The organism is Microbulbifer agarilyticus S89 (assembly GCF_000220505.1).
GTDB classification, from domain to species: domain Bacteria; phylum Pseudomonadota; class Gammaproteobacteria; order Pseudomonadales; family Cellvibrionaceae; genus Microbulbifer; species Microbulbifer agarilyticus_B.
Genome location: NZ_AFPJ01000037.1, coordinates 1 through 209157, shown reverse-complemented (window position 1 = coordinate 209157; position 209157 = coordinate 1). Strand labels below are relative to the sequence as shown.

General features: G+C 57.8%; 196 protein-coding genes and 2 pseudogenes. 130 read left to right on the top strand and 68 right to left on the bottom strand.

Annotation, left to right across the window (positions count from 1 at the left end; all coding sequences use genetic code 11):
• Positions 1-231 precede the first annotated feature (231 nt).
• From AS89_RS0112915 to AS89_RS0112900, 4 genes are all read right to left on the bottom strand, one after another.
• Positions 232-1521 (bottom strand): ribonucleotide-diphosphate reductase subunit beta, encoded by a 1290-nt coding sequence (locus AS89_RS0112915; RefSeq protein WP_010133100.1) that lies wholly within the window; start codon positions 1519-1521, stop codon positions 232-234.
• Positions 1522-1738: 217 nt separating this feature from the next.
• On the bottom strand, positions 1739-4690 hold the full coding sequence (locus tag AS89_RS0112910) for a ribonucleoside-diphosphate reductase subunit alpha (protein ID WP_010133099.1): 2952 nt from the start codon (positions 4688-4690) through the stop codon (positions 1739-1741).
• Between the two features lie 949 nt (positions 4691-5639).
• Positions 5640-6557, bottom strand: a complete 918-nt coding sequence (gene argF, locus AS89_RS0112905) for an ornithine carbamoyltransferase (protein WP_010133098.1) — start codon at positions 6555-6557, stop codon at positions 5640-5642.
• 18 nt (positions 6558-6575) lie between these two features.
• On the bottom strand, positions 6576-7763 hold the full coding sequence (locus tag AS89_RS0112900; protein WP_010133097.1) for an aspartate aminotransferase family protein: 1188 nt from the start codon (positions 7761-7763) through the stop codon (positions 6576-6578).
• A 306-nt stretch (positions 7764-8069) separates the two neighbouring features.
• Here AS89_RS0112900 and grxD point away from each other — a divergent pair, with 306 nt between their 5' ends.
• Positions 8070-8402 (top strand): Grx4 family monothiol glutaredoxin, encoded by a 333-nt coding sequence (gene grxD, locus AS89_RS0112895; protein WP_010133096.1) that lies wholly within the window; start codon positions 8070-8072, stop codon positions 8400-8402.
• 147 nt (positions 8403-8549) lie between these two features.
• Here grxD and bfr read toward each other — a convergent pair whose 3' ends face one another.
• The 3 genes from bfr to AS89_RS0112880 all read right to left on the bottom strand — a co-directional run bounded on the left by bfr (position 8550) and on the right by AS89_RS0112880 (position 11067).
• Complete coding sequence (bfr, locus tag AS89_RS0112890) at positions 8550-9032, bottom strand: bacterioferritin (RefSeq protein ID WP_010133094.1); 483 nt, start codon at positions 9030-9032, stop codon at positions 8550-8552.
• Between the two features lie 290 nt (positions 9033-9322).
• Positions 9323-10639, bottom strand: coding sequence for a DUF2254 domain-containing protein (locus AS89_RS17535; RefSeq protein WP_010133093.1), 1317 nt, complete (start codon positions 10637-10639; stop codon positions 9323-9325).
• A gap of 215 nt (positions 10640-10854) precedes the next feature.
• Positions 10855-11067: a bacterioferritin-associated ferredoxin gene (locus AS89_RS0112880; RefSeq protein WP_010133092.1), complete on the bottom strand. Its 213-nt coding sequence runs from the start codon at positions 11065-11067 to the stop codon at positions 10855-10857.
• A 363-nt stretch (positions 11068-11430) separates the two neighbouring features.
• Between AS89_RS0112880 and AS89_RS0112875 the strand changes: the two genes are divergently transcribed.
• The 8 genes from AS89_RS0112875 (at position 11431) to AS89_RS0112840 (ending at position 19647) form a co-directional block, all read left to right on the top strand.
• Complete coding sequence (locus AS89_RS0112875; protein WP_010133091.1) at positions 11431-12033, top strand: peroxiredoxin; 603 nt, start codon at positions 11431-11433, stop codon at positions 12031-12033.
• Positions 12034-12388: 355 nt separating this feature from the next.
• A complete protein-coding gene (locus AS89_RS0112870; RefSeq protein ID WP_237709688.1) occupies positions 12389-13633 on the top strand; it encodes a serine hydrolase domain-containing protein in 1245 nt (414 codons plus the stop codon).
• Positions 13634-13766: 133 nt separating this feature from the next.
• Entirely contained in the window at positions 13767-15680 is a 1914-nt protein-coding gene (htpG, locus tag AS89_RS0112865; protein WP_010133089.1) for a molecular chaperone HtpG, read from the top strand.
• A gap of 282 nt (positions 15681-15962) precedes the next feature.
• The gene (locus AS89_RS0112860; protein ID WP_010133088.1) at positions 15963-17012 is read left to right on the top strand and encodes an NAD(P)H-dependent glycerol-3-phosphate dehydrogenase; all 1050 of its coding nucleotides are present in this window, start codon (positions 15963-15965) and stop codon (positions 17010-17012) included.
• A 27-nt stretch (positions 17013-17039) separates the two neighbouring features.
• A complete protein-coding gene (locus tag AS89_RS0112855; protein WP_010133086.1) occupies positions 17040-17318 on the top strand; it encodes a DUF4389 domain-containing protein in 279 nt (92 codons plus the stop codon).
• A gap of 147 nt (positions 17319-17465) precedes the next feature.
• On the top strand, positions 17466-18077 hold the full coding sequence (locus AS89_RS18465) for a DUF4389 domain-containing protein (protein WP_010133084.1): 612 nt from the start codon (positions 17466-17468) through the stop codon (positions 18075-18077).
• 45 nt (positions 18078-18122) lie between these two features.
• On the top strand, positions 18123-18581 hold the full coding sequence (gene sixA, locus AS89_RS0112845) for a phosphohistidine phosphatase SixA (protein ID WP_010133083.1): 459 nt from the start codon (positions 18123-18125) through the stop codon (positions 18579-18581).
• A gap of 148 nt (positions 18582-18729) precedes the next feature.
• A complete protein-coding gene (locus AS89_RS0112840; protein WP_100169387.1) occupies positions 18730-19647 on the top strand; it encodes an alpha/beta fold hydrolase in 918 nt (305 codons plus the stop codon).
• A gap of 87 nt (positions 19648-19734) precedes the next feature.
• Here the strand turns inward: AS89_RS0112840 and AS89_RS0112835 are convergent, their stop codons facing one another.
• On the bottom strand, positions 19735-20091 hold the full coding sequence (locus AS89_RS0112835; protein WP_010133081.1) for a 5-carboxymethyl-2-hydroxymuconate Delta-isomerase: 357 nt from the start codon (positions 20089-20091) through the stop codon (positions 19735-19737).
• 60 nt (positions 20092-20151) lie between these two features.
• Complete coding sequence (gene folE, locus AS89_RS0112830) at positions 20152-20691, bottom strand: GTP cyclohydrolase I FolE (protein ID WP_010133080.1); 540 nt, start codon at positions 20689-20691, stop codon at positions 20152-20154.
• Between the two features lie 189 nt (positions 20692-20880).
• On the opposite strand from folE, the gene prmB reads away from it, so the two are divergent.
• Both prmB and aroC read left to right on the top strand, forming a co-directional pair.
• A complete protein-coding gene (gene prmB, locus AS89_RS0112825; protein ID WP_010133079.1) occupies positions 20881-21828 on the top strand; it encodes a 50S ribosomal protein L3 N(5)-glutamine methyltransferase in 948 nt (315 codons plus the stop codon).
• Positions 21829-21976: 148 nt separating this feature from the next.
• Complete coding sequence (gene aroC, locus AS89_RS0112820; RefSeq protein ID WP_010133077.1) at positions 21977-23077, top strand: chorismate synthase; 1101 nt, start codon at positions 21977-21979, stop codon at positions 23075-23077.
• 114 nt (positions 23078-23191) lie between these two features.
• On the opposite strand, the gene AS89_RS0112815 is transcribed toward aroC, so the two are convergent.
• Positions 23192-23929 (bottom strand): TIGR04219 family outer membrane beta-barrel protein, encoded by a 738-nt coding sequence (locus AS89_RS0112815; RefSeq protein ID WP_010133076.1) that lies wholly within the window; start codon positions 23927-23929, stop codon positions 23192-23194.
• Positions 23930-24042: 113 nt separating this feature from the next.
• On the bottom strand, positions 24043-24921 hold the full coding sequence (locus AS89_RS0112810; protein WP_029250012.1) for a LysR family transcriptional regulator: 879 nt from the start codon (positions 24919-24921) through the stop codon (positions 24043-24045).
• 110 nt (positions 24922-25031) lie between these two features.
• Here AS89_RS0112810 and leuC point away from each other — a divergent pair, with 110 nt between their 5' ends.
• The 20 genes from leuC (at position 25032) to AS89_RS0112710 (ending at position 50241) form a co-directional block, all read left to right on the top strand.
• Positions 25032-26477: a 3-isopropylmalate dehydratase large subunit gene (gene leuC / locus AS89_RS0112805; RefSeq protein ID WP_010133073.1), complete on the top strand. Its 1446-nt coding sequence runs from the start codon at positions 25032-25034 to the stop codon at positions 26475-26477.
• The gene (gene leuD / locus AS89_RS0112800; protein WP_010133072.1) at positions 26477-27124 is read left to right on the top strand and encodes a 3-isopropylmalate dehydratase small subunit; all 648 of its coding nucleotides are present in this window, start codon (positions 26477-26479) and stop codon (positions 27122-27124) included. Before leuC ends, leuD begins: the two co-directional genes overlap by 1 nt.
• A 29-nt stretch (positions 27125-27153) precedes the next feature.
• On the top strand, positions 27154-28227 hold the full coding sequence (leuB, locus tag AS89_RS0112795) for a 3-isopropylmalate dehydrogenase (RefSeq protein ID WP_010133071.1): 1074 nt from the start codon (positions 27154-27156) through the stop codon (positions 28225-28227).
• 92 nt (positions 28228-28319) lie between these two features.
• Positions 28320-29435, top strand: coding sequence for an aspartate-semialdehyde dehydrogenase (gene asd, locus AS89_RS0112790; protein WP_010133070.1), 1116 nt, complete (start codon positions 28320-28322; stop codon positions 29433-29435).
• Between the two features lie 179 nt (positions 29436-29614).
• Complete coding sequence (locus tag AS89_RS0112785; RefSeq protein ID WP_100169377.1) at positions 29615-30619, top strand: Asd/ArgC dimerization domain-containing protein; 1005 nt, start codon at positions 29615-29617, stop codon at positions 30617-30619.
• 315 nt (positions 30620-30934) lie between these two features.
• Positions 30935-34102 (top strand): FimV/HubP family polar landmark protein, encoded by a 3168-nt coding sequence (locus tag AS89_RS0112780; RefSeq protein ID WP_010133068.1) that lies wholly within the window; start codon positions 30935-30937, stop codon positions 34100-34102.
• A 103-nt stretch (positions 34103-34205) separates the two neighbouring features.
• The gene (gene truA / locus AS89_RS0112775) at positions 34206-35090 is read left to right on the top strand and encodes a tRNA pseudouridine(38-40) synthase TruA (RefSeq protein ID WP_010133067.1); all 885 of its coding nucleotides are present in this window, start codon (positions 34206-34208) and stop codon (positions 35088-35090) included.
• A 190-nt stretch (positions 35091-35280) separates the two neighbouring features.
• Positions 35281-35943, top strand: coding sequence for a phosphoribosylanthranilate isomerase (locus AS89_RS0112770; protein WP_010133066.1), 663 nt, complete (start codon positions 35281-35283; stop codon positions 35941-35943).
• Positions 35944-35946: 3 nt separating this feature from the next.
• Positions 35947-37167: a tryptophan synthase subunit beta gene (gene trpB / locus AS89_RS0112765; RefSeq protein WP_010133065.1), complete on the top strand. Its 1221-nt coding sequence runs from the start codon at positions 35947-35949 to the stop codon at positions 37165-37167.
• Positions 37168-37178: 11 nt separating this feature from the next.
• Positions 37179-37991: a tryptophan synthase subunit alpha gene (gene trpA, locus AS89_RS0112760; protein WP_010133063.1), complete on the top strand. Its 813-nt coding sequence runs from the start codon at positions 37179-37181 to the stop codon at positions 37989-37991.
• A 229-nt stretch (positions 37992-38220) separates the two neighbouring features.
• Positions 38221-39075 carry an acetyl-CoA carboxylase, carboxyltransferase subunit beta gene (gene accD / locus AS89_RS0112755; protein WP_010133061.1) on the top strand — a complete coding sequence of 285 codons (855 nt, stop codon included), beginning with the start codon at positions 38221-38223 and terminating at the stop codon, positions 39073-39075.
• A 192-nt stretch (positions 39076-39267) separates the two neighbouring features.
• Positions 39268-40521 carry a bifunctional tetrahydrofolate synthase/dihydrofolate synthase gene (gene folC, locus AS89_RS0112750; protein WP_010133060.1) on the top strand — a complete coding sequence of 418 codons (1254 nt, stop codon included), beginning with the start codon at positions 39268-39270 and terminating at the stop codon, positions 40519-40521.
• Positions 40522-40558: 37 nt separating this feature from the next.
• The gene (locus tag AS89_RS17525; RefSeq protein ID WP_010133059.1) at positions 40559-41260 is read left to right on the top strand and encodes an SPOR domain-containing protein; all 702 of its coding nucleotides are present in this window, start codon (positions 40559-40561) and stop codon (positions 41258-41260) included.
• Between the two features lie 129 nt (positions 41261-41389).
• Positions 41390-41887, top strand: a complete 498-nt coding sequence (locus tag AS89_RS0112740) for a CvpA family protein (RefSeq protein WP_010133058.1) — start codon at positions 41390-41392, stop codon at positions 41885-41887.
• A gap of 68 nt (positions 41888-41955) precedes the next feature.
• Positions 41956-43434, top strand: a complete 1479-nt coding sequence (gene purF / locus AS89_RS17520; RefSeq protein ID WP_010133057.1) for an amidophosphoribosyltransferase — start codon at positions 41956-41958, stop codon at positions 43432-43434.
• 150 nt (positions 43435-43584) lie between these two features.
• The gene (locus tag AS89_RS0112730) at positions 43585-44769 is read left to right on the top strand and encodes an O-succinylhomoserine sulfhydrylase (protein ID WP_010133056.1); all 1185 of its coding nucleotides are present in this window, start codon (positions 43585-43587) and stop codon (positions 44767-44769) included.
• Positions 44770-44880: 111 nt separating this feature from the next.
• The gene (locus tag AS89_RS0112725) at positions 44881-45792 is read left to right on the top strand and encodes an AAA family ATPase (protein WP_010133055.1); all 912 of its coding nucleotides are present in this window, start codon (positions 44881-44883) and stop codon (positions 45790-45792) included.
• Between the two features lie 77 nt (positions 45793-45869).
• The gene (locus tag AS89_RS0112720; RefSeq protein WP_237709687.1) at positions 45870-46823 is read left to right on the top strand and encodes a DUF58 domain-containing protein; all 954 of its coding nucleotides are present in this window, start codon (positions 45870-45872) and stop codon (positions 46821-46823) included.
• Positions 46820-48883, top strand: a complete 2064-nt coding sequence (locus AS89_RS0112715) for a transglutaminase TgpA family protein (protein WP_010133052.1) — start codon at positions 46820-46822, stop codon at positions 48881-48883. Before AS89_RS0112720 ends, AS89_RS0112715 begins: the two co-directional genes overlap by 4 nt.
• Before the next feature lie 107 nt (positions 48884-48990).
• Positions 48991-50241, top strand: a complete 1251-nt coding sequence (locus tag AS89_RS0112710) for an MFS transporter (RefSeq protein ID WP_010133051.1) — start codon at positions 48991-48993, stop codon at positions 50239-50241.
• A 14-nt stretch (positions 50242-50255) separates the two neighbouring features.
• On the opposite strand, the gene AS89_RS0112705 is transcribed toward AS89_RS0112710, so the two are convergent.
• The 8 genes from AS89_RS0112705 to arsC form a co-directional block, all read right to left on the bottom strand.
• Positions 50256-51956 (bottom strand): alpha-amylase family glycosyl hydrolase, encoded by a 1701-nt coding sequence (locus AS89_RS0112705; protein ID WP_033230459.1) that lies wholly within the window; start codon positions 51954-51956, stop codon positions 50256-50258.
• Positions 51957-52052: 96 nt separating this feature from the next.
• Positions 52053-53276, bottom strand: coding sequence for a glycosyl transferase (locus AS89_RS0112700; RefSeq protein WP_010133049.1), 1224 nt, complete (start codon positions 53274-53276; stop codon positions 52053-52055).
• A 12-nt stretch (positions 53277-53288) separates the two neighbouring features.
• Positions 53289-54140 carry an HAD-IIB family hydrolase gene (locus AS89_RS0112695; protein WP_010133048.1) on the bottom strand — a complete coding sequence of 284 codons (852 nt, stop codon included), beginning with the start codon at positions 54138-54140 and terminating at the stop codon, positions 53289-53291.
• A 388-nt stretch (positions 54141-54528) separates the two neighbouring features.
• Positions 54529-55266 carry a glycine zipper 2TM domain-containing protein gene (locus AS89_RS18245; protein ID WP_010133047.1) on the bottom strand — a complete coding sequence of 246 codons (738 nt, stop codon included), beginning with the start codon at positions 55264-55266 and terminating at the stop codon, positions 54529-54531.
• Between the two features lie 233 nt (positions 55267-55499).
• Entirely contained in the window at positions 55500-57368 is a 1869-nt protein-coding gene (gene sppA / locus AS89_RS0112680; RefSeq protein WP_010133046.1) for a signal peptide peptidase SppA, read from the bottom strand.
• A gap of 45 nt (positions 57369-57413) precedes the next feature.
• A complete protein-coding gene (locus AS89_RS0112675) occupies positions 57414-57818 on the bottom strand; it encodes a DUF2069 domain-containing protein (protein WP_010133045.1) in 405 nt (134 codons plus the stop codon).
• On the bottom strand, positions 57811-58422 hold the full coding sequence (gene wrbA / locus AS89_RS0112670; RefSeq protein WP_010133044.1) for an NAD(P)H:quinone oxidoreductase: 612 nt from the start codon (positions 58420-58422) through the stop codon (positions 57811-57813). Before wrbA ends, AS89_RS0112675 begins: the two co-directional genes overlap by 8 nt.
• Positions 58422-58766, bottom strand: coding sequence for an arsenate reductase (glutaredoxin) (gene arsC, locus AS89_RS0112665; protein WP_010133043.1), 345 nt, complete (start codon positions 58764-58766; stop codon positions 58422-58424). Before arsC ends, wrbA begins: the two co-directional genes overlap by 1 nt.
• A 219-nt stretch (positions 58767-58985) precedes the next feature.
• Here arsC and AS89_RS17510 point away from each other — a divergent pair, with 219 nt between their 5' ends.
• The 12 genes and pseudogenes from AS89_RS17510 to AS89_RS0112605 all read left to right on the top strand — a co-directional run bounded on the left by AS89_RS17510 (position 58986) and on the right by AS89_RS0112605 (position 68128).
• A complete protein-coding gene (locus tag AS89_RS17510) occupies positions 58986-60344 on the top strand; it encodes a YihY family inner membrane protein (protein ID WP_010133042.1) in 1359 nt (452 codons plus the stop codon).
• Positions 60301-60798 (top strand): TlpA family protein disulfide reductase, encoded by a 498-nt coding sequence (locus AS89_RS0112655; RefSeq protein WP_010133041.1) that lies wholly within the window; start codon positions 60301-60303, stop codon positions 60796-60798. Before AS89_RS17510 ends, AS89_RS0112655 begins: the two co-directional genes overlap by 44 nt.
• Before the next feature lie 152 nt (positions 60799-60950).
• Positions 60951-62309, top strand: coding sequence for an L-cystine transporter (locus AS89_RS0112650; RefSeq protein ID WP_010133040.1), 1359 nt, complete (start codon positions 60951-60953; stop codon positions 62307-62309).
• A 130-nt stretch (positions 62310-62439) separates the two neighbouring features.
• Positions 62440-62823 (top strand): hypothetical protein, encoded by a 384-nt coding sequence (locus tag AS89_RS0112645; protein ID WP_010133038.1) that lies wholly within the window; start codon positions 62440-62442, stop codon positions 62821-62823.
• A 120-nt stretch (positions 62824-62943) separates the two neighbouring features.
• Positions 62944-63483 (top strand): annotated as a pseudogene (locus AS89_RS0112640) (RNA polymerase sigma factor); the annotation flags it as partial.
• Complete coding sequence (locus AS89_RS0112635) at positions 63480-63896, top strand: hypothetical protein (RefSeq protein ID WP_010133036.1); 417 nt, start codon at positions 63480-63482, stop codon at positions 63894-63896. The pseudogene AS89_RS0112640 and the gene AS89_RS0112635, both read left to right, overlap by 4 nt.
• Positions 63880-64203: a hypothetical protein gene (locus AS89_RS18805; RefSeq protein WP_010133035.1), complete on the top strand. Its 324-nt coding sequence runs from the start codon at positions 63880-63882 to the stop codon at positions 64201-64203. The genes AS89_RS0112635 and AS89_RS18805 overlap by 17 nt, the downstream gene beginning before the upstream one ends.
• Complete coding sequence (locus AS89_RS17505) at positions 64196-64702, top strand: DUF3106 domain-containing protein (protein WP_010133034.1); 507 nt, start codon at positions 64196-64198, stop codon at positions 64700-64702. Before AS89_RS18805 ends, AS89_RS17505 begins: the two co-directional genes overlap by 8 nt.
• Positions 64703-64907: 205 nt before the next feature.
• Positions 64908-65516 carry a glycine zipper 2TM domain-containing protein gene (locus AS89_RS0112620; protein WP_010133033.1) on the top strand — a complete coding sequence of 203 codons (609 nt, stop codon included), beginning with the start codon at positions 64908-64910 and terminating at the stop codon, positions 65514-65516.
• 56 nt (positions 65517-65572) lie between these two features.
• Positions 65573-65980 (top strand): PepSY domain-containing protein, encoded by a 408-nt coding sequence (locus AS89_RS0112615; protein ID WP_138976404.1) that lies wholly within the window; start codon positions 65573-65575, stop codon positions 65978-65980.
• 34 nt (positions 65981-66014) lie between these two features.
• Positions 66015-66689 (top strand): response regulator transcription factor, encoded by a 675-nt coding sequence (locus AS89_RS0112610; RefSeq protein WP_010133031.1) that lies wholly within the window; start codon positions 66015-66017, stop codon positions 66687-66689.
• 5 nt (positions 66690-66694) lie between these two features.
• Positions 66695-68128, top strand: a complete 1434-nt coding sequence (locus AS89_RS0112605; RefSeq protein ID WP_010133030.1) for an ATP-binding protein — start codon at positions 66695-66697, stop codon at positions 68126-68128.
• An 80-nt stretch (positions 68129-68208) separates the two neighbouring features.
• On the opposite strand, the gene AS89_RS0112600 is transcribed toward AS89_RS0112605, so the two are convergent.
• From AS89_RS0112600 to AS89_RS0112580, 5 genes are all read right to left on the bottom strand, one after another.
• A complete protein-coding gene (locus tag AS89_RS0112600) occupies positions 68209-69369 on the bottom strand; it encodes an MJ1255/VC2487 family glycosyltransferase (RefSeq protein ID WP_258165062.1) in 1161 nt (386 codons plus the stop codon).
• A 32-nt stretch (positions 69370-69401) separates the two neighbouring features.
• Positions 69402-69929 carry a phosphatase PAP2 family protein gene (locus tag AS89_RS0112595; protein WP_010133027.1) on the bottom strand — a complete coding sequence of 176 codons (528 nt, stop codon included), beginning with the start codon at positions 69927-69929 and terminating at the stop codon, positions 69402-69404.
• A 151-nt stretch (positions 69930-70080) separates the two neighbouring features.
• Complete coding sequence (locus AS89_RS0112590; protein WP_010133026.1) at positions 70081-71148, bottom strand: saccharopine dehydrogenase family protein; 1068 nt, start codon at positions 71146-71148, stop codon at positions 70081-70083.
• Positions 71149-71194: 46 nt separating this feature from the next.
• The gene (locus AS89_RS0112585) at positions 71195-71416 is read right to left on the bottom strand and encodes a DUF1653 domain-containing protein (protein ID WP_010133025.1); all 222 of its coding nucleotides are present in this window, start codon (positions 71414-71416) and stop codon (positions 71195-71197) included.
• Positions 71417-71452: 36 nt separating this feature from the next.
• A complete protein-coding gene (locus tag AS89_RS0112580) occupies positions 71453-71773 on the bottom strand; it encodes a DUF3301 domain-containing protein (protein WP_033230433.1) in 321 nt (106 codons plus the stop codon).
• Positions 71774-71828: 55 nt separating this feature from the next.
• Here AS89_RS0112580 and AS89_RS0112575 point away from each other — a divergent pair, with 55 nt between their 5' ends.
• The 6 genes from AS89_RS0112575 (at position 71829) to AS89_RS0112550 (ending at position 75274) form a co-directional block, all read left to right on the top strand.
• The gene (locus AS89_RS0112575; RefSeq protein WP_010133023.1) at positions 71829-72524 is read left to right on the top strand and encodes an SDR family oxidoreductase; all 696 of its coding nucleotides are present in this window, start codon (positions 71829-71831) and stop codon (positions 72522-72524) included.
• A 384-nt stretch (positions 72525-72908) separates the two neighbouring features.
• Positions 72909-73355, top strand: a complete 447-nt coding sequence (locus AS89_RS0112570; RefSeq protein WP_138976403.1) for a hypothetical protein — start codon at positions 72909-72911, stop codon at positions 73353-73355.
• A gap of 106 nt (positions 73356-73461) precedes the next feature.
• Positions 73462-73845, top strand: coding sequence for an SH3 domain-containing protein (locus AS89_RS0112565; protein WP_138976402.1), 384 nt, complete (start codon positions 73462-73464; stop codon positions 73843-73845).
• Between the two features lie 190 nt (positions 73846-74035).
• Complete coding sequence (locus tag AS89_RS0112560) at positions 74036-74284, top strand: DUF6868 family protein (protein WP_010133018.1); 249 nt, start codon at positions 74036-74038, stop codon at positions 74282-74284.
• 75 nt (positions 74285-74359) lie between these two features.
• Positions 74360-74830: a hypothetical protein gene (locus AS89_RS0112555; RefSeq protein WP_010133017.1), complete on the top strand. Its 471-nt coding sequence runs from the start codon at positions 74360-74362 to the stop codon at positions 74828-74830.
• A gap of 84 nt (positions 74831-74914) precedes the next feature.
• Complete coding sequence (locus AS89_RS0112550; RefSeq protein ID WP_010133016.1) at positions 74915-75274, top strand: hypothetical protein; 360 nt, start codon at positions 74915-74917, stop codon at positions 75272-75274.
• 97 nt (positions 75275-75371) lie between these two features.
• Here AS89_RS0112550 and AS89_RS0112545 read toward each other — a convergent pair whose 3' ends face one another.
• Together AS89_RS0112545 and AS89_RS0112540 are read right to left on the bottom strand one after the other, a co-directional pair.
• Positions 75372-75683 (bottom strand): GIY-YIG nuclease family protein, encoded by a 312-nt coding sequence (locus AS89_RS0112545; RefSeq protein WP_010133015.1) that lies wholly within the window; start codon positions 75681-75683, stop codon positions 75372-75374.
• 41 nt (positions 75684-75724) lie between these two features.
• Complete coding sequence (locus AS89_RS0112540; RefSeq protein WP_010133014.1) at positions 75725-76813, bottom strand: PA0069 family radical SAM protein; 1089 nt, start codon at positions 76811-76813, stop codon at positions 75725-75727.
• Positions 76814-76996: 183 nt separating this feature from the next.
• Between AS89_RS0112540 and AS89_RS0112535 the strand changes: the two genes are divergently transcribed.
• Both AS89_RS0112535 and AS89_RS0112530 read left to right on the top strand, forming a co-directional pair.
• Positions 76997-78541 (top strand): FMN-binding glutamate synthase family protein, encoded by a 1545-nt coding sequence (locus tag AS89_RS0112535; RefSeq protein ID WP_010133012.1) that lies wholly within the window; start codon positions 76997-76999, stop codon positions 78539-78541.
• A gap of 28 nt (positions 78542-78569) precedes the next feature.
• On the top strand, positions 78570-79811 hold the full coding sequence (locus tag AS89_RS0112530; RefSeq protein WP_010133011.1) for a cation:proton antiporter: 1242 nt from the start codon (positions 78570-78572) through the stop codon (positions 79809-79811).
• 7 nt (positions 79812-79818) lie between these two features.
• Here AS89_RS0112530 and AS89_RS19020 read toward each other — a convergent pair whose 3' ends face one another.
• From AS89_RS19020 to AS89_RS0112500, 6 genes are all read right to left on the bottom strand, one after another.
• Entirely contained in the window at positions 79819-79950 is a 132-nt protein-coding gene (locus AS89_RS19020) for a hypothetical protein (RefSeq protein ID WP_258165060.1), read from the bottom strand.
• Positions 79951-80036: 86 nt separating this feature from the next.
• Complete coding sequence (gene tdh / locus AS89_RS0112520; protein WP_010133010.1) at positions 80037-81062, bottom strand: L-threonine 3-dehydrogenase; 1026 nt, start codon at positions 81060-81062, stop codon at positions 80037-80039.
• Positions 81063-81084: 22 nt separating this feature from the next.
• Positions 81085-82284 (bottom strand): glycine C-acetyltransferase, encoded by a 1200-nt coding sequence (locus AS89_RS0112515; protein ID WP_010133009.1) that lies wholly within the window; start codon positions 82282-82284, stop codon positions 81085-81087.
• Positions 82285-82469: 185 nt separating this feature from the next.
• Positions 82470-82685: a hypothetical protein gene (locus AS89_RS0112510; protein ID WP_010133008.1), complete on the bottom strand. Its 216-nt coding sequence runs from the start codon at positions 82683-82685 to the stop codon at positions 82470-82472.
• A gap of 281 nt (positions 82686-82966) precedes the next feature.
• Positions 82967-84400 (bottom strand): aldehyde dehydrogenase family protein, encoded by a 1434-nt coding sequence (locus AS89_RS0112505; protein ID WP_010133007.1) that lies wholly within the window; start codon positions 84398-84400, stop codon positions 82967-82969.
• A gap of 50 nt (positions 84401-84450) precedes the next feature.
• The gene (locus tag AS89_RS0112500; protein WP_050901695.1) at positions 84451-86106 is read right to left on the bottom strand and encodes a 5-guanidino-2-oxopentanoate decarboxylase; all 1656 of its coding nucleotides are present in this window, start codon (positions 86104-86106) and stop codon (positions 84451-84453) included.
• A gap of 411 nt (positions 86107-86517) precedes the next feature.
• On the opposite strand from AS89_RS0112500, the gene pdxH reads away from it, so the two are divergent.
• The 3 genes from pdxH (at position 86518) to AS89_RS0112485 (ending at position 91015) form a co-directional block, all read left to right on the top strand.
• Positions 86518-87156 carry a pyridoxamine 5'-phosphate oxidase gene (pdxH, locus tag AS89_RS0112495; protein WP_010133005.1) on the top strand — a complete coding sequence of 213 codons (639 nt, stop codon included), beginning with the start codon at positions 86518-86520 and terminating at the stop codon, positions 87154-87156.
• A 493-nt stretch (positions 87157-87649) separates the two neighbouring features.
• On the top strand, positions 87650-89974 hold the full coding sequence (locus AS89_RS0112490; RefSeq protein WP_010133004.1) for a TonB-dependent receptor: 2325 nt from the start codon (positions 87650-87652) through the stop codon (positions 89972-89974).
• Positions 89975-90037: 63 nt separating this feature from the next.
• Positions 90038-91015 carry an NAD(P)H-quinone oxidoreductase gene (locus AS89_RS0112485; protein ID WP_010133003.1) on the top strand — a complete coding sequence of 326 codons (978 nt, stop codon included), beginning with the start codon at positions 90038-90040 and terminating at the stop codon, positions 91013-91015.
• Positions 91016-91066: 51 nt separating this feature from the next.
• On the opposite strand, the gene xseA is transcribed toward AS89_RS0112485, so the two are convergent.
• Positions 91067-92422, bottom strand: a complete 1356-nt coding sequence (gene xseA, locus AS89_RS0112480) for an exodeoxyribonuclease VII large subunit (RefSeq protein WP_010133002.1) — start codon at positions 92420-92422, stop codon at positions 91067-91069.
• A 160-nt stretch (positions 92423-92582) separates the two neighbouring features.
• Here xseA and guaB point away from each other — a divergent pair, with 160 nt between their 5' ends.
• From guaB to AS89_RS0112465, 3 genes are all read left to right on the top strand, one after another.
• On the top strand, positions 92583-94067 hold the full coding sequence (gene guaB, locus AS89_RS0112475) for an IMP dehydrogenase (protein ID WP_010133001.1): 1485 nt from the start codon (positions 92583-92585) through the stop codon (positions 94065-94067).
• A 110-nt stretch (positions 94068-94177) separates the two neighbouring features.
• Entirely contained in the window at positions 94178-95755 is a 1578-nt protein-coding gene (gene guaA, locus AS89_RS0112470; protein WP_010133000.1) for a glutamine-hydrolyzing GMP synthase, read from the top strand.
• A 308-nt stretch (positions 95756-96063) separates the two neighbouring features.
• The gene (locus tag AS89_RS0112465; RefSeq protein ID WP_010132999.1) at positions 96064-98970 is read left to right on the top strand and encodes an insulinase family protein; all 2907 of its coding nucleotides are present in this window, start codon (positions 96064-96066) and stop codon (positions 98968-98970) included.
• A gap of 6 nt (positions 98971-98976) precedes the next feature.
• Here the strand turns inward: AS89_RS0112465 and AS89_RS0112460 are convergent, their stop codons facing one another.
• Positions 98977-100041 (bottom strand): hypothetical protein, encoded by a 1065-nt coding sequence (locus AS89_RS0112460; protein WP_010132998.1) that lies wholly within the window; start codon positions 100039-100041, stop codon positions 98977-98979.
• A gap of 40 nt (positions 100042-100081) precedes the next feature.
• On the bottom strand, positions 100082-101605 hold the full coding sequence (locus tag AS89_RS17500) for an adenylate/guanylate cyclase domain-containing protein (protein WP_010132997.1): 1524 nt from the start codon (positions 101603-101605) through the stop codon (positions 100082-100084).
• Positions 101606-102009: 404 nt separating this feature from the next.
• On the opposite strand from AS89_RS17500, the gene AS89_RS0112450 reads away from it, so the two are divergent.
• The 4 genes from AS89_RS0112450 to AS89_RS0112435 all read left to right on the top strand — a co-directional run bounded on the left by AS89_RS0112450 (position 102010) and on the right by AS89_RS0112435 (position 106530).
• Positions 102010-102828 carry a hypothetical protein gene (locus tag AS89_RS0112450; RefSeq protein ID WP_010132996.1) on the top strand — a complete coding sequence of 273 codons (819 nt, stop codon included), beginning with the start codon at positions 102010-102012 and terminating at the stop codon, positions 102826-102828.
• A gap of 119 nt (positions 102829-102947) precedes the next feature.
• On the top strand, positions 102948-104006 hold the full coding sequence (locus AS89_RS0112445) for an ABC transporter substrate-binding protein (protein ID WP_010132995.1): 1059 nt from the start codon (positions 102948-102950) through the stop codon (positions 104004-104006).
• Positions 104003-105514, top strand: a complete 1512-nt coding sequence (locus AS89_RS0112440; protein WP_010132994.1) for an ABC transporter permease — start codon at positions 104003-104005, stop codon at positions 105512-105514. Before AS89_RS0112445 ends, AS89_RS0112440 begins: the two co-directional genes overlap by 4 nt.
• Before the next feature lie 8 nt (positions 105515-105522).
• Positions 105523-106530 carry an ABC transporter ATP-binding protein gene (locus AS89_RS0112435; protein ID WP_010132992.1) on the top strand — a complete coding sequence of 336 codons (1008 nt, stop codon included), beginning with the start codon at positions 105523-105525 and terminating at the stop codon, positions 106528-106530.
• A 541-nt stretch (positions 106531-107071) separates the two neighbouring features.
• On the opposite strand, the gene AS89_RS18240 is transcribed toward AS89_RS0112435, so the two are convergent.
• The 8 genes from AS89_RS18240 to AS89_RS0112395 form a co-directional block, all read right to left on the bottom strand.
• Entirely contained in the window at positions 107072-108268 is a 1197-nt protein-coding gene (locus AS89_RS18240) for an OmpA family protein (RefSeq protein WP_010132991.1), read from the bottom strand.
• Between the two features lie 357 nt (positions 108269-108625).
• The gene (locus tag AS89_RS0112425) at positions 108626-109396 is read right to left on the bottom strand and encodes a TrmH family RNA methyltransferase (RefSeq protein WP_010132990.1); all 771 of its coding nucleotides are present in this window, start codon (positions 109394-109396) and stop codon (positions 108626-108628) included.
• A gap of 2 nt (positions 109397-109398) precedes the next feature.
• A complete protein-coding gene (locus AS89_RS17490) occupies positions 109399-110322 on the bottom strand; it encodes a Rossmann-like and DUF2520 domain-containing protein (protein WP_010132989.1) in 924 nt (307 codons plus the stop codon).
• The gene (locus tag AS89_RS0112415; RefSeq protein ID WP_010132988.1) at positions 110323-111078 is read right to left on the bottom strand and encodes a pyridoxine 5'-phosphate synthase; all 756 of its coding nucleotides are present in this window, start codon (positions 111076-111078) and stop codon (positions 110323-110325) included.
• Positions 111075-111683, bottom strand: a complete 609-nt coding sequence (locus AS89_RS0112410) for a peptidylprolyl isomerase (RefSeq protein WP_010132987.1) — start codon at positions 111681-111683, stop codon at positions 111075-111077. Before AS89_RS0112410 ends, AS89_RS0112415 begins: the two co-directional genes overlap by 4 nt.
• A gap of 118 nt (positions 111684-111801) precedes the next feature.
• Positions 111802-112488, bottom strand: coding sequence for a TIGR04211 family SH3 domain-containing protein (locus AS89_RS0112405; RefSeq protein ID WP_010132986.1), 687 nt, complete (start codon positions 112486-112488; stop codon positions 111802-111804).
• A 50-nt stretch (positions 112489-112538) separates the two neighbouring features.
• Positions 112539-112838, bottom strand: a complete 300-nt coding sequence (locus AS89_RS0112400) for a YciI family protein (RefSeq protein ID WP_010132985.1) — start codon at positions 112836-112838, stop codon at positions 112539-112541.
• An 84-nt stretch (positions 112839-112922) separates the two neighbouring features.
• A complete protein-coding gene (locus AS89_RS0112395) occupies positions 112923-113699 on the bottom strand; it encodes a VC0807 family protein (protein WP_010132983.1) in 777 nt (258 codons plus the stop codon).
• Positions 113700-113972: 273 nt separating this feature from the next.
• On the opposite strand from AS89_RS0112395, the gene AS89_RS0112390 reads away from it, so the two are divergent.
• From AS89_RS0112390 to rluB, 5 genes and pseudogenes are all read left to right on the top strand, one after another.
• A complete protein-coding gene (locus AS89_RS0112390; protein ID WP_010132982.1) occupies positions 113973-114869 on the top strand; it encodes a PHP domain-containing protein in 897 nt (298 codons plus the stop codon).
• 46 nt (positions 114870-114915) lie between these two features.
• Positions 114916-115539, top strand: a complete 624-nt coding sequence (locus AS89_RS0112385; RefSeq protein WP_010132981.1) for an L-threonylcarbamoyladenylate synthase — start codon at positions 114916-114918, stop codon at positions 115537-115539.
• A gap of 207 nt (positions 115540-115746) precedes the next feature.
• Positions 115747-116631 (top strand): annotated as a pseudogene (locus AS89_RS0112380) (segregation and condensation protein A); the annotation flags it as partial.
• Positions 116632-116942: 311 nt separating this feature from the next.
• Entirely contained in the window at positions 116943-117989 is a 1047-nt protein-coding gene (gene scpB, locus AS89_RS18460; protein ID WP_010132979.1) for an SMC-Scp complex subunit ScpB, read from the top strand.
• A complete protein-coding gene (rluB, locus tag AS89_RS0112370; RefSeq protein WP_010132978.1) occupies positions 117986-118855 on the top strand; it encodes a 23S rRNA pseudouridine(2605) synthase RluB in 870 nt (289 codons plus the stop codon). Before scpB ends, rluB begins: the two co-directional genes overlap by 4 nt.
• 73 nt (positions 118856-118928) lie before the next feature.
• Here the strand turns inward: rluB and AS89_RS17480 are convergent, their stop codons facing one another.
• The 3 genes from AS89_RS17480 to AS89_RS0112355 all read right to left on the bottom strand — a co-directional run bounded on the left by AS89_RS17480 (position 118929) and on the right by AS89_RS0112355 (position 121909).
• Positions 118929-119627, bottom strand: a complete 699-nt coding sequence (locus AS89_RS17480; RefSeq protein ID WP_010132977.1) for an SRPBCC family protein — start codon at positions 119625-119627, stop codon at positions 118929-118931.
• Between the two features lie 161 nt (positions 119628-119788).
• A complete protein-coding gene (locus AS89_RS0112360) occupies positions 119789-121201 on the bottom strand; it encodes an ATP-binding protein (protein WP_010132975.1) in 1413 nt (470 codons plus the stop codon).
• A 3-nt stretch (positions 121202-121204) separates the two neighbouring features.
• Complete coding sequence (locus AS89_RS0112355; protein WP_010132974.1) at positions 121205-121909, bottom strand: response regulator transcription factor; 705 nt, start codon at positions 121907-121909, stop codon at positions 121205-121207.
• Positions 121910-122163: 254 nt separating this feature from the next.
• Here AS89_RS0112355 and AS89_RS0112345 point away from each other — a divergent pair, with 254 nt between their 5' ends.
• The 3 genes from AS89_RS0112345 to AS89_RS0112335 all read left to right on the top strand — a co-directional run bounded on the left by AS89_RS0112345 (position 122164) and on the right by AS89_RS0112335 (position 123935).
• Positions 122164-122685, top strand: a complete 522-nt coding sequence (locus AS89_RS0112345) for a Spy/CpxP family protein refolding chaperone (protein WP_010132973.1) — start codon at positions 122164-122166, stop codon at positions 122683-122685.
• Positions 122686-122974: 289 nt separating this feature from the next.
• On the top strand, positions 122975-123526 hold the full coding sequence (locus AS89_RS0112340) for a flavodoxin (protein WP_010132972.1): 552 nt from the start codon (positions 122975-122977) through the stop codon (positions 123524-123526).
• 7 nt (positions 123527-123533) lie between these two features.
• A complete protein-coding gene (locus tag AS89_RS0112335) occupies positions 123534-123935 on the top strand; it encodes a hypothetical protein (RefSeq protein WP_010132971.1) in 402 nt (133 codons plus the stop codon).
• A 41-nt stretch (positions 123936-123976) separates the two neighbouring features.
• Here AS89_RS0112335 and dapE read toward each other — a convergent pair whose 3' ends face one another.
• The 7 genes from dapE to map all read right to left on the bottom strand — a co-directional run bounded on the left by dapE (position 123977) and on the right by map (position 132175).
• Positions 123977-125104, bottom strand: a complete 1128-nt coding sequence (gene dapE, locus AS89_RS0112330) for a succinyl-diaminopimelate desuccinylase (protein WP_010132970.1) — start codon at positions 125102-125104, stop codon at positions 123977-123979.
• A gap of 103 nt (positions 125105-125207) precedes the next feature.
• The gene (dapD, locus tag AS89_RS0112325; protein WP_010132968.1) at positions 125208-126239 is read right to left on the bottom strand and encodes a 2,3,4,5-tetrahydropyridine-2,6-dicarboxylate N-succinyltransferase; all 1032 of its coding nucleotides are present in this window, start codon (positions 126237-126239) and stop codon (positions 125208-125210) included.
• A gap of 51 nt (positions 126240-126290) precedes the next feature.
• Positions 126291-126635 carry an ArsC family reductase gene (locus AS89_RS0112320; RefSeq protein WP_010132967.1) on the bottom strand — a complete coding sequence of 115 codons (345 nt, stop codon included), beginning with the start codon at positions 126633-126635 and terminating at the stop codon, positions 126291-126293.
• A 36-nt stretch (positions 126636-126671) separates the two neighbouring features.
• Positions 126672-127352 (bottom strand): endonuclease III, encoded by a 681-nt coding sequence (gene nth, locus AS89_RS0112315; RefSeq protein ID WP_010132966.1) that lies wholly within the window; start codon positions 127350-127352, stop codon positions 126672-126674.
• Positions 127353-127362: 10 nt separating this feature from the next.
• Positions 127363-128538 (bottom strand): succinyldiaminopimelate transaminase, encoded by a 1176-nt coding sequence (gene dapC / locus AS89_RS0112310; protein ID WP_010132965.1) that lies wholly within the window; start codon positions 128536-128538, stop codon positions 127363-127365.
• 68 nt (positions 128539-128606) lie between these two features.
• Positions 128607-131342 (bottom strand): [protein-PII] uridylyltransferase, encoded by a 2736-nt coding sequence (locus AS89_RS0112305; RefSeq protein ID WP_010132964.1) that lies wholly within the window; start codon positions 131340-131342, stop codon positions 128607-128609.
• Positions 131343-131404: 62 nt separating this feature from the next.
• Positions 131405-132175, bottom strand: a complete 771-nt coding sequence (gene map, locus AS89_RS0112300) for a type I methionyl aminopeptidase (RefSeq protein WP_010132963.1) — start codon at positions 132173-132175, stop codon at positions 131405-131407.
• On the opposite strand from map, the gene AS89_RS18800 reads away from it, so the two are divergent.
• From AS89_RS18800 to rnhB, 16 genes are all read left to right on the top strand, one after another.
• The gene (locus AS89_RS18800; RefSeq protein ID WP_158217364.1) at positions 132174-132329 is read left to right on the top strand and encodes a hypothetical protein; all 156 of its coding nucleotides are present in this window, start codon (positions 132174-132176) and stop codon (positions 132327-132329) included. The genes map and AS89_RS18800 overlap by 2 nt on opposite strands.
• A 390-nt stretch (positions 132330-132719) precedes the next feature.
• Positions 132720-133469, top strand: coding sequence for a 30S ribosomal protein S2 (rpsB, locus tag AS89_RS0112295; protein ID WP_010132961.1), 750 nt, complete (start codon positions 132720-132722; stop codon positions 133467-133469).
• 132 nt (positions 133470-133601) lie between these two features.
• Complete coding sequence (gene tsf / locus AS89_RS0112290) at positions 133602-134465, top strand: translation elongation factor Ts (protein WP_010132960.1); 864 nt, start codon at positions 133602-133604, stop codon at positions 134463-134465.
• 291 nt (positions 134466-134756) lie between these two features.
• Positions 134757-135497, top strand: a complete 741-nt coding sequence (gene pyrH / locus AS89_RS0112285) for a UMP kinase (RefSeq protein ID WP_010132959.1) — start codon at positions 134757-134759, stop codon at positions 135495-135497.
• Positions 135490-136047 carry a ribosome recycling factor gene (gene frr / locus AS89_RS0112280; RefSeq protein ID WP_010132958.1) on the top strand — a complete coding sequence of 186 codons (558 nt, stop codon included), beginning with the start codon at positions 135490-135492 and terminating at the stop codon, positions 136045-136047. The genes pyrH and frr overlap by 8 nt, the downstream gene beginning before the upstream one ends.
• Entirely contained in the window at positions 136047-136808 is a 762-nt protein-coding gene (uppS, locus tag AS89_RS0112275) for a polyprenyl diphosphate synthase (protein ID WP_010132957.1), read from the top strand. The genes frr and uppS overlap by 1 nt, the downstream gene beginning before the upstream one ends.
• A 64-nt stretch (positions 136809-136872) precedes the next feature.
• Complete coding sequence (locus AS89_RS0112270) at positions 136873-137718, top strand: phosphatidate cytidylyltransferase (RefSeq protein ID WP_029249997.1); 846 nt, start codon at positions 136873-136875, stop codon at positions 137716-137718.
• 30 nt (positions 137719-137748) lie between these two features.
• Entirely contained in the window at positions 137749-138945 is a 1197-nt protein-coding gene (ispC, locus tag AS89_RS0112265; protein WP_010132954.1) for a 1-deoxy-D-xylulose-5-phosphate reductoisomerase, read from the top strand.
• 82 nt (positions 138946-139027) lie between these two features.
• A complete protein-coding gene (gene rseP / locus AS89_RS0112260; RefSeq protein ID WP_010132953.1) occupies positions 139028-140386 on the top strand; it encodes an RIP metalloprotease RseP in 1359 nt (452 codons plus the stop codon).
• Between the two features lie 179 nt (positions 140387-140565).
• A complete protein-coding gene (gene bamA, locus AS89_RS0112255; protein ID WP_010132951.1) occupies positions 140566-143136 on the top strand; it encodes an outer membrane protein assembly factor BamA in 2571 nt (856 codons plus the stop codon).
• 122 nt (positions 143137-143258) lie between these two features.
• Positions 143259-143774, top strand: a complete 516-nt coding sequence (locus AS89_RS0112250) for an OmpH family outer membrane protein (RefSeq protein ID WP_100169381.1) — start codon at positions 143259-143261, stop codon at positions 143772-143774.
• A gap of 33 nt (positions 143775-143807) precedes the next feature.
• Positions 143808-144863, top strand: coding sequence for a UDP-3-O-(3-hydroxymyristoyl)glucosamine N-acyltransferase (lpxD, locus tag AS89_RS0112245; RefSeq protein ID WP_010132949.1), 1056 nt, complete (start codon positions 143808-143810; stop codon positions 144861-144863).
• A gap of 90 nt (positions 144864-144953) precedes the next feature.
• The gene (gene fabZ / locus AS89_RS0112240) at positions 144954-145391 is read left to right on the top strand and encodes a 3-hydroxyacyl-ACP dehydratase FabZ (protein ID WP_010132948.1); all 438 of its coding nucleotides are present in this window, start codon (positions 144954-144956) and stop codon (positions 145389-145391) included.
• A 198-nt stretch (positions 145392-145589) separates the two neighbouring features.
• Positions 145590-146369 carry an acyl-ACP--UDP-N-acetylglucosamine O-acyltransferase gene (gene lpxA, locus AS89_RS0112235; RefSeq protein ID WP_010132947.1) on the top strand — a complete coding sequence of 260 codons (780 nt, stop codon included), beginning with the start codon at positions 145590-145592 and terminating at the stop codon, positions 146367-146369.
• 44 nt (positions 146370-146413) lie between these two features.
• The gene (gene lpxB / locus AS89_RS0112230; RefSeq protein WP_033230430.1) at positions 146414-147541 is read left to right on the top strand and encodes a lipid-A-disaccharide synthase; all 1128 of its coding nucleotides are present in this window, start codon (positions 146414-146416) and stop codon (positions 147539-147541) included.
• 37 nt (positions 147542-147578) lie between these two features.
• The gene (rnhB, locus tag AS89_RS0112225) at positions 147579-148190 is read left to right on the top strand and encodes a ribonuclease HII (RefSeq protein ID WP_050901694.1); all 612 of its coding nucleotides are present in this window, start codon (positions 147579-147581) and stop codon (positions 148188-148190) included.
• Here rnhB and AS89_RS0112220 read toward each other — a convergent pair.
• The gene (locus AS89_RS0112220) at positions 148187-149455 is read right to left on the bottom strand and encodes an HlyC/CorC family transporter (protein WP_010132944.1); all 1269 of its coding nucleotides are present in this window, start codon (positions 149453-149455) and stop codon (positions 148187-148189) included. The genes rnhB and AS89_RS0112220 overlap by 4 nt on opposite strands.
• A gap of 93 nt (positions 149456-149548) precedes the next feature.
• Positions 149549-150352, bottom strand: coding sequence for a cytochrome C assembly family protein (locus tag AS89_RS0112215; RefSeq protein ID WP_010132943.1), 804 nt, complete (start codon positions 150350-150352; stop codon positions 149549-149551).
• Between the two features lie 207 nt (positions 150353-150559).
• On the opposite strand from AS89_RS0112215, the gene ffh reads away from it, so the two are divergent.
• The 15 genes from ffh to AS89_RS0112130 all read left to right on the top strand — a co-directional run bounded on the left by ffh (position 150560) and on the right by AS89_RS0112130 (position 166625).
• Positions 150560-151984 carry a signal recognition particle protein gene (gene ffh, locus AS89_RS0112210; protein WP_010132942.1) on the top strand — a complete coding sequence of 475 codons (1425 nt, stop codon included), beginning with the start codon at positions 150560-150562 and terminating at the stop codon, positions 151982-151984.
• A gap of 224 nt (positions 151985-152208) precedes the next feature.
• Entirely contained in the window at positions 152209-152448 is a 240-nt protein-coding gene (gene rpsP / locus AS89_RS0112200; RefSeq protein WP_010132940.1) for a 30S ribosomal protein S16, read from the top strand.
• A 39-nt stretch (positions 152449-152487) separates the two neighbouring features.
• Positions 152488-153051 (top strand): ribosome maturation factor RimM, encoded by a 564-nt coding sequence (gene rimM, locus AS89_RS0112195; protein ID WP_010132939.1) that lies wholly within the window; start codon positions 152488-152490, stop codon positions 153049-153051.
• Entirely contained in the window at positions 153051-153818 is a 768-nt protein-coding gene (gene trmD, locus AS89_RS0112190; RefSeq protein WP_010132938.1) for a tRNA (guanosine(37)-N1)-methyltransferase TrmD, read from the top strand. Before rimM ends, trmD begins: the two co-directional genes overlap by 1 nt.
• A 78-nt stretch (positions 153819-153896) precedes the next feature.
• The gene (rplS, locus tag AS89_RS0112185) at positions 153897-154250 is read left to right on the top strand and encodes a 50S ribosomal protein L19 (protein ID WP_010132937.1); all 354 of its coding nucleotides are present in this window, start codon (positions 153897-153899) and stop codon (positions 154248-154250) included.
• A gap of 268 nt (positions 154251-154518) precedes the next feature.
• Complete coding sequence (locus AS89_RS0112175; protein ID WP_010132936.1) at positions 154519-155274, top strand: DsbC family protein; 756 nt, start codon at positions 154519-154521, stop codon at positions 155272-155274.
• A 404-nt stretch (positions 155275-155678) separates the two neighbouring features.
• A complete protein-coding gene (locus AS89_RS0112170; protein WP_029249994.1) occupies positions 155679-156977 on the top strand; it encodes a homoserine dehydrogenase in 1299 nt (432 codons plus the stop codon).
• 93 nt (positions 156978-157070) lie between these two features.
• The gene (gene thrC / locus AS89_RS0112165) at positions 157071-158462 is read left to right on the top strand and encodes a threonine synthase (RefSeq protein ID WP_010132933.1); all 1392 of its coding nucleotides are present in this window, start codon (positions 157071-157073) and stop codon (positions 158460-158462) included.
• A gap of 89 nt (positions 158463-158551) precedes the next feature.
• Positions 158552-160282: a single-stranded-DNA-specific exonuclease RecJ gene (gene recJ, locus AS89_RS0112160; RefSeq protein ID WP_029249993.1), complete on the top strand. Its 1731-nt coding sequence runs from the start codon at positions 158552-158554 to the stop codon at positions 160280-160282.
• A gap of 39 nt (positions 160283-160321) precedes the next feature.
• The gene (locus tag AS89_RS0112155) at positions 160322-161230 is read left to right on the top strand and encodes a DMT family transporter (protein WP_010132931.1); all 909 of its coding nucleotides are present in this window, start codon (positions 160322-160324) and stop codon (positions 161228-161230) included.
• A 61-nt stretch (positions 161231-161291) separates the two neighbouring features.
• Positions 161292-161918, top strand: a complete 627-nt coding sequence (locus AS89_RS0112150; protein ID WP_010132930.1) for a LysE family translocator — start codon at positions 161292-161294, stop codon at positions 161916-161918.
• 76 nt (positions 161919-161994) lie between these two features.
• Complete coding sequence (locus AS89_RS18230) at positions 161995-162486, top strand: hypothetical protein (RefSeq protein ID WP_010132928.1); 492 nt, start codon at positions 161995-161997, stop codon at positions 162484-162486.
• Between the two features lie 226 nt (positions 162487-162712).
• Positions 162713-163808, top strand: a protein-coding gene (prfB, locus tag AS89_RS0112140) for a peptide chain release factor 2 (RefSeq protein WP_100169375.1) whose coding sequence is annotated in 2 segments (ribosomal slippage) — positions 162713-162784 and positions 162786-163808 — 1095 coding nt in all. Because the reading frame shifts where the segments join, the coding sequence is not laid out codon by codon here.
• A 236-nt stretch (positions 163809-164044) separates the two neighbouring features.
• Positions 164045-165532: a lysine--tRNA ligase gene (gene lysS, locus AS89_RS0112135; RefSeq protein ID WP_010132925.1), complete on the top strand. Its 1488-nt coding sequence runs from the start codon at positions 164045-164047 to the stop codon at positions 165530-165532.
• 277 nt (positions 165533-165809) lie between these two features.
• Positions 165810-166625 (top strand): hypothetical protein, encoded by an 816-nt coding sequence (locus AS89_RS0112130; RefSeq protein WP_138976401.1) that lies wholly within the window; start codon positions 165810-165812, stop codon positions 166623-166625.
• Between the two features lie 18 nt (positions 166626-166643).
• On the opposite strand, the gene AS89_RS18455 is transcribed toward AS89_RS0112130, so the two are convergent.
• From AS89_RS18455 to AS89_RS0112110, 4 genes are read right to left on the bottom strand one after another with little or no spacing between them, the layout of a single operon-like run.
• Positions 166644-167537: a PDZ domain-containing protein gene (locus AS89_RS18455; RefSeq protein WP_081475726.1), complete on the bottom strand. Its 894-nt coding sequence runs from the start codon at positions 167535-167537 to the stop codon at positions 166644-166646.
• Between the two features lie 53 nt (positions 167538-167590).
• Entirely contained in the window at positions 167591-168202 is a 612-nt protein-coding gene (locus AS89_RS0112120; RefSeq protein ID WP_010132922.1) for a TPM domain-containing protein, read from the bottom strand.
• Between the two features lie 24 nt (positions 168203-168226).
• Entirely contained in the window at positions 168227-168979 is a 753-nt protein-coding gene (locus tag AS89_RS0112115; protein ID WP_010132921.1) for a TPM domain-containing protein, read from the bottom strand.
• A gap of 36 nt (positions 168980-169015) precedes the next feature.
• Positions 169016-169657 (bottom strand): LemA family protein, encoded by a 642-nt coding sequence (locus tag AS89_RS0112110; RefSeq protein WP_010132919.1) that lies wholly within the window; start codon positions 169655-169657, stop codon positions 169016-169018.
• 161 nt (positions 169658-169818) lie between these two features.
• On the opposite strand from AS89_RS0112110, the gene AS89_RS0112105 reads away from it, so the two are divergent.
• From AS89_RS0112105 to ung, 5 genes are all read left to right on the top strand, one after another.
• Entirely contained in the window at positions 169819-170355 is a 537-nt protein-coding gene (locus tag AS89_RS0112105) for a YaeQ family protein (RefSeq protein ID WP_010132918.1), read from the top strand.
• A 72-nt stretch (positions 170356-170427) separates the two neighbouring features.
• Complete coding sequence (locus AS89_RS0112100; protein WP_010132917.1) at positions 170428-170910, top strand: YajQ family cyclic di-GMP-binding protein; 483 nt, start codon at positions 170428-170430, stop codon at positions 170908-170910.
• Between the two features lie 61 nt (positions 170911-170971).
• Positions 170972-171985, top strand: a complete 1014-nt coding sequence (locus tag AS89_RS0112095) for a hypothetical protein (protein WP_010132916.1) — start codon at positions 170972-170974, stop codon at positions 171983-171985.
• Positions 171986-171991: 6 nt separating this feature from the next.
• Positions 171992-172597, top strand: coding sequence for a uracil-DNA glycosylase family protein (locus AS89_RS0112090; protein WP_029249988.1), 606 nt, complete (start codon positions 171992-171994; stop codon positions 172595-172597).
• A complete protein-coding gene (ung, locus tag AS89_RS0112085) occupies positions 172584-173306 on the top strand; it encodes a uracil-DNA glycosylase (RefSeq protein WP_010132913.1) in 723 nt (240 codons plus the stop codon). Before AS89_RS0112090 ends, ung begins: the two co-directional genes overlap by 14 nt.
• Positions 173307-173351: 45 nt before the next feature.
• Here ung and ygfZ read toward each other — a convergent pair whose 3' ends face one another.
• Entirely contained in the window at positions 173352-174413 is a 1062-nt protein-coding gene (gene ygfZ, locus AS89_RS0112080; RefSeq protein ID WP_010132912.1) for a CAF17-like 4Fe-4S cluster assembly/insertion protein YgfZ, read from the bottom strand.
• Between the two features lie 139 nt (positions 174414-174552).
• On the opposite strand from ygfZ, the gene AS89_RS0112075 reads away from it, so the two are divergent.
• Positions 174553-174798: an FAD assembly factor SdhE gene (locus tag AS89_RS0112075; RefSeq protein ID WP_010132911.1), complete on the top strand. Its 246-nt coding sequence runs from the start codon at positions 174553-174555 to the stop codon at positions 174796-174798.
• Positions 174758-175279 carry a protein YgfX gene (locus tag AS89_RS19060; protein WP_308736794.1) on the top strand — a complete coding sequence of 174 codons (522 nt, stop codon included), beginning with the start codon at positions 174758-174760 and terminating at the stop codon, positions 175277-175279. Before AS89_RS0112075 ends, AS89_RS19060 begins: the two co-directional genes overlap by 41 nt.
• A 41-nt stretch (positions 175280-175320) precedes the next feature.
• On the opposite strand, the gene nadB is transcribed toward AS89_RS19060, so the two are convergent.
• Positions 175321-176955: an L-aspartate oxidase gene (gene nadB / locus AS89_RS0112065; protein ID WP_010132910.1), complete on the bottom strand. Its 1635-nt coding sequence runs from the start codon at positions 176953-176955 to the stop codon at positions 175321-175323.
• Positions 176956-177135: 180 nt separating this feature from the next.
• On the opposite strand from nadB, the gene rpoE reads away from it, so the two are divergent.
• The 5 genes from rpoE to ycjG all read left to right on the top strand — a co-directional run bounded on the left by rpoE (position 177136) and on the right by ycjG (position 181506).
• On the top strand, positions 177136-177750 hold the full coding sequence (gene rpoE / locus AS89_RS0112060) for an RNA polymerase sigma factor RpoE (protein ID WP_010132909.1): 615 nt from the start codon (positions 177136-177138) through the stop codon (positions 177748-177750).
• 238 nt (positions 177751-177988) lie between these two features.
• On the top strand, positions 177989-178684 hold the full coding sequence (locus AS89_RS0112055; protein WP_033230426.1) for a sigma-E factor negative regulatory protein: 696 nt from the start codon (positions 177989-177991) through the stop codon (positions 178682-178684).
• Positions 178685-178736: 52 nt separating this feature from the next.
• Positions 178737-179798, top strand: a complete 1062-nt coding sequence (locus tag AS89_RS0112050; protein WP_010132907.1) for a MucB/RseB C-terminal domain-containing protein — start codon at positions 178737-178739, stop codon at positions 179796-179798.
• Between the two features lie 29 nt (positions 179799-179827).
• On the top strand, positions 179828-180301 hold the full coding sequence (locus tag AS89_RS0112045; protein WP_010132906.1) for a SoxR reducing system RseC family protein: 474 nt from the start codon (positions 179828-179830) through the stop codon (positions 180299-180301).
• A 224-nt stretch (positions 180302-180525) separates the two neighbouring features.
• Positions 180526-181506 carry an L-Ala-D/L-Glu epimerase gene (gene ycjG / locus AS89_RS0112040; protein WP_010132904.1) on the top strand — a complete coding sequence of 327 codons (981 nt, stop codon included), beginning with the start codon at positions 180526-180528 and terminating at the stop codon, positions 181504-181506.
• Between the two features lie 27 nt (positions 181507-181533).
• Here ycjG and mpaA read toward each other — a convergent pair whose 3' ends face one another.
• On the bottom strand, positions 181534-182280 hold the full coding sequence (gene mpaA / locus AS89_RS0112035) for a murein tripeptide amidase MpaA (RefSeq protein ID WP_010132903.1): 747 nt from the start codon (positions 182278-182280) through the stop codon (positions 181534-181536).
• A gap of 202 nt (positions 182281-182482) precedes the next feature.
• On the opposite strand from mpaA, the gene AS89_RS0112030 reads away from it, so the two are divergent.
• The 7 genes from AS89_RS0112030 (at position 182483) to recO (ending at position 189750) form a co-directional block, all read left to right on the top strand.
• Positions 182483-183883 carry a DegQ family serine endoprotease gene (locus tag AS89_RS0112030; protein ID WP_010132902.1) on the top strand — a complete coding sequence of 467 codons (1401 nt, stop codon included), beginning with the start codon at positions 182483-182485 and terminating at the stop codon, positions 183881-183883.
• 201 nt (positions 183884-184084) lie between these two features.
• Positions 184085-185890 (top strand): translation elongation factor 4, encoded by a 1806-nt coding sequence (lepA, locus tag AS89_RS0112025; RefSeq protein WP_010132901.1) that lies wholly within the window; start codon positions 184085-184087, stop codon positions 185888-185890.
• Positions 185891-185991: 101 nt separating this feature from the next.
• Positions 185992-186765: a signal peptidase I gene (gene lepB / locus AS89_RS0112020; RefSeq protein ID WP_010132900.1), complete on the top strand. Its 774-nt coding sequence runs from the start codon at positions 185992-185994 to the stop codon at positions 186763-186765.
• A 68-nt stretch (positions 186766-186833) separates the two neighbouring features.
• Positions 186834-187286: a DUF4845 domain-containing protein gene (locus AS89_RS0112015; protein WP_010132899.1), complete on the top strand. Its 453-nt coding sequence runs from the start codon at positions 186834-186836 to the stop codon at positions 187284-187286.
• 3 nt (positions 187287-187289) lie between these two features.
• Positions 187290-187970, top strand: a complete 681-nt coding sequence (gene rnc, locus AS89_RS0112010; protein ID WP_010132898.1) for a ribonuclease III — start codon at positions 187290-187292, stop codon at positions 187968-187970.
• A 71-nt stretch (positions 187971-188041) separates the two neighbouring features.
• Positions 188042-188953 carry a GTPase Era gene (era, locus tag AS89_RS0112005; RefSeq protein ID WP_010132897.1) on the top strand — a complete coding sequence of 304 codons (912 nt, stop codon included), beginning with the start codon at positions 188042-188044 and terminating at the stop codon, positions 188951-188953.
• 17 nt (positions 188954-188970) lie between these two features.
• The gene (gene recO, locus AS89_RS0112000) at positions 188971-189750 is read left to right on the top strand and encodes a DNA repair protein RecO (RefSeq protein ID WP_033230424.1); all 780 of its coding nucleotides are present in this window, start codon (positions 188971-188973) and stop codon (positions 189748-189750) included.
• A 53-nt stretch (positions 189751-189803) separates the two neighbouring features.
• Here recO and AS89_RS0111995 read toward each other — a convergent pair whose 3' ends face one another.
• Positions 189804-192689: a response regulator gene (locus AS89_RS0111995; RefSeq protein WP_237709685.1), complete on the bottom strand. Its 2886-nt coding sequence runs from the start codon at positions 192687-192689 to the stop codon at positions 189804-189806.
• A 187-nt stretch (positions 192690-192876) separates the two neighbouring features.
• Here AS89_RS0111995 and cysM point away from each other — a divergent pair, with 187 nt between their 5' ends.
• The 11 genes from cysM (at position 192877) to AS89_RS0111940 (ending at position 205305) form a co-directional block, all read left to right on the top strand.
• A complete protein-coding gene (gene cysM, locus AS89_RS0111990) occupies positions 192877-193785 on the top strand; it encodes a cysteine synthase CysM (RefSeq protein ID WP_010132894.1) in 909 nt (302 codons plus the stop codon).
• Between the two features lie 27 nt (positions 193786-193812).
• The gene (gene relA, locus AS89_RS0111985) at positions 193813-196065 is read left to right on the top strand and encodes a GTP diphosphokinase (RefSeq protein WP_029249982.1); all 2253 of its coding nucleotides are present in this window, start codon (positions 193813-193815) and stop codon (positions 196063-196065) included.
• Positions 196066-196111: 46 nt separating this feature from the next.
• Complete coding sequence (mazG, locus tag AS89_RS0111980) at positions 196112-196924, top strand: nucleoside triphosphate pyrophosphohydrolase (protein ID WP_010132892.1); 813 nt, start codon at positions 196112-196114, stop codon at positions 196922-196924.
• Positions 196925-197205: 281 nt separating this feature from the next.
• Positions 197206-197859 carry an adenylate kinase gene (gene adk, locus AS89_RS0111975; RefSeq protein ID WP_010132891.1) on the top strand — a complete coding sequence of 218 codons (654 nt, stop codon included), beginning with the start codon at positions 197206-197208 and terminating at the stop codon, positions 197857-197859.
• Between the two features lie 344 nt (positions 197860-198203).
• Positions 198204-199223: a ferrochelatase gene (hemH, locus tag AS89_RS0111970; RefSeq protein ID WP_010132890.1), complete on the top strand. Its 1020-nt coding sequence runs from the start codon at positions 198204-198206 to the stop codon at positions 199221-199223.
• Between the two features lie 220 nt (positions 199224-199443).
• Positions 199444-200334: a hypothetical protein gene (locus tag AS89_RS18795; RefSeq protein WP_158217362.1), complete on the top strand. Its 891-nt coding sequence runs from the start codon at positions 199444-199446 to the stop codon at positions 200332-200334.
• 241 nt (positions 200335-200575) lie between these two features.
• Positions 200576-201319 carry a tRNA (adenosine(37)-N6)-threonylcarbamoyltransferase complex dimerization subunit type 1 TsaB gene (gene tsaB, locus AS89_RS0111960; RefSeq protein ID WP_100169378.1) on the top strand — a complete coding sequence of 248 codons (744 nt, stop codon included), beginning with the start codon at positions 200576-200578 and terminating at the stop codon, positions 201317-201319.
• 23 nt (positions 201320-201342) lie between these two features.
• Positions 201343-202143, top strand: coding sequence for an undecaprenyl-diphosphate phosphatase (locus tag AS89_RS0111955; protein WP_010132886.1), 801 nt, complete (start codon positions 201343-201345; stop codon positions 202141-202143).
• A 57-nt stretch (positions 202144-202200) separates the two neighbouring features.
• The gene (locus AS89_RS0111950) at positions 202201-203085 is read left to right on the top strand and encodes an NAD(P)-dependent oxidoreductase (RefSeq protein ID WP_033230423.1); all 885 of its coding nucleotides are present in this window, start codon (positions 202201-202203) and stop codon (positions 203083-203085) included.
• Positions 203085-204170 (top strand): tRNA-queuosine alpha-mannosyltransferase domain-containing protein, encoded by a 1086-nt coding sequence (locus AS89_RS0111945; protein ID WP_010132884.1) that lies wholly within the window; start codon positions 203085-203087, stop codon positions 204168-204170. Before AS89_RS0111950 ends, AS89_RS0111945 begins: the two co-directional genes overlap by 1 nt.
• 127 nt (positions 204171-204297) lie before the next feature.
• Positions 204298-205305, top strand: coding sequence for a tryptophan--tRNA ligase (locus tag AS89_RS0111940; RefSeq protein WP_010132883.1), 1008 nt, complete (start codon positions 204298-204300; stop codon positions 205303-205305).
• Between the two features lie 103 nt (positions 205306-205408).
• Here AS89_RS0111940 and AS89_RS0111935 read toward each other — a convergent pair whose 3' ends face one another.
• The 5 genes from AS89_RS0111935 to AS89_RS0111915 all read right to left on the bottom strand — a co-directional run.
• Positions 205409-206428: a mechanosensitive ion channel family protein gene (locus tag AS89_RS0111935; RefSeq protein ID WP_010132882.1), complete on the bottom strand. Its 1020-nt coding sequence runs from the start codon at positions 206426-206428 to the stop codon at positions 205409-205411.
• 43 nt (positions 206429-206471) lie between these two features.
• Complete coding sequence (locus tag AS89_RS0111930; RefSeq protein ID WP_010132881.1) at positions 206472-206948, bottom strand: Gifsy-1 prophage protein precursor; 477 nt, start codon at positions 206946-206948, stop codon at positions 206472-206474.
• Between the two features lie 257 nt (positions 206949-207205).
• A complete protein-coding gene (locus AS89_RS0111925) occupies positions 207206-207934 on the bottom strand; it encodes an esterase/lipase family protein (protein WP_050901696.1) in 729 nt (242 codons plus the stop codon).
• A 49-nt stretch (positions 207935-207983) separates the two neighbouring features.
• Positions 207984-208511 (bottom strand): hypothetical protein, encoded by a 528-nt coding sequence (locus tag AS89_RS17470; protein ID WP_010132878.1) that lies wholly within the window; start codon positions 208509-208511, stop codon positions 207984-207986.
• Positions 208512-208598: 87 nt separating this feature from the next.
• Positions 208599-209157 (bottom strand): PH domain-containing protein (locus AS89_RS0111915; protein ID WP_237709684.1); only part of this gene is annotated, 559 nt, incomplete at its 5' end.

The following is a 209157-nucleotide window of genomic DNA, read 5'->3' as shown; positions in this document are numbered from 1 at the left end:
TAAATGGATTAATCAAGATTATTTCCCTATATTCACGGCTTTATATCGGTCAACATGTGATTGGTTTCTGGAATTCTTGTCTGCCGTTTTAGTATCGAAAAATTGTAACGATTAGCTTGCAACTTTTAGCAGACAAAAAAAGCGGGCATTACGCCCGCTTAATTACCTCTCTTCCTGTGAGCGACTACTTCTTGTAGTTGTTCCTTTACTACAGTCAGTGCATTGAGTGTGTTACCACTGCAGTGCACCGCCGGTTTGATATTCGATTACGCGGGTTTCGAAGAAGTTCTTCTCTTTGCGCAGGTCCATGATTTCAGACATCCATGGGAATGGGTTCTGCGCGCCCGGGAACTGTTCTTTCAGGCCAAGCTGGCTCAGGCGACGGTTGGCGATGAAGTGCAGGTACTCTTCCATCATGGCGGCGTTCATGCCGAGTACGCCGCGGGGCATGGTGTCGCGGGCGTAGGCTACTTCCAGCTCCATACCTTCCAGGATCATCTGGGTTACTTCCTGCTGGAACTTTTCGGTCCACAGGTGCGGGTTTTCCAGTTTGATCTGGTTGATCACGTCGATGCCGAAGTTCAGGTGCATGGACTCGTCGCGCAGGATGTACTGGAACTGCTCGGCAACGCCGGTCATCTTGTTGCGGCGGCCCATGGACAGGATCTGGGTGAAGCCACAGTAGAAGAAGATACCCTCGGTAACCGCGTAGAAGGCGATCAGGTTACGCAGCAGTTCCTGGTCGGTTTCCACGGTGCCGGTCTTGAAGTTGGGGTCGCTAATGGAGCCGGTGTGCGCGAGGCTCCAGGCGGCTTTCTTGGCCACGCTCGGCACTTCGCGGTACATGTTGAAGACTTCGCCTTCGTCCATACCCAGGGATTCTACACAGTACTGGTAGGCGTGGGTGTGGATGGCTTCTTCAAAGGACTGACGCAGGATGTACTGGCGGCACTCCGGGTTGGTGATGTGGCGGTAGATGGCCAGTACCAGATTGTTGGCTACCAGGGAGTCTGCGGTGGAGAAGTAACCCAGAGAGTATTCCACGATGCGACGCTCGTCCTCGGTCAGACCGTTGGGGTCTTTCCACATGGACACGTCTTTGTTCATGTTTACTTCTTGCGGCATCCAGTGGTTGGCACAGCCGTCGAGGTATTTCTGCCAGGCCCAGTCGTATTTGAACGGCACCAGCTGGTTTAGGTCGGCGCGGCAGTTGATGATGCGCTTCTCGTCCACTTGGATACGGGCGGCGCCCATTTCCAGCTCTTCGAGGCCCGGGGCCGGGTCCAGATCGTTTACCGCGGCACGGGCGGCTTCCACGGCGGAGGAGGCTGCTGCGCTGCTCGCGCTTGCGCCTTCTTCCTGGGCCGCGGTCGATGCCGGGGCACTGCTTGCGCTCTCTACCTGGTAGTTAGCGCTGGGTTCGGTGACTGCCTGCTGCTCGGATTGCAGTGCACCCGGCACCGGTTGCGGTTCTTTCGCTTTTTGTTCGGGTTTGGAATCGATATCGTCCCAGCTCAGCATGACTTCTTCCCCTTTTTTGGGTGACAAGCTGTTGCATAACAGCTCGTGCAAGTGTGTGGTGTGCGGCCAGCGCCCGGCCCGGACCTCTTGTTGGGTCCAGTGCCGGGGCGGCGCTTATGGTCTTGGTTGCAGGCACTTCGTTTCGATACTTTCTATATCAGTACTAAGTGTCTGCGGTCGCTCTCCCCCGAGAGACTTTTAATTTAGGGCCGGCCAATTACTGGCAGGCTTCACAGTCCGGGTCGTCCAGGGAGCAGGCCGCGGGTACGGCTGCCGGTGCTGGCTCTGCCTGCGCTGCCGGAGCGGCGCTGGCCGCGGGCGCGCCACCGGCACTTACTGCGTTCAGGGAGCCAGTGTTCACGGTGGATTTCTCCGTGGTCGTGGCGGCCAGTGCGCGCAAGTAGTAGGTGGTCTTCAGACCGCGGTACCACGCCATGCGGTAGGTCAGGTCCAGCTTCTTGCCGTTGGCGCCGGCGATGTACAGGTTCAGGGACTGCGCCTGATCGATCCACTTCTGACGACGGCTGGCGGCATCTACGATCCAGCGCGGTTCTACTTCAAACGCGGTGGCGTACTTGGCTTTCAGATCCGCCGGGATACGGTCGATCTTTTGCACAGAACCTTCGTAGTATTTGAGGTCGTTGACCATCACCTTGTCCCACAGGCCGCGGGCTTTCAGGTCGTGCACCAGGTACGGGTTCACCACGGTGAATTCGCCGGACAGGTTCGATTTCACGTACAGGTTCTGGTACGTCGGCTCGATGGACTGAGAAACACCAGTGATGTTGGCAATAGTCGCGGTCGGTGCGATGGCCATCACGTTGGAGTTACGCATGCCCTGGCTGGCAACCTTCTCGCGTACCACATCCCACTCGAGGGTGCTGCTGGTGTCCTGATCGATGAACTGCTCGCCGCGGTTCTTGGCCAGGATTTCGATGGAGTCGATTGGCAGAATGCCCTGGCTCCACAGCGAGCCTTCATAGCTGGTGTAGCTGCCGCGTTCTGCCGCCAGATCACTGGAGGTGGAAATGGCGTAGTAGCTGATCGCTTCCATGGTGGTGTCGGCGAACTTGACGGCTTCATCGCTGGAGTAGGAGATGCCGGCTTTGTACAGCGCGTCCTGGAAGCCCATCAGGCCCAGGCCCACCGGACGGTGGCGCATGTTGGACTGACGCGCAGTTTCCACGGAGTAGTAGTTAATGTCGATCACGTTATCGAGCATGCGCACGGCAGTTTTGACGGTGCCTTCCAGCTTGCCCATGTCGAGCTTGCCGTCTTCGCCAATGTGCTGGGACAGGTTCACCGAGCCCAGGTTACATACGGCGATCTCGTCGTTCGCTTTGGTGTTCAGGGTGATCTCGGTGCACAGGTTGGAGCTGTGTACCACACCGGCGTGCTGCTGCGGGCTGCGCAGGTTACAGGCGTCCTTGAAGGTGATCCAGGGGTGGCCGGTTTCAAACAGCATGCCCAGCATCTTGCGCCACAGGTCGAGTGCGCGCACTTTTTTGTGCAGCTTCAGCTTGCCCTCGGCAGCCAGTTGCTCGTAGTGGTTGTAGCGCTCTTCAAACTTGTCGCCGAACAGGTCGTGCAGGTCCGGGGCGTCTGCCGGAGAGAACAGGGTCCACTCTTTGTCTTCAAACACACGCTTCATGAACAGGTCTGGCACCCAGTTGGCGGTGTTCATGTCGTGGGTACGGCGACGGTCGTCACCGGTGTTCTTGCGCAGCTCGAGGAACTCTTCGATGTCCAGGTGCCAGGTTTCCAGGTACGCACACACCGCGCCCTTACGCTTGCCACCCTGGTTTACCGCAACCGCAGTATCGTTCGCTACCTTCAGAAAAGGTACGACGCCCTGGGATTTGCCGTTGGTGCCTTTAATGTAGGAACCGAGGGAGCGTACTGGCGTCCAGTCGTTACCCAGGCCGCCGGCCCATTTGGACAGCATGGCGTTGTCCTGAATTGCACCGTAGATGCCGTGCAGGTCGTCCGGTACGGTGGTCAGGTAGCAGGAGGACAGCTGCGGGCGCAGGGTACCGGCGTTAAACAGGGTTGGGGTGGAGCTCATGTAGTCGAAGGAGCTCAGCAGGTTGTAGAACTCGATCGCGCGGGCGTTCGGGTCTTCTTCATTAATGGCGAGGCCCATGGCAACACGCATGAAGAAAATCTGCGGCAGTTCGAAACGGATCTCGTCGGAGTGCAGGAAGTAGCGGTCGTACAGGGTCTGCAGGCCGAGGTAGGTGAACTGGTGATCGCACTCAGGCTTGATCGCTTCACCCAGTTTTTCCAGGTCGAAGCTGGCCAGTGCCGGGTCCAGTAGTTCCAGTTCAATACCTTTTGCCACGTACGCCGCCAGTGCCGGCTTGTACAGGCCTTCCATTTCTTGCTGGGTTGCGGACTCTGCCACGTCCAGGAAGCGCAAAGCTTCGGAGCGCAGTTTATCCAGCAGCAGGAAGGCGGTTGCGTAGGTGTAGTTGGGCTCCTGCTCAACCAGGGTACGCGCGGTGATGACCAGCGCGGTATTGATGTCGGTTTCGGAAACACCGTCGTACAGGTTCTTCAGTGCTTCGCCGAGAATCAGGTCGCCGTCGACGTCGGTCAGGCCTTCGCAGGCTTCGCGTACGATGGTGCGCAGGCGCTCCATATCCAGCGGTACCAGCTTGCCTTCTTTACTGCCGTCTTCCACTTTTACGCGAATGCTCGGGTGAGTATCGGCAGCGGCTTCCGGCGCAGCTGCTTTCTCTTTTTCTTTCTCGGCACGCAGGCGCGCGTGCTCTTCGCGGTACAGTACGTAGTCACGCGCGATTTTGTGTTCGCCGGCACGCATCAGTTCCAGTTCAACCTGGTCCTGAATTTCTTCAATATGAATGGTGCCGCCGGAGGGCATGCGACGCTTGAAGGTTGCACTGATGTGGGAAACCAAGTCGGCCACGCGCTCGTGGATACGGCTGGACGCTGCGGCAGTACCGCCTTCCACGGCGAGAAACGCCTTGGTGACGGCTACAGAGATTTTGCTATCGGCGTACGGCACCACGGTACCGTTGCGTTTGATAACACGGATCTGACCCGGGGCAGTGGCAGCCAGTGAAGTATTGCTGCTGGCCTGGTCTGTTACCGATTCCTTGGTGGTGCCGTTTGGCTCAGACTGGGGGCGCCCTGTCTCTGTGTGCATGAAATTCTCCGTAAGTTGTGCGTGCCTGTCGTGGTCGACAGCATTTGGTTTTTGCTTTGATTTATACAAGTTCGGCTTGTGGCCTCAATTCCTTGCGCAACCGCTAGTGCTTCTTTTGTGCAGTTTCTTGGGGAATCAAAATGATTCCGCAGGCACAAGGTGTTGTGGCGAAGGACAAGCTTCGCTCGGGTAACTCTTGTGGGGTACATCTTTGAAACTGCGATTGGCCTGGGCGCATTGCCCGGGTGTCGCGTTTTTGCCCAGAAGAGGGCGCCTAAAACGGACAAACAGCTGTGCCAACTAGTGGTGCGAAAAAGGCCGAACACAAGATATTGTGGTTGTGGAAAGTACCTGGCGACGTTTTCCCTGGGGAAATTTGGGGGTTGCCTGCCACCTAAACCCAATATGTTGGGGTTCGACCTCGAATGAGCAACAAGATAATGCGGTTGGGGGGGTAATTCAAGGCGGATAACTATCGAGTTACTTGTGGATAATTTGTGGGTAGGCGGTGCGGCGGTGGATTTTTCCTTGCGCTAGCGCCCGCCATTACTGGCCGGGTATAAAAAGTGATCAGTGGATTGCGCCGGGTGGGGGTTTTAAGAATATTTTTTAATAGTAATCGGCTCTTAAATTAAGCCCGGCAATAACCAGCTGAGGTTGCACATTGTGTGATCAAACCGACACTGGAAGGTCGATTTTTGCGCCACATTTGGCGCTTGGCCCTTTCGAGTTATCCGCTGTCGTCGCCGTCATCTGTGGATAAAAAGTGTGCATATCATCGGCCTGCCTGGCGCGGGTTTGTGTGTGAAAAATAACCAGCACTCAAGCGTCGAAAATAGGAGCCGATAAGATGAGTCGATAAGAGGTGCGACAAACCGCTGCAACCAAAAAGGGCGCCAGAATGTTCTGGCGCCCTTCGGCGTTCAGGATCGGAGCGGTCAGATCACGATCAGCGGTTGCTGTTTTCCTGCAGGAATTCCATCAGCGCTTTCTGGGCGTGCAGGCGGTTTTCCGCCTCGTCCCATACCACCGAGATCTTGTCGTCTTCCAGCAGTTCGCCACTGACTTCTTCACCGCGGTGAGCTGGCAGGCAGTGCATGAAGATTGCGTCGCGGTTGGCGTGGCTCATCAGCTTGTGGTCCACCAGATAGCCCTCGAAGGCTTTCAGGCGAATCTGCTGCTCGGTCTCCTGGCCCATGGACGCCCATACATCGGTGGCGACCCAATCGGCGCCGCTCACGGCTTCCTGCGGCGTGCGCACAATTTTTACCCGGTCTTTCGCCCGAGCCACAATGGATTCATCCGGGTCATAGCCTTCGGGGCAGGCAATACGCAGCTCAAAGTCGTACATCAGAGCGGCATTGATGTAGGAGTGGCACATGTTGTTGCCATCGCCAACCCAGGCCACGGCTTTGCCTTCCGGGCTGCCGCGGTGCTCCACGTAGGTTTGCAGGTCGGCGAGCAGCTGACAGGGGTGGTAGCTGTCGGACAGGGCGTTGATCACCGGCACCTTGCTGTACTCGGCAAAGCGTTCGAGCACGTTGTGGCCGAAGGTGCGGATCATCACCATATCCACCATGCGGGAAATCACCCGTGCGCTGTCTTCAATGGGTTCGCCGCGGCCCAGCTGGGTGTCGCGCGGGGAGAGGAAGAGCGCGCTGCCGCCCATCTGTGCCATGCCCGCTTCAAAAGATACGCGGGTACGGGTTGAGGACTTCTCGAAAATCATTCCCAGTACTTTGTCGCGGAATGGCTCGCTGGCAACCCCCTGGTTGCGCAGGGCTTTCAGTTCGATGGCGCGTTCAATGACTGCGCGCAGTTCGTCCTGGCTCAGGTCGAGGAGGGTGAGAAAATGTCTGACTGCCATGTTTGGTTTCCTCCGAATTCAGGCGGCCTGTTGGGCGAAATTCCGCACCAGTGCGGCGACGGTGGTGGCGATCTGGCTGCACTCCTCATCACTCAGGGTGAGTGGCGGGAGCAGGCGCAGCACATTGCCAGCGGTAACGTTGATCAGTAACCCTTGTGCTCGGGCCAGGTCGACCAGCTCCGCGCAGGGATGATCCAGCTCGATGCCGAGCAGCAGGCCCACGCCGCGGATATCCACAATATGTGGGCAATCGCTCAGTTCCGCTTTCAGTTGATCCAGCAGTTGGGTGCCGAGGCTGGCTGCACGGGCAATGAGCCCGTCGTTTTCCAGTGTTTCCAAAACGGCGAGGCCGGCGCGGCAGGCCAGCGGGTTGCCACCGAAGGTGGAGCCATGGGCGCCCGCACCGAATAAGGCAGCGGCTTCGCCCCGCGCAAGACAGGCGCCGATGGGCACGCCGTTACCGAGCCCTTTGGCGGTAGTAACCACGTCTGGCAGCAGGCCATCGATATGCTGGTAGGCAAACAGCTTGCCGCTGCGACCATTGGCGGTCTGGATTTCGTCCAGCATCAGTAGCCAGTTCTGATGGTCGCAGAGTGCACGCAGGCGCGCCAGATAATCTGCGTCCGGAATGCGGATACCACCCTCGCCCTGAATGGGTTCTACCAGAATGGCAACGATGTCCTGATGCTCTGCTGCCAGTTTTTCGATGGCGGCGACGTCATTATACGGAACGCGCAGGAAGCCCTCGGGCAGGGGCGCGAAGCCTTCCTGTACCTTGGGATTGCCAGTGGCGGTCAGGGTTGCCAGGGTGCGGCCATGAAAAGCCCCCTCGGAGACCACGATTTTCGGGCAGGCGAGGCCGCGCTGGTTACCCAGCTTGCGCGCCAGCTTGATGGCGGCCTCATTGGCCTCGGCACCGGAGTTCGAAAAGAATACGTTGTCCATACCCGACTGGGTTACCAGCTTTTCCGCCAGCTGTTCTTGTGGGGGAATGTTGTACAGGTTGGAAACGTGCAACAGGGTGCTGGCCTGCTCCTGGATGGCCAGGGTGACTGCCGGATGGCAGTGGCCGAGGCCGCATACAGCGATACCGGAGAGGGCGTCGAGATATCGTCGGCCGTTGTCGTCCCACACGTAGTTGCCTTCGCCTCTGACCAGGGTCAGGGTTCTGTTACCGTAGTTTTGCATCAGTGCGGGAGTAGCCACCGTTTATCTCCTCTGTGGGTGGGCCTTAAGTGCGTGGGCCGGCATCCGCCGACCCAGACAATAGGGAAACCGCAGAAAATGCGCCTTTTGCGTTTTCTGACCGCAATTTTCCCGGGAAACCGGCAATACTAGCACAGCCGGAGCCCGGTAACAGAGGCCGATGGCATCCCACAGGCCGCGGATGGGAATCGAATCGGAATCGGGTACAATGCGCGCTTTCGTTGACGGATCGACACCGCTGGAGCCGCGGTCACTCGCAGTCACTTGTATTTCCAACCGACTTTTCAGCTGAGGTTAGCTTCCACTATGGATACTCTGGAAAATATCAAAAAGCAGATCGCCGATAACGACATCCTGCTTTATATGAAGGGCAGCCCCAATGCACCACAGTGCGGCTTCTCGATGCGTGCTTCCCAGGCGATCATGGCGTGTGGCCAGCGTTTTGCCTATGTGGATATTTTGGCCAACCCGGATATTCGCCAGGAACTGCCGAAGTACGCCAACTGGCCAACCTTCCCGCAGCTGTGGGTCAAGCAAGAACTGGTGGGCGGCTGCGACATCATCATGGAAATGCATGAGAGCGGTGAGCTCAAGACGCTGATTGAAGAGGCCGCGGGCAGCGCCGAACAGGGCGAGTGATTGCGCTTTTCGGCCCATACGGGCCATAAAAAAAACCGCGGCGATTGACCGCGGTTTTTATGTCTGCAAACATCGGAATGCGCGGTGCTTTGCATGTTCTACATCTTCTACATACTCAATCAGTAGGCAGCAACCGCGCTGCGACGCTTACTCGTCGGATGCTTTTTCCATTTGGGTCTGCAGGTAGTTTTGCAGGCCGACCTTGTCGATCAGGCTCAGCTGGGTTTCCAGCCAGTCCACATGTTCTTCTTCGGAGTCGAGGATGCGTTGCAGCAGTTCACGGCTACCGTAGTCGCGGATGGATTCGCAGTAGGCGATGCCGTCACGCAAATCCGGGATCGCTTTTTTCTCCAGCTGCAGGTCACACTTCAGCATCTCTTCGGTGTTTTCACCGATCAGCAGCTTGCCCAGGTGTTGCAGGTTGGGGATACCTTCAAGAAACAGAATCCGTTCGATCAGCCAGTCGGCATGTTTCATTTCGTCGATGGATTCGTGATATTCCTTGTCTGCCAGCTCTTTCAGGCCCCAGTCTTTGAACATACGGGAATGCAGGAAATACTGATTGATTGCAATCAGCTCATTGCCGAGAGCCTTGTTCAAATGTTCGATGACTTTTGGATCGCCTTTCATTGTTTTCTCCTTCCGCCTCGGAAATTTCCTGAGGATTTTTGAAGTGGTTTGATCTCGCTTTCAATGCCGGGCGTCTCAAACGCAGCTTCAGACGTCCCTTTGCGCCCTTTTCTTGCCTTAATTGTAGGGTCGTAAATGGCTGGCGTGGTGAGTTTGCGTTGGGGAATAGGGCAAGTCAAGGCGGGGAGCGGAATAATTTTCCCGGGCAAAAAGCACAAAAATTAGTGGGAAAAAAGCCGAAAAGTACACTGAGAACGATTACTGTTTAGATTGTCCCGGTGGCTTGTGTATTACTCCAGTAGTTTGCGCATTTTTGATAGCTGCTTTTCAATTGCGGCAATATCGAAGCGGTCCTCAAGGCTAATTGCGCAATCTTCCTTGATGCGCAGCATCAGCTCGTAAAGTGCCTGTCGATCTTCACGTCGGCAACAAATGTCCGAAACTTCAATCAGCCCCGCGCAGATATGCCGCATCACCACACCGCTGGTGCGTCCGTATTCGAGAATTTCGTCGAGTGCGGCGGCGAGCACGTGGGATAAGTCGAGCTCACTGACTACGAGCCGCAGTTTGTGGTCATGATCGTAATAGCAGTTGGGTAGTGGCGGGCGCTGAAGAATCACGCCGATGCCATCCATCAAGCGATCAATACAGGTGTATGCCGTAAACGGGTCATTGATACCGGGGGACAGCGCCCGGACCGCCACTTGGGACAGCTGCCGAATCGAAAAGATAATATCCTGCCCCGCAGTGGGCTGCGGCCCAAGGGTAAATGCCCCGTGCACTGCCTGCGCCACCTGCTGGCTATCCAAATGCCGCGGCGGGTCGAAAACTTCTGCCATGACACCCCAGTGGTACAAAAAGGTACCTGGGTGGCACTGCAACTGAATGCAGCAATCGTGTTCGCGCGCCCAGTCGATCAATGCCTGCCGGTCAATCAGCTGCACATAACCTTCCTTGCGCGTGCGCACGCAGGTACGGTCTTTGTTCTGCGGAAGATCCCGCAGGTCTTCGCGGCTGCTGTCTGGGGCGCGGCATGCCTCGGCGGGGTAGATGGTGTTCAGTGCCGAGCGGAATTCCCGGTTGATGTGAAATGTAATGTTGTCGATTTGAATCGACTGCGCGACGTTGTGAATAAAGTAGATGAGATAGGCAATGCACCCGAGGGCGAGGAGCACCGCAAAGCTGACCGAGAGGCTGGGCTCGGTTCGCCCGGCGTCGGCGCCGAGAACCCGGGTAACCATGAGCGCGTAGACGAAGGTTGAGAGAAAGATACCGAGGGAGACCTGTGTGCCACGATCGCGCATAAAGTTGCGCACCAGGCGCGGGCCAAATTGGTTAGAGGCGAGTGTCAGTGCAACCATGGTGATGGAAAACACGGTACCGGCAACGCTGATGGTTGAAGTGGCAATAATGGTGAGGAGCGCGCGCGCGCTGCTGGGGTCGTGCAGGCGCAGCCAGGTTAGCCCGGGCAAGTGGCCAATTTCATAGGTGCTGTCGAGTGACGTGAACAGCTGGGCGAGGACAATCGCGGCCGTCATCATCAGGGTGGGGATGAGCCAAAAGCTGGTTCGAAGTCTGCTAGCGATGTATTGCAGCCGCTGTTTCATGGTGCTGCGGTTTCTCCCAACCAAAAACCTCGTCTCTAAAGGGTAGGCGAGTCGGCTGGTATGGAGGCACTAGTAGGTAGGCGTGGGATAGATGGGGGCTAGCTGGGGCGGCCTATGACCGGTGGCGGAGAAATAAGGGCAGCGGAGAATTAAAAGTAAAGAAGGAGCGCACGCGTCGCGGTGCGCGCACCAGGGAGAGAGGAAAAGGCAGCTGCTTATCCAGCCGCGTAAAACAGCGCGCCACTGGTCTCGGGCGGCATGCCGGCAGACATGGTCTCGTCGATGATCTCTTTGGTCAGTTCTGCGCAGCGGCCGCACTGGGAGGAAACGCCCAGCTGGCGGCGCAAGGCCTTGATGGAGGTGGAACCATCGTGGACTGCGTCCTTGATCTGACGGTCGGTGATGCCTTTACAAATACAGATGTACATCGGGTAACCTGGTGAAAATTCGATCTACTGTTTATCGATAATGAGATCTTATTGTTAATGAGAATAAGTGTCAATAAGATTTTGCTGTTGATCGTTTATTATTCTAGTCGCTCGACAACTGTACTGGTGGGTCGGTTAATGGCTTCTCGGTCAACTTACAGTGACTGGCGTCGGTGGCAGAGTATTCTGCGGGAGAGTTGAATAGGTGGCGTCTTCTATTGCCGCCATATAAAAAATTAATGGGACTGCCATAAGCCGCTGTGTATCATAGCGGCCCCCTATCGATCTTTTGGCACTTTATAGTCATTGGTTATAAAGTGACCGTTTCTACAATCCATTATTTATCTCATTGAGGAGATTCTCATGGCTGTATTAGTAGGCAAGCCCGCTCCGGATTTCACGGCGGCTGCGGTACTGGGCAACGGCGAAATCGTTGACGAGTTCAACCTGGCAGAAACCATCAAGGGCAAGAAGGCGGTGATCTTCTTCTACCCACTGGACTTCACTTTTGTGTGCCCGTCCGAGCTGATCGCCTTTGACCACCGCTTTGAAGAGTTCAAGAAGCGTGGCGTTGAGGTAATTGGTGTGTCCATCGACTCCCAGTTCTCCCACAACGCATGGCGTAACACCGATATCAACGATGGTGGTATCGGCCAAGTGAAGTACACCCTGGTTGCCGACGTGAAGCATGAAATCTGCCAGGCGTACGACGTTGAAGCGGATGCCGGTGTTGCGTTCCGCGGTTCTTTCCTGATCGACGAAGAAGGTGTTGTTCGCCACCAGGTAGTCAACGATCTGCCGCTGGGCCGTAATGTTGACGAAATGCTGCGCATGGTTGACGCGCTGGCGTTCCACCAGGAGCACGGTGAAGTGTGCCCGGCAGGCTGGCAGGAAGGCGACAAGGGTATGGACGCATCTCCTTCCGGTGTTGCTGCCTACCTGAGCGAGAACTCCGACAAGCTGTAAGTCGTTGTTCGCGCGGGGAGGGGCATACGTCCCTCCCGGTACAAAAGCCGCCGTCAGGCGGTTTTTTTGTGCCCGTTGTTCCCGTGAATCACATAACGGTGGAAAAAACGCTAACATGTGCGGTTGTTCCACTTCGATAACACTGCCTGACCTCTGCTGAATGGACGGTCTCGCGAGTCATTGTTGGCGTGAAGAATCTTTGACTGAATGTTTCTGGTTAAAGAATTTTTTAGCGGGCTGCTAGTCTTAGTACGAGTATCCCCACAAATTTTGGGGCCAATCACTTGCTAGGTCGATATGGCCGGGTAGCGAGCAATCGCTGCGGATTGCAGTACGGCACATGGTGTAATTCAAGGTGTATCAAGGCATTTTTCACAGAATCTTGAGCGGCGCGCGGGGGCTGTGGCTGCCGCTGGTCGCGGCGTTGATACTGGCGACGCCTGCCGGGCATGCGCTTGCCGAGCCCGGGCGGGTGGCTAAATCTGCTTCCGCCGCGTCATCGAAAAGTGTTGAGGCCAGCGCGCGCGAGTTCGATCGCTATTTCCGCCAGTTGATGAAAAAGAGCGGGATCCCGGGCGGCGCTTACGTGATCGTCGATCACGATAAGGTCGTGGCGATGGACACCTACGGTGTGCGGGTAAAAGGCAAGAAGCAGAAGGTCACCTCGCATACGGTTTTCCGGCTCGCCTCGGTATCCAAGACCTTTGCCGGCAGCATGGCGGCGCTGCTCGAGCATGAGAACAAGTTCAATTGGGGCGATAAAGTGGTGCGCTATGTACCCGAGCTGCGCTTCAAAACCCCGGCGCTCTCCATGCAGTTGCAGGTGCAGCACCTTCTGAGCCACTCCTCTGGGCTGACCCCAAACGCCTACGATAACTACCTTGAGGACAATCGTCCGCTGTCGAAAATTCTGCCGATGTTCTCCACCATCGATCCGCACTGCGCTCCGGGTAAGTGTTACGGCTACCAGAACGTGCTGTTCAGCCTGATCGAGGACGTTATCCACAAGGCGACCGGCGTGCCGTACGGCCGTCAGTTGAAACAGCGGTTCTTTGTCCCGCTGAAAATGGAAGACGCCTCGCTGGGTTGGGAAAGCTTTATGGCGGCCAGTAATCGCGCCGCTCCCCATGTCCAGACAGGTAAAGGTTGGCGCCCGGTGAAGGTGGAAAAGGAGTATTACCTGGCGGCACCGGCGGCCGGGGTAAACGCTAGTATCAGCGATATGGGCCAGTGGCTTAAGGCGCAATTGGGCGCTTACCCGGAGGTACTGCCTCCGGAGGTGATCGATGACCTCACCACAGAGCGGGTGGAAACCCGCCGCCACCTGCGCCATCGCATCTGGCGGGATTACATCGATCACGCGGGTTACGGTTTGGGCTGGCGCCTGTACACCGTGGGTGATGATCGCATCGTCTTCCATGGCGGCTGGGTTGCCGGTTTCCGAGCAGCCATTGCCTACTCGGAGAAGCGCAAGGTTGGCATTGTCATCCTGATGAATGCGGAATCCCGGGTAATCTCTGATCTCACCGCCAATTTCATCGCCGATATCACTGGCCGCGGCAAGCTGGTGCAGGCCATCGCCGCCGCGTCGAAAAAATAACCAGCTGGCGTTTCAGCAGGGTTTCTCCTCGCGGGTGATCAAGTCACGCTTGAATTGCCCGTATCCGTCCCAATATTGCTCCCCTTGACGACGATTTGTCTGTAGTTGAATTGAACAAGGGGAGAACCGTTCCATGACTGTTGCGGCGCATAAAGAGAGCCACGGTTTCCAGACAGAAGCCAAGCAGTTACTGCACCTGATGATCCACTCGCTGTACTCCAACAAGGAGATTTTCCTGCGCGAGCTGGTTTCCAATGCCTCCGATGCCGCGGACAAGCTGCGTTTTGAGGCTCTCTCCAACCCTTCGTTGCTGGCGGAAGACCCGGACCTGCGTATTCGCATCGAGTTCGATAAAGACGCCGGTACCCTGACCATCTCTGATAACGGCATTGGCATGAGCCGCGATGAGGTGATTGAGAACCTGGGTACCATCGCGCGCTCCGGCACTGCCAACTTTATGCAGAACCTGTCCGGCGACCAGAAGAAGGATGCACACCTGATCGGCCAGTTCGGCGTGGGCTTCTACTCCGCGTTTATCGTGGCCGACAAGGTGGATGTGTTCACCCGTCGCGCCGGCGCCGATGCCAGCCAGGGCGTGCATTGGGAGTGCAGCGGCGAGGCCGAGTACTCCGTGGAAAACGTTGAATGGCCGGATCGTGGTACCCGTGTAGTGCTGCACCTGAAAGACGACGCCAAAGAATTTGCCGACGGTTGGCGCCTGCGCTCCATCATCAAGAAGTACTCCGATCACATCGCCATCCCGGTGGAGATGCTGAAAGAAGAGGCGCCCGCTGCAGAGGGTGAAGAGCCAGAAGAGAAGGCACCGGAATTTGAAGCGGTCAATGCCGCCCAGGCCCTGTGGACCCGTCCGCGCTCCGAGGTGAAGTCCGAGGAGTACAAGGAATTCTACAAGCACATTTCCCACGACTTCGACGACCCGCTGACCTGGAGTCACAACCGTGTGGAAGGCAAGCTGGATTACACCAGCCTGCTGTATATCCCTGCGCGCGCACCATTTGACCTGTACCAGCGTGATGCGGCGCGCGGCCTGAAGCTGTATGTGCAGCGCACCTTCATCATGGACGACGCCGAGCAGTTCCTGCCGCTGTACCTGCGTTTTGTAAAGGGTGTGCTGGACTCCAACGACCTGCCGCTGAACGTATCTCGGGAAATCCTGCAGAAGGACCAGAACACCGATGCGATCAAAAGCGCGCTGACCAAGCGCGTGCTCGACATGCTGGACAAGCTGGCGAAGAAAGACGCCGACGAGTACCAGAAGTTCTGGGATCTGTTTGGCTCAGTGATGAAAGAAGGGCCGGCGGAAGACTTCTCCAACAAAGAGAAGATCGCCAAGCTGCTGCGCTTCTCCACTACCCACACCGATGACGCCAAGCAGGATCAGTCACTGGAAGACTACGTGGGCCGCATGCAGGATGGCCAGAAGAATATCTACTACGTGTGTGCAGACAACTTCGCCACCGCCAAGTCCTCCCCGTACCTGGAAGTTTTCCGCAAGAAGGGCATCGAGGTACTGCTGCTGACCGACCAGGTGGATGAGTGGTTCGTTGGCCACATGCAGGAGTTTGACGGCAAACCGTTCCAGGATGTGGCCAAGGGCGCACTGGATCTGGGCGAAGCTGAGAATGAAGACGACAAGGCCGAGCGCGAGAAGGCCGAGAAAGATGCCGGCGCACTGGTTGAGCGCGTCAAGGAAGTACTGAAGGAGCGCGTGGAAGATGTGCGCGCGACCACCCGCCTGGTGGACTCCCCAGCGTGCCTGGTGGCCAGTGACAATGATATGGGCCTGCAAATGCGCCGTATCCTCGAGCAGGCTGGTCAGTCGCTGCCAGAGGCCAAACCGGTGTTTGAGGTGAACCCGGGCCACCCGCTGGTGCAGCGTCTGGATCAGGAGCAGGATGAAGACCGCTTTGCGGATCTCACCAATATTCTGATGGATCAGGCCAATCTGGCGGCGGGCAACCAGCTCGCGGATCCTGCGGATTACGTGCGTCGCCTGAACACACTGCTGCTGGAACTCAATCGCTAACCAGTGGCGAATGCTTCTTGCAGGAAGGCCGGCGGGGTGCTCCCCGCCGGCCTTTTTTATAGGTGTTTTTTGCCCCAGCCAATAAGCGTTCCCACCGCGCGGACCGTCGCTAGCGGCCGGCCTGGGCTATATTCTTCGTGTTGATTTTTTGCGCGATTTGGCGGCGAATGGGCGGCATTTGTCGGCGAACTTGGCAAAACTGCGTAAAACCCCAAATGGCCATTGGGTGCTGGCACCCAGCTCCGTATAATCCCCGCTGGATAGTAAAAACGACAGAGCGTTATGACCCAAACAGACGTATCCTCGAGCGCCCCCGAATCCCGTTTGCCCATCGCCATTCTCGGCGGCGGTAGCTTTGGCACGGCAATCGCCAATATCGTAGCGGGCAATGGTCACGACACCCGGCAGTGGATGCGTGACCCGGAGCGCGCCGCCACCTGCATGGCCGAGCGCGAAAACCAGAGATATCTGCCAGGCGTGGCGCTGCACTCAGACCTGCAGATTACCGCCGACCTGGAGCAGGCGGTACGCGGCTGTCAGATTGTGTTTGTCGCCATCCCCAGCAAATCCTTCCGTGAAGTCGTCCATCGTGCGGCGCCTATGCTCGATCCGGGCACCATGCTGATCTCCCTGACCAAAGGGGTTGAGCATGACAGCTTCCATCTGATGAGCGACATCCTCAAAGAAGAAACCGAGGGGATGCGCGTGGGGGTGTTGAGTGGGCCCAACTTTGCCAAGGAGATCGTCGCTGGCCATTACACCGCGACGGTGATCGCCAGCGAAGACGAGACCCTGTGCACAACCATTCAAAAAGTGCTGCATTCGGAAACCTTCCGCGTCTACTCCAGCAATGATGTGTTTGGTGTGGAGCTGGCAGGTGCACTGAAGAATATCTATGCAATTGTCACCGGAATGGCCGTAGCACTGGGGCGCGGGCAAAATACCACCAGTCTGCTGATTACCCGGGCTCTGGCGGAAATGATGCGCTTCGCCGAGGCGGTTGGTGCCGATCCGATGACCTTTATCGGCCTCGCTGGCGTGGGTGACCTGATTCTCACCTGCTCCTCGGATTTGAGCCGCAACTACCGCGTGGGCTACCTGGTGGGCAAGGGCAAGAAACTGGATGAGGCGGTTACCGAAATCGGCCAGGTAGCGGAAGGAGTGAACACCGTTCGTCTGATTAAGGCCAAAGCTGACGAATTGGGGGTATACATGCCCTTGGTTTCTGCGATTCACGCCATATTATTTGAAGGTACCCCGATTCCAACGGTGATCCGTGAGCTGATGTCCGGGGCGCAAACCTTTGATGTGGCCTATTCGGCCAAATCCTGATCAGCGTATTTTGAATGGGGGCGGTGAATGAATAACGAACAATTGAAGCAGAATTTGACCTCTGCAGAACACTGGATGCGTCTGCTGTTTATGGTGCTCTTCGTGATACTGCTGGAAATTGCCGGTGTGGTGATGCTGGCGACCATCGTATTGCAATTCCTGTTTGCCATTGTCTCCGGTGGCCCAAACGAAAATCTGCGTCGCATGGGCGAGCAGATTGCCTCGTACATCTACCAGACACTGCAATTCCTTATCTACAACACGGAAGAAAAGCCGTTTCCATTTTCCGAGTGGCCGCAGTCCTGATCTGCGGCCCACAAACAAATCCGGGCTATATTGAGGGTTCTCGAACCACTGAGCCCGGGGCTGCGGGGCCTAAACCGCTGAATTCCATGCCGGCTGGGGCCGGCGTCTCCCATTTCTGGTGCCCAACAAAGGACTGGTGATCGCCAAATGAGCAATGAAGAACTGAAACAAAACCTGACCTCTACCAATCAGTGGTTGCGCCTGATTTACATGGTGCTGTTCGCGGTACTACTGGAAATCGCCGGCTTTGTCATGCTGGCGGTGGTGATCGCCCAATTCCTGTTTGCCATTGTCAGTGGCAAGGCGAACGACAACCTGCGCCGCCTCGGCGATCAGATTTCTTCCTACATTTACCAGACTCTGCAGTTCCTGATCTACAACACCGAAGAGAAACCATTTCCCTTCTCGGAGTGGCCGGAGTCCGAGGAAGAAGATCTTTCGACCTATGAGAGCGCCGAGGAAATTGATGGCGAGGTGATTGCGGCAGCCGATGCAGACGCAGAGGCTGATGTAGCGGCTGACGCCGGCACCGGGAGCGATGCGGCCCCGGCTGATGCTGACGAGAAAACCGTCGCCACGACCGAGGCAAAAAAGCCAAAAACACGCGCTAAAGCCAGTGCTGCGTCGTCGCAAGAAGAAGCGCCAGAGGCCGACGAGCCAGTGATCCAGCTGGGAGCGGATAGCGATACATCAGCGGATAACGCGGCCAAGGATGCCGCAAGCGCGCATCGCAAGGAAAACAGCGCCGACGAAAAGTAGGGCTCCGTTTACGGTGCAGGCACCGGAATTGATTGGGAGAAGGTAGTGCTGTTGTTTGTTATGCGCCATGGCCGCGCAGAACCCCTGAGTAAAAGTGACGAGACCCGCGCCCTTACCGAAGACGGTCGCGAGCACGTCGCCGCAGTGTGCAAAGAGCGCGCCTCGGAACTCGCGCAGGTAAAGACCATCTGGGCAAGCCCGTTTGTGCGCACCCGCCAGACCGCGAAAATCGTCGCGGAGACCTTTGGTTTATCAGTGGAAATCAACGAGGTACTGACCGGAGACACGCCGCCCCAGGCGGTGTTGGACGCACTGGCGGAAGTGGATGAGAAAGACTTTCCGGTGTTACTGGTCAGCCACCAACCGTTGGTGGGTAGTCTGGTCAACGGACTCTGCGGCAGTGCCGATGAGCACCCGATGGGCACCTCGAGCCTCGCGTGCCTGGCAGCGGATGTCTGGGCGTGGGATTGCGCAGAGCTCGAGTGGTTGCAGCACAAGCCCTGAATCACTCTCTGCGCCCAAGTGCCTGAACCAGTACCCAGTCGAAACCCCCAATACGGGTAATCGGTCATAACTCGTGAACCTTGTTGCCATTGTGGTGGCGGCAGGGGACTGTCAGCATGGCGCATTCGATAGCTGGTTTTGGTTTTCTATGAGCGCCTTATCCTCACCTACCCTCCCCGACTTTACTCCGCCCAGAGAAATTGTGCTGGATGTCCAGGGCAATGCGATTGCCGCCCGGCAGTGGGGAAACCCGGCCGGGGTACCTGTACTCGCGTTACATGGCTGGCTGGATAACTGCGCCAGTTTTGACGCCATGGCGCCCTTCCTGCACAGCCTCAATCTTGTCGCCATCGATCTCGCCGGCCACGGCCAGAGTTACCACCGCCACAAGGATGCGAACTACACCATCTGGACCGAAATCGAAGATGTGATGGCGACGGCCGATGCGCTGGGGTGGGACAAATTTTCCATGCTGGCACACTCCCGTGGTGCGGTCATTGGCACCATTGCGGCGGCCACTTTCCCCGAGCGGGTGCAGCGCCTCGCGCTGATCGATGGCCTGGTACCGCCGCCGGCAACGGATGAGGAGGCCCCGGAGACCCTGCGCAAGGGCATCGAGCAGCGCGCGCGCTACCGCGATCGCAAGAGCCGCGTATTTGAATCCATTGAAGTTGCGGTAAACGCGCGCAAGAACGGCCTGTTCAAGTTGAGCGACGATGCGGCGCGGGCACTGGTGGAGCGCGGCATCCGCCCATGCGACGGTGGTTTTACCTGGAGCAATGACCCGCAGTTAATGGCGGCATCGGTGGCCAAACTCAACGAGCCGCAAGTGCGCGCCTTTCTGGCGCGTGCCACCATGCCAATTCGGCTGGCACTGGGGAAAGAGGGCATTCAGGGGATGATTGAGCGTATTCGCCCGCTGGCGGAGCAGGTGCCGAGCATCGAGCTGCGTGAGTTTGCCGGTGGTCACCACCTGCATATGGAAGGCAGCGGCGAAGAGATTGCCCACTGGTTCGAGCCATTTCTTCGCGGCGAAGACCCGCGCACTGCCGAATCGGCAGAGTGAATGCTTTGGCTCGATCGACTGGTTGAGCTGGGTTGGGCTAGCTTGACTTGGGTTGGACTAGGTCGGGCTAGGTTGGACTAGGTTGAACTAGAAAGGCACGCGCTTGGAGTAGCTTGCCTTCTGCATGTCCCGGACTTCCACGGAAATTTCCGGAACCTCGGGTGCGGCTTCGCACAGGTAGTTGAAGATGGCGGCGCTCAGCGTTTCTTTCTGTTCGCTGGTGCGCCCCTCGAGGATGCGCACTTCCGCGTGAATAAACAGGTTGCTGGAGCCTTCGTGGCTTTTCCCCAGGACAAATTCCCGGAAGGGCACGGCGCGGGTTTTGATGGCGCCGGCGCTGAAGAGCCCGGTGTCATTCATGGCTTGCTGGCCATTACTGACCAGTGCCGGAATGGAAATGCTGTCTTCCAGTTTTTGCGAATATTCAATCACCAGATGGGGCATTGCCGGGCTCCTCTTTATCCGAACCGCCTAACTCGCCTTACGAATTAACGGCTCTGAACGTTAACGAATCAGAGACAGGAATTCGTTGCGGGTGGCCTGCTCACTGCGGAAAGAGCCGAGCATGGCGGAAGTTTTCATCACCGAATTCTGTTTTTCCACACCGCGCATCATCATACACATGTGCTTGGCTTCAACGATCACGCCAACACCTGCAGCACCGGTTACCTGGCGCACAGTTTCCGCAATTTGCACGGTCAGCTGTTCCTGAATCTGCAAACGGCGGGCAAACATGTCTACAATGCGCGCCACTTTGGACAGGCCGAGCACTTTGCCATCAGGAATGTACGCAACGTGTGCTTTACCTATAAACGGCAGTAAGTGGTGCTCGCACAGCGAGTAGAGCTCAATGTCTTTCACCAGCACCATTTCACTGCAGTCGGATGGGAACAACGCGTCGTTGACGATCTCGTCTACGGTCTGCTGATAACCCTGAGTAAGATACTGCATGGCCTTGGCGGCGCGCTTGGGGGTGTCCAGTAGCCCCGGGCGCTGCAGATCTTCGCCAATGGCTTCAATGATGTGTGCGTAATGTTCTTTCATCAATATGCTTCCAACGTCTCGCCCGAATCGCCTTGATACGCAAAGAGTCGGGCGTTCGATCACCGGTTTGTCGGCGGGGTAGTCTCTCCGAAGGCTGACCCCGGAGACTGACTCCGGAGACCTTGGGGTGCGCTACCCTAAGCCTTTGTTACACGGTAGTAAAGCGCGAAACATAGAGGAATACCGCTAATGATAGAGAAACGGGAGTCCGATTTGCACGAATTGCAGACCGTTCTGGACTTTATCCGCTGGGGCGCCAGCCGCTTCAATGAAGCAGGGCTGTGGTTTGGCCACGGTACCGACAATGCCTGGGATGAGGCTGTCCTGCTGGTCACACATGCCTTGTACCTGCCGGTGGATAGCAAGCCAGAAATCCTGTCGGCGCGCCTGACCATGAAAGAGCGGCAGCAGGTAATGGCGGTACTAGAAAAGCGTGCCAATGCCCGGGTGCCCGCACCCTACCTGACCAATGAAGCGTGGTTTTGCGATTTGCCGTTTTACGTGGACGAGCGGGTTTTGGTGCCCCGTTCGCCCATTGGAGAATTGATCCGCCAGCACTTCGAGCCCTGGTTGCAGCAGGAGCCACTGGCGATCCTCGATTTGTGTTGTGGCAGTGGCTGCATTGGTATTGCCTGCGCCGATGCATTTCCCGCAGCGCGGGTGGACCTGAGCGATATTTCGCCGGATGCCATTGACGTGGCGCAGATCAATATCAATCGCCATCAGTTAAATGATGAGGTGCGGGCGGTGCAGTCGGATCTGTTTGCCGGACTGAAGGGGTGCAGCTACGACCTGATCGTAAGCAACCCGCCCTATGTGGATGCGCGGGATCTCGCCGAAATGCCGGCGGAGTATCACGCCGAGCCCGGCCTGGCGCTCGGCTCCGGCGACGACGGCCTGGATTTTACCCGGCGCCTGTTGCTCGAGGCCCCGGACCATCTGCAGCCCGAGGGCATCCTGGTGTGTGAAGTGGGCAACAGCTGGGAGGCGCTGGAAGCAGCGTATCCGCGGGTACCGTTTTTCTGGCCGGAACTGGAAGATGGCGGCCACGGGGTATTCGTGCTGACACGGGAAGACCTGCTGGCGTGCCGGGAGATGTTTGAAGAGGGCGCGGCAAACGAGGGCGCGGCAAAATAGGGCATGGAGAAATAGGGCATGGAGAAATAGGGCATGGAGAAATAGGGCGCCCGCAGCTGAAATGCATTACTGGAAAGCGCGCCGTCACAGAATCCTCTATAATGCGCGTCTTTCATCGAATAAATCACTGGGGTAGGGAATTCCGGGTATGTCGGGCAATACATTTGGCAAGCTGTTTTGTGTCACCACGTTTGGCGAGAGCCACGGCCCCGCGCTGGGCTGCATTGTGGATGGCTGCCCTCCAGGACTGGAAATTACTGCCGAAGAAATTCAGCTGGAGCTGGACCGTCGCAAGCCCGGCACCTCCCGTTACACCACCCAGCGCCGCGAAGCAGATCAGGTAAAAATTCTCTCCGGCGTGTTCGAGGGCAAGACCACCGGTACGCCGATTGGCTTGCTGATCGAAAATACCGACCAGCGCTCCAAGGATTACGCAAATATCTCCGAGCAGATTCGCCCAGCCCATGCGGATTACACCTACTGGGCTAAATTTGGCCTGCGCGACTATCGCGGCGGTGGCCGCTCTTCCGCGCGTGAAACTGCCATGCGCGTGGCCGCGGGCGCGATCGCTAAAAAGTGGTTGAAGCAGCAGTTCGGTATTGAGGTGCGTGGTTACCTGTCGCAGCTGGGGCCAATCAAGGTGGACAAGCTCGACTGGTCACAAGTGAATGAAAACCCGTTCTTCTGCCCGGATGCCGACAAGGTGCCGGAGATGGAAGAGTACATGCAGGCGCTGATCAAGGAGGGTAACTCCATAGGTGCGCGTATCTCGGTCCATGCCAGCGGCGTACCGGCCGGCCTGGGTGAGCCAATTTTTGATCGCCTGGATGCGGACCTGGCCCATGCGCTGATGAGTATCAATGCCGTTAAAGGTGTGGAGATCGGGGCTGGTTTTGCCTCGGTGGAGCAAAAGGGTACCGAGCATCGGGACGAAATTACCGAGGACGGTTTCCAATCCAATCATGCCGGTGGTGTGCTGGGGGGTATCTCCAGTGGCCAGGAGCTGATCGCGCACATTGCGCTGAAGCCGACTTCCAGTCTGCGCATTCCGGGCCAGAGCCTGGATATCAACGGCAACCCCATCGAAGTAGTCACCAAAGGTCGCCATGATCCCTGTGTGGGGATTCGCGCAACGCCCATTGCGGAAGCGATGATGGCGCTGGTGCTGGTGGATCATGTTATGCGCCAGCGTGCCCAGAATGGCGATGTAACGTTTGATCTAACGATTCCGGCCGGTGCGCCGGCCTGATCAAACGCAGATCCTGTCAATAAATCAGCCAATAAACCAGTCAATAAAAAAGGCGGAGCGCCAACAGCGCTCCGCCTTTTTTGTGCCTGCTTGTAAATACCTGTTTGTCAGAAATTACAGGTGCAGGTTCAGGCCGAGGTAAGGGCCTTTAATTTCCAGGTCGCTTTGGAAGGCGTCCAGTTCCTGCACATCCAGGCTCATCACGCGGTAGCCGGCCTCGATCGCGAAGTCGATGGCAGGCACGAAGTCCCAGCGCACCTTGGCAGTAATATCGGTGTGGCTGTCGCCTTTGTAGCTGGTGCCGTTGCCCTGGGCGATGATGGACCAGCCGGTAAACGGCAGGTCGAAGCGGGCAACACCGTAGACCATCGGCAGCACGCCAGACAGTTCGATTTCTTCCGACAGCATGTCACTGGCGACGGTCAGCTCGCCACTGTACTGACGTGCGGTCAGGCCCAGGTCCAGGTTCACCCAGTTATCGAGAATCTCGTAGTACAGGGTGGCATCGGTGTGGGTCAGGTTGATGTCCGAGGTAATGTCCGAGCCAACGGTGAAGGTCTCGTCGGCAAAGGTGACATCTTCGCTCAGCATGGCCATGCCGCTGGTTTCGATCTTGCTGTGTGCGAGCAGGATATTCGGAATCACCGGGATCGGGTGTTCCAGGGCAACCTGCAGGAAGGTGGCGTTGTCTTCCGCCAGGGAAAACTCATCCACGTTGTAGCTGTCCACACCAACTGCGCCGGTGTAAGAGGGTTTCCAGGCGCCGGCAGTGGCATCAAAACCGAGGATGGTATCGGCGTTGGCGCCGGCAGAAGCCAGAGCGGCGCACAGGGCCAGGGTGACTTTTTTCATTTTTAGTTGCTCCCGTTGAATTCTGCGGCAGATTCTACAGGGTTTTTATGAAATTTCCCTGAAACAAGTATCGTGCCTCGCAGTTTGCCGCGGTTTTGCGGGCTATTTGGCGTTTACAGCCCGCGGGCCTCTTTTACCAGCAGCTGCTGCAATGCATTGGCAGCGTTGCTCAGGGTCCGGTTGCGGTGATAAATGATGCCCAGGTTGCGCTGAATGGTGAGCTGCGGCATGGGCAGCTCCGCCAGGCTGCTGTCCAGCAGGGTTTTCGGCAGTACGCTCCAGCCGAGCCCGACTCCGGCCATCATCTTGATGGTTTCGAGAAAGTTGGTCGCCAGCTTGGCGGTGAGTTTGAGCCCGTGCGCATCGAACTCGCGCTTGATGAGCCGCCCGGTGTAGGTATTCATGTCGGGCAGGATCGCCGGGTACTGAGCCAGTGCCGGTAGGTCCAATTCCGGCATCTGTGCCAGCGGGTGGTCGGGGGCGGCCACCACCACGCAGGGGTCGGGCCAGATAATTTGTGCGTTGAGGCTCGGGTAGTCCTTGAGCGCCAGGGTCACCACCGCCAGTTCATACTCGCCGGCCATCAGGGCCTCATAGGCCTGCTCCGAGTCGACAAAATCAATGTCCAAGGCCACGTCTGGGTAACGATTGCTGAAATCGCGCAGTACCGGCGGCAGGTGATGCAGGCCGACATGGTGGCTGGTGGCGATGCGCAGGCTACCGCCGATGGTTTCCCCGAGGCTGCGCAGCTCGCGCTCGGCGTCGCTGACCTCGTTGAGAATGTGGCGCGCGCGCGGCAGCAGGGCGCGGCCGGCGTTGGTCAGCTGCAATTTGCGGCCGATGCGGTCGAACAGCGGCGAACCGAGCTGCTGCTCCAGCGAGGCCAGTCGTTTGCTCACCGCGGGTTGCGTCAGGTGCAGATGCTCTGCCGCTTCGGACACCGAGCCCTGCTCGGAGATGGCAAGAAAGGCCCTGAGCCACTGAATTTCCATAAGGTCCACACCGTATTCCAAAAGCGAATGCGCCATATAATAAATATAAATTGATGTTATTCAATGCCCCTCGTAGACTCGAGCATGTTATCCATAGAGGAGATGGGGCTATGGGCCACCCACAAAATAAAAAACAGACCTTGTATGACAAACTCTGGCAGGACCATTTGGTCAAAAGTCGTGAGGACGGCACTGCGCTGATCTATATCGACCGTCACCTCATTCACGAAGTGACCTCGCCCCAGGCATTTGAAGGCCTGCGCCTTGCCGGTCGCAAGCCCTGGCGCACCGATTCTGTGGTCGCAACACCAGACCACAATGTGCCCTCTCATGCGGAAGAGCGCGCCGGCGGTATCGAGGGCATTGTCGACGAAGTTTCCCGCATTCAGGTAAAGACACTGAATGAGAACTGCGAAGATTTCGGCATCGTTGAATTCGGCATTAATGATCCCGGCCAGGGCATTGTGCATGTGATCGGCCCTGAGACTGGCGCGACGCTGCCGGGGATGACTGTTGTGTGTGGCGATTCTCATACCTCTACCCACGGTGCGCTCGGTGCGCTGGCACATGGTATCGGCACCTCTGAGGTGGAGCATGTGATGGCCACCCAGTGCCTGATCCAGAAAAAAATGAAGAATATGCTGGTGCGCGTGGACGGTGAACTCGGTCCGGGTGTTACCGCCAAAGACGTGGTACTGGCGATCATTGGCAAGATCGGCACCGCAGGCGGCACCGGCTACGCGATTGAATTTGGCGGCTCCGCGATTCGTTCTATGTCCATGGAAGGCCGTATGACCGTGTGCAACATGGCGATTGAAGCCGGTGCGCGTGCGGGTATGGTCGCGGTGGATGACATCACGCTGGAATATGTAAAGGGCAAGCCGTACGCGCCCAAAGGCGAGATGTGGGAACTGGCGGTGGCCAACTGGAGCCGTCTGCATTCCGATGATGGTGCGCACTTTGACGCGGTGGTAGAGCTGAACGCAGAAGATATTGAACCGCAGGTAAGCTGGGGTACCTCCCCGGAAATGGTGGTACCGGTCAGCGCATTGGTACCGAGCCCGGCAGACGAAAGCGATGCCACCAAAAAAGCGGGCATTGAACGCGCGCTGGAATACATGGGGCTGGAAGCGGGACAGAAAATCACCGATATCCAGTTGGATCGCGTGTTTATCGGCTCCTGTACCAACTCCCGCATCGAAGACCTGCGCGCGGCTGCGGCGGTGGCCAAAGGCCACAAAAAAGCCGAGAGCGTGAAGCAGGTTTTGGTGGTCCCCGGCTCTCAGTCGGTAAAAGCACAGGCGGAAAAAGAGGGCCTGGACAAGGTCTTTATCGAAGCGGGCTTCGAATGGCGCGAGCCGTCCTGCTCCATGTGCCTGGCGATGAACGCGGACAAATTGGGTGCCGGCGAACACTGCGCCTCCACCTCTAACCGCAACTTCGAAGGTCGCCAGGGTTACGGTGGCCGCACCCATCTGGTCAGCCCAAGCATGGCTGCGGCGGCGGCAATTGCCGGCCATTTTGTCGATGTACGTGAAATGCAGGAGGTCGCGTAATGAAGGCGTTTACCAAGCACAAAGGCGTGGCCGCTCCGATGGACCGTGCCAACGTGGATACGGATTTAATTATTCCGAAACAGTTCCTGAAGTCCATCAAGCGCTCTGGCTTTGGCCCGAACCTGTTTGATGAGCTGCGCTACCTGGATGAAGGTCAGCCGGGGCAGGATCACAGCAAGCGACCGCTCAATCCCGACTTTCCGCTGAACCACCCGCGTTATCAGGGCGCTTCGGTGCTGCTGGCACGCAAGAATTTCGGCTGTGGTTCGAGTCGTGAGCACGCGCCCTGGGCACTGGACGATCATGGGTTTCGCGCAATCATCGCGCCGAGCTTTGCCGACATTTTCTTCAATAACTGCTTCAAGAATGGTCTCTTGCCGATCGTTGTGGCGGAGGAAGTTGTTGATCAGCTGTTTGCGGAAATGTACGCAGAAGAGGGTTACGCACTGGTCGTGGACCTGGAAGAGCAGGTTGTGGTCAAGCCCAACGGTGAGACCATCGCGTTTGAAGTGGATGCCTTCCGCAAGCACTGCCTGCTGCATGGCCTCGACGATATCGGCCTGACGCTCGAAGACGCGGACGATATTCGCGCATATGAAGCCAAGCGCCGTGAACAGGCGCCGTGGCTGTTCGACGCCGTGAAGTAAACGGACCTGGTAAGAATTTAGGAAGTTAGATGAGCAAGAAAGTAATGATTCTGCCGGGCGATGGAATCGGCCCGGAAATTATCGAGCAGGCGGTTGCGGTACTGAAAACTGCGGATAAAAAGTTTGGACTGAATCTTGAGTTCAGCGAGGGTCTGATCGGCGGAGCATCGATCGACGCCCACGGCGAACCGCTGACCGACGCCGAGCTGGCCAAAGCGGGTGCATGCGACGCGGTACTGCTGGGTGCGGTAGGTGGCCCCAAGTGGGACACCCTGGATCGCGCCATTCGCCCAGAAAAAGGCCTGCTGAAGATTCGCAGTGGCCTGGGCCTGTACGCTAACCTGCGTCCTGCGATTCTGTATCCACAGCTGGCCGAGGCCTCCTCGCTGAAGCCGGAAGTGGTTTCCGGCCTCGATATCCTGATCGTGCGTGAGCTGACCGGCGGAATTTATTTTGGTGAGCCGCGTGGTATCCGGACTCTGGAAAACGGCGAAAAACAGGGCTTTAACACCTATGTGTATAAAGAGTCCGAGATCGAGCGCATTGCACGCACCGCATTTGAGGCGGCGCAAAAGCGCGGGGGCAAGCTGTGTTCTGTAGACAAGGCGAATGTGCTGGAAGTTACCGTGCTGTGGCGGGAAGTACTGGATCGCCTGGCTCCGGAATACCCGGATGTGGAGCTGTCCCACATGTACGTGGACAACGCCGCGATGCAGCTGGTGCGTGCGCCCAAGCAGTTTGATGTGATGGTTACCGGCAACATGTTTGGCGACATTCTGTCGGATGCCGCCGCCATGCTGACCGGTTCCATCGGCATGCTGCCTTCCGCGTCAATGAATGAAACCGGCTTTGGCCTGTATGAGCCCTGTCATGGCAGCGCGCCAGATATCGCTGGCCAGGGTATTGCCAACCCGCTGGCGACCATCCTTTCTGCGGCGATGATGTTGCGTTACTCGCTGGACATGGGCGAAGCGGCCGACGCCATCGAAGCAGCGGTCAGTAACGTTTTGGACCAAGGACTGCGCACCGGAGATATCTATACCGAAGGTTGTAAGAAAGTCTCCACCGCGGAAATGGGCGCAGCAGTGGTGGCCGCTTTCTAGTATTGCAACGTGCACCCCGACTCAACCCAGCGGTTTGCCATCCGGCAAGCCGTTGGGAACCTGAACTGAAATAGACGCAACAAGGTAATGAAATGAACAAGGTAGGATTCGTAGGCTGGCGCGGTATGGTCGGCTCCGTTTTGATGGGACGCATGCTGGAGGAGAATGACTTCGCGCATATTGCAGAGCCAGTATTTTTCTCTACGTCCAATGCTGGCGGTAAAGCGCCGGAGATTGGCAAAGACGTTGCGCCCCTCAAGAACGCCTACGACCTGGACGCACTGGCCGAGTTGGATGCCGTTGTCAGCTGTCAGGGTGGTGACTACACCAAGGAAGTATTTGCAAAATTGCGTGCGCGCGGCTGGAATGGCTACTGGATCGACGCCGCCTCCAGCCTGCGTATGGACGATGACGCGATCATCGTTTTGGATCCGGTTAACCGCGATGTGATCGACCGCGGTATTGAATCCGGTGTGAAAAATTTTATTGGCGGTAACTGCACCGTGAGCCTGATGCTGATGGCACTGGGCGGCCTGTTCCGTGAGGGATTGGTCGAATGGGTTACGGCCCAGACGTATCAGGCCGCAAGTGGCGCTGGCGCCAAGAATATGCGCGAGCTGATTTCCCAGATGGGCAGTATCCGCGATGGCGTTGCCAGCGAGCTGGCTGATCCGGCGAGCGCAATCCTGGAAATTGATCGCAAGGTGGCGGAAAACATGCGCAGTGCGGAATTCCCCACCAGCGAATTTGGCGCACCGCTTGCCGGTAGCCTGTTGCCGTGGATCGATACCCCGATGGAATCCGGCCAGAGCCGCGAAGAGTGGAAGGCGCAGGTAGAGGCAAACAAGATCCTTGGCTCCAGTGAGGATGTGCCGGTCGATGGCACCTGTGTCCGTATCGGCGCGATGCGTTGTCACAGCCAGGCCTTCACCGTGAAGCTGAAGAAAGACCTGCCGCTGGCAGAAATCGAGCAGTTGATTGGTAGCGCCAACGACTGGGTGAAAGTGGTGCCCAACGAACGCGAAGTCACAGTGCAGGAGCTGACACCGACTGCGGTAACCGGCAAGTTGGATATCCCGGTGGGGCGTCTGCGCAAGTTGAGCATGGGCGGTGAATACCTGAATGCATTTACCGTCGGCGACCAGCTGTTGTGGGGTGCAGCTGAGCCGCTGCGCCGGGTGCTGCTTATTTTGATGGGCAAACTGTAACCCACACCAGGCTATTTTTTGTTCTATTCGCCGCCCCGGTCCCGGGGCGGCTTCCCCCCTGACTCTCGGTGAGTATAATCCCCCGCAATTTCAGGCTGCTGCTTTAGTGGTCGACCTGCCTGAAAAGCCGTCGTTGCTTTTCACAAATGCAAAATTCGCAAACCGAAATAGGCCCAGATATGACAGAGTCCACCCGGGAACTGGTGATCGTTGGTGTTGGCAGCGCGCCGTTTGATGCGTTGCTGGAGATCCTGGAGGAGCGCAAAACCGTCACCCCGGACGAGCTCAAACTGGTGATCGACGATGAGTCGGAAGTGGACCCGCAAGTGTTTGCTAACCGCAGTGTGCCAGTGACGCCGCTGAAAGACTTCGCGTTTTCTGCGCAGCAGGTGGTGTTACTGCTGACCGGCGGTGACACGGCAACCGCAGTGCTGGCAAAAGCTGAACAGGCGGGCGCCTGGGTGGTGGATGCTGCGGGCCTTACCCGCGGCGATGAAAGCGTCGCGCTTATTCATCCGTTGCTCAATAGCGCAGAACTGAACAATCGCGATGAACACGACCGTAAGGTGATCGCGGTGCCGGGCGCTGGCGCGGCCATGCTGGCGGAAGCGCTGTTCCCGCTGAAGTCCCAGCTGCAATCCGTTGAGGTGGTGTTGAACCAGCCGGTATCCGCCCTGGGTAAGGCGAGTGTGGATGCGGCTGCGGCCCAGACCGCGCGCCTGTTCAATGGTCAGGAGCCGGAAGCGGATGAGGCCAGTGGCCAGCGCCTTGCCTTCAACATGCTGAGCTCTGCGGAAGCGCAGCTGGAAAGCGGCCACGGTTTCAGTGAGTTGGCGCTGGTGTTGGATTTGCGCCGTTTGCTGGGAGATGAAGTGGCTCTGGATGCATCGATCAATACTGCCTCGGTGTTCCATGGGCAGCTGGCAAATATCAGCGTGCAGCTGAAAGAGCAGCAGGAGCTGGCCACGGTGCGCGGATTGCTGGCCAATGGGGCGCGCCTGGAGATGCGCGAGCGCCCATCGGCACAAGATGCGGTCGGCAGTGAGAGCACCTTGTTGGGGCGCCTGCGCACGGGTTTGATCAATCCGCGCCAGGTTGTATTTTGTGCGGCATCCGACAATTTGCGTAAAGACGTCGCAATTAACTGTGTACAAATTGTCCACTTGTTGCTAAAAACCCATTGATATTTAATACTTAGCGGCCTTTCTGAAGGTTTCTTCTTAACTTTGTGCCATTCAGGAATCCACACCACTTGGGGGTGTTGTGGGGAAGTGTGAGAGGAAATCCGGAAGGGTTAAGTCTTTTTCGGGGGGCGCATAGTCGCCAAAGCGTGGAGTCTGGTGTCTGATCATCGGCTCTTGTTGAATAAATTTTGTGCAAAAAATTGGCACAAGCCGGGCCTGACAAATGTCTGTGAAGTAACGCTTTTTGTGAAGCGGTCTTTATGGGTAAAAAATGATCAGGTCCTGGTGTGATTCTAAAAATAAAGGGAATCGGTTATGCGTGTGCAAAAGCTGGCACTTGCGGTGGGTCTGGTCAGCGCACTGGGTGGCAATGGGGCTCTGGCGCTTGGTCTCGGTGAGATCAAGGTTAACTCCACGTTGAATCAGCCGCTCGATGCAGAAATTAAGCTACTGCAAACCCGCGGCTTGGGTGAAAATGAAATCAAGGTCCGCCTCGCGAGCCTGGAAGATTTTGAGCGCGCAGGTGTCGAGCGAGGGTATTCCCTTGATGGCATTCGCTTTGATGTGGATTATTCCAGCGGCCAGCCGATGGTGCGTATCACCAGCCGGTCTCCGATTCGCGAACCCTTCCTGAATTTCCTGGTAGAAACCCGTTGGCCCAGTGGCCGCCTGTTGCGGGAATACACCCTGCTGATGGATCTGCCGGCGTTCTCCACCAACACCGCGTCCCAGCCAGTCCGCGCCGCAGAGCGCGAGCGCCAGCAGGTGCAGCGCAACACCACCCCGGTGCAGCGCTCGATCCAGCCTACCGTTGAGCGCGCGCCCGAGCCTGTGACTCCGGCTCCTGCGGAGCAAACCGCACCGGTATCGGCGGTTGAAGAAGCCGTGGAAGAGCAGGTGCAGCAGCCGATCTTTGAAGAGCCGGCAGAAGAATTTATCGAGCCGCAGACCTCTACCGAGAGCGGTAGCCGTGTCTACGGCCCCGTGGAAGCCAACAAGACCCTGTGGGAAATTGCCCGCGATAGTCGCGAGTCGCGCGACCTGTCTGTACAGCAGACCATGCTGGCCATCCAGCGCCTGAACCCTGAGGCGTTTATCAACAACAACATCAACCTGTTGAAGAAAGGCGCAGTACTGCGTCTGCCCACCGCAGACGAAGTGCGCGGCGTAACGCGCTCCGAAGCGGTTTCTCAGGTTGCCACCCAGAACGATGCCTGGCGCGACCGCGTTGCCGATACCGACGTTACCGGCGCACCGCTGGACGCCCGTGCAACCGTTGAAGAGACCTACGAGAGCGACACCCTGGAAGGCCGGGTATCGCTGGCCGCACCGGGTGACAACGAATCCGTACTGTCCGGTTCCGGCAGCGGCAGCAGCGAGAGCGATGCGCTGGAAGGCGAGCTTGCGGTTACCGAAGAAGAGCTGGATAAATCCCGTCTCGAAGGTGCCGAGCTGGAAGAGCGTATCGGCGAGCTGAACGAACAAATCGATACCATGGAGCGCCTGGTTGAGGTCTCCAATGACGAGTTGCAGGCGGTACAGGCCGCTGCCACTGAGACCAATGATGCGCTGGAGGCAGAAGCCGAGACCTTCGAGTCCGCTGATATCGACGGTGAAGCGCTGGATATCGCCGGTGAAGAAAGCTCTGCGTTTGCAGACAGTGAAGCCGAAGGCACCGAGGTGGAAACCACTGCGGACGTCGCCCCTGCGGCAGAGACCGACGCCGATGCCAACCGCAATCGCGTAGTGGTGCAGACGCGCTCTGAGCCGAGCCTGGTCGATACCCTGATGGAGAACATTCAGTGGATCGGTATTGGCGCTGGCGCCTTGCTGGCCGCGCTGTTTGGTTTCGTCAGCTGGCGTCGTCGCAAGGAAGAGGAGGAGGCCATCCGCCAGGTTGAGGCGGAGATGGCTGCGGAGCGCGCCCTGGCGGAAGCACCGAGCGAATCTTTCGAAGACGACACCCTGGTGGCAGTTGAAGAGTTCGAAGCGAACGACAGCGTGGACCTGGACCAGCTGGGTGAAGTCGAAACTGACGACCCGGTGGCGGAAGCGGAAATTCATTTGTCCCTGGGGCAGTACCAGGAAGCGGAAGCCAAGCTTCTGACCGGCCTCAAGGGCGCACCCGGCAACGTTGATGCCCGCCTGATGTTGCTGGAGGTGTACGCACACCAGCAAGACGGCAACCAGTTTGACGATCACTACCGCCAGCTGCTGGGCTATAGCGATGGCCCGGTAGCGGACCGTGCGGCTCGTCTACGCGAGACGATTGCCGGTATTGGACTGTTTGCAGCGCCGGAGACCGATTTCTCCAGTGAGTCTCTGGAGGCAGCGCAGCTGGATGACCTGGGTTCCGACCTCGACAGTTTCGAAGCAAGCTTCGATGATCTCGACGAGTTCTCGGGCAACCAGTCTGCTGCGGGTAGCGAAGCCGCTGCTGAGGGTGGAGAGCGCGATGACATCGACGCCCTCGACGATCTGTCTCTGGATCTGGGTGGCACTGATTCCGAAGCCAGTGCTACTGACGATGACTTCTCACTCGAGCTGGATCTGGGTGACGACTTTGCCGCAACAGAATCGGACCCGGCAGCGGAACTGGACAGCCTGGAGCTGGACACTGCGCCGGACGCACAGTCTTCCGAACAAGAATTTGACCTCGACCTCGGTGCCCTGGACCTGGGCGGCGATGATCTGGATTCCGGGTCTGGTGCTGACCTGACGGTGGACTCCGAAGAGCCTGCCGGCGCGTCCGAAGATTTCGCGCTGGATGAATTGATGAATGATGGTGAGCTGGATCTGGACAACCTGGATCTGGACAACTTGGATCTGGACACCTCGCTGGAATCGTCACCCGCAGCGAGCGAGCCTGTCGCGGCAGAAGCGGCTACTGTTGCCGCGGATTCCGACGATACGGGTCTGGACTTTGACCTGGATCTGACCCCCATCGAGGGCAGTGATTCGGCGTCGAATGACAGTGCTGTTGGCGGGGACGCTGCTGGCGAGGGCGCTGCTGGTGAGGGTGCTGGCGACGACCTGGGCATGAGTCTTGAAGATGACCTGGGAAGCCTCGATTTGGATAGCATTGACCTGGGTGATCTTGACCTGGGGGATGCTGATCTGGGCGGTGCGGCCGATGAGCCTGTCGCGGCAGCCGCGGAAACCCCCGCTGTTGCTACTCAGGCAGAAGACCTGGATCTCGACCTGGCAGTGATGGAAGAGCCGGTTGCGGCTGAGAAGCCCGCTGCGAGTGCCCAGTCGGCAGAGGATCTCGCAGACCTCAGCTTCGACCTGGAGGGAGACCTGGATTCCGAGCTGAACCTGCTCGAAGGCAGCGACGAAGTGAGTACCAAGCTCGAGCTGGCCCAGGCCTATTTGGATATGGGTGACAAAGAAGGCGCCCGCGAAATCCTCGGCGAAGTGGTTGAAGAGAGTGCGGGTGAGCATCAGCAGCGCGCCAAAGAAATGCTGGAGCGCATGGGTTAATCGCGCGCTCTGCACCACCGAATTCACGCTGTCTACAGCAACAACACTTTGACCCCGCTTTTGCGGGGTCTTCTTTTTTCTGGGGCCGTGTAAAATTCGTCCTATGAAGAACACGATTTACCAATACAAACCGAACGGTGAGGTGCCCCCGGGGGAATCGCTACCGGAGGGTTTGCATCGCATTGCCCTGGGTGTGGAGTACTGTGGTACCCGCCTGCGCGGCTTTCAAAAGCAAAAACACGATCCGTTGACCGTGCAGGAAACCCTGGAGAAAGCCCTGTCCAAAGTCGCGGCAGAGCCAGTGACACTGGTGTGTGCCGGGCGTACGGATGCGGGAGTGCACGCGTCCAGCCAGGTGGTGCATTTTGATACCACCGCGCAGCGGCCGCTCAAGGCCTGGGTGCAGGGGGTGAATACGCAGATGCCGTTCGATGTGCGGGTGCACTGGGCCCAGCCAGTGCCCGCACAGTTTCATGCCCGCTTCTCGGCCCGCAGCCGCAGCTATCGCTACCTGATTCACAGTGCGCCCACGCGCTCGGCGCAGGCTGCGAGCGAAGTGACCTGGACCGAGCGTACGCTGGACTTGGAGGCCATGCGCGAGGGCGCCCGCCACCTGGTTGGCGAGCACGACTTCAGCAGTTTTCGCGCGGCGCAGTGTCAGGCGCGCTCACCAGTGCGGCGGCTAACCCGTCTGGATATTGGCCGGGTAGGGCAGCTGATTGTGCTGGAAGTGAGTGCCACCGCGTTTCTGCATCATATGGTGCGGAATATCGCCGGGGTCTTGATGGCGGTTGGGCGCGGTGACCGCTCGCCGGAGTGGGTGCGGCAGGTGCTGGAAGCGCGCGATCGTACCGCGGCCAGTGTGACTGCGCCGCCGCATGGACTCTATCTGGTGGATGTGCAGTATCCGGAGGAGTTTACCCTGCCGGAAGTTGCGCCGGGGCCGTTACTGGTGCCTCTGCCATTTGGCAGTATCGGCACTCAGTAGTTGCTTTTGCGAGACGGCCTGGCGCGTACACATTTCGCCGTGCCCGCTGATCTGCTACTATCGCCGGCTCTCCGAATTCTTCTACTGCCAGCGCCCGGGATGTACGGCGATCGTCAAAAGATGATTTCTGTTGTGGGTGCAGTGGTGTCCGACAGAGCGCCAGTCTGGCAGGTATAGCGATGTAAGGATTATGCGCGTAAAGATCTGCGGTATTACCAGTGTCGAAGACGCTCGCCTGGCTGTCGAGGCCGGCGCTGATGCGCTTGGTCTGGTGTTTTATCCGCCCAGCCCCCGCTCTGTGTCCTTGCAGCAGGCTGCGGAAATTGCCCGAGCGGTAACCCCCTTTGTTGTGCTGACTGGTCTGTTTGTGGATGCCCATCCACAGGAAGTCGAGCAGACGCTGGCACAGGTCCCGCTGAACCTGCTGCAATTCCACGGCAATGAAACCGCAGCCTACTGCCGACAGTTTTATCGTCCATATATCAAAGCCCTGCGTATGAAACCTGAGCTGGATCCCTGCGAGGCCATGGCGGCCTACCCGGATGCGCGTGGTTTCCTGCTGGATGCCTACCGCAAAGGTGTGCCCGGTGGCACCGGCGATACCTTTGACTGGCAGCGTGTGCCCCAGGGCCGCGCGCGCAATGCGCGCCAGGTGATTCTTGCCGGCGGGCTGAGCCCGGAAAATGTGGCGCAGGCGATTGTTGCGGCTGCCCCCGACGCTGTTGATGTGAGCGGTGGTGTGGAAGCCGCACCGGGCCGTAAAGATCCAGACAAGGTGCGCGAGTTTGTGCGCGCATCCCGCGCTGCCGCTGCAAGCGGCGCGTCCAGTAATGCATTGATTCAAGGAGTTTGAGCCGTGAGTAAACCCAGTTCACCTGTCGATTTTGGGGCCTACCCGGATGCCCGCGGGCACTTCGGTGAGTTCGGTGGGCGTTTCGTCTCCGAGACCCTGATCAGCGCCCTCGATGAATTGCAGGAAATGTATGAGCGCCTGAAAAACGATCCGGAGTTTCAGTCCGCATTTGATTACGACCTGGCCCACTACGTCGGCCGCCCTTCGCCCCTCTATCTGGCGGAACGTCTTACCGAAGCCGCCGGCGGTGCCCGTATTTGGCTGAAGCGCGAAGATCTCAACCATACCGGTGCGCACAAGGTGAATAACACCGTTGGCCAGGCGCTGCTCGCCAAGCACAGCGGCAAGAGCCGGGTGATTGCCGAAACTGGTGCCGGTCAGCACGGTGTGGCTACCGCAACGGTTGCGGCACGCCTGGGGCTCAAGTGTGCGGTGTACATGGGCGCGGAAGACGTTAAGCGTCAGTCGCCGAATGTGTACCGCATGAAGCTGCTGGGAGCGGAAGTCATTCCCGTAGAGTCCGGCTCCAAGACGCTGAAAGATGCCATGAATGAGGCCATGCGCGACTGGGTGACCAATGTGGATGATACCTTCTACATCATTGGTACCGTGGCGGGGCCGCACCCTTACCCGCAGTTGGTGCGCGATTTTAATTCCATTATCGGTCGCGAAGCGCGTCGTCAGAGTCTGGAGCAATTCGGTCAGCTGCCGGATGCGCTGGTGGCTTGTGTGGGCGGTGGTTCCAATGCCATTGGCCTGTTCCATCCGTTCCTGGCTGACGAATCCGTAAAAATGTACGGCGTAGAGGCCGGTGGTGACGGTGTAGAAACCGGCCGTCATGCAGCGCCGCTGAACGATGGTGTGCCCGGCGTGCTGCACGGCAACCGTACCTACCTGATGGAAGATGACGATGGGCAGATTATCGAGACGCACTCGGTATCTGCAGGTCTGGATTACCCGGGGGTCGGCCCCGAGCACGCCTGGTTGCGTGATATTGGTCGTGTCGAATATGTGGCTGCAAACGATGATGAAGCCCTCGCTGCATTCCGCCAGTTGACCCGCACTGAGGGTATTTTGCCAGCGCTGGAATCCAGCCACGCGGTAGCCTATGCGCTCAAGCTCGCCGCCACCATGGGTGCGGACCAGAATATTGTTGTGAACCTGTCTGGTCGCGGTGATAAGGATATTTTCACCGTTGCCGCTATCGACGGCATTGAAGTTTAAGGAACCCGGTCGTGACTACATTAAATAATCGAATCGATCGTCGCTTTGCCAAGCTGCGCAGTGAAGGCCGTAAGGCGCTGGTTACCTATATCGTCGCTGGCGATGGTGGCCTGGAAAATACGGTAGACCTGATGCATCAGCTGGTGGCCAGCGGTTCCGACCTGATTGAACTGGGGGTTCCGTTTTCAGACCCAATGGCCGAAGGGCCGGTGATCCAGAAGGGGCACGAGCGCGCGCTCGAGCACAAGGCCTCCCTGCGCAAGTGCATGGCATTGATTGAAGAGTTCCGCACCAAGGACACCGAGACCCCGGTGATCTTGATGGGGTATGCCAATCCCATCGAAAAGATGGGGGCGGAAGTGTTTGCGGATGCGCTGCAGGCTGCTGGCGGTGACGGCGCGCTAACCGTGGACCTGCCGGCGGAAGAGGCGGTGCCCCTGAACGAGTTGCTGAAGGCCCGCGATCTGCGCAATATCTTTTTGCTGACGCCGACGACCAGCGATGCGCGGATTGCCGAGATTACCGAGCTGGCCAGTGGGTTTGTCTACTATGTATCGCTCAAGGGCGTGACCGGCGCCGGTCACCTGGACCTTGATTCCGTGCATGAAAACCTGATGCGTATCCGGCGCTATACCGATCTGCCACTGTGTGTGGGTTTTGGTATTAAGGATGGCGCCTCCGCCAAAGCGGTGAGTGCCGATGGCGATGGCGCGGTGGTTGGCAGTGTGCTGGTGTCGGCGGTGGGCGAATCTGCCGATGGTGCGGCGGCCAAGGACCGTTTGGGCGCGATTGTGAGCGAGATGCGTTCGGCGCTGGATAGCTGAAATTGCTGGCTCGAGCCTTACTTCCGCGGGAGTTCTTGAGTAGGGCGTTTACGTGCCAGTAGAGGTTGGCCAGAAAGCCCGAATGCGCGGCTTATCTGGCCAAGAGCAATCTTTCTGAAAGTGGTTTAATTCGCGGTTTTAGAATCGTCGGTCATATACTCTGACCTCTTCTTCGCAAGGGGTCGAAGCCCGGCGAGTCAATCCTGCAAGCATTGGATTTGGAAACAGAATGAGCTGGTTAGAAAAAATTGTTCCCTCCGTCATTCGCGCTGAACGTCGCCCCGGTGCCAGCAAGGTGCCCGAAGGTGTTTGGAAAAAGTGCGTAAAGTGCGATTCCACCCTGTACCTGCCGGAGCTGGAGCGCAATCTCGATGTGTGCCCCAAGTGCGATCACCACTTTCGTATTGGCGCCCGCCGTCGTCTGGACATGTTCCTGGATACCGAGCAGCGGGAAGAGCTGGCCACGGATGTGGAGCCAGTGGATCGCCTGAAGTTCAAGGACGTCAAAAAATACAAAGACCGCCTGACTCAGGCCCAGAAGGCGACCGGTGAGAAAGATGCGCTGGTGGCCATGCAGGGGTTACTCGAAGGCAAGCCGGTGGTTGCGGTCGCCTTTGAATTTGCCTTCCACGGCGGTTCCATGGGCTATGTGGTAGGTGAGAAATTCACCCGTGCCGCCCAGCGGGCACTGGAAGAAAATATTCCGCTGGTGTGCTTCTCGGCCACCGGTGGTGCGCGCATGCAGGAGGCATTGATCTCCCTGATGCAGATGGCCAAGACCTCTGCGGTGCTCGAGAAGATGCGTATGGCCGGCGTGCCGTATATCTCGATCATGACCGACCCCGTATACGGTGGTGTGTCTGCCTCCCTGGCCCTGCTGGGTGATATCAATGCCGCAGAGCCGGGCGCACGCGCCGGGTTTGCCGGGCCGAATATCATCGAGCAGACCATTCGTCAGAAGCTGCCGAAAGGCTTCCAGCGTGCGGAATTCCTGCTGGAGCATGGCGCCATCGACATGATTATCCCGCGGAAAGACATGCGCAATACCGTTGGTCGACTGTTGAGCAAGCTGACCAACAATTAAGGCTTGTTCTCGGTCCCACTCACGTTGTGTGGGTGGGGCCGTCGCTCCCTTCATAGTCTTTTCTTCTCGACCCTGTTTTTTCCCGTCGTCCTTACGCTATTTTCAATCGCCCCTCAATTCGGCTTGTTATTGCCTGTTCTCTCCCCGCATTCCTGAATAGAATTCGCGCTCTGAAGAACGTTTGGTGCATTCATGAGTGACCTCCAATCCTGGCTTGCTCGCCTGGAACAGCTACACCCCACAGAAATCGAACTTGGACTTGAGCGGGTTTCCGCAGTGGCCCGCGCGCTCGACGTGCAGACTCCGGCGCGGCGCGTGATCACCGTCGGCGGTACCAATGGCAAGGGCAGTTGCGTGCGCACCATGGAGGCACTGCTGTGCGCTGGGGGGCATTCGGTGGGTGCCTACAGTTCCCCGCACCTGTTGCGTTTCAACGAGCGTATTCGGGTAAATGGTGAAGAGGTCAGCGATGCGCAACTGATTGCGGCCTTCGAGGCAGTAGATGCGGCGCGCGGTGATATCAGCCTGACCTATTTTGAATTCACCACTCTCGCAGGCCTGTGGTTGTTCAAGCGCGCGGATGTGGAGTTTGCGCTGCTCGAAGTCGGGCTCGGTGGCAGGCTGGATGCGGTGAACCTGGTGGACTCCGATATATCGATTATCACCAGCGTTGCGGTGGATCACGAAGCCTGGCTTGGCAATGACCGCGAGGTGATTGGCCGCGAAAAAGCGGGAATTTTGCGCGCAGGCAAGACGTTTGTGTGTGCGGACCCGCAGCCGCCGGCGTCGGTGGTGGATGCATCGCGGGAGTTGGGGTGCGACAGCTTTTTTATCGACCATCAGTTTTCGCTGATTGAAGGTGAGTACCTACTGAAAGCGGAACCGGAACTGCGCATTGGGTTGCCAGAGCTGCGCTTGCCTTCCTCCAGTGTGGCCGCCGCGATTACCGCTTTGGCCCTGGCCGGTGAGCTACCGGGCGCTGAACAGGTGTGTGACGTGCTGGCTGCGCTGCAAATGCCCGGGCGCTGCCAGACGGCCCGTTATCAGGAGCGTGACGTGTTGCTGGATGTGGGGCACAACCCCGCAGCGGCGGAATACCTGGCTCGCTGGTTGACACGTCACCCGGTGTCCGGTCGTACCGTGGCGCTGGTGGCGGTGATGGCGGACAAAGACCTGGATGGGCTTGTGGCGCCGTTGAAGAAGGTGGTGGATTACTGGTATCCGGCGCTCTTGCCGGGCAACCCCCGGGCCGCGGATGCCGCGCAGGTTCGCGCGGGACTCGCCGCCGCAGGTGTAGCGGCGGGGCAGGTAGCGGTAGCCAGTGCGCCGGTGGCGGAGCAGTTGGAGCTGGCCATTGCTGGCCTGGGTGGCGAAGACAGGTTGCTTGTATTCGGTTCTTTCTTTACCGTTGCAGAGGTTTTGTCAGCAATTCAGCCGCTCACATGAGCAAAACTGCCCAGAGCAGCGACAAGAGAACAACGAAATGGCCGGCCGGGACAGCGAATCCGATTCTTTCACTCAATGCCCAGAGGGTGCGCCGCGTCGCCTGAACGACGGGGTAAAGCAGCGCATTGTCGGTGCGCTGGTGCTGGCGGCGTTGGCGGTGATCTTCCTGCCCAGCCTGTTTGACCGGGAAGGGGCGCGTTACATTGATGTCACCAGCCAGATCCCGGCACCGCCAGATATTACCCCGATCACCATTGCCGAGCCGCAGCCGGTGGAAGAGGTGGAGCCGGCACCGCCGGTAAATGAGGTTTTCCAGCCGGAGTATGTAGAGCAGTCTGGGCCCGCCCCGGAATCGGTGTCCTCCGCGCCTGACGATGCTGCGGTCCCAGAGCCCAGGCAGCCCGCCGCCGCAGTGGCGAACGTCGAGCCGGCCGAGCCTGAGCCCGCACCTGAGCTGCAGATGCCGGCAGAAGAAACCCAGCTGGATGACCAGGGCTTGCCCGAAGGCTGGGTAGTGCAGGTTGGGGCCTATAAGGAAGTGGCGAGCGCTGATCGCATTCGCAACCAGCTGATGGATGCCGGCTTCCGGGCCTATACCCGCGCCGTTGATACCCCCAAGGGGCGTCTGGTACGTGTGTTTGTCGGGCCTAAACTGAGCCGGGTGGATGCCCAGTCAGACAAGCAGAAACTGGATAAACTGCTGAAAACCCAGACGCTCATCCTGCGCTATCGCGCCTGATACTGGCGCCTGAGGCGGGACCTTAGGGTCTCTGTTTGTGAAGTGGTTCGGGAATAGCTTCACTGGCCCCGGTCGGTAAGTTAGAATGCGCGCTCTTCGCGGCAGCCGCCGCGTAGCAGGTAGGGTTGAATGAACTGGGCTGACTGGACCATTCTGGCAATCATTGCCATCTCGACGCTTATCGGCCTGAGCCGAGGCTTTGTGCGCGAAGTCCTGTCGCTGCTCACCTGGGTGGCGGCCTTTGTCGTGGCCATGATGTTTCGTGACCAGCTGGCCCCGTTACTTTCCAACCTCGTCGATACGCCTTCACTGCAGGTCATCGCGGCCTTTTCCATACTCTTTATCGTTACCCTATTGGCAGGCGCTGGCCTGAATATGTTTTTGTCTGCGTTTGTGGAAGCCACCGGGCTTTCGGGAACCGACCGGGTACTGGGGATGGTGTTTGGCTTGTTTCGCGGTTGCATCATCGTGATGGCGCTGTTGATCTTTGTTCCGGCACTGGCGCCGGTGGATCAGGACGGCTGGTGGCAGCAGTCGGCGTTAATACCGCATTTTCTTGAATTTGAAGATCGTGCACGCGAAGCGGCCGGCGCGATCAAGGACTTCTTCGCAGCGCAATTTGACTGATCGATGGGCTGCAGGAGGCGGCGCGGGATCACCGAGACCATTTCGAAATGACTGGGGTTATCTGAAGTATGTGTGGCATCGTTGGAATCGTCGGTAAGAGTGACGTCAATCTGCAATTGTATGACGCCCTTACCCTGTTGCAGCACCGGGGCCAAGACGCCGCCGGCATCGTCACCTGTGATGGCGACCGTCTTAACCAGCAAAAGGCGAACGGCCTGGTACGCGATGTGTTCCGCGCGCGCCACATGCAGCGTCTTACCGGTAATTTCGGTATTGGCCATGTGCGCTACCCCACTGCAGGTAGCTCCGGCCCTGCGCTGGCGCAGCCGTTCTACGTGAACTCCCCATACGGGATCGCCATGGCCCACAATGGCAACCTCACCAATGTCAGAGAGGTGAAGGAACAGATCTTCCAGCAGGACCTGCGCCATATTAATACCGACTCAGACTCTGAAGTCCTGCTCAACGTATTCGCCCACGAGCTGCACAAGCAGCACAAGCTTCAGCCAAAAGCCGAAGACATTTTTACCGCGATGCGTGCCGTACATAAACGCGTGAGCGGGGGTTATGCCTGCGTGGCCATGATCGTTGGTTACGGTGTGGTCGCCTTCCGTGACCCCAACGGCATCCGCCCGCTGGTATACGGCAAGCGCGAGACCGAGCAGGGCACCGAATACATGGTGGCCTCCGAGTCGGTTGCGCTGGATGTGCTTGGCTACTCCCTGGTGCGTGACGTAGCGCCCGGCGAGTGTATCTATATCGAGCTGGACGGCACCGTGCACTCCGAGCAGTGTGCGGAAAACCCGCAGCTGCGCCCGTGTATTTTTGAACATGTTTACTTTGCCCGCCCGGATTCCATTATGGATGGTGTTTCCGTACACAAGGCGCGCCTGCGCCAGGGCGAACACCTGGCAGAAAAAATCCTGCGCGAGCGCCCGGATCACGATATTGATGTGGTTATTCCGATTCCGGATTCCTCCCGTTCTGCGGGCCAGATGGTGGCGCACCGCCTGGGCGTGAAGTTCCGTGAGGGAATGGTGAAGAACCGCTATATCGGCCGTACCTTTATCATGCCGGGGCAGAAGCAGCGCAAGAAGTCTGTACGCCAGAAGCTGAATCCGATTGCACTGGAGTTCCGCGGCAAGAATGTGTTGCTTGTGGACGACTCCATTGTGCGAGGTACCACCTGCAAGCAGATTATCCAGATGGCGCGCGATGCGGGTGCAGCAAAAGTGTACTTCGCCTCGGCTGCGCCGGCGGTTAAGTACCCGAACGTCTACGGTATTGATATGCCGTCTGCGACCGAGCTGGTTGCGCACAACCGCACCACGGAAGAAGTGTGCGAAGAGATCGGTGCAGACTGGCTGGTGTACCAGGACTTGGATGAGCTGATCGTTTCCTCCGCCGACGGCAACACCGAAATCAAAGAGTTTGATTGCGCAGTGTTTGATGGCAAGTACATCACCGGTGATGTAACCGAGGAGTACCTGGACAGCCTGCACGCCGCACGCAACGACACCGCCAAAGGTAACGAGAGCGCGCTGTAAGCGCCCAACGTTATTTTTGCCCAGAGAAGGCTCACCATTTGGTGGGCCTTTTTTGTTTTTGCGCAACGCGCAGGCTGAGCTCCACGCGCGTGCGATTCTTAGGGTAAGATTACCGTTTGTTAAGATTTCTACACCCGGGACGGATACCCCATGTTTGAAGACGACGGCTACGCACTGGAAACACTGGCAGTAAGAGCGGGTCAGAGCCGGTCGGCCGAAGGCGAGCACGCCGAGCCTATCTACACCACTTCCAGTTACGTCTTTCCCTCGGCGGCAGAGGCTGCTGCGCGTTTTTCCGGGGACTCCCCCGGCAATGTTTACTCGCGCTATACCAATCCCACCGTGCGCATGTTTGAAGAGCGCATCGCCGCGCTGGAAGGTGGGGAAGCCGCGGTCGCTACGTCCAGTGGCATGGCGGCAATCCTGAGCCTGTGCATGGCCACGTTAAAAAGTGGCGACAGAGTGATCTGTTCGCGCAGTGTGTTCGGTACAACTACTGCGCTGTTTACCCGCTACATGGTGAAGTTTGGGGTCAAGGTCAGTTTTGTGGAGCTGACGGATTTCCAGGCGTGGCAAGACGCCCTGGATGGCGATACCAAGTTGCTATTTATGGAGACGCCGTCAAACCCACTGTGTGAGGTTGCGGATATCCGGGCCATGGCGGACCTGGCCCACAGTGCCGGCGCGCAGTTGGTGGTGGATAACTGCTTCTGCACTCCGGCGCTGCAGCGCCCGTTGGAATTGGGCGCGGATATTGTGGTGCATTCCGCCACCAAGTTCCTCGATGGGCAGGGCCGCTGTCTGGGTGGCGTCTTGGTGGGCAAGCAGGAGCTGATGGATGAAGTGGTGATCTTCCTGCGCACCTGTGGGCCCAGCCTGAGCCCGTTTAACGCCTGGGTGTTCCTGAAAGGTTTGGAGACCCTGAGCCTGCGGATGCGCGCCCACTGTACCAGTGCCCTGGATATCGCCTGGTGGCTGGATGAGCATGCGCAAGTGGAGAAGGTCAATTATGTGGGCCTGCCGAGCCATCCGAACCACCAGTTGGCAGCGGCACAGCAGTCCGGCTTTGGCGCGGTGTTCAGCTTTACCGTGCCTGGCGGCCGGGAGGCGGCCTGGAAAGTGATCGATGCCTGCAAGATCTTCTCCGTGACCGCCAACCTGGGCGATGCCAAAAGCACCATCGTGCACCCGGCCACCACCACCCATGGCCGCCTGAGCGACGAGGACAAACACAAGGCCGGTATCACCGAAAACCTGATCCGCGTCTCTGTAGGCCTGGAGAATGTCGAGGACCTCAAAGCCGATCTGGCACGGGGGTTGTCGGCACTGGCCTAGCTGGCTTAAAAGAGCCACAATGGCGTGAAATGAGACATTGTGAGGGGCCCGTGCGGGTGCGGGGCCTATCATTAATGGCTAAGAGATAAACCGAGCAGTAATGGATTTGCCGTGCAAAAAATCATTTCCGCCATCGTCGAAGATATCGGTAAGGTTCTCCTGGGTAAGGAGCATCAGGTAAAACTGGCGCTGGCGTGCCTGTTGGCGCGTGGTCACCTGCTGATTGAAGATTTACCCGGCATGGGCAAAACCACCCTGGCGCATGCCCTCGGCCAGGTACTCGGGCTGTCTTACAAGCGGGTTCAGTTCACCAGCGATATGCTGCCAGCGGATATTATCGGTATCAGCATTTTCGAGCGTGAGAGCGGTCAATTTCGCTTCCACGAGGGGCCGGTGTTCAGCCAGCTGCTGCTCGCAGATGAAATCAACCGCAGCTCCCCCAAGACCCAGAGTGCCTTGCTCGAGGCCATGGAGGAGCGCCAGGTCAGTGTGGATGGGGAAACCCGCCTGCTACCGGAACCTTTCTTTGTTATTGCCACCCAGAACCCATTGCAACAGTCCGGTACCTTTGCGCTGCCGGAATCCCAGCTGGACCGTTTCCTGATGCGCATCAGTTTGGGGTATCCCACCCGCGAGGCCGAGCGTGCCCTGTTCAAGGGTGTCGACCCACGTGCCGAGCTGGCGCAGATGACGCCGCGTATCAACAGCGAAGGTTTGCGCAAGCTGCAGGGGCTGGTGCATCAGGTAAAAGCCTCGGACTCGCTGCTCGACTATCTCGAGCGTCTGGTGCAGCACACGCGCCAGAGTGCCGAGTGCGGTGTGGGCCTGTCTCCCCGCGGTGCTTTGGCGCTGCTGCATGCGGCCCGCGCCTGGGCGCTGATTCACAATCGCGGTCATATCCTGCCGGAAGATATACAGGCGGTTCTTCCCGCCGTGGCCGGTCACCGCCTGCAAACCGACGGTGGCGATGGAGCGCAGCTGGTCGAGCGCATGATGCATCAAGTGGACATCATCGCTGCCTGAGGCGAGTAAGGGGCCGGCAGGTGCTCGAAAAAATTTCTCCCCAAACGATAAGCAATAACAGCGCAGCCAGAGAATTCTTGCAGCAGCGCTGGTTGCGCTGGCTGGATCGTCGCTTGCCCCCTGCGCCGACAGTTACCCTCAATCACCGCAAACTGTTTGTGCTGCCCGCCGCTGCCGGTATGGGTTTCCTGCTGCTGATTGTGTTGCTGTGGCTGTTGGGCACCAATTACGAAAACAATTTGGTGCTCGCACTGGTATTTATGCTGGTGGGGGTGTTTGTAATTTTGCCGGTGCACACCTTTGCCAACCTGTCGGGACTCAAGCTGCTTCTACAAGAAATAGAGCCCACATTTGCCGGGGACTTCGGCCGCGCCAAAATCGCAGTTGAGAAAACCGGCAAGCGCACGCATGAACGGGTGCGCCTATGCTGGCCGCCGCAAGAAGGTGCGCTGGTCGATATTACGGACAACGAGCCGGCGGAGGTAACCCTCGAACTCCCTCTGGTTCGGCGTGGAAAAGTACGCGCGCCGCGGCTGCGTGTGGAAAGCCACTTTCCCGCCGGGCTGTTCAAGTGCTGGAGTTGGGTAGATCTGGACGTGGAATTTCTGGTGTATCCGCAGCCCAAGTCCGCCGGACCGCTGCCCTGGGGGACGAGCGTGGGCGAGGGTGATCAGGAGAAAACCCATACTGTGGGGGGGGATGATTTCGCCGGGCTGAAGAGTTATCAGGCCGGTGACTCACTGCGCCACGTGGCGTGGAAGCAATTTGCCGGCGGACGAGACCTTTACAGCAAAGAGTATGCATCCGGTAGTGATGCGCGTTTGTGGCTGGATTGGGATTTGCTGGCCGGGCGAGAGTTGGAGACCCGCCTCAGTAACCTGTGCGCTTGGGTGCTCGAAGCCGAGCGTGCGCAGGTTGCGTATGGCCTGCGTATTCCCGGGCAGACGGTCGCGCCAGCGGTCGGGCCTGCGCACCGGCAAAAAGTTCTAACCTTGTTGGCTTTGTTCCCGGTGCAGGGGGTGTCATCGTGACGGACGCTTCCGGTCAGCTCCGCAGCCTGTTGCCGCGCGAGAGTTTACTGTGGGTATTTGCCGCGCAGTTCGTCGTGCTGCTGCCGCACTTTGTGCATCTGCCAAGCTGGCTGATTTTTGCCTGGTTTCTGGCGGTGCTGTGGCGCGTTGAGGTATTTCGCGGGCGTCGCGCCGTGCCCGGGCGTGCAATCAAGCTACTGGCGGTCTGCCTGGCCGTAACCGGGTTAGCACTGACTTACCGGCGCTGGTTCGCACTGGAGCCGATGGTCGCTCTGCTGGCAATTTCCTTCACCCTGAAGAATATCGAGCTGCTCAGTCGCCGGGATGCGGTGCTCAGCCTGATGTTGGCGTACTTCCTTGCCGCGACCCTGTTTGTGTTTGAACAGACGATCCCTTATGCGCTGTATGGGGTGTTATGTCTTGTGGTGATTACCGCCGCACTGGTGGCGCTGCAGGGCAGTGGCAGTGCCCGGGCAGGGCGGGCGTTGGGTTTGTCGGTAAAGATTCTGGCGCAGTCGGTGCCGGTCATGTTGATTCTGTTTGTGGTGATGCCGCGCCTGGGGCCCTTGTGGGCGGTGCCCAACAATTCTGCCGCGGCTTCCACGGGCATTAGCGATTCCATGAGCCCGGGGGATTTCAGCCAGTTGTCAAAATCCGACAAGCCGGCACTGCGAATTTCCTTCGACGGTTCGGTGCCCCCCCCGGAGCAGCGCTACTGGCGCGGGTTAGTGTATACCCACTTTGACGGCCGGCGCTGGAGTGAGCCCGGGGTCACGGGTAACCGCTGGTTTGGTCGGCGCTTCGGCAACGGGCAGAGCGGCCAGGATGGCGACGACAGGTTGCCTGCGGTGGGACCGCGCTATCGCTATCAGGTCATTCAGGAGGCAAGCCATAATCCCTGGCTGTTCGCGCTGGCGACTTCCGATTCCGACACACGCGGTGTGCGCTCGACCGGTGACGATACGCTGGTCTACCACATGCCGGTGGGCAGTCGACTCGCATACGATGTCCGCTCCTGGCCGCGGGAGAGTACCCCGGTCGCTTCACGCCTGAGCCCGGCGGAGCAGCGTCGCCATCTGCAATTACCCGATTCCGGCAACCCCCAGGCCCGCGCCTGGGCCGAGGCCCGGCGACGGGAAGGCATGGATTCCCAGGCCATTTCTCAGGCATTGTTGGCTCTGTACAACCGCAGCTTCACCTACACGCTGAAGCCGCCTGCGCTGGGTACAGATACGGTGGATGAATTCTTGTTCGATACGCAACAGGGGTTCTGCGAGCACTTCGCCAACAGCTATGTATTTACCATGCGTGCCGCGGGCGTACCCGCGCGTGTTGTTGCGGGCTATCAGGGTGGTGAGTGGGTGGAACAGCAAGAGTACTTGCTGGTGCGCCAGTACGATGCCCATGCCTGGGCAGAAATCTGGTTGCCTGAGCGCGGATGGGTGCGGGTCGACCCCACCGCGGCGGTCGCCCCGGAACGTATTCGTGACGGCCTGCAAAGTGCCGTGGCGGAGGAGTTCATGCAGGATGCGTTGCTGCCGCTGCACAAAATTGGCTTTGTAAACCGCTTGCGCCTGCAGTGGGACATGATTAATTACCGTTGGTATCAGACGGTAGTGAGCTTTGATGCCGACCGCCAGCAGGGGTTATTGAAACGTTGGCTGGGCGAGATCTCACCGTTACGCATTGCGTTATTTCTCGGTGTACCTGTCGCTGTCGGCTTATTGGGACTGCTGATCTGGCTCAACCTGTCTGCGCGCGGCCCCGCGCTGCCCCCAGCCAGCCGGGTGTATCTGCGTTTCTGTCAGCGCATGGCCCGTGCAGGTTTGCCGCGTCGCCCCGGTGAGGCACCCGGCGATTTTGCGCGCCGTATCGAATGCGAGCTACCCGCGCTCGGCCCGATGGCCGCCCGTATCACCGCGGCCTATGAGCGAGCGGCTTATGGCGACAGTACAGATGCGCTCAAACAGCTGCGCCGTCTGGTGCGTGGATTCTGGCCGCTGCGGCAGCTGGCCAAGCTGGGCACTGCCCCCGCACCGCGTCAATCTGTGGGACAATAGCCCGCTCATGAATCGCAGCCCTGTCGTATTTCAGGCGTGTGTGTCTGCTGCCCAATCATTGCAGTGGAAGAACGCGGGCAGCGAGTGACTGTTTTTCGGATTCTGAAATGACTTTTCCCGCACTGGCGGCGCGACTGCGCACTTTTCTGCTTGGCTTCAGTGGCACCTCGCTCGCCACCGGTCTGCAGGTGGTGTTGCTGCCGTGGATTGCGGTATCCCTGGTCGAATTGCCCGCGCTGCAACTGAGCTGGGTGCAGGCGTCGGTATTACTCCCCAACCTGATTTTTTTACTGTTCGGTGGTGCGCTGGCGGACCGTATCGACGCGGCGCGGGTCGCCGCGCTCTCCTGTATCGGCCTGGCCCTGTGTCACGCGGTACTCGCTTATCATTTGATGCACTCGATTCCCAGCCTGGGGCTGTTACTGATGTATGGCGTGAGCCTGGGGGTGTGCACCGCGTTTTTGCAGCCGGCGCGGGAAACTCTGGTACAACGTGGTGCCCAGCAACCGCCTGCGGGAGGCCGGCTTCAAGAGGGCCAGGTGCAGCATCTGGTGACCTGGATGATGTTGGCCCAATATGGCGGGCAAGCGGTGGGGATGCTGCTGGCCAGCCGGTTCGACAGCTGGGGGGCGGAAGCCCTGTTGCTGATACAGGTGGCAGTGTTGCTATGTGCAGCAGGTTTTTTTATTTCCCTGCGCCGCAGCGGCACCTCGGCGGAAAAACCGACGAAAAAATTGCCGCGGGCTTTGCTGGAAGGCTTTGCCGAGGTGCGCAAGAGTCGGGCAATCTTCGAACTGGTATTACTGGTCGGGTTCAATGGCCTGGTACATATCGGTGTATTTCTGGTGGTACTGCCGTTACTCGCGGAAAGTTATGCAAGGGGTGCCAGCTACTACGCTTGGCTGCAGATCGCCTTTGTGGTGGGCACGGTGACGGCAACCGCAGTCATGTTGCGGCGCGGGCAGGGGTACCATCCCGGTCGTGGGGTACTGATGTGCCTGCTGTATAGCGCTGCACTGTTGATCGCGATTAGTTTTGGGCCGACCGCATTTGGTCTTGCGCTGCTGTGCGCCTGTTGGGGAGCAGTGGCCGCCGCCTCGGCAGCGCTGGGCAAATCCATCGTCCAGGTTCTGGCACCGGAGCAGGTGCGCAGTCGGATAATTTCGATCTACCAGTTTTCCCTGTTCGGCTCTGCGGCCATCGGCGCATTGCTCGCCGGGGTAATCAGTGAATTTACCGCACCACTCACCACCTTATTGTGGGCAGGTATCTTCAGCCTGCTGGCGTTTGTGCTGGTGTGGCTCAGTGGTGCCCTGCGCAAGCTGGATATCCGGCAGCCGCAGGGCGCTGAAGAATGAACGGGTGCACCTGATTACCAGCGGTTGCTGATCCACAGCGTCTGATAAGGCTCGAGGGTAATACTCGCAAGCATGTCATCGAAGGTGGCGTCGCTCACCAGGTCTTTCCACGTGTCCGTGCCAATCAGGTTGATCGCGTTCAGCGACACCGTCTGTGGCTGGTCAGAGATGTTATTCAAGCAGAAAATACTCTGCCTGCGGTCCAGGCTCTGGCGCCAGAAGGCGAACACATGGTCTCCGAGGTGCAGGGTGAACTGCGTGGCATTGGGGTGGAAAGCCGGCTGCTCGCGGCGCAGTTTGATCAAACGACGCAGTTTGTGGAACACCTGGTGGTGATGGCTCGACGGCTCTGCCAACCGCTCGTTGAGTTCCTGTTCCTGCCACTGGCGGCGGTTAATGGCGCGGTTATGGCCGTGCTCTTTCATCCGCTCGTAGTCGTTGGTGGTGCCCACCAGACTGTGCAGGTAAAACGCCGGTATTCCCTCCAGCGCCAGCATGATCGCATGGGCGCACACAAAGCGCTGTAACTGCCAGTTATCTTCCCCTGCGGTAGTGCCTTTAAGCGCGTCGAACAGTGAGATATTGATTTCGTAGGGTTTGTTACTGCCGTCATCCAGGGCGCGCCAGGAAATCTGCCCACCGAAATTCTCCATGGTCTGGATCAGCGCTTCCTGCTCGCTGTCATCCAGCAACCCCTCGACCGGTCGCAGGCCGATCCCGTCATGTGACGCAATAAAGTTGAAGTACGTCGTGCCGTTCTGTGCGGGCGGCATGCTCATCAGCCAGTTTTTCAGGTAGCGGCAGTTGCCGGTCACCAGCGAATTCACCAGTAGTGGCGGCAGCGAAAAGTTGTAGATGCAGTGCGCTTCATTGGCGTTACCGAAGTAAGACAGGTTTTCCCGATTGGGAATATTGGTCTCGGTAATGATGACTGCGTTGGGGTCGGCATGCTCGATCAGGGTGCGCAACAGGCGCACGATCTCATGAGTCTCTTCCAGGTTCAGGCAGTTAGTGCCGAGGATTTTCCAGATAAAGGCCACCGCATCCAGGCGGAAGATACGCACACCCATGTCCAGATACAGCCGGATAATATCGACTATTTTCGCCAGTACCTTCGGGTTGGCAAAGTTCAGGTCGATCTGGTCGTGGCCAAATGTGCACCACACGTGTTGCGTGCCGCGCGGCGTGCTGGTTGCGCGCAGTAATGGCGTAACTCTCGGGCGCACTACCTTGCTGAGGTCTTCTTTGGGGTCGACCTCCACAAAAAAATCACGCCCCGGACTTTTCCCCTTCTGGTAATTGGTAAACCACTCATGTTGGGCGGAACAGTGGTTGATAACCAGGTCGGCCATCAGGTGAAAATCCGCACTAATGCGCAGGATATCACTCCAGTCACCCAGCGGCGGGTCGACCTGTTTGTAGGCGGATACCGCAAAGCCGTCATCGCTGGAATAGGGGAAGAAGGGCAGGATGTGCACCGTGTTGATCAGCATCGGAAAATGCGTTTGCAGGAAATGGTGCAGGGTTTTCAGTGGCGGCTGGTTATCACTCAGAATGCTGTTGCCATAGGTGATCACCGCAATATCGGTCTGGTCCCACAGGTTCTTGTGTGCAAGTGGGCTCTGACAGTCCTCGTCCAGGCGCATAGTCCGGATGAGGTCCTGCGCGATGGATTCAATGTCGTGCTCCGGGTAGATAAACGTGAGGTGATCCATCACCTTCTGGTGCAATACTTCTTTGATTGGCAGGTGTGCGGTCGGTTGATTCACGGTCTCCCCCGGATATCTACAAGTCTGAATAATGTGCGACGCTCAGCCGTTGTACTCTTCGTAGTCGGCTTCCACCGCTTGCTTGAGCTGGTCGAGGAATCCGGGTTCGGCACTGGTGATACGGTTCCAGCTGGGAATAAACGGCGTCTCCATCGGGTTTTCGAGGAAGGCCTGTCCCGCTTTCACCAGGTTGCTCGCGAATAGCTCAACGGTCTGTTCTTCCTTATGGATATCAAAATTCAGGCCATTAATGATGGCGTCGTTGCGATAAGTCTCGACGAAGTCCAGCGCGATGCGGAAGTAAGTGGCTTTAATACTGCGGAAGGTCTCTGAGGAGAATACCGTGCCCTGGGTGGCCAGCTTGCGAAAGAAGGATTTCGCGATATCGATGGACATCTTGGATAGGCCGCAATGCTCATCATCAAACGACACGTCCTGATGCTTGTGGTCGTAGGCGTGTGCGATGTCTACCTGGCACAGGCGATTGGTGGAGTAATTACGATACATCTCCGACAGCACGCCGATCTCCAGCCCCCAGTCGCTGGGAATACGCAGGTCGTTGATCACGTCGCGACGGAAGGAAAACTCCCCGGCGAGGGAGTAGCGGAAGCTATCCATGTATTCCAGGTACTTGGTGTGACCGTAAATTTTTTTCAGGGTACGAATCAACGGGGTGACCAGCAGGCGACACACGCGGCCGTTAATTTTTCCGTTGGCAACGCGGGAGTAATAGCCTTTACAAAACTCGTAGTTGAACTGGGGATTGGCCACCGGGTAAAACAGGCGCGCCAGCATCTCGCGATCGTAAGTTACGATGTCGCAATCGTGCAGTGCCACCGCCTCACCGCGGCCGGAGGCGAGAATATACCCCAGGCAGTACCAAACATTGCGTCCCTTGCCTGCATCTTGCGGCGCGAGGCCGTCGGCCTGTAATTGTGCATCCAGCTGTCGCAGGCGCGGGCCATCGTTCCACAGCACGCGCACGTGTTGCGGAAGGATGCTGAACTGTTTCAGTGCGTCGCGGTATTGCGACTCATCGGCGCGGTCCAGCCCAATAACAATTTCAGAAAGGTAGGGAACCTCGGCCAGAATTTTCAGAATTTTGGGCAGCGCCTCGCCTTCCAGTTCGGAATACAGCGACGGCAAGAGCAGCGACATGGGCCGGTGCTTGGCAAAGCGAATCAGGTCGGCCTCCATATCCTCCAGGCTGCGATTGGAAAGATTGTGCAGGGTCGTGATATCGCCATTTTGAAAAAAATCGGTCACAGTATTTTCCTGTTATTGTGCAGTTTTGAATTCGGTTGCAAGCAGCTTCTGGATAACCTCAGCCCAACCTTGTGGGCCGGTAGCCTGTGTCACGGCTAGGAAAGGGTGGTCGTCGAGTGTGGGCGGGGCATGGGTTGGCGAGCGCACGATGATGGCGATGTCGGCAACCTTCAGCATGTCCAGGTCATTCGGGCCGTCACCACTACCGACCAATTTACAGGGGCGGTTGCTGTGCTGCTGGTAGATCTGTTGCAGCAATTGCGTTGCGTGCCCCTTGTCGGTCTGGCCGAGCACATGCAGAAAGCGTCCGCCCTGCAGAGTGGCAAAGCCGGCGGCCTCGGCGCGGCTGGCAAAAGTCGTTTTTTCCTGCTCCGTACCCTGCCAGAGCAGCGGCTCGGAATAATGGCGGGAATTCGCCTGCTCGGCCTGTGCGTGACTCAACCCGGTTGCCGCGACGATTTCATCAATACTGGCAGCGGCAAAATTTAAATACGTTTTCTCGTGGTCTTCATTGTCCTGCTCCAGGAAGTCGAGGATAGACTGGCGACGTGCTCCCGGCTCCAGAACCCAGTAACCGGATTCTTCTTGCGCGGATTCCGGTTTTTGCGGGAAATAACCCACGGGGATAAAAATCGCGGAACCGTTTTCCACAATAAACGGATGGCGGTTGTGGAGAGTGTCCCGCAGCGTCAGCATCTCGTCACGGGTTTTGCTGCTATTGAGAATCACCGGGATTTCGGCGGCTTCCAGCGTCCGCAGGGCCGTATCGGCCGGTTGGTGCGAGTAGGTAAAGTGGTCGAGCAGGGTGCCGTCCAGATCACTGACGATCAGCCATTGGTGCGGCGGGCGGGTATTTTTATTCATTCCGTTCCAGATACGGGTCTTCCTGATGCAGATCTTGCGCGGCCCACGTGAATGCGTGCGCTTAGATCTACTAATCCAAAAATAGTGCCAGTCTACGGAAAGTGAGCCACGGCGGTGCTTTGCTCACGACAATTGGCGCAGAAATTTACTTGTTGAGTCGAAGAGATCGGGTCGTGCGCCCCAATATGGGTACTCTAGTCGAGGGTAGAGCAGGGTGCGCACCAATGGGGTGCATCGTCACAGAGGGACGGGACAGGGAAGAGCTGGGCAGGGCAAAGTCTTGGCAGGGTTAAGTAGGGGAGGCTGCAGGCGATGCTTCGGGGGTGATGAAAGGGTATTCCGCAGGAATACCCTCTCACTGCGCCGGAGCGAGCAGGTCGGGCTCACCTCAAATGGAGCGGACCCAGGTGCCATCGGCCTGACGGCAGGCGGTGCCACGAGTGCTGTCGGAAGCGTCGTTGGAGAAGAATTCGGCGGTGTAAGAGCGGCAATACTGGTCGCCACGCATTTCGATACCACCGGGGATTACTGCGTAGTTTTCATTGCCCTGGCTGTTTTGCCAGGTGATGCGCTCACCTTCAGGGGCAAACTCCAGTGCCTGTGCCACACATGCCTGGTTGCGCTGATCCATTCGCCGGCCCACTTCGCCGCCGATCAGTACCCCGGCAATGGCCCCGCCAATAGTGGCCGCGGTGTTGCCGCGGCCATCGCCGATCTGGTGGCCAATAACGCCGCCGATCAGCCCGCCCAATACGCTGCCCACTTGATCGCTGTTGCAGCGCGATACGGAGGTGCGGGTGGTGGGGCGCCATTCCGGACGGTATTCGGGCTCTGGCGCGCCCTGATCGAACCATGGGGGCAGAATGATCACGCGGGCAGCATCGTGATGACCGGGGTGGTGGGCATAGCGATTAGGATTCTTGCAGGTGCGCTCTTCCTTGTAGTCGCCATTGCGCTTCCATTTCCGCTCAATTTTGCAGTTCCCTTCCCAGTACTCTTCCTTGTAACTGTGTTTTTTGTGCTTGTGGTGTTTCTTCCAACCTTTACCTTCGGGGGGCTCGGCGTGCAATGCCAGCGACAGGCTGCCGCAGAGTAGTGCGACGAGAACGGAGGAGAGTAACTTCATGACTTGATATCCGCGTTTCGAAATTTGCCAAATAAATTGCTAAATATGGCGCGAATACTATCAATGGGCAGATTGGCAGGCAGTGACGTGGCCGACGTTCTGGACGGTTGTTTGGAGGGTTTCTTGGAGGGTTTCCTGGAGGAATGCCTAGAGAGTGTTAAAGACCGTGGAAGCGAGGACCGTGGTGGCGATAAACACCACCACGGTTCAATGGAGGACGTGTTAGAGGCGTTTTAGGGGGCAACACAGCCCATGCAGCGCAGGTACAGTGCGCGCGGGTCCTTAAACGATTTCAGTTCCGCGAACGGCTGCAATGCGGGCTGCAGGCTGCTGAACCAGGCGCCCAGCGGCAGGTTACGCTCGATACTCGCAGACACCTGTGCATCGACATTTTCCGCCAGTGCACGCATCAGCTTTTCGCTGGGGCTCAACTCGCGCTGGATTTCCATGACCTCGTATTTATCAATCTCGGCCAGCTGTGCGGCGTCCGCAATGGCATCCTTGAGATTGCCGAGATCATCTACGAGACCGAGTTCCAGCGCCGCACGGCCTGTCCATACCTGCCCCTGCGCGATCTTGTGAATTTCCTCGGGTGTGCTGTTGCGGGCCGCGGCCACCAGCTGCAGGAATTGTGCATAGGTATGGTTAACGCCCTGCTGCAGGATGTCGGCGGCGGCCTCGGGCAGCGGTCGGTCGAGACGCATGGTGCCCGCCAGTGCCGTGGTGCCTACACCGTCGTTGTAGATCCCCAGGTGTTCCAGTGAATCTTCGAAGGTGGGGAAGGCGCCAAACACACCGATGGAACCGGTGATGGTCGACGGGGATGCCCAGATACGATCGCCACCCGCGGCAATCCAGTAGCCACCGGAGGCCGCTACACTGCCCATGGAAATGACCACCGGGATGCCCGCTTCGCGGGTGGCGAGCAGTTCCTGGCGAATCGCTTCGGAGGCAAATGCAGATCCGCCCGGGCTGTCGATACGCAGCACCAGCGCCTTGACGCTTTTGTCGCGGGCCTTGGCAATCAGTTTACCGAGGCTGGCACTGCCGATCTGTCCAGCCGGTGCATCGCCATCAACGATTGCCCCGGCGGCACTGATCAGGGCGATTTTATCTTTTTGCTGACGCGGGTCCGGCAGGTTGGTCATCTTCATGTGGCGCAGGTAATCCTGCGCATGAATACCGCGGTATTGGGATTTATTATCCTTGGCCTCGCCAACGACTTCCTGCAGCTCGGCGACGGCCGCGCGGCGGGTGAGGAGTTTGTCGACGAATTGATTCGCCAGTGCTGCCTTGGCCCAGCTACCGCCTTCGGCACGCAGGTTCTGCGGCAAATCGGCAATATAGTTGTCGACGGCGCTGGGCGGCAAATTGCGCAGGCCGGTCACCTGTTCGGTGTATTCGTTCCACAAACGGTTGAGCCAGCGCGCCTTGTTCTCGCGCGAGGCGGGTGACATGTCATCGCGGATGTACGGCTCGATGGCGTCTTTGTAATCGCCCACGCGGAATACGTGGAAGTTGATCTTGAGCTTATCGAGCGCGCTTTTCACGTAGCTGCGGTAGCTGCCGAAACCGGTGAGGAGCAGTGAGCCCATCGGGTTCATGTAAACCTCGTCCGCATGGCTGGCGAGGAAGTACTGCCCCTGGGTGAAATTGTCGCCGATGGCATAAACCGGCTTGTCGCTCGCTTTAAAGCGTTGCACCGCTTCGCCCACTTCTTCGAGCTTGCTCAGGCTGGCGCCGGCGAGGCTGTCGAGTTCCAGCACTAACGCAGAAATCCGGCTGTCGCCGGCGGCGTGGTCAATGGCATCCACCAGGTCTTTTACCCGTGTCTCCGGGGGTGCGGAGGGGCCGCCAAAAAAGCCCGGCAGCCCGCCTGGCTGGCTGATTTCATCGACTAGGAAACCACTGGGCGCCACGGTTAACGCGCCACCCTGGGGTACTGTAATGCGCTCTTCACCGCCAAAGATGGCGGCGCCGATAAACAGAAGTAACAGCAGGAAGATTAGGTTGGTAACCACCCGGCGTAACCAGGTGATAGCCCCGCCAATGGCGCCAAAGAAGCGGCGGATAAACCCGCGGCTACGTGTTGAGTCGGTCAAACCTGAAACTCCTTGTTGATCGGTCTGGTGTGTTTCTTCGGTGGCTTACAAGCTTACGTGGGTACGTGCGTTATATAACTGCACCTGCCAACGGCTGGTCATCATCGAAGATACAAATAGGATAAGGCTGAGGGCGGTCAACGCGCCATGCTGCCAACCGCGTGTAGGCATCATTACGTCGACGATTCCGGCGGTAATGTACAGCAGCAGGATAAAACACAGCCATAAATAGCTGCGTTGACGCTTCTTGAGCAGGCCAGGCAGTACCAGTAACAGCGGTACCGTCTGTAGTAACCACCACTTTAATGAGCCACCCAAAAACAGGTTCCACACCGCGAACAACAGCAAAAGCCCGCCATAGCACACCCAATTGAGTTTGCGTGCGAAGGCCAGTTTGCGGGCCACCAGTGCCTCATCGATAGGCTTGCTCGGTTTCTTGTCTTTAGCCACGGTGGTCTCCCAGTCGGCTCGCCAGGTCTGCAACGCGTTTTCCAAGTGCGCGGCACAGGGTTATCTCGTCGGCACTCAGTCCATCTTCTGCGCTGCCTGCCCAATGGGAGGCCCCATAAGGCGTGCCGCCAGTAGACGTGTGCATCAGCGCACCTTCCGAGTAGGGGATACCCGCGATGACCATGCCGTGGTGCATCAATGGCAACATCATTGATAGCAGGGTAGTTTCCTGGCCGCCATGGAGGCTGCCGGTGGAGGTAAACACCGCCGCAGGTTTGCCGCTCAGGCTGCCGTCGAGCCACATGTCACTGGTCTGGTCCAGGAAGTACCGCAAGGGCGCCGCCATGTTGCCGAAGCGGGTGGGACTGCCGAGCAACAGGCCGGCACAATGGCGCAGGTCGTCTGCGGTACAGTAGGGCGCGCCGCTGTCGGGTACCGGGGGTTGCGTGGCTTCGGTGTCTGGAGATACCGCGGGCACCGTACGCAGCCGCGCTTCCAGGCCGTGTTCTTCGATGCCGCGCACAAGTTCCGCGGCCATTTTGGCTGTGGCACCGCTGCGGCTGTAATAAAGGACAAGGATATAGGGCGCGTTCGCAGTGGACACTAGATCAACTCCAGTACGTTTTCTGGCGGACGACCAAGCACGGCCCTGTCGCCTTTCACCACGATAGGGCGCTCGATCAGCTTGGGATGATTTACCATTGCGTCGATCAGGGCATCGTCGCTGTGGCCGGCATCCTTGAGGTTCAGTTCTTTATAGGCGTCTTCGCCCTTGCGCAACAGGTCGCGCGGGGCAATACCCAGCTTGCCAAGAATCGTTTTTAGTGTGGCGGCATCTGGCGGGGTTTCCAGGTAGAGCACGATTTCTGGTTCGACATTGTTTTCCTGCAGCAACTGCAGGGTTTGGCGAGATTTTGAACAGCGAGGGTTATGGTAGATCGTCCACATTGAAAGCGTATCCTGTTAAGGTTTGGCGTATTCTAACAGCCTGCGGTTGGTCGTCTACGCTGAGGTATGGCGTACTTTTTAGACAAATTGCAGGGATTTATACGCTCCGCTCACCAGAAAATGGCGCAAAACCGCCTGTTTAGCCGGGTTCGTGCAAGCGGGTTGGGCAAGTGGTGTGGGGCGTTGTATGACAAGAGCTATAACAAATTGAGAAGACCCATGACTGAAATGGTGCACCGCTGGCGTCGCTTTTTTACTTCTTTATGGACCGTATTCAACGAGAAGAACTGTCGGCAGAATGCCGCAGCGCTCACGTACATGACGCTGTTCGCAATCGTCCCCCTGGTGACCGTGAGTTACGCCATGCTGTCACTGTTTCCGGATTTTGCGGGTCTGGAAAGTAAAATCCAGCATCAGATCTTTTCCCATTTCGTGCCGGAAAGTGGGCGTGAAGTGCAGGAGTATATCGATAGTTTTTCCACCCAGGCCCAGCGGCTTACCGGTGTCGGCATCGGTATTCTGCTGTTGACCGCGGGCTTTATGCTGAAAAACATTGAGACCACATTTAACGCGATCTGGGATATTCCCAAGGGCCGCCGCGGCGTTTCCAGTTTTCTTCTGTACTGGGCGATCTTGAGCCTCGGGCCGATCTTGCTGGGCGCCGGCATGGCCGCCACCACCTATTTGTTTTCGCAGAAAGTGCTCGCGCATAACGACAGCCTCGGCGTATTGCCGGTGGTGCTGCGGGTGCTGCCGTGGGTATTTACCGCCATCGCCTTCACCTTACTGTTTGTGGCGGTGCCCAATTGCCGTGTGCCGCTGCGGCACGGCCTCGCCGGCGGCGTGATCACCGCCTTTGCGTTTGAGCTGGCCAAGTATCTGTTTGGTGCCATCGTCGCGCGCAGTTCGGTGCAGGCGATTTACGGTGCATTTGCCTTCGTTCCGCTGTTCCTGTTGTGGATCTATTTGATGTGGATGATCGTACTGGCAGGATGTGTGCTGGTGCGAACGCTGTCCGCCTACCATGCGGCGGCCCAGGGCCGAAATTATTCCGATCTGGTGGCGACCCTGTCTATTTTGTGGAAGTTCTTCTGCAACTATCAGCAGGGACAGACCATCCGCGAGCAGGATATTTCGCGCGCGGGTATTCGCCCGGCGCAGTGGCGGCGCATCCGCGAGGTGCTGCAGGATAACCAGGTGATCGGACAAACGGATCGCAATGAGTATGTGCTACTGCGCGACCTGGATTCCGTGACCCTGCAGCAGATGCTGGATTGGCTGCACCCGGCACCGGTGCCAGAGAGTGGTCACCGCGAGCTGGAGGTGCGCCCCTGGTACCGCGAGGTGGAAGCGCGTTTCCGCGAAGCGAGAGACTTTTCCCGCGAGCATCTCTCGCGGAGCCTTGGAGAGCTGTTTCGCGAGTCGATGTCGCAAGAGGTTGTGGAGAAAAGCGTGGATACCAGCTTGAGCCCTGCCGTCGTGGCCGGGGAAGAGATCCCAGATAATAAACCAGTCAGCAAAGGGAGTGGCCGCAATGCGCGCAGCGGCAAGTCGTCGAGTAAAACAGCAAAGTCTTGAGCGGTTCCGTGCTCTGTTCCTGCTCATTGCCATGTTCACACTGGCCACGGGGTGCGGGCCGCGCTCCGGTGGATTGGTCGACTTGCATGGCGAACCGCTGGATACCGGGGGAAAAGTCCTGCTGGTGAACTACTGGGCGAAGTGGTGCGCGCCCTGTCGTGAAGAGATACCCGAGCTAAATACCTTCTACCGCGAGCATAAAGACCAGGTACTGGTGCTCGGGATAAATTTTGACCAGCCACCAAAAGAAGAAATACAGCGGCAAGCGGACAAATTCGGTATCGCTTTCCCGCTATTGCCGGACGCGCCGGAAGGCCGCTGGGGTCAGGCGGTGCCGCAGGTGCTCCCCTCTACCTTCATTATCGACCGCCACGGCCAGTGGCAGCGGACGTTGATCGGACCGCAAACCTCAGAATCCTTATTGGAAGCTATTCAGCCCTACGTAACAGAGTAAGGTCCGGAGCAGGCTTTCCCGGGACAGGCCGGCGTACGCCATACGCTTGCTTCTACCCGTATAACCAAAGCGTCTTTAAGGGACATACGCGCCGGCTGTTAGGATGCGCGCAAACTATTTTCCTTAAATTTGTAATCTGGGACTCAAACTAAATGCAATTGGGTGCATTTCTACTGCTGGCCTTTTACCTGTTCTTACTCTGGCCCCTGGCGCGCTGGCACCGCAGCCGCAATTCGCTGGCCCCGGCGGTATTTGCCGGGTTGCTATTGGGGGTGGTGCTGGGCGGCCTGATGCACCTGGCGGAAGGCTGGGGCGTGAACACTCCCTGGGTACTCGACTGGATCGGCCTGATCGGCAACGGCTACGTAAATCTGCTGCACCTGCTGGTAATGCCGCTGGTACTGATTTCGATCCTCGCCGCGGTGGTCAAAGTGAGCAATACCGCGTCGCTGGGCAAAATCAGTGGCTCGGTGTTGGTGGTTCTCCTCGGTACCACTGCCATTGCTGCGTTTATCGGTGTGGTAATCGCGCACCTGTTTGGCCTGACGGCAGAGGGGCTGGTAGAAGGCTCTCGTGAAGCCGCGCGGGTGGATGTACTGAATGAGCGTATGGGCCGTGTGACCGACCTCAGTATTCCCGAAATCCTTACCTCGTTTATTTCGCGCAATATCTTTGCGGACCTCGCCGGCCAGCGCGATACCTCGGTGATCGCCGTGGTGATCTTTGCGGTATTGATGGGGCTGGCCGCACTGGCGGTGCGTCGGGAGAACCCGGAGCAGGGCGCTGCCATCGAACGCTTTGTTACTGTGGCCCAGGCCTGGATAATGAAGCTGGTACGCCTGATCATGGCGTTTACCCCCTATGGCGTTATGGCGCTGGTGACCGCGCTGGTGGCCAAGTCCAGCTGGACGGATATCTTCAACCTGTTCAACTTTGTGGTGGCCTCGTTTGTGGCGATTGCGCTGATGTTTGTGGTGCATGCGCTGTTGCTGATGGTCAACGGCATTAGTCCACTGCACTATTTCGCTACCGTATTGCCGGTACTGGTGTTCGCCTTCAGCTCCCGCTCCAGTGCTGCGACCATTCCACTCAATGTGGAAACCCAAATCGACAAGCTCGGCAACTCTCCGGCCATTGCCAACTTTTCCGCGTCTTTTGGTGCCACCATTGGCCAGAACGGTTGCGCGGGTATTTATCCGGCTATGTTGGCGGTGATGGTGGCAGTGCCCATGGGGATTAATGTGTTTGATCTCGTGTGGCTCACCTCGCTGATCGCCGTCATTGTGATCAGCTCCTTCGGCATTGCGGGCGTGGGCGGTGGGGCGACCTTTGCTGCGCTGGTGGTACTGCCTACCATGGGCCTGCCGGTGCAGATCGCCGCACTATTGATCTCCGTCGAGCCGCTGATCGATATGGCGCGCACCGCGTTGAATGTGAACGGCGCGATGACCGCGGGTACACTGACCCAGCGCTGGCTGGGCCCCAGCGTGGAGACTGCGGAGGCCCGCTAACAAGAAAATTTCATCGATGTGTCAACCAATTGCGGTCTTGCACGTTTTGATAAGTGAACGGCACAGGTGAGTAACGACGTTCTCACCTGGCACTTACTTACCGACCACTGATCATAATAGGGAACCATCGATGAAACGGATCAAGCAACAGATCGTCCTCCTGACCATGACTGCAGCGCTCACCAGTGTCGCAGCGGCAGATGCCAGCGACCAGCGTGCGCAGTACCTGGACAATAAAGGGGACCGCATCGAACAGCGCCTGGATAACAAGGGCGACCGTATCGAGAGCCGGCTGGACAATAAAGGCGATCGAATCGACAACCGGCTAGATCGCAAGTCCGAACGCGCGGCTGCCAATGGCAAAGAAAAACGCGCGGCGCACCTCGATAGGAAGGGCGATCGTATCGATAATCGCCTGGATCGCAAAGGTGCGCGTATTGACCGCAAGCTCGACCGCAAGGGACAGAAGGTGGACCGCCGGATGGACCGTCGCAGTGCGCGGGTGGGGAGCTAAGGCACCCCGAAGAGTGGAATGTGCGGCCCGAGGAGAGCAGGGGCCGCGCTGTACTCGCAGGATAATAACAAGCTTTCAGAATAGGCCCCTGCTTACAGGGGCTTTGATCAAAGGGCCGCTGTACGCAGCATGGAACAATTCTTAGCCTCGGTAGAGAAGCGTGCTTTCTCCATGGCCGCCATGGCCGTGGGGAACCGAGACGATGCGCTGGATATTGTGCAAGACGCTATGTTCGCACTGGTGCGCAATTACGGCCACAAACAGCGGGAGCAGTGGCGCCCGCTGTTCTTTACCATTCTCAATAACCGAATCACCGATTGGCACCGCAGGCATAAGACCGTCTCGCGCTGGCAGTTGCTGCGGGAAAAGTTTGCCCGTGGCGATGACGAGGCGGACGATGTATTTGACCCGGGCGCACTGGAAGACCAGAGTGGCCCAAGGCCGGAGCAAGGTGTGTTTTCCGAGCGCGCGCTGGATGCGATTGAGTCTGCCGTCGGTCGGTTGCCCCCGCGGCAGCAGCAGGCATTTATGTTGCGCTGCGTCGAGGGCTTTGATATTTCGGAAACCGCCGCTGCCATGTCCTGCAGCAGTGGTAGTGTAAAGACCCACCTGTCCCGGGCGCTGGCCGCCCTGCGTGGACAATTGGAGGAAGTGCGATGACGTCGCCACAAGACAAGCCCACGGCCCAGTCGCGGGACCGCGAAGATGCAAGCGCGCATAACGATGCCGAATTAGCGGCGGGTGCGCGCGCGGCCCTGGAGCGCCGCGAGCAGTCCCTCGATGGTGAGACCCTGTCACGCCTGCGCCGTGCGCGTTCTGCGGCTATAGACGGTGCCGCTGGTACATCGCGGCCGGGCTGGATGCTCTGGTTACCCACGGGGCTGGCCAGTGCCGCTGCGGTACTCACGGTTGCGCTGTTGTTCGGGCTGGAGCCCTCTGGCGCCCCGGCTGAGCCGGTAGATATGCTGGCCGATACCTGGATCCTGAATGAGGACGCTGAGTTGGACATGATCGAAGACGTGGAGTTTTACCAGTGGCTGGCGGAGGAGGCACTGGATGGCCACTCGTCCTGATTCGGGGGGCGGCAGGCGCCGCACAGCCATGCGGACTCTGGCGTGGGCTCTGCCGGTTCAGTTGGTGATGTTGCCATTGGCGTTTGCCAGTGAGCCCCTAGATGAAGATTTTCTGTTGTTTCTGTCAGATTGGACCGATGAAGCCGGTGAATTTATCGCTCCGAGCGATGTGGAAAGCGTACTCGAGCATGAGCCTGCGTCGGCCAATCCAGCGATTAGCGAGTTGGGTGAAGAGCGTAGGCAGGGGAAGCACCGGGAGCACAGTGAACAAAGTGAATACAGCGAGCAGGGTGAGCGAAATGAGTAACGCCACAGCCAAACACACATCGAATGCCGTTGCCGGCTGCGTGCGCAAAGTCGGCCTCGCGCTGCTGTTGTTGGTCTTCCTTGCCGCTAGCGCCTGGGCCGACTCGGTCGCGTGGAAGGACCTGAGTGACAGCGAACGCCAATTATTGCAGCGTTTTGAAGGTCGCTGGGACCAGTTTACCCCGGAGCAGCGCACTCGCTTGCGGGAGGGTGCGGCGCGCTGGGCGGGGATGACTACCGAGGAGCGGCAACAGGCGCGCCAGGAATTTGGCCGCTGGCAGCGCTTGAAACCCGAGCAGCGCCAGAAGCTGCGCGAGGCCTATAACCGCTTCAAACAATTGCCGCCGGAAGAGCGCAAAAGAATCCGCGAGGCACGCGATCGCTTCAAGCAGCTGCCACCGGAGCGGCAGCGTCGGTTGCGGGACCGCTGGCGCAACATGACGCCAGAGCAGCGCGAGCGCTTCAAACAGCGCAGAGGTAAACGGCAGCAGCGGGGCTAATACCCACGCGACCAGTACAAGCGGGGCCGACATAAGCGGGGCAGGAGGCCCCGTTTTTTATTTCAGTTCAGGATCGATTCAGTCAGCTCCCTGTACAGTGCTCCCATCGGTCGAATTATTGGCCAAACAAAGGTGCCTAATCGTGACCAGATTAAGAATAAAGTCACGCCAAGGCGCCATCGCTCAGGTCTAGGGAGTTCGCAACATGGCATTAACAAACAAGTGGTTACAGCAGCTGGCGCTGGTTGGTCTCACCGTAGTACTGGTGGCGGTGAGTGTCCGCGCCAGCGCCGGTGACAGTGGCTATTACCCCGGTCCGCATGGGGGCCAGGATGGCTACGACTACGCCCCGGTCACCGCGGTGACGCCTATCTATAATGACGTGAATGTCGTCGAGCCCAGAACCCAGTGCTGGGACCAGACCGTTACTTATCAGCAGCCGTCGCCAGCGGGTGCCATCATCGGCGGGCTCGTGGGCGCCGCGGTGGGGCGCAATGTGAGCAAAGGACACAAGCACCACAAGCGTTATCATCGCCACTATCGTCGCCATCACCATCGCGGCAACAAGGCTGCGGGCATGGTTGCAGGCGCTGCGGTAGGCGCTTTTATCGGTAATGCCATCAGTCGCAGCCAAGCGCCGGTCCAGTATGGCACCCAACAGCACTGTCAGGTTGTGGAAGAAGTGAGCACGCGTCGGGAGCTAATTGGCTATGACGTTAACTATCGCTACAACGGCCAGGAATATCTGATTCGCACTAACCACCATCCTGGAGATAGAATTCGGGTTCGTGTAGACGTCACGCCGGTACTGTGATCAACGTCTGATTGTTATTCATCCACCGGCGCTATGGAATCGACAGGAGCAAAGCAGTGAAAGTCACTCGAGGTCCGCAAGCCGCAACGCGAGCGCAAGGGGCCGTATCCATCAACTTCGCAGGGATGAAATTTGTACCGTATGCCGTATTGGCCTGCTTACTGCTGGCGGCACTGGTAAGTGCCCCGGTGTCGGCGGCTTCGGCCGTTTCACAGGCGATACCACAGGTTGCGCAAGTGCGGCACCTGAAAGTACAGCCGTTGGCTACGGTGCGGGTGCAGAACAAAGGCATTTCCAAGAATGAGGCCGCGACCCTGGTGAAAAAACGCTTTGGTGGCAAGATTTTGGCGATCAGCGAAGTACAGCGCAAAGGCAAAAGTATGTTCCGTGTGAAGGGACTTTCGGACAAAAGCCAGGTCTATGTTGTATTCGTGGATCGACAGAGCGGAAGAATTTCTCGCTAACGCCTAACGAAAAACGCATTACTGAGGAAACACCATGCGCGCACTGCTGGTAGAAGATGAACACGCGTTGCGTGAACAGCTGGCGGCTTCCCTGCGCAAGGGGGGGTACACCGTCGACGAAGCGCCAGATGGCGAAGAAGCATTGTATCTGGGGCGTGAGTACCCCTACGACGTAGCGGTAATGGACTTGGGACTGCCAAAAATTGATGGTATTCAGGTTATTGAAACCCTGCGCAAGGAGTCGCGACACTTCCCCATCCTGATTCTCACGGCCCGTGGTCACTGGCAGGAGCGGGTGCGCGGCCTCGAAGCCGGTGGTGACGATTACCTGACCAAGCCCTTCCACACCGAAGAGTTACTTGCCCGGTTGAATGCACTAGTGCGGCGCTCCGCAGGTTTTTCTTCTCCGGTCATCAGCGCCGGTCCTATCGAGCTGGATACCAGCGCCCAGCGGGTGACAGTGTCCGACAGCGAGCTGGACCTGACGTCCTTTGAATACAAGGTGCTCGAATACCTGATGCTGCACCCGGATGAGGTGGTATCCAAAACCACTCTCACCGAGCACATTTACGAGCAGGACTGCGATCGCGACAGTAATGTGATTGAAGTTTTTATCGGTCGTCTGCGCAAGAAACTGGATGCTGCAGGTGGGGTAAAACCCATTGAAACCCTGCGTGGGCGCGGTTACCGCTTTAGCCCGACGAGCTGATAACCTTGCTTAAGCGCCTGTCTGACATTCGCCAGTTCCTCTCGGGCTGGATACATTCCCTGTCTGGCCGTCTTTCCTTGATGGCCACGCTGGTGTTACTGGTTTTTCTGGTAGTGGTTTCCGGTGTGCTGGAGCGGGCCTATCGCACCTCCCTCGATGAGGCCAAGGCGCGCGAGCTGCAGTTGCACGTATACACGCTGCTGGCGGGAGCCGAGCTGGAGGGTGACAATCTTCAGTTGCCCCTGAGCCTGCAGGAACCGCGCTTCAACCAGCCGGACTCCGGCTTGATCGGTGCGGTAATGGATGCCCGCGGCCGGGTAATCTGGCGTTCTCCCTCGGCGCTTAGCCTGCCGAATTTTGCCGAGTTGCCGCTGCCGTTGCCCCTGCGGCAGGACCAGAAGGTATTTGCGAAAATTCAGCTGCCGGACTCAACCGTGCCCTATAGTAGCTTCCGCCAGGGTATCGCCTGGGGGTTGGAAAACCTGCAATTTACCTTTGTGGTGCTGGAAGACGCGGGGCCGCTGCAGGCGCAGGTGTACCAATTCAATACCACTTTGTGGCGTTGGTTGGGTATCGGCGCGCTGGCACTGATTGCGGTGCAACTCCTGGTGCTGCGTTGGGGCCTGGCCCCTCTGCGTGAAGTAACCAGTGCGCTGAAAAATATGCAGCGTGGGGGTGCCGATACGTTGCAGGGCAAGTTCCCCAAAGAGCTTGTGCCCCTGACCGATAACCTGAACTTGTTGATCGACAATGAGCGGCGCCAGCGGGAGAAAACCCGCAATACCCTGGGCGATCTTGCGCACAGCCTGAAGACACCGCTGGCGGTGCTGAAAGGCATGGACGTAGTAGCAAATCCACGGGCAGCACAGCAGGCGCTGGCAGAGCAGGTGGAGCGCATGGACGGCATTATCAGTTACCAGTTGAAGCGCGCAGTGGCGACGTCGCCCAAGTCCATTTTGCGCGGCGTGGCGGTGCAACCTATGGCAGAGAAAATTCTGTCGGCACTGGACAAGGCTTACCGGGATAAATCCATTGATGCAGAGTTGTTGTGCGATCCTTCCGTGCTGTTTTATGGCGATGAAGGGGACCTGATGGAAATGCTGGGTAACCTGCTCGACAACGCGTACAAATATGGTGGCGGCAAGCTGCTGGTCAGTGCGCAAAACTCCGACGATCGACGCGGGCTGGAAATTATTGTTGCCGACAATGGCCCGGGACTGACCGAAGCCGAGTGGCAACGGGTGGTCCAGCGCGGTGTGCGTGCCGATGAGCAGCAGCAGGGACAGGGCATCGGGCTTGCGGTGGTTGTGGATATTGTCGAGAGCTATCACGGCAGTATCGCCGTAGTCCCGCCGTCACAGTGCCGTGATCTTGAGTTGGAGCCGGGCTTGGAATCGGACTCGGACTCGAGTGGGCTGATCGTGCGCGTGCGCCTTTAATCTCGACGCACTACCGCCTCACTATCGCCACAATATCGCCAAAAGAGTGCCTCGGCGCGCGCGCCAACCAAGGCACCTGTTCAGGTGCCTTCACTACCCTCGACACCGTTTATCTCTACTGATGCGGAGCTGCCTGATACTGCTGTTTGGGCTTGGCGGCGTCCGGGAATCACGCCCTTCCACAATCTTGCGGATAGCGCGTGCGGAGTTTCAGATCGGCCCTCCGCAATCCACTGAACAATTGCGTGCGCCACATCCGGCCAGTCGATGCGTACACCGTGTGGCTGCTCCTCCAGCCAGCGGCCAATGGTGAGTGCATCCATACGTTTCACCACCCTGGCCAGTTGCAGTTCTTCCAGCGCCATGGCGTTGGCCTCCTGTTCAAACTGCCCCTTGAGCGGGCGGGTCAAAATCGGTTTGCCCAAGGTCAGGGTCTCGGCAATTAGTTCGAAGCCACTGTTGCAGATAATCGCACGCGCCGTGGCGACGTCGTGACGGAAGCCTTCTATCGAAGGTGCTTTCAGGGTGATGTTGTCCGCTTTGGGGAGATCGGTGGGCAAGCCATAAACAATAAATTGCTGCGGCAATTGCGCCAGCTGTTCTAACAGCGGCAGTGCATGTTCAAACGGCAGGTATACCAGCACATGGTCCTGCGCTGTGGGCGTGGTCTCCTCATGGGCGTGGGCAATCGGCGGCAAGATCGGCTGGCCAAAGTGGTACCAGTGCATCCCCAGGCCCATAGGCACCGGCGCGAACAGTTTCATGATGGTCCGTGGCAGCCAGCCAAAGGCAGGGGCTGGGATGGCGTAATCAAACGCATACTGGTGACCGAGTCCGATACTCGGGCGCTTGCGTTTTTTCGCTGCCCAGGCGGTAACCGGCTCAAAGTCACTGATAACCAGATCGAAATCGTTGACCGGCAGCTCGCGAATGTCTTTCAGCAGCTTGCCTAGGTCCAGTTGCCTGGCGGTGGCGAGCTGATCTATCTTGCCTTCTTTGTGCACGAAGGTGAGCCCCTCGCGCCACCAGAAATCACCAAAGGCTTCCATCGCAAACAGCTTTTCTGGTGGGCGGCCCGAGAAGAGCCATTGCACCTCGAGGTTCGGGAATTGCTGGAATGCTTCGGCCATGGCCCGGGCCCGTGAAATATGGCCGTTACCAGTACCTTGAACGCCGTACAGAATTTTCAAATTGCTTCTCCGAAGGGAATTGCGCTGGTTTGCAGTGTTATGGGGTGGCATATACCTGTCTGGTGAAACGTGGCGCGCGGCATTTATAGCAGTGACCCGGCGACCGCGAGCCCCACACAGGTACCGAGCAGCGCACCGGCACAAACGTCGGTGGGGAAGTGGACACCGAGCCCAACGCGGGAAGTACCGACACCCGCGGCCCAGAAGTAACCCAGGGCCCACAACGGGTGCAGGCACTGAGCCAGCATGGTGACAAACAGGAAGGCACCGGAGGTGTGGCCGGATGGCAGGCTGAAGCGATCGTTGGCAATAACAATAGATCGCAGTCCGGGAATCGATTCCGGCGGCCGGTTGCGGCGGGTGGTGTTTTTGATTGTCCAGTAGAGCGAGCGCTCTATAACAAAGGCGGCACCGCAGACGGTAAGGAACTGCAGAGCGGCTTGCAGGCTCACGATCGCCACCAGCAGCGGCGATACCAGGTAGAGCCAGCCATCCGCGGACCGGGACAGCAGCAGGTAGTTTCTGCGGGATGCCGGTCGCGCCGCACGCTCTGCCATACGCAGAACCAGCGACACATCGACGGTTTTCAGGGTGATAGGTAAGCTTCGCATACGGTAAAAGTACGAAGCCTATGTTGCGCAGACTTGAACAAAATGTGTCAGGTCTGTGAAATCTGTGAATTCTGGTAGCGTTTTACCAAGGAAGGGGGGATAGAGAGGGTGGACAGGGCGCCACGCGGATGGTGGCGCCACGAGCACCGATCTAGTCGATGGACATTTTGATCGCGCCGGAGCCCGGCAGTTTCTCGACCAGTTCGTGGCCACACAGCTTCGAAGGGGTGAAATAGCCGCCGTTACCGGTGTAGCCCAGCAGATGCTCCATTACCGCCAGCGACCCGTGCACGGTCACGTCGTACCCGTTGGCGGTGACGACGCGGCCTACCCGGCGTTCGCCGCGGCGGTCGTTGCGGACTTCGCCCCACACCCAGGTCTGCTGCTGGGAACGTTGAGATTCACTGGGGCCACGGACCTTCTCGTCCACCTTGCCCTTCATCCAGTTCTGTACCCATTTCATGCGCAGCAGCCAGCGGAATGCGTTCAGCTTCTGCATTTTCTTGGCCCGGCGCGGGCTCATGGGGATATACACCTCGATATTCGGGATCTCAGTGGAGTAGTAGGCGGTCGCCACATCGCCCCAGGGGATGGCAACGGCAAACTTTTCGCCACGCCCGAAATTGATTTTGCGGGTCAGCTCGCCGTGCGGCGTTACCTCAATCTTGCCATTGCGGCGCACCGCACCACCGACGCCGAGACTTTCGATTGAGGTCTTGGCGGTGCCCGGGCTGAGGCCGGAATCGGAGTCAAACCCCAGGGTCAAATGCGTGGCACTGTGCATTTCCTTGTGTAAGGCCGCCGCCAGGCAATCGGTGGGAATGACGTCAAAGCCGGTGCCGGGGCACAGCACCACGCCAGCGGCTCGCGCCTCGGCGTCCATCCCGTGGGCCTTCTGGTACACGGACATTTCGCCGGTGATGTCCTGGTAGTGGGTACCGCTGGCGATACAGGCACGCATCATGGGCTCGGCGGTAGCGGAGAAGGGGCCGGCACAGTGGATCACCACGACCACGTCCTTGAGCGCGTGCGCCAGGGCTTCCTCATCGTCCAGTGAGACGGCGATGGCGGGCAGGGCCAGCTCATTCGCCAGCGGTTGCAGCTTGGCGGCACTGCGGCCGGCAAGAATAGGCTTCAGCCCCTTGGCCACGGCCTGGCGGGCGATAAGTTCGCCGGTGTATCCGTAGGCGCCGTAAATCAGGATTTGTTTGTTATTCACCGAGAGTCCTTATTGTCTTTATTTGGCGAGGGCCGCGATGCTGAAATCAATCAAGGGGTTTTTCCAGGGCAAAGCGCGGGAACGTCTTACCGTCTTTTGTCACGGTTTCTGCAAACATGGCCAGGGGACGTGCCCACACGCCGAAGTCATCATACAGAGCGCGGTAAATAGCCAGTTGTTCCCCGGTTTCACTATGGGTGGCAATTTCCATCAGGTGGTACAGATTGCCCTTGTAGTGCCGGTAGATACCTTTTTTGAGTGATTGCATGGGATTCTCTTGTCTGTTTTTTCACCGGCTGGAGGACTAGTCCAGGTGAAAGGGAGAAAGCTGGATCTGGGTAATACGCTGGCCGTGCAGTACCGCGAAACCCTCGTAGCGGCGCTCGCCGGTGGAGGTAAACTCGAATTCGTAACGACGCTGGATACGCAGCTGGCCGTGTCGGTCGCGCTTGATGCGTGTGCGGTCCAGCATCACGGTATCGTCCAGCAGCTGCACGCCGGTTTTCATGCAGTGTTGTTTCACAACGCGGCGCACCCGGTCCTTGGCCGCCATGCCTGCCCAAAAATACCACGCCGGCAGCGCCAGTAAAAAAATCCAGATCAAATCGCCAAGCGAGTAATACATAACATTTGCAGTTGCTATTATCGAACCGGGCAAGAATACCACCACAGGAGTCAACATGTCTGGCACGATTCTCATCACCGGTTGCAATCGCGGTATAGGCTTCGAGATGGCCCGGCAATTTGCTGAAGATGGCTGGAAAGTGATCGCTACTTGCCGCAACCCGTCCGCGGCGTGGAAACTCAGCGAATTGAGCGAATCTTATCCAAACCTCGAAGTGCACACACTGGACGTCACCGATTATGCGCAGTTGGCGGACCTCGCGCAGAGCCTGCACGGGCGCCCCCTGGATATCCTGGTGAGCAACGCGGGCTATTACGGGCCCAAAGGCGTGACCTTCGGCCAAGTCGATGTAGAGGAGTGGCGCAAAGTACTGGAAATCAACACCATCGCCCCCTACAAACTCGCAGAAGCTTTCTATCCCAATTTGGCAGCAGGGCAAAATAAAGTTGTTGGAATATTGAGCAGTAAGGTGGGCAGTATTGCCGACAACCAGTCTGGGGGTGGCTACATGTACCGTTCCTCCAAGACTGCACTGAACCAGGTGGTAAAGAGCCTTGCGATCGACCTGCAAGAACAGGAGATTAAGGTTGTTGCCCTGCATCCGGGCTGGGTTAAAACCGAGATGGGTGGTCCCAATGCGCTGATCACCACCGAGGAAAGTGTGGCCGGTTTAAAAAGCCTGCTGCTCAGCATCAATGCCAAAAATAGTGGCAGCTTCTTTAATTACGATGGGAGTCCAATTCCCTGGTAGCAACACAAATACCTGTACAGCGACTAACCATTATTCTCGATCGCCAGATATGACTACTTTCTGAATTTCGATATTTTAAAACTGAATCCATTTGTAATTAAAGTAAGTTAACATCTAAAAATGGAGGTGGTCGCCACAACGACCAATAGCTCAATTTGTGTTGGCCGCCACCGCCGTAATACTTATCCGCCAACATAAGAGCAGAATCAGATCCTAAACGACGGAATGTATTGGTGCTCCATACGGGAGTGCACATACGCATTCTATACTAGTTGACTATGTGTCTCTGAGTATTTACGCGATTTGGTTTAGTGATAATGCTCAGTCTGCGGGAAAGGCTAAATGCATTGCCCGATAAGCAAAGCGGTTTATGCGGAGTTTTCCATGAAAAGTATTTGCTTTTTTTTAATGTGTTACCTAATTCTTTTGTTTTCATCTTATAGCAATATGTCTTTTGCCTCTTCCAACGAGCCAAAAATCGTTACGGCAGCTCAGGTGAATGGAACCTGGCGAAGCAATAGCGGCACGTTTAAAGTCTGGGCGCTGGGGAAACAAAGACTCCAAGTAGAGTTTTTTGGAATTCATGAATATGGAACGGAGGCCGAACCAAAGGCGAACACTGGGGAGGGCAGTGGTTTAGCTTTCATAGAGGAAAATGTTGCTATTTTTAAGCCAAAAGGAACCAGTGGCGATTGTAGGTTAATTATGAAGTTTCTAGAGAAGAAACTTTTAGTAGAGCAAAGGGGCGAGTGTGGATTCGGGCGCAATGTAACCGCAAGTGGCAGCTATAAGAAAACTGACGACCAGAAGCCAAGTTTTGGAAAATTATAAGAGTAGATGTTGTGTGTAAGAGCGAACATTTGAGTGGATGGTCAGATTTTTAACTATGGTTATGAGCGTGTTTTCTGTGGGTAGAGGCAAGAGTGAGAACGCTAAGATGATCGAGCCTGGAGTTGGAAATATGTTCCGCTATGTTGGGAAATATTTACGAGTTGGTATACAAATTGGGCTAAAAGTATTGCTTTTGGCCATAGTCTCCCTTCTAGCCACTTTGCAGGCGACAGCCTATTCCGGGGATCATTACCGGGTCTGCAATCTCGATCCGCAGGGCGAAAATTTTTTGGCCCTACGTGAAGCCCCGATGGCTACTTCGCGTTTAGTTATGAGATTGCCGTCCGGATACGATGTTGAGGTTAGGGGACCCCGTAAGAATGGCCGGTGGTTCCCGGTCGCAACTGTTGACGAAAAAGGTTCTTTGATCGAAGGTTACGTGTTCGATGCGTTCGTCTGTCCGGTCGGTAAGCCGCGTATTTCACAGTAGTCTAGAAGATGATCAGATACCGATAAATGCCAAACAAAAATCTGGTATCTAGCTCGGTGTGAACATTGAAAGCGATAGCCAGAAGCTATCTCAAAGCACTGTTTAAGTATGTTCCGCATTCATTCTATACATGTTTCATCGAACTTGTGATGCGATTATTTGGTGTCGCGCTAAACCATAAGGAAGAAAAATGATTACTATGTCTCAGGTCACAAGTATTCTTGGCTGGGCGTCGCTGTTCAATATTGGCTACCTGTTACTGGCCACAGGCATGCTGTATCTGATGAAAAAATTCATCAAGTCGGTTCATGGCAGTATGTTTGACCTGGATGATGCAAAGCTTTCTGAAGCCTATTTTGGTTTTTTGGCGAACTTCAAGATTGTTACGGTAGCGTTCTTTATTGTTCCATACCTTAGCCTTAAGGTGATGGGGTATTAATTGTTGTGCGGGTGGCCGGGTTGTCCTTACGTCGCCTTACGTTGATATTGATTTCGATTGGAAGTATTGGGAGTAATGATGGGACTGACGTGGGACAAGAGCATTGTAGCGGGCGGAAACGACGGTTTGCTTGGCGATGGTGTGGAGTTTGAGGTGTACTCGTCGGCGAGCGAGGCGGAGGAAGAGCATTCGGTGAATACCGATATGATAGAGGCCCTTGATTACGCTCTAAGCTTTCTGAACAAAAATGTTAAGGATGAATCCCGCTTCTTTTTGGTCGGGTGGGACGCTGCCAGCTCGACGCTTATGCTTTCGGTTACGGATGATGCCAAGCAAATGGATTCTCCAATTGTGGTCAGATGCCATTTCGTCGGTTTAAACGGAAAGCTAGCGTCTGATACTCAGCGAGAACCCGCAGTTGAAGCCTATAAGGAGAATGTCAGATTCTGGTGTAAGGAGCACTTGTCCACCAGTAGCGCATTCACACAGTATTCTTTGATCGCGCTCTTTGTGGATGAGGACAGGACGCGCGCAGGACTGCTTTAAGCCCTTTGGTATGAACGGGCACTGGATGGATTGATTGCCGGATCTTGGAGTAGCGGCAAGCCAAAGAACACTCGGATAGGCCCTATGAGTATAACTATCGCGTTACTGTGTTTGATCGTGATTGGCGTGTTAGATGGCTTCGCGAGCCAGTACTTTTACCCCGGAGTGGGCTTTCCGCCCACTTCCTTGTGGTTCTCTTTGACGATCGCTTTCGTGGGGTTTGCCTGGTACGTCCGGGATTCAAATCTACGAAAGTACAAGCGCAATATCTTTCTGAATATTTGCATTATCGGTTTCGGGCTTATCGCGTTGCCGTATTACTTTTTCCGCAGCCGCGGATTAAAGGGCGGATTACTGGCTACTTTGGTACTGCTGTTGGTGTTGGTTATCTGGAGGATCGCACTATTGAGCGGAGAGCAATTAGCGCTGCTTGTGCAGAAATGATTGTCTAGAAAGTAATCATTATTCTTATGTTACTTTCTAAATTGCGCTGGCTGAGAAAGCTGAAGTTTCTCTGATTGAAAGTCGTTGAATACTCCGTTTAATCGACTTGCGCGATGCCTTGGTAGTCCGCGCCGAGATATTCATTCAGGAAAGAAGGCCCGCAACGAATCAGTTGTTCTTTTCGCAACTTCGGCCAGCGTTTGATTTCCACTTCCAGTTTCAGTGCATCGGACTTGCTGCGCATGACGCACTGAAACTCGAGGGTTAGCGGGCCGCGCCCGCGCAGGGCCTTAGCCGCTTTGGGGCCGCCACTGCTGTGCTCCTCAAAACGTCGCGCCACATCGCGGGTGACCCCGGTATACAGGGTGCCGCGGTTGGTGCGAATGAGATAGACAAACCAGCCAGACAAAAAAGATTCCTATTCTTGTATTTCTCGCTCGGGCGCAGGCCTTAAAACAGGCTGTGCTGGTCCCCGGATTGCGGGGGCAGGGTGAACTTGCTGCAATCCAGGTTGAGCTTGCGTTCATTCAGGCCCAACTTGCGACAGGTTATCTTAAATCGCTGTTGCAGTAACTGGGCGAATACGCCGTTACCCCGCTGGCGGCTGCCGAATTTACTCTGGTAATCCTTACCGCCGCGGCTCTGTTGCACAATACTCATAACGTGTTGTGCGCGCTCTGGATAGTGCTCCTGCAGCCACTGGCGAAACAGCGGAGCTACTTCAAACGGGAGGCGCAGCAGGATGTAGGCAGCGTGGATGGCACCGGCCTCGTGTGCGCGGGTCAGTATCTGTTCCAGCTCGGCATCGTTCAATGCGGGAATAATCGGGGCGGCCATCACGGCGGTGGGAATGTCCGCGCTGCTCAGGGCCTCAATAATACGCAGCCGTGCATTGGGACCTGCGGTGCGGGGTTCCAGGCGGCGTTTCAGTTCGTTGTCCAGCGTGGTCACACTGATGGCGACGTGGGCCAAATTGTCCTGTGCCATTTCGGCGAGGATGGGCAGGTCGCGCAGAATCAGCTGGCCCTTGGTGACGATGGTTACCGGGTGCTGGTGCTCCTGCAGGGTTTGCAGAATCCGGCGGGTGATTTGCTTGTCTTTTTCCAGCGGCTGGTAGGGGTCGGTGTTGGTCCCCAGAGCAATGGGGCTGCACTGGTATTTGGGCTTGCGCAGTGCCTGCCGCAGAAGCTCGGTGGCGTTCGGTTTATAAAACAGCTGCGTCTCGAAATCCAGCCCCGGGGACAGGTCCATATAGGCATGCGCCGGGCGCGCATAGCAATAGATACAGCCGTGTTCGCAGCCGCGGTAGGGGTTGATGGATTGGCTGAACGGGAGATCCGGGGATTGGTTGGTGGCGATGATCGAACGCGCCTTTTCCTCGATGGCGATGGTTTCGATACGCTCCAGCGGTTCCAGCGTCGTTTCCCAGCCGTCACTCTCACGGCTACTCACCTGGTCGATAAAACGCCCCGCCAGGTTGCTGACGGCACCGCGGCCCTTGAGTTGGCGGATAGGATTACTGGAGGAGTCGTTGGCCACGTGCTTCAGGCTAGGATCTGGTGCTGGATATGGTCTGTATGGATATACAGTTTATTGCCATAGGCTGAGGGGCGCAAGAGCACCGTGCAAGGGCGTGCGGGAGGTCATACAATGACTGGTCAGTACTCTCCATACGTATTTGTGAGGAGTACTCAATAACAGAGACAGTGCAGGGATTAGGGAATGGATCTTCAAGCGGTCGCCGCCATCTACGCATTTGCGGTTAAAGTGCTACAAATTTTCGCCATGCTGTTTGCCTTCGGGCTGGTGGTCCTGGTGCTGTATCTGGTGTACGTGTATCTGGCGGACGTCAGTCAGACCAAGCAGGCGATCCGGCGTAACTTCCCGGTTTTGGGTCGATTTCGCTACCAGTTTGAGCATCTGGGTGAGTTTTTCCGCCAGTACTTCTTCGCGCTCGACCGGGAGGAGATGCCATTTAACCGTGCCCAGCGCAGCTGGGTGTATCGCGCGGCAAAGAATATCGATTCCACCCTCGCGTTTGGCTCCACCCGCCCGCTCAACCAGCCGGGCGATATCGTATTCCTGAATCACCCGTTCCCCACCCTGGCCAAGGATGCGGTACCGGCTCGTGAAATCACTCTGGGGGAGGGTGTGGCGCGCACGCCTTATACCACTCGCTCTATCTTCAATATCTCCGGCATGAGCTTCGGCGCACTGTCGGTCCCCGCGGTAACGGCGCTATCCAAGGGCGCCGCCAAGGCGGGTATCTGGCTCAATACCGGGGAGGGGGGATTGTCTCCCCACCATTTGGTCGGCGGCTGCGACATCGTGTTTCAGGTGGGTACCGCCAAGTATGGTGTGCGCGATGCGGAAGGCAATCTGGATGACGAAAAGCTGCGTGCGGTCGCCAGCCAAGAACAGGTCAAGATGTTCGAGCTGAAACTGTCGCAGGGCGCCAAGCCCGGCAAGGGCGGGATATTGCCGGGCGTGAAGGTGACACCGGAAATCGCGCATGTACGCGGTATCCCGGTAGGCATGGACTCCATCAGCCCCAATGGGCACCCGGAGATCCGCGATGTGGATGGCTTGCTGGATATGATCAATCATATTCGTGAGGTCACCGGCAAACCCACAGGAATAAAATGTGTGATCGGTACCAGCGACTGGCTGCACGACTTGTTCGAGGCGATTTTGCGCCGGGGTGTCGACAGTGCGCCGGACTTTATCAATATCGACAGCGCCGATGGCGGTAGCGGCGCGGCGCCTCAGAGCCTGATGGACTACATGGGGCTACCCTTGAACCGCAGCCTGCCCATGGTGGTGGATCTGGTTGAGGATTACGGGCTGCGTGAGCGGATCAAGATTATCTGTGCGGGCAAGCTACTGACACCGTCGGTGGTGGCGTGGGCGCTGGCCATGGGGGCGGATTTTGTGAATTGCGGGCGCGGGTTTATGTTTGCGCTGGGCTGTATTCAGGCAATGCAATGCAATAAAAACACCTGTCCTACGGGCGTCACCACCCACAATCCGGATCTGCAGCAGGGGCTGGACCCCATGGACAAGGCGGAACGGGTCTACCATTACGCGCGTAACCTCGATTACGAGGTCGGCACCATTGCCCACTCTTGCGGCGTGCCGGAGCCGCGCCAGTTGCGCCGTTCCCATCTGGAGGTCATTGGTGAGCGCGGTGTCGCGGTGCCACTGACGACGCTTGCCTCGCTCGCGGAATCCCGCCCTGTGATTGCGAGCGACCGCAGGAATACGTAAAGCGATCAATAACAAGGAGCACACCGCCATGGAAGGCGTCGTTACCCTGGTTGGCCAGGGCTTGTATATGGCTTCTGCTGCTGTCGCGGGATTGGGTATTGCGCGGATGTTGAAGCGCGACAGTACGCTCGGCTGCCTGATTGCCGGGGTGATTGCCGGCATGCTCCTCCCCATCTTCGATTACGACACCGGCCTGCGGGCAGAGAACCTGCATCAGCTGGTGTTTTTCGTCATCCTGCCGGTGTTGATCTTTGAGTCTGCGTGGAAGATCGACCCGATTATCCTATTTCGCTGGCTGGGGCCGATTCTGTTACTCGCCACCATTGGCGTGCTGATCTGTTGCCTGATTACCGCGGTGCTCGTCTATTACGGGATTCATCACCCCACAGGATTTCCCTGGATTGCGGCGTTTCTTACCGGGGCGATCCTTGCGGCCACCGATCCAGTCAGTGTGGTGGCGCGTTTGCGCCAGAGCGGTGCCGATGACCAGTTGCTGACACTGGTGGAAGGGGAGAGCCTGTTTAACGATGCCGCGGCGATCGTGTTGTTCTCTTTTGCGTTGGGTATTGCCAGTCACAGTGTGATGGAGGGCACGGTGGCCACAGGGGAGTCGCTGTTCGGGTTCGCGAGTTTTTCCCTGTATTTCGTCACCGTGTTTGTCGGTGGGTTGGCGGTGGGCACCATCTGTGGTTTGCTGACCGCCATTGTGATTCTGTTTCTGAAGTCCGCAGGTGCTGCGCTGATGGTGTTGGTGCTGGCGGCATTCGGTAGTTTCTATCTGGCGGAACACGTGGTCGGTGTCTCCGGCATTCTTTCGGTAATGGTATGTGCCATTATCGCGCGTTCCTGTTTGCGCGAGCAGCAGGACACCTATCTAAGCCATGCGGAACCGACCTGGGAGTGGCTGGGGCTGTTTTTCAATGCGCTGATCTTCGTGATTATGGGGCTGGTGATTACGTTCGACATGTTTACCCACCAGTGGCTGGCAATCATTATCGCGATAGTGGCGGCGCTGGTGGCGCGCACGCTGTCGATTTTTTTGGTAGCGCCATTTGCGCGCTTTGTGGGGCCGCCAATTCCCAATTCCTGGCGCATGATTTTAAGCTGGGGCGGGTTGCGCGGTGTGATTGCAGTGGCATTGGTACTGTCACTGCCCACGGAGTTACCTTACTGGTGGACAGTGCAGTCGATGGTCTTTGGTGTGGTGCTGTTTTCCCTGCTGGTGCAGGGTACGACCAGCTCGCGCCTTATCAAGAAACTGGGTGTTTAGGCGCGCTTCAGGATATTTGATAGAACTTTATCGGTTCAATACAGCCGGTTTCGTTTTTATCTTTGTTGTCGTAAAACAGGCGTGCGGCGAGGGCGAGCAGTATTAGGGCGAACACCAGTACGGCGATAACTCTCAGCATTTCTTCATCTCCTTGTGCGAATGCATGGCGCAACGCTTCCGTGCGTGCGCTTGAAGGTTCGTTTCTGGGGCCGCTTAAGCGACTGATTACTGCCAGTTGAGAATCACTTTACCAGATTCCCCAGAGCCCATAGTGTCAAAGCCCTGCTGGAACTGGTCCACGGAGAACTGGTGGGTAATGATAGGTGACAGGTCGAGCCCCGACTGAATCAGGCTGGCCATCTTATACCAGGTCTCGAACATTTCCCGGCCATAAATACCTTTCAATACCAGGCCTTTGAAAATCACCTGGCTCCAGTCGATGGCCATCTCACCCGGGGGAATCCCCAGCATTGCAATCTTGCCACCGTGGTTCATTGCCGACAGCATATCGCGGAAGGCGACGGCGACGCCGGACATTTCCAGGCCCACGTCAAAACCTTCAGTCATGCCGATGTCTTTCATTACATCCGGCAGGTTTTCCTTGCTGACGTTGACGGTGCGGGTTGCGCCCATCTTTGCCGCCAGCTGGAGGCGATAATCGTTGATATCGGTCACCACAACATGACGGGCACCCACGTGGCGGGCAACCGCCGCGGCCATGATGCCGATCGGGCCGGCGCCGGTGATCAGTACGTCTTCGCCCACCAGATCAAACGACAGCGCGGTATGTACCGCGTTGCCAAATGGATCGAAGATCGACGCCAGTTCATCGGAAATGTTGTCGGGAATCTTGAACGCATTCAGCGCGGGGATTACCAGATATTCGGCAAACGCGCCCTGGCGGTCCACACCAACACCGTAAGTGTTGCGGCACAGGTGGCGTCGGCCAGCGCGGCAATTGCGGCAGTGGCCACAGGTGATGTGGCCTTCGCCGGAAACGCGGTCGCCCACATTAAAGCCAGCGACTTCCTGTCCCATACCGACGACTTCGCCCACGTATTCGTGGCCTACGACCATGGGTACCGGAATGGTTTTTTGCGACCATTCGTCCCAGTTGTAGATGTGCATGTCGGTACCGCAAATTGCGGTTTTGCGAATTTTAATCAGCAGGTCATTGTGCCCGGGTTCCGGCACGTCGACGTCCGTCATCCAGATACCTGGTTCGGACTTGAGCTTGGATAGTGCTTTCATAACTCGACTCAAAACTCTCAGCTCAAATAATTTCCAGTTCTTTGCCTACTTCGATAAATGCATCGATGCAGCGGTCCAGTTGCTCGCGGGTGTGCGCGGCAGACATCTGGGTGCGGATACGCGCCTGGCCTTTGGGGACTACCGGGTAGAAGAAGCCCACCACATAGATGCCTTTCTCCAGCATCTTGTCGGCCATTTTCTGGGCCAGTGCGGCGTCGCCGATCATTACTGGAATGATCGCGTGGTCGGCGCCGGCGAGGGTGAAGCCCGCTTCACTCATACGCTTGCGGAAGTACTCGGAGTTTGCCTGCACCTTCTCCCGAAGCTCGCCACCTTCTACCAGCATATCCAGCACCTTGAGGGATGCGGTAACGATGGCGGGGGCAACGGAGTTGGAGAACAGGTAAGGGCGTGAGCGCTGGCGCAGCAGGTCAATGATTTCTTTACGGCCGGAGGTGAAGCCACCGGACGCGCCGCCAAGTGCCTTGCCGAGGGTGCCGGTGATGATGTCGACGCGTTCGACCACATCGCAGTATTCATGGGTGCCACGGCCGTGCTGGCCGAGGAAGCCGACGGCGTGGGAGTCGTCCACCATCACCAGGGCGTTGTATTTGTCGGCTAGGTCGCAGATACCTATCAGGTCGGCAATTACACCGTCCATAGAGAAGACGCCATCGGTGGCGATCAGCTTGGTTCTGGCGCCGGCGGCATCGGCCGCTTTCAGCTGTTCTTCCAGATCGTTCAGGTCGTTGTTGGCGTAGCGGAAGCGCTTGGCCTTGCACAGGCGCACGCCGTCGATGATGGAGGCGTGGTTCAGGGCGTCGGAGATGATGGCATCGTCCGGGCCCAGCAGGGTTTCAAACAGGCCGCCATTGGCATCGAAGCAGGAGGTATACAGGATGGTGTCTTCGGTCTGCAGGAATTCAGAAAGGCGGGATTCCAGCGCCTTGTGGATGTCCTGGGTGCCGCAGATAAAGCGCACGGAGGCCATGCCGAAGCCGTACTGGTCGAGCCCTTCTTTGGCTGCCTGGATCAACTGTGGGTCATTGGCCAGCCCCAAATAGTTGTTGGCGCAGAAGTTCAGTACCTGGGAGTCGTTGTTTACCTGAATCTCGGCGCTTTGCTGAGAGGTGATGATGCGCTCGCGCTTGTAGAGGCCGTCGGCCTCGATCTGCTTCAGTTCGTCGCGCAGGTGCTGGAAAAATTGCTCGGGCTTGGACATGACGTTGTTATTGGCTCCTGTTGTGCTTTTGGCAGTAGGGCGATGTTCCGGGAGGTCTTCCCAATTAACGGCCGCAGCGACGCTGACGTGGGTTCTGGCGTGAGAATAGCCACGTGTGACCAGCCGTAAGTGTAGGCCGGGGAGTCATTAATGACGATTCTCCCCATCCCTGTATTCAGTCGTGTTTATAGCGCCAGTTCGCAGGCCTTGTGGGCCGTGACCGGCGTTTCGCTGGCGCGACAATGGGTAGCGAAGGCCAGCGCCTCTTCCGTTGTGTCGAACAGCAATTGCCACAGCAGTTGTCGATCACTGCGTTTGACCGCCCGGACTGCGGTACGGCAGCGCTGGGAGGCAATCTGGATTTCGATAACGTCGGTACTGGTAAGCTTTAATTCGGACATGTTCCCTCCAAAAGTTCTGGAGGGCTGACGGCGGAAGCGGCGATTCGTCAGTAGTGAAATCGCATCCCGGTTGGATTGCAGTGCTGAAACCTAATTGTTCCAGCGACAGCCCCATCCCCTACACAGCGCTGCACAAGTGCGATGCTATGAAGAGAAACCACCTTGCCCCGGTAGGCAGGTTGGCGTTGGCGTCAGCCACTCTCTTGATGTTCGGGGGCAAAGATAGCGACGTGATTGCGACTCGTCAACCACGTCGCCACTTTTGGGGCGTTCGCAGGCTTTTATGCGGGCAGCTGCACGGATTTCAGTTCAATAAACTCGTCCAGGCCGGCATTGCCAAATTCGCGGCCATTGCCGGAACGCTTCACACCGCCAAATGGCGCATCGTAGTTGAACTCGCCGCCGTTGACGAAGCACAGCCCGGCTTCGAGGCGTCGCACCACCGGCATTGCCGCTTCCGCGTCCTTGGCCCACACGCCGCTGGAAAGTCCGTACTCGGAATCGTTAGCGATGGCGATGGCTTCTTCCATGTCTTTGTACGGGATCATGCAGGTCACCGGGCCGAAGATCTCTTCGCGAGCGATTGCCATATCGTTGTTCACGTCGGCAAATACTGTGGGCTTCACGTAAAAGCCCTGCGCCAGGCCTTCCGGCACTTCGCTGCCGCCGGTTACCAGGCGCGCACCCTCGGCGATGCCCTTGTCGATATAGCTGCGCACAATCTCGCGCTGGCGGGAGGAGGACAAGGGGCCCATAAAGGCATTCTCACCGGTACCGATCGCGACTTCTTCCGCGACCTGCTTGGCAATGGCGACGGCTTCTTCATAGCGCTCTGCGGGTACCAGCATGCGGGTCAACGCGGTACAGGTCTGCCCGGTGTTGATGAATACATCCTCACAGCCCCAGCGCACCGCAGCTTCAAGGTCGGCGTCAGGGGTGATGATGAACGGCGATTTGCCGCCCAATTCCTGGGTCACACGCTTGACGGTCGGTGCGGCACTTTTCGCCACTTCGATACCGGCGCGGGTAGAGCCGGTAAACGAGACCATGTCGATATCCACGTGGCTGGACAGGGCCGCACCCACGATGGGGCCGGCACCAGGCACCAGGTTGAATACACCGGCCGGCACGCCCGCGGCGTCGATGATTTCCGCCATCACGTAATCCTGCAGCGGCGTCATCTCTGACGGCTTCTGGATCATGGTGCAGCCAGCGGCCAGTGCGGGGGCTACCTTGCCTACAAACTGATGCAGGGGATAGTTCCACGGGGTGATAAACCCGCACACGCCCACAGGGTCTTTCATCACCACTGAGTGCGCGGCTTTTTCGGTTTCCTCCATTAGCGCGGCGCGGTCCGCGTAATAGCGCATGGAGTAAATGGGGCCATCCACATGCAGCCATTCGGCGATATGCGCCGGACAGCCCAGTGCCTCGGAAACCGCGGCAACCAGATCCTGTTTGCGCGCTTCCATGCCGTCGGCAATGGCGTGCATCAGTGCCTGGCGTTTGGCCGCGCGGCTGTGCCGCCACTCTTTAAACGCCGCTTTGGCTGCCGCCACGGCGTCGTCCACATCTTCCATGGAGCCCTGGATGACTTCGCACAGGGTCTCCTCGGTGGCCGGGTTGATCACCGGGTGCAGGCTGCCGCCTTTGGAATCGCGCCACTCGCCATTGATGTAAAGTTTTTGCGTCGGTAATGCTTTCAGATCTGTCATGTTGTGTTCGCAGTCCTAGTAAATCCCTGAATTTTTCTGCGTGCCCGCCGTCAGGACGGTGCAGTAATCTCGATGAGCGTCGGTCCCTTGCGCGCAAAGGCATTGGCCACCGCTTCGCTCAACTGTTCCGGGCTGTCGATACGACAGCCTTCCGCGCCAAACGAGCGCGCGAGGCCGACAAAGTCCGGCGCGTGCAGGTTCACACCTTCCTGTTCAACCGCAGCCTCGTCCATAAAATCGCGAATTTCACCGTAGCCACTGTTGTTCCACACCAGAATTGGCAGTGACAGTTTTTGCTCAACGGCGGCGGCCAGTTCCCCGAGAGTAAACATGATGCCACCGTCACCAATCAAGCCAATTACCGGGCGCGGGCTGGCCAGCGCGGCGCCGATGGCCGCGGGCAGGGCGAAGCCCAGGGTGCCATAGCCTGTCGTGCAGGTGATGTGGCTGCGCGGCTCAAACAGGCGCAAAGCGTGGTTGGTGTTATACGCCAGCTGCGTGGAGTCGGTAACAAAAATACCATTTTCCGGCAGCGCATCGCGCAGCGCCTGTACCCAGGGGTAGCGGCCTTCGGATCCCGGCCACCATTCATTGCGACAGCCGCGCAGCAGTTCTTCTATCTCGGTTGCGGTTTGCTGCTGCGCTTTTGTGTTGTCCTTTGCGGGCAAAGCATCCAGCAATTGTTGCAGGCTAGCCTTTGCGTCTGCGCAGATTGCCAGGTCCGGGTTGGCGTTGCACACCAGCTGGGCCGGGTCCAGATCCACGCGGATCAGTTTGCCATTAAAGGCATAGTTCTCGCGTACCAAATTGCGATCGGTCTCCGCCAGTTCCGTCGCAACTGCCAGTACCACATCGGCATTTTCGATGCGCTCGCGCACGTTGGAAAAACTCAGGTTGGCGCCGCCGCATAACGGGTGACGCTCATCCACGATACCTTTGGCGGCGAGGGACTGGAACACCGGTGCTGCCAGTTTCTCTGCCAGCGCGGTGGCCTCTTTGCCCGCTTCCTGGGCACCACCGCCAAGCAGGATAACCGGGTTTTTCGCGCCAGCGAGCCATTTGGCTGCGGTCGCAACGGTATCGGCGGGCGCGGCAGGCAACGCTGTCGGCGCTACCGCGCGATAGTCCGCGAGCGGACGCTGCATCGTGGCAGGGAACAGATCGATAGGGATCTCGATGTGCACCGGGCCCGGGCGCGGGGCGTGCATGACTTGAAATGCGCGCGCCAGGGTCTCTGGCAACTGCTCCGCGCTCGTCACCGCGTGCTGCCAGACACAGAAGCCGCGCGTTACGTCTTGTTGGCGTGGCAGCTCGTGCAGACGGCCGCGGCCGGTACCGAGGTCTTCGCGGCGGTTGACGGCACTGATCACGAGCATCGGGATAGAGTCGGAAAACGCTTGCGCCATCGCGGTGGCGGCATTGGTTACCCCGGGGCCCGTGATCAGAAAACATACGCCGGGTTTGCCACTGGCGCGGGCATAGCCATCGGCCATAAATGCAGCACCCTGTTCATGGCGAGGCGTGATATGGATCAGGCCACTGCCGGGGAGCCCTCGATATAGTTCGATGGTGTGTACACCGGGGATACCGAATACGGTGTCTACCTCGTACTGGCGAAGCAGGTGCATCAGTACCTGGGCACAACTGGGCAGGGGCTGCGGAGCAGTTGATGAAGAAGCCGTGTTTTGTGAAGCAGCGGAAGACATTCTTTTATCCTGTTCTTCTTTACTTAGTTTGCAGGTGCTTGGATAGCGTGTGTTAGTCGTGATCGAACAGCTTTGGGCTGGTCAAACGGTCCCCGGGCTCGCTATCGAATGCAGCGAGACTAGTCGCGCTCCGAGTGCTCCGCAAGCACCCGCAGAGTCTGCTTCCCTGTGACGGAAAACGCAGGAAAATTGAGAAAGGGCACCTTTGGCGACAGGATATTTGTAATAAGTGGCTCTGGTGGTCAGTAGTGGCGAGGTAAGGTTGGTGCACTTCTCCAGCAGGTGGGCAGCGAGTAGGCAGTAGGTTGGGTGGGGATGGCTGTTTAAACAGCGTACACTTGCCAAAGTTTTTGAACCAAGTGATCCAGAGAGATCTTGATCCAGTAAGAAGTTGTAAAGGATGTGACAGCGATGGAAATCGACCAGTGGCGTAGAGAGTATTTACAGGGCGGCCTGGAGCGAGGCGACCTGGCGGATGGCCCCATACAGCAATTTCGCAATTGGCTTGAGGAGGCGGTGAAGGCGGATATTTCCGACCCCAGCGCAATGTGTCTGAGCACGGCCGATGCCGGCGGTCAGCCCTCTCAGCGGATTGTGCTGCTAAAGGGGTTCGATGATGCCGGCTTTGTTTTCTACACCAACCTGAAAAGCCAGAAGGCTTGGGATATTACCGCTAACCCGAAGGTTTCATTGCTGTTTCCTTGGCACTTTCTGGAGCGTCAGGTAATTGTGCGCGGTGAGGCGCAACAGCTGGCGGAGGCCGAGGCAGATGCGTACTTTGCCAGCCGTCCCCGTGAAAGCCAGATAGCAGCCTGGGCCTCGCACCAAAGTGATGCAATTGTCTCCCGCGAGGTATTGGAAGAGCAGTTTGCCGCGTGCGAGAAGAAGTTCGAAGGCGTTGAGGTTCCGCGACCTGAATTCTGGGGAGGTTATCGGGTTGTGCCGCACGCTGTGGAATTTTGGCAGGGTCGCGCATCGCGTCTGCATGATCGCCTGATCTACCGCGCGTTGGAGGGTGGCGAGTGGCAGGTCGAAAGGCTAAGCCCCTGAGCACGACAAGCTTGGTTGGCACCAGCTGCATGTGATTGTTGAGCCGATTTTGCATTTGGCTTGTGCTGTGTGCCGCTCGCCGGTTATTTGCCACGGTAATTTTTATTATTGATGGCAACGATAAGGTGGTTTGCGAAACGTTACCCAGAGACTCACGCTTTTTGGCCGGATGCTACCTGGGAATGGAAATGGAGAAGGAACGAAACAGTTTTTCGATTCTGGCGATATGTGACGAGTTGGTCACGTAATCGCCTTGGTTGTTGCGACTTTGTATTTGCCTTTTTTGCGATAGAGAGAATGAATTTCTCGATATGTTAGGGCTTTTGCAATAGTCCAACCTCTTGTAACCTTTTGGTTGTCCGCGCTTGTTTTTCAGGTGTGACCATTTTTGAGCACGGTTGCTGACCTCTGCTATCGGTGGTTTCTGAAGAGGTCGCTGTGGTTCTGTTGCTGCAAATTACATAAAAATAACTTAGTGCAATGGAGAGAAAACATGGGAAGTCAAACTGACGGTACCGCGTCCAAGTCCTTTCGTTTGAACACTGCCAATGGCAAAAGCAGGAATCTGGTGCTGGCTTCGGCCTGCTCGCTGGCTGCTTTGTCACTGGCGTGTGGTGTGGGTAGTGTGCAAGCTGCCGCAGCGGAAGGTTCTGTCAGTACCTTAATGGATGAAGTCCAGGTTACTGCGCGTAAGCGCGCGGAAGCTGAGATGCTGCAGGAAGTACCTGTAGCCGCTACCGCATACTCTGGCGATCAACTGGAAGCGCTGCAGACTCGCGATCTGCAAAGCCTTTCCTTCAAGATGCCGAACGTTCAACTGGACGATATCGGTACCGTTAAGAACACCGCGAACTTCACCGTGCGCGGCCTTGGTGTGAACAGCTCAATCCCCTCCATTGACCCTACTGTCGGCGTGTTTGTCGATGGTATGTATATGGGTGTTAACGCTGGGGTTGTGACGGACATGTTTGACCTCGAAGGCATCGAGGTTCTGCGTGGACCACAGGGCCTGCTGTTTGGCCGCAACGTGACCGGTGGTGCTGTGGTCATCAAGACCGCACGCCCCACCGAAGAGTTCACCAGCAAGTTCAAAGTCTCTACCACCGACAACCTCGACACAGTGGTGGCCGCCAATGTAAACGGCGCCATCTCCGACACCGTCAATGGCCGTGTAACCGTTTACTACAACGATGATCAGGGCTGGTTTGAGAATGTCGCTACCGGCAATGACAACGCCGGGGCCTCCCAGAGCTGGTTTATTCGCCCCAGTTTCAGCGTTGACCTGAGCGAGTCCTCCGAGCTTCTAGTGCGCATGGAGCACGGCAAGATGGATTCCGATGGCGTCGTCGCGCAAAACCGTGGCCAGGCAATCTTTGGCCCCGACGGCTCCCTGGTTGCGCCCGGTGCGCAGCAGATTGCCGGCCTCTTTGGGATCACTGACTGGGACAACAGCGGCGACTCTTTCGAAGTAGCTCAGGACGAAGAGGGGTTCCAGGACGACGAATGGACCCAAGTCATTACCGAGTACAACCACGACGTGGCATTCGGCAACGGTACCATCACCAATATTCTCGCCTGGCGTGAGTACAGCGCAATTGGTCTCGGTGATATCGATTCCCTGCCTATTACTGCTTTCCACGCCAACACTAGCGTCGATCAAAGCCAGATCTCTAATGAGCTGCGCTATGCGGGCCGTTTTGGCTCCACTGCCATTACTACAGGTCTTTACTGGTTTAGCCAGGATCTGGAGTATTTTGAAAACCGCCTGCTGCCGTTGAACGGCCTGGATATCACTGGTGGTGGTCTGCAGGATCACGAGGCCATGGGCATCTTCGCCCAGGCGGATATCGACCTCAACGAGGACTGGATTCTGACGCTGGGTGGCCGCTACTCAATGGAAGAGAAGGATGCGCAGGTAGCAACCATCAACCCGGTTGTGGCTGCGACCACCATGTGTCAGCTGGGTGGCTGCGCGGTATACGACTTCAATAACAGTGAAGATTGGAATGCCTTCACCCCGAAAGTCGGCCTGCAGTGGAACTTGGCGGATAATGCCCAGCTCTACAGCTACTGGACCAAAGGCTTCCGCAGCGGTGGTTACAATATGCGTAATACCGGCCTGCTGTATCAGCCGGGCCCCACCGACCAGGAAGAACAGACCAGCTTCGAAATTGGTGGTAAAGCCGATTGGTTTGATGGAAGTGTGCGCACCAACTTCGCACTGTTCCACAACACCATCGACGATATGCAGCGTGAGGAAAACCTGGCAGACCCGGTTTTCTCTGTGGTTCAGTACATTCGTAACACGGCTGATGCAACCATTCAGGGTGCTGAGTTTGAGGCCATGGCTGCGGCCACCGATAACCTGCTGTTCACCATGAACGTTGGTTATGTGGATGGCGAGTACGACTCCGTGCGCGGTGATATCAGCGGCGACGGTGTGGTAGACGCAATCGACCTGGGATTGGATATCCCGCGCCTTGCGCCATGGACTTACGGTGTGGGTGTTGTACACGATTTGCAGCTGGGTAACCTCGGTATACTCACCTCACGTGTGAACTTCAACCATCGCGATGCATCTCCATATACCGACAACAACCTCGGTATGTTGTCAGAGGCGGATATGCTGGATCTGAGTTTCGGCTTTGTGCCAGACTCCGGCAGCTATCGCGTGTCAATGTTTGGCAAAAACATCCTGGATGAAGTGACCGAAGGTAACAACACGCAGTTGCCTGCGACGCTCGGAGGCATGGGTGCCAGCTTTACGCCGCTCAACAAAGGGCGCGTTATTGGGGTGGAGCTGACGTACGAGCTCTAATCAGCCTCAAACGAAAAGCCCGGCATCGCCGGGCTTTTTTTATTTTAAAACCAAGGAAAATACATGCGCTTTATTGATCTGCCAGAACATGGTGGCCCGGAGAAGATGGTGCTCGCGCAGGGGGATAAACCTGCGGCAGCACGAGGCGAAGTGTTAATCCGGGTCGCAGCCGCCGGGGTCAACCGCCCGGATATCGTGCAGCGCGCGGGCTTCTATCCACCGCCGCCGGGAGCTTCGCCGGTGCTTGGGTTGGAAGTGGCCGGGGAGGTCATTTCTGTTGGCGAAGGCGTACAGCGCTGGAACGTGGGTGACCGCGTTTGTGCACTCACCAATGGCGGAGGCTATGCAGAATATGCGGTGGCGCCCGAAGGGCAGTGCCTGCCGATACCCAACGGGTTGAGCGATATAGAGGCCGCCGCATTACCGGAAACCTTTTTTACCGTATGGAGCAACCTGATACATCGGGCGCAGTTGCGCGAGGGCGAAGTTCTGCTGGTGCATGGCGGGTCGTCGGGTATTGGCACCACGGCAATTCAAATCGCCGTAAACCTTGGGGTTCGCGTGATCGCCACCGCGGGCAGTAAGGAAAAGTGTGCCGCCTGTGAGCAGCTCGGCGCCGAGCTTGCAATCAACTACCGCGAACAGGATTTTGTGGCCGCGGTGAATTCGGCAACCGATGGCAGAGGCGCAGACGTCATCCTCGACATGGTGGGTGGCGACTATGTGGATCGCAATATCCAGTGCGCCGCGCGGGACGGCCGCATTGTGAATATCGCATTCCTGCAAGGGGCAAAAGTCGAGGTTAACCTGCTGCCGGTGATGCTCAAGCGATTGACCCTTACTGGTTCAACCTTGCGGCCCCAGCCTCCAGAAGTGAAAGCGGCGATTGCCCGCGATCTGTGCGAACAGGTCTGGCCGAAGATTGCGGCGGGCAACATACGTCCGCTGATTGCCGCCAGTTTTCCGCTGGCTGATGTGGCAGAGGCACATCGTTTGATGGAGTCCAGCCACCATATCGGCAAGATCGTGTTAACCCTGTGATTTGGTGATCGTTTTTCATCCGTGCGGTACCAGCGTGGGACCGCACGGATATCACTCCACAATCGCAGAAATATTCCCCTCGGCCAGCTTGGCCTGAATCCGCTGCCCACTGCGGGTATCTGAGGCGCGGCGGATAACGCGTTGTTGTTCATCCTGGACGATGGCGTAGCCGCGCTCGAGCACCGCGAGCGGACTGACACTGTGGAGCAGTTGGGCACTGTGCGCACTTTGCTCGCGCTTGTGCTGCAGCAAAACCTTGATCGATTTGTTCAGTTGCAGCTTGTGCTGCGCGAGTTGCAACTGCGCCTGTTCCAGTCGGTGGCGCGGGTGCACACGGGTCAGCGCTTTTTCCAATTGCGTCAATCGTTGCGCATTGGTTTGCGCACGGTTGTGTACCGCGGTGTGCAGGCGCATCTCCAGGTGATCCAGGCGCTGAGCGCGATTTTGCAACTGCTCTCGCGGGTGTCGGATGCGGTTGCTTACCAGTTGCACGTGTTGTCGCAAATGGCGTAACTGCAGTGCCATGGCGCGGACCAGTTGCGCACGTGCGCCATCAATTTCCTCGCGCAGTGCCGCGGCGTTGGCGCTGGCGATTTCCGCTGCGGCCGATGGGGTCGGTGCGCGTACGTCAGCCACTAGGTCCGCGATGGTGTTGTCGGTTTCATGGCCAACCGCGGAAATAGTCGGGATAGGGCAGGCGGCCAGCGCGCGGGCGACGATCTCTTCATTGAATGCCCACAGGTCCTCCAGCGAGCCGCCGCCACGCCCCACAATCAGTAGGTCGTGGCGTTGCAGACGCCCGGCGAGCGCAATGGCGTTGGCAATCTGCTGGGCGGCACCCTGTCCCTGGACCGCAACCGGAATGAGCTCGACGTTCGCTGCGGGATAGCGGCGCCCGAGCACCTGGATCATATCCCGCACGGCGGCGCCGGTCGGCGAGGTGATGATGCCAATGGTGGTGGGCAGGTAGGGCAGGGGCTTTTGCCGAGTCAGCTCGAACAGTCCCTCCGCTTGTAATTTGGCCTTGAGTTCCTCCAGCTGGCGCATCAGTGCGCCGAAGCCGGCTTCTTCCAGATGCTCGATGATCAGCTGAAATTCACCGCGCCCCTCGTACAGGCTAACCCGCGCCCGGGCCAATACCTCACGCCCGTTGCCCGGTTGGAAGCGCACGTTGCGGTTGCGCCCGCGGAACATGGCGCAGCGGACCTGGGCTCGCGCATCCTTGAGGGTGAAATACCAGTGGCCCGAGCTGGGCGCAGCGAAGTTGGAGATTTCACCGCCTACCCACAGAAGCGGGACGCTACCCTCCAAGAGCTGCTTCACTTCCCGGTTCAGTTCACTCACGGTCATCACGGGACGGCCGTCGGTGGGGAGAGGATTGGGGGCGCCGGGCGGATTGTTGAGCATTTCAGCCTCTTGTGGGGTGAGTTGGGCGGCCAATATTGCAGGGATGAGCAGTCAGGTAAAGGGAATTGCCATTCCAGTGTAAATAGTCTTTTGTTTCCGCGAGGGTTGCGGCTATAATCGCGCCGATACCCATTCCCGCTCCTTTGAGGTTTGAGTGTCCATGTCTGAATCTCTGCGTATAGCACGCGAAGCCCTCACTTTTGACGACGTCCTACTTGTGCCCGGATATTCCGAGGTTACGGCGAAAGACGTTTCCCTGAAGACAAAACTGTCTCGCAACATCACCCTGAATATTCCGCTGGTGTCCGCCGCTATGGATACCGTGACCGAGTCGCGCCTGGCCATTGCGTTGGCCCAGGAAGGCGGTATCGGCATTATTCACAAGAGCATGTCTATTGAAGAACAGGCTCTGGCGGTACGCGCGGTGAAAAAATTTGAAGCCGGTGTGGTAAAGGATCCGATCACCATCGAATCCGACGCCACCCTGCGCGAACTGATCGCGCTCACCAGCCACCACAACATTTCCGGCGTGCCGGTGATGGAGAAGGGTGACCTGGTAGGTATCGTGACTAGCCGCGACGTGCGTTTCCAGACCAACCTGGAACTGCCGGTGGCCCAGGTCATGACGCCGAAAGAGCGTCTGGTGACGTGCGACGAAGGCGCATCACCGGAAGAAGTACGCGAACTGCTGCACAAACACCGCATCGAAAAGGTGCTGGTGGTCAATAGCAGTTTCCAGCTGCGCGGCCTGATTACTGTTACCGACTACAACAAGGCGGAGCAGTACCCGAATTCCTGTAAAGATGCCGATGGCCGCCTGCGTGTGGGTGCCTCTGTCGGCACCAGCCCGGATACCGACGACCGCGTGGCGGCCCTGGTAGAAGCCGGTGTCGACGTGCTGGTCGTGGATACTGCCCACGGCCATAGTAAGAACGTGATTGATCGCGTTCGTCGTATCAAGGAAATGCATCCGCAAGTCGACGTAATCGGCGGCAACATTGCCACCGGTGCAGCGGCGAAGGCCCTGGTAGAAGCAGGCGCTGATGCGGTGAAAGTGGGCATTGGCCCGGGTTCCATCTGTACCACGCGTATCGTGACCGGTATCGGTGTTCCGCAGGTGACCGCGATTGCCGAAGTCGCGGCCGCATTGGCCGATAGCGGTGTGCCGCTGATCGCCGATGGCGGTATCCGTTTCTCTGGAGATATCTCCAAGGCGATCGCTGCCGGTGCTTATTCTGTCATGATGGGCTCCATGTTCGCCGGTACCGAAGAGGCGCCGGGCGAGGTTGAGCTGTATCAGGGCCGTACCTACAAGTCTTACCGTGGTATGGGTTCCCTCGGCGCTATGTCGCGCACCCAGGGTTCCTCCGACCGCTACTTCCAGGACGCCAGCAAAGGCGCGGAGAAGCTGGTGCCGGAAGGCATTGAAGGTCGCGTACCGTACAAGGGCCCGATTTCCGCAATCGTGCACCAGATGATGGGTGGCCTGCGCTCCGCGATGGGCTATACCGGCAGTCTGGATATGGAAATTATGCGCACCAAGCCGGAATTTGTGCGGGTAACTGCTGCAGGCATGGGCGAATCTCATGTACACGATGTGCAGATTACCAAGGAAGCGCCTAACTACCCGGTAGGTGGCCGTTAATTCCTGTACACAAGTTTGTGTCCTGAAGAAATAGAAGTGCACTTTTAAGTGAACCGCAAACGGACCTCTCAAGGTCCGTTTGCCGTTTATATAACCGTTACGAGTAAGTCATGAGCCAAGACATCCATTCCAGCCGAATTCTGATCCTCGACTTTGGATCTCAGTACACCCAGCTGATTGCCCGTCGCGTGCGCGAGTTGGGGGTTTTCTCCGAAATTCGCGCGTTCGACATGACCGACGAAGAGATTCGCGAGTACAACCCCAAGGGCGTAATTCTTGCCGGTGGCCCCGAGTCGGTGCCGGAAGCGGGTTCACCGCGCGCGCCGCAGGCGGTATTTGAGCTGGGCGTACCGGTTCTGGGTATTTGCTACGGCATGCAAACCATGGCGCACCAGCTGGGTGGCGCGGTGGAAGGCAGTGATGTGCGTGAATTCGGTTACGCACAAGTAAAGGTGGAAGGGGAGTCTGCGCTGCTGCACGACATCAAGGACCACCTGGATGACGCCGGCAGCGCGCTGCTGGACGTGTGGATGAGCCACGGTGACAAAGTGGTAAAAATGCCGCAAGGCTTTGAGCTGATGGCATCGACCCCGTCCTGCCCGATTGCCGGTATGTACAACGCGGAGAAAAACTTCTTCGGTGTGCAGTTCCACCCGGAAGTCACCCACACCCTGCAGGGCACCCGCATCTACGAACATTTCGTGATTGGCCTGTGCGGCTGTGAAAAGCTGTGGACGCCGGCCAATATTATCGAAGACTCCATAGCCAAGGTGCGTGAGCAGGTGGGCGACGCCAAAGTGCTGTTGGGCCTGTCTGGGGGTGTCGACAGCTCCGTTGTGGCGGCGTTGCTGCACAAAGCCATCGGTGATCAGCTGACCTGTGTATTCGTGGATAACGGCCTGCTGCGTAAAAACGAAGGCGACCAGGTCATGCAGATGTTCGCCGACAACATGGGCGTACGCGTGATCCGCAGCGATGCAGAAGAAGCATTTTTGTCCCGCCTTGCCGGTGTGGACGAGCCGGAAGCCAAGCGCAAGATCATCGGTAACACCTTTATCGAAATATTCGACAAGGAAGCCACCAAGCTCAAGGATGTGAAGTTCCTCGCGCAGGGCACCATTTACCCGGACGTGATCGAGTCTGCCGCCGCTAAAACCGGCAAGGCGCACGTGATCAAGTCACACCACAATGTGGGCGGTTTGCCGGAAGATATGGCGTTCGAACTGGTCGAGCCACTGCGCGAACTGTTCAAAGACGAAGTGCGTAAGATCGGCCTGGAACTGGGCCTGCCGTACGACATGGTCTACCGCCACCCATTCCCGGGGCCGGGCCTGGGGGTGCGCATCCTGGGTGAAGTGAAAAAAGAGTACGCGGATATCCTGCGGGAAGCCGATGCGATCTTCATTGAGGAGCTGCACAACGCGGATTGGTACCACAAAACCAGTCAGGCGTTTGTCGTGTTCCTGCCGGTGAAATCAGTGGGCGTGGTTGGCGATGGCCGTCGTTATGAGTATGTGGTTGCACTGCGGGCGGTGGAAACCGTGGACTTTATGACCGCGCGTTGGGCGCATCTGCCATATGAACTTATCGAGAAAGTCTCCAACCGCATCATCAACGAGATCGAACATATCTCGCGTGTGGCCTACGACGTATCCAGTAAGCCGCCGGCTACCATTGAGTGGGAATGATCGCTCGATAAGCTGCGTAAAGTGCCGTACTGCTGGGAGGCAGAGGGCACTTTGTGCGGCGGCCGCGATGGCCTGCTAATGCCGTGGTGCTGGCCTGAGCCAGCGCCAATCATCCACAAATCCTATCCACTTTTCCCCGCTACTCACTCCGCCCCATTGACCGCGCTCGGGTCATGGTGCCCTGCAACGACACTGAACTGCTGAGATCCCCCAACATATACACTGCTGGAATTGCGCGCAGAAGAGGTTTATGCTGCCTATTGATGGAAGGTTGACCATAAATTCTGCAATTGAAAGGGCTCTCTGCAATGCGTAGCAACTTTCTTTATACGGCCGTGCTTGCCCTGGCGCTGCTCACAAGCGTATCTGGCTGTAGCAAACCCACGCCCGAGAGCTTCTCAGGCCCGATTACCAAGGGTAAGACCTTTAACGACGAGCGCGAATACGAATATCTGGTATTGAAGAATGGTCTGCGCGTGGTAGCTATCTCGGATCCGGAAGCCGAGATGTCGGCGGCGGCACTGGACGTTGCAGTGGGCTACACAGGTGATCCGGCCGACCGTGCTGGTATGGCGCACTTCCTGGAGCACATGCTGTTTATGGGCTCGGAAAAGTATCCGCAACCGGGTGCATTTCGTGATTATGTTTCCAAGCACGCTGGCGGAACCAATGCGTTTACCAGTGCCGGTAATACCCGCTACTTTTTTACTGTCCGACCGGAAAATTTTGAATCGGCACTTGATCGGTGGGCACCACTTTTCAGCGCTCCATTATTAGATCCGACGCAAATTGATAAGGAAAAAGAAGCCGTCGATGCAGAATATAAGTTAAGCCTGAAGAGTGATGGACGCCGGATCGCGCAGGTGGAGAAGCTCACGGCCAATCCGGCACACCCTTATAACAAGTTTTCCACTGGCAACCTCGATTCACTCGCCGCCCGTGAGAACGGCGATCTGTACGCGGAATTGCGTGCTTTTTTGCATCAACACTACCATGCCGACAATATGGTGCTCGCTATAGCCGATACTCGATCCATTGCAGAAATAAAAGATCTCGCTCGGCAGCATTTCAGCGATGTACCCGCGCAGGAGGTTGCTACTGTAGGCGATCCCTCTCCCCAGGTACCCTGGCTGCGCCCGGAAGATCTCGGCAAAAAGGTGCTGATAAAAACCTTGCAGGAAAATAACAGCCTGCAACTGCAGTTCCCGATCCCGGATACGCTCGCCAATTATCCCCAGCGTTCCGAATATTATGTTTCGCGGGTTTTATCCGATAAGGGTCGTGGTGGTCTGTTCGATCAGCTTAAAGAGAAGGGTTGGGCGCATGATCTATATGCCGGGCCGCAAGATATCGATAATTGGCAGGATGTATTCAGCATCACTATTGCCTTAACTGAAACAGGTGCCGAAAACACCGCTGAGATTAGCGCGGCAATATTTGATTGGTTGCGCACTATCCGTGAACAAGGGGTGCAGGAATGGCGCTTTGATGAGATCCGCAAAAGGATTGAACTGGCGCAAGCGTCCGCGGAACCCGGCGGTTCCATGGGCGCTGTAATGAACACTGTGGCTACTATGCTGACAGCCAATCCAGAGGATATTCTGCATTGGCGCTACATGATTGGGGAGTACAACGCTGCAGATATTGAAGCTTTTCTTGGTAGTCTGCAGCCTGACAATGTGCGACTGGTGATTACTGGCCCGGAAGTGTCTGTCGACCGCTATGATGCTCTATACGATGTGCATTATCAGGTCGCGCAGATTGAGCCAGAGGAGCTCGAGCAGTGGCGCAAGGCGGAAGGCTTTGCAAGCTATAGCTTGCCCAAGCGGAACACTTTTTCCACTGATGAGCAGCTCGTAAAGGGAGCGAGCGAAGTGGCACCATACCCTGTGCCTGTGATGCAGAAACCAGGGTTTGTGCTCTATCACCAGCAAGACAATGAATTCAATGTGCCAAAGGGCGATATCGCCATTTTGATCTACAGTGATGTCGCCTCCAATTCACTGCGCCATCGTGCCCTGGCCAATCTGTATTCCAGTTTACTGCGGGATTCTCTGCAGGAGACTGTAGCGTCCGCGGCGAAATCCGGTATGCGCCTCTATATGGACTCCAATGCTCTCGGTTTTTCATTTGGGGTGAGTGGCTATACAGAAAAGCAGCCAGAGTTGTTGCGACGCGCGATGAAGGGAATTGCAGATTTCCAAATTGACCCTGAGCGCTTCGAAGTAAAAAAAGCCCTGTTTTTACAGCAGTGGCGCGACTGGGAAAAATCTACTCCAATACAGCAGGTGACGATCGCCGCTCGCTCAGTCGTACAGACGCGTCCATTTGACAGGGCCGGACTAACTCCGGAAATGGAGTCTATAACCGTTGGTGAGCTGGAGCGATATATCAACCGCTTCTTCGACGAAGTCAGTATGGAGGTCTTGGTTTACGGGAATTATCTGCCCATTGAAGCGCAACAGGTTGGGCAGAAACTCTATGCGCAGTTTATACAAGGTAATAAACCAGCAGAGAAACTGCGTGGAGGTGTGAAAAAATTGCCTCGCGGAGTAACTCTGGTCGAACTGGATATTGATCACCCGGACTCTGCAATTAGTATCTATTATCAGGGTGCTTCTGCGGCTCTGGAAGAGAGGGCAAGTTACGCGCTTGTGGCGCAAGTTCTGCGCACTAGTTTCTTCAACGCGTTGCGAACCGAACAGCAGATGGGCTATATCGCACATGCCTCATCCGCAACTATCGGCTCGCGTCCGGCGGTTCCTGGTCTTTCATTCATGATTCAGTCACCCAAGGCCGGGCCTCTCGAATTGGAGCGAAGAATCGATAATTTTCTACAGAACTTCAGTCTGCAGCTGCAAGAAATGGATGACCCCACATTCGAGGAGCACAGGGCGGCGCTACTGAAAATTCTGCGCCGCAAAGATCCTTCTTTGTTGGCCCGTTCTTCTCGCTACTGGAGGGAGATTTTGGCGGAATCCAATAGCTTTGACAGCAGAGAGCAGCTTGCCCTGGTTGCGGAAAAATTGGATCGGGAAGAGGTGGCGGCACTATTCAAGCGCCAGGTGCTCAATGCAGACCGCAGATTGATAGCGCGTAGTTTTGGTAGCGACCACCGAGGTGAGGGCTTCACTCTGGCGCAAAAGGACGATTCTATTTGTCGTGAGTTGCCATGTATCGATACGGAAATTTTTAGTCCGGTTCCGGCAGGTTAGGGCGGGTTAGGGTTTAGCCCCATTGGGCGCAGTCAGCGCCCTAAGATTTTCCAGCACTCTTTCCGCGCGGCTAATGTTGCCGCGCAGTTCGATGTTTTCCGGTGCGAACGTGTTCGCCTCTCGCCATACGGCCAGTGCCTGTTCGATGTCTCCCTGACTGTACAGCTCGTTGCCCCGCTGCAGCGCGGATTCCAGCTGTGCGTTCAACATCGAGTCAAAGCGTGCCTGTAAAGCCTTCAGTTGAGGGTGGTCAGGTGCCTGTTGTTCCAGCTGTGTGAGCTGTTGGCGTGCGCCGGGCAGGTCGCCGTTAGCCAGTGTCCGCTCTAGCTCATCTGTCGGGATGGGTTGCGCTTTTGTGGCAGGAGCCGGTGTGCGCGCAACGACTTTTGTGCGCCGAGGGTTTCGCTTACGCAATTGGCGGTTGGCTTCGGCGAGGTTTTGCTCCAGCCGTTTTTGGCTTTCGTCCTCCTGCACCAGGTCGTCGCTATATAAGGCTTTGGCGACTTTCAGCCCGCTCTGGGCCAAACCGTAATCTTTTCTCAGTAGCGCCAGCTCCGCATACTTCTGCAGTTCTTCGGCAGAGGCGCGTCGCTTGCGGTTGAAGTTTTTTAGCTCCACCCAGGTCAATACATCGCGGCCCTGCAGTTGCTGCAGGCGCTTGTATGCATCGATGTCTTTTAGCAGTTGTTCACCCTGGTGGATTGCGATTTCCATACGGACGCGCTCTCCACGCAGCTTGCGGCGCTCCTGGAATTCACCATAGGCAGCCGTGAGCACCGGGCTATTGGGCAAAACACCAATAGCGCCCTCAAACAGCTGGGCAGCGCGATACCACTCGTGCTTTCGCTCGAGCCGGCTCGCCGATTCCAGTACTTCGCGTTCAAAGCGCTGCAGCGCACGGCGCAATTGCCGCGTTTGATTCTGCTGAGATGCTGAGGGGGCGTTGAGGTTTTGCAGTTGCGCGAGCTCGGCCGATTGCTGGCGGACCAGCTGCGCAGTTTCCGCGGGAAAACCTTCGAGTGTTGGTTGCGTGGTGGGGACCAGGCTGCAAGCAGGGAGTAGTGCCGCCATGGAGAAGCAAAAGAATAACCGCTGGAGTGTTATTCGTCCGTTAAGCATGGTCGAGGCTTTCTTCATCCTGCTGTGTGTGAACGCTGTCGCGCAGTGCCTGTAAATGATCGCGCAACTGCGATTTCCCTTCTTTCGATAGGTCATCGACGGAGTAGATCTGCACAGGCGCTGACTTGCCGCGAATCATAATAGACTGGCCCGCTAGCGCTACGATGCGGGACTGCAAGCGATCGTGCAACTGTTCGCGAATAATGATCTGATCCGGTTCTGCCTCACTGCACAGGCGCGAGGCAAGATTCACGGCATCACCGACCACAGTGTATTCCATGCGATCGTCAGAGCCCAGGTTGCCCGCCAGCATGGTGCCGGAGTTGATGCCGATACGGAAGTGCACCTCCGGCTTGCCCTCTGCCGCACGCTGCTTGTTCAGCTCGGATGCCAGTTGCTGAATCAGCACGCCACAGCTGACCGCGTTAAATTCGTGGTCGGAATCATCTTCGGCAACGCCGAACACCAGCATCGCGCAGTCGCCGATAAATTTATCAACGACACCGCCGTGCAGTGCACACGCGTGGGAGATATAAGAGAAGTACTCGTTAAGGAGCCCGGAAACCTGGCTCGGCTCCAGTTTTTCCGACATGGCGGTGAAGCCGCTGATGTCGGCGAACAGCACGGTTGCCTCGATAGGGCGGTCCACCAGGCGGACTTCGTCCAGGTTGGCCAGCACCTTGTCAGCGACACTTTTTGACACGTAACGGGAGAATACCTGTTCGACCTGGGATTTCTTCAGCAGTCCCGCGGCCATGTTGTTGAACCCTTCAAACAGGTAGCCCAGTTCGTCATTGCGGCGCTGATCAATGCGGGTAGCAAGATCGCCGCGGCCGATGGCCTCTGTGGCCTTCATCAAGTGATGGATCGGCAGGGAGAGCCTGCGGCTGAGCCAGTAGGAAAACAGGGAGGCGAGCAGGGTCATCGCCAGGGTGGCGTAAATAACGGCGTTGCGCGCCTCGCTTGCCGCCTGGTCCATCAGCGAGGCGGACAGGGTGATGACCACGGAGCCGGCCCGTACCCCCTGATAGGTGGCGGGGGCGACGAAGCTGATCAGGCGCTCGCTGTTACCATTCTCATCCACGCCAAACCATGGGTGGGCGATCACGGTGCTGGATTCAAACAGGGTTTTGCCAAGGTCCGGCAGGCGTCCCGTGCCAGAGAGCGGCTGGCCGTCGTGGGCATAAATAGCGGCACCTAGGATCTTTTCTTCTTGCCCCAGGTTCGTGGTGAGCATCTGCAGATCGAGGCCATTCTCGGAGAGGATGGGTTCACTGGCCTGCTTGGCGAGTTGCAGCGCCATGGCGTTGCCAAATTCGTCCAGCTGGGTGCGGATCAGTTGATTCTGGTTGTCACTGATTACAAGACCCAGGCCGGTCATTCCCACTACCAGGAGGAGGGTCATGACCAGCGCGAGCTTGAACGCGATGGGGACACGGCGCGGCAACAGCCGGGCCAGGCGCACCTGCAGACCGCGGGCGAGTGTTCGCTGGTTGTCTTTGGTCTTGGTGATCAACGGGCGCGCTCTAGTTAAAACTTGTTGGTCATGTGACTCTGGGAGCCGGGACACAGACTATACCAGCTCTTTGCTGTTAGCTCCTCGCTCACAAGCGGTCTCTACCTGAGAATTTAGCCCAATTTGACTTCGTGGAAGCTCGGATCGGCACTGGTGCAGATGAAAAAGCCGGCCCGGACTGGTAGTATCCCGTCGCAATTCACGCTGTGGGGCGCCCCATATCGCGCCAGCTTGTTCCGATGTGCCGTTTTCTGGCGCAACTGTTTAGAAGTCTGTTCCAAGCTGCGGCTCGGATGTAGCCTGAACGCCGAGTCTTTGCATCGGAGTACTTTATTCCATTTTTGATAATGAGTATCATTTGCGCACGGTCTTTAATAAAGAAACGCAAAAGAGAGTGGGAATTCATGCAAGCTAAATCTTTTTTCTGCAAGCCTCGCAATCTGGGCATGGTTTTGGGCTTGGTGGCGCTGCTAGGTGCCGGCCATGTTTCCGCGAACGGGGAGATTGGCGATCACGTTAATGATCTCAAGTCGCACCTGGGACAGTACTCAGAAGAAGTGACCTGGCTGGTCGGCAAGTTTGGCGCGGTCGTCGACACTTACGAAGAGAAAGGTCAAAAGGGCACCAACACCAATGCGATGCTCGAGTACTGGGAAGAGGTCGATTTCCACTCCGCTATCGAAACCAGCTATGTCCCGGTGTACGCCAATATCTGGCAGGGCATTTTCGGCGTAAAGCAGGCAATTGATGCCGGCGCACCGGTTGCCAAAGTGCGCGAGGAACAAAACAAGCTGAACCAGACTCTCTGGCAGGCGCTGGGCGCCGTAAAACTGGCTTCCCAGTATCAGGAGAAAGGCCTGCTGGCGAAGGTTCAAACCACTGAAGCCGGGCCCACCACGGTGCCGGAGACCCTCGACGACATTAAACACCGCCTGGATCGCGTGGTCGCCAAGTACGCAGAAAAGCTGCCGGAAGCCGCCACCAGCATCGTTCACGATACCTACCTGCATCGCTTTGAGGGTGTTGAGGGTGTTCTGATCGAGCAGGACGCTGATCTGGTGGAAGATCTGGAGAAAGACTTCAACGTGACCCTGCCGCAGGCCATTGACGGCAAGTCCAGTGTTGACGACGTGCGCAAGGTGGTTGAAGCCATGCAGGCCAAACTGGATCGCGCAAAGGATCTGGTGGCTGCCGCCGAGAAAAAGCGCAAGGACGTTTTTTAAGATCGTCTTTGAGGAACGTCTTTGAAGGTCGAGAGTACGTCTAAACGTATTCGACCAGGGAAATGCAGGGGGCCTACAGCCCCTTGCCGAGCTTGTGAATTTTCGATTAAGGATTATCCGTGCAGCGCAGAGCTTTTTTACGTAGTGCCTGTTTAAATAGTTTTGCTGCGGCAGGTGCCCTGGGGGCCCTGCCGCTTCCTGTATTTGCCTCTGATGTAACTGGGGCAAGGCCGGATGCGTTGTCCGTCGATCAGTTGCCGCCGCTGGAGGGGGACCTCACCCTGTATCTGGGGCGCGGGGAGGGCGGGCTATACGAAAACGTCCTCAATGCGATTCGCAAGCGCAATCCCAAATTCAATTTACAAGTCCGCCGCGGCGTTACTGCGGCACTGGCGAATACCATTGTTGCCGAGTCCAAGGCGGGTGTGCGGCGGGCAGACGTGTTTTGGGCGGTAGACTCCGGAGCCATCGGCCTTGTTGCCGATGCGGGGCTGGCGCGGCCGTTGCCGGCCGATATTGCCGAGGCATTGCGTCCGGGATTCCAGTATCAGCAGTGGGCGCCGGTCACGGGCCGCATCCGCACCATTCCCTACAACACCGAGCGGGTGACGCGCGCGCAAATCCCCGACAGTGTTATGGCGCTGGCGGACAGCGATTTTTCGATTGGCTGGGCGCCGGCCTATGCCTCTTTCCAGTCGTTTGTTACTGCCATGCGTTTGCTCGAGGGCGAAAAAGCCACCGCGGATTGGTTGCGCGGAGTTAACCAGCGTGCCAAGAGCTACGCGGGTGAGCTGGGCGTGGTCATGGGCGTGGAGCGCGGCGAAGTGGATATCGGCTTTGCCAACCACTATTACACCTTGCGCCTGAAAGCCGGCAAGCCCGATGCAAATGTAGACCTGGCGTTTACCAAGAATGACGCGGGCTGCCTGGTGAACGCCTCCGGTATCCTGGCATTAAGTGAAGGGGATCTGCCGGTCAACTTTATCCGCTATTTGCTGACGCGCGAAGTGCAGTCCTACCTGGCGCGTGAAGCCTATGAGATTCCGCTCGTCAACGGGGTGCAGCCGCCGCAAGGCTTGCCGCCCTTGAGTGAGATTTCACCGCCCAAGCTGGATCTAACCAAGCTGGCGGATTTGCGTCCGACTCTTAATCTCATGCGTCGCACCGGGGTGTTATGACCCGCTGGCCCCGGTCCTACCCGCTGGCCGCGCTGATAGCGCTGCTGGCCATTCTTCCCATCGGTGTATTGTTCGACCTCGCGGCGAGCGAGGCGCAGTTTTTTGACGCGCACAATTTGCGCGTGCTGACCAATACGTTATTGCTGATGGTATTTACCGTGCTTGGCTCGGTGCTCATTGGTGTGCCGCTGGCGTTTGTAACCGCTTACGTGCAGTTTCCCATGCGCCGGTTGTGGCTGGTGATTCTCGCCGCGCCGCTCGCGATCCCCAGTTATATCGGCGCGTTTACCATCTATGCGGCGTTTGGCCGTGGTGGCGAAATTCACAATTTGTTGGGAATTCCGTTGCCCGCTATGGACGGTTTGCTTGGCGCCTCGCTGGTAATGATTCTCTACTCTTACCCGTTCGTGATGCTGACCACTCGCGCTTCTCTGCTGAGTCTGGATGCGAGCCTGGTGAATGCGGCGCGCACGCTGGGCATGTCTCTGGGAATGAGTCTCCTGAAGGTGGTGCTGCCCCGGGTTGCCACTGGTATTGCTGCCGGCGGATTGCTGGTGGCCTTGTATACCCTTTCCGACTTCGGCACCCCGGCAATTATGCGGTTGGATACTTTCACCAGGGTGATTTTTGTCGAGTACAACGCCTTTGGCTTGAGCCAGGCGGCGATGCTGTCGCTGCAGCTACTGGCGATTGTGGGTCTGGTGCTGTTTCTGGAATCCCGGGTGCGCGGCAGTCGCGAGAAGCCAGGCCGCCACCTCACGCTCTGGCCCAATGGCTGGCAGCGTTGGGTGATTGGCGTGGCTGTTTCTCCAGTGATTCTGCTGGCAGTTGTGTTGCCTCTCGCTATTTTTGCGGTGTGGCTCGCGCGCGAGGGCAGCGCAGGTTTTGACCTCAGCTACGCGTGGAACTCTGTGCACGCTTCGTTCCTGGCCGCGGTCTGCGCGGTAGTGCTTGCGATCCCGGTCGCGCACGCCGCCATCGCTGGCCGCGCGGGCCGGATCATGGAGCGGGTGACATATTTCGGGTTTGGTGTACCCGGTATCGTTATGGGTACCGCACTAGTGTATGTCGGGTTGAAGCTGCCCTTTCTGTACCAGACCTTGGGCTTGCTGGTGCTGTGTTATGTCTTGCGATTTTTGCCGCTTGCAGTCAGCTCTGTGCGCTCAACCGCCGAGGGGCTGGATTCAAGCCTGGTAAAGGCGGCGCGGGTACTGGGCGCCAGCCCCCGTGAAGCCTTCCAGCGAGTGACGCTGCCGCTAACCTTGCGCGGCATGATTGCCGGTGCCGCGCTGGTGTTTCTCGAAGCCATGCGAGAACTGCCCGCCACGCTGATGCTGGGCCCCACCGGATTCGAAACTTTGGCTACCTACTTGTGGCGCGTATACGAAGCAGGGTATTTTGGCCGCGCAGCCATTCCTGGCCTGCTGTTGGTGTTGATGTCTGCACTGGGACTGGCATTGATGTTGTCCGGCGAGCGCCGGGCTGAACTCGAAGTTTCTGGAAAATAGTCGCGATAATGCTGAACGTTCGCAACCTGTCTGTTGATTATGGTTCCACGCGTGTGGTGGACAACCTCAATCTCGCCCTGGGAAAGGACGAAGTGTTGATGCTGGTCGGCCCGACCGGCTGTGGTAAAACCACGATTCTGCAGGCGTTGGCAGGTTTGATTCCGGTGACCGAGGGTGAGATTTCACTAGGTAACTGGTGTTCAACGCCCAAGCGCCAGGTACCACCCGAGAAGCGCAATGTCGGCATGGTATTTCAGGATTTCGCCCTGTTTCCCCATCTCACCGTGCAGGAAAATGTGTGCTTTCGCCTGAAAGACACGTCTCTGGCAGACCACTGGCTCAAATTACTGGGGTTGGAAGCCTTCCGTCAGGTTAAACCCGCCAGCCTGTCCGGTGGGCAAAAGCAGCGTGTTGCTCTGGCTCGAACCATTGCGCACCAGCCTGCGTTTATTCTGCTTGATGAGCCGCTCTCAAATCTGGATGCGGCCTTGAAAGACAGCTTGCGCTGGGAAATCCGCGAGGCGCTGAAAGCGGCCGGCATCCCGGCGATCTGGGTGACCCACGACCAGGAAGAGGCACTATCGATCGGTGATCGCGTGGGAATTCTCAATGGTGGTCAGCTGGAGCAGCTGGATTCTCCGGAGAAGTGTTTCGCCGAACCCGCCAGCCGTTTTGTCGCGCGGTTTCTGGGTGAAGCCAGCTTTCTCCCGGGCGTGCTTGATGGGCGCCAGGTAACCACCGACCTCGGCCCGGCACCGGGTATTCCAATCGACGGTGCCAGTGGGGCGGTTGACCTGCTGCTGCGGCCGGATGACTTGTCTCTGGTGCCATCTGAAATTGGCAATGGCGTGGTGGATTGGGTGCGCTACGAGGGCTGCTCGCGCCTGTATGCGGTGAATGTTGGCGACGGCGTGCAGCTCAAAGTGCGTACCAGCCACGAAGTGCATGCAGAGCCCGGTGCGCGCGTGCAGATGGGCATCACCACAACCCATCCCCTGGCCGCGTTCCCCAGATAACCCCTCCCTAAATCCTCTCTGAATCTGTTGTTGCCGGCGCTCATTGGCTTGAGCGCTGCGCTACCGAGACCGCTCCGTCCAGGCGCTTGAGTCGCTTAATTTTGTTTGTGCGCTCTCGATTGGTGCCCACTGGTCGACCAGTGCCGGGAGCCTGTGCAGTAAGTGGGCAAGCCGCTTGTTTTTCGCCAGTTAACTAATTAAATGCCAAAAACTTTTAGCCCTTTGGGGCTAGGGGGAAAAGCTTTCCACAGCAGGACGTGAACAAATCTGGCTAGATAGTTACGAGGGAAATTTGTCAATCCTGTTTTGGAGTTTTTTATAACTTATTGATTTATATGGGAAAAATTTATTTGGTTAAATTTTCTTCACAAACTGGTTACAACGGATCATGGGGGCTGGCGGCGTTTTCCCGGGTGTTGTTAACAGAGATATCCACAGATTCTGTGGATTGTGAATAAAAAAAGCCGGCAGTTGCCGGCAATTGTGCTACCAGGGGAAATCTGCGCCTTGGCTTGGGCCCAAAGCGCAGAAATTGGTCTGATCAGCGGAAGGTTAATTCGACACGGCGGTTTTGCGCGCGGCCAGATTCGGTTGCATTCGAAGCCACTGGCTGCGTCTCGCCAAATCCCCTGGCCGATATGCGGGTGGCATTCACACCCTGTGACACCAGATAGCGGCGCACCGACTCGGCGCGTTGCGCAGACAGGCGCAGGTTGTAGTCGTCATTGCCCCGGCTGTCGGTGTGTCCGGCGACTTCGATCAGGCTATTCGGTTGGCTGCGCAGGGACTGTACGACCGCACCCAGTGATGTTCGTGCACGCGCTGTTAACGTGGCCGAGTTAAATTCAAACTGGATGTTTTCCAGCGTAATGGTCTGGTCGGCGATTACGCAGCCAAATTCGTCGACCTGCGCACCGGGCAGAGTGTTGGGGCAGCGATCTTTCTGGTTGAGCACGCCGTCTCCGTCGTCGTCCAGGTCAACCTCTACGGCCGGTTCTGGTTCAGCGGGTGGCATGTACGCTACGGCAGGCGCTGGTGCGGGCGGGCAGCGCAAGGGAATGCTGATGCCGATGCCAAACTGGTAGTCGCTCATGTCGGTGGCGAAAAAGTCGCGTAGGTAGCGCACTTCGGCGCGGACTTTCAAACCGCGGGCTGAGAGGGGCCCGCTGACAATACCGGCCCCCACATTGACGAAACCATTGGTCTCCCTAGGGCCATAGTCAAACTCGGTATTGTTGTTTGATGCGCCGATGCCCGCGAGTACAAACGGGGAATAGCCCTCACGTCCGTTAAAGTGATAGACCACATCAACCCCAAGTCCCGACAGTTCCAGATCGCCGGAGGGACTGAGGTCGCCGGTATAAAGGTAAGGGGTGGAAGCAGCATCCACTGTGCCAAACGCGAGCCCAGAGTTGATGCCACCGGAGCTTACGATCGCAGTGGGTGTCCCGGCTTGAGTAGTGTGAATTTCCGGGTAGTCCACAAAATTACTGTCCCTGTCGACTTTAACGCCGAACAGCTGGACTTCGGTAAACCAATTACCGCTTGTCTGCCAGCCAAAGGTTGCGCGTGCGCCGGCCCCCTGGCGTTCTGTGTTGCGGTCCTTATCCACGCGTGTCATCACACCCATTACGTCGATGTAGCTGGTTTCCTGTGCCTGTAGTGGCATAGCAGCGCTCGCGGCGAAGGCGAGGGTAACCGCTGCTGAGAGGCTCTGATGGATAAATTTCAAAGGCATAGACACTGTCCCTGGTCGAATTGCTGAGAGGAATTCTGTTTTATTCGTATATGGTCGCGATGTATGCCGTTCCAATGACTTAGGCATCCACGGGCTGTATTTGCTACGAGAATTGTATTTGTGGTGTCGTATTTTTACTTCCGCCGCTTACTTTTAGTTGATGTCGGGGACTTTGCCAATGTGGCGGCTAGGGTAACGGTGATAATTGGCGGGCGATTTTGCGACTGTTAGGCGGGTTGGGGGTTCGATACGCAAAAACGCACGCAGGTGGGAAGCGCGCGGTGAAGGCAAATCATCGCGCCAGCGAGAGTGGTGACGCGATGATGGCCGAACTGTGGAGTATGCAATGGCTGCAGCTCAGAACCGATGGCGAAAGCTGATGAGTGCTGCGGTAATTGCCACATTAAGGCTTTCGACACCGTTCTGCATCGGGATGCGAATTTTATCGGTGCAGGATTTTTCCACCGCGGGACTCACGCCATGGGTTTCATTGCCCAGAACGAATACTGTGGGTGCACTGGTATCCAGCGTACCCAAGGTATCTTGCGCGTGCGAGGAGAGTGCGCAGACGCGCGCTCCCTGTTCACCGAATTTCCTGAGCACCGGTGCCAGCTGCTCACAGCGTAAAATCCGGGTCTTAAACAGGGTGCCCACACTGGCTTTGATTACCAGAGGATCGATCTGCGCACAGCCTTTTGTTGGCAGCAAGATACCGTCGATACCGCCTGCGCATGCGGAGCGAATGATCATGCCCAGGTTTTGCGGATTGGTGATGCCGTCCAGCGCGAGCAACTCGAAATGTTTGCCCGGACTCTCTTTGAGAAAAGTATCAGCACTGCCGTATTTCGGCAGTGCCAGGTCCAGTGCTACGCCCTGGTCCTGCTTGGCATTTTTTGAAATGCGGGACAGGCCTTTGCGGTCCCAGTGAGCCACCTGAATACTGCGCTCTTCGGCCAGTTGCTCGATACGGGAAATCAGTTGGTCCTTGCGGTTACTTTCCGCCAGATGCAGCTTGTGTACGGGCAGGCTGCGGTCCTCCAGGGCTTCGAGAACCGGTTTGCGTCCATAGATGGTGAGCAGGCTGTCAAAAAATGCGCGTTTTTTCAGGTATTCGGGGGAGTCGGTCACGGTTACGTTTCGTCAAAAATGGATTGCAGTTGCCGGCGCGCATCTTGGCTCAGGCCGGCTTTTTCCGCCAGCGGCAATGCCGCTTTTCCGAGCGCTTGGTACATTGCTGCGAGCGTTGCGGCGTCGACGTCAGGTGTGGCAGCAGTGCCGCTTTCGGATGATTCCGCAAGCGCACGTAACGCTTTGGTTTGGCGCGCCACCGTGGCGACATCGCCACGCACTAGTGGGCCAGTCAGTGCCTTGGTCGGGCCCAGGGCAAAATTGTTTTTCACCGTCTGCACCACAATAGGCTCGAGCAGCGTCATGGCGCTGTGGTTATCGATACCGGCGGCCTGAAAAACCTGCAGGCTCAGATCCATCAGTACCGTGAGGTAGTTGCAGGCCATTACCGAGCCCGTGTGGTACAGCACTTTTTGCGCTGGGCTCAGTTGAATGCAGTTGCAGCGCAATGCCGTGAAAGCGGGCTCCAGCACATCGATCACTTCGTCACTGCCTTCCAGGGCTACAGTGGAGCCGGGAAGATCCGTGAGCGAGCGCTTGGGGTCGGCAAAGCTGTGCACCGGATGCGCACTGGCGAGCAAGCCGGTTTCACTGGCGGCCAGCACAGAGGCGGGCAGGGCACCGCTGCAGTGGAACAACATTGGCGGCTGCCCTGCCGATGATTGCTGCCGGGCAATCATTGGTGCGAGGGCGGCCGCCATGGTTGCAATTTGATCGTCCGGCACCGCCAGCAGCCAGACTTGTGCGGCCGGCAACTTGTTCATGTCCGAGACGGCAATGCCCGCACCGATAAAGTCTCGGGCTGCGTGGGCGTTTGCGGTGCTGCGGCTGAAAAGCCCGGCAATCTCGAACACGCTGTTTTGATGCCACAGCGCGGCCAGCGTGCGACCGAGTTTACCTGCGCCGACAACGTTCAGGGATAGCAATTAATTGCCCGCCAGACAGGTCACATAAGCGGCGGTGGCATCCGCCAGGCCCATTTGGATGGCGTCGACCGTCAGTGCGTGGCCAATCGATACTTCCTGCAACCCAGGCAGCGTGCGATAGCGGCGCAGGTTTATCAGGTTCAGGTCGTGGCCGGCGTTGACACCAAGGCCCAGGTGCAGTGCGTGCTCCGCCGCAGCGCAGTGTTCGGCAAAGATCTTCTCTACGTCGCCAGATTGGTTGGTAACGGCCTCTGCAAAAGGGCCGGTATACAGCTCGATGCGATCGGCGCCCACTTCTTTGGCCAGGCTGATTTGGCGGATGTCCGGATCCATAAACAGGCTTACCCGGATACCAGCCTCTTTGAGTTGCTGAATAATGGGCACCAGACGCTCGCCATCGCGCGTGAGGTCAAAGCCGTGGTCAGAAGTGAGCTGATCGTTACTGTCGGGTACCAGGGTGCACTGTTGCGGCTTGGTTTCGAGTACCAGCGGCAACAGGCCAGGGTAGCTGCCCATCGGGCCTGCAAATGGGTTGCCCTCGACATTGAATTCCACCGAGCGCGCTGCACACAGCGCGGCCAGGTTGCGTACGTCATCGGGGCGAATGTGGCGCTGGTCCGGGCGCGGGTGCACGGTGATGCCGTGGGCGCCAGCATCCAGGCAGGTGCGGCCATGCGCGACGACATCGGGATAGTTGCCCTCGCGGGAGTTACGAATCAGGGCGATCTTGTTCAGGTTGACGCTAAGAGCAATCACTGGGCGTTTTCTCCGCTATCTGAATCTTTTCGTGTCGCCTTCAGTATACGCACCGCCATGTTGGGTGCGTCGGGAAATGCGCGATGTTGGCCGCGTGGCTCCGCGGCAATTTGCTGCACCACGCCCATTCCCAGCAAAACCTTGCCGAATACGGTGTAGCCGGGTTTATCGGCACTGCCATCGAGGCGGCTGTTGTCTACCAGATTAATAAAGAACTGCGACGTAGCGCTGTCGGGGACACTGGTGCGCGCCATGGCGATGGTGCCGCGTGCATTGGAAAGTCCATTGTCCGATTCGTTCTTGATCGCGTCGTCGGTGGGCTTTTCCTGAAAATCAAAAGTGAAGCCGCCGCCCTGGGCCATAAAGCCGGGGATGACGCGGTGAAAAATGGTGCCGTCGTAAAAACCGCTGTCCACATACTTCAGGAAATTTTCCACGGTAATGGGGGCCTTATCGGCGTACAGGACCAGTTCAATGGTGCCGAGGTCGGTTTGCAATTCCACGCGCGGGTTGTTGGTAACCGCAAGCGCCAGGCTGGACAGTCCCAGTAGGAACGTGGCGACAACGGTGTGGAGCAGGGTGCGACAGGGCGTAAGGCGTTTCATAATCTCTTCCATTAGCGAACACAAAAAGGCCCGGTCAGTGACCAGGCCCGGAGAGCCGACTAGGGATTCTACCCGCAGCCTCGCATGTAGGGGAACTCGCGTGTAGCGGAAAGGGGGATTAGTTCGCCCACTCGGAGTGGCGCTTGCGGCGGCGCATGTGCGGGGCAATCATCGCGATGAGTGCACCCATTGCCACAGAGAAGGCCCCATACATGTACGTCTTGTGGGAGTCACTGGAGGACAGGCGCTGGATCTCTGCCTGATCCATGGATTGCTGCTGTTTCAGTCGCTCGTGCTGATTGAGCAGTTTCTGGTGACGTTGGCTGAGGGCAACGGCATCTGCGGAAAGTGCCTTCAGGTCTTTCAGTTCCTTGGCCAGAGACTGGGCGCGCTCTTGCTCGATCTTTAGGGCGGTGGACAGCTTGGTGTTGTCCTCTTCCAGGCGTCGCACCTCGCCGCCCAGGTTGCCCTGCAGGCTTTCGATATGCTGCAGTCGTTGCTCAGCCTGTGCCAGTTTAATTTTGGCGACTGGCTCAGACTCCAGATACTGACGGCGCACCCAGCCCTCCTCACCACCCGGTGTGCGCACTTGCGCCCAGCCAGTGTCCGGCGAATCCTGCAGCAGGGTCAGTTTGGTGCCGCTGGGCAAGCCGCGGTGCAGGATGCGGAATTCGTTACCCTGGCCGGAACGCATCGGGACGTGCAGCTCGTCGGTAATATAACGCTCGGAGCTAATGGCCAGCGCTGGGCTGGCGGCGAAGGCGATCAGGGTGGAGGTAACAGCAGTGGTGAACAGTTTTTTCATGGCCAGTAAAAATCGAACTCGACAATCTTGTTTTGGTTTTGCCGGTTTGCTCAGGGCAAAACCAGCTTGTAAGGCTTAACGGTAACCGATGCGTAGACGCCGGCACTCATGTACGGGTCGTCATCGGCCCAGCTCTGCGCATCGGCCAGTGACGGGAACTCGGCAACCACCAGGCTACCGGTAAAACCGGCTTCGCCCGGCTCTTCACTGTCGATGGCGGGGTGCGGCCCGGCGATCAGCAGGCGTCCCTCGTCTTTCAGTGTGTTGAGTCGTGCGATGTGCGCAGCGCGTGCGGTTTTGCGCAAGGGTAAGCTGTTTTCTACATCCTGACTGATAATTGCGTACCACATAAGCTGTGTCGTATTCCTTAGTTTTTTATATTGTTAGGTGGCTGGTCGGTCCGTATACAGTGCGCCGGGAGCAATCGGCCCTTTTTACTGCTGCACCATAATTTCTTCCAGTGAGAGGCCGGTCAGTTTACCGATACGGCGGAACAGGAATACCAGTACCAGCATCAAGATGATGGTGGCCGGCAGGGCAATCACGGGAAAGCTGAGCGCGGTCATTTTGCCCAGTTCCTCATTGAACGCTTCGGTTCCGGGGGGGCTTTGCAACAGCACTTCGGCCAAAATGTAATTCAGCGTGGAGGAAAGGAAAAAAGAACCGGCGATCATCCACGAGGCCTGCTGCAGGGTGCGCTCGAAGGCAGTTTCGTTGCCATTCGCCGAGAGGCGGTTGGCGATTTTGCCCGTATCGAGGATGCGGTCGTTGTAAATCAGAGTGCGCACCAGTGGCCAGCGGGTATATAGGCTGACAATCGTCGCCACACCCAATAGTCCGGGAATGGCCGCTTCTTTGATCGCGATGTACTTGGCGTCCAGTTCCAGCAGGCTAATACCGCCGGTCAGCAGGATGCTGATGACACCCAGGGCGGAAAAGAAGTTGACCTTGCCGGAGCGCAGCAGGTCACGCAGCCCGTAGACCAGAGGAAAGGCCAGTGCTACGACGATCGCCCACTTGGTGCCCAGCCAGTCGTCACCGGACAGCTTGGTAAGAATCAGGGTGGGGATCACGATGTTCAGCAGCAGGTTGCCGAGCAGGCTTTCCTTTTGCGCGGGCTTCTGCGCTTGCTGCGCAGCGGTCTCGCCCACGGTTTCGGGCTGAGTTACCGCGTTTGTCGTGTCTGAATGCGCTTGTTTGCTATCGGTCATGTTCTGTTCCGGTGATAATGCCCGCTGGCTGACGATACAGCTGTCAGTGGCGAAGTTGCTTTCCCCATAAGGGGCCTTATCCCTGAAACCGGCAATCCGGTTAACCCGGCAGGTTTCAAAACCCGTCGGTCGGCGGCACTTACTTCGCCACCACATGGCCTGCGCAGGATTTCGAGCCTGTAACTAAAACCTGCAACCAACTGTGACAGCACTCGTTGTTGGTGGTTCCATTTTCCGGTGACCACCTGATCTCGCAAAAGTATGGACCTTACTATGTACACCGCCCGATCTGTTGTGACCGATGAAGCGATATCTGGTCAGGTCGACCTGCACTGCCACAGCACGGCGTCGGACGGTATTTTAAGTCCTACGGCGCTGGTGTCGAGGGCCAAATTGGCTGGTGTGACGTTGTTGGCGTTAACCGACCACGACACGGTTGGTGGCATCGCCGAAGCCGGTCAAGCCGCGGCGGCCCACGGGATCACCCTGCTGCCCGGGGTGGAGTTTACCGCACGCTGGGGTCGACGGGTGGTTCACATTGTCGGACTCAATGTTGACTGTATGTCCGCAGCCCTGGCAGATGCCGTGTCGGTGCGTGCCGCGCTACGTCGCGAGCGCGCAATGGAGATTGCCCGGCGCCTGGAAAAGCGGGGGTTTGCCGGTGCCCTTGACGGGGCTCGGCGCCTTGCCAGTGGCGATGAGATTGGCCGCCCGCACTTTGCTCGCTGGATGGTGGCCGAAGGGCATGTAACGGACACGGCCAAGGCGTTCAAGCGCTATCTGGGTGCCGGCAAAATCGGCGACGTAGCGGTTCCGTGGCCGGACCTCGCGGAAACGGTCGCAAGTATCGAGGCTGCCGGCGGCGCAGCGGTACTGGCACACCCGCTCAAATACGGTTTGACGCGCACACGCCTGCAGGCGTTACTGCGCGATTTCCAGCAGGCGGGAGGTGTTGCCGCAGAGGTAGTGTGCGGCCAGCAAAACCCGGTGCAGACCCGGGAAATATTGCAACTGCTGGCGCAGGCGAATCACGGTGAACGGCCGCTGCGCGCTTCGCTGGGAAGCGATTTCCACCAGCCGGACCAGCCCTGGCGGGCACTGGGATGCGTTCGCTTGCCGGCGGACGTCGAGCCCGTCTGGAATCTGTGGCAAACTGGCGCCAGTAAATAGTATTCGGGCAGGGAGCGCCCTGTTCACATTGGCAAAGGGGGTATTAATGGCGCAATTCTTCCAGATTCATCCGGAGAACCCGCAGGCGCGGCTGATCAATCAGGCCGCGGATATCGTGTCATCGGGCGGTGTTATCGTGTTTCCTACGGACTCCGCGTATGCGATCGGCTGTCGATTGGGAGAAAAAATGGCGGTCGAGCGCATTCGCGCGCTGCGCCAGCTGGACAAGGACCACAATTTTACCCTGATGTGTCGCGACCTGTCTGAGCTCGCCACCTACGCCAAGGTGGACAACCAGATGTTCCGCCTGTTGAAGAACCACACTCCAGGTCCCTACACCTTTATTATGCCGGCGACGTCCGAAGTGCCGCGCCGCCTGGCCCATGCCAAGCGTAAGACCATTGGTTTACGCGTGCCGGATAACCCCATTGTGCAGGCCCTTATCAGCACTCTGGGTGAGCCGCTGATGAGCTGTAGCCTGATTATGCCGGGGGAAGAGCAGCCACTGACGGACCCCTACGATATTCGCGATACCCTCGAGCATCAGGTGGAGCTGGTGATCGACGGCGGCTTCTGTGGTTTGGAGGCGACGACTGTGGTGGACCTCACCGGCGACGATCCAGTACTGGTGCGTCAGGGTTGCGGTGCAATAGATGAAATTCTCGGCTGACCCTGATGTATAATCGCGCGTTTGGCCTGCCCGAAAGGTGGCCAGTAAGTCGGTCAAGCTGGGTTCGGTGTAACAGTGTCCATTGAAGATATACAAGAAACGGTAGCGGTCGCCCCCGTCGCAGGTGAGGCCGCCGAGGCGCCTGTCGCTGCGTCAGAGACCGCTGCCGAGCCCTCCGCGCACGCGTCTAAAGAGCCCTCCGCGGAAGTGCCTGAAGAGCCCTCAGCGGATGCGCCTGAACATCCGTCGCAGGAATCCGCTGCAGAGGAGCCTGCAGCCGAGGATTCTGCCGCCCCCGAAGCTGGGCCGCGCCAGGGCGAGATGCCCTTTGCCATGGTGGAAGGCAAGGCCTTCACCGACCTGCCCAGCGACCTGTACATCCCGCCAGACGCGCTGGAAGTGATTCTCGAGGCCTTTGAGGGGCCGCTTGATCTGCTGCTGTACCTTATCCGCCGTCAGAACCTCGATATTCTCGAGATCAACGTGGCCGAAATTACCCGTCAGTACATGGGCTACGTGGAGATGATGTCCTCCATGCGCTTTGAGCTGGCCGCCGAGTATCTGGTGATGGCGGCTATGCTGGCGGAGATCAAATCCCGCATGCTGCTGCCGCGCCCGCCAGAGGCGGAAGAGGAGGAGGGCGAAGACCCGCGCGCCGCGCTGATTCGCCGCCTGCAGGAATACGAGCGGTTCAAGACTGCCGCCGAAGATATCGACGAGTTGCCCCGTGTGGGCCGCGATATCCATCAGGCCAGCGCCAGCGGGCCGGACCGCAAGTTGACCCGCCCCGAGCCCGAGGTCGACCTGAAAGAGGTGCTGGTGGCCCTGGCGGATGTGTTGCGCCGTGCGGACATGTTCGAAAGCCACCAAGTAGAGAAGGAAAAACTCTCCACCCGTGAGCGCATGACGCAGGTGCTGGATTCGATCAAGCACCGCCAGTTTGTGCCATTTGTAAACCTGTTCCGGGTGGAAGAAGGGCGCCTGGGGGTGGTGGTGACTTTCCTGGCGGTTATGGAGCTGGTGAAGGAATCCCTGGTAGAGCTGGTACAGAATGAATCTTTCGGCCCTATCCACGTGCGTGCTCGCGGTGAGGTGGCCGACGGAACTGAGCCGGAGCTGGATGAGACCGAAGCCGAGCTTGATACAGTGACTGGTGCAGACATTGAGGATGCACCGGAGCGCGCAATCCCGGCGGACAACCGCGGGGAAACCGAAGACGGCCGCTACAGCTACGAGTTTTCGTTTGCCTCCGCAGCCGACGCTCAGGAATTTGCCTCCCAGGCAGTGGAGCCTGTCGACACGCCGAATGCCGGCGATGATGTGGCGCCGCAACAAGAATCGAACAGTGCCGTTCGAGTACGTCCTATATCGCTGTTCAGCGAAGAGTGAGTGAAGCGAATAACATGAGTATCGCCCCGGAATTATTGCGCCGGATCCTGGAAGGCGCGCTGATGGCGGCGGGCCAGCCGCTGTCGGAAGATCGCCTGCTTTCCCTGATTGACGAAGGGGAGCGCCCCGAAAAAACGGAGCTGAGGCAGGCGCTGGAAGAGATTGCCGAGAGCTGTGCCGAGCGCGGTTTTGAGCTCAAGCAAGTGGCCAGTGGCTGGCGTTTTCAGGTGCCCGAGGAGCTTGCGCCCTGGGTGAACAAATTGTGGGAAGAGAAACCGCAAAAGTACTCCCGTGCGACCCTGGAAACCCTCGCCATTATTGCCTATCGACAGCCGATTACCCGGGGCGACATTGAAGAAATCCGCGGTGTTGCGGTTAGCTCGCACATTGTGAAAAGCCTCTCCGAGCGCGGCTGGATCAAGGTTGTGGGGCAGAGAGATGTACCGGGCAAGCCCTCGCTGTACGCCACCACCCGCGAATTCCTCGACTATTTCAATTTGAAGAGCCTCGACGACCTGCCGACGCTGGCGGAGATTCGCGATATCGAGAGCCTGAACGCTGCGTTGGACCTGGGTGATGGCTCGCCAGCCCCCGAGGGTGACGCGCAAGCCGCCGAGGCGGGCGCAGAAGACGCGGCAGCATCGCAAGTCGCAGACGAAACTGTGGCGGAAGGCGCTGGCGACGAGGCGGATGAGCGCGCGGACGAGATTGCGGGCGAGGACATCGATCAAGACGTCGACGAAGAATCCCACGAAGAAATCGGCGAAGAAGCCACAGCGACGTTCTACGAGGGTGCGCAAAGTAAAGGCCTGTTCGCTGCGGCTGACGAAGCCGCTGTCTCGCACGTAGAAGTCGCAGATGGCGACAGCGAGGTCTACCCTGAAGAAGCGGTAGAAGGTGAGCATGCGCTTCCCGTCGCAGAGGGGCCGATCGCTGAGGACGCGTTTGACGACGATGATCTGCAGCAAGCTGTACAGACGGAAGAGACTCTGCAGGATGTTGCCGAAGGCGACGAGCAGGATGAAGATGAACAACAATCCCCGGAAAACCTCCATTCATGAGTAATGACGCAGCGCCATTGGGCGAAAAACTGCAAAAAGTATTGGCCAGGGCTGGCCTGGGTTCACGCCGTGAGATGGAGCGTGCCATTGAGGCGGGCCGGGTCACCGTAAACGGTGAAGTCGCCGGACTGGGTGAGCGGGTCAGCGAAGACGACCAGATTGAATTCGACGGCAAGCGCATTGCCGGTGGTGACGAAAACCGCGCGCGCGTGATTCTGTACAACAAGCCCACGGGAGAAATCTGCTCCCGTCATGACCCGGAAGGCCGCCCGACGGTGTACGACCGGTTGCCGCGTTTGAAAAGCGGGCGCTGGATTTCCGTAGGGCGTCTGGATTTCAATACCAGCGGTCTTCTCTTGTTCACCAACAGTGGTGAGCTGGCCAACAAACTGATGCACCCGTCGTCGGTCATTGACCGCGAGTACCTGGTTCGTATTCAGGGTGACGTAGATGACGACATGAAAAAGCGCCTGACCAAAGGTGTTTTGCTGGATGACGGTCAGGCGCGGTTTACCGATATCGTCGAAAGCGGTGGTGAAGGCACCAACCGTTGGTTCTACTGTGTGGTGATGGAAGGGCGTAACCGCGAAGTGCGTCGTTTGTGGGAATCACAGGGCGTGCGCGTCAGCCGCCTGAAGCGGGTCCGTTACGGCAGCGTGTTTATTCCGTCGCATGTACGTGTGGGGCAGTGGATCGAGATGGAGCCCAAGGAAATCGATGACCTGTGCGTTACCGCAGGCCTGCCGAAACTCGGCCAGCGCTCGCTGACACAGTCGGAAAAAGAAATTCTGCAACGCCAGCGCCGCAAGCTGCGCAAGTCGCCAGTGGCAGCGGGAGGGCGCACGCCCAAACGCAACAGCCGTTGACCGGACGCGCAGTAACAAAAAAGGCAGCCAAGTGGCTGCCTTTTTTCATGGTTGTGCGTGCGCCCGCGTGGTGTCAGGGTTGAATCTCTTGCTCGGGTTCACCCATTTCGTCGCCACTGCTATCCGGCGTTTCAATATCATCACCCTCGATAATTTCGTTTTCCATACCCGGGTCCACATCTTGTGGCTCAATATTGCTGCCCTCGGAGGGTAGGGCATCGCGGGTGTCTACTGGCGGTGCCCCCGCATTGGCCTCGGATTCCACCAGCTCCTTGAGCTTGTCGAGCCCCTCTGCATAGGAATCGCCAACCATTCGCGCAACCAGCAGTCCCATCCAGCGTGCGATGGGGCTAGCACCCATGTCGGAGCGGAATGACCAGGTCACGTTGGTGCCGCTGCCCTGGGGTTTGAGGGTGAACTCTGCTGTGGCCTGTCCCTGGGTGCCAAAGTCGAGATCGGTCGCAACCCGCGAGTAGGGTTCGCTGGCAGTAATGGTCTGGGTGCCATTACCCACGTTGGGGTCTTCGCTTTTCCAGTGCATTTCCGCGCCTTTCCCTTCCGGCTTGCCGGTATAGGTGTATTCGGTATTCGGGTCGATCTGGTACCACGGCGACCACTTGTTGAAGTTCTGGAAGTTATTCAGGTAGGGAAACACCACTTGCGGCGGTTCGGCGATATACACGCTGCGCTCGGTGGTCGCCTCGCGGGGGAACAGAAAGCCGGCCAGCACCAGCAGGGCCAGGAAAATCAAAAGGTACAGTAACCAGCGCATGGCGGATTCCCCATTGGAACAGTGCAGGATGCCCGTGGCGGCGAACGCTTGCCACGGTGTGGTGGTGTGCCGCTTGTCGACAGCTCGAGCAAGTGTACTGACTGGAATGGCGGTTCGCCAGTCGGCGCGGGGCGCCAATATTTTCTTTACCGGGTCCGTGCTTAAAAGCCGTCGTCCAACGTCGGCAGGGTCACACTTACCGTCAGGCCGCCGCTTTTGGCATTGAATGCTTCGATGTTGCCCCGGTGTTCTGCCACGGTGCGCTGAGCGATGGCGAGCCCCAGGCCAAACCCACCGCTCTCGCGGCTGCGCGCTTCGTCGGTGCGATAAAAAGGCCGGAATATCGCCTGTAGTTCAGAGTCTGGGACGCCATTACCTGCATCGGTAACCTGAATTTGGCAATGGCCCGGTTCGCTCGCGTCGCTTGTTTTTGCGGTCGAATTTGCCTCAGTACCGCGGATGGATACGGCAACCTGGCCGCCGGCAGGGCTGTACTTGATGGCGTTGCGCAGAATGTTTTCCAGTGCGGCAGTGAGTGAGCTGCCACGGGTGGCGACCAACAGTTCTGCGTCGTCCTGGCGCAGGTCAATGGTGACTTGCTTGTGGTTGGCTTCATCCTTGAGCTCGTCGCACAGCGCCGACAGCAGGCTGTTCATTTCTACTACATCGTCCAGGGGGCGCTGTCCGTCACCACTCACGGGCAGGGAAAGAATATCGGCAATGATGTCTTCCAGGTAGTCTGCTGCCTTGCCTATTTTGTCCAGTTCCGGGTCCAGGGCCTGGATGTTTTTCTGGCGGGCAATGGCGAGCGCCACTTGCAGGCGTGCAAGCGGTGAGCGCAGCTCGTGGGAGACGTCCTTGATCAGCCGGCGCTGCTCGGCCATGGATTCTTGCAGCTGCGCGGTCATGGAGTCGAAGTCGGCGGCCAGCTCGCCCAGCTCCCGTCCGTGACCGTGTAACGAAGGCGTTACCCGGTAACTGAGGTCACCCGCAGCCACACGCCGTGTTGCCAAGCGCAAGTTGTCGAGCGGTTTGCTCAGGTAGCGTGCCAATAGGTAACAGGCGAGACCCGATGCCAGGGTTGCTAGCAGCAGGATTTGCCAAAAGTTTCGCACGATAAAGCGCAGAACAAGTTCTTCTTTGCTTTTGCCGGCAATGAATACCACCCGCAGGGTGTCGCCGCCGCGCCGGTGCGCGAAAAAGCCAATACTGGGTTTGCTGTCGATGAGTCCTGTGGCTTCGCGATTGCGGTAATTCAACTTGCCAAACAGGGATGCCATGTTGCGAGGGATCGGGCGCTGCAGTATTTCCTGCCCGTAGCCGTCGATAGCATAAATGCGCTGCCGAGTTTCTTCCGGTTGTTGTTGCAGCCATCGGCGAAAGTGCTCGGGGCCATAGCGACGCGTCATTCCCAGATTGCGCCGCACCTCGCGAAACAATTCGAAACCTTCCAGGCGGTCCCGTTGCTCGGTATTGTCGAACTCGCGGATATGGGTGATATACACCGCGGCCAGCACCATGATGACCGCGGTCAGCCAGGCTCCGAAAAAGATTCGTCCAAACAAGCTGCGCATCGGTTATTCCTGAGAGCGAGTGAGCATATATCCCGCACCGCGGATATTGATAATCAGCTCGCGGCTGGCCCCGTGTTCGCTCAGTTTTTTGCGGATATTGCTGACGTGGACATCGATCGAGCGGTCGTAGGGCATTAACTTCCGTCCCAGTGCCTGCTCGGTAATGACTTCTTTGCTGACAACCTGGCCGGCACTCTCTACCAGTACCTTGAGTACAGAAAATTCGGCACCGGTGAGATTGACTGGTTGCCCATCCCACTGGCACTGGTGTTCCCTGGGCAGCAATCGCAGTGGCCCACTCACGAGCACATCATCGCTGGTTTCTTTTTCCGCACGTCCGCGCCGCAAAATGGCGCGCAGGCGCGCCGCAAGTTCACGGGGATTACAGGGTTTGGGAAGGTAGTCATCGGCGCCCATTTCCAGGCCCACGATGCGGTCCACCGTGTCGCCCTTCGCGGTCAGCATCACCACCGGCAGGGTGTGGCCGGGGTTGTTGGCGTCCTCGCGCAGCTTGCGCAGTACCTCGAAGCCATTGTGCACGGGCAGCATCACATCCAGTACCAGAGCATCAAAGGCTGCATTGCGGGCCAGTTCCAGACCGCGACCGCCGTCGTTGGCGACGGTCACCTGAAACCCTTCGCCCACCAGAAACTCCTCGAGTAGCTCGGTGAGTTCAATATCGTCATCAACCAGCAGGATATGGCTCATGGTGCGGAGTCTCTTTGCTCGTTCACAGTGGCTGCATTACAGGTGGAATTATATGCATAGGGGCAGGGCTAATCGGGAAATGGTATCGCGTGTTTTACCGTTCTTAACAAATGTTTACCTGCTTTATCCCCTATTTACACTGCACGAGCCTAGTATGCACCTACCGACTCGGGAAAAACGCAAACTCACAGGTCAACAGATTGAGCCAAAACCGATGTTTGCCGAACAGCACAGTGAACTTTGAGGAATCGAACATGCAACATCTCACGATCAAGAAATGGAAAGCTCTGGCGGGTACAGTGATTGTCGGCGCCGCGCTGGCGACTTCTGCAGTGGCCACCGCCGCCCCGGAAGGTAGTAAAGGCTTTGGGTTTCACAAGGCCGGGCATCATAAAGGTGGCGAGCACCACGAGCGTATGTTTGAGCGGCTGGCAGAAAAGCTGGAGTTGACCGAGGGCCAGAAGGCACAGGTAAAGGCCAATCGTGACGCTGGCAAGGAGGCTCGTGAGGCGGACCGCGCAGCAATGCGCGAGGTGCGCAAGCAGCTGAAAGAGGCCATTGATTCCGGCGCGGACCAGGCGACGTTGAACAGTCTGGGCGCCAAACTCGGCGAGCTCGAGGTACGCAAGATGCAGCGCCGGGCCGAAATGCGCAATCAGTTCGAGGCTATCCTCACCGATGACCAGAAAGCCAAAATGGAGCAGATGAAGGCCGAGCGCAAGGCGCGCTGGGAGCAGCGCAAAGAGCGCCGCGCCAGCCAGCAGTCGGACCAGTAGTCTGACAGCAGTGTGACCAGACGCTGCGCCTCCCATCGCTTCCAGTCAGTCCCTCTCTCTCGCTGCTGGACTTGTTGGTCCAGCTGCAGAGGGCTCGCCGGCCCCAACCCCAACCGCCGGTAGAGGCCTCCCCCTGATGCCCCTGTTCTACAGGGGCTTTTTTGTATCTTCGAATCTGCCGGCCAGATTGTCTGTGCGCCTTGCTGAACCCGGCTATTGTTGGGAAAATGCCCGCCCCATAGACACCCGCCCAGGCGGCCGGGTAGTTTTGAGTAGTTGAGGAGACACTGTGAGTAAGATCGGCCTGTTTTACGGTAGCGACGAGGGCAATACCGAAGGGGTGGCCCAGAGAATCGCCGCGCGCCTGGGAGAGGACCGGGTGGACATCCACGATATTGCGGATGTCACACAGTTGGAAATCGCCGACTACGCGCAGCTGATCCTGGGCATCCCAACCTGGGACTTCGGCCAGATTCAGTCTGACTGGGAAGACTTCTGGGAAGATGTGCAGGAGATCGACTTTACCGGCAAAACCGTAGCGCTGTTTGGCCTGGGTGATCAGTTCGGCTATGGCGACTACTTTCTCGACGCCATGGGCATGCTGCACGACGTCATCGTAGCCAACGGAGCCACGGTCATTGGTTACTGGTCTACGGAAGGCTACGAGTACGAAGCATCCAAGGCTGAAATCCCGGGGCAGAACCTGTTTATGGGCCTGGCGATTGATGAGGACCAGCAGGAGGAGCTGACCTGCGGGCGCCTGAACGAATGGTGCCAGCAGATTGCCGTCGAGTTTGACCTGGAGGGTGGCGCTGAGAGCGTTACCCAAGTCGAGGATTGATCGCTTAATGGATAATCCCGATATGGCGGAATCGTCCAATTCCGGCTCACTCGCGCTGCAAGACTTCTGGCCGTGGCTCTCGGATCATTGCAACTGTATTTTGCGCGCCGGTACACCGGACGTCATCCTGTACGATCACGATGATTTCCACTGGCGCTTTACCCAGGAAAACCCGCGCACGCTGCTGGTTCAGCTGGTGCGCGGCAAGCGCCTGATCGGTGAAGTATTTATTGAGCCAGACCTGGTCTCCGAGGTGCGGATGACTCCCGGTGACAAAGATGAAGTGATTTTCGACCTGATGGCCGAAGCCGATGGCGAGGAGCAGGTGATGTATTACTTTGTGATGGCCCACGGCTACGACGGTCACGCGCAGCCGGAGCCCACCGTGCGCCACGGCAGGTTGCACTGACCCCTTCTCGAAGTCCTTGCACCTGCCGGGCCGCGCTGTAATCAGGCCAGCAGGCCGCGCAGGACTTCCCGGTACATATCCTTTACCAGATCCAAGTCTTCCATTTTAACGCACTCATCCACTTTGTGGATGGTGGCGTTTACTGGGCCCAACTCCACAACCTGTGCCCCGGTTGGCGCGATAAAGCGACCATCGGATGTGCCGCCCGCAGTGGACAGCTCGGTTTCTCTCCCGGTTACCTTGCGAATCGCTGCCTGGGCGGATTCCACCAGTGGGCCGGCGGCGGTTAGGAAGGGCTGCCCACTCAGGTTGAAGTTAGCTTCATATTTGAGGCCGTGCTTGTCAAAAATAGCGCGCGCGCGCGCTTCCAGTTTCTCCGCTGTGGTTTCGGTAGAGAAGCGCCAGTTACACACGACCTTCACATCACCGGGAATCACGTTGGTAGCACCGGTGCCGCCGTTGATGTTGGAAACCTGGAAGCTGGTGGCCGGGAAGAAATCATTGCCCTGATCCCACTCTTCGGCCGCGAGTTCCGCCAGTGCCGGCGCCAGCTTGTGAACGGGGTTTTCTGCCAGGTGTGGATAGGCCACATGGCCTTGAATACCGAATACGGTCAGTTCCAGACCAAGCGAACCGCGGCGGCCATTTTTGATGACGTCGCCGGCGAGGGCGGTGCTGGATGGCTCGCCAACCAAACACCAGTCTATTTTCTCGTTGCGCTGTTCCAGCCACTCCACCACTTTCACGGTGCCGTGTTTTGCGGGGCCTTCTTCGTCGCTGGTAATCAAAAAGGCGATGCGGCCTTTGTGGTCCGGGTGTGCGGCGACAAATTCTTCACAGGCGACGACCATGGCGGCCAGTGAGCCTTTCATGTCGGCGGCTCCACGGCCGTAGAGCATACCGTCGACGATTTCTGGCTCGAACGGCGGGATCTTCCAGTTTTCTTCCGGCCCGGTGGGGACCACATCGGTGTGGCCGGCGAAGGCAAACAATGGACCTTCTTCGCCGCGCACGGACCAGAAGTTATCGGTATCGCCAAAGCGCAGGTGTTCGGTTTTGAAGCCGATTTTTTCCAGGCGTTCCAGCATGAGCTGCATGCAGCCGGCATCTTCGGGAGTTACTGAACGGCGACGAATCAGGTCGCAGGTTAATTGTACTGTCGGGGTCATAGGGTGCTTCTGGCTCCGAGATATGTGGAGCGTTGTTCCAGTATTTGGGCGAGTGGCTGCCGTCACTCCGAGGGAGATCCGGCAGCGGCCAGAGCGAGGCCAATTAGTTGCTGTGCAACTCTGCGTTCAGCTCAACGGCACTTTTGTTGGTTAGGCACTCAACCGCGCCAGTGGCAGAGTTGCGGCGGAACAACAGGTCCGACTTGCCGGCGAGGTCGCGCGCTTTTACCGACTCGGCAATCTCGCCTTTGTCATCCAGCACGGCAACCTTGGTGCCGGAAGTGATGTAAAGTCCAGACTCCACTGTGCAGCGGTCGCCCAGAGGAATACCGGTGCCGGCGTTGGCGCCGAGCAGGCAGCCTTCGCCCAGGGAGATTACGATGTTGCCGCCGCCAGACAGGGTACCCATGGTGGAGCTGCCACCGCCGAGGTCAGAACCGGCGCCAACAAATACGCCGGCAGAAATACGACCCTCGATCATACCCGGGCCTTCGGTACCCGCATTAAAGTTCACAAAACCTTCGTGCATGATGGTGGTGCCTTCACCCAGGTAAGCGCCCAGGCGAACACGGGCGGTGTGCGCGATACGCACGCCAGTCGGTACCACGTAGTTGGTCATTTTCGGGAACTTGTCCACGCAGGAAACTTCCAGCAGTTCGCCCTTGAGGCGTGCTTCCAGTTGGCGCTGGGGAAGCTCTGCGAGGTCGATGGCACCCTGGTTGGTCCAGGCTACGTTGGCCAGCTGGCCAAAGATGCCATCCAGCTTGGTGCCGTGGGGCTTGACCAGACGGTGAGACAGCAAGTGCAGCTTCAGGTAGGACTCGGGCACGGACTGCGGCGCGTCGTCACTGTGCAGTACCACCGCAACCAGTGGACGCTGGCTGCTGGCAAATTGACTCAGAATGGCTGCCTGTTCCTCGGCGCCCGCGCTCGCCAAGTTATCCGCAAGCGGTTGCAGCTGCGCCTCTTCCAGAGCAATCGCGACATTGCCGCCATCGATATCTAGGGCACTGGTTACCGCCTTGGCGATAGCGTCGGACGGATTTAGCAGCGGCTGCGGGAAGTAGACTTCCAGCCACTCGCCCTTGCTGTTACAGGTGCCGATGCCGAAGCCAATGCTGTATACGTTGCTCATGATGGTTTCCTTGTACTGAGTCTGATTTTTTACGGATTAGATGCGGTCCGCTTATTTGGCGACACTGGCGTAGCTATCGGCCTTGAAGCCAAACAGGGTATCGCCGCCCTTGGTGAGTACCGGACGCTTGATGAGTGTCGGTGTCTCGTTGGCGAGGGTCGCCGCGCTGGTGTTATCCATAGCGTCTTTCTGCGTGTCATCTAAGGCGCGCCAGCTGGTGGAGCGGCGGTTCAGTACCTGTTCCCAGCCGAATTGTTCCAGCCAGCTCGCCAGGGGTACCGTCTCCATTCCATCTTCACGGAAATCGTGGAAGCGGTATTCCACCGCATTTTGCTCCAGCCATTTGCGGGCCTTTTTTACGGTGTCACAATTTTTAATGCCGTACAGGGTAATCATGTCAAATCCTGTGTCTGTCTCGCCAGATCGCATCGATCAGGCTTTCTTGGTTTTCTTGGGGTGTTTTCTTGCCGGATAGCAGGTGGTGCAAATTTCGCACACAGTGCCGTCGCAGCCGCGCGCGGAGCAGAATTCGCGGCCGTAAAAGATGATCTGCAGGTGCAACTTGTTCCATTTTTCTCGCGGAAAAACCCGCTTCAGGTCCTTCTCTGTCTGCGCCACATTTTTGCCAGAGGTCAGGCCCCAGCGCTGAGCCAGGCGGTGAATGTGGGTATCCACCGGGAAGGCGGGGTGTCCAAAGGCCTGGGCCATTACCACGCTGGCGGTCTTGTGGCCTACGCCGGGGAGCAATTCCAGTGCCGCCATGTTTTCGGGCACCTGGCCGTGATACTCGTTAACCAGAATTTCTGACAACTTCTGGATAGCCTTGGATTTTTGCGGCGACAGGCCGCAGGGGCGGATGACAGCCTGTATCTCCTCTACCGGCACCTTGGCCATGTCATAAGGGTTGTCTGCCAGTTTCCACAGGGCGGGGGTAATCTGGTTTACGCGCTCGTCCGTGCATTGTGCGGAGAGCAATACTGCCACCAGCAGGGAGTAGGCATCGAAGTGATCGAGAGGGACCTGGGTTTCCGGGTACAGCTCTTCCAGTCGATGAAGAATAAAGTCTACACGCTCTTGTTTGAGCAGGTTTCTGGCGGTCATGACGTCGCTCATGGGTACTTCTTTACTGGCAAAACGCGCGGATGCGTCGCGCCGCTTCGATACATTCATCCAACGTGGCCACTAGTGCCATACGCACATACTCCGCCCCGGGGTTTACGCCATTGCTTTCGCGAGCCAGGTAGGCGCCCGGCAATACCGTGATGTGTTGTTGGCGGAATAGCTCCCGCGCGAAAGTTTCTCCGTCGCCCACGCGCGGCCACAGATAAAAGCTGGCGTGGGGCTTTTGCACGTCGAGGCAACCGTCGAGAATATCCAACACCGCAGCAAATTTTTGTCGATAGAGTTCACGGTTTTCTTTTACGTGTTGTTCGTCTTGCCAGGCGGCAATCGAGGCGTATTGGGTTGGCACCGGCATGGCGCAGCCGTGATAGGTGCGATACAGCAGGAACTGCTCCAGTATCTTGCCGTCGCCGGCGACAAAACCAGAGCGCAGGCCGGGAAGGTTAGAGCGTTTCGACAGACTGTGGAACACCACACAGCGTGCATAATCGTCCCGCCCGAGCTCCGCACAAGCTTGCAGCAGCCCGGCCGGCGGGTTGGCCTCATCGAAATAAAGTTCTGAGTAGCACTCATCGGATGCGATGACAAAGTCGTAACGGTCGGCTAGCGCAATTAGCCGCTTTAAATCCTCAAGCTCCAGCAGTGCCCCGGTTGGGTTGCCGGGGGTGCAAAGGTACAGCAGGCTGCAATCCTGCCAGACACTTTCCGGCACTGAAGCAAAGTCTGGTTTGAAGCCGTTTTCCGCCGCGCAATTGATGAAGTAGGGCGAGGCACCGGCCAGAAACGCGGCGCCTTCGTATATCTGGTAGAAGGGATTCGGCATCAGTACTTTGGAGCCCGGCGTTACCACTGCCTGGGCAAAGGCAAACAGTGCCTCGCGTGTGCCGTTTACCGGTATTACCTCGGTTTCTGCGTTTAGGGTCGACAGCTTGAAGCGATTGCACAGCCAGCTGGCAATGGTTTCCCGTAGTGCTGGAAGGCCTTTGGTGACAGGGTAATTGGCCAGCGTTGCCAGGTTGTCGATCAGTTCGTCGCGTACAAAGGCGGGCGGCGTGTGCTTGGGCTCACCGATGGACAGCGGGATATGGCCAAGCGAGGCCGGCGCCTCGATGCCTTCTTTCAGTTTGGCGAGCTTGGCGAATGGGTATGGCTGCAGCTGGGACAAGTTCGGGTTCATATTATTGGTCTGTTTGCAGAGCGAATTCCTTGCTGATCCGGCGCAGGATCGGTTCCTCGTTGCCACCGCTAGGGCTGCGGTGGCAGCGTCGCCTGATGAGCATCCAGTTCCTGACATATGGCCTGTTGCAGCGTTTCGATAAGCGCGTTGTCGGCCAGTGGTTGATCCTCGCTGTCGGTAATGTGGAAGATATCCTCCACGCGTTCGCCCAGGGTGGAAATCTTGGCGTTGTGCAGGCGCAGATCGTGGGAAATAAAAATCCGTGCGATGCGCGCGAGTAAGCCGGGTCGGTCAGCACTGGTGATTTCCAGCGTGCTGTAGGTGTCCCCGGGCTCGGTGGAGATGTGCGCCTGGCTTGGCAGGTGGAACATCTTCAGGCGGCGGGGCGTTCGCCGTTTGATGACTTTGGAGTAGTCCTCGACCAGCTTCAGTTCTTCCTGGAGGGTATTGCGAATTTGTTCGAGCCGATGCGGCTCATCCAGCAAGGGCTGGCCCGATTCATCCAATACGTAGAAGGTGTCCAGGGTGTAGCCCGCCGCGGAGCTATACAGGCGCGCGTCGTGAATGTTCAGGTTGAGCATGTCCAGACCGGTCACCACCGCGGCAAACACGTTGGGGCGGTCGGGGGTGTACACAAATACTTCGGTGGCGCCGTCGTGCTCGCCGGGGCCGGAATTGCGGGTGAGTACCAGGGTGTCACTGTCCTCGTCTCGCTCCGGGTCCTTTTGCAGTTGGTAGATCGCCGCTGTGTGCAAGGTAATGCTGTCAGCGCTTTCTCGCACAAAGTAGTCTTCACCCATCTCGCACCAGATATCTTCAACCACATTGCTCGGAATACCCATGGCACGCAGCATATTGCGCGCCTGGGCCTGGGTTTCCTCGTAAATCTCGTCGCGGTCGATCGGATTTTCCAGACCGCGGCGCAGGGCGCGCTGGGTGTATTGGTAGAGCTGGCGCATCAGGCTCGCGCGCCAGCTGTTCCACAGGTCCGGGTTTGTCGCATTGATGTCTGCGACCGTCAGTGCGTACAAATAGTCCAGGTGTTCACGATCACCGACTTCGGCGGCGAAACTGTGGACCACCTCTGGGTCGGTAATGTCCTGCTTTTGCGATACCGCACTCATCAACAGGTGTTTTTCCACCAGCCAGCACACCAGGCGGCGGTCGCGTGCGGAGAGGTCGTGGCGGCGACAGAAGGCGTCGGCGTCGGCAATGCCCAGCTTGGAGTGGTCCCCGCCGCGGCCTTTGGCGATGTCGTGATAGAGGCCCGCGATATACAGCAGCTCGGGCTTGCGCATGCGGGAGAGAATCTCCGCGGCCAGTGGGAACTTCTCCCAGGCCTCTTTGCTGCGGAAGCTGCGCATGTTGCGCACCACCTGCAGTGTATGGGCATCGACGGTGTAAATGTGGAACAGGTCGTGCTGCATTTGCCCGGTGACGCGGCCAAATTCTGGCAGGTAGCGGCCGAGAATACCGTAGCGTGTCATGCGCGTGAGCTGCTTGGACAGGCCGCGGGGGCTGCGCAGCAGCTGCATAAACAATTGTGCGTTGACCAGGTCAGCGCGGAAGCGGTCGTCGATGAGGTGTCGATGCTCGCGAATCAGGCGGATGGTGGACGCGCGCACACCGTCGATCTGCGGGTTTTCCGCCATCAACACAAAGATTTCCAGCAGCGCGGAAGGGTATTCGGTGAAGGTGCGCGTGACCGCGGCCTCGATGGTATTGCCGCGCAGCTGGAAGCGCTCATTGATGGGCGTCACCGGCAGGTGCTTGCCGCGCTGCAGGATTACCTCGTCCAGGAATTGCAGCAGCACATCGTTGAGCTCCCGCAGCGCCATGACGATGCGGTAGTAGGTGTGCATGAACTGCTCCACCGCCAGGTGGGTGTCGTTGTCCTTGTAGCCGAATTCCCGTGCGAGTTCGCGTTGGTAATCGAACAGCAGGCGCTCTTCGGGGCGGCCAGCCAGAAGGTGGAGGCCATAGCGCACACGCCACAGGAAGTCTTCGCCGGACTGGAGGATGGCGAACTCTTCTTCGGTGAAGAAGCCCTTACCCTGCAGCTGTTTGAGCGTGCGCACCTGAAAGTACCGCTTGGCTACCCAGTTGATGGTCTGGATATCCCGCAGTCCGCCGGGTGCGTTCTTGATGTTTGGCTCTAGGTTGTACTCCGCCCCTTGCTGCTTGCTGTGGCGCGTTTGCTGTTCGGCGTACTTGGCGCTGAAGAATTTGTCCGCGGGCCACAGGCTTTCCGGGGTCATCCGCTTGGCCAGCGCTTCGTGCAGCGTCGGGTTGCCGACGACGGTGCGACACTCCATCAGGTTGGTGGCGACGGTGATATCGGTCTCCGCCATGTGGATGCAGTCATCAATGGTGCGCACGGAGTGGCCGATATCGAGTTTCAAATCCCATAGAAACGCGACCAGTCGCTCGATGTTGTCGACGACGGTGGCACTGGGTTTTTCCGTGGTCAGAATCAGCAGGTCGATATCCGAGCGCGGGTGCAATTCACCGCGTCCATAGCCGCCCACCGCCAGCAGGCTAATGGTGTCGGGCCACTGGTACTGGTGCCAGGCGTAGTGCAGCAGGCAGTCAACAAAGAGCGCGCGTTCGTACACCAGGGTGCGAACATCTTCGCCCTCGCGGAAGCGCCGCGCCATATGGGTGTCAGCGGCGCCCACGGCATCCTTGAAAATCTCCAGTAGTGGGCGGGCACCTTCCGCCAGATCCCGGCGGAAGCGGGACTGGTCGAAAAAGAACAGGGGTTTTTCAAAGTGCGGTGTTTCAGCCAGCTGCGGAGCGTTCATGTGCGAGGAATCCATTTAACCCTGTTGATGCCTTACCTGCGGAGCGATGCCATACCGCTGCGTCAAAAAGACTCTTCTTTGCGTGCAGTAAACACTTCCACACCATCGCTGGTGACGGCCATGGTGTGTTCCCACTGGGCAGACAGACGGCGGTCGACGGTGACCGCGGTCCAGCCGTCGCGCAGCACACGGCTGCCGGGCTTGCCCGCATTGATCATGGGTTCGATGGTGAAGGTCATGCCTTCTTCCAGCACCTGGCCGGTGCCGGGTTTGCCGTAGTGCAGAACCTGCGGGTCTTCGTGGAATACGTCGCCGATACCGTGGCCGCAGAAGTCTTTCACCACGGAGTAGTAATTTTTCTCTGCATGCTGCTGGATCACGTGGCCAATGTCACCGAGGGTGGTGCCGGGTCTCACGATTTCGATGGCCTTGTACAGGCACTCCTGGGTCACTTTGACCAGGCGTTCGGCGTGGGCGGCGGGTTTGCCGACGAAATACATCTTGGAGGTGTCGCCATACCAGCCATCCTTGATGACCGTGACATCGATATTAATGATGTCGCCTTTTTTCAGTAGCTTGGACTCCGAGGGAATGCCGTGACAGATCACTTCGTTAACCGAGGTGCAAATGGACTTGGGAAAGCCGCGATAGCCGAGGCACGCGGGGATAGCGTCCTGCACGTTGACGATGTAGTCATGACAGCGGCGATCCAGTTCCTCTGTGGTGACACCCGGAACCACGTATTCACCGATCATCTCCAATACTTCCGCAGCCAGGCGGCCGGCGGTGCGCATTTTGGCGATTTGTTCGGGTGTCTTTACAGGATTGGTCATGAATCTTTCCAAGATGTTTGTAGCTGTTTACAGCAGTTTCGACGCCTATTTCGACGCTCGTAGTGGTCGAATCGCGGTCGGCGTCGACCAGTTGTTTCCCGGCGCTGTTGCTGTGACAAGCTGCGTACGGCAGCGTTGCAGGGCGGCGGGTTGATCCAGGCTAAGCCCAGAAGCGGCGCGGTATTGTAGCGGAATTACAGGTGCGGGGCATTAGGTGACCCTGCGGCCGACAAGTGTTCGCGTGACTGTATGCTTGCCGACGGCCGGTTTCGTGGCGTCGCTCACGCTTCCAGGTTCTCCGGTTATATGGTATAAAGCGCGCCGCTTTGGGCAGTGCCCGGAGTGAAACTAAACAAAGGGTGGTGAGTTTCACTGCTCTTAACAAACGCCGCACATATACCGGCACATTCACCTGGGTGTCTTTGGGAGACGTAAAAAGTGCTCTCGAGGATTGGTAAATGGGGTATATGGAGGATAAAACCCGGGAAGCATTCGAGCCGTGTACATTGGCCGTGTGCCTCCGTTATTGAATTTGAGGTTTATTATGCCGCAAGTCAGCATGCGCGATATGCTGCAGGCTGGTGTCCACTTTGGTCACCAGACTCGCTACTGGAACCCGAAGATGGGTGAATACATCTTTGGTGCTCGCAACAAGATTCACATCATCAACCTGGAGCACACTGTTCCGGCCTTCAACGAAGCGCTGCAAGTCATCAAAGGCATGGCTGCGCAGAAGAAGAAGATCCTTTTTGTTGGTACCAAGCGCGCTGCGCAGAAGTCCATCAAAGAGCAGGCCGAGCGTGCAGGTCAGCCTTACGTCAGCAACCGCTGGCTGGGTGGTATGCTCACCAACTACAAAACCATCCGCGCTTCCATCAAGCGTTTCCGCGACCTCGAAGCGCAGTCTCAGGACGGCACTTTCGAGAAGCTGACCAAGAAAGAAGCTCTGATGCGCACCCGTACCATGGAGAAGCTTGAGCGCTCCATCGGTGGTATCAAGGACATGGGTGGTCTGCCGGACGTACTGTTTGTGATCGACGTTGAGCACGAGCGTATCGCCATTCAAGAAGCCAACAAGCTGGGTATCCCTGTAATCGGTATCGTTGATACCAACAGCAGCCCGGAAGGTGTTGACTACGTAATCCCAGGTAACGACGACGCCATCCGCGCGATCAAGCTGTACACCACTGCGGTAGCAGATGCGGTACTGGCTGGTACTGCGGAAGCTGGTGGCGCTGCTGCCCAGAGCGAATACGTAGAAGCTAACGACGATCAGCAGGCTGCGGACTCCTAATTCGGGGTTGTCGCTGCAGGCTACTGGCGGTGTAACAATGTTTGGTTACGCTGCAGGGAAAAGGGGCCATCTATCCGGCCCCTTTTTTTCAAATCCAACAAAGAATTTGAATCTGAACCCGAGGATTGAATCATGGCGATTACTGCGTCAATGGTAAAAGAACTGCGCGAGCGCACCGGCCTGCCGATGATGGAGTGCAAAAAGGCACTGACTGAGGCCGATGGTGACATCGAAAAGGCGATCGAAGACCTGCGCAAGGCTTCTGGCCTGAAGGCTGCCAAGAAAGCGGGTCGTACCGCGGCTGACGGTGTTGTTGCGGCAAAAGTTGCCGAAGACGGCAGCTACGGCGTTCTGGTAGAAGTGAACTCCGAAACCGACTTCGTTGCGCGCGACGAAAACTTCCAGGCGTTCGTGGCCAAAGTGGTTGATAAGGCATTTGCCGATCGCCAGGCAGACGTTGCTGCGCTGATGGAAGGTGAGCTGGAAAACGCCCGCGAAGCACTGGTACAGAAGATCGGTGAGAACATCGGTGTGCGTCGTGTTGAGCTGGTTGAAGCGCCAGTGGTTGGTGCTTACGTTCACTCCAACAACCGTATCGCTGCGATCGTTGCCCTGAGTGGTGGCGACGTTGAGACTGCGCGCGATATCGCCATGCACGTAACTGCGGTTAACCCGCAGGTAGTTAAGCCGGAAGATATGCCGGCTGACGTGCTGGAGAAAGAGAAGGACATCATCAAGGCTCAGCCGGATATGGAAGGCAAGCCTGCTGAGATCGTAGAGAAGATGATGGGCGGTCGTATCAAGAAGTTCCTGAAAGAGAACAGCTTGGTAGAGCAGCCTTTCGTTAAGAATCCTGACGTTACTGTTGCCAAACTGGCGAAAGACGCTGGTGGCGATGTATCCAGCTTCCTGCGTTTCGAGGTTGGTGAAGGTATCGAGAAGGAAGAAGTGGATTTCGCAGCGGAAGTGGCCGCTCAGGTAAAATCCAGCTCTTGATGCTCGACTCAGTCGGTGACCTCCGGGTCGCCGGCACCAGCGGGGTGCTCCCGGTGTGTTCATTAGAATACTTCCGGGGCACCCCGCTGTAGTATCTGGCGCAGGGGAAAATTCTGTTCAATATCTGAACTATTGGGCAGGAAAGCGAGGCAATCTCGCTTATTGAGCCCGGCCAGATAGGTATAGCCATAGGTAAAGCGCCGAATTTGTTGTAATGTTCGGCGGGCGCGAACGGGAATTCCGGTTGCGTCTCAACACAGAATTTAGCCCGTAACAGTTGAGGAACAAGGGATGCCAGGTATTAAAGACCGCAAGTACAAGCGAATCCTGTTAAAGCTCAGCGGAGAAGAGCTGATGGGCGAACAGGGGTTTGGTATCAGCCCCAAAGTGCTCGACAAAATGGCCCTGGAAATCGGCCAGCTGGTGGGTATTGGTGTTCAGGTCGGTCTTGTTGTCGGCGGCGGTAACCTGTTCCGCGGTGCGGCACTGAATGCGGCCGGCCTCGACCGGGTGACTGGCGACCACATGGGGATGCTGGCCACTGTAATGAACGCCCTGGCACTGCGCGATGCGCTCGAGCGCTCAAATATCTCGTCCCGTGTGATGTCCGCCATTCAGATGAGCGGTATCGTCGACCATTACGATCGACGCGCAGCCATCCGCTATCTGGAGCGGGGTGAAGTGCTGATTTTTGCGGCCGGTACCGGCAACCCATTTTTTACCACGGATTCCGCTGCCTGTTTGCGCGGGATCGAAATTGAAGCGGAGATGGTTCTGAAGGCCACCAAAGTGGACGGCGTATACTCTGCTGACCCTGTGCTGGTGCCTGATGCCACTCGCTATGATCGCCTGACTTATGACGAGGTTCTCGACAAGAAGCTCGGTGTAATGGATCTAACCGCAATCTGCCTCTGCCGTGAACACAACATGCCAGTGCGGGTTTTCCGCATGGATAAAACCGGCGCACTGCTCAACATCGTTGTGGGTGGTGAAGAGGGCACACTGATCGAAGAGGAAGTGAATCGTGATTAACGATATCAAAAAACAAGCTGAAACGCGCATGGGCAAAGCCATTGACGCGCTTGGCAGCAACTTCAATAAAATCCGTACTGGCCGTGCCCACCCGAGCATTCTCGATGGCATTCAGGTGTCGTATTACGGTTCCGACACGCCTCTTTCCCAGGTTGCCAACGTAACCGTTGAGGATGCGCGTACCTTGTCTGTTACACCGTGGGAGAAAAACCTGGTGCCAGACATTGAAAAAGCGATCATGAAGTCTGACCTGGGTCTGAACCCGGCTACCGCCGGTGCGGTAATCCGCATCCCGATGCCGATGCTGACCGAAGAGACGCGCAAAAACTTCATCAAGCAGGCCAAAGGGGAAGCGGAGAGCGCGCGCGTGTCCATCCGCAATAACCGTCGCGATGCGCTGGCCGAAGTGAAGGCGCTGGTCAAAGACAAGGAGATCTCCGAGGACGACGAGCGTCGTGCAGCGGATGAAATCCAGAAGTTGACCGACAAGTACATTGCCGAAGTGGAAAAGGCACTGGCGGCAAAAGAAAAAGACCTGATGGAAATCTGATGTCTGCCGGCGGTACTGGTGTGGCAACACCTATGCATGCGGGACCGCGACATGTCGCCATCATTATGGATGGAAACGGCCGCTGGGCGGCGCGCCGGGGCCTGTCACCTTCCGCCGGTCACAAAGCGGGTGTCGAGCGGATTCGAGACCTGATTGAAGCGTGCAAGGAGCGCCAGATTGAGGTGCTCACGCTGTTCGCCTTTTCCAGTGAGAATTGGCAGCGACCACCCAAAGAGGTGGAGTTGCTGATGACACTGTTCCACTCCTATTTGCGTCGGGAGGCCCGGCGCATGCAGGAGCAGGGCGTGCAGTTGCGTGTAATCGGTCGCCGTGACCGTTTCTCGCCCCGTGTGCAGCGCGCCATTGTGGAGGCGGAATCCCTCACCCGTGATGGCGAAAACGGCACCCTGGTGATTGCCGCGGATTACGGTGGTCAGTGGGATATTGCACAGGCGGCCCGCCTGCTCGCGGAAGAAGTGGCGAGTGGCGAGCGCACACCGGACTCGATCGATGAGGCCGCGCTGGGTGCGCATATCCAGTTGTCGGATCTGCCTGCGGTCGACCTGCTGATTCGCTCCAGTGGTGAGCAGCGCATTAGTAATTTCATCTTATGGCAGGCGGCTTACAGCGAGTTCTATTTCACGGATACGCTGTGGCCGGATTTTGACGTGCAGGCGCTTGATCTGGCGCTGGACGCGTTTCGCCAGCGTGACCGCCGTTACGGTGGGCGTAGCGAAGACGGGCTGGAAGCCCAGGCCTGAGTCGGCACGGGCCGATTGTTTTGGGGATTCGGGTTAGTAAATTAGAAGGTTTAAGGGTTTAACGGTGCTAAAACAAAGAATAATTACCGCGCTGGTGTTGGTTGCTCTTTTCCTGGGGCTGCTGTTCTTCGTGCCATTGCAGTGGTTTTCCATTGTGATTGCCGGGGTCATCCTGCTGGGTGGCTGGGAATGGGCCAACTTATCCAATTTGAATCGCGCGCTGCGGTTCGTGTTTCTCGCCGCGTTGGGCGGTGCCCTGGTGCTGACCGCACACTACGTATTCGATTTTGATTTCTCCTCACCCGACACCGACCGCGCGCGCCAGATTCTGGCGGTGGCCTGTGGTTGGTGGGCGCTGGCGTTCCTGTGGGTACAGGGCTATCCCGCCAGTGCCATGTTGTGGGGCAACCGCTGGGCCCGCGGGTTTATTGGCCTGGTAGTGCTGGTGCCTGCGTGGTTGTCGGTCGTGATTCTGCAGGGGCTTGAACACGGTGCCTGGCTGGTGCTGTTTGTGGTGGCTGTGGTAGTTGCCGCCGATGTGGGCGCCTATTTTGTCGGGCGCAAGTTCGGCAAGCACAAGCTGGCGCGTGAGGTGAGCCCCGGTAAGTCCTGGGAAGGGTTTTTCGGCGGCCTTGGTGCCTGCCTGGTGCTCGCGTTGGGTGTGTCGGTGGCATTTGAACTGCCGACCAAAAACACCATCCTGTTTACCGTCGGTGTGCTGGTGACTGCGCTGGCATCGGTTATCGGTGACCTGGTTGAGAGTATGTTCAAGCGTCATCGGGGCATTAAGGACAGCAGCCGAATTTTGCCGGGACACGGCGGTATTCTCGACCGATTGGATAGCCTCACGGCGGCGTTACCGGTTTTCACTATGGCGGCGCTCGCCAGCGAATTGCCCAAGTATCTCTGATTTTCTTGGGCGCAGAGGTAGTTCGATTTCATGCAAACCATGACCCCACAATCTGTCTGTGTGCTCGGGTCCACCGGTTCTATCGGGGTGAGTACGCTGGATGTGCTCGCCCGTCACCCAGAACGTTATTCCATCTATGCGCTGACGGCGCGCGACCGTATTGAAGAGCTGGCGCAGCAGTGCCGCCGCTTTGCGCCGCGTTATGCGGTGGTTGTGGAAGAGGTCAAGGCTGTCCAGTTGCGCGCCACGCTGGCTGCAGAGGGCTTGCCAACCGAGGTGCTGAGCGGCACCGACGGTTTGTGCCAGGTGGCCGCCGACCCCGAGGTTGCCATTGTGATGGCGGCTATTGTGGGGGCGGCTGGTTTGCGCCCAACACTCGCCGCCGTGCAGGCCGGCAAAAAAGTCCTGCTGGCGAACAAAGAGTCGCTGGTGATGGCCGGGCCGGTGTTTATGGCCGCCTTGGCTGAAAGTGATGCATCGCTGCTGCCGATCGACAGTGAGCACAATGCCATTTTTCAATGTTTGCCATTTCCCTGTGATAGCCTCAGCGAGGCCGGTGTAGAGCGTATTCTGCTGACCGGTTCGGGCGGGCCTTTCCGTACCGCAGACCCCGAGAGTTTGCACCGGGTTACGCCGGACGAGGCCTGTAACCATCCCAACTGGTCCATGGGGCGCAAAATTTCGGTGGATTCCGCCACCATGATGAACAAAGGCCTGGAGTTCATCGAAGCCTGTTATCTATTTCATGCAGTGCCTAGTGATATTCAGGTGGTCGTGCACCCGCAAAGTATCGTGCACTCCATGGTGCAGTACCGCGATGGTTCCTTGCTGGCGCAGATGGGAAATCCAGACATGCGTACGCCAATCGCGCACGCGCTGGCGTTCCCCCAGCGGGTAGAGAGCGGCGTTAACGCGCTCGACCTGATCAGTGCCGGGCGGCTGGACTTTGAGGCGCCGGATGAATCGCGCTTCCCGTGTCTGCGCCTGGCACGTGAAGCCATGCTGGCTGGTGGCAGTGCGCCCACTATTCTGAATGCGGCCAACGAAGTGGCTGTAGAGGCTTTCCTGGCAGGGGAGCTGCGCTTTACCGGGATTGCACAGCTGATCGAAAAGGTCATGGAGAGTTGTGCAGTCGTTGAACTGAAAGACCTGGAGACAGTCGAACAGGCTGATCGGGAGGCGCGAGCGCGAGCTCACCAGGTTTTGGGAGAATTCTGCGGCGCCTGAAAAATGGTGAACCCACCGGCCTGCATGCAGGACACAAGATAAAGGGCGCAAGCCATTAACGAGATCATAGTAAGCTGACCTCATGTTAGATTTTCTACAAACTGCAGTCTGGGCGCTGGTCGCTCTCGGTGTGCTGGTGAGCTTTCACGAGTTCGGCCACTTTATCGTTGCGCGCTGGTGTGGTGTAAAGGTACTGCGTTTCTCGATTGGCTTTGGCAAGCGACTGGTGTCGCGCTACGACCGCCACGGCACCGAATTTACGGTATCCGCCATCCCCCTCGGCGGTTACGTCAAGTTTCTCGATGAGCGCGAAAGTGCGGTGGCGCCGGAAGATTTGGACCGCACCTTCAATCGCAAGAATGTGTGGCAACGCATCGCCATCGCCGCCGCCGGCCCGCTCGCCAATTTCCTGCTGGCGATCGTGCTCTTCTGGGGCGTGTTTATGGGCGGCACTTCTGGCCCGGTACCCATTGTTGATGGCGTGGAGCAGGGCAGCCTTGCTGCGTACGCCGGGTTGGAAGAAGGCCAGGAAATCCTCGCAATCGACGATCACCCAACGCCCACATGGCAGGCACTGAACTGGCGCTTGGCCAATCGCCTCGGCGATTCAGGCCATATTAAATTCTCCGTGCGTTATCCGGATTCTTCGCTCGAATACCACATGTATGCGGATATTGACCGCTGGTTGGCGGGGCAGGAGGTTGCTGATCCCCTGGGCGAGGTGGGCGTCAAGCTGTGGATCCCACAGGTTAGTATGCAGCTTGCCCAGGTGGTCGACGGTAGCCCGGCTGCAAAAGGCGGCTTGGTGGCCGGTGATGAAATTATCGCCACCGATGGGCGTGATTTCAGCGATTGGGAGCAGTGGACCACCTATATCAAGGCGCGCCCGGAGCAGCAGGTCGCGGTTACGGTGTTGCGTGACGGTGCCGAGCAGGTGGTGTCAATTACGCCAGACGAAGTCACGCTGGATAGCGGTGAAAAAATAGGCCGTATCGGGGTCTTGCCGGTGGCGGCATCCTGGCCGGAGGAGCGGGTGCGGCGCTACCACTACGGTGTTCTGGGGGCCCTGAACAAAGGCCTGGAGGAGACCTGGAGCAAGACGGTATTTACCCTAAACAGCCTGAAAAAGCTGCTGTTTGGCGAGCTTTCTACCCGCAACTTGAGCGGCCCTATCACCATTGCTAAAGTGGCCGGCACCTCTGCGGACGCGGGCTGGCAGTCCTTCTTGTCGCTGCTTGCCCTGTTGAGCATCAGTCTTGGTGTGTTGAACCTGTTACCGATTCCGGTTCTCGACGGCGGTCATCTCCTCTACTACGGTATTGAGGCAATCAAGGGCTCACCCGTTTCGGAAAGAGTGCAGATGATTGGCCTGCAAGTGGGTATGGCTATGGTGCTGGGCATCATGGCGTTGGCGCTTTATAACGACATTTTGCGTCTGTAGTGAATTTTTTGCCTGTACCTCCGGTCTTACTGAGGGCGAAGGGCCCCATGTCGGGCCTCGGAGGTGGTCAGGCACCATTTTCGCCCCTGAGGGGTGGGTGGACTTGATAGGGACCTTGATCCCAGTGAATGGGGCGTAACGCCCTCATGGAATTGCGAATAAACACTCGGAATTAGTAGATGAAAAATTTCCTGAAAGCGGCTTCGCTCGGCCTAGCTTTGCCCATTGCCGCTTACGCCCAGTCGTTTAAGGTCAACGATATTCGCGTTGAGGGATTGCAGCGTGTGTCCGCGGGTACCGTGTTTGCGGCCCTGCCTGTCCGGGTTGGTGATCAGATTGAGAGTGTGGAGATCCAGAGCGCCACGCGCGCATTGTTCCGCACCGGCTATTTCCAGGATATCCAGATCGGCCGTGAAAATGGTGTCCTGGTCATCACCGTGCGGGAGCGCCCGGCGATTTCAAAGATCGAGATTACCGGTAACAAGGCGATCAAGACCGAAGACCTGCTCAAGGGCATGAATGACAACGGTCTTGCGGAAGGGCAGATCTTTAAACGTGCCACCCTGGAAGGCCTGGCACAGGAACTCGAGCGTCAGTATGTGGCTCAGGGGCGCTATGGCGCCAGTGTAACCACCGAAGTAAAAGAGCTGCCGCGCAACCAGGTTGAGCTGAAAGTTATCGTGGACGAAGGCTCCGTCGCGGCGATCAAGCACATCAATGTTGTGGGCAACCGCGCTTTTTCCGACGATGAGCTGGCGGAAATTTTCGAGCTGCAAACCACCGGCTGGCTGTCCTGGCTGAACAGTGACGACAAGTACTCCCGGGAGAAGCTTACCGGCGACCTGGAGCGCCTGGAGTCTTACTACCTCGACCGCGGCTACCTGGAATTCAAGATCGAATCCACGCAGGTTTCCCTGAGCCCCGACAAGCAAAGCGTATTTATCACGGTAAACATCAGCGAAGGCGATGTGTATACCGTTTCCGAAGTGGAGCTGGCCGGTGACCCGGTTGTTTCCGAGGAAGAAATCCGTCGCTTGCTGCTGGTGCGCAAGGGGCAGACCTTCTCCCAGGTGTTGATGACCACCACCTCCGATTACATTACCAAGCGCCTGGGCAACGAGGGCTATACCTTCGCCGAGGTGAATGGTATGCCGGAAGCAAATGAAGATGACAAAACCGTAAAGGTCACCTTCTTCATTGACCCGGGCAAGCGGGCCTATGTGCGCCGTATCAATTTCCGCGGTAATACGCGCACCTCCGATGATGTGTTACGCCGTGAGATGCGCCAGATGGAAGCCGCCTCGGCTTCTTCCGCACGCATTGAGCAGTCCAAGGTGCGCCTGGAGCGTCTCGGCTTCTTTAAGGAAGTACAGGTAGAGACTACCGAGGTACCGGGCACCTCCGACCAGATCGATGTGGAATACACCGTTGAGGAGCAGCCCTCCGGTACCATCGGTGGCACCGTCGGTTATGCCCAGGGCAGTGGTCTGGTGCTGGGTGCCAACGTGCAGGAAAACAACTGGATGGGCACCGGCAAATCGGTGGGTTTCGCGGTGAATACCTCTACCTACCAGTCGGTCCTGAATTTCTCCTATACCGATCCCTATTTCACGCCGGACGGCGTGAGCCGTGGCTTCAATATTTTCTATCAGGAGCGGGATTACTCCGAAATCAACCTGTCGAGCTATAACACCACGACCTATGGTGCGGGCTTGAGCTTCGGTTACCCAATCTCTGAAATTTCCCGTATTGGCCTGAATATCGGTTTCAACCACCTTGAGCTGAGCACAAGTAGTAACTCCGTGCAGGAGATTATTGATAGCCCGCGTCCGATTAGCGGCATCGATAGCGACATTCTCGCCTCGGATCAAACTGTGGTGTTGGAAGAGCTGGAGCAGGCGGTAGCGGATGGGGTCGCGCTGGATCTCAGCATGCCGCTGGATGACAGCCTGCTGAATACCGATTTGAATGGGTTTGTTGATCTCTATGGTGACGAGTTCGATACCTGGTCGGTGACAGGTTCTTACGCGCGTTCGACCCTGAACCGGGGTATCCTCGCCACCCGCGGTGCTTCCCAGCGCGCATCTGTTGAAGTTGCATTGCCCGGTGGTGATCTCGAGTATTACAAGTTCATTTACACCGGCCAGTACTTCCGCCCGCTGACTAAGAACCTGACGTTGCGCCTGCGTACCCGTCTCGGCTATGCCGATGGCTATGGCGACCTGGAACAGCTGCCGTTCTTTGAAAACTTCTACGGCGGTGGTTTTGGCTCCGTACGTGGTTTCGAGCGCAATACCTTGGGTCCGCGCTCCACCCCGGCTGAGTTCTATTCAACCACGGCCTGTGCTGTCAATGCCGAGGGTAATGTCACCAAGAACTGTTACCTGCTCGATCAGAACACTGGCGAGCTGATTACTACGTCTACCGGCCGCCAGCCGCAGCCTTTCGGTGGCAACATTCTGGTGGAAGGTAGTGCAGAAGTGATTTTCCCGATTCCTTTCGTCAAGGATCAGCGCTCCATGCAGTCTGCGTTCTTTATCGATGCGGGCAACGTGTTTAGCAACAGCTGTGGAGTGACTCAGCTGAACTGTTACGATATCGCGGTGGAAAACCTGAATGTGTCCGCTGGTGTGGGCCTGACCTGGATCACCGGCTTTGGCCCGCTGACCTTCAGCCTGTCCAAGGCACTGGAAGAGAACGAAGACGACGATGTGGAAGTATTCCAGTTCTCGTTGGGTAATAGCTTCTAACCACTGGAAATTGGCTTCGGGAGTGTTTAGGGTTGAGCCCCAGCTACCGAAAACGGTTTTTCTGACGTAAACGGCTCCTGTGGAAGGGGCCGAAAAATTCAAGAAATATGGAGAATAAGAAAGTGTTCAAATTTGTAAAAGCAAGTGCGATTTTGCTGGCCGGCCTGTTGTTCGCGGGCGCCGCCAGTGCACAAACTAAAGTTGCCGTGGTAAATATCCAGGCCGCGATCATGAGCACTGAAAAAGCCACTTCCAAAATCAATGCGCTGAAAACCAGCTCTGAATACTCCCAGTTGCAGAATGGTGCCGAGAGCATTCGCGCGGAAATGCAAAAGCTGGCCGAGGATGCGCAGAAAAATGGCGTAACCTGGTCTGAAGAGAAGAAGGCCGAACAGCAGCGCAAAATCAACTTCAAGCGCTCTGATTTCGAAACCACCGTGAAAAAACTGCGCGCGATGGAAGGCCAGGCAGTGCAGGACCTGCAGAAGGAGCTGTTGCCGAAAGCCAAGACTGCGCTGGAAGAAGTGATCAAAGAACAGAAGCTGGACCTGGTTCTGGATGCGAGCGCTGCGGTTTACGCGGGTAAGTCCGCCAATCTGACCGAAGAACTGGTCAAGCGCCTAAACGCTGGCAAGTAATCCGCGCTAATCAGCTTCGAACAAGGTTCAGTGATGACTAACAAGCAGCCAACTCTGGCGCAGTTGGCTGAGATACTGGGCGCAGAACTGCGCCTGGTGCCAGGTGCCAGCGGTGAGCAAGTACCTACCGGGTTGAATACCCTGCAGGACGCGGTTGCCAGCGAAGTGAGCTTCCTAGCCAGCGCCAACTATCGTCGCTTCCTCGAAGAAACTAAGGCCTGTGCGGTTTTGGTTTCTGCGAAAGATGCAGATGCCTGCCCGACGAGCGCACTCATCGTTCCCAACCCCTATCTCGCCTTTGCGCAAGCGACCGCGGTCTACGATCAAACGCCCACACCCTCAGCGGGTATCCATCCCTCTGCCTGTGTTGATAGCTCAGCGGACATTGGGATTGATGTGCATATTGGTCCGGGAGTGGTGATCGAGGCCAACACCCGGATCGGAACCGGTGTGGTTATCGGGTCGGGCTGCGTGGTCGGTGAGGGGAGTGAAATCGGGGCAAATACCCGGTTGTTCCCCAACGTGGTGGTCTACCATGGTTGCGCGATCGGTGCAGATTGTACCGTGCACAGCAATACGGTGATTGGTGGTGACGGGTTTGGTTTTGCGCCTGCCGATGGCCGCTGGACCAAGATCCATCAGTTGGGTGGTGTCGAAATCGCTGATGAAGTGGAGATCGGTGCCTGTACCTGTATTGACCGCGGCGCGCTTGGCAATACGGTGATCGGGCGCGGTGTCAAGATCGACAACATGGTGCAAATCGCGCACAATGTACAGATTGGTGACTACTCAGCCATGGCCGCTTGTTCGGCGGTGGCGGGCAGTGCGGTGATTGGCAAGCACTGCACCATTGCTGGCGGTGTCGGTATCGTTGGCCATGTCACCATCGCGGATCGCAGCCATGTCACTGCGCGTACCCTGGTTACCAAATCCATCGAAGAGGCCGGCTCCTATTCCAGTGGCGCGCCCTTTATGGACAGTCGTAGCTGGCGTCGCAATGCGGTGCGCTATGGACAACTCGATCAAATGGCCCGGCGCCTGAAGGCGTTGGAGACAGCATTCAAGCAACAGGAACAGGCACCCGATTAGGTTGCATCTGCTCACTGAGCTTCATCACAAGATACATTCGAAGATTCGGGGCGTTTGGCGCCCCGAAGTGGTTTCTGGGGACAATTCGCCATGATGGACGTACAGGAAATTCGTCAATACCTTCCGCACCGCTATCCTTTCCTACTGGTAGATCGTGTGGTCGAGCTGGAAGAAGGTAAATCGATCAAGGGTTACAAAAATATCTCGATTAACGAAGAGGTATTCAATGGCCATTTCCCGGAGGCGCCGATCTTCCCGGGTGTCATGATTGTTGAGGCCATGGCCCAGGTGTCCGGCATCCTCGGCTTCAAGACCCTGGGGCAAAAACCGGAAGACGGCTATTTGTACCTGTTTGCCGGCATCGACAACGTGCGCTTCAAGCGTCAGGTTGTGCCGGGGGACCGCCTGCAGCTCGAGTCGGAAGTTGTGTCCGAACGCCGCGGTATCTGGAAGTTTGCCGGCAAGGCGAGCGTAGATGGTGAGCTGGCGGCCTCTGCCGATATCCTGTGCGCGGTGAGGAAGATCTGAGCGCTGCAGGCAGGGCGCGCGGGGCCTCACGGACCCCTGCCAGCTCGGGCTGGCATCAATGTGACCAAATTGATTTTTTATATTCGCGATTCGCGGGTAAAGTTATCGCCGTAGTTTCTGGCGCCAGAGTGCGGGCTTCCGTTCGCAGCGTGGTGTTCAGTCGATCGCGTATCGATCCGGTGAGGAGAAAGCCACAGCATGCAGACCAAGATTCACCCAACTGCCATTGTCGATGATTCGGCAGTGATCGGAGAAGGCGTGCAAATTGGCCCATACAGCGTTGTTGGACCCGATGTGGAGATCGGCGATGGTTGTGAGATCGCGTCCCACGTGGTGCTGAGCGGGCCTACCAAACTGGGAAAAAACAACCGCATCTACCAGTTTTCCAGCGTCGGCCAGGATACCCCAGACAAAAAGTACCAGGACGAGCCAACCACCCTGGTGATTGGCGACAACAACGTCATCCGTGAAGGTGTCACTATCCACCGCGGCACCGTGCAGGATCGCGGGGAAACCACCATTGGCAACGATAACCTGCTGATGGCCTATGCGCATATTGGTCACGACAGTGTGATTGGTAACAACACGATTCTGGTAAACAATGTTGCCCTGGCGGGCCACGTGTATGTGCGCGATTGGGCGATCCTGAGCGGCTATACCCTGGTGCACCAGCACTGCACGATCGGTGAGCACGCATTCACCGGAATGGGGGCCGGCATCGGCAAGGACGTTCCGGCCTATGTGATGGTCGCGGGCAATCCAGCCGAAGCGAAAACCATCAACGCCGAAGGGCTGCGTCGCCGTGGATTTACGCGTGAAGATATCGCGCTGATCAATAAAGCCTACAAAATTGTCTATCGCCGCGGGCTCACTACCGATGAGGCGTTGGAGTCACTGGCGCAGTTGCGACAGGAGTCCGCAGCCATTCAGCCCTGGATTGATTCCCTGCAAAATTCCACCCGTGGGATTGTCCGTTGAGCAACAAGCCGGTAAAGCCGTACGGGGAAACGTTGCGTGTCGGCATGCTTGCCGGTGAAGCCTCTGGTGATATTCTCGGTGCGGGCCTGATTCAGGCGCTGCAAAAGCGATTCGACTCTGTCGAGGTGGTCGGTATTGCGGGGCCGCGTATGCAGGCCCTGGGTGCCGAGTCCCTGTTTCCCATGGAGCGGCTCTCGGTAATGGGGCTGGTTGAGCCGCTGAAGCGCCTGCCCGAGCTGCTCAAGATCCGCCGTACCCTGCGCGAACATTTTATCGCCAACCCTCCCGATGTTTTTATCGGCATTGATTCCCCGGATTTCAATCTCGGCCTAGAAGAGGCGCTGCGCGGCGCAGGTATTCCCACGGTGCATTACGTCAGCCCTTCGGTGTGGGCGTGGCGCCGCGGGCGTATCAAGAAAATTGCCCGCGCTGTGGACCACATGCTCACGCTGCTGCCGTTTGAGGCAGACTTTTACCGCGAGCACGATGTACCGGTGAGTTTTGTCGGGCATCCGTTGGCCGATGAGATCCCACTCGAAGTCGATGTGGAGGCCGCACGACAGTCCCTGGGATTTGCGGCGGATGATCAGGTGGTGGCGTTATTGCCGGGGAGTCGCGGTGGCGAGGTGCGCTTGCTCGGGCCGCTCTTTCTGCAGTCTGCAATCTGGTGTCAGCAGCGGCGTCCTGCATTGAAGTTTGTGCTGCCGGCGGCTAGCGCTGAACGGCGGCAGCAACTGGAGCAGCAAATTGCTGAGTTGCCGGGGGCAAGCGAGTTATCGCTGACGTTGCTCGACGGTAATTCGCAGCAGGCGCTGGCGGCTGCGGATGCGGTGTTGATCGCATCGGGTACCGCGACGCTTGAGACCATGCTCATGAACAAACCGATGGTCGTGGCTTATAAAATGGCGACACTGTCCTACGCCATTTTCTCCCGTATGTTGCATACGCCCTGGGTTTCGCTGCCCAATCTGCTGGCGCAGCGCGAGCTGGTGCCAGAAATCCTGCAAGATGATGCCACGCCTGAAGCTCTGGGCGGCGCGGTGCTGAATTATTTTGACGACCCCTTGCTTGGCGATCGCCTGCGTCGCGAGTTCAGCGAAATGCATCAGGAATTGCGTCGCAACGCCTCGGAGAAGGCCGCAGATGCCGTGTGCACCTTGCTACAGAAATAAGTTATACCTCTCTACCTTATCCGGTTCCTTTTTCGTTATGCCCAAGTCCCCATTGCCTCCCTATGTCTGTCCCTATACCGGTACGTTGCTGGCTGGTGTGGATGAAGTTGGGCGCGGGCCGCTCGCCGGTGATGTTGTTGCGGCGGCGGTGATCCTTGACCCGCAAAACCCAATCGAGGGTCTTGCGGACTCAAAGAAGTTGAGCGAGAAGAAGCGCGAGGGGCTGTTTGAAGAGATTCAGCAGAAAGCCATGAGCTTCGCCATCGCCCGCGCGACGGTCGAAGAAATTGACCAGCTCAATATTTTGCACGCGAGCCTGTTGGCGATGAAGCGCGCGGTTGAGCAGTTGTCGGTGCAGCCAGAGTTTGTGCTGGTGGATGGGAATCGCAAGCCGCAATGGCACTACCAGTGCGACACCGTGATAAAAGGTGATGACCGGGTTGCGGCTATTGCCGCGGCGTCGATCCTTGCGAAGGTGACCCGCGACCGTGAAATGGTGGAGCTGGATCGCGTTTATCCGGGATACGGCCTTGCGGGGCACAAGGGGTACCCCACCAAGGTGCATATGGAGGCGCTGGCACGTCTGGGGGCAACCCCTGCGCACAGAAAGAGCTTCGCGCCGGTAAGGCGCCAGCTGGAGCTGATCTAGCGCTTTTTCTTGACCCGCGCGCTGGTGATCATCTTGTCGGAGACCTCAACAATTTCGATCAGGTATTCCTGAATATAAAGGCTGATATTGCCTTCCGGGATGCTTTCCAGGTGCTCCATAATCAAGCCGTTAAACGTCTTGGGCCCATCGGTCGGCAGTTCCCAATGCAGCGTGCGGTTGATCTCGCGAATGGAGGTGCCGCCGTCCACCAGGTACCAGCCGTCACCCTGTTCGACAATCTCCTCGTCGTCGCTGGGCACCGGGCTCGCGGTGAAGTCACCGACAATTTCTTCCAGCAGGTCCTCGAGGGTTACGATTCCCATTACCTCGCCGTACTCGTCAACCACGATGCCCATGCGGTGTTTGCGCTGCTGGAAGTTCATCAGCAGGGTGGGCAGTGGGGTGGCCTCGGGTACAAAGTAGGGCTCGATCAGGTGTGTCTTGAGGCTCTCTGCAGTCAATTTTTCCGGGCCGTCACGGAGTAGCTGTGCCGCGCGCCGCAGGTGCAGAATGCCGACGATCTTGTTGATGTCGCCGCGGAAAACCGGGAGCCGGGTAAAACTGCTTTCCGCCAGTTGCTGGAGGATTTCCTGTGCGCTGTCGTCCAGGTCGACCCCCTTGACCTCGTTGCGGGGGATCATGATGTCCTCTACGGTCGCCTGGTCCAGATCCAACACGTTTAGCAGCATGCCTTTGTGCTTAGTGGGTAGCAGCGCGCCGGACTCAAATACCACGGAGCGCAGCTCCTCCGGTGCCAGGTGTTCCGCCTCGGATTCTTTGCCGGCCTCTACGCCGACCAAACGGGCCAGGCCATTGGAGACGATGCCGACGAGCTGGACGAGTGGGGTGAGCAGCCAGAGGAGGGGGCGCAGTATTACGCTTGCGGGAAACGCGATTTTCTCCGGATGCAGTGCGGCGATGGTCTTGGGTGTCACTTCGGCAAAAATGAGCACCACCAGGGTGAGTGCGGCCGTCGCGTACCAGACTCCGGCTTCACCGTAGAGTCGGGTGAATACTGCTCCGGCAATGACGGACGCCAGAATGTTGACGATATTGTTGCCGATCAGGATTACCCCGATCAGTTTATCCGGGCGGGCGAGTAGTTCCATGGCGCGTTTGGCGCCACGATGGCCGGTTCTGGCCTGATGCCGCAGGCGATAGCGATTGAGCGCCATCATGCTGGTTTCAGAGCTGGAGAAAAACGCGGAAATAATGATCAGCAGGCCTATCAGTGCGAAGAGTAGGCCGGGCGGCAGGTCGTTCAAGGGAGAGCTCTTTCTATTGGAATAGGCCGATATTGAATCAGAACGGCCGAGCCCGCAACTGTGCGGGCCCAGGTGGTGTAAATCGGGCGTGGGTTATTGCTGGGGAAGAATCACTTCAAGTGCCAGCTTGCTGCCAAAAAAGGCCAGCATCAATACGGCAAATGCCGACAGTGTCCAGCGTACCGCGGTGTTGCCACGCCAGCCTTTTTGCCAGTGGCCCCACAGCAGGATGCTATACAGAATCCAGGCAAAGATGGACAGTGTGGTTTTGTGTACCAGTTGTTGCCCAAACAGGTCGTCGACAAACAGTGCGCCGGTAACCAATGCGGCGGTGAGCAGTAGCTGGCCGAAAGCAATCAGGCCAAACAGCAGGCTCTCCATAGTTTGCAGCGGCGGCAAAAGCCGGCTGATGCCACCCGGGCGATGGTTGTGTAGTTGCTGATTGAGCCAGTAGAGATAAATGGCCTGAAGTGTTGCCAGCGTCAGCAATGAGTAGGCGGCAATAGAGAAAAACGCATGAGCAGCGATGCCGGGGGAGATTTCCTCGCGGGGCGTGGGGCCGCCCCAGGCGTTCTGGGCGCCAACCAGGGCTAGTGCCGCCAGCGGTGCGATGACCAGAATCAGCAAGGTCAGCTTGTGCCGGAGTGACAGCAGGAGCAGCAGTAGTCCTACCGTCCAGGTAATCAGGGACATGACGGCCAGCAGGTCGAAACGAAAACCGCCACCGGCCAGTAGGGTGTGGCTGAGAGAGAGGCCGTGGGCCAGCAGAGCCCCCGCGAACAGGCCCAGTAACAAGGGTTGTTTGGTGTTCTGCGGTTGTCGATACAGGGTGGCAGCCGCTACACCTGTAGTGGCGATATAAAGTGCAATTGCCATCCAGTGGGCGAATGCCGCCATTAGGGTACGTCCGTTTTGCTGTTTCTTTATTTGTCTGGGCGGGCAGTGTGTCACAGCGCGCCTGTGCTGGAAAGCCCGGCTGGGCTATACTGCCGCGTTTTTGGGGTTCCGGTACCCTCTTGTGCGCTTTCGATTTGCTCTGGGGTTGCCCTGGGGATGCTCTGTAAGCTGTGCGGTACCGAGGCGTTTACGATTTGAGAAGGTGATATGTTCGATAACCTGAGCGACCGATTATCGTCGGCACTGAAGAAAGTCACAGGTAAGGCCCGCCTGACGGATGACAATATCCGTGACACGCTGCGCGAGGTGCGCAAGGCGCTGCTGGAGGCGGATGTGGCGTTGCCGGTGGTCAAGGCATTCGTACAGCAGGTGCGGACCGCGGCCGTGGGCCAGAAGGTCAGCAAGGCGCTGAACCCGGGTCAACAGTTCGTCAAAATCGTACAGGATGAGCTGGTCAAGGTAATGGGTGAGGCGGCGACCCCGCTGAACCTCGCCGTACAGCCGCCGGCGGTGATCCTGATGGCAGGCCTGCAGGGCGCCGGTAAAACCACCAGCGTTGCCAAGCTTGCCCAATACCTGCAGGAGCGGGAAAAGAAAAAAGTAATGGTGGTGAGTGCGGACGTTTACCGCCCCGCGGCCATCAAGCAGTTGGAAACCCTCGCAGGCGAAGTGGGCGCAATCTTCCAGCCCTCGCAGCCTGAGCAAAAGCCCATTGATATCGCCCGTCAGGCGGTGGACGCGGCGCGCAAGCAGTTTGCCGATGTGCTGATCGTGGATACTGCCGGTCGCCTGCACGTCGACGAGGAGTTGATGGGCGAGATTCGCGAGCTGCACGGGTTCCTGGATCCCGCGGAAACCCTGTTCGTTATCGACGCCATGATTGGTCAGGATGCGGTGAACACGGCGAGTGCTTTCAATGATGCTCTGCCACTGACCGGTGTGATCCTGACCAAGGCAGATGGTGACGCCCGCGGCGGTGCGGCGCTGTCTGTGCGTCACGTGACTGGCAAGCCGATTAAATTTATTGGTGTCGGCGAGAAAACCGATGCGCTGGAAACCTTCCACCCGGACCGTATCGCCTCCCGGATTCTCGGCATGGGTGACATCCTGTCGCTGATCGAGCAGGCCGAGCAGACCATCGACAAGGCGAAAGCCGAGAAGCTGGTTAAGAAAGTGCAGAAGGGCAAGGGTTTCGACCTGGAAGACCTGCGTGACCAGCTACAGCAAATGCAGAATATGGGCGGCCTGGGTGCGCTGATGGACAAGATGCCGGGAATGGGTGGTCTTGCCCAGGCAGCGCAGCAGGCTGATATGGGTAAGGAATTCCGTCGTATGGATGCGCTTATCAGCTCCATGACGCCGGAAGAGCGCCGCAACCCGGATATTTTGAGTGGCTCGCGCAAGCGCCGCATCACTGCCGGCTCCGGCACTCAGATCCAGGATCTGAACCGCCTGCTCAAGCAGCACAAGCAGATGGGCAAGATGATGAAGAAGCTCAAGGGCGGCGGCATGGGCAAGATGATGCGCGGTCTCGGTGGCCTGCCCGGAATGGGTGGCATGGGCGGCGGTGGCATGCCTGGTGGTATGGGCGGTATGCCGGGCGGTTTGCCCCCGGGGCTCAAGAAAAAGTGACCGGATGTGGGTGCCGGAAGATAGTTGGCGCTGGCAGCGGATTCGCCGCTATACAAACCCGGTTGCGTACATTAGAATACGCCGCCTTTCAGCGGGCTCCGACTCGTTGAACATTGATTTAAAAGCAGATTTCCGCTTCGGCGGTATCTGATATTACCGCCGAGAGGCGGGATGTTCCGGTCAACTTTCCTGACCGGTTAGTGTTGAAACTACAGGATAGCTACATGGTAACCATTCGTTTGGCTCGTGGCGGTGCGAAGAAGCGCCCGTTTTATCACCTGACTGTGACCGACAGCCGCAAATCTCGCGACGGTCGTTTCATCGAGCGTGTTGGCTTCTTCAACCCGGTTGCTCGTGGCCAGGAAGAGCGTCTGCGCGTCGACCGTGATCGCGTTGAGTTCTGGGTAGGCCAAGGCGCCCAGCTGTCTGACCGCGTCAGCAAGCTGCTGAAAGAATCTGCCTGATTCTTTGATCCCTGATCATCTGTATTCCGGGGTGTGCCAGTGGCTGAGCATTCGGTAAATAGCGAAGAATTGGTCACGGTAGGGCGCATTACCTCGGTTTACGGAGTCCGTGGCTGGGTAAAGGTGCATTCCTATACTGAGCCAATGGAAAACATACTGCAGTACTCGCGCTGGTGGCTGCAGAATCCTGCCGCTAATCCCGCTAAGGGAGTTTCCCAGTGGCAGCCTCTGGAGATTGACGCTGGCAAGCGTCACGGCAAGGGGCTGATTATTCACATCAAGGATGTGGATGATCGGGATATCGCCGCGCAGTTTTGTCAGCGAGATATCGCTGTCGTCGGTGGCGAAATGCCACAACTGGATGACGGCGAGTACTACTGGCACCAGTTACAGGGGCTGCAGGTGGTAAGTGTGTTTGAAGGGCAGGAAACCCGCTTCGGTGAGGTCGCCCGGCTGATGGAAACAGGCGCCAATGATGTGATGGTGGTGCGCGGGGGTGACGACGGGCGAGAGCGCCTGATTCCGTACATTCCCGGCGAATTCATCACCGAGGTCGACCTCGAGGCCGGCGTGATTACCGTCAATTGGGACCCTGAGTTCTAATGGCGGCCAAGCGCGTAGCGCTGGTGAGCATCTTTCCGGAGATGTTCGCAGCCCTGACCGATTACGGTATTACCGGTCGGGCAGTGAAAGACGGCCTGTTGGAAGTTCGCTGCTGGAATCCGCGGGATTTCACCAGTGATCGGCATCGCACCGTGGACGATCGCCCCTATGGCGGTGGTCCGGGCATGGTGATGCTGGCCGAGCCCTTGTCCCAGGCTTTGGGTGAGGCGCGTCGTTGGGCTGAAGAAACTGGACCCGCCAGGTCGATTTATCTGTCCCCGCAGGGGCGGCAGCTGGATCAACAGGGTGTGGAGCAGCTCTCCCAATCGGGCAACCTGGTTTTATTGGCCGGGCGCTACGAGGGGATTGATGAGCGCATCGTCGAGTCCCTGATCGATGAAGAATGGTCGATCGGTGATTACGTACTGAGCGGCGGCGAACTGGCGGCCATGGTGATGGTGGATGCGGTTACGCGGCTGATTCCAGGTGCGCTGGGGCACAACTTGTCCGCGGTGGAAGATTCTTTCGCGCAGGGGTTGTTGGATTGCCCACACTTTACCCGCCCGGAAGAATTTGCGGGCAGGTCGGTACCGGAGGTGTTGCTCTCCGGGAACCATGAAAAGATTCGCCGCTGGCGCCTGAAGCAGGCGCTGGGTCGCACGCAGCAGCGTCGCCCAGACTTGCTTGAAGCGCTGGCGCTGTCTCCGGAGCAGGCGCAATTGCTGGAGGAGTTCCTCCAGGAATCTGCACCGGATGAACAGGATTAATGTCGAATTCGCCGTGAGGCGAGAGTAATTCGGCGATCTAGCCGAGAGGCTACACAAAACCCTTTTGGAGAACTCCAAATGACCAACAAGATCATTCAGCAGCTGGAACAAGAACAGCTGAAATCCGAACTGCCAGCTTTTGCACCGGGCGACACCATCGTTGTTCAGGTAAAAGTAAAAGAAGGTAACCGTGAGCGTCTGCAGGCGTTTGAAGGTGTTGTGATCGGCAAGCGTAACCGCGGCCTGAACTCTTCCTTCACCGTGCGTAAAATCTCTCACGGCGTTGGCGTTGAGCGTACCTTCCAGACCCACAGCCCGCTGGTTGACAGCATCTCTGTGAAGCGTCGCGGTGACGTTCGCCAGGCCAAGCTGTACTACCTGCGCAGCCTGACTGGTAAAGCAGCTCGAATCAAAGAAAAACTGGCCAAGTAAGTTTTTCTTGTTCGAAAAAACCGGAGCCTGGCTCCGGTTTTTTTATGCCTGTCGTTTTGTGCTTCCCGTCGCGCTCTTTATTCGCACTTTCGCCGCGAATTTGGCGTTTGCGGTGATTGTGTAGTAAAACGCGTCAAACGCCCACAAAAGCACAAACGTTTGATTGGTTGAATGCCATACTGGGCTGGAACCTGCCCCCGTCTGGATGGTCAGAGTATAAAGTCTGGCGCGGGTTAACCGTGACGAATAACACCGGAGTAGCTCCATCATGAATTTTCTAGCCAAGCCACTGAAGCCTCTCGCCGCACTGGCTGCCACCGCCGCACTGATGCTGGCGCAGTCTGCTGTTGCTGTTGATGACGCGGTGGCGAAGCAGATCAAAGCCAAGTTGACGGCGGGTAACCCGGGAGCCAACTTTGGCGAGGTGCGCGAGAGTGCCATGCCGGGGCTCTACGAGGTGGAGGTCAATGGTGGCAATGTCTTGTTTGTATCCAAGGACGGCGGTCATTTTATTGCCGGTGACCTTTTTGAGGTCACTCCCCAGCGCGTAGTTAACCTGTCTGAGCAGCGTCGCGGTAAGAATCGCGCCAAGGTCATGGGCGAGCAGGACCTGGGTGAAATGATCGTGTTTTCTCCCAAAGGGGAGACCAAGGCCCATGTCTACGTGTTCACGGACGTAGATTGTGGCTACTGCCGCAAGCTGCATGACGACGTGCCTGAGCTGAATCGCCGTGGTATCGAGGTGCGCTACCTGGCATTCCCGCGTGCCGGGCTCAACTCCGTGGGTTATCGCAAGGTGGCCACGGCCTGGTGTGCGGATGATCCCAACAAGACGCTTACCGACCTGAAAAATCGCAAGAACGTGCCGCTCAAGGTGTGTAACGACAACCCGGTCGCTGCGCAATACAAGCTGGGAAATGAAGCCATCGATGTGCGCGGAACTCCGACCATCGTGATGGAAGACGGCACCGTGGTGCCGGGTTACGTGCCGCCGGAGACCCTGGCCAAAGCCTTGGGTATCTGATCCGCCAGCATCGCTTTCCGCGACGCCTTGAGGGTTTTTCCTCCGGGCGCGAGAAGGGCCGGCTTTTTGCCGGCCCTTTTTTGTTTCTGGTGTCTGGTTTCTGGTTTGCATTTCCGGATTCGGGGACTGGCGCTACTCGATCGGTGAATGCCTGATCAGCTTGGTGCTTTACTGGTCGTCTGGCGCAATTTAATTGACAATTTCCCCCATATCTCAGTAAGGTTGTCGGCCTTTTTTCGATTTATACGCCAGTTATTGCGCTGTGTGCCAACTCGTTAGTGGTTGGTAGTAGTCATGCGCGGAGGGAAGTTGTGAGCGCATTTGCCGACGAAGCCACCAAGGTCTCAGAAAACTCCACATTCGCGGGTCGTGAATCCGCCTCAGATACCCCTGCGCCTGCCGCCGTGAAAATTGGTATCTGTGGTCTCGGAACCGTGGGTGGCGGGACAGTCAATGTCTTAACGCGCAATAGCGCGGAAATTGCTGCGCGCTGTGGCCGCCCGGTGGAGATCGTGCAAGTTGGTGCACGCCGGGACAACCCGGACTGCGATACCAGCAGTATCAATGTCTCCCGCGAGATTTTTGACGTCGCCAACAACCCCGACGTGGATGTGTTGGTGGAGCTGATCGGCGGTACTACCGTGGCGCGCGAGTTGGTATTGACCGCGATAGCCAACGGCAAGCACGTAGTGACCGCGAATAAGGCGTTAATCGCCGAGCACGGCAATGAGTTATTTGCTGCCGCCGCCGCCAAAGGTGTGACTATCGCCTACGAGGCTGCTGTCGCCGGTGGCATCCCTATTATCAAGTCCCTGCGCGAAGGCCTGGCCGGCAACCGCATCCTGTGGTTGGCGGGCATTATCAATGGCACCGGCAACTACATCCTGACCGAGATGCGCGAGAAAGGCCGCAGCTTTGATGAGGCTTTGGCACAGGCGCAGGCTCTGGGTTATGCCGAAGCTGATCCCACCTTTGATGTGGAAGGTATCGATGCCGCTCATAAATTGGTGATTATGGCGTCACTCGCTTTCGGCATGCCGTTGGCGTTTGACAAGGTGTTCACCGAAGGAATCAGCGGTGTCGCCAAAGAAGATATCCAGTATGCAGACGAGCTGGGTTACCGCATTAAGCATCTTGGCATTGCCCGCCGCACCGGCGAGGGTGTCGAGCTGCGCGTGCATCCCACGCTGATTCCCCAGCGTCGCCTGATTGCCAACGTGAACGGGGTCATGAATGCGGTGCTAGTGAATGGCGATGCGGTTGGCCCAACGTTGTACTACGGTGCCGGTGCCGGTGCCGAGGCAACAGCGTCGGCCGTTATTGCCGATATCGTGGATGTGGCGCGCACGCTCAACGTGCGCCCGGATCAGCGCGTACCGCTTGCCGGTGTGACCCAGGAAAGCCAGGGCGACCTGGACGAAGTTCTGTCAATGGACGATGCGGAAACCAGCTACTACATGCGTATTTCTGCGTTCGATAAGCCGGGTGTCATGTCCAAGGTCGCAACCATCTGTAGTGAGCAGGGCATCAGTATTGAAGCGCTGATTCAGCACGAGCCTGCGGAAGGCGAAGAGCTGGTGCCGGTGGTGCTGCTGACCAGCCGCGCGCGTGAGGCCCAGCTGCAGGAAGCGGTCAGCCAGATCGAGGCGCTGGATACGATTCAGGGGCCTGTGGTGCGCATTCGCGTCGAACCGCTGGGCTAAGTACCTGCCGCTACAACAACTCAAACGCCGGTGAGCGGATTACCCGCTCGCCGGTGCTCTATTCATCAAGCTATTGCGTCAAATCGAATTACCGTGAAATTTATCAGTACCCGCGGCCACGCGCCGTCCTTGAGTTTTGCCGACACCGTTCTGACCGGGCTTGCCAGCGACGGCGGTCTGTATGTGCCGGAAAAATTGCCCAGCTTCACCCGCGAGGAAATCGCGGAAATGGCCGGCCTCAGCTATGAGGAACTGGCCTTCCGCATTATGTGGCCGTTTGTATCCGAGGATCTGAGTGAAGAGGAAATGCGCGGCGTGATTGAGCGCGCCTACAGCAGCTTCCGTCACTCCGCCATTGCGCCGCTGGTGCAGACCGGTCACAACGAATGGGTGATGGAGCTGTTTCAGGGGCCGACCCTGGCGTTCAAGGATTTTGCCCTGCAGTTCCTTGGCCAGCTGTTCGACTTGCTGTTGAAGAAGCGCGGTGAAAAAGTCGTGGTACTCGGCGCGACTTCCGGTGATACCGGTTCTGCGGCCATTGAGGGCTGCCGTCACTGCGAAAACATCGATATTTTCATCATGCACCCGCATAACCGTGTGTCGGAAGTGCAGCGCAAGCAGATGACCTCGGTGCTGTCCGACAACGTGTTCAATATTGCCCTTGAGGGTAACTTTGACGACTGCCAGAACATGGTCAAGGCGAGCTTTGCGGACCAGTCGTTCCTGCCCGACGGTCGCCGCCTGGTGGCGGTCAACTCGATTAACTGGGCGCGGATCATGGCCCAGATCGTCTACTACTTCCACGCGGCGCTGAGCCTTGGCGGGCCGCACCGTGCGGTCAACTTTTCTGTGCCCACCGGTAACTTTGGCGACATTTTTGCCGGTTACCTGGCCCGCGGCATGGGGCTGCCGATCAACCAGCTGGTGATCGCGACCAATGCCAACGACATTCTGCACCGCTGCATCAGTGCCAACGATCACTCGCCGCAGCCGCTGGTGCACAGTCTGTCCCCGAGCATGGATATTATGGTTTCCAGTAATTTTGAGCGCCTGTTGTTCGACCTGCATGGTCGCGATGGTGCGGCGGTTGCCCGCTTGCTGGCAGACCGCAGTGCACCGCTCAAGCTGGACGACAGTGTTCTGGAGAAGGCCCGCACCCTGTTTGCCTCCGAACGTGTGGGTGACGAGCGTACGGTTGAGGTGATCCGCGAGGTGTTTGAATCCACCGGATACCTGCTGGACCCGCATACCGCCATTGGCGTGGAAGCGGCACGCGAGGCACGCAAGTCGCTGGCGGAACCCATGGTCTGCCTGGCTACCGCACATCCGGCCAAGTTCAGCGAAGCGGTGGATAAGGCACTGCCGGGTACCAAGGTGCCTCTGCCACATCACATGGCAGATCTGATGGAGAGGGAAGAGCGGTTACAAATCCTGCCAAACGAACTTTCTGCGGTACACGATTTTATCTCCAGCGCACTCGCTTAACCGCCGCTTGAGCGGTGCCTGTGTCCGGGTAGAATGGGGGGCTTGCCGGAGTAAAGCCGGCCCCCCAGGAACCTGAGCGACCGGATGCGATGAGCGCGATTATTCGACGACGGCCAGTGGACTTCTCCTCTGGCCGTTTTACGTCTTCTACCCCTGAAATTCTCCAGCGCGTGCTGCTGGGCCGCGGTGTTCACAGTGAAGATGCACTGGAGCACCAGCTTGCGCGCCTGCACAGCCCGGCAAATATGCGCGGTATGGAAGCCGCGGTGGCGTTGCTGTGCGAGGTTGTACGCAGTCAGCAGAAGATTCTGATTGTTGGTGACTTTGACGCGGACGGCGCAACCAGCAGTACGCTCGCGGTGCTGGCACTGGGTGCGCTGGGTGCGGGCCCGGTGGATTTCCTAGTGCCGAACCGGTTTGAGTTCGGCTACGGCCTGACCCCGGAAATCGTTGAAGTGGCCCGGGAGTACAACCCGGACCTGCTGATCACCGTGGACAACGGTATCAGTAGCATCGATGGTGTTGAGGCTGCGCGCGCCGCCGGTCTCAAGGTGATCGTCACCGACCACCACTTGCCCGGACAGGAGTTGCCCAGGGCGGATGCCATCGTCAATCCCAACCAGCCCGATTGCGACTTCCCCAGTAAAAACCTTGCCGGTGTCGGGGTCATTTTCTACCTGCTGAGTCGGGTGAGAAGCGCCCTGCAAGCCACTGGCTGGTTCGAGGAAACCGGTATTGCGGCGCCGAATATGGCGGAGTACCTGGACCTGGTTGCGCTGGGAACGGTGGCAGACCTGGTGCCGCTGGATCACAACAATCGTATTCTCGTGCATCAGGGGATTGCGCGGATCCGCGCGGGCCGCTGTCGCCCGGGTATCCGGGCACTGATGGACGTCGCCGGGCGCAATATTCAGCGACTCTCCACCGGCGATATCGGTTTTATCCTGGGGCCGCGCATCAATGCAGCCGGGCGTCTGGACGATATCGGTACCGGTATTCGCTGCCTGCTCACCGAGGACCCGGAGGAAGCCCGCGAGCTGGCGGTGGAGCTGGACGGCCTGAACCGCGACCGCAAAGCGATTGAGGCGGGCATGCAGCGCGAAGCCATGGCTGCCCTCGACCAGTTACAGCTGGCGGAGGATGGGCTGCCCTGGAGCCTGTGCCTCTACGACAGCGCCTGGCACCAGGGTGTTGTCGGTATTCTCGCCAGCCGTATCAAGGAAAAGTTTCACCGTCCGGTGATCGCTTTTGCCGATGGCGACAACGATCTGGTGAAGGGATCTGCACGCTCGATACCCGGGTTGCATATCCGCGATGCTTTGAGTGACGTGGCGGCCGCGCATCCGGACTTGATCAGCAAGTTTGGCGGTCACGCCATGGCCGCGGGGCTCAGCCTTCCGCTGGAAAAGCTTGCGGCATTCAAGGAGGCGTTCGAAGCCGCGGTGCGCAATCGTATCGAGGAGTCGCAGCTGCAGGCGGTGATTGAAACCGACGGTGCTCTGCACGAGAGTGAATTCACCATGGAAACCGCTGGGCTCCTGCGCAGTTGTGCCCCCTGGGGGCAGGGCTTTCCCGAGCCGGAATTTGACGGTGAATTTTTGTTGTTGCAGCAGCGCATTGTCGGCGAGCGACACCTCAAGATGGTGGTCGCGCCAGCAGATGCGCCGCAAAAAGCACTGGACGCGATTGCCTTCAACGTGGATACGGACATGTGGCCGTCCCAGGCTGAACGAGTCCACTTGGCATTCAAACTCGATATCAACGAATTTCGCGGCCGTCAGTCCTTGCAGCTGATGGTCAGCCATATCCAGCCGGTGTGATTGCTGGCGGGTAGGCGCGCTTTTTATTTTGGAAGTCGTATGAAACAGAAACAGGCGAAAGCGGAGTTGCTGCTGTTATTGGCTGCGCTGTTCTGGGGCGTTGCCTTTGTGCCCCAGAAAATTGCCATGGCACATATTGAGCCGCTGGCATTTAACGCGTGGCGCTTCTTTCTGGGTGGGTTGTTGCTGATCCCCATTGTGTATTGGCTAGGCGCACGCAGGGCGCAGGTGGCGATGGAGGAGGGCAGTGACGTGCTGCACTCTTGGCGCAAGTGCCTCCCCGGTGGGGCTGTGCTTGGATTCTGGTTGTTTTTAGGCGCGGCGCTACAGCAGGCCAGCCTGCTGTATACCACCGCGGGACGCGCCGGTTTTATTACTGGCTTTTACTTGCTGCTGGTGCCGATTATCGGTTTGTCTCTCGGCCATAAGACCAACCGCTGGACGTGGGCAGGGGTGGCCCTGGCGCTGTTCGGGCTGTACTGGCTGGCAGATTTCAGTGAAGAAGCGCAGTTGATTGGTGACCTGATGGTGTTCGCCAGCGCCTTTGTGTTTGCGATTCAGGTACTCTCGGCGGACTATTTCGTGCATCGCTTTGATGCACTGCGACTGGCGGCGATTCAGTTCTTGGTGTGTGGCGTGTTGTCGGCGATTGCATCGTTGCTGATCGAACAGCCCACCCTGCAGGCCGCCTGGGATGCCGCCTGGCCGATCGCGTACATGATGGTCTTCTCCACCGCGATCGCGTTCACTTTCCAGTTATTGGGGCAGCGCAACGCGGCGCCATCCCACGCCACCGTCATTATGAGCCTGGAGTCGGTGTTCGCAGTGGCCGCTGGCTGGCTGTTTTTGAATGAATTGCTCAGCGCGAAAGAGCTGGTGGGCTGTGGCCTGATGCTGGCGGGTATGTTTGTCAGTCACTACGGCAATCATAACGGAACGCATCATTAACGCTCCATTGAAGTTTGGTGAGAGCTATTAAGCGAGTATTCGGCAGTGGAGGTTGTGCTGAGTGATTGATTTGTCCGTATTGGCGGTATTCATTCCCACGTTTTTCTTTGTCTCACTTACGCCGGGCATGTGCATGACACTGGCACTCACCATGGGTATGGCACTGGGCGTCAGGCGTACTTTGTGGATGATGCTGGGAGAGTTGGCCGGGGTTGCGCTGGTGGCCGTTGCCACCGTAGTGGGGATTGCCGCGTTTATGTTGCAATACCCGCAGGCGTTCCAGCTGTTTAAATATTGTGGCGCCGCGTACCTCGCTTATCTGGGTGTGCAGATGTGGCGCTCACAGGGGCAAATGGCGCTGGCGGAATCGCCCGGCCAGATGTCGCTGTCTATTCCGGCGCAGTCCCTGGTGTCGCAGGGTTTTGTCACCGCGGTAGCCAACCCTAAAGGGTGGGCATTCTTCGTCGCGCTACTGCCGCCGTTTATTAGCCAGAGCCAGCCTGTGCTGCCGCAGATGGTGGTATTGCTCAGTTTGATCCTGCTGATGGAGTTTGCGTGCATGCTGATTTACGCCAGCGGTGGTTATAGCTTGAGCCGCCTGCTGCAGCGCGCCGAGAGCGTCAAACTGATGAATCGTATCGCGGGCTCCCTGATGATGGGCGTCGGGGTGTGGCTCGCGCTAAGCTGAACGTAAGCCCGTAAGGAAACACCCGGCTCACGTCTATCTGATCGTGCGTGAGTGGGTAGAGCAAAGGAGAGCAAACATGTACCAGACTCTGATTCGAATGGTGGTTGTCGCCTCGATGGCCATCGCGGTGGTGGGCTGTGACACGGCCCGCGACAAAACTGCGGCCAGCAAGCCAAATGATGCGGCGCCATCCAAGGAAGAGAAGCAGGCGCCGGCGACCGCGGAGCCGCAGGCCGCCGCCGGAACCCAAACCTCGACCGATACCAATATGTGGGTGATGCAAGCGCGTGGTAACCGTCAGTGTGAAGGCGGCGGGCGCAGCCTGCAGGCAAGTTCTGCGCAACTGGTGGAAAACGGCATCAAGGTTCAGGAGAGCCGCTGCGCCACCCGTACCGACCGCATGTATCCGAGCGTCTGTGGCGGCGCAACCGGGGATGTGCTGATCCACAAAATTCCCGCAGGATTTCTCGATGCCGCGCTTGAGCTCGGGTTTGATCCTGCCAAACCGGGCCAATACCAGTTCGGCGATTGCCCTCAAGAGGCCTCTGGCGGCCCAGCGCCCCGCTAATCGGGCGCCCGCGTCTGCGCTGCTGGCGCAATTGCGGTGCTGCCGCACCACCTTTTCGCCAGCCCTGCGGGTTCCAGCGCGTATGTCGGCTCTGCCTGCATTCGCGGCACGCATCCCTGGGAAAAGAGCGTGATTCCGCGGTCTCAACAGCGGTGCCCCCTTATTTCCCAACCCATCCTGAGGTAGAATGCGCGCCCGAATTTAACCGACAGAAGCCGACGCATCTATGGAAATCAATCCGCTTCTAAACCAGATGAAAGACCTCGAAGAGCGCACCGACGTTCTTAGGGGGTATCTTTGACTACGCTGGCAAGAAAGAACGCCTGACCGAGGTCGAACTGGAACTGGCCGAGCCCAGTGTCTGGGACGAACCCGACCGCGCCCAGGAACTGGGCCGTGAACGCTCCTCCCTGGAAGCCGTGGTGAAAACCATCGACGACCTCGATAGCGGCATCAGCGACTGCCGTGAACTCCTCGAAATGGCCGTGGAAGAAGACGACGAAGACTCTGTCGAAGAAGTCTCCAGTGAGCTCGGCAACCTCCAGCAGCAGCTGGAAACCCTCGAGTTCCGTCGCATGTTCTCCGGCGAGACCGACCCCAACAACGCCTATCTGGATATCCAGGCCGGCTCCGGTGGCACCGAAGCCCAGGACTGGGCCGAAATGCTGCTGCGCATGTACCTGCGTTGGGGTGAAGCCCACGGCTTCAAAACCACCCTGGAAGAAGCCTCTGCCGGTGAAGTTGCGGGCATCAAGAGTGCCACCATCCACTTTCAGGGCGAATACGCCTTCGGCTGGCTGCGCACCGAAACCGGCGTACACCGCCTGGTGCGCAAGTCTCCGTTCGATTCCGGCAACCGCCGTCACACCTCGTTTACCTCTGTTTTCGTCTCTCCCGAGATTGACGACAACATCGAAATTGAAGTGGACAAGTCCCAGGTGCGCGAAGACACCTACCGCGCTTCCGGCGCCGGTGGTCAGCACGTGAACAAAACCGACTCTGCGGTGCGTTTGACCCATATCGAATCCGGCATTGTCGTGGCTTGTCAGAGTGAGCGCTCCCAGCACCAGAACCGCGACAAAGCGTGGAAGATGCTGCGCGCCAAGCTCTACGAGCAGGAGATGCAGAAGCGCAACGCCGAAAAACAGGCGATGGAAGAGAGCAAATCCGACATCGGCTGGGGCAGCCAGATCCGCTCCTACGTACTGGACGACCAGCGCATCAAGGATTTGCGCACCAGTGTTCAGACCAGCAATTGCCAAGCCGTGCTGGACGGGGACCTGGATCAGTTTATTGAGGCGAGCCTGAAAGCAGGGCTGTAGGCCTCAGTTACCGGTCTCCATTGGCTTACGAAGAAAAATACTTCAAAGCGAAGGCGAAGCACCGGGTATCCCTTTTCGAAAGCGTCGGCGACAGGACGTCGCCGACGCAACGTACAGGGATGTATTCACAGTGGTTTCGAAAAGGGATACCCGGTGTTCAGCCGCCTGGTTGCCGAAACAGAGCTCTACACAAGCTGCGAAACCCGTACCACACCGAAAACGACATGTGATAGATCATGACCAACACACCAACTCCGCAAGACGAAAACAAACTGATCGCCGAGCGCCGCGCCAAACTGAGCGCCATGCGTGAGAAGGGCAATGCCTTCCCGAACAGCTTTCGCCGCGAAGACCTCGCCGCCGACCTGCAGAAAGAGTTTGGTGAGAAATCCAAGGAAGAGCTGGAAGCTGAAGGCAATACCGCCTGCGTCGCGGGTCGTATCCTCGCCAAGCGTGGTCCTTTCATGGTGATCCAGGACGTCTCCGATCGCATCCAGCTGTACGCGGATAAAACCGCGCAGAAAGATATTAAAGAGCGTTGGGGTACCTGGGATATTGGCGACATCGTCGGCGTAAAAGGCACCCTGCACAAATCCGGCAAGGGCGACCTCTACGTAAACTGCGAAGACTACAGCCTGCTGACCAAAGCACTGCGCCCGCTGCCAGAAAAATTCCACGGTATCGCCGACCAGGAAATGCGCTACCGCCAGCGCTATGTGGACCTGATTGCCACCCCGGAATCCCGCGACGTGTTCCGCATTCGCTCCGAGGTCATCAGCTACATTCGCAGCTTCCTGAACAACAACCAGTTTATGGAAGTCGAAACGCCGATGCTGCAGGTGATTCCCGGCGGCGCTACCGCGCGTCCGTTTGTCACGCACCACAACGCGCTGGATATCGACATGTACCTGCGTATTGCGCCAGAACTGTACCTCAAGCGTCTGGTCGTCGGTGGCTTCGAGCGGGTTTACGAGATCAACCGTAACTTCCGTAATGAAGGCCTGTCCACACGCCACAACCCCGAGTTCACCATGCTCGAGTTCTACCAGGCGTATGCGGATTACAACGACCTGATGGATCTGACTGAAGCCATGATTCGCGGCATCTGCACTGACGTACTGGGCAGCACCACCGTGAACTACCAGGGAAGCAGCTACGATTTCGCCAAGCCGTTCGACCGCATCAGCGTGTTCGACTCCATCCTGAAGTACAACCCGGAGCTGAAAGCGTCCGATATCGACAATATCGACAGCGCGAAAAAGGTTGCAGAAGGTCTGGAGATTCCGCTGAAGGACATCTGGGGCCTCGGCAAGATCCAAATCGAGATCTTCGAGAAAACCGTTGAGCACCGCCTCGACCAGCCGACCTTTATCACCGAGTACCCGACGGAGGTCTCCCCGCTGGCCCGTCGCAATGACGAGAACCCGTTTGTGACCGATCGCTTTGAATTTTTCGTCGGTGGCCGCGAGATCGCCAATGGCTTCTCCGAGCTGAATGACGCGGAAGATCAGGCGGAGCGCTTCAAGGCGCAGGTGGCCGAAAAAGAAGCTGGTGATGACGAAGCCATGCACTTCGACGCCGACTACATCCGCGCACTGGAATATGGCCTGCCGCCCACTGCAGGCGAAGGTATCGGTATCGACCGCCTGGTAATGCTGTTGACCGATTCCCCATCCATTCGCGACGTATTGCTGTTCCCACATATGCGTCCAGAAGGCGTCTGATCACCCTCGCCATCGCACAGGCACCGCTGATATAGAATGTAGGCGGTGCTTTTTCTCTTCTTTCTTCCTCTATTTCTCCGTTTTTTCTCGCCTTATCCTCTCTGTCCTTTTTACTGTTTACTCCATCCCCACCAGAGTGAGCAAAGCCCTTTATCTGGTTCTACTGTTACAGAAGGATGATGGATGTAGAGTTAAGGGTGAAGGAATGCAATTCAGGCCGGCCCGCAGCATAAACGGATTGTTTAGGGCGAGATGCGCATCAGTTTGGCGAGCCTTCTTGTCAGGTTTTTTGCTGTTGTCGTTTGTTCTTACACCCGTAGTTTCCAATGCCGAGAATTCAGAAGAGTGGGAGTATTCTCTAACACCCTATCTTTTCCTGCCGTTGTCGACGCAGGGCACCTCCACGGTTGCCGGTACCGAGGCCGATCTCGACCTGAACCTATCCGATGTCTTGGAGATTCTGGATATCGCCTTCGCCACGCGCTTCGAGGCGCGGCGAAATCGGTTTGGTGTGCTTGCGGATTTGTACTACGTGTCGCTGAGCATGGATGAGGGCGCCACGCTCACGCCAGCAATGAATCCGGAGCTTGACCTAACGGCAACCTTAAATGTCGATGTGGATGTTCGGCAGGGATGGTTGTCTCTGCAGGGAATGTACCGAGCCTTTGAATCACCGGCCGGGGTGCGGTATCCCTGGGCATTAGACCTGTCGGCCGGTGCGCGTTGGAATTACCTGAAGCAGGAAATCGACACCAATCTCGCGCTCGAGATTTTACCGGGTCCGGGAATCCAGCAGTCGTTGGGGGGGACTGAAACCTGGTGGGAGCCGGTCGTGGGTTTCCGCACGGGCGTTGAGGTATCCAGTTGCCTGCGATTAGCACTGCGCGCCGATGTTGGCGGTTTCGGCGCGGGCGGAGATGACCTGCAGTGGGGCGTGTTGATGGGTGCGGAGCGTGATTTCGGCGAGCGTCACGCACTCCGCTTTGGATATCTGTTCTATGGCATTGACTATTCAAGCTTTCGCGCCGATGGTCGCTTTGCCTACGATGTTGATCAGCACGGGCCCTATGTGGCGTTTAGCTGGCGGTGGTAGTGGTTAACCTGTTTTGCGTTAGCCGCGGATGCCCAGTGGGCCAGCGGGTAGGTAGATTTTTTCCGTAGAGGAGCTTCCGCGACGCTGAATTTCCACCTCAACGGAGGAACCGGGTTTTGCCTGGTAAACCTGTGTGCGCAGGTCTCCCATATGGAATACGCGCTGATTGTTGTAGCGAATGATTTTATCGCCGGCTCTTAGCCCGGCATCATAGGCCGGTGCAGATTCGATGATACTGCCGATTTCCATCTCGGTACGTCCACCAAACGCATTGAGATACTGCTCAAACTCCGCCGGGCTCAGCTCTTGCTCAAATACACGGCGAGGATTACTGTAAGTCTGGATTTTTTGCTGTAGCTCTACCGCGCGCTCCGAGCGCTTGTCCTGCATATGGTGATATTCATAACTGTATTGCATCTGCTCGTACTGCAGGCGCTCCTGCCGATCCATGATCAGCGCCGCTCGCTCGGGGGGGAAGCCAGCGTCGATCAGGCGCCGGACCTGATTGCCCCGCTGGCGACTGAAGCGATTCTCGCTCCGCTGCCGATTGCGATAATCCTGTGAAGAGGTTGCCGGCGATTGTGCTGTGGACATGCTGGCGCGCCGCGTCTGGGGTGTTTCTGATTCCGGCGCTACCTTCGTGCTGAGTTCACTCACTAGCTCCAGAAGTTGCCCCTGGATTTTCAGTGTCTGATCGAGGGTTGCCTCAACCGAAGCGAGACGCGACTCCAGGCTGGGAGTACCTGGCTCTGCAGAAGTGAATAGTGAGGACGTCGTCGGTGACCCTGATACTTGTGCGCCAGATTCGTCGAGGAAGGCTACTGCGGTGCCAATGACCACCAGCAATCCAATACCGATGGGGACTCGGTATTTACGAATCCGGGGAGGGAGAGCGCGTAGTGAAGGCTGCATTGGACCACCTGTAAGCTTTTATCGCGGTCGAAAGAAGGAAAGATGCCGGTAAATTATAGAATGACTAGGTGATTGGGCAGCTCGTTCTTGATCACGGTGGCGGGCGCCGCTTCTTCCAGTAGCTCACCACACTTCTCGACACAGTGCACGAAGGCTTCGCCAGTTTTTCCCTTGCGCACTTCGCGAATAAAGTTCTCAACAATTTCCTGCCAGGCTTCATTGGTGATGTGCTCTGCGAGGCCGCGGTCGGCAAGTATTTCGACATAATGTTCGGCCTGGGATACAAAGATCAATAAGCCGAGGCGGTCCTTGGTGCTGTGCAGTTCGTGCTCGAGGAATTGCCGGCGGGCGAGGTTGGCTGCGCGCCAGTATTTGATCTTTTTCGGAACCAGCCACATGGTGAGTGGCCGCCAGCGAAAGAGCACGGCGAGTACAATAAATAGAATCCACTGCAAGGTGAATGCCTGCTGGTACTCGATCCACCAGGGCAGAAACTGCATGAGTGGTGCTATCAACAGCGCGAGGAATGCGGCCCACAGGGTGGATATATACAGATAATTGTCGGACTGGCCAGCCAATACGGTAACCACTTCGGCGTCGGTCTTGGATTCCACCTCTTTGATGGTTTCCGAGAGGTTCCGTTTCTCATTTGCGTTTAACATCATTATCCGCGATCGCAATCTGCGTTTTTACCAGCCACCAGAGGCACCGCCGCCGCCAAAGCCGCCGCCGCCACCACCAAATCCACCGCCAAAGCCGCCACCACCATAACCGCCGCCAAAGCCGCCTCCGCCGTAGTAGCCACCGTAGCGGCCACGGCGATAACCGCTGCTACCGGCAGGGGCCCCCAGAACCGAGGCGCCAAAGATCTGCAGCATCACGAACAGCAGGAAGACGCCCACCAGCAATGCCAGCTGGCGGTTGTCGTCGCTATCGGTGGCTTCGGGTACATACTCATTTTGGGTGGCGGCAATAATGGACTCGACGCCGGCGGTAACACCGCCATCGAAGTTGCCGGTGCGAAACTCTGGCAATATCTTGGTGTGAATGATGTTGGATGAAATTGCGTCGGTTAACGCGCCCTCCAGTCCATACCCGACCTCAATGCGCACCTGCCGGTCCTGAGGGGCGACAATTAGCAGTACCCCGTTGTCTTTGCCTTTCTGACCGATCTTCCAGTGGCGACCCAGCTGATAGCCATATTCCTCGATGGTCTGGCCCTGCAAATCGGGCAGGGTAACCACCACGATTTGATTACTGCTGATCTTCTCCTGTTGCTGGAGCCGCTCGGTCAACTGGTAGCGCGTACTCTGGCTGAGCAGGTTGGCATTGTCGACGACACGGCCGGACAGCGTCGGAAACTGGATGTCCGCTAGTGCCACCCATGCCAACAAGGCGCCGGGCAACAGCAGTAGCAACAGGGCGACCCGCCGAATCGTCATTGCGCTTGATTCCGCCACGAAGTGAGTGGAACTAGGTTACTGGAAGTCGACCTCCGGCGCCTTTTCTGCATCTTCAGAGGTGGCGTGGAAGGTGTCGCGCAGCGGCATATCGCTGTAGAGCACGGTGTGCCAGATTCTGCCCGGGAAGGTGCGTATTTCACGGTTGTAGCGTTCTACCGCGGCGATATAATCGCGGCGGGCGACACTGATACGGTTTTCGGTGCCTTCCAGCTGGGATTGTAACGCCAGGAAATTCTGGTTGGCCTTGAGGTCCGGGTAGCGTTCAACGACTACCATCAGGCGGGATAGGGCGCTGCTCAATTGAGATTGTGCGGCTTCAAACTGCTGGAGTTTCGCCGGATCGTTGATAATGTCAGAGTTGACCTGCATGGAGTTCACCTTGGCGCGCGCCTCGGTGACTGCCTCCAGCGTTTCTTTTTCATGGGCCGCATAGGCCTTGACGGTTTTGACCAGGTTGGGAATCAGGTCGGCGCGGCGCTGGTACTGGTTCTGTACCTGTGCCCAGGTGGCTTTCACATTTTCATCAAAGCTGGGAATGTTGTTGATGCCGCAACCACTGAGCCCAAAGGCAATGACGGCGATCAGGGCAAGATGCCATCTGCGTGGGTTGCTGAGCGGGCGGTGCTCCCGGTGAGAAAGTCTGAGAGTAGCGTTCATGCTGTCGGTCCTTTTTCCCTGGCCTCTGGTCCTTGATCCCTGGTCCCCGAGCCTTTGTAGGTTACGAACCAGACAATAATAGTCTTCAATCCGGTGTTTTCGGACAAGAGTTTTCCGGTTGGAGTGAGAACGACAGTGAGAGAGCTGTTAGAGAGTAGGTAATGGCACTTAAAGCGACCATTTTCAAAGCGCGACTGCAGGTTGCGGATATGGATCGGGATTACTATGCGGAGCACAGTCTGACGCTGGCGCGGCACCCCTCGGAGACCGACGAGCGCATGATGATTCGCCTGCTGGCGTTTGCACTGAATGCCAGCGAAACCCTGGAGTTTACCCGCGGCCTTTCCAGCGACGATGAGGCCGATGTCTGGCAGCACAATTTGAGTGGGGAAATCGAAACCTGGATTGAAGTGGGCGTGCCTGCCGAAGAGCGGGTGCGCAAGGCATGTGGGCGCGCCGACCAGGTTATGGTCTATGCCTATGGCCAGCGCACGGCACCGGTGTGGTGGCAGAAGATGGAGGCAGCGACTGCGCGCTTCGATAACCTGCAGGTGTTTTTCCTGCCTCCAGAGCAGTGTGCGGCGCTCGCCGGCCTGGCGGAGCGCTCCATGGAATTGACCGCCACAATCCAGGATGGTCAGCTGTGGCTGGCGAGTGAAACCCAGACCGTGGAAGTGCAACCGCAGCGCTGGAAATAGAATTGTAATCCCGCCGATCGTGCGGGGCATTTGAACGGGCCATGTGAACTGGCCATGTTAATGGAGAATAAGATGCCGTCTTTCGATATTGTTTCAGAAGTCGATAAACACCAACTGACCAATGCGGTGGATCAGGTAAACCGCACCATTACCAATCGTTTTGATTTTAAGGGTGTGGATGCGCAGGTAGAAATGAAGGAGTTTGCGCTGACGCTGCATGCGGAATCCGATATGCAGGTAAACCAGATGGTGGATATGTTGCGTGCGGCACTGATCAAGTGCGATATCGACCCACTGGCGATGGATGTGGGCGAGGAAGAGCAATCCGGCAAGCTGGTTAAGATCGGGGTCACATTGAAGAATGGCCTCGACAAAGATCTGTCAAAAAAGATTGTTAAGATCATCAAAGACGAAAAACTGAAAGTGCAGGCCGCGATTCAGGGTGATTCGGTGCGTGTTACCGGCAAGAAGCGCGATGACCTGCAGCAGGTAATGGCTATGTTACGCGGGAAAGAGCTGGAGCAGCCGCTGCAGTTCAATAATTTCCGGGATTGAGGCGAGCGCTATTTAGCGCGTGCCTATCTAAGCAGTACCCATTTAAGGAGTGCCTGTGGCAATGTTTTCCTGCATGCGTCACTGCGTTTTCTGGCTCGTTGCCGGCATTTTTCTGTACCTTGCTGGCAGCGGTGCTTACGCCAGTGGCGCACCGGTAAAGCCGGCTAAGCTGCTGGGTGCCTGGTGGATTGATGGCAGTGAAGATCTGGATATTTCCGGTCTGAGTTTTTGCGACGGCGAGCTGCTCGCGGTTGCGGATAAATCCTCGGAGCACATTTATCACTTGCCAGTCCGGGAGGGTGCCGAGCGCGTCACCCTGGAGCCGAAGGCGCGTTTTGCCCGCCCGGATTTACCAGACGATCAGCCGGTACCGTTAAAAGTACGCGCACTGCATTACGCCAGCACCCCGTTGAGCATGGATTTTGAGGGTATAACCTGTGATGCCTCGGGCGTATACCTGCTCAGTGAGCGACACAATCGTATCGCGCGGCTTGATTCTGCGGCAAAGCGTGCGCAATGGCTGGTCCCGCGCTGGTCTGAGTCTGCCCGTGAACGCGGTTACCTGCAGGTTTTTAATGCAGAGAGTGAGGGGCTTGTAAAGGCAGAGGGCGTCTTTTGGGTGGCCCTGGAGCGAGAACCTCGCGGGCTGCTGCGACTCGAGCGCGACGAGGTCGAGGGCAAGGATTTCCGTGCACTTCCCGGAGTGGCCGGCCTCGATTTTCGCGGTCGCGCCGAGGACGTTACCGCACTGGCCTACTACGATGGTGGCCTGTTCACCCTGGAACGCAACGCCTTTGCCGTGTGTCGACGGGAGCCAGCCAGCTTACTTGCCGAGTGGTGCGTGCACTATCGGGATATTGAGCATGCGCCAGAGTTCGTGTATCGCGATACCCGCTTTGGTAAGGGCGAGGGTTTGGCGATTAACCCACAGGGTATCTTCGTGGTGCTGGACAACAATGGGGTGGCCCGCGCTGCGGACGCTGGAGACCGCCGCGGCCTGCTGTTACAGCTGGCCTTGCCGGAGTTCGTCAATGCTTCCCCACGCAATGGCGCACGTAAACCGCAGAGGCCTTAGTTCCCATTGGCCACTACCAAACTCGACCAACTACTCAACGATGTGCGGGCTTGCCGGCTGTGCGAGGAGCACTTGCCACGGGGGCCGCGCCCGGTTCTGAGTGCGGCAAGGTCGGCTCAATTACTGATAGTTGGGCAAGCGCCCGGCACCCGCGTACACGAGACCGGTATTCCCTGGAACGATCCCTCCGGGGATCGCCTGCGAGACTGGCTGCAGCTGGACCGGGAAACCTTTTACGATGGTTCGCGCATCGCTATTGTGCCCATGGGGTTTTGCTACCCGGGGCGTGGCAAGGGTGGTGATCTTCCCCCCAGGCCAGAGTGTGCCGCCACCTGGCACAGTCGCCTGCTGGCGCTCATGCCGAATATCCAGCTGACCTTGCTGATCGGGCAGTATAGCCAGCGCTTCTATCTGCCCCACTGGTATGGCAGCATTACCGAAAATGTGCGGCATTATGCCGATGCACTGCCCCATGGCTTTTTTCCGCTTCCCCACCCGAGTCCCAGGAATACCCTGTGGTTGCAACGCCGCCCCTGGTTCGATCAGGAGGTGGTGCCGGCGTTACGCGCGCATGTTCACCAGGTTTTAAAGGTCGATAATGCAGGCTCCTGAAAATATCAAGATTCACCCATCCTGGTACGCCGTGCTGGAATCCCAATTTGATCAGCCGTATATGGCCGAGTTGCGGGCATTCTTACAGCAGGAAAAGCAGGCCGGTAAATCGATCTTCCCACCGAGTACACAGGTTTTTAATGCCTTCAATTCCACGCCCTTCGACCAGGTGAAAGTCGTGATTCTTGGGCAGGACCCGTATCACGGCGCGGGGCAGGCACACGGCCTGTGTTTTTCGGTAATGCCGGGAGTGCGGATTCCACCATCGCTAAAAAATATTTACAAAGAAATGGAGTCGGACCTCGGCATCGTACCGCCCGATCACGGTTGCCTGCAGCCCTGGGCGGAGCAGGGCGTTTTATTGCTGAATGCCACGCTGACCGTAGAGGAGAGCAAAGCCGGCGCACACCAGGGGCGCGGTTGGGAGCAATTTACCGACGCGGCAGTGCATGCGCTAGCCGAACAGCGTGATGGTCTGGTGTTTATTTTGTGGGGTAGCTACGCGCAGAAAAAAGGAGGGTTTATCGATAACCGCCGGCATCTGGTGCTGCGCGGCCCGCACCCATCGCCGCTGTCGGCACACCGGGGCTTTTTTGGTACACGGCCGTTTTCCCAGGCCAATGCCTATTTACAGCAGCGTGGCGCAGCGCCCATCGATTGGTCCTTGCCGCCGGCAGCAACGCTGCAACGGGTCGCCGTAGAAATATAAGTTGTGCGCTTCAGATCGATGCGTGAAATAGGCACTTGCGCCGGTTCACGCCAACGGGTCGGCATCCGCATCGTACGGTAACTCAAGCAGTTCCAGTACGCGGCCATCTTTTAGTTGCAGGCTTTCCCCATCCGCCACTTTGCTCTTGGTTAGCACCGCCAGCAGTGCAATTTCGCCCTCATGAGGACTGGCCTGCACAATATTGCCGATGCTGGACCCGCCCGCTGCGGTAAAGATTTCTTCGCCGGCTGCCGGCAGCTCGCCACTGTCAATTTGCGCGCGGTACATGCGTCGCTTGCTAGCTCCCAGATACTGCATACGTGCAACCACTTCCTGCCCGGTGTAGCAGCCCTTTTTGAAACTGACTGCGTCCAGCAGGTGCAGGTTGAGCATCTGCGGGATGAATTCCTCGCTGGTGCTTTGATAGACCAGTGGCACGCCGCTGTCGATCAGCTGCAGCTGCCATTGCTGGTAGCTTCCAGGTTCAGCCCCGTTGCCCGCAAGTTTTTGCCATATGTCGGCCGCTTGTTCCGCGGGTATCTGCACAACCACGTTGCGCTCGCTCAGGCCGGCGGCGAGTCCCGGGTGCCCATTGTGATCAAAGGGGCGTAACTGGGAGGGGATCAGGTCGGAGTCGGGGGTATTCGACAGCGCCAGCAGTGTGTTGGCTGCCTGGCAGGCATCGCGGCCGCACAGTGCCAGCCAGCGCTGCTCGTCACTAATGTCACTCAGCTCTGTTTTAAAGAAGACAGCATATTTCTTCAGTGCGGCGAGGGCGGTGGTCACCAGATCCCGTGGCATCAGCAGTACAAACTCGCTCTGGCTGAGCTTCAGTGCGAAGAAGGCACTGATCATGCGGCCCTTGGGGTTGCAGTGGCTGCCCAGGGTCAGCTGTCCGTCCGGCAAGTTCACCAGGTCGCAGGTGAGCTGCCCCTGCAGGAATTTTTGGCTGTCGGGGCCTCGGATCGCCATGGCTCCCAGCGGGCTCAGGTCGATGAGCCGCAGTGCGCCCTTACTCTCCGGCGCATCGTCGACGAATTCGGCATATCCGTCCCGCCAGAGGGCGCCCTGGGTGCTGAGAAAATCCTGCCACTGCTGTTGATCCATGCTGAACTCGCTGCCTGAGAAATGTACATATGGGCGCCTTCGCGGCGCAACGTGAGAATCTCATAATTGGGGGTTTTGCGGTTGGATTTCAACTACCGCTATACTGCGCGCACTTTGAATAGTGGCTTGAGAACGAAGTATGGATCGCAACCGCCTGTTTTGGGCCAGCCGTCGCGGCATGTTAGAGCTGGATTTGGTGTTGCTGCCGTTTCTGGAGAATGTGTATGACACCCTCTCTGAAGACGATAAGCAGCGATACATCAAGTTACTGGATGAGCAGGATCAGGACCTGTTTGCCTGGTTTCTGCGTCGTGAAGACCCTGCAGACCCCGAGTTGAAGAAGATTGTCCAGATCATCCGGGACAATACCGGCCTCCAGGAATAACGCGGGGGACCCGCGCGCTGCCAGTTCCGGGAAAGCTCCTGGAAGTACCCGTTCCCGCAGTGGGAGCGGGGAGGCACGCGCGGCGCGTCTCAGCTGTGACCTTGCTCCGTCTCGTTTACTCCGTCTGGGCCTTCTGTTCATTCTTGCCCAGACCATTCTCCTGCTGTTTGTCTCCCGTCTGCCCTGGGTCCTGGTAATTGCACTCGTCCCCGTTGTTTTGTTGTACGGCGTCGTTGAATGGCGTCGACTCGGTGCTTCCGTTGGACGGTTATCCACCACAGAACGACGCTGGTACTGGCAGGTGCGGGGCGGTGCGCGACGGGAATTTCACTTTGTCGGCGAGTTGACCCTGTGGCGTTGGTTGATCGTGATTAACGGCAAAGATGTTGAAGGGCGCCGTTTGCGCCTGGTGCTGGCGCGAGATGCCGCCACGGCAGATGCATGGCGGCGATTATTGGTCGCCTTGCGTTATTCGCGCTGACTGTGCCCGGGTACCGTTGAGCACGGGTTTTTAACGTTGGGTTACGGGCCAATAAAATGCCGCTGGTCGGCAAAATTCTCCGGTACCAGAATGGTATCCATGGCCAGTTCCCGCAGTCCCGGGTAGTCCAGTGAGTAGTGCAGCCCGCGGCTTTCCCGGCGGTCCAGCGCGGAGCGGATAATCAGCTCGGACACGACCGCCAGGTTGCGCAGTTCAATCAGGTCGCTGGTGATTCGGTAATTCGCGTAGAACTCCCTGATCTCCTGCTGCAACAGCTTCACCCGGTGCTCCGCTCGCAACAGGCGCTTGCGCGTCCGCACAATGCCGACAAAGTCCCACATAAAGCGGCGTAACTCGTCCCAGTTGTGCGAGATCACCACGTCCTCATCGGAGTCGGTTACCCGGGAAGCATCCCAGGCCGGTGCCTCGCGCGGCGGGGCGATATCGTCGATCGAGTTGTCGATATGCATCGCGGCCGAGCGCGCGTAAACCACACACTCGAGGAGCGAGTTACTGGCCAGGCGATTGGCGCCGTGCAGGCCGGTAAAGGTGGTTTCACCGATCGCGTAAAGCTGATCCAGATCCGTGCGGCCGTGCTCGTCGACCATTACCCCGCCGCAGGTATAGTGCGCCGCGGGAACCACCGGGATGGCTTCGCGGGTGATGTCGATGCCATATTCGAGACAGCTTTTGTATACGGTCGGAAAGTGCTCGCGGACAAAATCCGGGTCCTTGTGCGAAATGTCCAGGTACAGGCAATCGGCACCCAGTCGCTTCATTTCGTGGTCGATGGCGCGGGCCACGATATCCCGCGGCGCCAGCTCACCACGCCTGTCGAAGCGATCCATAAAACGCTCGCCATTCGGCAGCTTTAACAGGGCACCCTCACCGCGCAGGGCTTCGGTGATCAGCATGGACTTGGCTTTGGGGTGGTACAGGCAAGTGGGGTGGAACTGGTTGAATTCCATGTTCGCAACCCGGCACCCGGCGCGCCAGGCCATGGCGATACCGTCACCGCTGGCGCCATCGGGGTTGCTGGTATACAGGTAGGCTTTGGAGGCCCCGCCAGTGGCGAGTACGACCGCGCGCCCCTGGAATACCTCGACCTCTTCGGTTTGTTTGTTATGCACGTAACATCCGCCACAGCGGAAGCGGCCGGTCTTCGGGTTGGGTTGGCGGATCAGGTCCAGGGCAATGTGGTGTTCAAAGCAGTCGATATTGGGCGTGTTGCGCACGCGCTCCAGCAGGGTGCTGTGTACCGCCTGGCCGGTGGCGTCGGCACTGTGAATTATGCGCCGGTGGCTGTGACCACCCTCTTTGGTAAGGTGGTACTCACCATCTTCTTCGCGGGTGAAATCTACGCCCTGGTTAATGAGCCAGTGAACGGCGTCCCGGCTGTTTTCCACGGTGAAGCGAACCGCGTCGGGGTGGCAGAGTCCCGCTCCTGCATCTAATGTATCCGCTATATGGGCGTCTACGGAGTCGGCCTCGTCCAGTACGCCAGCGATACCGCCCTGGGCGAACCAGGTAGAGCCATCTCGCAAGCGCTGCTTGGAAAGCAGTGCCACGCGGTGGCGTGCAGCGAGGTGCAGCGCCAGGGTCAAGCCGGCGGCACCACTGCCTACAACTAGCACATCGTAATTGTTCTCGTTGTAGCTGTTTTCGTTAGGATTCACGGGTCCGTTTGCCTTCTCTCTCGTGGAGTTTTATTCGTCTCGGGGGGCGCGTAGTATACGCCATCTTGAAAAATTACCGATTTGTCAGGAACTTATGACCAAAATTTGGTGTCTTGGACACATTAGAAAAAGCTTGGCCAAGGCGCTCCGACGTGTCTGGCCCGCGGTTTGGAGTAGGGGATGACAGGGCAACAGGCGTCACCAAGTGATCGCCAGCTGGTAGAGCGGGTGCAGAAAGGCGATAAGCGAGCCTTCGACCTGTTGGTATTGAAGTACCAACACAAAATCATGGCGGTGGTTAGCCGCTACATCAACGATCATGCGGAAGTGCATGACGTGGTGCAGGAAGCGTTTATCAAGGCATACCGGGCACTGGGCAATTTCCGTGGGGAGAGTGCTTTTTATACCTGGATGTATCGCATCGCGATTAATACCGCCAAAAACCACCTCGTTTCACGCAGTCGCCGTCCCCCCTCATCGGATGTGGATCTGGAGGATGCCGAATTTTACTCCGGCGCCGATTTGCTGCGCGATAACGAAACCCCCGAGAACCAACTGTTCCGCGATCAACTGGAAGCGGCGGTACACCAGGCTATCCGCGAGCTACCGGAAGATCTGCGCTCGGCCGTGACCCTGCGCGAGATGGAAGGCCTCAGCTACGAGGAGATCGCTGAAGTGATGGGGTGCCCGGTAGGTACCGTACGCTCGCGGATTTTCCGCGCCCGGGAGGCTATTGATCGCGCAGTCCAGGCCACCATGGCCGGCGAGCCCGAGTCCGTCGACGGGCGCAGCTAGCCTGCGTGAGCACGGCAGGCGGTTATTTTTTAATCTATTTTGTTTTATCAGAATCGCTTGTCGAGAGGTTTCTGGCCTAAATCCAGAGCCTGACCGGGATGACAGGTAAAAATATCGACGAATTCACACAAAATTTGTCTGCTAGGTAAAACTTTTTTGCGAAGCCCGGGTCTGACGTATTAACAAACAGGGTGTGAACTAGCGCCCAAAGAATTGCACTGAAAGAGGGTTTACCCGTATGTCCCACGGGAGTCATCAACAGCGCCTGAATGAATCGCTTTCCGCATTAATGGATGGCGAGGCCAATGAGTTGGAAATTCAGCGCCTACTCAAGGAATCTGATGCCAGCGGTGCGTCAGACGGTGAGTTGGGTCATCGCTGGTCGCGCTACCAGTTGGCTGCCAGCGTGATGCGTGGTGAAAAGGTGGCGCCGGTGGACATGGGGCTCGCCGCAAGTATTTCTGCAGCGATTGCCGATGAGCCATCGCTGGAGCCTGGGCAGCAGGCATCGGCGAACGATGCGGGTAATGACCAGGCGAGAAGCCGTTGGTGGCGTCCACTTTCCCGCGGTGCCGTCGCGGCAACCGTAGCATTTGCCGCCATTTTGGGGGTGCAACAGATGCAGGCCCCGCAAGTGCAGGGTGACTTGGTAGCGGAAGTTGAGGCGCCCCAGCCGCAGCCTGTGACGACCAATTCGCAACCTGGCAGATTTTTGACCCCAACATTGAATACCCGCGCGGTAAGCACCGCACCACAGCTTGTACCCGAAAAACGGGTAGGGCCAGCCCCGCAGGTGCAGGTTGTGCCCACGCCAGAATTGATGCGGCATTTGAATCGGGTGATGGTGGAACACTCAGAGCAGGCCGCCCGTATCGGCAGCCAGGGTATGGTTCCCCATGCTCGGGCAACCTATGGGGAGCGCCCATCGGAGTAATGGCGGCTGCCGGAGGTTGCTCCGGCTGTCTCGTTGTTGAGCGAAACAAAGCATGACCATGGCAAATATGATTTTCCGTACCACCCGCAAAGCCAACAGCTCGCTGTTGGCTTTTTTACTATGTGCTGCACCACTGGGCTTCGCCCAGAGCGGTCCGTCCGCCGGTGGGCCAAGCAACCCGCAATCAGCGCCGCAGGAGCCCCCTAACCAGGCTCCTCAACTAGCTCCTCAATCGGTTCCCCAAGATACCCGCGAGGCCTCAGCCAGTGAGGCGACCGGTGTGTTGCTAGCACGGCTCGCCCAGGCTGCCGCCAACCTGGAGTACCGCGGATTGGTTACCTTTGAGCATGTGGGCTCCATGGAAACCCTGGAGGTAGTGCACGGTATCCGCAATGGGGAGCAGGTGGAGCGTATTCGCTACCTGACCGGTAGTCCGCGCGAAAAGGTGAGCCGCACCGGGGGCGACGAGTGTCGCCTCAGCGGCAGTGTGTTTCCCAGTTCTGGTCTGTTGAGCGCTGCCGGGCTGCAAAACGTGCAGTCCAATTATGCATTTTTGATTCGCGGCGAGGAGCGTGTGGCCGACCGCGAGACGATCGTGCTTGAGGCCCGGCCCCGGGATATGCATCGCTTCGGCATGGTCATCAGTGTCGATAAAGAAACCGGCCTGCCTCTCAAGTCCATGTTGATTGCACCGGCGGGAAGGGTTCTCGAGCGCTTTCAGTTTGTCGAGCTCGACCTGAAACCGGTAACCGATGATGAGTTGAAGCCTCATTCACCCTTGGCGCAGCCAGACACCGGTAGCGACGCAGCAAGCTGCGCCAATGTGGAAAGTCGCTGGCGTCTCGGTTGGGCGCCCAGTGGTTTTAAACCGGTTGCCGTGCAGGCACTAAAAGATGGGCAAATGCTGGTATTTAGCGACGGCCTGAGTGCATTCACCGTGTTTGTCCAGCAGCTCCCGGAGATGAACTACACAGGGCAAGCGGTGCGCGGCGCTACTGTCGCCTATATGGACCATATCGATGTCAATGGCGCACGTTACACCGTGACAGTGGTGGGCGAAATCCCAGACAATACCGCGCAGCTGGTGGCCAAGGCGATCACCGAGGCAAACTGACGACGCGGTTAAACGGGGTAAGACACGGCATGATCGAAGAGCGCGGAAAAGTGGTCGCTGTAGACGGCGATGCGATTTGGGTGGAAACCGTCCAGCGCAGCGGTTGTCATGGCTGTGCGGCCAAGTCAGGGTGTGGCACCGGCTTACTCGGCGACTTCTGGGCGAGCGCATCGCGCGTGCGTGTTCAGCTTACTCCCCATGAAGCGCAGGCGATTCAGCTGCACGACACCGTGGTGATTGGGATTGGCGAACGCGTGCTGGCGAGCAGCGCGCTCGTAGTTTACCTGGTGCCACTGGTGCTGCTGGTTGCCGGTGCTCTGGCGGGGCAGTCGTTGGGGGCTGAACCGCTGGCGATAGCCGGTGCATTGCTTGGCCTGATTGGCGGTGCCCTCGCGATTCGTGCCTACAGTTACCTGCGTCGCGGCGATGCTTCGCTGGAGCCCGTATATCTTCGCCGCGAACAAGCCAATCCCTGCGCAATTCCGGTTACTCCTATCAGCTGAGCGCACGCGCACGCTTTGCGCGACAGCGCTCGATCGTTTATTCCTGTTATTTCTTTCTCTGTTATTCCTTTCTCTGATATTCATTTCGCTACGCTCACTGGCATTTCCTGGTGAATTTTTCCTGGTGGGCTTTTCCTGCTATCTCTTGAACTGTTTCTACACTAAAGGTGACCCATTGGCCGTTCAGCTCCGGGTGTGACGGATATCAATACGAGGAAACAGGGATGGCAGGGCAAAGGGAATCAGGCCGGGTTCAAGCCTTTGAAGGCCGCTGCTACGCCGAGAGTTGGCCGCTGAAAACGACCTTTGTGATTTCCAGAGGCGCGCGCAGTGAGGCCCGGGTGGTTGTGGTGGAAGTGGTGGCGGAAGGTGTCACCGGCATTGGCGAGTGCACACCCTATCCCCGCTATGGAGAAAGCCTGGAATCCGTATTGGCCGAAATCACCTCGGTGTTGCCGGCATTGCGCCAGGGAATCTCGCGCAGCCAACTGCAGCAGGCCATGCCTGCCGGGGCGGCGCGCAATGCGGTGGATTGCGCACTGGCCAATTGGGCAGAGAAGAAACACCAGCAGGGTTTCGCCGGTCCCGAGTCATTGCCCACTGTGCAAACCCTGGTGATTGCCACCCCAGATGAAATGGCGGAGGCGGCGAGTGCGGCCGAAAAGTCCGGGGTTACGGTACTCAAACTCAAGCTGGATGAGAAACAGGTGCTGGAGAGGGTGGCAGCGGTGCGCGCCGCTGCGCCCGCCTGCGAGCTGGTTATTGATGCCAATGAAGCCTGGTCCGCCGATGGCTTGCCCGCGCTGTGTGATGCGCTGGCGAAACAGGGTGTTTCCATGCTGGAGCAGCCGCTGCCCGCTGGGGATGATCGCGCCCTCGCAAGCTTTGCCCACCCCATACCCATCTGCGCCGATGAAAGCTGCCACACCCGGGCGGACTTACCGCGGCTTGCGGGGCTCTACGAGATGGTGAACGTCAAACTGGATAAAACGGGCGGCCTCTGGGAGGCGTTACTCCTCGCCGATGCCGCGCGCGCACAGGGCTTTGAGGTCATGCTCGGCTGCATGTTGTGCACCTCGCGCGCGATTCGTGCAGCCTGGCCACTGGGGCAGGGGGCGCGGTTTGTGGACCTCGACGGCCCCACCTGGCTAGCCAGGGATGCCGACCCGCTGCAGTTTTTTCACGGAAGGGTGTACTGGACCTGAAGCGCATGTCGCGCTGTAGGTGAGGGCTCAGGGCTGGTAGCAGAGCAGGTCAGTCATCACCTGCAGGTAGTCCTCGGTGGCGGCATCGGTGGAAATGGGCGGGAATTCCAAGGTGATGCACGGATGCTGGTGCTCTGCGCACCAGGTGCCGAAAGAGCCGGGGGTCTGGTAGCCGAGTTCACACACAAGTGGTAGCTCGATGCGCTCCGCTAGCCAGTGCCCCAGAGGGCTCTGCAGGGGATCTTCAACACAGGCCAGCGGTTCGTGAATCGATACGATCCAGGCTGGGTCTAACTCCCTGACCAGCCGGCACAGCGCCTGGGTTTCAGGTTCTGACCCCGGTCGATCGCCGGTGGAGAGGAAAACGTCGCGCTCTTCCGCGGCATTGTTCCAGCGATAGACGGTGCCGTCCGCCTTCCAGTTAATGGTGGCAAAGTTGCGATTCAGGTCGACGCCGTGTGCGTTGCAGCGCGTACCAAGCTGGCAGCCGTCGGGATTGACCGCAAGAATGACGTGGTGGCGCCGCAGTCCCGCTTGCAGCGCGCGCAGTGCACAGGAAAGTGTGACCACTGCGGTCACTTCGTCTCCATGAGTGCCGGCCATGATGATGCCTGAATGTTCATCGCGTATTTCTGCCGGAAAGTAGTAGAGCGGGGCGCCCAGCACCGATTCCCCATATCGCTGCCGCTCTGCGTGAAATTGGCCACGCTGCGGGCGCGGGCGCAGTTGCGTCGGAGCTGGTTGTCTGTGAACCGGCAGTTTTTGGGTGCTCATGCAATCCTTAACACTGATTTACACTAGAGAATGCGAACTTTTTAACGCATCACCGAACTAAGAGGGTGTTATGGCGGGTTTCATCAACCAAATCCCGCCATTGTGGGAGCCATCTGGATAACACCAAGTGATAACCAACCGGCTGCCAAATCTAAATGGTGTTTTGACATATTAGTAAAAGGGCTTATCAGGGGTGACATATATGGTTGCACGCTGTTCGCAATTCCTTCTCGTGCTTTGCTTGCTATTTTCCACTTCGGTGCTTGCACGCGGCCTGCCGGAGCTGACTGATCTGATTGAACAGAACTCCCCGGCGGTGGTGAAAATCAACACCGTGGAGCGCAATCGCGCCTCCCGCAATGCAATTCCGCCACGCTATCAACAAGACATCCCGGACATCTTCCGTCACCTGCTGGAACCGCGTCAGCGTCAGCAGCGCCCGGTGGCAAGCATGGGTTCCGGCTTTATCATTTCTAAAGATGGCTATGTGGTCACCAATAACCACGTGGTCGATGGCGCCGACGAGGTGCGCATTACCCTGACCGACCGCCGCGAGTTCGAAGCCAAGGTGGTGGGTACCGACCCGCGTTCAGACCTGGCGTTGCTCAAAGTGGAGGGCGACGATCTGCCGGTGGTGCGATGGGGTGATTCCGAAGGCATCAAGGTTGGCGAGTGGGTGGTCGCCATCGGCTCCCCATTTGGCCTGGATTACTCTGCGAGTGCGGGCATTGTGAGCGCCATGGGCCGCAGTATTCCCAACGAAAGCCGCGAAAATTATGTGCCGTTCATCCAGACCGATGTGGCGATCAACCCGGGTAACTCCGGTGGCCCGCTGTTTAACCTTGAGGGTGAGGTGGTTGGTATCAACTCCCAGATCTACACCCGTAGCGGCGGCTCCATTGGCCTGTCGTTCGCGATCCCTGCGAGCCTTGCGCAAGACGTGGTGGCCCAACTGAAAGAGAAGGGTCGAGTGGACCGCGGTTGGCTGGGGGTCGGCATCCAGGACGTGGATCGCAAACTGGCTAAGGCCATGGGCCTCGGAAAACCGGCGGGCGCTTTGGTCGGCCAGTTGGAAGCCGGTTCTCCGGCAGAGAAGGCTGGTATCCAGGTGGGCGATATCATCACTCGCTTCGATGACCAGAAAATTGTTAGCCAGGGCGACCTTCCGCATGTGGTTGGCCGTACCCGCCCCGGCGCTGAAGTACCCGTTCTGCTCATGCGCGAGGGCAAGCAGCGCAAGCTGACGGTGCGCGTGGGCGCACTGCCCGGTGACGACGAAGGCTTCGCGCAGTCCAGTGTGACCAGTACAAGTGATGTTGGCGGCGTACTGGGGCTGGTGGTGGAAGATATCCCCGACAACCTCAAGCAGCGTCTGGGCGTAGAGAATGGCGTACTGGTGAAGCAGGTAGTGCCGGGCAAGGCCGGTGCCAATGCGGGCCTGCGCAGCGGCGACATCATTGCCCAGCTTGGATTCGAACAGGTGGAATCCCTGAATGACTACGACAAGGTGGTTAAGAAACTGCCGAAGGGCGAGTTGTTGCCAATCCGCTTTTTCCGCGGCGGCCAGCCGACTTTCCGTACCATTCAGATCGAAGAAAGCTGAAGCCTGCAGATCGAAGAGAGCTGAAGCCAACAAATCCAGTGAGTGCATGGGCTCGGCGTCGTGATTCGGCGCCGAGCCCAGTTGTTTCGAGGGTTGCAGACAGATTGGATGCACTTTTTGCGCAACCTGTTAGACTTGCGCCCACAGCGCGGCCCGGTCCGCTCATTAACTCACTGATTTTTAAAAGGTTTTACCCTCGCAGTGGCCACTGATCTCTCCCATATCCGCAACTTTTCCATTATTGCCCATATCGACCACGGCAAATCCACTCTGGCAGACCGCTTTATCCAGGTCTGCGGTGGCCTGAGCGACCGTGAGATGGCGGCACAGGTACTCGATAGCATGGATATCGAGCGGGAGCGGGGCATTACCATCAAGGCCCAGAGCGTTACCCTCGACTATAAGGCCCGCGACGGCAAAACCTACCAGCTGAACTTTATTGATACCCCGGGGCACGTGGACTTCTCATACGAAGTTTCCCGCTCGCTCGCCGCCTGTGAAGGCGCGCTGCTGGTGGTGGATGCCGCCCAGGGTGTAGAGGCGCAGTCTGTCGCCAACTGTTACACCGCGATTGAGCAGGGCCTAGAAGTGATCCCTGTTCTGAACAAGATGGACCTGCCCCAGGCGGAGCCGGAAAAGGTCGCGGAAGAGATCGAAGATATTATCGGCATCGATGCCACGGAAGCGACGCGCTGCAGCGCCAAGTCGGGCCTCGGTATTGAAGACGTACTGGAAGACCTGGTACGTCTGGTGCCGCCGCCAGAGGGCGATGTGGATGCGCCGTTGCAGGCGCTGATCATCGACTCCTGGTTCGACAGCTACCTGGGCGTTGTGTCCCTGGTGCGCGTGGTCCAGGGCACCCTGAAAAACAAAGACAAGATTGTTACCAAATCCATCGGCCGCGCCCATGTGGTGGATAGCGTCGGTGTATTTACCCCCAAGCGCAAGGAAACCGGCGAGCTCAAGGCCGGTGAAGTGGGTTTTGTGGTAGCCGGCATCAAGGACATTCACGGCGCGCCCGTTGGTGACACCCTGACGCACGCGAAAGAAGCCGATAAGGTTGAAATGCTGCCGGGCTTCCAGAAGGTGAAACCGCAGGTTTACGCCGGTCTGTTTCCGGTAAGCTCCGACGATTATGAAGCCTTCCGTGACGCACTGGACAAGCTCTCCCTGAACGATGCCTCGCTGTTTTACGAGCCGGAAACCTCCGACGCGCTGGGCTTTGGCTTCCGCTGTGGCTTCCTCGGTATGCTGCACATGGAAATCATCCAGGAGCGCCTGGAACGCGAGTACAACCTCGACCTGATTACCACCGCCCCTACGGTGGTGTACGAGGTGGAACTTACCAACGGCGAAACCATGACCATGGATAACCCCTCGCGTATGCCGGATCTGGGCATGATCGAGGAAATGCGCGAGCCAATCGTGGAAGCGAACATCCTGGTTCCGCAGGATTACCTGGGTAACGTGATTACCCTGTGCGTGGAAAAACGCGGTATCCAGAAAGATATGCAGTACGTGGGTGGGCAGGTCTCGCTGCGCTATGAACTGCCGATGAGCGAAGTAGTGATGGACTTCTTCGATCGCCTCAAGTCCGTGAGCCGCGGCTTTGCTTCCCTCGATTACAACTTTGTGCGCTTTGACCCGGCAAAACTGGTGCGCCTTGATATTCTGATCAACGGCGAGCGGGTCGATGCCCTGGCGGTGATTCTGCACCGTGACAATGCCCAGCAGCGCGGTCGCGCCCTGGCAGAGAAAATGAAAGAATTGATCCCGCGTCAGATGTTCGACGTGGCGATTCAGGCGGCAATCGGTGGTCAGGTCGTCGCCCGTACCACCGTAAAGGCTTTGCGCAAGAACGTAACCGCAAAGTGTTATGGTGGTGACGTGACCCGGAAGAAGAAGCTGCTGGAGAAGCAGAAAGCGGGTAAGCGCCGCATGAAGCAGCTGGGTAAGGTCGAAGTGCCACAGGATGCCTTCCTTGCAGTGCTGAAAGTCGATAACTGATCGAGCGCGTTGCGGGTAAATTTAAAATAAAGCGGCTGGGGGGTGGGCAGTATCGTCTCCCGGCCGTAGCGGATAAGAAATAGTCGGCAAGAGACAACTGAATGGATATCAATTTCCCCCTTATTTTGCTGTTGCTGGTGGTGGTGACAGGGGTGATCTGGCTGTTTGATGCACTGTTTCTGGCGCGGGGGCGCAAGGCCGCCACTGCCAAGGGACAGCCGGTACAGGAGCCGGTGGTTGTTGAGTACGCCAAATCCTTTTTCCCGGTACTGGCGATTGTTTTTGTGCTTCGCTCCTTCGTGGTGGAGCCCTTCCAGATCCCGTCTGCATCCATGGACCCAACGCTGGAAGTGGGCGACTTTATTCTGGTCAACAAATACGCCTACGGATTGCGCCTGCCGGTGAGCCGCACCAAAGTGGTGGATATCGGGGAGCCGAAACGCGGCGACGTGATGGTGTTTTTCCCTCCGCATATGAATGAGACCTACTACATCAAGCGTGTGGTGGGTTTGCCGGGGGATGAAATTCGTGTGGAAAATAACCAGCTGTATGTGAACGGCGAAGCGGTACCGCAGGAATTTATCCGCTTTGATACGCAAGACCCCGGGCGCGAGCTGATGTGGGAGACCCTCGATGGTCACCGCCACCTGGCTGCCAAACAGCAGAATCCTGGCCCGTACGGCAATATTCGCACCGTCACGGTGCCGGAAGGTTACTACTTCATGATGGGTGACAACCGGGACAACAGCCTGGATAGCCGCAAGTGGGGCTTTGTGCCGGAAAAAGACATTGTCGGCAAGGCCTTTGCAATCTGGATGCATTGGGAGAAACTATTGAGCCTGCCCAGCTTTAGCCGGGTCGGCGGGATCGACTGACTGGTCGCTCCCGCTTCGGTGACAACCCTTGGTTTAATGACAACAACGATAACAACAGGTAGGTCAGCATGGCTGTAAACACGCAATTTTCACGTGCTCTGGCAAATCAGCGAGGCATGAGTTACTGGGGCTGGTTGGCCATCATTGCCGTATTTGGCTTTGGGCTGACCGTGGTATCCAAAATGGGCCCGGCCTATGTGGACGCGCATTTTGTGGAAGAGGGGCTGCACTCCCTCGCCAACAACAGCGGTGTGCGCGAAATGAGCAATACCGAGATCAAGCGCGAGCTGGACCGTTTTTTCACTATCAATAATGTGCGCGGCGAGCCGACCGAGTCGGTCAAGATCATCCGTGGTGCCGACAGCACCCTGGTCAGTATCAATTACGAGCTGCGTCAGCCACTGTTCCAGAATGTGGACGTGGTAATGAAATTTAACAAGCAATTGAATACCGCCAAGCCCGAGCTGTGCTGTGAGCCGCTCGTGGACCTTGAGCAGTTTCGCAAGCGAGATGACTACTAACCGGTGACAGACCTTCATCTGCAACGACTGTGTGGCCGCCTGGGCTACCAATTTACTAACGAAGAGCTATTGGATCTGGCGCTGACGCACCGTTCCCATGGCAGCCGCAACAATGAGCGCCTGGAATTTCTGGGCGACTCCATCCTCGGGTTTACCATCAGCGCGGCCCTGTTCGAAAAATTCCCCGAAGGCCGCGAAGGCCAGATGAGCCGTCTGCGCGCGCAGTTGGTAAGCGGCGAGACCCTGGCCAAGGTCGCGCGCGAGCTCGAGCTTGGCGATTGCCTGCGGCTGGGCGAGGGCGAGATGAAGAGTGGCGGTCATCGCCGCGCATCCATTCTCGCCGATGCGGTCGAGGCCATTATCGGCGCGATGTATCTGGACTCCGGGCTGGAAGCGGCCCGCGAACGGGTGCTGGCCTGGTTTGCCCCGCGCTTGCAAAGCCTTTCCCTGGAAACCGCCAAAGACCCGAAAACCCGGCTGCAGGAGTGGCTGCAGGCGCGTCACAAGCCGTTACCCGAATATCAGGTCGTGGAAGTGGCTGGTGAAGAGCACTCCCAGCAGTTTATTGTGGAGTGTCGAGTATCTGGCCTGGCTGCTCCGGTAAAAGGCGTCGCCAGCAATCGCCGTGCGGCGGAGAAGTCCGCTGCTGCAGAAGCCTATGCCCAACTGACCGGGCAGGGCTGACCCTATAATTCCCATCTGACACTTTGCCCCGCCTGCGGATGCATGCGGGCTCGACCGGCTCGGAGACCCCCTTGAGCGAACCCAATACTGAAACTTCCCGCTGCGGCTACGTTGCCATTGTCGGCCGCCCCAACGTGGGCAAATCCACTTTGCTGAACCATTTGCTGGGGCAGAAGATTTGCATTACCTCTCGCAAGCCGCAAACCACGCGTCACAACATGCTGGGGATCAAAACCGAGGGGACCAACCAGATTATTTTCGTGGATACGCCGGGATTGCATGCAGGGGAAGAAAAGGCGATCAACCGCTATATGAACCGTGCCGCGATCAGTTCTACCCGCGATGTGGACGTGGTGGTGTTTGTGGTGGAGCCGGTGAAATGGACCGAGGGTGACGAGCTGGTGGCGCAAAAACTGCGGGGACTCAAGTGCCCGTTGATTGTTGCCGTGAACAAGGTAGATCAGCTGCAGGATAAGAACGCGGTATTGCCGCAACTGCAGGCGCTGGCCGAGCGTTTCCCCGAGGCTGAGATTGTGCCCATTTCCGCCCTGCGTACGTCTAATCTCCAGTCGCTGGAAGATGTGATTATCCAGCGATTGCCCGAGGGCATGCACTTCTTCGAAGAAGATCAAATTACCGACCGCAGCTCGCGCTTCCTCGCGGCCGAAATCGTGCGCGAGAAGGTTATGCGTCAGCTGGGCGCGGAAATTCCGTATGCGGTTACCGTTGAGGTAGAAGAGTTCAGCCAGGAGGGCAAGGTGCTGCACATCAGTGCTGCGATTCTGGTCGAGCGCAACGGTCAGAAGCGTATCCTGATCGGAACCAAGGGTGAGCGTATCAAACAAATCGGCCAACAGGCGCGCGTGGATATGGAGCGCCTGTTCGACAGCAAAGTGATGCTGAATCTTTGGGTCAAGGTGAAGTCCGGTTGGTCCGACGACGAGCGCGCGCTGCGCAGTCTCGGCTACGTGGACAAACAGTAAACGTCTGGCCCATCGGCGTGCAGCAGCTTCCCCCGCAACCCGCCTATATTTTGCATTCCCGTCCGTTCCGGGACTCCAGCTTGATTCTGGAGTTACTTACGCCCGAGTACGGACGGATTTCCTGTATCGCCAAGGGCGCTCGCCGCGACAAGCAGCGTCGCCAGCGGGCGCTACAGCCATTTGCCCCCCTGCTGGTGACCTTGCTCGGGCGCCGCGATTTGAAAACCCTTGGCCCCGTGGAAAGTGCCGGACAGTCACTGTGGCTGAAAGGTCGCGCCGTATATGGCGGACTCTATGCCAATGAGCTGTTACTGCGCTTATTGCCGGAGGGGGAGAGCCTGCTTGCGGTATTCGCGGCGTATCAGCGTCTGCTGGCGTGGCTCGCGCAGTTGTCAGGAGACAATAGCAGCGAGCTGGAGATGCCACTGCGACTGTTTGAGTTGCAGTTGCTGCATGCCCTGGGTAGCTGCCCCGAGTTGGCTTATAGCTCGATGGAAGGTGCCGCGGTAAGTGCACACAGCGTGTACCGGTTGACGCAGGAAGACGGCTTTGTACCGGTGGTGGTGCCGCCCGGGCAGGCGCCGCGTGGGGTGGACTTTTACGGTAGTCATCTGCTGGCGATTGCCGAGTTGCTCAGGGGTGAAGCAGCGCCCGATGACAATGCGCTTCCCGCAGCGTTGTCGGCGGAAATACTGCTGGAAGCCAAGCGCCTTACCCGGCTGTTGCTCGGCCCCTTGCTCGGTAGCCGGCCGATGAAAAGTCGCGAGCTGTTTCGTCAGGTTTATGCTGCCGAATAGCCTCCGGGGCTCCTAGCGGCTGACAGGGGTTCTCACGGGCTGTCACGGGCTCTTCAATCGATTTCAGCTTCTTCGCATTCAATACCGAATAGTGCGCCCAGATCCTGGTCCGCACCCCAGTCGCGCAGGCCACGAATCTCTTTTCTCACCAGTTTATAGGCCGCTTTAAAGGCGCTGCCGTCCAGTGTCTTTGCGGCTTTTTCCGGCTCAAACTCCTGAACCGGACGCAGTAATTCCTGCAGTTGCCCGGTGGCATTGCGCAGTCGCGGTACGCCGCAATAGCAGCAGCCACCATGCAGGCGATGTACGCGCTCAAACAACCCTTTGTAGTCTTCACCCTGAGCCAGTCGAGCGAGTTCCTGCTCGTCTTCGTACAAGCCTTTTAGCAACATGCGCAGCAGATCGCGCGCGAGGCCGGCATCCTGGTTCGCGAGATTCAGGCTTTCACCGATATCGACCAGACGCGGTTCCACCGCTGTGGACGGGGCTTCTGTTGCCGGTGTGCTGGTTATTTCCATCCAGCGCTTTACGGTGTGCGCCAGCTGCGTCTCGCTGACCGGTTTGCTCAGGTAATCGTCAAGCCCTGCGCTGAGCAGGCGAGACTTCTCCTCGGTGCCGGCGTGGGCGGTGAGTGCAATGATCGGGGTGCGGCGACCGGATTCCCGTTCGCGAATCAGCTGTGTGGTGGCGATGCCGTCCAGCCCGGGCATCTGGATGTCCATGAAAATCATATCGAAATGCTGACTTTGCCATTGCTGAAGCGCCTCTTCACCGGAGCTCGCGGTCGGGGCCTCGATGTGCTGCGCACGCAGTAGTTCAATCATCAGTTTTCGGTTTGGCTCGTAGTCGTCGACCACCAGCACCTTGGGCTGTGTTGGCCATGGCGTAGTGGGGTAACTGCCCGTTTGTGGGCGGGACTGCGCCTGTTGCGGTACCGTGCGCTTTAGGGCACGGAGCAGGCCATCGCGACTTACCGGTTTGGCGAGGAAGGCCAGTACGCGGGTGCGCAACGCATCGTAACAGCGGCGTAAGTCCACCGGGGACCCCTGTACGATCACCCGACACTGATAGGTGTCCACCAGTTGCTGCACGGTACTGATAAAGCCTTCGAAGTCGTCCCCGGCAAGGGCGGTATCGATAATCAACCCATCGGGAAGCGCGTCGTGGCGCCACATTTGTTCCACTGCGGGCACCAGGCTCTCGCCATCGTTGTGCTCCAGCGGAGCTGCACGCCAGTGACTGAGCTGCTGGTAGATCTGTGTCCGGGTAATGGGATTGGGATCCACAAGTAATAGGCGGCACCCGGGGAACTGCTCACGAGTCACTGCGACGCGATTGCGGTCGATGGTGAGGGGGAGCGCAATCCAGTAGCTGCAGCTGCCCTGGTCGTTGTCCTCGAGGCCGATTTCCCCGCCCATGGATTGCACTAAATTACGTGCGATGCCGAGGCCCATACCGCTATTGGATAGTTGGTGCTGTGCCGTTGCACTGGTAAGCAGGAGGCGCATCTCGCGGCGGCGCTGCTCGTCCGCGCGCCCACCATTGTCGGTGATCGTGATTCGCACCATGAGCTCGGAAGCTTTACCGCTGAGCACCGCGATGCGCACGGGAATGCTGCCATTCTCCGAGCTGCGGATGGCGAGGCTGACTAGGTTGGTCAGGATTTGCTTGATACGCAGCGGGTCGCCGATTTGTGACGGCGGCAACTGCGGGTCGACGAACGGCACCAGTTCCAGGTTGTGCTCATAGCCATAGGGCGCGAGGATCTGCAGCGTCTCTTCCAAAACCTGACCCAGATTCATGGGGCTTTGGTCAAGCACCAGGTTGCCAGACTCAATACGCGAGAAGTCCAGAATGTCATTCATGGATGTCAGCAGGTTTTCTGATGACCGCAGGATGGTCTGCAGGTAATCCTGCTGTAGTTGATCGACCTCAGTTTTCAGAAGTAGGTTGGTAAACCCGATGATGCCGTTGAGCGGGGTACGAATTTCATGGCTGGTATTGGCAAGGAAAGTGGACTTCACCCGGCTGTTTTCCTCGGCCTTCTTGCGGGCCATTTCAAGTTCGATATTTTGCTCTTCCATCGAGTCTAGCGACTGGCGCAGGTCCTCCATGGTCTGGTGCAGGCCCTCCTGGTAATCCCGCTGATACTCCGAGAGGTTACGGGCCATATGTCCGATTTCTTCACTCAGTTGATACAGCTCGAGATTTCTGGAAGTCGGGATCTGGGTCAAAAAGTTGCCACTGCCGATGGATTGCAGGGCGCGTTTAAATCGTTCGAGGCTGTGGGATGCGCGCTCGGCGATGGCCGCGGCCCACACAAGGGCGACCAGGCTGCACAAGATCAGTCCCATTAGGCCGACCAGAGCCACCTGATAGGTCCCCACCAGGAAGTAAGGGCGATGTAGTTCGATGCTCAGCCAACAGTTGGCATTTTCTCCAATCAAGGGCTGCATTACGTGCAGGCTATGCAGGTCCTCGTAGATATGTGCATGCTTGCCGCGCAGCTCACTGGCGGTAAACACCGTTCGCGGGCGCGGGCCGACGCTGGAGATGAGGTTAAACTCTTCCTCCCCCTGCGCGTTGAGGTCCGCACGGTACAACTGTACCGAGCGGATCATGCCGCGCTCGAGCATCAGGGCCATCAGGCTTTTATCGAGCCACTCAATACGCTCTTCAAAGGAGTGGCCACCGCTCAGGTGGATCAACTCAACCAGGGTTTCGGCGCTGGCGCGGCCGTGGCTCAGCAGCAGGTCGCGGCGATCTCCGGCCTGCTGCAAGGTGAAGAGCAGGCACAGCAGGATGGTCAGGAGGAGCGCGGGGGTCATCGCGTAGCGGAACAACAGGGCGCGCAGCGATAGGCGCCGTCGCCTGGATGGGGCACCTGTCGGTGTCATCTGTGGGCTGAACGAAGGGTCAGAGGAGCGGGATTGAACCATGTTGCCTGACTGCGCTAATGCGTATTGTGTTATTTTTGTCCGATTCTACCCTTGCTGGCGGTAGAAACCAGCCCCATTTCACGGTTTCAGCACACGGAAATCTGTGGCTGGTCCGTGCGCGATTCGCAGTGGCGCCGGCTGGGAGGTAGAATAAGCGCCCGCCTAGGCCGATGGACCTGTAGTAACGATGGATTTTCCGACGGATTACCCGACGATTGCCGATTGTGTTGGCAACACCCCTCTGGTGCGCTTGCAGCGTATTCCGGGGCAGACCAGCAATACCCTGTTGCTGAAACTGGAAGGCAATAACCCTGCCGGTTCGGTGAAGGATCGCCCGGCGCTCTCCATGATCACGCGCGCCGAATCTCGCGGGCAAATTCGACCCGGCGATACCCTGATCGAGGCTACCAGTGGCAACACAGGTATCGCGCTGGCGATGGCAGCCGCAATTAAAGGCTATCGATTAATTCTGATCATGCCCGAAAGTGCTACGGATGAGCGCAAGGCTGCAATGGCGGCCTACGGTGCGGAGTTGATTCTCGTCACCTCGGAGCAGGGGATGGAAGGCGCGCGCGATCTGGCATTACAAATGCAAGCCGAAGGGCAGGGGTTGGTGCTGGATCAATTTTCCAACCTGGACAACCCGCAGGCGCACATCGACAGTACCGGGCCTGAGATCTGGCGTCAGACTGGCGGGCGGATAACGCACTTTGTTTCCTCCATGGGTACTACCGGCACCATCATGGGCTGCGGCCGCTATTTCAAACAACAGAACCCGGATATTCAAATTGTTGGCCTGCAGCCGACAGAAGGCTCCGCGATTCCCGGCATTCGCCGTTGGCCCCAAGCTTATTTACCAAAAATATTTGTCCCGCAGGAAGTTGACCGCGTGATGGATATTAGTCAGGCCGAGGCGGAGACCATGACCCGCCGACTGGCCCGCGAAGAAGGTATTTTTTGCGGGGTATCGTCCGGCGGCGCCGTTGCCGGGGCGTTGCGACTCTCGGCCGAAGTGGAAAATGCCACCATCGTGGCAATTATTTGTGATCGCGGCGATCGCTACCTCTCCTCGGGTCTGTTTAACGCCGACCAGTAAACATGATTTTGATCGCGAGTTAGACCATTGGTACAGGTTAGAAAAAATTATCCGCGCTTAGCTGACGGCACCCTGGACCGGGAGGCATGGCTTCGCCACATTCAGTCCATGGCCCAGCTCGATGGCGGTACCGTCGTCAATCTGCGCAAAGCCGTGGAGATGAGTGAGGACGCGGAACAGCGGGCCATCGAAGCGGAAAATATCTGGGCGGAAGGCGCGAGCAGTTTCCTTACCGGCCTGGAAATGGTGGAAATCCTCGCGGACCTGCAAATTGACGGTGAGGCCCTGTGCGCGGCCATGCTGTATCGCGCAGTGCGAGAAAAACGCTTACCGCTGAAAACCGTTGAAGCGGAGATGGGCGAGACCGTCGCCAAATTGATTCGCGGCGTACTGCGCATGGCGGTGATTCGCAGCCGCAGTGCCGATACTGGTGAAGAAAATCAGAGCGGCGCGGTCGAAGAGCATTCGGAAAACATTCGCAGGATGCTGGTCGCGCTGGTTGACGATGTGCGGGTTGCGCTAATCAAGCTTGCGGAGCGTACCTGCGCCATTCGCGCGGCAAAAAACACAGATGAAGCCAAGCGACGCCGGGTTGCCCGGGAAGTGGCCGATGTCTATGCACCGCTGGCGCACCGGCTGGGTATTGGTCATATCAAGTGGGAGCTTGAGGACCTGGCATTCCGCTATCTGGAACCCGATGACTACATGCAGATTGCGCGTCTGCTGGATGAAAAGCGCCTGGCGCGACAGGAGTATATCGACGATGTGCTCAGCCTGTTGCGCAATGAGTTGCACAAGGCGGATATCGACGGCGAAGTGTTTGGGCGCGCAAAGCACATTTACAGTATCTGGCGGAAAATGCGCCGGAAAAATATCGGATTCTCGCAGGTTTACGATATCCGTGCGGTGCGCATTCTGGTTCCTACGGTGCGCGACTGTTATGCAGTGCTGGGTATCGTGCACAACTTGTGGCGAAACATTCCCAATGAGTTTGATGATTACATTGCCTCGCCCAAGGAAAATGGCTATCGCTCCCTGCACACCGCAGTAATCGGCCCCGATCGCAAAGTGCTCGAAGTCCAGATCCGGACTTTTGCCATGCACGAAGAGGCGGAGTACGGCGTGTGTGCACACTGGCGCTACAAGGGCACCGACAAGAAGTCGGGGCAGCTGGAAGGGCAGGACGGCTACGAGCAAAAAATTTCCTGGTTGCGCCAGGTATTGGACTGGCACGAAGAAGTGGGCGGCAACCCGCTGCAGGACGACCTGCAGGCCAGCGACGTCGATACGCGTATCTACGTCTTTACACCAGACGGGCATGTGGTGGACCTGCCGAAGGGGGCGACGCCCCTCGACTTTGCCTACCGTATCCATACCGAGATCGGGCATCGCTGCCGCGGTGCCAAGGTAGATGGGCGCATTGTGCCGCTCAACCATGAGTTGCAGACGGCCAACCAGGTGGAAATTCTCACGGGCAAGCGGGAGTCCCCCAGTCGCGATTGGATCTCGCGCAGCATGGGCTACATCACCACTTCCCGTGCGCGCGCCAAGGTGATTCACTGGTTCAAGCAGCAGGCGCGGGATCAGAATGTCGCGGAAGGGCGTTCAATCCTTGATGGTGAATTCAAGCAGCTGGCGCTTCCCGACTTTGACTACGAAAAGCTAGCGAAGAAACTCAATATGCACTCGCTGGATGACCTCTATGCTGCCGTTGGGGCGGGCGATATTGGTGTCGGCCAGGTGCTGAATGCCGCGCAACGCATGGTCAAGGTGGAACAGGATGAGCCAGTCCTTTCGCTGACCGCGCCCGTGGCCCGCGAAGGGCAGGCGGATGTTTATATCGATGGTGTCGGCAACCTGATGACCCATATTGCCGGTTGCTGTAACCCGCTACCCGGTGACGAAATCATGGGGTACATCACCCTTGGCCGCGGTGTATCCATTCACCGTAAAGACTGCGCGAATATGCTGCGTATGCAGGCGGATGAACCGGAGCGGATTCTGCAGGTGGAGTGGTCGGAAAAGCCCACCGAGGTCTATGCCGTTGAGATTATGGTGGAAGCCTACGACCGACATGGCCTGCTGCGGGATGTCACCACCATGCTGGACAGTCAGCGGATCAACATCACGGCCATGCAGACCCACTCCAACAAAAACAAGCACACGGTGGATATGGTGATTACCGCGGAAATTCATAATTTTGAAGAACTGAGCCAGGTATTGCACCGTATTAATCAGTTGCCGAATATCGCTTCAGCGAAACGGCGCATATTGCACTGATAATTTCTGCTCATTCTGAATGGCCGCGGACTGGAAGGCGCGGAAAATGAAGCAAAACTACAACGTTGAAGATCTGCAGTATCTGATGGCCCAGCTGAGGAACCCCGATGGCGGCTGCCCCTGGGATCTCAAGCAGAGCTTTGCCACCATCGTACCCTCGACGATTGAGGAGGCCTACGAGGTTGCCGAGGCGATCGAGCAGGAAGATTTTGAGCACCTGCACGAAGAGCTTGGCGATCTGCTGTTTCAGGTAATCTTCTATGCGCAACTCGGGCGTGAAGCGGGGCACTTTGATTTTACCCGTATTGTCGACACCCTGGTGCGCAAACTGGTGCGCCGGCACCCGCACGTATTCCCATCGGGCGAACTATATGGGGAGAATGCTACCGTGGAGATTGACGAGAAGCAGGTAAAAGCGAACTGGGAAGCGATCAAAGCGGCGGAAAGGCAGGAAAAAGGCGAGGCTGGCACGCTGGATGGCGTCGCCGCTGGATTGCCGGCGCTCACCCGAGCAGCGAAACTGCAAAAACGCGCTTCACAAGTTGGCTTCGACTGGCCAGAAATTGACGGCGTGCTTGGCAAGGTCAAAGAGGAATTGCGTGAGCTGCGCGAGGCTATCTCGAGTGGTGACCGCGAGCATGCGAGCGAAGAGCTGGGTGACCTGCTGTTTTCCTGTGTCAATGTCGCGCGTCACCTTAAGCAAGACCCCGAAAGTGCCCTGCGCAAGAGTAACCGGAAGTTTGAGCAGCGCTTCGGTGCCGTAGAGGCCGCACTGCGGGCGCGCGACCTGCAACCCGCGGATGTTTCGCTGCAGGAGCTGGATGCGCTGTGGGATGCAGCAAAGCGCGCTGGGGGGTGACTCCGCTTGAGTGCTATTGGCATACGAGCGGCTTCTGCGCCCTTGGTTCGGGCAGTATTTTGCCCCTAGATTGCCTGGCTATTTTTTCATCAGAGTGGCGACGGTCTGCGTGAATTGATGGCTAGTTTGTAAATAAATTACTTAATCCGGCCTGACCACATGCGGGCTTGTTCTGTGTTGGGGCAAAGTGTAAGGTAGCGCTCTTTTCTCGGGGCGCCGCCGGAATCAGCTCTCCGGAACAACCAATAATGGCCTCGGCATGATCTGGAGACTATCTGTTTATGAGAATCATACTTCTGGGCGCACCTGGCGCCGGTAAAGGGACTCAAGCCCAGTTCATCACCGAGAAGTTTGGCATTCCTCAGATTTCCACTGGAGATATGCTCCGCGCAGCCGTCAAGGCCGGTACGCCGCTGGGTCTGGAAGCCAAAGACGTAATGGCCGCTGGCAAACTGGTCTCCGACGATCTGATCATTGCCCTTGTGAAGGAGCGTATTGCGCAGGACGACTGTGCTAACGGCTTCCTGTTCGACGGTTTCCCTCGCACCATTCCCCAGGCCCAGGCGCTGCTGGATGCCGACGTATCCATCGACAATGTGCTTGAGATTGCGGTTGATGATGAAGAAATCGTACAGCGCCTGTCGGGCCGTCGTGTGCACGAAGGTTCTGGCCGTGTTTACCACCTTGTGTACAACCCGCCCAAGAACGAAGGTGTAGACGATGTCACCGGCGAGGCGCTGGTTCAGCGCGCCGATGACACCGAAGAAACCGTACGCAACCGTCTGTCCGTTTATCATGAACAGACCGAGCCGCTGGTTGGTTTCTATCGAGAGCTTGCGCAGCGCGCACCCGAAACCGCACCGAAGTACAGCAAGGTAGAAGGTGTAGGCTCTATGGATGATATCCGCGAAAAGGTCATTGAAGCGCTGAGCTGAGCGCTGCGTCCTTTCCGGTAGCTGCACCTATTCAGTCCCGCGCTGCTTTCGCCCCCATTGCGCGGCGACCGAGTGCAGCAACAATGTGCAGCAACACAAAGCTCCTTCGGGAGCTTTTTTTATGCAGCGATATTTTGCCCGCCGAGGTTAATCCAAAAGAGGGGCTGTGGTGTATAGGGTTCTGGTTCTGTCCATCAAAAGCGGGTTACCCCTGCGATCGATGGGTTTACCGCGAACCATAAGCTTGTAAAATTTCGCTGAACCCTACTCAGTGGCTGCACTAATTTGGCTAGCCTCAAGAAAGCTGAAGTAAGGCTTGCAGACCAATAGGAGCCCATATAGCCATGGCGCATGCGATTATCCTGATGAACTTGGGCACCCCAGCGGAGCCGACCCCGAGGGGTGTTCGGCAGTTTCTCCGGGACTTCCTGTCCGACCCGCGGGTTGTCGAGATTCCTCGTCCAATCTGGGCGCTGATTCTGAATGCGTTCATTCTGCCGCTGCGGCCGGCCAAGATCGCGCCGGCGTATCGGGAGATCTGGAGTCAGGGGCTCGATGGTGAGGCCGTTAGCGGGTCGCCAATTACCTACTACACACAGCGGCAAGTTACCCTCTTGCAACAGCGATTCGATGCTGCCGCAGAGGGCGAATTTACTGTGGCCTACGCGATGACCTACGGGGCTCCCTCCCTGCCGGAGACGGTGGCGCGGTTGCAGAAAGAAGGGGCAAGGGGGTTCACACTATTGCCGCTTTACCCGCAATATTCCGCGACGACGACGGGTGCTATCTACGATCAGGTGGCAGACATCATGCGGGCATCGCGCAATGTGCCAGATATCAGCGTGGTGCACGAATACTGGCAGCACCCACTCTATATCGCTGCCCTGGCAAATTCGGTGCGTGAACACTGGGAGAAACACGGTGCCGCGGAAAAGCTCCTGATGTCTTTTCATGGGATCCCTAAAGCCAATGTCCGCAAGGGTGACCCGTATTACCAGCAGTGCTGCGACACTGCGGAACTCCTGGCAGAATCCTTGCAGCTCCCAAGGGATAAATGGGAGATCACCTTCCAATCCCGGTTTGGGAAAGCGGAATGGCTGCAGCCCTATACCGATAAAACTCTGATCGAGTGGGGGCAAAACGGTGTTGCCAGTGTCGATGTGATTTGTCCGGCGTTTTCGGCCGACTGTTTGGAGACCCTGGAAGAAATTGCGGTGGAGAATCGCGCTAACTTTATCGATGCGGGCGGTACTGAGTATCGATATATTCCTGCGCTGAACGCGCGTGCGGATCATATGCAGGCACTGGAAGCCGTTGTACGTGATCGACTGCCAGCTGCGGTTTTGCATTCGGCAAATATCTAGGTTTTAAATTTTTCTTTTTCTTGTGCGGCGCCCGCCAGCCTATTTTTTGTGAGGTTTCAACGGAAAACGTATAGAAAATCCGTTGAAACCCAAAAATATTCAAAAAATTTGTATTTTTTGGTTGTTTTTAATCTTTTTTTCTTGCAAACCCTCCTTTTTTTATTAACTTTGATACAGCCGCGTCATTTTTAATGGCTGGGCTGCTCTCAATTGTTCAAAGTTGGTCGATACACACTTCGGTGTTCACAGTGACTTCTCGAATAGAGAAAGGAGACAAGGGATGGCACGAGTCGCAAAGAAAAAGGCCAAGGCAAAACGGGTAGCAAAACCGGCCGCCAAAGCCGCAGCTACCGCCTCACCGGTGGTAACCAAAGCGCAGAAAGCGGTTGATTCTGCGGCGAAAGCTCTGGATGCGCAGTTGGACCGTGTAGGCAAAGCGCGCGCCCGGGTACAGAAATCCAATACGGCAGCAGCAAAGAATTCACTCGCATCCGCGAATAGTAAGTTGCGTGAGCTGCGCGCCAAACTGGCAGTGGCGAAACTTGGTCTCGCCAAGGCAAACGCGATGGATTCCGTTCGTCAGGCGGAAGAGTCGGCGAAGAAGGCTGTTTCAGATTTGGCAGAGAAGCTGTCTAAGAATGCCGATAAGGATCTGGATAAGGCATTAAAGGCATTTGAAGCGCGTTGGAAGAAGACGCGGGCCAAAGCGGATGCCAAAAAAGTAAAAGCCGCCGAGAAGAAAGCAACAGCCAAGGTCAAGACTGCAGCGAAGAAGGCCGCAGCCAAGGCCAAAGCCATGGAGAAAAAAGCCCTAGCCAAGGCTAAGGCGGAAGCGAAGAAAGCTGCGAAGAAGGCGAAAAAGAAGGTTGCGTCGAAGAAATCGGCCGCCAAAGCGGCAATAAAAAAGGCCGTGGGGCGTCCTAAAAAGGCCGCAGCAAAAAAGGCAACCGCCAAGAAGCCGGCCAAGAAAGCAGCCAAGAAACCTGCTAAGAAGGTAGCTAAGAAAGCAGCCAAGTCGGCTCCCAAGAAAGTCGCCCGCCGGGGGCGTCCACCGAAGGCCACGGCGAAAAAAGCCGGTGCCCGTCGTGGCCGTCCGCCGAAGAAGGCGTGATCCGCAGCCCCTCGCCAGAAGCATATAGGGGCTGGACTGAGATATGAGCCCTGGGGGTAGCCCCCGGGGCTTTTTTATTTCCCTTCCCGCCGGTTGCGTTTGCCGCTGGCCATGCCACAATTCGTCCCCAATCCCTTAGGTCGATTTCCCGCGTGTCTGCAGCCAGCAGCGCGTCAGGTGTCCGCGGCCGGCGGCATCTGTGGCCGTTTACTTAGATCTCACCAAATTGGGGCCTTATTCATTGAAAATCCTGGCTGTCGATACTACCTCTGGTGCCTGCTCTGTCGCCCTGTATGACCAGGGGCAGGTAAACGAGATATTTGTCCGTGCCGAACGCGACCACACCCGCCGCCTGTTGCCCATGGTGGAGCAGCTATTGGGGGAGAGTGGATACCGCCTGGCTCAGATGGACAGCATGGCGGTGAGCCAGGGGCCGGGTTCTTTTACCGGCCTGCGTATTGCAATCAGCTGCGTACAGGGGCTCGCGTTTTCTGCCGACCTGCCGGTTGTTCCGGTTTCGAGCCTGGCGGCATTGGCCCTGGGCGCGACGCGAGACAAGCCGGAATGGTCGGCGCTTCAAAAGCCGGTTCTGGCAGCGCTGGATGCGCGAATGAATGAGGTTTACTGGGGTCTGTATGATGCGGCGAAGCCCGGGCATGCGCTGCTGCCAGATCAGGTGTCTTCTCCGGAGCAGGTAATTGCTGCTTTGCAGGCAGCTGGCTACGTGGCAACAGAGGTCTCTGGCTCAGAATGTGACGAAGCACCACTGCTCGCCGCAGGACCAGGATGGGGCTATCCAGAACTTGCAGCATTGAATCCTCGGGCGCTGTTCATGGATGCAGGTATCCACGCGCAGGATATCGCCGTGCTCGCAGCGGATTTGTGGCAGCAGGGACAAGCTGTCTCCGCTGACAAGCTGCAGCCCGCATACCTGCGTAACGAAGTTACCTGGAAAAAACGCGAGCGGATTCGCCCGGCCAAATAATCGTTTTACGCAGTTGAGATAGTATGGAAACCTTTCAGATCGTCATCCTCGCACTCATTCAGGGGATAACCGAGTTTTTGCCCATTTCCAGCTCCGCACATTTGATCTTGCCGAATCAGGTGCTGGGTTGGCCGGATCAGGGGCTTGCGTTTGACGTGGCGGTGCATTTCGGTTCCTTGATGGCGGTACTTATTTATTTCCGCAAGGACGTGTGGCATTTGATTTGCGATGGCCTTGGTGGCTTTAAAACTGGGCAATTCAGTGAGGAGGGGCGGCTCGCCTGGCTCATCGTCCTGGCAACCATTCCCGCCGGGTTGGCGGGTCTCGCATTTAAAGATTTTATCGAAACCCACCTGCGCTCATCGGCAGTCATCGCGGCAACCACGATTATCTTCGGCCTGCTGCTGTGGTGGGCAGACGTATACGGCAAACGACACGATGGTTTGGGCCAGTTGAACTGGAAAAAAGCGTTGATGATTGGCGCTGCGCAGGCCCTAGCGCTTATACCTGGTACTTCGCGCTCCGGTATTACCATGACCGCGGGCTTGATGTTGGGTATGAAGCGGGAAGCGGCAGCACGCTTTTCTTTTTTGATGTCGATCCCGGTTATTGCGTTAAGTGCACTGTTGCTGACCCTTGAGCTTCTCGATACGCAAGCCGTACCCTGGGGTAGTATTTTTCTTGGTGTAATCCTGTCGGGAATTAGTGCTTACCTATGTATCCACTTTTTCCTGCAGTTTATTAGTCGAATTGGTATGGCACCATTCGCGATCTATCGCTTGCTACTGGGAGCGGTACTGATCTGGTTGATTGTTGCCGGTTGAGCTTGCCAATAAATAGCTGGGTTTCAGTACTGCACGACTTAACTTCGCGGAGTAACTATGAAGACAACCGTCGCGTTTATAGGGCTTGGTGTCATGGGGTATCCCATGGCCGGTTATCTTTCCCAAGCCGGGTATCCGGTGCAGATCTATAACCGCACTGGAGCCCGTGCCAGCCAGTGGCTTGATGACTATCAGGGAGAGGTATTTGCGACGCCTGCCAAGGCTGCGCAAGGTGCTGAGATCGTCTTTGCCTGTGTGGGCAATGATGACGACCTGCGTCAGGTGACAGTGGGTGCCGAAGGCGCCTTTGCTGGCATGGCACCGGGGAGCCTGTTTGTGGATCACACCACCGCGTCAGCCGACGTAGCGCATGAACTGGCAGGTAAAGCAGCCGAACGTCAGATCGGTTTTCTGGATGCTCCGGTTTCCGGGGGCCAGGCCGGCGCTGAGAACGGGGCACTTACAATCATGGTCGGTGGCAGCGAGGCTGAATTTTTGCGAGCCAAGCCCTTGCTGGACTGTTACGCACGAGCGGCCAATCTGCTGGGGCCGGTGGGTAGTGGTCAACTGTGCAAGATGGTGAATCAGATCTGTATCGCCGGGTTGGTGCAAGGTCTGTCCGAGGGGTTGCACTTCGCGCGCGCAGCGGGTCTGGATCCGGAACAGGTGGTTGAGGTTATTTCCAAGGGTGCAGCACAGAGCTGGCAAATGGAAAACCGCTATAAAACCATGCTGGCAGGTGAGTATGAACACGGTTTTGCGGTGGACTGGATGCGCAAGGACCTGGCGATTGTTCAGGACGAGGCGCGACGTAATGGCGCTCTACTGCCGGTGACCGCGCTGGTGGATCAGTTTTACAGTGAAGTCCAGGCGCTTGGCGGGGGGCGCTGGGACACGTCCAGCCTGTTTGCCCGTCTGGAGAACGTGCGTAAGTTCGATTGATGCGCGTTTTACTGTTGTCAGCCTACGATGCGGAAAGCCACAAGCGGTGGCGCCGCGGGCTGGTGGCCGCCTTCCCAGACTGGCAGTGGACGGTGCTGACCCTGCCTCCGCGCTATTTCAGCTGGCGCATCCGCGGCAACAGCCTGAGTTGGGCATTGGGTCCGGAGCGGGCAACGCTGGAGCGACCCTATGATCTCCTCGTCGCCACGTCGATGACCGACCTCTCGGCCTTGCGCGGGCTGGTTCCTGCGCTGGCGAGCATTCCCGCGTTGGTTTATTTTCACGAAAACCAATTTGCCTATCCGAAAACCGGTCTAGCCCACCAGTCGGTGGAACCACAAATACTCAATCTGTACACGGCCCTGTGCGGCGACAAGGTGGTGTTCAATTCTGAGTTCAATCGCCGCACTTTTCTCGAGGGCGCGGCGGCACTTCTGGGCAAGTTGCCGGATGCCGTCCCTCCACACGTGATAGAACATGTCGCCACGCGCAGCCTGGTCATGCCGGTGCCGCTCGAGCAGGAGCTGTTGGGATCGCCCTATGGTTCAGGAGAGTGCGCTGACTACCTCACCATCAGCTGGGCGGCACGCTGGGAATACGATAAGGGGGCGGATCGCCTGCTGCGTATCCTGGACCGGCTTGAGGCTTCGGGAATGGAATACCGGCTCAATTTGCTTGGTCAGTCGTTTCGCAAAGTCCCCGCCGAGCTACAGGAAATTCAGGTTCGATTCGCACACCGCTTGCTAAGGGTGGGCTTCGTGGAGAACCTGGAAGAGTACCGCAGGTTACTCGCCGACAGCGATGTGTTCCTGTCCACGGCGTATCACGAGTTTCAGGGATTGGCGGTAATGGAGGCGACGGCGCTTGGCGCCATCCCGTTAGTACCCCATTCGATGGCGTATCCTGAAATTTACCCGGCATCTTGCCTGTACGCCTCGGAGGCCGCTGCGGTACAGCGGTTGTCGGCCCTGCAATCGATCAAGCAGCGAGGTGGCACACTGGAGCCCGTGGCGATCGCGCACTATGGTTGGGATCACTGGCGGGCACCCTATGAGAAAGCAATGCGCGCAGCGTGCTGTCACTGACGCCCTGAGGGTGAAACTGCGAGATAGGGTTGTCGGGCCGGTTCAGTCTGAATCGTTATGCCGGTATCATAGCGCCCGCGCAATACGTGCGCGGGATACAAGTTTTCAGTTGGAATGTTCACGAGCTATGAAGAAACAGCGGGTTCTCACCGGGATTACGACGACAGGCACTCCTCACCTGGGTAACTATGTGGGCGCGATACGCCCGGCAATTGAGGCTAGCCAGGACGCTGACAATCAGTCGTTCTATTTCCTGGCGGATTACCACGCGCTGATCAAGTGTCAGGATCCGGAGCAGGTGCATCAGTCCACCCTGGAAATTGCTGCGACTTGGCTGGCGCTGGGGCTCAATACCGACAATGTGGTGTTTTACCGCCAGTCGGACATCGTGGAGATTCCAGAGCTTACCTGGCTGTTGACCTGCCAGACCGCCAAGGGCCTGATGAATCGCGCTCACGCGTACAAGGCCGCGGTCGACGCGAACCGCGATGATGGCCAGGATTCTGACTTTGGCATCAACATGGGGCTCTACAGCTACCCGATCCTGATGGCAGCGGACATTCTTATGTTCAACGCGAACAAGGTCCCGGTGGGCAAGGACCAGATCCAGCATATTGAAATGGCGCGCGACATCGCTGCCCGTTTCAATCATCACTACGGTGAGCATTTTGCGCTGCCAGAAGCGGTGGTAGATGATCACGTATCTGTGTTGCAGGGGCTCGATGGCCGCAAAATGAGCAAGAGCTACGGCAATACCATTCCGCTGTTCCTGCCCGAGAAGAAGCTGAAAAAGCACATTAATAAGATTAAGACGAACCTGCTGGAGCCCGGCGAGCCGAAGGATGCGGATACGTCCACTGTTTTCCAGATCTGGCAGGCATTTGCTACTCCGGAGCAGACCGCCGAGATGCGTCAGGCATTTGCCGATGGTATTGCCTGGGGCGAAGCGAAGAAGCAGCTATTTGAGCTGATCAATGGTCAGGTCGGTGAAGCCCGTGAACGGTACGAGGCTCTGTTGGCCAATCCTGCCCAGATTGAGGCAGAGCTGGAGAAGGGCGCAGAAAAGGCCCGTGCCTATTCGGCGCCATTCCTGGCGAAACTGCGTGAAGCGGTGGGCATTCGCAAGATTGCCTGAGCCCGCGGCCAATGGCTGCTCTCTCAGGGTGGGGAGTGGCCGGCAATGCGTGCGGCAAGATAAAGGTAAGAAAGGTAAGAGCGCGCGCTTCTGACCCAGGGAATTAATCCCGATCCCTGCGCGGTGTGTTTGTCGCCTGCCGGTCCCCCGAAACCTCCGCCTTGGTGTCCGCCTCCGCTTTCCAGCGTGCACGCGGAGACGCTTTCTTACCCCTTGGCCAGCCCTCCCGCTGTACGCCCCGTTCGCCATCGGTTTCATCGGTCTGGTCGTGGAACAGGTGGACCTGCGTTTCGAAGGGCATGTCGATACCAGCCTCGTCGAGCGCGACCTTAACCTTTTCGATAAATTGTGCCCGCACGTGCGTGACGTCTCTCTGAAGGCTGTTGGTCCACCAGCGCGCACGAATCGTGACCCAGCTCGCTTCTAGGCCCCAGGGGAGCACTTCGGGGGCCGGTCTTTGTGCCACGCCTTCTATTGCCTTTAACGTCTGTAAAACTACTGCACAGGCTTCGTCGATCTGGTCGCTGTAGCCAATGCCGATGTCGAAATCGCTGCGGCGCATGGAGCGAGCTGTTTTTACCAGGATGGCGCTGGTGTAAATGTCACTATTCGGGATAACTACTCTCTGCCCATCGTAGGTATTGATCATGGTGGCCCGTGTTTCAATGCGCTTCACGGTACCTTCGAAATCCGCAACCTGGATTTGATCTCCTACCTCAAATGGTTGCCGTAGCAAGATCAAAAGGCCCGCGAGCCAGTTCTGCAGAATATCTTTAAAGGCAAATCCAATTGCCACCGATCCCACACCGAGACCGGCAATCAGGTCGCCGGGCTTTAAACTGGGCATCACGACGGTTGCGGCGATGAGAAGCCCGGCGAGAGTAACGCCCCACTTTACGAGGCTGCCCAGCACCTCACCTAAATTGGCGCGATTGCGACGATTTAAGTAGCGATGGACCAGAAAGCGTAGGAATGCACCGACGCAGTAAAAGACCACCAGCACAACGATGGCTACCGCAAAATTTGGCAGCAATTTGACGGCACTGTCGACCCAATTGTCCACCTGGCCGATGGCTTGGCTTAGGTCTGCATCGATCTGTGTAGTCGTGTTTTGCTCTTGCACGGTACTGATTGCTGCTCCAGTTGTTTTCCAGACCGAAGAGGAGTTATCCCGGGTTACTGATGCGTATGTTCATGGTGAAGTCTGCGCGCTCATTCTTATCCGCGGCCGCATTCTTTAGAAAGACGCGGATGCGATAGGTGCCATCGCGCGGTATCGTCACGGAGTAGCTGCTTTCCTTGCCATGGCTGTGGTAGAGCGGTCGTGTGGATGCGGGCGCGGTGATGCGAAATCCCACGAGTGCATGATCGCTCGATAGTTCCAGTTGCAACTGCTGCCCGGTATTGGCGGCAAACAAGTACTCCCTGGTGTCTTCCCCCTGGATGGAGCCGGTTATGCCATTCGCCACCAGCTGATTTTCACTATTCTGGCGCAACAGGATTTTCGCCGGCTTGATGCGCGCTCCGCCCGGCGAGGCTAATTGATGCTCGGTATCGCCCGGGGGCGATATAACTTTATGGGAATCCGCATAAGCGGTGGGGCAGGGTACGGACAGGATCAGCAAGATCAGGCCAAGACGCACTTGCCACTCTAGAACTGGCCATGCGGGAGGAACTGGCCATCTGGAGAGTCGCCAAGCGGCACGTGAGAACGGCCGATGGAGTAAAGCGCTCAGGGCAATAACTGGGAAAGTGTCTGGCGCTGTGGGCGCACTTAGTGCCCTCGACGGGAATGCTAAGGGTAACGCTAAGGGGAGTATCGGTAACTGCACTGAGGACCCTGCCGCTAACGGGAAGATCCGGTAGTGTAGTCTGGTGCGTGCGAGACTAGTTGCTTGATCTAGTCGCGCTTAAAGACACCGCGGTTTAAGAAGTAAATCACCTGTTCGATAACCTGAGGGTTTTTCATCATAAAAACGTGGGTGACAGGCATTTCAAGGTGGTCGTTCATTCCTTCCAGGCGGGTACGGGCAACGGTGACTTTTCCGTCATCCTCTTCCGGCAACATGCTCGATAAAATTGGGTTGACACTGCGGGTGCCGGCGATAACCCCGAGCTCGAAGTTCGCCGCACCTAGCGCGTTGGGAGTGCTCATCTCTCCCGTCCCCAGTTGCAGCCCGGCGTCGCCAAACATCATGTGAAACCCCGGTAAACTTCCCAGGTTATCCACCACTTCACTGCCGCGATTCGGTGGGCCAAGCATGACCACACGCCCCAGGTTGTCGAGCGTCACTTTACTGAGGTACTGCCGAACCAGGATGCCGCCCATGGAATGGGTAACAAAATGTACCTTGGTTTGGCTGTGTTCTTTGTCGGCACGTTCTGCACAGCGGTCCAGAGCGGGCGCAATGGCCGGGCCCGCCAGTTTTTCGATGGGGTACTCGGTGGAGGGGTAATCCACATTGACGGTCGCAAACCCTGCATCGGTAAGTGCCGAGTCCAGCTTCTGCATGGAATGGTCTGACTTCGCGAGGCCGTGTAACAGTATTACGCAGTCTCCGGCGAGGGCGGGCGAAGGCAGAAACAGGATCAGATAGATGATCGCGAGCGCGGGCAACAGGGGTTTCATGGTGTTAAAGAAATCCATTTCTCGGGGTAGCTACTCAAGTACCCAGACGTTAACTCCCGTCAGGCTCTGGGTCAAATGACGCCGCGAGGCGACTGGGATTTTTCTCCTTGCGCGAACGACTGCTGCGTTTGCTATCTATTTCCACTTGCAGGGTAAAGGGTGCCGACTCGTTGCGACGCGCAGCGCTGCGCATCATGTAAACCTGAATCGTGTAAATGCCGTCTTTGGCGAGCTTTTCCGAAAAGCGCGCGCCCTTGATCGATCCAATATAGATCGCCGCATCGCCGGGGCCCGTGCCAGGGCCGTAAACATTAAAGTAGGTGGCGGTGTGGGGTGAGGTAAGCGTGATCGTCATCAGCTGCCCCGCCTTTGCGCGGAGGGTGTAGTTGACGCCGTTGTAGCCCTGTATTTTGTCGGAGACGGAAGCGCTGGTTGCGCCCTTGGCAAACTGCAGGGATTCGGTACGTGACTCCAGCGCGAAGCTCATCGCGCTCGCCACCAGCAGGCAGATTGCCATCGCAACCCACAGGCGCTGGATGGCGTGCTGATTATTCCGTTCGAGGCTGTATTGCTGCATTCAATGAGTGTAGTCCAGCGCCAGCACTGGACGGCAGGGTTTTAGCCTGCGGGGTCGACGACGACCCCCGAGCCTGCGCAAGCGCCGTCAAGCGGCGCCTTTAGAACTCACCAGTTTCTGGGTGACCTGCGTGAATAGCTGGGGTTTATCCGGGGTGATTACCACCGTAGAGGTTGGCCACTTAATGACAACGGCCCTTGCCGCATCTGTGCCGTAGGCGCGAAAGCGCCCGAGATGTTTATTGCGGAACAACCCCAGGTAGCTGAACAGGCCGCCATTCCCGAACAATTTGATCGACCCGTCCATTGCTTTCGCATCCTGAGTGATTGATTCCACTCCCTGCAGTGACACCCGGCTGTGCCAGCCAGGGCGTAATATCAGCAGCTGATCGCCCTGGAGCTGGTAACCCCGGACGGTAAACAGGGCGCACAGCAACAACAGCCCCAGAGGTAGCCAGATACCCAGCTGGTACAAGGGAGGTGACTGCTCAGGCTCATTTACCAGCAACAGGGTACTGATGCCGATCAATATAACGCTGGCCAGAAGTGTCAGCAGTTTCAGTTCTTTGCTCCAGGGGGCGTCAAAACGTGCCGATCTCAATGTGGGGTGCTGCTCTGGCATCGTCATAGGTCTCTCAAACACATGG

What these genes read in the sequence shown, in the direction of transcription:
- AS89_RS0112915 (WP_010133100.1), bottom strand. Translation starts at nt 1,521, where the DNA reads ATGCTGAGCTGGGACGATATCGATTCCAAACCCGAACAAAAAGCGAAA.
- AS89_RS0112910 (WP_010133099.1), bottom strand. Translation starts at nt 4,690, where the DNA reads ATGCACACAGAGACAGGGCGCCCCCAGTCTGAGCCAAACGGCACCACC.
- argF (WP_010133098.1), bottom strand. Translation starts at nt 6,557, where the DNA reads ATGGCAGTCAGACATTTTCTCACCCTCCTCGACCTGAGCCAGGACGAA.
- grxD (WP_010133096.1), top strand. Translation starts at nt 8,070, where the DNA reads ATGGATACTCTGGAAAATATCAAAAAGCAGATCGCCGATAACGACATC.
- bfr (WP_010133094.1), bottom strand. Translation starts at nt 9,032, where the DNA reads ATGAAAGGCGATCCAAAAGTCATCGAACATTTGAACAAGGCTCTCGGC.
- AS89_RS17535 (WP_010133093.1), bottom strand. Translation starts at nt 10,639, where the DNA reads ATGAAACAGCGGCTGCAATACATCGCTAGCAGACTTCGAACCAGCTTT.
- AS89_RS0112880 (WP_010133092.1), bottom strand. Translation starts at nt 11,067, where the DNA reads ATGTACATCTGTATTTGTAAAGGCATCACCGACCGTCAGATCAAGGAC.
- AS89_RS0112875 (WP_010133091.1), top strand. Translation starts at nt 11,431, where the DNA reads ATGGCTGTATTAGTAGGCAAGCCCGCTCCGGATTTCACGGCGGCTGCG.
- htpG (WP_010133089.1), top strand. Translation starts at nt 13,767, where the DNA reads ATGACTGTTGCGGCGCATAAAGAGAGCCACGGTTTCCAGACAGAAGCC.
- AS89_RS0112860 (WP_010133088.1), top strand. Translation starts at nt 15,963, where the DNA reads ATGACCCAAACAGACGTATCCTCGAGCGCCCCCGAATCCCGTTTGCCC.
- AS89_RS0112855 (WP_010133086.1), top strand. Translation starts at nt 17,040, where the DNA reads ATGAATAACGAACAATTGAAGCAGAATTTGACCTCTGCAGAACACTGG.
- AS89_RS18465 (WP_010133084.1), top strand. Translation starts at nt 17,466, where the DNA reads ATGAGCAATGAAGAACTGAAACAAAACCTGACCTCTACCAATCAGTGG.
- AS89_RS0112840 (WP_100169387.1), top strand. Translation starts at nt 18,730, where the DNA reads ATGAGCGCCTTATCCTCACCTACCCTCCCCGACTTTACTCCGCCCAGA.
- AS89_RS0112835 (WP_010133081.1), bottom strand. Translation starts at nt 20,091, where the DNA reads ATGCCCCATCTGGTGATTGAATATTCGCAAAAACTGGAAGACAGCATT.
- folE (WP_010133080.1), bottom strand. Translation starts at nt 20,691, where the DNA reads ATGAAAGAACATTACGCACACATCATTGAAGCCATTGGCGAAGATCTG.
- prmB (WP_010133079.1), top strand. Translation starts at nt 20,881, where the DNA reads ATGATAGAGAAACGGGAGTCCGATTTGCACGAATTGCAGACCGTTCTG.
- aroC (WP_010133077.1), top strand. Translation starts at nt 21,977, where the DNA reads ATGTCGGGCAATACATTTGGCAAGCTGTTTTGTGTCACCACGTTTGGC.
- AS89_RS0112815 (WP_010133076.1), bottom strand. Translation starts at nt 23,929, where the DNA reads ATGAAAAAAGTCACCCTGGCCCTGTGCGCCGCTCTGGCTTCTGCCGGC.
- AS89_RS0112810 (WP_029250012.1), bottom strand. Translation starts at nt 24,921, where the DNA reads ATGGAAATTCAGTGGCTCAGGGCCTTTCTTGCCATCTCCGAGCAGGGC.
- leuC (WP_010133073.1), top strand. Translation starts at nt 25,032, where the DNA reads ATGGGCCACCCACAAAATAAAAAACAGACCTTGTATGACAAACTCTGG.
- leuD (WP_010133072.1), top strand. Translation starts at nt 26,477, where the DNA reads ATGAAGGCGTTTACCAAGCACAAAGGCGTGGCCGCTCCGATGGACCGT.
- leuB (WP_010133071.1), top strand. Translation starts at nt 27,154, where the DNA reads ATGAGCAAGAAAGTAATGATTCTGCCGGGCGATGGAATCGGCCCGGAA.
- asd (WP_010133070.1), top strand. Translation starts at nt 28,320, where the DNA reads ATGAACAAGGTAGGATTCGTAGGCTGGCGCGGTATGGTCGGCTCCGTT.
- AS89_RS0112785 (WP_100169377.1), top strand. Translation starts at nt 29,615, where the DNA reads ATGACAGAGTCCACCCGGGAACTGGTGATCGTTGGTGTTGGCAGCGCG.
- AS89_RS0112780 (WP_010133068.1), top strand. Translation starts at nt 30,935, where the DNA reads ATGCGTGTGCAAAAGCTGGCACTTGCGGTGGGTCTGGTCAGCGCACTG.
- truA (WP_010133067.1), top strand. Translation starts at nt 34,206, where the DNA reads ATGAAGAACACGATTTACCAATACAAACCGAACGGTGAGGTGCCCCCG.
- AS89_RS0112770 (WP_010133066.1), top strand. Translation starts at nt 35,281, where the DNA reads ATGCGCGTAAAGATCTGCGGTATTACCAGTGTCGAAGACGCTCGCCTG.
- accD (WP_010133061.1), top strand. Translation starts at nt 38,221, where the DNA reads ATGAGCTGGTTAGAAAAAATTGTTCCCTCCGTCATTCGCGCTGAACGT.
- folC (WP_010133060.1), top strand. Translation starts at nt 39,268, where the DNA reads ATGAGTGACCTCCAATCCTGGCTTGCTCGCCTGGAACAGCTACACCCC.
- AS89_RS17525 (WP_010133059.1), top strand. Translation starts at nt 40,559, where the DNA reads ATGGCCGGCCGGGACAGCGAATCCGATTCTTTCACTCAATGCCCAGAG.
- AS89_RS0112740 (WP_010133058.1), top strand. Translation starts at nt 41,390, where the DNA reads ATGAACTGGGCTGACTGGACCATTCTGGCAATCATTGCCATCTCGACG.
- purF (WP_010133057.1), top strand. Translation starts at nt 41,956, where the DNA reads ATGTGTGGCATCGTTGGAATCGTCGGTAAGAGTGACGTCAATCTGCAA.
- AS89_RS0112730 (WP_010133056.1), top strand. Translation starts at nt 43,585, where the DNA reads ATGTTTGAAGACGACGGCTACGCACTGGAAACACTGGCAGTAAGAGCG.
- AS89_RS0112710 (WP_010133051.1), top strand. Translation starts at nt 48,991, where the DNA reads ATGACTTTTCCCGCACTGGCGGCGCGACTGCGCACTTTTCTGCTTGGC.
- AS89_RS0112705 (WP_033230459.1), bottom strand. Translation starts at nt 51,956, where the DNA reads ATGGATCACCTCACGTTTATCTACCCGGAGCACGACATTGAATCCATC.
- AS89_RS0112695 (WP_010133048.1), bottom strand. Translation starts at nt 54,140, where the DNA reads ATGAATAAAAATACCCGCCCGCCGCACCAATGGCTGATCGTCAGTGAT.
- AS89_RS18245 (WP_010133047.1), bottom strand. Translation starts at nt 55,266, where the DNA reads ATGAAGTTACTCTCCTCCGTTCTCGTCGCACTACTCTGCGGCAGCCTG.
- arsC (WP_010133043.1), bottom strand. Translation starts at nt 58,766, where the DNA reads ATGTGGACGATCTACCATAACCCTCGCTGTTCAAAATCTCGCCAAACC.
- AS89_RS17510 (WP_010133042.1), top strand. Translation starts at nt 58,986, where the DNA reads ATGACTGAAATGGTGCACCGCTGGCGTCGCTTTTTTACTTCTTTATGG.
- AS89_RS0112655 (WP_010133041.1), top strand. Translation starts at nt 60,301, where the DNA reads ATGCGCGCAGCGGCAAGTCGTCGAGTAAAACAGCAAAGTCTTGAGCGG.
- AS89_RS0112650 (WP_010133040.1), top strand. Translation starts at nt 60,951, where the DNA reads ATGCAATTGGGTGCATTTCTACTGCTGGCCTTTTACCTGTTCTTACTC.
- AS89_RS0112645 (WP_010133038.1), top strand. Translation starts at nt 62,440, where the DNA reads ATGAAACGGATCAAGCAACAGATCGTCCTCCTGACCATGACTGCAGCG.
- AS89_RS0112635 (WP_010133036.1), top strand. Translation starts at nt 63,480, where the DNA reads ATGACGTCGCCACAAGACAAGCCCACGGCCCAGTCGCGGGACCGCGAA.
- AS89_RS18805 (WP_010133035.1), top strand. Translation starts at nt 63,880, where the DNA reads ATGGCCACTCGTCCTGATTCGGGGGGCGGCAGGCGCCGCACAGCCATG.
- AS89_RS17505 (WP_010133034.1), top strand. Translation starts at nt 64,196, where the DNA reads ATGAGTAACGCCACAGCCAAACACACATCGAATGCCGTTGCCGGCTGC.
- AS89_RS0112620 (WP_010133033.1), top strand. Translation starts at nt 64,908, where the DNA reads ATGGCATTAACAAACAAGTGGTTACAGCAGCTGGCGCTGGTTGGTCTC.
- AS89_RS0112610 (WP_010133031.1), top strand. Translation starts at nt 66,015, where the DNA reads ATGCGCGCACTGCTGGTAGAAGATGAACACGCGTTGCGTGAACAGCTG.
- AS89_RS0112600 (WP_258165062.1), bottom strand. Translation starts at nt 69,369, where the DNA reads ATGCCACCCCATAACACTGCAAACCAGCGCAATTCCCTTCGGAGAAGC.
- AS89_RS0112595 (WP_010133027.1), bottom strand. Translation starts at nt 69,929, where the DNA reads ATGCGAAGCTTACCTATCACCCTGAAAACCGTCGATGTGTCGCTGGTT.
- AS89_RS0112585 (WP_010133025.1), bottom strand. Translation starts at nt 71,416, where the DNA reads ATGCAATCACTCAAAAAAGGTATCTACCGGCACTACAAGGGCAATCTG.
- AS89_RS0112580 (WP_033230433.1), bottom strand. Translation starts at nt 71,773, where the DNA reads ATGTATTACTCGCTTGGCGATTTGATCTGGATTTTTTTACTGGCGCTG.
- AS89_RS0112575 (WP_010133023.1), top strand. Translation starts at nt 71,829, where the DNA reads ATGTCTGGCACGATTCTCATCACCGGTTGCAATCGCGGTATAGGCTTC.
- AS89_RS0112570 (WP_138976403.1), top strand. Translation starts at nt 72,909, where the DNA reads ATGAAAAGTATTTGCTTTTTTTTAATGTGTTACCTAATTCTTTTGTTT.
- AS89_RS0112565 (WP_138976402.1), top strand. Translation starts at nt 73,462, where the DNA reads ATGATCGAGCCTGGAGTTGGAAATATGTTCCGCTATGTTGGGAAATAT.
- AS89_RS0112560 (WP_010133018.1), top strand. Translation starts at nt 74,036, where the DNA reads ATGATTACTATGTCTCAGGTCACAAGTATTCTTGGCTGGGCGTCGCTG.
- AS89_RS0112555 (WP_010133017.1), top strand. Translation starts at nt 74,360, where the DNA reads ATGATGGGACTGACGTGGGACAAGAGCATTGTAGCGGGCGGAAACGAC.
- AS89_RS0112550 (WP_010133016.1), top strand. Translation starts at nt 74,915, where the DNA reads ATGAGTATAACTATCGCGTTACTGTGTTTGATCGTGATTGGCGTGTTA.
- AS89_RS0112535 (WP_010133012.1), top strand. Translation starts at nt 76,997, where the DNA reads ATGGATCTTCAAGCGGTCGCCGCCATCTACGCATTTGCGGTTAAAGTG.
- AS89_RS0112530 (WP_010133011.1), top strand. Translation starts at nt 78,570, where the DNA reads ATGGAAGGCGTCGTTACCCTGGTTGGCCAGGGCTTGTATATGGCTTCT.
- AS89_RS19020 (WP_258165060.1), bottom strand. Translation starts at nt 79,950, where the DNA reads ATGCTGAGAGTTATCGCCGTACTGGTGTTCGCCCTAATACTGCTCGCC.
- tdh (WP_010133010.1), bottom strand. Translation starts at nt 81,062, where the DNA reads ATGAAAGCACTATCCAAGCTCAAGTCCGAACCAGGTATCTGGATGACG.
- AS89_RS0112515 (WP_010133009.1), bottom strand. Translation starts at nt 82,284, where the DNA reads ATGTCCAAGCCCGAGCAATTTTTCCAGCACCTGCGCGACGAACTGAAG.
- AS89_RS0112510 (WP_010133008.1), bottom strand. Translation starts at nt 82,685, where the DNA reads ATGTCCGAATTAAAGCTTACCAGTACCGACGTTATCGAAATCCAGATT.
- AS89_RS0112505 (WP_010133007.1), bottom strand. Translation starts at nt 84,400, where the DNA reads ATGACAGATCTGAAAGCATTACCGACGCAAAAACTTTACATCAATGGC.
- AS89_RS0112500 (WP_050901695.1), bottom strand. Translation starts at nt 86,106, where the DNA reads ATGTCTTCCGCTGCTTCACAAAACACGGCTTCTTCATCAACTGCTCCG.
- pdxH (WP_010133005.1), top strand. Translation starts at nt 86,518, where the DNA reads ATGGAAATCGACCAGTGGCGTAGAGAGTATTTACAGGGCGGCCTGGAG.
- AS89_RS0112490 (WP_010133004.1), top strand. Translation starts at nt 87,650, where the DNA reads ATGGGAAGTCAAACTGACGGTACCGCGTCCAAGTCCTTTCGTTTGAAC.
- AS89_RS0112485 (WP_010133003.1), top strand. Translation starts at nt 90,038, where the DNA reads ATGCGCTTTATTGATCTGCCAGAACATGGTGGCCCGGAGAAGATGGTG.
- xseA (WP_010133002.1), bottom strand. Translation starts at nt 92,422, where the DNA reads ATGCTCAACAATCCGCCCGGCGCCCCCAATCCTCTCCCCACCGACGGC.
- guaB (WP_010133001.1), top strand. Translation starts at nt 92,583, where the DNA reads ATGTCTGAATCTCTGCGTATAGCACGCGAAGCCCTCACTTTTGACGAC.
- guaA (WP_010133000.1), top strand. Translation starts at nt 94,178, where the DNA reads ATGAGCCAAGACATCCATTCCAGCCGAATTCTGATCCTCGACTTTGGA.
- AS89_RS0112465 (WP_010132999.1), top strand. Translation starts at nt 96,064, where the DNA reads ATGCGTAGCAACTTTCTTTATACGGCCGTGCTTGCCCTGGCGCTGCTC.
- AS89_RS0112460 (WP_010132998.1), bottom strand. Translation starts at nt 100,041, where the DNA reads ATGGCGGCACTACTCCCTGCTTGCAGCCTGGTCCCCACCACGCAACCA.
- AS89_RS0112450 (WP_010132996.1), top strand. Translation starts at nt 102,010, where the DNA reads ATGCAAGCTAAATCTTTTTTCTGCAAGCCTCGCAATCTGGGCATGGTT.
- AS89_RS0112440 (WP_010132994.1), top strand. Translation starts at nt 104,003, where the DNA reads ATGACCCGCTGGCCCCGGTCCTACCCGCTGGCCGCGCTGATAGCGCTG.
- AS89_RS0112435 (WP_010132992.1), top strand. Translation starts at nt 105,523, where the DNA reads ATGCTGAACGTTCGCAACCTGTCTGTTGATTATGGTTCCACGCGTGTG.
- AS89_RS18240 (WP_010132991.1), bottom strand. Translation starts at nt 108,268, where the DNA reads ATGCCTTTGAAATTTATCCATCAGAGCCTCTCAGCAGCGGTTACCCTC.
- AS89_RS0112410 (WP_010132987.1), bottom strand. Translation starts at nt 111,683, where the DNA reads ATGAAACGCCTTACGCCCTGTCGCACCCTGCTCCACACCGTTGTCGCC.
- AS89_RS0112405 (WP_010132986.1), bottom strand. Translation starts at nt 112,488, where the DNA reads ATGAAAAAACTGTTCACCACTGCTGTTACCTCCACCCTGATCGCCTTC.
- AS89_RS0112400 (WP_010132985.1), bottom strand. Translation starts at nt 112,838, where the DNA reads ATGTGGTACGCAATTATCAGTCAGGATGTAGAAAACAGCTTACCCTTG.
- AS89_RS0112395 (WP_010132983.1), bottom strand. Translation starts at nt 113,699, where the DNA reads ATGACCGATAGCAAACAAGCGCATTCAGACACGACAAACGCGGTAACT.
- AS89_RS0112390 (WP_010132982.1), top strand. Translation starts at nt 113,973, where the DNA reads ATGTACACCGCCCGATCTGTTGTGACCGATGAAGCGATATCTGGTCAG.
- AS89_RS0112385 (WP_010132981.1), top strand. Translation starts at nt 114,916, where the DNA reads ATGGCGCAATTCTTCCAGATTCATCCGGAGAACCCGCAGGCGCGGCTG.
- scpB (WP_010132979.1), top strand. Translation starts at nt 116,943, where the DNA reads ATGAGTATCGCCCCGGAATTATTGCGCCGGATCCTGGAAGGCGCGCTG.
- rluB (WP_010132978.1), top strand. Translation starts at nt 117,986, where the DNA reads ATGAGTAATGACGCAGCGCCATTGGGCGAAAAACTGCAAAAAGTATTG.
- AS89_RS17480 (WP_010132977.1), bottom strand. Translation starts at nt 119,627, where the DNA reads ATGCGCTGGTTACTGTACCTTTTGATTTTCCTGGCCCTGCTGGTGCTG.
- AS89_RS0112360 (WP_010132975.1), bottom strand. Translation starts at nt 121,201, where the DNA reads ATGCGCAGCTTGTTTGGACGAATCTTTTTCGGAGCCTGGCTGACCGCG.
- AS89_RS0112355 (WP_010132974.1), bottom strand. Translation starts at nt 121,909, where the DNA reads ATGAGCCATATCCTGCTGGTTGATGACGATATTGAACTCACCGAGCTA.
- AS89_RS0112345 (WP_010132973.1), top strand. Translation starts at nt 122,164, where the DNA reads ATGCAACATCTCACGATCAAGAAATGGAAAGCTCTGGCGGGTACAGTG.
- AS89_RS0112335 (WP_010132971.1), top strand. Translation starts at nt 123,534, where the DNA reads ATGGATAATCCCGATATGGCGGAATCGTCCAATTCCGGCTCACTCGCG.
- dapE (WP_010132970.1), bottom strand. Translation starts at nt 125,104, where the DNA reads ATGACCCCGACAGTACAATTAACCTGCGACCTGATTCGTCGCCGTTCA.
- dapD (WP_010132968.1), bottom strand. Translation starts at nt 126,239, where the DNA reads ATGAGCAACGTATACAGCATTGGCTTCGGCATCGGCACCTGTAACAGC.
- AS89_RS0112320 (WP_010132967.1), bottom strand. Translation starts at nt 126,635, where the DNA reads ATGATTACCCTGTACGGCATTAAAAATTGTGACACCGTAAAAAAGGCC.
- nth (WP_010132966.1), bottom strand. Translation starts at nt 127,352, where the DNA reads ATGAGCGACGTCATGACCGCCAGAAACCTGCTCAAACAAGAGCGTGTA.
- dapC (WP_010132965.1), bottom strand. Translation starts at nt 128,538, where the DNA reads ATGAACCCGAACTTGTCCCAGCTGCAGCCATACCCATTCGCCAAGCTC.
- AS89_RS0112305 (WP_010132964.1), bottom strand. Translation starts at nt 131,342, where the DNA reads ATGAACGCTCCGCAGCTGGCTGAAACACCGCACTTTGAAAAACCCCTG.
- AS89_RS18800 (WP_158217364.1), top strand. Translation starts at nt 132,174, where the DNA reads ATGAATCTTTCCAAGATGTTTGTAGCTGTTTACAGCAGTTTCGACGCC.
- map (WP_010132963.1), bottom strand. Translation starts at nt 132,175, where the DNA reads ATGACCAATCCTGTAAAGACACCCGAACAAATCGCCAAAATGCGCACC.
- rpsB (WP_010132961.1), top strand. Translation starts at nt 132,720, where the DNA reads ATGCCGCAAGTCAGCATGCGCGATATGCTGCAGGCTGGTGTCCACTTT.
- tsf (WP_010132960.1), top strand. Translation starts at nt 133,602, where the DNA reads ATGGCGATTACTGCGTCAATGGTAAAAGAACTGCGCGAGCGCACCGGC.
- pyrH (WP_010132959.1), top strand. Translation starts at nt 134,757, where the DNA reads ATGCCAGGTATTAAAGACCGCAAGTACAAGCGAATCCTGTTAAAGCTC.
- uppS (WP_010132957.1), top strand. Translation starts at nt 136,047, where the DNA reads ATGTCTGCCGGCGGTACTGGTGTGGCAACACCTATGCATGCGGGACCG.
- ispC (WP_010132954.1), top strand. Translation starts at nt 137,749, where the DNA reads ATGCAAACCATGACCCCACAATCTGTCTGTGTGCTCGGGTCCACCGGT.
- rseP (WP_010132953.1), top strand. Translation starts at nt 139,028, where the DNA reads ATGTTAGATTTTCTACAAACTGCAGTCTGGGCGCTGGTCGCTCTCGGT.
- bamA (WP_010132951.1), top strand. Translation starts at nt 140,566, where the DNA reads ATGAAAAATTTCCTGAAAGCGGCTTCGCTCGGCCTAGCTTTGCCCATT.
- lpxD (WP_010132949.1), top strand. Translation starts at nt 143,808, where the DNA reads ATGACTAACAAGCAGCCAACTCTGGCGCAGTTGGCTGAGATACTGGGC.
- fabZ (WP_010132948.1), top strand. Translation starts at nt 144,954, where the DNA reads ATGATGGACGTACAGGAAATTCGTCAATACCTTCCGCACCGCTATCCT.
- lpxA (WP_010132947.1), top strand. Translation starts at nt 145,590, where the DNA reads ATGCAGACCAAGATTCACCCAACTGCCATTGTCGATGATTCGGCAGTG.
- lpxB (WP_033230430.1), top strand. Translation starts at nt 146,414, where the DNA reads ATGCTTGCCGGTGAAGCCTCTGGTGATATTCTCGGTGCGGGCCTGATT.
- rnhB (WP_050901694.1), top strand. Translation starts at nt 147,579, where the DNA reads ATGCCCAAGTCCCCATTGCCTCCCTATGTCTGTCCCTATACCGGTACG.
- AS89_RS0112215 (WP_010132943.1), bottom strand. Translation starts at nt 150,352, where the DNA reads ATGGCGGCATTCGCCCACTGGATGGCAATTGCACTTTATATCGCCACT.
- ffh (WP_010132942.1), top strand. Translation starts at nt 150,560, where the DNA reads ATGTTCGATAACCTGAGCGACCGATTATCGTCGGCACTGAAGAAAGTC.
- rpsP (WP_010132940.1), top strand. Translation starts at nt 152,209, where the DNA reads ATGGTAACCATTCGTTTGGCTCGTGGCGGTGCGAAGAAGCGCCCGTTT.
- trmD (WP_010132938.1), top strand. Translation starts at nt 153,051, where the DNA reads ATGGCGGCCAAGCGCGTAGCGCTGGTGAGCATCTTTCCGGAGATGTTC.
- rplS (WP_010132937.1), top strand. Translation starts at nt 153,897, where the DNA reads ATGACCAACAAGATCATTCAGCAGCTGGAACAAGAACAGCTGAAATCC.
- AS89_RS0112175 (WP_010132936.1), top strand. Translation starts at nt 154,519, where the DNA reads ATGAATTTTCTAGCCAAGCCACTGAAGCCTCTCGCCGCACTGGCTGCC.
- recJ (WP_029249993.1), top strand. Translation starts at nt 158,552, where the DNA reads ATGAGCGCGATTATTCGACGACGGCCAGTGGACTTCTCCTCTGGCCGT.
- AS89_RS0112155 (WP_010132931.1), top strand. Translation starts at nt 160,322, where the DNA reads ATGAAACAGAAACAGGCGAAAGCGGAGTTGCTGCTGTTATTGGCTGCG.
- AS89_RS18230 (WP_010132928.1), top strand. Translation starts at nt 161,995, where the DNA reads ATGTACCAGACTCTGATTCGAATGGTGGTTGTCGCCTCGATGGCCATC.
- lysS (WP_010132925.1), top strand. Translation starts at nt 164,045, where the DNA reads ATGACCAACACACCAACTCCGCAAGACGAAAACAAACTGATCGCCGAG.
- AS89_RS18455 (WP_081475726.1), bottom strand. Translation starts at nt 167,537, where the DNA reads ATGCAGCCTTCACTACGCGCTCTCCCTCCCCGGATTCGTAAATACCGA.
- AS89_RS0112120 (WP_010132922.1), bottom strand. Translation starts at nt 168,202, where the DNA reads ATGATGTTAAACGCAAATGAGAAACGGAACCTCTCGGAAACCATCAAA.
- AS89_RS0112115 (WP_010132921.1), bottom strand. Translation starts at nt 168,979, where the DNA reads ATGACGATTCGGCGGGTCGCCCTGTTGCTACTGCTGTTGCCCGGCGCC.
- AS89_RS0112110 (WP_010132919.1), bottom strand. Translation starts at nt 169,657, where the DNA reads ATGAACGCTACTCTCAGACTTTCTCACCGGGAGCACCGCCCGCTCAGC.
- AS89_RS0112105 (WP_010132918.1), top strand. Translation starts at nt 169,819, where the DNA reads ATGGCACTTAAAGCGACCATTTTCAAAGCGCGACTGCAGGTTGCGGAT.
- AS89_RS0112100 (WP_010132917.1), top strand. Translation starts at nt 170,428, where the DNA reads ATGCCGTCTTTCGATATTGTTTCAGAAGTCGATAAACACCAACTGACC.
- AS89_RS0112095 (WP_010132916.1), top strand. Translation starts at nt 170,972, where the DNA reads ATGTTTTCCTGCATGCGTCACTGCGTTTTCTGGCTCGTTGCCGGCATT.
- ung (WP_010132913.1), top strand. Translation starts at nt 172,584, where the DNA reads ATGCAGGCTCCTGAAAATATCAAGATTCACCCATCCTGGTACGCCGTG.
- ygfZ (WP_010132912.1), bottom strand. Translation starts at nt 174,413, where the DNA reads ATGGATCAACAGCAGTGGCAGGATTTTCTCAGCACCCAGGGCGCCCTC.
- AS89_RS0112075 (WP_010132911.1), top strand. Translation starts at nt 174,553, where the DNA reads ATGGATCGCAACCGCCTGTTTTGGGCCAGCCGTCGCGGCATGTTAGAG.
- rpoE (WP_010132909.1), top strand. Translation starts at nt 177,136, where the DNA reads ATGACAGGGCAACAGGCGTCACCAAGTGATCGCCAGCTGGTAGAGCGG.
- AS89_RS0112055 (WP_033230426.1), top strand. Translation starts at nt 177,989, where the DNA reads ATGTCCCACGGGAGTCATCAACAGCGCCTGAATGAATCGCTTTCCGCA.
- AS89_RS0112050 (WP_010132907.1), top strand. Translation starts at nt 178,737, where the DNA reads ATGACCATGGCAAATATGATTTTCCGTACCACCCGCAAAGCCAACAGC.
- AS89_RS0112045 (WP_010132906.1), top strand. Translation starts at nt 179,828, where the DNA reads ATGATCGAAGAGCGCGGAAAAGTGGTCGCTGTAGACGGCGATGCGATT.
- ycjG (WP_010132904.1), top strand. Translation starts at nt 180,526, where the DNA reads ATGGCAGGGCAAAGGGAATCAGGCCGGGTTCAAGCCTTTGAAGGCCGC.
- mpaA (WP_010132903.1), bottom strand. Translation starts at nt 182,280, where the DNA reads ATGAGCACCCAAAAACTGCCGGTTCACAGACAACCAGCTCCGACGCAA.
- AS89_RS0112030 (WP_010132902.1), top strand. Translation starts at nt 182,483, where the DNA reads ATGGTTGCACGCTGTTCGCAATTCCTTCTCGTGCTTTGCTTGCTATTT.
- lepB (WP_010132900.1), top strand. Translation starts at nt 185,992, where the DNA reads ATGGATATCAATTTCCCCCTTATTTTGCTGTTGCTGGTGGTGGTGACA.
- AS89_RS0112015 (WP_010132899.1), top strand. Translation starts at nt 186,834, where the DNA reads ATGGCTGTAAACACGCAATTTTCACGTGCTCTGGCAAATCAGCGAGGC.
- AS89_RS0111995 (WP_237709685.1), bottom strand. Translation starts at nt 192,689, where the DNA reads ATGGTTCAATCCCGCTCCTCTGACCCTTCGTTCAGCCCACAGATGACA.
- cysM (WP_010132894.1), top strand. Translation starts at nt 192,877, where the DNA reads ATGGATTTTCCGACGGATTACCCGACGATTGCCGATTGTGTTGGCAAC.
- mazG (WP_010132892.1), top strand. Translation starts at nt 196,112, where the DNA reads ATGAAGCAAAACTACAACGTTGAAGATCTGCAGTATCTGATGGCCCAG.
- adk (WP_010132891.1), top strand. Translation starts at nt 197,206, where the DNA reads ATGAGAATCATACTTCTGGGCGCACCTGGCGCCGGTAAAGGGACTCAA.
- hemH (WP_010132890.1), top strand. Translation starts at nt 198,204, where the DNA reads ATGGCGCATGCGATTATCCTGATGAACTTGGGCACCCCAGCGGAGCCG.
- AS89_RS0111955 (WP_010132886.1), top strand. Translation starts at nt 201,343, where the DNA reads ATGGAAACCTTTCAGATCGTCATCCTCGCACTCATTCAGGGGATAACC.
- AS89_RS0111950 (WP_033230423.1), top strand. Translation starts at nt 202,201, where the DNA reads ATGAAGACAACCGTCGCGTTTATAGGGCTTGGTGTCATGGGGTATCCC.
- AS89_RS0111945 (WP_010132884.1), top strand. Translation starts at nt 203,085, where the DNA reads ATGCGCGTTTTACTGTTGTCAGCCTACGATGCGGAAAGCCACAAGCGG.
- AS89_RS0111940 (WP_010132883.1), top strand. Translation starts at nt 204,298, where the DNA reads ATGAAGAAACAGCGGGTTCTCACCGGGATTACGACGACAGGCACTCCT.
- AS89_RS0111925 (WP_050901696.1), bottom strand. Translation starts at nt 207,934, where the DNA reads ATGAAACCCCTGTTGCCCGCGCTCGCGATCATCTATCTGATCCTGTTT.
- AS89_RS17470 (WP_010132878.1), bottom strand. Translation starts at nt 208,511, where the DNA reads ATGCAGCAATACAGCCTCGAACGGAATAATCAGCACGCCATCCAGCGC.